Source organism: Bradyrhizobium sp. USDA 4473 (assembly GCF_054063335.1).
The window spans coordinates 6,747,426-6,978,111 of record NZ_JBSSGE010000001.1 but is presented as its reverse complement, the minus strand read 5'-3'; the positions used below and the strand labels follow the sequence as shown (position 1 = coordinate 6,978,111).

188 protein-coding genes, 6 pseudogenes and 1 riboswitch (2 of these 195 only partly in view) are annotated in these 230,686 nt (G+C 65.0%); of the genes and pseudogenes, 131 read left to right on the top strand and 63 right to left on the bottom strand.

What is annotated here, in order from left to right:
- The 5 genes from ACVW17_RS32905 to ACVW17_RS32885 form a co-directional block, all read left to right on the top strand.
- A protein-coding gene (locus tag ACVW17_RS32905) for a peptidase domain-containing ABC transporter (RefSeq protein WP_456755747.1) crosses the window boundary here: on the top strand, positions 1-723 show its final stretch. Its footprint begins 1,512 nt before the window's first position; 723 of the gene's 2,235 nt are visible here — the last part of the coding sequence; its start codon lies beyond the left edge, outside the window; its stop codon occupies positions 721-723.
- Entirely contained in the window at positions 713-2,059 is a 1,347-nt protein-coding gene (locus ACVW17_RS32900) for an HlyD family type I secretion periplasmic adaptor subunit (RefSeq protein ID WP_456755746.1), read from the top strand. Before ACVW17_RS32905 ends, ACVW17_RS32900 begins: the two co-directional genes overlap by 11 nt.
- Positions 2,060-2,061: 2 nt before the next feature.
- The gene (locus ACVW17_RS32895; RefSeq protein ID WP_456755745.1) at positions 2,062-4,116 is read left to right on the top strand and encodes an SEL1-like repeat protein; all 2,055 of its coding nucleotides are present in this window, start codon (positions 2,062-2,064) and stop codon (positions 4,114-4,116) included.
- A gap of 111 nt (positions 4,117-4,227) precedes the next feature.
- A complete protein-coding gene (locus ACVW17_RS32890) occupies positions 4,228-7,758 on the top strand; it encodes a rhamnan synthesis F family protein (RefSeq protein ID WP_456755744.1) in 3,531 nt (1,176 codons plus the stop codon).
- A 37-nt stretch (positions 7,759-7,795) separates the two neighbouring features.
- Positions 7,796-8,557: a class I SAM-dependent methyltransferase gene (locus tag ACVW17_RS32885; protein ID WP_456755743.1), complete on the top strand. Its 762-nt coding sequence runs from the start codon at positions 7,796-7,798 to the stop codon at positions 8,555-8,557.
- 32 nt (positions 8,558-8,589) lie between these two features.
- Here ACVW17_RS32885 and ACVW17_RS32880 read toward each other — a convergent pair whose 3' ends face one another.
- The gene (locus tag ACVW17_RS32880) at positions 8,590-9,261 is read right to left on the bottom strand and encodes a hypothetical protein (protein WP_456755742.1); all 672 of its coding nucleotides are present in this window, start codon (positions 9,259-9,261) and stop codon (positions 8,590-8,592) included.
- Positions 9,262-9,390: 129 nt separating this feature from the next.
- On the opposite strand from ACVW17_RS32880, the gene ACVW17_RS32875 reads away from it, so the two are divergent.
- On the top strand, positions 9,391-10,743 hold the full coding sequence (locus tag ACVW17_RS32875; protein WP_456798323.1) for a BNR-4 repeat-containing protein: 1,353 nt from the start codon (positions 9,391-9,393) through the stop codon (positions 10,741-10,743).
- A gap of 10 nt (positions 10,744-10,753) precedes the next feature.
- Here the strand turns inward: ACVW17_RS32875 and ACVW17_RS32870 are convergent.
- The 3 genes and pseudogenes from ACVW17_RS32870 to rfbA form a co-directional block, all read right to left on the bottom strand.
- Positions 10,754-10,891: pseudogene (locus ACVW17_RS32870) on the bottom strand (UDP-glucose 6-dehydrogenase); the annotation flags it as partial.
- A 14-nt stretch (positions 10,892-10,905) separates the two neighbouring features.
- Positions 10,906-11,973, bottom strand: a complete 1,068-nt coding sequence (gene rfbB, locus ACVW17_RS32865; RefSeq protein WP_456755740.1) for a dTDP-glucose 4,6-dehydratase — start codon at positions 11,971-11,973, stop codon at positions 10,906-10,908.
- Positions 11,963-12,874 carry a glucose-1-phosphate thymidylyltransferase RfbA gene (gene rfbA / locus ACVW17_RS32860; protein ID WP_456798322.1) on the bottom strand — a complete coding sequence of 304 codons (912 nt, stop codon included), beginning with the start codon at positions 12,872-12,874 and terminating at the stop codon, positions 11,963-11,965. Before rfbA ends, rfbB begins: the two co-directional genes overlap by 11 nt.
- A gap of 111 nt (positions 12,875-12,985) precedes the next feature.
- Here rfbA and rfbC point away from each other — a divergent pair, with 111 nt between their 5' ends.
- The gene (gene rfbC / locus ACVW17_RS32855; RefSeq protein ID WP_456798321.1) at positions 12,986-13,540 is read left to right on the top strand and encodes a dTDP-4-dehydrorhamnose 3,5-epimerase; all 555 of its coding nucleotides are present in this window, start codon (positions 12,986-12,988) and stop codon (positions 13,538-13,540) included.
- A gap of 2 nt (positions 13,541-13,542) precedes the next feature.
- Positions 13,543-14,454, top strand: a complete 912-nt coding sequence (rfbD, locus tag ACVW17_RS32850) for a dTDP-4-dehydrorhamnose reductase (protein WP_456756581.1) — start codon at positions 13,543-13,545, stop codon at positions 14,452-14,454.
- A gap of 115 nt (positions 14,455-14,569) precedes the next feature.
- Here the strand turns inward: rfbD and ACVW17_RS32845 are convergent, their stop codons facing one another.
- Positions 14,570-15,877 (bottom strand): UDP-glucose dehydrogenase family protein, encoded by a 1,308-nt coding sequence (locus tag ACVW17_RS32845; RefSeq protein ID WP_456755737.1) that lies wholly within the window; start codon positions 15,875-15,877, stop codon positions 14,570-14,572.
- A gap of 228 nt (positions 15,878-16,105) precedes the next feature.
- Here ACVW17_RS32845 and ACVW17_RS32840 point away from each other — a divergent pair, with 228 nt between their 5' ends.
- Positions 16,106-18,454 (top strand): glycosyltransferase family 2 protein, encoded by a 2,349-nt coding sequence (locus tag ACVW17_RS32840; protein ID WP_456798320.1) that lies wholly within the window; start codon positions 16,106-16,108, stop codon positions 18,452-18,454.
- Here ACVW17_RS32840 and ACVW17_RS32835 read toward each other — a convergent pair.
- Entirely contained in the window at positions 18,395-20,950 is a 2,556-nt protein-coding gene (locus ACVW17_RS32835) for a glycosyltransferase (protein ID WP_456798319.1), read from the bottom strand. The genes ACVW17_RS32840 and ACVW17_RS32835 overlap by 60 nt on opposite strands.
- 23 nt (positions 20,951-20,973) lie before the next feature.
- Positions 20,974-21,924, bottom strand: coding sequence for a hypothetical protein (locus ACVW17_RS32830; RefSeq protein ID WP_456798318.1), 951 nt, complete (start codon positions 21,922-21,924; stop codon positions 20,974-20,976).
- Between the two features lie 198 nt (positions 21,925-22,122).
- On the opposite strand from ACVW17_RS32830, the gene ACVW17_RS32825 reads away from it, so the two are divergent.
- From ACVW17_RS32825 to galE, 5 genes are all read left to right on the top strand, one after another.
- Positions 22,123-23,328, top strand: coding sequence for a glycosyltransferase family 4 protein (locus ACVW17_RS32825; protein WP_456755733.1), 1,206 nt, complete (start codon positions 22,123-22,125; stop codon positions 23,326-23,328).
- A 57-nt stretch (positions 23,329-23,385) separates the two neighbouring features.
- The gene (locus ACVW17_RS32820) at positions 23,386-24,048 is read left to right on the top strand and encodes a ParA family protein (protein WP_212019004.1); all 663 of its coding nucleotides are present in this window, start codon (positions 23,386-23,388) and stop codon (positions 24,046-24,048) included.
- Positions 24,049-24,379: 331 nt separating this feature from the next.
- Positions 24,380-25,009 (top strand): transglutaminase-like cysteine peptidase, encoded by a 630-nt coding sequence (locus ACVW17_RS32815; RefSeq protein ID WP_456755732.1) that lies wholly within the window; start codon positions 24,380-24,382, stop codon positions 25,007-25,009.
- A gap of 163 nt (positions 25,010-25,172) precedes the next feature.
- Positions 25,173-25,430, top strand: a complete 258-nt coding sequence (locus ACVW17_RS32810) for a hypothetical protein (protein ID WP_456755731.1) — start codon at positions 25,173-25,175, stop codon at positions 25,428-25,430.
- A gap of 139 nt (positions 25,431-25,569) precedes the next feature.
- The gene (gene galE / locus ACVW17_RS32805) at positions 25,570-26,565 is read left to right on the top strand and encodes a UDP-glucose 4-epimerase GalE (RefSeq protein ID WP_456755730.1); all 996 of its coding nucleotides are present in this window, start codon (positions 25,570-25,572) and stop codon (positions 26,563-26,565) included.
- 19 nt (positions 26,566-26,584) lie between these two features.
- On the opposite strand, the gene ACVW17_RS32800 is transcribed toward galE, so the two are convergent.
- On the bottom strand, positions 26,585-27,571 hold the full coding sequence (locus ACVW17_RS32800) for a UbiA family prenyltransferase (RefSeq protein WP_456755729.1): 987 nt from the start codon (positions 27,569-27,571) through the stop codon (positions 26,585-26,587).
- Between the two features lie 24 nt (positions 27,572-27,595).
- Positions 27,596-29,146 carry a hypothetical protein gene (locus tag ACVW17_RS32795; RefSeq protein WP_456755728.1) on the bottom strand — a complete coding sequence of 517 codons (1,551 nt, stop codon included), beginning with the start codon at positions 29,144-29,146 and terminating at the stop codon, positions 27,596-27,598.
- A 125-nt stretch (positions 29,147-29,271) separates the two neighbouring features.
- On the opposite strand from ACVW17_RS32795, the gene ACVW17_RS32790 reads away from it, so the two are divergent.
- Positions 29,272-30,420, top strand: coding sequence for a hypothetical protein (locus tag ACVW17_RS32790; RefSeq protein WP_456755727.1), 1,149 nt, complete (start codon positions 29,272-29,274; stop codon positions 30,418-30,420).
- A complete protein-coding gene (locus ACVW17_RS32785) occupies positions 30,417-30,650 on the top strand; it encodes a hypothetical protein (RefSeq protein WP_456755726.1) in 234 nt (77 codons plus the stop codon). Before ACVW17_RS32790 ends, ACVW17_RS32785 begins: the two co-directional genes overlap by 4 nt.
- A 5-nt stretch (positions 30,651-30,655) precedes the next feature.
- Here ACVW17_RS32785 and ACVW17_RS32780 read toward each other — a convergent pair whose 3' ends face one another.
- Positions 30,656-31,015 carry a VanZ family protein gene (locus tag ACVW17_RS32780; RefSeq protein WP_456755725.1) on the bottom strand — a complete coding sequence of 120 codons (360 nt, stop codon included), beginning with the start codon at positions 31,013-31,015 and terminating at the stop codon, positions 30,656-30,658.
- A gap of 406 nt (positions 31,016-31,421) precedes the next feature.
- Between ACVW17_RS32780 and ACVW17_RS32775 the strand changes: the two genes are divergently transcribed.
- The 11 genes and pseudogenes from ACVW17_RS32775 (at position 31,422) to ACVW17_RS32725 (ending at position 46,995) form a co-directional block, all read left to right on the top strand.
- Positions 31,422-32,084 carry a response regulator transcription factor gene (locus tag ACVW17_RS32775; RefSeq protein WP_163154879.1) on the top strand — a complete coding sequence of 221 codons (663 nt, stop codon included), beginning with the start codon at positions 31,422-31,424 and terminating at the stop codon, positions 32,082-32,084.
- A 221-nt stretch (positions 32,085-32,305) separates the two neighbouring features.
- On the top strand, positions 32,306-33,682 hold the full coding sequence (locus ACVW17_RS32770) for an ATP-binding protein (protein ID WP_456755724.1): 1,377 nt from the start codon (positions 32,306-32,308) through the stop codon (positions 33,680-33,682).
- Positions 33,683-33,957: 275 nt separating this feature from the next.
- Complete coding sequence (locus tag ACVW17_RS32765) at positions 33,958-35,352, top strand: hypothetical protein (protein ID WP_456755723.1); 1,395 nt, start codon at positions 33,958-33,960, stop codon at positions 35,350-35,352.
- Between the two features lie 314 nt (positions 35,353-35,666).
- Positions 35,667-36,797 (top strand): c-type cytochrome biogenesis protein CcmI, encoded by a 1,131-nt coding sequence (gene ccmI, locus ACVW17_RS32760; protein ID WP_456755722.1) that lies wholly within the window; start codon positions 35,667-35,669, stop codon positions 36,795-36,797.
- Between the two features lie 59 nt (positions 36,798-36,856).
- Positions 36,857-37,354: a cytochrome c maturation protein CcmE gene (gene ccmE / locus ACVW17_RS32755; protein WP_456755721.1), complete on the top strand. Its 498-nt coding sequence runs from the start codon at positions 36,857-36,859 to the stop codon at positions 37,352-37,354.
- A pseudogene (locus tag ACVW17_RS32750) lies at positions 37,351-39,337 on the top strand (heme lyase CcmF/NrfE family subunit). Before ccmE ends, ACVW17_RS32750 begins: the two are co-directional and overlap by 4 nt.
- Positions 39,337-39,843, top strand: coding sequence for a cytochrome c-type biogenesis protein (locus tag ACVW17_RS32745; RefSeq protein WP_456756580.1), 507 nt, complete (start codon positions 39,337-39,339; stop codon positions 39,841-39,843). The pseudogene ACVW17_RS32750 and the gene ACVW17_RS32745 overlap by 1 nt, the downstream one beginning before the upstream one ends.
- A 170-nt stretch (positions 39,844-40,013) precedes the next feature.
- The gene (locus ACVW17_RS32740) at positions 40,014-41,600 is read left to right on the top strand and encodes a Do family serine endopeptidase (RefSeq protein WP_456755719.1); all 1,587 of its coding nucleotides are present in this window, start codon (positions 40,014-40,016) and stop codon (positions 41,598-41,600) included.
- A gap of 322 nt (positions 41,601-41,922) precedes the next feature.
- Positions 41,923-42,603: a winged helix-turn-helix domain-containing protein gene (locus tag ACVW17_RS32735; RefSeq protein WP_106319421.1), complete on the top strand. Its 681-nt coding sequence runs from the start codon at positions 41,923-41,925 to the stop codon at positions 42,601-42,603.
- Positions 42,587-44,041, top strand: a complete 1,455-nt coding sequence (locus ACVW17_RS32730) for an ATP-binding protein (RefSeq protein ID WP_456755718.1) — start codon at positions 42,587-42,589, stop codon at positions 44,039-44,041. The genes ACVW17_RS32735 and ACVW17_RS32730 overlap by 17 nt, the downstream gene beginning before the upstream one ends.
- A complete protein-coding gene (locus ACVW17_RS32725; RefSeq protein ID WP_456755717.1) occupies positions 44,038-46,995 on the top strand; it encodes a bifunctional [glutamine synthetase] adenylyltransferase/[glutamine synthetase]-adenylyl-L-tyrosine phosphorylase in 2,958 nt (985 codons plus the stop codon). The genes ACVW17_RS32730 and ACVW17_RS32725 overlap by 4 nt, the downstream gene beginning before the upstream one ends.
- Before the next feature lie 246 nt (positions 46,996-47,241).
- Here the strand turns inward: ACVW17_RS32725 and ACVW17_RS32720 are convergent, their stop codons facing one another.
- From ACVW17_RS32720 to ACVW17_RS32700, 5 genes are read right to left on the bottom strand one after another with little or no spacing between them, the layout of a single operon-like run.
- On the bottom strand, positions 47,242-47,463 hold the full coding sequence (locus tag ACVW17_RS32720) for a formate dehydrogenase subunit delta (RefSeq protein ID WP_050405110.1): 222 nt from the start codon (positions 47,461-47,463) through the stop codon (positions 47,242-47,244).
- On the bottom strand, positions 47,447-48,283 hold the full coding sequence (gene fdhD / locus ACVW17_RS32715; protein WP_456755716.1) for a formate dehydrogenase accessory sulfurtransferase FdhD: 837 nt from the start codon (positions 48,281-48,283) through the stop codon (positions 47,447-47,449). Before fdhD ends, ACVW17_RS32720 begins: the two co-directional genes overlap by 17 nt.
- Before the next feature lie 2 nt (positions 48,284-48,285).
- The gene (gene fdhF, locus ACVW17_RS32710; RefSeq protein WP_456798317.1) at positions 48,286-51,162 is read right to left on the bottom strand and encodes a formate dehydrogenase subunit alpha; all 2,877 of its coding nucleotides are present in this window, start codon (positions 51,160-51,162) and stop codon (positions 48,286-48,288) included.
- Between the two features lie 12 nt (positions 51,163-51,174).
- The gene (locus ACVW17_RS32705) at positions 51,175-52,731 is read right to left on the bottom strand and encodes an NADH-ubiquinone oxidoreductase-F iron-sulfur binding region domain-containing protein (RefSeq protein WP_456755714.1); all 1,557 of its coding nucleotides are present in this window, start codon (positions 52,729-52,731) and stop codon (positions 51,175-51,177) included.
- Positions 52,728-53,204 (bottom strand): formate dehydrogenase subunit gamma, encoded by a 477-nt coding sequence (locus tag ACVW17_RS32700; protein ID WP_028331545.1) that lies wholly within the window; start codon positions 53,202-53,204, stop codon positions 52,728-52,730. Before ACVW17_RS32700 ends, ACVW17_RS32705 begins: the two co-directional genes overlap by 4 nt.
- Positions 53,205-53,460: 256 nt before the next feature.
- Between ACVW17_RS32700 and ACVW17_RS32695 the strand changes: the two genes are divergently transcribed.
- The 3 genes from ACVW17_RS32695 to mdoH all read left to right on the top strand — a co-directional run bounded on the left by ACVW17_RS32695 (position 53,461) and on the right by mdoH (position 58,133).
- A complete protein-coding gene (locus ACVW17_RS32695) occupies positions 53,461-54,357 on the top strand; it encodes a LysR family transcriptional regulator (RefSeq protein ID WP_456755713.1) in 897 nt (298 codons plus the stop codon).
- A 204-nt stretch (positions 54,358-54,561) separates the two neighbouring features.
- The gene (locus ACVW17_RS32690; RefSeq protein WP_456756579.1) at positions 54,562-56,028 is read left to right on the top strand and encodes a glucan biosynthesis protein G; all 1,467 of its coding nucleotides are present in this window, start codon (positions 54,562-54,564) and stop codon (positions 56,026-56,028) included.
- Positions 56,016-58,133: a glucans biosynthesis glucosyltransferase MdoH gene (gene mdoH / locus ACVW17_RS32685; RefSeq protein ID WP_456798316.1), complete on the top strand. Its 2,118-nt coding sequence runs from the start codon at positions 56,016-56,018 to the stop codon at positions 58,131-58,133. The genes ACVW17_RS32690 and mdoH overlap by 13 nt, the downstream gene beginning before the upstream one ends.
- A 10-nt stretch (positions 58,134-58,143) precedes the next feature.
- Here mdoH and ACVW17_RS32680 read toward each other — a convergent pair whose 3' ends face one another.
- Entirely contained in the window at positions 58,144-60,465 is a 2,322-nt protein-coding gene (locus ACVW17_RS32680) for an ATP-binding protein (RefSeq protein WP_456798315.1), read from the bottom strand.
- A 192-nt stretch (positions 60,466-60,657) separates the two neighbouring features.
- Positions 60,658-62,046, bottom strand: coding sequence for a cation diffusion facilitator family transporter (locus ACVW17_RS32675; RefSeq protein WP_456755710.1), 1,389 nt, complete (start codon positions 62,044-62,046; stop codon positions 60,658-60,660).
- A gap of 813 nt (positions 62,047-62,859) precedes the next feature.
- Here ACVW17_RS32675 and ACVW17_RS32670 point away from each other — a divergent pair.
- Both ACVW17_RS32670 and ACVW17_RS32665 read left to right on the top strand, forming a co-directional pair.
- Complete coding sequence (locus tag ACVW17_RS32670; protein ID WP_456798314.1) at positions 62,860-63,750, top strand: hypothetical protein; 891 nt, start codon at positions 62,860-62,862, stop codon at positions 63,748-63,750.
- Between the two features lie 380 nt (positions 63,751-64,130).
- Entirely contained in the window at positions 64,131-64,625 is a 495-nt protein-coding gene (locus ACVW17_RS32665) for an RlpA-like double-psi beta-barrel domain-containing protein (protein ID WP_456755708.1), read from the top strand.
- Here ACVW17_RS32665 and ACVW17_RS32660 read toward each other — a convergent pair.
- The 8 genes from ACVW17_RS32660 to ACVW17_RS32625 all read right to left on the bottom strand — a co-directional run bounded on the left by ACVW17_RS32660 (position 64,622) and on the right by ACVW17_RS32625 (position 72,839).
- Complete coding sequence (locus ACVW17_RS32660) at positions 64,622-64,864, bottom strand: hypothetical protein (RefSeq protein WP_456755707.1); 243 nt, start codon at positions 64,862-64,864, stop codon at positions 64,622-64,624. The genes ACVW17_RS32665 and ACVW17_RS32660 overlap by 4 nt on opposite strands.
- 283 nt (positions 64,865-65,147) lie before the next feature.
- Positions 65,148-66,116 carry a zinc-binding dehydrogenase gene (locus ACVW17_RS32655; RefSeq protein WP_456798313.1) on the bottom strand — a complete coding sequence of 323 codons (969 nt, stop codon included), beginning with the start codon at positions 66,114-66,116 and terminating at the stop codon, positions 65,148-65,150.
- A gap of 189 nt (positions 66,117-66,305) precedes the next feature.
- Positions 66,306-67,301 carry an NAD(P)H-dependent flavin oxidoreductase gene (locus tag ACVW17_RS32650; RefSeq protein WP_456798312.1) on the bottom strand — a complete coding sequence of 332 codons (996 nt, stop codon included), beginning with the start codon at positions 67,299-67,301 and terminating at the stop codon, positions 66,306-66,308.
- Positions 67,302-67,552: 251 nt separating this feature from the next.
- Complete coding sequence (locus ACVW17_RS32645) at positions 67,553-68,020, bottom strand: CBS domain-containing protein (RefSeq protein ID WP_456755704.1); 468 nt, start codon at positions 68,018-68,020, stop codon at positions 67,553-67,555.
- 250 nt (positions 68,021-68,270) lie between these two features.
- A complete protein-coding gene (gene oxlT, locus ACVW17_RS32640; RefSeq protein WP_456755703.1) occupies positions 68,271-69,587 on the bottom strand; it encodes an oxalate/formate MFS antiporter in 1,317 nt (438 codons plus the stop codon).
- A 241-nt stretch (positions 69,588-69,828) separates the two neighbouring features.
- Positions 69,829-71,121, bottom strand: coding sequence for an oxalate/formate MFS antiporter (gene oxlT / locus ACVW17_RS32635; protein WP_456755701.1), 1,293 nt, complete (start codon positions 71,119-71,121; stop codon positions 69,829-69,831).
- 274 nt (positions 71,122-71,395) lie between these two features.
- Entirely contained in the window at positions 71,396-71,548 is a 153-nt protein-coding gene (locus ACVW17_RS32630) for a hypothetical protein (protein ID WP_456755700.1), read from the bottom strand.
- A 307-nt stretch (positions 71,549-71,855) separates the two neighbouring features.
- Complete coding sequence (locus tag ACVW17_RS32625; protein ID WP_456798311.1) at positions 71,856-72,839, bottom strand: cysteine synthase A; 984 nt, start codon at positions 72,837-72,839, stop codon at positions 71,856-71,858.
- Positions 72,840-73,023: 184 nt separating this feature from the next.
- Here ACVW17_RS32625 and ACVW17_RS32620 point away from each other — a divergent pair, with 184 nt between their 5' ends.
- Complete coding sequence (locus ACVW17_RS32620) at positions 73,024-73,311, top strand: hypothetical protein (RefSeq protein WP_456798310.1); 288 nt, start codon at positions 73,024-73,026, stop codon at positions 73,309-73,311.
- 74 nt (positions 73,312-73,385) lie between these two features.
- Here ACVW17_RS32620 and frc read toward each other — a convergent pair whose 3' ends face one another.
- From frc to ACVW17_RS32605, 3 genes are all read right to left on the bottom strand, one after another.
- The gene (gene frc, locus ACVW17_RS32615) at positions 73,386-74,663 is read right to left on the bottom strand and encodes a formyl-CoA transferase (protein WP_456755697.1); all 1,278 of its coding nucleotides are present in this window, start codon (positions 74,661-74,663) and stop codon (positions 73,386-73,388) included.
- A 60-nt stretch (positions 74,664-74,723) separates the two neighbouring features.
- Positions 74,724-76,457, bottom strand: coding sequence for an oxalyl-CoA decarboxylase (gene oxc, locus ACVW17_RS32610; protein ID WP_456755696.1), 1,734 nt, complete (start codon positions 76,455-76,457; stop codon positions 74,724-74,726).
- A gap of 71 nt (positions 76,458-76,528) precedes the next feature.
- Complete coding sequence (locus tag ACVW17_RS32605; RefSeq protein ID WP_456756578.1) at positions 76,529-77,224, bottom strand: GntR family transcriptional regulator; 696 nt, start codon at positions 77,222-77,224, stop codon at positions 76,529-76,531.
- A 216-nt stretch (positions 77,225-77,440) separates the two neighbouring features.
- Here ACVW17_RS32605 and ACVW17_RS32600 point away from each other — a divergent pair, with 216 nt between their 5' ends.
- From ACVW17_RS32600 to ACVW17_RS32575, 6 genes are all read left to right on the top strand, one after another.
- The gene (locus tag ACVW17_RS32600) at positions 77,441-79,570 is read left to right on the top strand and encodes an acetate--CoA ligase family protein (protein ID WP_456798309.1); all 2,130 of its coding nucleotides are present in this window, start codon (positions 77,441-77,443) and stop codon (positions 79,568-79,570) included.
- Between the two features lie 172 nt (positions 79,571-79,742).
- Positions 79,743-80,540, top strand: coding sequence for a sterol desaturase family protein (locus ACVW17_RS32595; RefSeq protein WP_456798308.1), 798 nt, complete (start codon positions 79,743-79,745; stop codon positions 80,538-80,540).
- Positions 80,527-80,904 (top strand): hypothetical protein, encoded by a 378-nt coding sequence (locus tag ACVW17_RS32590; protein ID WP_456798307.1) that lies wholly within the window; start codon positions 80,527-80,529, stop codon positions 80,902-80,904. Before ACVW17_RS32595 ends, ACVW17_RS32590 begins: the two co-directional genes overlap by 14 nt.
- A gap of 12 nt (positions 80,905-80,916) precedes the next feature.
- Entirely contained in the window at positions 80,917-81,114 is a 198-nt protein-coding gene (locus ACVW17_RS32585) for a hypothetical protein (RefSeq protein ID WP_456731904.1), read from the top strand.
- Between the two features lie 28 nt (positions 81,115-81,142).
- Entirely contained in the window at positions 81,143-81,451 is a 309-nt protein-coding gene (locus tag ACVW17_RS32580; RefSeq protein ID WP_456755692.1) for a DUF6166 domain-containing protein, read from the top strand.
- Between the two features lie 31 nt (positions 81,452-81,482).
- Positions 81,483-82,592 (top strand): Zn-dependent alcohol dehydrogenase, encoded by a 1,110-nt coding sequence (locus ACVW17_RS32575; RefSeq protein WP_456755691.1) that lies wholly within the window; start codon positions 81,483-81,485, stop codon positions 82,590-82,592.
- Between the two features lie 6 nt (positions 82,593-82,598).
- On the opposite strand, the gene ACVW17_RS32570 is transcribed toward ACVW17_RS32575, so the two are convergent.
- Positions 82,599-83,357: a GntR family transcriptional regulator gene (locus ACVW17_RS32570; protein ID WP_456798306.1), complete on the bottom strand. Its 759-nt coding sequence runs from the start codon at positions 83,355-83,357 to the stop codon at positions 82,599-82,601.
- A 103-nt stretch (positions 83,358-83,460) separates the two neighbouring features.
- Positions 83,461-84,873, bottom strand: a complete 1,413-nt coding sequence (locus ACVW17_RS32565; protein WP_456755689.1) for an MFS transporter — start codon at positions 84,871-84,873, stop codon at positions 83,461-83,463.
- A 285-nt stretch (positions 84,874-85,158) separates the two neighbouring features.
- Here ACVW17_RS32565 and ACVW17_RS32560 point away from each other — a divergent pair, with 285 nt between their 5' ends.
- The 4 genes and pseudogenes from ACVW17_RS32560 to ACVW17_RS32545 all read left to right on the top strand — a co-directional run bounded on the left by ACVW17_RS32560 (position 85,159) and on the right by ACVW17_RS32545 (position 88,344).
- A complete protein-coding gene (locus tag ACVW17_RS32560; RefSeq protein ID WP_456755688.1) occupies positions 85,159-85,566 on the top strand; it encodes a hypothetical protein in 408 nt (135 codons plus the stop codon).
- A gap of 156 nt (positions 85,567-85,722) precedes the next feature.
- Positions 85,723-86,502 carry an NYN domain-containing protein gene (locus ACVW17_RS32555; RefSeq protein WP_456755687.1) on the top strand — a complete coding sequence of 260 codons (780 nt, stop codon included), beginning with the start codon at positions 85,723-85,725 and terminating at the stop codon, positions 86,500-86,502.
- A gap of 211 nt (positions 86,503-86,713) precedes the next feature.
- Positions 86,714-87,104: pseudogene (locus ACVW17_RS32550) on the top strand (DUF1236 domain-containing protein).
- Between the two features lie 178 nt (positions 87,105-87,282).
- Positions 87,283-88,344, top strand: coding sequence for a ketopantoate reductase family protein (locus tag ACVW17_RS32545; protein WP_456798305.1), 1,062 nt, complete (start codon positions 87,283-87,285; stop codon positions 88,342-88,344).
- 132 nt (positions 88,345-88,476) lie between these two features.
- Here the strand turns inward: ACVW17_RS32545 and ACVW17_RS32540 are convergent, their stop codons facing one another.
- Positions 88,477-89,079, bottom strand: coding sequence for a thiamine pyrophosphate-dependent enzyme (locus tag ACVW17_RS32540; RefSeq protein ID WP_456755684.1), 603 nt, complete (start codon positions 89,077-89,079; stop codon positions 88,477-88,479).
- A gap of 8 nt (positions 89,080-89,087) precedes the next feature.
- Positions 89,088-89,663: a thiamine pyrophosphate-binding protein gene (locus ACVW17_RS32535; protein WP_456755683.1), complete on the bottom strand. Its 576-nt coding sequence runs from the start codon at positions 89,661-89,663 to the stop codon at positions 89,088-89,090.
- A 275-nt stretch (positions 89,664-89,938) separates the two neighbouring features.
- Between ACVW17_RS32535 and ACVW17_RS32530 the strand changes: the two genes are divergently transcribed.
- The 4 genes from ACVW17_RS32530 (at position 89,939) to ACVW17_RS32515 (ending at position 93,754) form a co-directional block, all read left to right on the top strand.
- On the top strand, positions 89,939-90,904 hold the full coding sequence (locus ACVW17_RS32530) for a Bug family tripartite tricarboxylate transporter substrate binding protein (protein ID WP_456798304.1): 966 nt from the start codon (positions 89,939-89,941) through the stop codon (positions 90,902-90,904).
- A gap of 4 nt (positions 90,905-90,908) precedes the next feature.
- The gene (locus ACVW17_RS32525) at positions 90,909-91,805 is read left to right on the top strand and encodes an amidohydrolase family protein (RefSeq protein WP_456755681.1); all 897 of its coding nucleotides are present in this window, start codon (positions 90,909-90,911) and stop codon (positions 91,803-91,805) included.
- 15 nt (positions 91,806-91,820) lie between these two features.
- Positions 91,821-92,870, top strand: coding sequence for a hydroxyacid dehydrogenase (locus tag ACVW17_RS32520; RefSeq protein WP_456755680.1), 1,050 nt, complete (start codon positions 91,821-91,823; stop codon positions 92,868-92,870).
- A 668-nt stretch (positions 92,871-93,538) separates the two neighbouring features.
- Positions 93,539-93,754 carry a hypothetical protein gene (locus ACVW17_RS32515; protein ID WP_021082086.1) on the top strand — a complete coding sequence of 72 codons (216 nt, stop codon included), beginning with the start codon at positions 93,539-93,541 and terminating at the stop codon, positions 93,752-93,754.
- Between the two features lie 22 nt (positions 93,755-93,776).
- Here the strand turns inward: ACVW17_RS32515 and ilvD are convergent, their stop codons facing one another.
- Positions 93,777-95,621, bottom strand: a complete 1,845-nt coding sequence (gene ilvD, locus ACVW17_RS32510) for a dihydroxy-acid dehydratase (protein WP_456798303.1) — start codon at positions 95,619-95,621, stop codon at positions 93,777-93,779.
- 484 nt (positions 95,622-96,105) lie between these two features.
- Between ilvD and ACVW17_RS32505 the strand changes: the two are divergent.
- Positions 96,106-96,438: pseudogene (locus tag ACVW17_RS32505) on the top strand (TIR domain-containing protein); the annotation flags it as partial.
- A gap of 173 nt (positions 96,439-96,611) precedes the next feature.
- Here ACVW17_RS32505 and ACVW17_RS32500 read toward each other — a convergent pair.
- On the bottom strand, positions 96,612-97,607 hold the full coding sequence (locus ACVW17_RS32500; RefSeq protein WP_456755678.1) for a LysR family transcriptional regulator: 996 nt from the start codon (positions 97,605-97,607) through the stop codon (positions 96,612-96,614).
- Between the two features lie 184 nt (positions 97,608-97,791).
- Between ACVW17_RS32500 and ACVW17_RS32495 the strand changes: the two genes are divergently transcribed.
- The 10 genes from ACVW17_RS32495 to ACVW17_RS32450 all read left to right on the top strand — a co-directional run bounded on the left by ACVW17_RS32495 (position 97,792) and on the right by ACVW17_RS32450 (position 110,953).
- Positions 97,792-98,724 carry an ABC transporter permease gene (locus ACVW17_RS32495; RefSeq protein ID WP_456755677.1) on the top strand — a complete coding sequence of 311 codons (933 nt, stop codon included), beginning with the start codon at positions 97,792-97,794 and terminating at the stop codon, positions 98,722-98,724.
- A gap of 81 nt (positions 98,725-98,805) precedes the next feature.
- The gene (locus tag ACVW17_RS32490) at positions 98,806-99,828 is read left to right on the top strand and encodes a sugar ABC transporter substrate-binding protein (protein ID WP_456755676.1); all 1,023 of its coding nucleotides are present in this window, start codon (positions 98,806-98,808) and stop codon (positions 99,826-99,828) included.
- Between the two features lie 124 nt (positions 99,829-99,952).
- Complete coding sequence (locus ACVW17_RS32485; RefSeq protein WP_456755675.1) at positions 99,953-102,085, top strand: ABC transporter permease; 2,133 nt, start codon at positions 99,953-99,955, stop codon at positions 102,083-102,085.
- A complete protein-coding gene (locus ACVW17_RS32480) occupies positions 102,085-103,206 on the top strand; it encodes an SMP-30/gluconolactonase/LRE family protein (protein WP_456755674.1) in 1,122 nt (373 codons plus the stop codon). The genes ACVW17_RS32485 and ACVW17_RS32480 overlap by 1 nt, the downstream gene beginning before the upstream one ends.
- Positions 103,203-104,741, top strand: a complete 1,539-nt coding sequence (locus ACVW17_RS32475; RefSeq protein WP_456755673.1) for a sugar ABC transporter ATP-binding protein — start codon at positions 103,203-103,205, stop codon at positions 104,739-104,741. Before ACVW17_RS32480 ends, ACVW17_RS32475 begins: the two co-directional genes overlap by 4 nt.
- Before the next feature lie 344 nt (positions 104,742-105,085).
- Entirely contained in the window at positions 105,086-107,401 is a 2,316-nt protein-coding gene (locus tag ACVW17_RS32470) for a bifunctional salicylyl-CoA 5-hydroxylase/oxidoreductase (RefSeq protein WP_456755672.1), read from the top strand.
- Complete coding sequence (locus ACVW17_RS32465) at positions 107,398-108,177, top strand: SDR family NAD(P)-dependent oxidoreductase (protein ID WP_456755671.1); 780 nt, start codon at positions 107,398-107,400, stop codon at positions 108,175-108,177. The genes ACVW17_RS32470 and ACVW17_RS32465 overlap by 4 nt, the downstream gene beginning before the upstream one ends.
- Positions 108,178-108,188: 11 nt before the next feature.
- A complete protein-coding gene (locus ACVW17_RS32460) occupies positions 108,189-109,028 on the top strand; it encodes an enoyl-CoA hydratase family protein (RefSeq protein WP_456755670.1) in 840 nt (279 codons plus the stop codon).
- Between the two features lies 1 nt (position 109,029).
- The gene (locus ACVW17_RS32455; protein WP_456755669.1) at positions 109,030-109,425 is read left to right on the top strand and encodes a RidA family protein; all 396 of its coding nucleotides are present in this window, start codon (positions 109,030-109,032) and stop codon (positions 109,423-109,425) included.
- Between the two features lie 286 nt (positions 109,426-109,711).
- Entirely contained in the window at positions 109,712-110,953 is a 1,242-nt protein-coding gene (locus ACVW17_RS32450; RefSeq protein ID WP_456755668.1) for a flavin-dependent oxidoreductase, read from the top strand.
- A 528-nt stretch (positions 110,954-111,481) separates the two neighbouring features.
- Here the strand turns inward: ACVW17_RS32450 and ACVW17_RS32445 are convergent.
- On the bottom strand, positions 111,482-111,934 hold the full coding sequence (locus ACVW17_RS32445) for a cupin domain-containing protein (RefSeq protein ID WP_456755667.1): 453 nt from the start codon (positions 111,932-111,934) through the stop codon (positions 111,482-111,484).
- Positions 111,935-111,955: 21 nt separating this feature from the next.
- Positions 111,956-113,123: pseudogene (locus ACVW17_RS32440) on the bottom strand (ABC transporter substrate-binding protein).
- Between the two features lie 278 nt (positions 113,124-113,401).
- Between ACVW17_RS32440 and ACVW17_RS32435 the strand changes: the two are divergent.
- The 3 genes from ACVW17_RS32435 to ACVW17_RS32425 all read left to right on the top strand — a co-directional run bounded on the left by ACVW17_RS32435 (position 113,402) and on the right by ACVW17_RS32425 (position 116,501).
- Positions 113,402-113,896 carry a MarR family winged helix-turn-helix transcriptional regulator gene (locus ACVW17_RS32435; RefSeq protein ID WP_029080721.1) on the top strand — a complete coding sequence of 165 codons (495 nt, stop codon included), beginning with the start codon at positions 113,402-113,404 and terminating at the stop codon, positions 113,894-113,896.
- Between the two features lie 3 nt (positions 113,897-113,899).
- Positions 113,900-114,715, top strand: coding sequence for an alpha/beta hydrolase (locus ACVW17_RS32430; protein ID WP_456755665.1), 816 nt, complete (start codon positions 113,900-113,902; stop codon positions 114,713-114,715).
- A gap of 142 nt (positions 114,716-114,857) precedes the next feature.
- Positions 114,858-116,501, top strand: a complete 1,644-nt coding sequence (locus ACVW17_RS32425) for a benzoate-CoA ligase family protein (RefSeq protein WP_456755664.1) — start codon at positions 114,858-114,860, stop codon at positions 116,499-116,501.
- Between the two features lie 43 nt (positions 116,502-116,544).
- Here ACVW17_RS32425 and ACVW17_RS32420 read toward each other — a convergent pair whose 3' ends face one another.
- On the bottom strand, positions 116,545-118,158 hold the full coding sequence (locus tag ACVW17_RS32420) for a DHA2 family efflux MFS transporter permease subunit (protein WP_456755663.1): 1,614 nt from the start codon (positions 118,156-118,158) through the stop codon (positions 116,545-116,547).
- Positions 118,159-118,181: 23 nt separating this feature from the next.
- Positions 118,182-119,366, bottom strand: coding sequence for an HlyD family secretion protein (locus ACVW17_RS32415; RefSeq protein ID WP_456755662.1), 1,185 nt, complete (start codon positions 119,364-119,366; stop codon positions 118,182-118,184).
- Between the two features lie 155 nt (positions 119,367-119,521).
- Here ACVW17_RS32415 and ACVW17_RS32410 point away from each other — a divergent pair, with 155 nt between their 5' ends.
- Positions 119,522-120,226 carry a TetR/AcrR family transcriptional regulator gene (locus tag ACVW17_RS32410; RefSeq protein ID WP_456755661.1) on the top strand — a complete coding sequence of 235 codons (705 nt, stop codon included), beginning with the start codon at positions 119,522-119,524 and terminating at the stop codon, positions 120,224-120,226.
- 16 nt (positions 120,227-120,242) lie between these two features.
- On the opposite strand, the gene ACVW17_RS32405 is transcribed toward ACVW17_RS32410, so the two are convergent.
- Together ACVW17_RS32405 and ACVW17_RS32400 are read right to left on the bottom strand one after the other, a co-directional pair.
- Positions 120,243-121,940: an ATP-binding protein gene (locus ACVW17_RS32405; protein ID WP_456755660.1), complete on the bottom strand. Its 1,698-nt coding sequence runs from the start codon at positions 121,938-121,940 to the stop codon at positions 120,243-120,245.
- Positions 121,941-122,088: 148 nt separating this feature from the next.
- Positions 122,089-123,015: a LysR family transcriptional regulator gene (locus ACVW17_RS32400; RefSeq protein WP_456755659.1), complete on the bottom strand. Its 927-nt coding sequence runs from the start codon at positions 123,013-123,015 to the stop codon at positions 122,089-122,091.
- Between the two features lie 158 nt (positions 123,016-123,173).
- Between ACVW17_RS32400 and ACVW17_RS32395 the strand changes: the two genes are divergently transcribed.
- The 12 genes from ACVW17_RS32395 to ACVW17_RS32340 all read left to right on the top strand — a co-directional run bounded on the left by ACVW17_RS32395 (position 123,174) and on the right by ACVW17_RS32340 (position 137,171).
- Positions 123,174-124,205 carry a class 1 fructose-bisphosphatase gene (locus tag ACVW17_RS32395; protein WP_456756577.1) on the top strand — a complete coding sequence of 344 codons (1,032 nt, stop codon included), beginning with the start codon at positions 123,174-123,176 and terminating at the stop codon, positions 124,203-124,205.
- Positions 124,206-124,216: 11 nt separating this feature from the next.
- Positions 124,217-125,092, top strand: coding sequence for a phosphoribulokinase (locus ACVW17_RS32390; RefSeq protein WP_456755658.1), 876 nt, complete (start codon positions 124,217-124,219; stop codon positions 125,090-125,092).
- A complete protein-coding gene (gene tkt, locus ACVW17_RS32385; protein WP_456755657.1) occupies positions 125,089-127,113 on the top strand; it encodes a transketolase in 2,025 nt (674 codons plus the stop codon). The genes ACVW17_RS32390 and tkt overlap by 4 nt, the downstream gene beginning before the upstream one ends.
- Before the next feature lie 15 nt (positions 127,114-127,128).
- Positions 127,129-128,211: a class II fructose-bisphosphate aldolase gene (fba, locus tag ACVW17_RS32380; RefSeq protein WP_456755656.1), complete on the top strand. Its 1,083-nt coding sequence runs from the start codon at positions 127,129-127,131 to the stop codon at positions 128,209-128,211.
- A 35-nt stretch (positions 128,212-128,246) separates the two neighbouring features.
- Positions 128,247-129,704: a form I ribulose bisphosphate carboxylase large subunit gene (locus ACVW17_RS32375; RefSeq protein ID WP_456756576.1), complete on the top strand. Its 1,458-nt coding sequence runs from the start codon at positions 128,247-128,249 to the stop codon at positions 129,702-129,704.
- A 12-nt stretch (positions 129,705-129,716) separates the two neighbouring features.
- Positions 129,717-130,142 (top strand): ribulose bisphosphate carboxylase small subunit, encoded by a 426-nt coding sequence (locus tag ACVW17_RS32370; protein ID WP_456755655.1) that lies wholly within the window; start codon positions 129,717-129,719, stop codon positions 130,140-130,142.
- A gap of 111 nt (positions 130,143-130,253) precedes the next feature.
- Positions 130,254-131,186, top strand: a complete 933-nt coding sequence (gene cbbX / locus ACVW17_RS32365) for a CbbX protein (RefSeq protein ID WP_456755654.1) — start codon at positions 130,254-130,256, stop codon at positions 131,184-131,186.
- The gene (locus tag ACVW17_RS32360) at positions 131,183-131,899 is read left to right on the top strand and encodes an HAD family hydrolase (protein WP_456755653.1); all 717 of its coding nucleotides are present in this window, start codon (positions 131,183-131,185) and stop codon (positions 131,897-131,899) included. Before cbbX ends, ACVW17_RS32360 begins: the two co-directional genes overlap by 4 nt.
- A gap of 489 nt (positions 131,900-132,388) precedes the next feature.
- Positions 132,389-133,456, top strand: coding sequence for a multiple monosaccharide ABC transporter substrate-binding protein (gene chvE / locus ACVW17_RS32355; RefSeq protein ID WP_456755652.1), 1,068 nt, complete (start codon positions 132,389-132,391; stop codon positions 133,454-133,456).
- A gap of 62 nt (positions 133,457-133,518) precedes the next feature.
- The gene (mmsA, locus tag ACVW17_RS32350) at positions 133,519-135,093 is read left to right on the top strand and encodes a multiple monosaccharide ABC transporter ATP-binding protein (RefSeq protein WP_456755651.1); all 1,575 of its coding nucleotides are present in this window, start codon (positions 133,519-133,521) and stop codon (positions 135,091-135,093) included.
- Entirely contained in the window at positions 135,090-136,280 is a 1,191-nt protein-coding gene (gene mmsB / locus ACVW17_RS32345; RefSeq protein ID WP_456755650.1) for a multiple monosaccharide ABC transporter permease, read from the top strand. The genes mmsA and mmsB overlap by 4 nt, the downstream gene beginning before the upstream one ends.
- Before the next feature lie 57 nt (positions 136,281-136,337).
- On the top strand, positions 136,338-137,171 hold the full coding sequence (locus ACVW17_RS32340) for an inositol monophosphatase family protein (protein ID WP_456755649.1): 834 nt from the start codon (positions 136,338-136,340) through the stop codon (positions 137,169-137,171).
- 239 nt (positions 137,172-137,410) lie between these two features.
- Here ACVW17_RS32340 and ACVW17_RS32335 read toward each other — a convergent pair whose 3' ends face one another.
- The 6 genes from ACVW17_RS32335 to cobU form a co-directional block, all read right to left on the bottom strand.
- Positions 137,411-138,760 (bottom strand): glycosyltransferase family 87 protein, encoded by a 1,350-nt coding sequence (locus ACVW17_RS32335; RefSeq protein WP_456755648.1) that lies wholly within the window; start codon positions 138,758-138,760, stop codon positions 137,411-137,413.
- Between the two features lie 201 nt (positions 138,761-138,961).
- Positions 138,962-139,699: a CbtA family protein gene (locus ACVW17_RS32330; RefSeq protein WP_456755647.1), complete on the bottom strand. Its 738-nt coding sequence runs from the start codon at positions 139,697-139,699 to the stop codon at positions 138,962-138,964.
- Positions 139,700-139,708: 9 nt separating this feature from the next.
- On the bottom strand, positions 139,709-139,900 hold the full coding sequence (locus tag ACVW17_RS32325; protein WP_021082128.1) for a CbtB domain-containing protein: 192 nt from the start codon (positions 139,898-139,900) through the stop codon (positions 139,709-139,711).
- The gene (locus ACVW17_RS32320) at positions 139,897-140,241 is read right to left on the bottom strand and encodes a hypothetical protein (protein WP_456798302.1); all 345 of its coding nucleotides are present in this window, start codon (positions 140,239-140,241) and stop codon (positions 139,897-139,899) included. Before ACVW17_RS32320 ends, ACVW17_RS32325 begins: the two co-directional genes overlap by 4 nt.
- A complete protein-coding gene (gene bluB, locus ACVW17_RS32315) occupies positions 140,219-140,851 on the bottom strand; it encodes a 5,6-dimethylbenzimidazole synthase (RefSeq protein WP_456798301.1) in 633 nt (210 codons plus the stop codon). The genes ACVW17_RS32320 and bluB overlap by 23 nt, the downstream gene beginning before the upstream one ends.
- Before the next feature lie 46 nt (positions 140,852-140,897).
- On the bottom strand, positions 140,898-141,401 hold the full coding sequence (cobU, locus tag ACVW17_RS32310) for a bifunctional adenosylcobinamide kinase/adenosylcobinamide-phosphate guanylyltransferase (protein WP_456755643.1): 504 nt from the start codon (positions 141,399-141,401) through the stop codon (positions 140,898-140,900).
- A gap of 143 nt (positions 141,402-141,544) precedes the next feature.
- On the opposite strand from cobU, the gene cbiB reads away from it, so the two are divergent.
- Positions 141,545-142,468 (top strand): adenosylcobinamide-phosphate synthase CbiB, encoded by a 924-nt coding sequence (gene cbiB / locus ACVW17_RS32305; protein ID WP_456798300.1) that lies wholly within the window; start codon positions 141,545-141,547, stop codon positions 142,466-142,468.
- A gap of 9 nt (positions 142,469-142,477) precedes the next feature.
- Positions 142,478-143,443 (top strand): threonine-phosphate decarboxylase CobD, encoded by a 966-nt coding sequence (cobD, locus tag ACVW17_RS32300; protein WP_456798299.1) that lies wholly within the window; start codon positions 142,478-142,480, stop codon positions 143,441-143,443.
- Here the strand turns inward: cobD and ACVW17_RS32295 are convergent.
- Together ACVW17_RS32295 and cobO are read right to left on the bottom strand one after the other, a co-directional pair.
- Positions 143,440-144,888: a cobyric acid synthase gene (locus ACVW17_RS32295; RefSeq protein ID WP_456798298.1), complete on the bottom strand. Its 1,449-nt coding sequence runs from the start codon at positions 144,886-144,888 to the stop codon at positions 143,440-143,442. The genes cobD and ACVW17_RS32295 overlap by 4 nt on opposite strands.
- 11 nt (positions 144,889-144,899) lie before the next feature.
- On the bottom strand, positions 144,900-145,553 hold the full coding sequence (cobO, locus tag ACVW17_RS32290; protein WP_456798297.1) for a cob(I)yrinic acid a,c-diamide adenosyltransferase: 654 nt from the start codon (positions 145,551-145,553) through the stop codon (positions 144,900-144,902).
- A 36-nt stretch (positions 145,554-145,589) separates the two neighbouring features.
- A riboswitch (cobalamin riboswitch) is annotated at positions 145,590-145,800 on the top strand.
- A 92-nt stretch (positions 145,801-145,892) separates the two neighbouring features.
- Here cobO and ACVW17_RS32285 point away from each other — a divergent pair.
- The 7 genes from ACVW17_RS32285 to cobJ are packed head-to-tail and all read left to right on the top strand — an operon-like array spanning position 145,893 to position 153,800.
- Positions 145,893-146,267, top strand: coding sequence for a DUF1636 family protein (locus ACVW17_RS32285; RefSeq protein ID WP_456798296.1), 375 nt, complete (start codon positions 145,893-145,895; stop codon positions 146,265-146,267).
- The gene (gene cobW / locus ACVW17_RS32280) at positions 146,264-147,298 is read left to right on the top strand and encodes a cobalamin biosynthesis protein CobW (RefSeq protein ID WP_456798295.1); all 1,035 of its coding nucleotides are present in this window, start codon (positions 146,264-146,266) and stop codon (positions 147,296-147,298) included. Before ACVW17_RS32285 ends, cobW begins: the two co-directional genes overlap by 4 nt.
- Positions 147,298-150,546, top strand: a complete 3,249-nt coding sequence (cobN, locus tag ACVW17_RS32275; protein WP_456798294.1) for a cobaltochelatase subunit CobN — start codon at positions 147,298-147,300, stop codon at positions 150,544-150,546. The genes cobW and cobN overlap by 1 nt, the downstream gene beginning before the upstream one ends.
- The gene (gene cobG / locus ACVW17_RS32270; protein WP_456798293.1) at positions 150,543-151,706 is read left to right on the top strand and encodes a precorrin-3B synthase; all 1,164 of its coding nucleotides are present in this window, start codon (positions 150,543-150,545) and stop codon (positions 151,704-151,706) included. The genes cobN and cobG overlap by 4 nt, the downstream gene beginning before the upstream one ends.
- On the top strand, positions 151,706-152,335 hold the full coding sequence (locus ACVW17_RS32265; RefSeq protein WP_456755634.1) for a precorrin-8X methylmutase: 630 nt from the start codon (positions 151,706-151,708) through the stop codon (positions 152,333-152,335). The genes cobG and ACVW17_RS32265 overlap by 1 nt, the downstream gene beginning before the upstream one ends.
- A gap of 2 nt (positions 152,336-152,337) precedes the next feature.
- Positions 152,338-153,069 carry a precorrin-2 C(20)-methyltransferase gene (locus tag ACVW17_RS32260; RefSeq protein ID WP_456755633.1) on the top strand — a complete coding sequence of 244 codons (732 nt, stop codon included), beginning with the start codon at positions 152,338-152,340 and terminating at the stop codon, positions 153,067-153,069.
- Positions 153,066-153,800, top strand: coding sequence for a precorrin-3B C(17)-methyltransferase (gene cobJ, locus ACVW17_RS32255; RefSeq protein WP_456798292.1), 735 nt, complete (start codon positions 153,066-153,068; stop codon positions 153,798-153,800). The genes ACVW17_RS32260 and cobJ overlap by 4 nt, the downstream gene beginning before the upstream one ends.
- Here cobJ and ACVW17_RS32250 read toward each other — a convergent pair.
- Positions 153,776-154,525 (bottom strand): cobalt-precorrin-6A reductase, encoded by a 750-nt coding sequence (locus ACVW17_RS32250; protein WP_456755631.1) that lies wholly within the window; start codon positions 154,523-154,525, stop codon positions 153,776-153,778. The two genes, cobJ and ACVW17_RS32250, sit on opposite strands and share 25 nt — an antisense overlap.
- Between ACVW17_RS32250 and cbiE the strand changes: the two genes are divergently transcribed.
- Genes cbiE through cobF form a run of 6 tightly spaced genes read left to right on the top strand, consistent with a single transcriptional unit; the run spans position 154,524 to position 159,641 of the window.
- Positions 154,524-155,705, top strand: coding sequence for a precorrin-6y C5,15-methyltransferase (decarboxylating) subunit CbiE (gene cbiE / locus ACVW17_RS32245; protein WP_456798291.1), 1,182 nt, complete (start codon positions 154,524-154,526; stop codon positions 155,703-155,705). The genes ACVW17_RS32250 and cbiE overlap by 2 nt on opposite strands.
- Positions 155,702-156,070: a cobalamin biosynthesis protein gene (locus ACVW17_RS32240; RefSeq protein ID WP_456756575.1), complete on the top strand. Its 369-nt coding sequence runs from the start codon at positions 155,702-155,704 to the stop codon at positions 156,068-156,070. The genes cbiE and ACVW17_RS32240 overlap by 4 nt, the downstream gene beginning before the upstream one ends.
- On the top strand, positions 156,067-156,852 hold the full coding sequence (gene cobM / locus ACVW17_RS32235; RefSeq protein WP_456755629.1) for a precorrin-4 C(11)-methyltransferase: 786 nt from the start codon (positions 156,067-156,069) through the stop codon (positions 156,850-156,852). Before ACVW17_RS32240 ends, cobM begins: the two co-directional genes overlap by 4 nt.
- Positions 156,849-158,159, top strand: coding sequence for a cobyrinate a,c-diamide synthase (locus ACVW17_RS32230; RefSeq protein ID WP_456798290.1), 1,311 nt, complete (start codon positions 156,849-156,851; stop codon positions 158,157-158,159). The genes cobM and ACVW17_RS32230 overlap by 4 nt, the downstream gene beginning before the upstream one ends.
- The gene (gene cobA, locus ACVW17_RS32225; protein ID WP_456755627.1) at positions 158,156-158,884 is read left to right on the top strand and encodes a uroporphyrinogen-III C-methyltransferase; all 729 of its coding nucleotides are present in this window, start codon (positions 158,156-158,158) and stop codon (positions 158,882-158,884) included. Before ACVW17_RS32230 ends, cobA begins: the two co-directional genes overlap by 4 nt.
- A 7-nt stretch (positions 158,885-158,891) precedes the next feature.
- Positions 158,892-159,641: a precorrin-6A synthase (deacetylating) gene (gene cobF / locus ACVW17_RS32220; RefSeq protein WP_456798289.1), complete on the top strand. Its 750-nt coding sequence runs from the start codon at positions 158,892-158,894 to the stop codon at positions 159,639-159,641.
- A gap of 37 nt (positions 159,642-159,678) precedes the next feature.
- On the opposite strand, the gene ACVW17_RS32215 is transcribed toward cobF, so the two are convergent.
- The 3 genes from ACVW17_RS32215 to ACVW17_RS32205 all read right to left on the bottom strand — a co-directional run bounded on the left by ACVW17_RS32215 (position 159,679) and on the right by ACVW17_RS32205 (position 161,287).
- Positions 159,679-159,870 carry a hypothetical protein gene (locus tag ACVW17_RS32215; RefSeq protein ID WP_456755625.1) on the bottom strand — a complete coding sequence of 64 codons (192 nt, stop codon included), beginning with the start codon at positions 159,868-159,870 and terminating at the stop codon, positions 159,679-159,681.
- A 338-nt stretch (positions 159,871-160,208) separates the two neighbouring features.
- The gene (locus ACVW17_RS32210; protein ID WP_456755624.1) at positions 160,209-160,715 is read right to left on the bottom strand and encodes a YkgB family protein; all 507 of its coding nucleotides are present in this window, start codon (positions 160,713-160,715) and stop codon (positions 160,209-160,211) included.
- Between the two features lie 35 nt (positions 160,716-160,750).
- A complete protein-coding gene (locus tag ACVW17_RS32205) occupies positions 160,751-161,287 on the bottom strand; it encodes a carboxymuconolactone decarboxylase family protein (RefSeq protein ID WP_456755623.1) in 537 nt (178 codons plus the stop codon).
- Positions 161,288-161,417: 130 nt separating this feature from the next.
- Between ACVW17_RS32205 and ACVW17_RS32200 the strand changes: the two genes are divergently transcribed.
- On the top strand, positions 161,418-162,380 hold the full coding sequence (locus tag ACVW17_RS32200) for an AraC family transcriptional regulator (protein WP_456755622.1): 963 nt from the start codon (positions 161,418-161,420) through the stop codon (positions 162,378-162,380).
- A 10-nt stretch (positions 162,381-162,390) separates the two neighbouring features.
- Here the strand turns inward: ACVW17_RS32200 and ACVW17_RS32195 are convergent, their stop codons facing one another.
- Both ACVW17_RS32195 and ACVW17_RS32190 read right to left on the bottom strand, forming a co-directional pair.
- Entirely contained in the window at positions 162,391-163,317 is a 927-nt protein-coding gene (locus ACVW17_RS32195; protein WP_456755621.1) for a response regulator, read from the bottom strand.
- On the bottom strand, positions 163,307-166,675 hold the full coding sequence (locus ACVW17_RS32190) for a hybrid sensor histidine kinase/response regulator (RefSeq protein WP_456755620.1): 3,369 nt from the start codon (positions 166,673-166,675) through the stop codon (positions 163,307-163,309). The genes ACVW17_RS32195 and ACVW17_RS32190 overlap by 11 nt, the downstream gene beginning before the upstream one ends.
- Before the next feature lie 170 nt (positions 166,676-166,845).
- Here ACVW17_RS32190 and urtA point away from each other — a divergent pair, with 170 nt between their 5' ends.
- The 7 genes from urtA to ACVW17_RS32155 all read left to right on the top strand — a co-directional run bounded on the left by urtA (position 166,846) and on the right by ACVW17_RS32155 (position 173,758).
- On the top strand, positions 166,846-168,108 hold the full coding sequence (gene urtA, locus ACVW17_RS32185; RefSeq protein WP_028331438.1) for an urea ABC transporter substrate-binding protein: 1,263 nt from the start codon (positions 166,846-166,848) through the stop codon (positions 168,106-168,108).
- A gap of 203 nt (positions 168,109-168,311) precedes the next feature.
- Positions 168,312-169,238, top strand: coding sequence for an urea ABC transporter permease subunit UrtB (gene urtB, locus ACVW17_RS32180; protein WP_456755619.1), 927 nt, complete (start codon positions 168,312-168,314; stop codon positions 169,236-169,238).
- A gap of 17 nt (positions 169,239-169,255) precedes the next feature.
- Complete coding sequence (urtC, locus tag ACVW17_RS32175; RefSeq protein ID WP_456755618.1) at positions 169,256-170,389, top strand: urea ABC transporter permease subunit UrtC; 1,134 nt, start codon at positions 169,256-169,258, stop codon at positions 170,387-170,389.
- A 12-nt stretch (positions 170,390-170,401) separates the two neighbouring features.
- Complete coding sequence (urtD, locus tag ACVW17_RS32170) at positions 170,402-171,157, top strand: urea ABC transporter ATP-binding protein UrtD (protein WP_456755617.1); 756 nt, start codon at positions 170,402-170,404, stop codon at positions 171,155-171,157.
- A gap of 200 nt (positions 171,158-171,357) precedes the next feature.
- On the top strand, positions 171,358-172,047 hold the full coding sequence (gene urtE / locus ACVW17_RS32165) for an urea ABC transporter ATP-binding subunit UrtE (RefSeq protein WP_212023054.1): 690 nt from the start codon (positions 171,358-171,360) through the stop codon (positions 172,045-172,047).
- Between the two features lie 31 nt (positions 172,048-172,078).
- Positions 172,079-173,308: a formamidase gene (fmdA, locus tag ACVW17_RS32160; RefSeq protein WP_456755616.1), complete on the top strand. Its 1,230-nt coding sequence runs from the start codon at positions 172,079-172,081 to the stop codon at positions 173,306-173,308.
- Positions 173,309-173,407: 99 nt separating this feature from the next.
- Positions 173,408-173,758 carry an FmdB family zinc ribbon protein gene (locus ACVW17_RS32155; RefSeq protein WP_456755615.1) on the top strand — a complete coding sequence of 117 codons (351 nt, stop codon included), beginning with the start codon at positions 173,408-173,410 and terminating at the stop codon, positions 173,756-173,758.
- Between the two features lie 14 nt (positions 173,759-173,772).
- Here the strand turns inward: ACVW17_RS32155 and ACVW17_RS32150 are convergent, their stop codons facing one another.
- The 5 genes from ACVW17_RS32150 to ACVW17_RS32130 form a co-directional block, all read right to left on the bottom strand.
- Positions 173,773-174,558, bottom strand: a complete 786-nt coding sequence (locus ACVW17_RS32150; RefSeq protein ID WP_456755614.1) for an ABC transporter ATP-binding protein — start codon at positions 174,556-174,558, stop codon at positions 173,773-173,775.
- On the bottom strand, positions 174,555-175,328 hold the full coding sequence (locus ACVW17_RS32145; protein WP_456755613.1) for an ABC transporter permease: 774 nt from the start codon (positions 175,326-175,328) through the stop codon (positions 174,555-174,557). Before ACVW17_RS32145 ends, ACVW17_RS32150 begins: the two co-directional genes overlap by 4 nt.
- A complete protein-coding gene (locus ACVW17_RS32140; protein WP_456755612.1) occupies positions 175,328-176,272 on the bottom strand; it encodes an ABC transporter substrate-binding protein in 945 nt (314 codons plus the stop codon). The genes ACVW17_RS32145 and ACVW17_RS32140 overlap by 1 nt, the downstream gene beginning before the upstream one ends.
- Before the next feature lie 124 nt (positions 176,273-176,396).
- The gene (gene hutC / locus ACVW17_RS32135) at positions 176,397-177,140 is read right to left on the bottom strand and encodes a histidine utilization repressor (RefSeq protein WP_456755611.1); all 744 of its coding nucleotides are present in this window, start codon (positions 177,138-177,140) and stop codon (positions 176,397-176,399) included.
- On the bottom strand, positions 177,137-178,495 hold the full coding sequence (locus ACVW17_RS32130) for a formimidoylglutamate deiminase (RefSeq protein ID WP_456755610.1): 1,359 nt from the start codon (positions 178,493-178,495) through the stop codon (positions 177,137-177,139). The genes hutC and ACVW17_RS32130 overlap by 4 nt, the downstream gene beginning before the upstream one ends.
- Positions 178,496-178,580: 85 nt before the next feature.
- Between ACVW17_RS32130 and hutI the strand changes: the two genes are divergently transcribed.
- The 20 genes and pseudogenes from hutI to ACVW17_RS32030 all read left to right on the top strand — a co-directional run bounded on the left by hutI (position 178,581) and on the right by ACVW17_RS32030 (position 211,560).
- Positions 178,581-179,795, top strand: coding sequence for an imidazolonepropionase (hutI, locus tag ACVW17_RS32125; RefSeq protein WP_456755609.1), 1,215 nt, complete (start codon positions 178,581-178,583; stop codon positions 179,793-179,795).
- Positions 179,792-181,351: a histidine ammonia-lyase gene (gene hutH, locus ACVW17_RS32120; RefSeq protein WP_456755608.1), complete on the top strand. Its 1,560-nt coding sequence runs from the start codon at positions 179,792-179,794 to the stop codon at positions 181,349-181,351. The genes hutI and hutH overlap by 4 nt, the downstream gene beginning before the upstream one ends.
- Positions 181,352-181,383: 32 nt before the next feature.
- On the top strand, positions 181,384-183,051 hold the full coding sequence (hutU, locus tag ACVW17_RS32115; RefSeq protein WP_456755607.1) for a urocanate hydratase: 1,668 nt from the start codon (positions 181,384-181,386) through the stop codon (positions 183,049-183,051).
- Positions 183,052-183,332: 281 nt separating this feature from the next.
- Positions 183,333-184,553 (top strand): transporter substrate-binding domain-containing protein, encoded by a 1,221-nt coding sequence (locus tag ACVW17_RS32110; protein ID WP_456755606.1) that lies wholly within the window; start codon positions 183,333-183,335, stop codon positions 184,551-184,553.
- Positions 184,550-185,191 (top strand): ANTAR domain-containing response regulator, encoded by a 642-nt coding sequence (locus ACVW17_RS32105; protein WP_244064222.1) that lies wholly within the window; start codon positions 184,550-184,552, stop codon positions 185,189-185,191. The genes ACVW17_RS32110 and ACVW17_RS32105 overlap by 4 nt, the downstream gene beginning before the upstream one ends.
- 129 nt (positions 185,192-185,320) lie before the next feature.
- Positions 185,321-186,571 (top strand): transporter substrate-binding domain-containing protein, encoded by a 1,251-nt coding sequence (locus ACVW17_RS32100; protein ID WP_456755605.1) that lies wholly within the window; start codon positions 185,321-185,323, stop codon positions 186,569-186,571.
- Positions 186,572-186,695: 124 nt separating this feature from the next.
- A complete protein-coding gene (urtB, locus tag ACVW17_RS32095) occupies positions 186,696-187,565 on the top strand; it encodes an urea ABC transporter permease subunit UrtB (RefSeq protein WP_212023066.1) in 870 nt (289 codons plus the stop codon).
- 18 nt (positions 187,566-187,583) lie between these two features.
- Positions 187,584-188,735: an urea ABC transporter permease subunit UrtC gene (gene urtC / locus ACVW17_RS32090; RefSeq protein WP_456755604.1), complete on the top strand. Its 1,152-nt coding sequence runs from the start codon at positions 187,584-187,586 to the stop codon at positions 188,733-188,735.
- Positions 188,732-189,484, top strand: a complete 753-nt coding sequence (urtD, locus tag ACVW17_RS32085; RefSeq protein ID WP_456798288.1) for an urea ABC transporter ATP-binding protein UrtD — start codon at positions 188,732-188,734, stop codon at positions 189,482-189,484. The genes urtC (ACVW17_RS32090) and urtD (ACVW17_RS32085) overlap by 4 nt, the downstream gene beginning before the upstream one ends.
- The gene (gene urtE / locus ACVW17_RS32080) at positions 189,477-190,169 is read left to right on the top strand and encodes an urea ABC transporter ATP-binding subunit UrtE (RefSeq protein ID WP_456755602.1); all 693 of its coding nucleotides are present in this window, start codon (positions 189,477-189,479) and stop codon (positions 190,167-190,169) included. The genes urtD (ACVW17_RS32085) and urtE (ACVW17_RS32080) overlap by 8 nt, the downstream gene beginning before the upstream one ends.
- Positions 190,170-190,202: 33 nt before the next feature.
- Entirely contained in the window at positions 190,203-191,240 is a 1,038-nt protein-coding gene (locus ACVW17_RS32075) for an aliphatic amidase (RefSeq protein ID WP_024579758.1), read from the top strand.
- 196 nt (positions 191,241-191,436) lie between these two features.
- Positions 191,437-192,771, top strand: a complete 1,335-nt coding sequence (locus ACVW17_RS32070; RefSeq protein WP_456755601.1) for a purine-cytosine permease family protein — start codon at positions 191,437-191,439, stop codon at positions 192,769-192,771.
- A 33-nt stretch (positions 192,772-192,804) separates the two neighbouring features.
- Positions 192,805-193,824: an alpha/beta fold hydrolase gene (locus tag ACVW17_RS32065; protein WP_456755600.1), complete on the top strand. Its 1,020-nt coding sequence runs from the start codon at positions 192,805-192,807 to the stop codon at positions 193,822-193,824.
- A gap of 49 nt (positions 193,825-193,873) precedes the next feature.
- The gene (locus tag ACVW17_RS32060; RefSeq protein WP_456755599.1) at positions 193,874-194,686 is read left to right on the top strand and encodes an AAA family ATPase; all 813 of its coding nucleotides are present in this window, start codon (positions 193,874-193,876) and stop codon (positions 194,684-194,686) included.
- A 14-nt stretch (positions 194,687-194,700) separates the two neighbouring features.
- Positions 194,701-196,989: a VWA domain-containing protein gene (locus ACVW17_RS32055; protein WP_456755598.1), complete on the top strand. Its 2,289-nt coding sequence runs from the start codon at positions 194,701-194,703 to the stop codon at positions 196,987-196,989.
- Between the two features lie 174 nt (positions 196,990-197,163).
- Positions 197,164-197,856, top strand: coding sequence for a TonB C-terminal domain-containing protein (locus ACVW17_RS32050; RefSeq protein ID WP_456755597.1), 693 nt, complete (start codon positions 197,164-197,166; stop codon positions 197,854-197,856).
- Between the two features lie 10 nt (positions 197,857-197,866).
- Positions 197,867-198,370, top strand: a complete 504-nt coding sequence (locus ACVW17_RS32045; RefSeq protein ID WP_456755596.1) for an RNA polymerase sigma factor — start codon at positions 197,867-197,869, stop codon at positions 198,368-198,370.
- A 94-nt stretch (positions 198,371-198,464) separates the two neighbouring features.
- Positions 198,465-199,460, top strand: coding sequence for a FecR family protein (locus ACVW17_RS32040; RefSeq protein ID WP_456755595.1), 996 nt, complete (start codon positions 198,465-198,467; stop codon positions 199,458-199,460).
- A gap of 144 nt (positions 199,461-199,604) precedes the next feature.
- Positions 199,605-200,477, top strand: a pseudogene (locus ACVW17_RS32035) (two-partner secretion domain-containing protein); the annotation flags it as partial.
- Positions 200,478-200,601: 124 nt separating this feature from the next.
- Positions 200,602-211,560, top strand: a complete 10,959-nt coding sequence (locus tag ACVW17_RS32030) for a filamentous haemagglutinin family protein (protein WP_456798287.1) — start codon at positions 200,602-200,604, stop codon at positions 211,558-211,560.
- Positions 211,561-211,606: 46 nt separating this feature from the next.
- Here ACVW17_RS32030 and ACVW17_RS32025 read toward each other — a convergent pair whose 3' ends face one another.
- Positions 211,607-212,194, bottom strand: coding sequence for an ANTAR domain-containing response regulator (locus ACVW17_RS32025; protein WP_456755593.1), 588 nt, complete (start codon positions 212,192-212,194; stop codon positions 211,607-211,609).
- On the bottom strand, positions 212,191-213,354 hold the full coding sequence (locus ACVW17_RS32020; RefSeq protein WP_456755592.1) for a transporter substrate-binding domain-containing protein: 1,164 nt from the start codon (positions 213,352-213,354) through the stop codon (positions 212,191-212,193). The genes ACVW17_RS32025 and ACVW17_RS32020 overlap by 4 nt, the downstream gene beginning before the upstream one ends.
- 420 nt (positions 213,355-213,774) lie before the next feature.
- On the opposite strand from ACVW17_RS32020, the gene ACVW17_RS32015 reads away from it, so the two are divergent.
- The 9 genes from ACVW17_RS32015 (at position 213,775) to ACVW17_RS31975 (ending at position 223,176) form a co-directional block, all read left to right on the top strand.
- Positions 213,775-215,175 carry an amidase gene (locus ACVW17_RS32015; RefSeq protein ID WP_456755591.1) on the top strand — a complete coding sequence of 467 codons (1,401 nt, stop codon included), beginning with the start codon at positions 213,775-213,777 and terminating at the stop codon, positions 215,173-215,175.
- A 17-nt stretch (positions 215,176-215,192) separates the two neighbouring features.
- Positions 215,193-216,188 (top strand): acetamidase/formamidase family protein, encoded by a 996-nt coding sequence (locus tag ACVW17_RS32010; protein ID WP_456755590.1) that lies wholly within the window; start codon positions 215,193-215,195, stop codon positions 216,186-216,188.
- A gap of 29 nt (positions 216,189-216,217) precedes the next feature.
- On the top strand, positions 216,218-217,462 hold the full coding sequence (locus ACVW17_RS32005; RefSeq protein WP_456798286.1) for an urea ABC transporter substrate-binding protein: 1,245 nt from the start codon (positions 216,218-216,220) through the stop codon (positions 217,460-217,462).
- Positions 217,463-217,556: 94 nt separating this feature from the next.
- Positions 217,557-218,423, top strand: a complete 867-nt coding sequence (locus tag ACVW17_RS32000) for an ABC transporter permease subunit (RefSeq protein WP_456755588.1) — start codon at positions 217,557-217,559, stop codon at positions 218,421-218,423.
- 13 nt (positions 218,424-218,436) lie between these two features.
- On the top strand, positions 218,437-219,510 hold the full coding sequence (locus ACVW17_RS31995) for a branched-chain amino acid ABC transporter permease (protein ID WP_456755587.1): 1,074 nt from the start codon (positions 218,437-218,439) through the stop codon (positions 219,508-219,510).
- A gap of 3 nt (positions 219,511-219,513) precedes the next feature.
- Entirely contained in the window at positions 219,514-220,233 is a 720-nt protein-coding gene (locus tag ACVW17_RS31990) for an ATP-binding cassette domain-containing protein (protein ID WP_456755586.1), read from the top strand.
- Positions 220,223-220,933, top strand: coding sequence for an ABC transporter ATP-binding protein (locus ACVW17_RS31985; protein WP_456755585.1), 711 nt, complete (start codon positions 220,223-220,225; stop codon positions 220,931-220,933). The genes ACVW17_RS31990 and ACVW17_RS31985 overlap by 11 nt, the downstream gene beginning before the upstream one ends.
- A 60-nt stretch (positions 220,934-220,993) precedes the next feature.
- The gene (locus ACVW17_RS31980; RefSeq protein ID WP_456755584.1) at positions 220,994-221,755 is read left to right on the top strand and encodes an SDR family NAD(P)-dependent oxidoreductase; all 762 of its coding nucleotides are present in this window, start codon (positions 220,994-220,996) and stop codon (positions 221,753-221,755) included.
- Positions 221,756-221,772: 17 nt separating this feature from the next.
- Positions 221,773-223,176, top strand: coding sequence for an amidase (locus tag ACVW17_RS31975; protein ID WP_456755583.1), 1,404 nt, complete (start codon positions 221,773-221,775; stop codon positions 223,174-223,176).
- Between the two features lie 15 nt (positions 223,177-223,191).
- Here ACVW17_RS31975 and ACVW17_RS31970 read toward each other — a convergent pair whose 3' ends face one another.
- Complete coding sequence (locus ACVW17_RS31970; protein WP_456755582.1) at positions 223,192-224,394, bottom strand: serine hydrolase domain-containing protein; 1,203 nt, start codon at positions 224,392-224,394, stop codon at positions 223,192-223,194.
- Positions 224,351-224,572, bottom strand: a complete 222-nt coding sequence (locus tag ACVW17_RS31965; RefSeq protein WP_456755581.1) for a hypothetical protein — start codon at positions 224,570-224,572, stop codon at positions 224,351-224,353. The genes ACVW17_RS31970 and ACVW17_RS31965 overlap by 44 nt, the downstream gene beginning before the upstream one ends.
- A gap of 45 nt (positions 224,573-224,617) precedes the next feature.
- On the opposite strand from ACVW17_RS31965, the gene ACVW17_RS31960 reads away from it, so the two are divergent.
- From ACVW17_RS31960 to ACVW17_RS31940, 5 genes are all read left to right on the top strand, one after another.
- On the top strand, positions 224,618-225,292 hold the full coding sequence (locus ACVW17_RS31960; protein ID WP_212023088.1) for a helix-turn-helix transcriptional regulator: 675 nt from the start codon (positions 224,618-224,620) through the stop codon (positions 225,290-225,292).
- Between the two features lie 332 nt (positions 225,293-225,624).
- Entirely contained in the window at positions 225,625-227,202 is a 1,578-nt protein-coding gene (locus ACVW17_RS31955; protein WP_456755580.1) for a gamma-glutamyltransferase family protein, read from the top strand.
- A gap of 321 nt (positions 227,203-227,523) precedes the next feature.
- Positions 227,524-229,191 carry an amidohydrolase gene (locus ACVW17_RS31950; RefSeq protein WP_456798285.1) on the top strand — a complete coding sequence of 556 codons (1,668 nt, stop codon included), beginning with the start codon at positions 227,524-227,526 and terminating at the stop codon, positions 229,189-229,191.
- Positions 229,191-230,279 (top strand): CobW family GTP-binding protein, encoded by a 1,089-nt coding sequence (locus ACVW17_RS31945; RefSeq protein WP_456798284.1) that lies wholly within the window; start codon positions 229,191-229,193, stop codon positions 230,277-230,279. Before ACVW17_RS31950 ends, ACVW17_RS31945 begins: the two co-directional genes overlap by 1 nt.
- A 46-nt stretch (positions 230,280-230,325) precedes the next feature.
- Positions 230,326-230,686, top strand: partial view of an ABC transporter substrate-binding protein gene (locus ACVW17_RS31940; protein WP_456798283.1) — the 5' portion only. The gene runs 953 nt beyond the window's last position; 361 of the gene's 1,314 nt are visible here — the first part of the coding sequence; it begins with the start codon at positions 230,326-230,328; its stop codon lies off the right edge, out of view.

Here is a 230,686-nt window from a genome sequence, read left to right as displayed (position 1 = left end):
AACAACGTCTCCTTCGAGATTCCGCGCGGTACGACGCTCGGCGTGATGGGCAAGAGTGGCTCGGGGAAGACCACGATCACGCGGTTGTTGCAGCGCTTGCACTCGGACTACGGCGGGTTGATCAAGGTCGACGGTGTCGATGTTCGCGAATACGATGTCGACCATCTCCGGCGCAATATCGGCGTCGTGTTGCAGGAGAACTTCCTGTTCAGCGGCACGATCCGCGAGAATATCGCGGCGGCAAAGCCCGATGCGACCTTCGACGACGTTGTCAGGGCGGCGCGCCTTGCCGGCGCCGAGGAATTCATCGACAAGCTGCCGCGCGGCTATGAGACCTATATCTACGAGGGATCCACCAATCTCTCCGGCGGCCAGCGTCAGCGCCTTGCGATCGCAAGAGCACTGATCGTCAATCCGCCGATCCTGATCCTGGACGAAGCGACCAGCGCGCTCGATGCCGAGAGCGAGACGATTGTGAACGCGAACATTTCGCGGATTGCACAAGGGCGCACGTTGATCATCATCTCGCACCGCCTGTCGTCGCTGACCAAGGCCGATGCGATCCTCGTGCTCAATCGCGGCGTAGTTAACGATATCGGCCGCCACGACGAGCTTCTGGAACGAAACGACATCTATAGCTCGCTCTGGTACCAGCAGAATACGCACCTGGTTCCGGCGGGCCGCAACGAAAAGAACTTCAGGAGCCCGACCCTTGTCTCGTAATCAAGCGTCGCTCGCGACCGTTCGCCAGTTCCAGTCCGAAACCGACGCCATCCGCGAAGCCGCCGAGCCGTTGCTGGCGCGCGCGACGCTGTTCCTCCTGGCGGGGCTCCTGCTATCCGTTGTGGCGATCATGTGCTTCACGCGCGTCGATCGGGTGATCTCGAGCTCGAGCGGCAGGATCGTTCCCGTCGATCAGATCAACGTGCTGCAGGCCCTGGACGCGTCGATCATCAAGACGATCGATGTCCGGGACGGTCAGCAGGTTGAGACGGGACAATTGCTCGCGACCTTGGACTCGACCTTCACCGCCGCCGATGTGGCGCAGTACAAGTCGCAGATTGCGAGCCTGGACGCACAGGTCGCCCGTGACGAGGCTGAATTGTCCGGCAAGCCGTTGTCCTTCGCCCAGTCCACGGATCCGGAAGTTACGAGGTATAACGCCTTGCAAAAGGCGCTCTACGATCAGCGTGTTGCCCAGTACAACGCGCAGGTGACCAGCTACGATTCCAAGATCAGTCAGACCGAAGCGACGATCCAGAAGGCGAAGAAGGACGACGAGCGATATGCTCAGCGTGCCGAGATCGCCGGCAAGATCGAGGACATGCGCTCGACGCTTGCCGAAAGCGGCAGCGGGTCCAAGCTGAACCTGTATCTGTCGCAGGACACGCGCCTGGAGTTGCTGCGCCAGATCGACAACACGCACAACAGCCTGCTGGAGGCGCAACACCAGCTGGATTCGCTGAAAGCGGATCGCAGAGCCTTCATCGAGCAATGGAACGCGCAGCTGAGCCAGGATCTGGTCACGACGCGCAACAGCCTGGATACCGCCCGCGCATCCTATGACAAGGCCATCAAGCATCAGGACCTGGTGCGCTGGACCGCTGCCGAGCCGTCGGTCGTTCTGACCCTCGGCAAGCTCTCGGTCGGATCGGTGCTGAAGCCGGGCGATCCCTTCATTACGCTGATGCCGCTCAAGACGCGGCTCGAGGCCGAGATTCAGATCCTGTCGCGCGATGTCGGCTTCGTGCGGCCGAACGACCCCTGCACCATGAAGATCGATGCCTTTAACGCGGCGGAGCACGGCACGGCGGAAGGCAAGGTTCGCTGGATCAGCGAAGGCGCCTTCACGACCGATGATGACGGCAAGCCCGTCGACGCCTACTACAAGGCGCGGTGCTCGGTCGACGCGACCAACTTCAAGGACGTTCCGGCGAACTTCCGCCTTATCCCCGGCATGACGCTGCAGGGCGATGTCAATGTCGGCACCCGCTCGGTGGCGATGTATCTGCTCGGCGGCATGCTGCGCAGTGCAAAGGAGGCAATGCGCGAGCCATGACGGTGTCGGCGCGATCCCTGCTCGACTTGCTCCGGCCCGGTTCGTCCCGTTCAGACTCAAAGCAGTTTGAACGGGGGCTGGCGGCGTATGAGGCCCGGCAATATCTCGAGGCGCTGCGCCTTTGGCGGCTCGCGTCGCGAGCCGGCAATCCGGAAGCGGATTACCGGATCGGGCTGCTCTACGCGAGGAATGAGGGTGTTATCGGCAATCTTCCGGACGCCGTCGCGTGGTATGAACGCGCCGCGCTGAACGGACATACCGAAGCGCAATTTCAGCTTGGCCTGATCTACCTCAATGGGGTCAAGGCCACGGTCGGGCCGAACAGGCCCGAGATGTGGCGGCAGTCCACTGCGGCGCGTTTGGGTGACAAGGCGACCAACCTGCACGATCTGGTCTTCCCGAACGGAATCGGCGTGCCCAAGGATATCGATGCCGCTTTCCTCTGGATGTCGGTGGCGGCGGAAGCCGGCAAGGCGGAGGCCCAGGCGATCCTCGGCGACATGTACGCCAACGGATGGGGCTGCACGAAGGATCACGCAACCGCGTTGCGCTGGTACGAGGCCGCGGCCGAGCAGAAGGCGGCGTCCGGCGAATTCGCGCTCGGCGATGTGTACTATCAGGGCCGCGGCGTTCCCGTTGATTTCGCGCAGGCGGCGATCTGGTATCACAAGGCCGCGGAGCAGGGACATGTCCGCGCGCAGGTTGCGCTCGCGTTCATGTGCCTCAAGGGCACCGGGCTTCCGGAGAATGCCGACGAAGCTGCACGACTGTTCCAGAGCGCTGCTGCCCATGACGATACGATCGCGCTCTACAACATCGCGCTGTTGCGGCTCGCCGGCAAAGGCGTTGCCAAGGATATCGACAAGGCCGAGACCGCGTTGCGCAAGGCGGCGCGGAAAGACTATCTGCCGGCGATCCAGGCATTGGCCGAGTTCTACGCGCTTGGCACCTCAGCCGAACCGGATCTGCGCGAGGCGGCGTATTGGTACGAGAAGGCGGCCGACCGCGGCGACGCGCAGGCGCAATTCTTGACCGGGCGCTTCTATGCCACCGGCACCGGCGTCCCGCCCAGCATCCGCCAGGCGGCGAAATGGTTCGAACGCGCGGCCGAGAGCGGCCACGCCACGGCGGCCCACAACATTGCGGTGTTCTATCTCAACGGCAACGGCGTGACGCGCGATGTCGCGACCGCGATCAAGTGGTTCGAGCGTGCGTCCGAAGGCGGCATCAGCGCCGCGGGTGTGCAACTCGGCCGGCTCTACGCGGCGGGCAACGGCGTGCCGCGCGACCAGGTGCGCGCAGCGGAATGGCTGAGCAAGGCCGCCAATGCCGGTGATGCCGATGCCAAGACGGCCTATGCCGTGTTTCTGATCCAGCAAGAGCCATCCGAAGCGCGTCTTGCGCAAGCACGCACGCTCTTGACCGACGCTGCCGAAGTCGGTCATCCCGCGGCGGCATTCCAACTCGGCGGGCTGCATATGGGAAGGTCCGGCGGCGCCGTCGATCTTGCGGCCGCGGCGCAATGGTTCAAGCGTGCGGCAAGCGCCGGCCATGTCGAGGCCCAGCACACGCTGGCGCTGCTGTATTCCGATCCCAAGAGCGACCTCAAGGATCCGCAGGCTGCGGCGAACTGGATCGTCAAGGCCGCCGAGGGCGGCAACGCCGCGGCGCAGTTCAAGCTTGCCGTTATGTATTGCACCGGGCAGGGCGTCGAGCAGGACCTTGCCCGGGGCGTGACGTGGTACGAGGCCGCAGCGCGCCAGGGCCACGCGACGGCGCAATACAACCTAGCCGTGATGCTGGGGAAAGGGCAGGGCTGCAAGCAGGATCAGCGGAAGGCATTCGAATGGTTCGAGCAGGCCGCCGAACAGGGAATGACGGCGGCACAGGTTGCGGTTGGGGACACACTCCATTCCGGAAACGGCGTGACGCAGAACGTCGAGGCAGCGATGGTTTGGTACGAGAAGGCCGCGGCGCGAGGCGATGAGGTGGCGCGGCAGAGACTGACTGCGATCGGCCACCGATCGCAGCGCGACGGAGGCTCAGATCCTTCATGAAGTCGTTCGGCATTCGCAGGGAATTTCTGCACGGCTTGTGAGGTTCGATTCTTGCATCGCATTTGTCATGCGAAGCAATCTTCGAGTTAGTCAGTAATCGGAATGATCAGAATGTCTAAATACACCTCGTTTGCAGAGATCGAAAACCTGTTCGAAGCGACGCCGTATTTCGATCCAGCGTGGTACGTTAGGTTCAATTCTATCACCTTGGCTCCAGATCAAACTCCGCAGCAGCATTTTCGGGATGTCGGCTGGGCTGCCCATCTTCAGCCAAGCTTCTATTTCTCTCCCAAATGGTACCTGTCAAAATACCCCGATATCAAAAAAGCCGGGATGAACCCCTTTTCTCACTTCTTGCTGAGGGGCATCAACGAGAACAGAGAAACCGCAGAATTCGTGAAGAGCGGCAAGCTGAACTTTCCGCCGGCGAAGTTGGCGTCGTTCGTAAGGGAGTCAGGCCTTTTCTCGCCTGAATGGTATGTTTCGAAAAATATGGACGTTGCGAGTGCAGGAATCGACCCTCTCGCTCACTTCAACGGCAAGGGGTATCGAGAGAATCGAACTCCAAATCCGATTTTCGATTTGAAATTTTACAAGCTGGCCAACTCCGACCTGGAGGCCTTCGGCTGGAACCCTCTCTTGCACTACGTGTTTGTGGGTTCGCTGAAGGACCAGTCTCCCAACCCCTTGTTCTCCCATGCTTGGTATTCAAGCAAGTATGGTCCGTTCAAGGAAGGCCAAACGCCTCTGGCTGACTTTCTCTTGCACCTGCACGATCGGGATCCCAATCCATTCCTGCATTCGGACTGGTACTTAAAAACGTACGCAGATGCGGCGGGCTATCCAGGCGGGCCGCTCAAGCATTACTTCGACATAGGGTATCTCGAAGGTCGCGATCCCTCGCCCGACTTCGATACCAAGGGCTACATTGATGCAAATATGGACGTAAAGGCTTCCAAAGCGAATCCTCTAGTCCATTTCGCTCTATTCGGACAAAAGGAGGGACGGGCTCCGAAACCGGAGCTGCGTGGCCGGCAAACCAAGCTGTTTCGGGTTGGCGTGCCTGAGTACGGTCCAATCGAGCAGGTGTTCTCGCACGATGCAAAAGTTGTCGGATCTCCCAAGATCGCAGTCCACCTGCACTTGTTCTATCCCGAACTATCCGAAGAATTAGCCGGCTATCTCGCCAACATTCCGATCGATTTCGATCTCTACATATCTACCCCCAAATCGGTGAGCGATCTGCTCGAGATTGAAGCGCGCTTCCGAAGGCGGCTGCCGAATGTCGACCTGATCGACGTTTGGAATTGCGAAAATCGCGGCCGGGATATGGCGCCGCTGTTCGTGGACATAGTCGATGAGATAGCCAAGTACGACCTGTTTTGCCATCTGCACTCAAAACGCTCGACGCACAATTTCGCGCATAGCGACTGGCGGCGCTTTCTTTGTCACCACATCCTGGGGTCGGAAGAAACCGTTCGGTCGATCCTGAATCAGTTCGAGACCCGGCCGGGTCTAGGGTTACTGCAGCCGCCATACCACGGAGCGCTCCGCAGCCAGCCAAACTGGGGTAAAAACCGCGGCGTCGTCGACGAAGCGCTCGAGCGTATCGGGGTAGAGTACGAAGGAGATGTGTGCCCGGACTATCCAGCCGGCTCATTTTTCTGGGCGCGGCCGGCTGCGATTGCGCCGATCCTAAACGCAAAGCTCACGCTCGATGAGTTTGCTCCTGAGGAGGGACAGGTAGACGGAACATTCGCTCATGCACTTGAAAGGCTTCTGGGTATCGTTCCGTTGACTCTCGGCTATCAGGTGAGCTGCTTCTCGATCGACGTCGCTCACAATCTCACGAGCTACTATCATCCCAAGAGGCTCTACAAGCCTCTCGAGCGAGATCGGACCGACGATATTCTCAGATACCGGGCCAGCCGGAAAAATAGAGGGCTCGCGCGGACCGCCGTTTGCACGGCTGTTTTCGGAGATTTCGACACTTTGCTTCTTCCCGAGGTTCTGGAGGAAGATTGTGACTACTACTGCTTCAGCGACCGACAAATAGACGGGTACGGTGTATTTGACATTGTACAGGCGGACTATCGCGACCCTGATCCGCGGCGGAGCGCGCGTTATGTCAAGACTCATTTGATTAATTATGTCGGCGAGTACGAGAACGTCATTTGGCTCGACGCAAATGTTCTTATTCGGAAATCTGTCCAACCCTATTTGAAGATGCTGGGAGGCGACATTTCGTTAGCGGCAATCGCTCATCCGTTCCGGGAAACCTGCTTTGAGGAAGCTTCGGTATGCAAAGAGATGAAGCTGGACGAAGCCGAACTGATAAACGAGCAGATCCGACGGTATGTCACCATTCCCGAATTGGCTTCGAGCCAGCTGATCGAAACGAATTTCTTTTGTTTCCTCGCGCAGCGAAAAGAAGTCCGGGAGATGTTCAGGGTTTGGTGGAACGAATTGAACCGCTACAGCCGCCGAGATCAGATCAGCATCAATTATGCGATCTATAAGAGCGGGGTTCGCTGGAAGCCCGTATTCGCCGATCGCATTTCGCTGAGGGATGCTCCCGATTTCTGCCTGTTCGAACACGGCATGAACAAGTGGCCCGGTCGTCCTCTGTCGGATCAGCCGTGGTATCGGCCAGCAAGCGTATCGTTCGCAGAAGGGACGGCATCGGATCGGAGGGGCGCAAAGCGAAAGAAATCCGCAAAGCGCCCGAGCGCCAGTTCGCGTGAGCCTACGGTGGACGTTGTCGTGTGCGTCCACAACGCGTTAGATGACGTCTTGCAGTGCCTCCGGTCGCTAGTTGACCAGGAGGATCGGAACTTCAGGTTGATCTTGGTCGACGACGTATCCGACAAGCCCACCAAATCCGCCATCGAACGCTTTGAGTACTCCTGGCTGGAGCATCAGATCGTGCCGCTCACCGTGCGTGGGGGTTACACTAAGGCGGTCAATGCAGGGCTCCGCCAGTCGAAGGCGGATGCGGTCTTTCTACTTAACAGCGACACGATTGTGCCACCTGCGGGCATTAAGAAACTGCGAGCCGCTCTCTTCAGCTCCGATGCGCGCGGAATAGTGGGTCCTCTCTCGAATGCTGCAAGCTTTCAGTCGGTTCCCAGCACCAAGGGAACAGTCGGGCAAACGGCCATCAATCCTTTACCCGTAGACATGACTGTGGAAGATTTGGATCAATATCTAGAAGCCAACTGGAATGGAATATATCCGCTGACGCCTTTGGTTCACGGGTTCTGTCTGTGTGTTCGGCGAACCGTGCTGGATGCGATCGGCGAATTCGATGAGAGTGCGTTTCCGTTCGGATATGGCGAGGAGAATGACTTTTGTTTTCGCGCCGCCGACGCCGGCTTCGAACTGGCCGTGGCCACGAATACCTACGTATTTCATGCAAAGTCCAAGAGTTACTCGGATGCGGAACGAACCAAGTATATGGAGGCGGGCGCCGAGGCGCTCTTTAAGAAGCATTCGAGAGGGCGCGTGAAATCTGCCGTGAAATTTATGGAGGACAATCAGGTTTTGAACGAGGTCCGTCTTCTGGCTGCCAAGCTGTTCGACAGCAGGGGCCGGCAGATTATTCAGTCTAGAGACAGTCGAACTAAGGGTACCGTGGCTTGACGCCGGGATGTCGTCTAATTGCAGTGGAGCTGAGCGTATGAATAACCCCGTGACGGAACTGGACGGCAAGGAACTTCCTCTTCCACCGAAGGACTTGCTGTTTATGAATGAAACTTGGGAGAGCTTTCCCAAGAATGGGGCGGGTCTGCTTGCCTTGGGCAATCGAGTTTTGCAGCTTCGTGGCCGGCCGATTGTCGATATCGGGTGCGGCTTCGGCCGGATAGCTTACGCATTGGCGGCAAAAGGATATCGCGGCAACTACTGCGGCGTAGACGTGTTGTCGCCTCAGATTAGCTGGTTGCAATCCAATTTCTCTCCGGTTCTGCCGAGCTACCAATTTCATCACTTTGATGTGCTGAACGATCGCTACAATGCGTCGGGAAAGCTGAGGACAGAAGACTTCAGAATAGATAGGCGATACGCGTCGCCCGACGCGATCTTTGTCCTCAGTGTCTTCACTCATATGTATGAGGCGGACATTATTGCTTATCTCAAGGAAATCGTAGCGATCATGGACGAGAAGAGCGTGATATACGCGACGTTCTTCCTTTCGAACGGCGAAAGTCGACACCTGGAATCGATCGATAAGTCGTCGTATCCAATGAAGCACGTGCTGAACGATCACTGTTCATATTTCAACACTGAGGATCCATTGCACGCTATTTCATTCGACGAAGTCTGGTTGAAAGCGACGCTGGCCGAATTGGGTCTCTACACCGCGGCCGTGTTTTACGGCACGTGGGCAGGGAGAAAGGGCGCGTTGAGCTTTCAAGACTCGATCTTCCTCATGAAGGCGTAAAGGCCCGGACGACCCGGCGACCAGGGGAAGGATCAGCTGCGGCCTGCAATCTTTGTACGCAATCTTTTCGGAGGTGGATTGTTACCCAACCGAAAAATCAGCAGGCTATCGAGGACCTCGATTGAGGTCAGACGGTGCCGCATCTCGGATACGTTCGCCTTGTTTTGATTGATCCAGTCGGCGTTGTCGAACAGCTCGGATGTTCCGGCAGCGATAAACCATTCATGCAGGGTATCCAGTTTATCGACGAGAAAGTTCGACAACGCGGCCTTGCTTGGAGGCGGTTGCCAGTATGCTGCGTGGGTATCCTCGATGATGTAGGCGTGTCTTGTCGATCGTATCAGCGACTCGAATGAAGCGATTTGGTCGGAGACCAGGTGACTTCCGTCATCGATGACGATGTCGAAGCCGCCAAATTGTGCCGATAGATCGGAGAGGAAAGCCTGATCGCCCTGGTCGCCGATCACGACATGGATGTTGCCGCCTTCATGTTTCTTGCATTCCGGATTCTTATCGACTCCTACGATGACGCTATCCGGCGAAAAGTACTCACTCCAGAGGCGAAGAGATCCGCCGTGGTACACGCCGATCTCGAGCAACTTCACCGTTCGAGGAAGCTGGAGAAAGAGTTCGGAGTACTTGGCGATATAGTGTTCCCACTTGTCGAGGTCGGGCCGCGGGCGCTTGGAAAACAGCTCAGCCAACGTTGGTTGCCGATTGGCGATGTATCTTGAAAGCAGTCGACTTATTTTCATCAAGATCGAAGACTCCAACTGTTGATCGTTTGAGACTGCGCGGGCCGGCTATGTGTCGAGAGCAAGTAGGAGGGAACCTTGAAACGATCTGTTCGTCATCTCCGGGACGTCCTCGTCTTCATCGCACTCGCCTGCAATCTGGCCGGGGCGTCTGGCGCCGATGCTCCGGCCCCGGTGATCGTGCCAGTAGACAATGTCTGGACAGGTACCAACTCGCAATTTGCTAGCCTGACGGTCGGAGAGCAAGCGTTCATCGCCTACTACAACGCACAACGTGTGTTCAGTGTTGCACAGATCGACCTGGCGTCAGGATCGGTGCGCCGTAAGGAGCTTCAAGCCAGCACCCCGGGTTGGGACAGTCACGATGAGACGAAGCTGGCACTTGACGAGCAGGGGCACTTGCATGTGGTTTTCGTGAACCATGCCCATCCACTGGAGTATTTCCGCTCAACGTCCGCGCGTTCGATTGCTGACATATCTGCAGCGACCATGACCGGAAGGAACGAGGAGCACATAACTTATCCATCGTTCGAAAAGGCTGGAAAGAATCTGCTGTTGGTATTTCGCGACGGCGTAAGCGGCAACGGAGCGTGGTACGCCAACATTTGGAACGGCACGAGCTGGAAGCGGCTTTCCGAAACGCCTCTATTCTCGGATAGGGCTAAGGGTGGATCGGTAAGCGCCTATCCCACGGCATTCGTCAGAGGGCCGGACGGAGAGGTCAATGTCGCAATCGTGTGGCGGAAAACCCCTGATGTCGCGTCGAACTTCAGGATTACCTTCGCCAAGAGTCGTGATTTTGTTTCGTGGACCAAAGCGAATGGTGATCCGATCCTCGGTTCAGTCAATCCAAGGAATAGCGATCTCGTTGATGATCCGGGCGAGGGCCGAGGCTTAGTGAACAATGCCGAACTGAACGTGACCACGGACGGCACTCCGCTCATTGCCTACACAAAGTTCGATGAAGCCGGAAGAAACGGCGTGTATCTGGCTTATGAGAAGGAAGGCTGGAAAACTCTGAAACTGGCCGCGTCCAGTGCGCCGATCGAAATTGCCGGGAGAGGATCGCTTCTCCGCCTTCCAAGATTCTCTCAACCGGTCATCGCAAATGGAGTCGGCAGGGTTCACGTGACCTTTCCTGGTGAAGCCGCCGTGGACAAGACATTTGACGCCAGAAGTCTTGGGCTTGCCGATACAAAATCGAACGAGGCCCCCAAGTTCCAGTTTCCCGCGATTTCTACCGAAGGACTCTCCGAAGCAGTGACGCTTTCGTCGCTTGCGAAGCAATATGCTCCAAGCAAGTACAACGTTGTTTTTCGATGGGTCTCCCAAGGGCCACACTCGGACATTCCTCGGTCCTGCACCCGGCTTGAGCCAGAGGCTTGCAAGCCGAGGCCAGCACAGCTGCAGGCCTATATTTTCAAGCGATAAGAGGAAGCTCGACAGCGAAGCCTGCCGCGGGATTGGTCTCCCGTATGATGTGCTCGACGTCATCGCAGGTACCGACCGGCACGGTCGGTTCGCTGACGATGACGGCAAAGCCATTCAGATATGCGACGATCTCGCGGGCGGTTGCAAAGCCTATTCGCCGGACTACTGGTTCAGCCCGACGCGCTCAACCTTGTAGCCCCGCTCCAGGATCGCGCGCCACCAGGGTTGCTCGTCGACGTACCAACGCACGGTCTTGGCGATGCCGGTCTCGAAATTCTCCTCGGCGCGCCAGCCGAGCTCGGTTTCGAGCTTGGTGGCGTCGATGGCGTAGCGGCGGTCGTGGCCGGGACGATCGGCAACGAAGTTGATCAGCTGCCGTCGCGGGCCTGCAGCCGACGGCGCAACCTCGTCGAGCAGGTCGCAGATGCTTTCCACGACGTGCAGATTGGTGCGCTCGTTGCGGCCGCCGACATTGTAGGTCTCGCCGATCCTGCCACGCTCCAGCACGAGCGTCAGCGCCTTGGCGTGGTCCTCGACGAACAGCCAGTCGCGAATGTTCTGGCCGTCGCCATAGACCGGCAGCGGCTCGCCGGCGAGCCCCTTGATGATCATGTGCGGGATCAGCTTTTCCGGAAAGTGATAGGGGCCGTAATTGTTCGAGCAGTTGGTCACCAGGGTCGGCAGCTCGTAGGTCTCGCGCCAGGCGCGCACCAGATGATCCGACGATGCCTTGCTGGCCGAATAGGGCGAGTTCGGCGCATAGGCCGTGGTCTCGGTGAACAGCCCCTCATCGCCGAGCGTGCCGAACACCTCGTCGGTCGAGATGTGCAGGAAGCGGAACTGGTCGCGCTTCTCGGGCGAGAGCGTGCGCCAGTGGCGCAGCGTCTCCTGCAGGATCGTGAAGGTGCCGACGATGTTGGTCTGGATGAATTCGCCGGGGCCGTCGATCGAGCGGTCGACATGGCTTTCGGCGGCGAGATTCATCACCGCATCGGGCTGATATTTCTCGAACAGCCGTCGCAGGCTCTGCGCCTCGCAGATACAGGCCTTCTCGAAGCTGTAGTTCAGGCTTTCGGCCGAGCCGGGCAGCGAGTCCAGATTGGCCGCATAGGTCAGCTTGTCGATGTTGACGACCCGGGCATGGGTGTCGCGCAGTAGATGGCGGACCACGGCGGAGCCGATGAAGCCGGCGCCGCCGGTGACGAAGATCGTCGATCCCTTAAACCGCATGTTTGAAGACCTCGGCGGTGCGGGGTTGGCCCTGGAACGAGCGGTAGACCGACAGCAGATACTCGCCGTAGCTGCTCTTGGCGGTCTTCTGCGCCACCTTCGCGAAGGCCTCCAGCGAGATGTAGCCCTGGCGCAGCGCGATCTCCTCGGGGCAGGCGATGCGCAGGCCCTGGCGCTGCTCCAGGATCTGGACGAAATGGCTGGCCTCGACCAGCGAGGAGTGGGTGCCGGTGTCGAGCCAGGCAAAGCCGCGGCCGAGCACCTCGACATAGAGGTCGCCGCGCTCGAGATAGGCCTTGTTGACGTCGGTGATCTCGATCTCGCCGCGCGGCGACGGCTTGATGCCGGCTGCGATGTCGACCACGTCATTGTCGTAGAAGTAGAGGCCGGTGACGGCGACGTTGGATTTCGGCCGCTTCGGCTTCTCCTCGATCGACAGCGCCAGGCCGGTGTCGTCCAGCTCCACCACGCCATATTGCTCCGGCGCGTTGACGACGTAGCCGAACACGGTGGCGCCCTTCTTGCGGATCGAGGCGGCCGACAGCATGCTGGGCAGGCCGTGGCCGTAGAAAATGTTATCGCCTAACACAAGGGCGACGGAGTCGTCGCCGATGAAGTCGCGGCCGACGATGAAGGCGTCGGCGAGACCGCGCGGGGTCTCCTGCGTGGCGTAGGAGAACCTGATGCCGATCTCGTGGCCGTCGCCGAGCAGCCGCTGGAACAGCGGCTTGTCCTGCGGCGTCGAAATGATCAGAATGTCGCGAATTCCGCCCAGCATCAGCGTCGACAGCGGATAGTAGATCATCGGCTTGTCGAACACAGGCAGCAGCTGTTTGGAGACGACAGTGGTCACGGGGTAGAGGCGCGAGCCGGTTCCACCGGCGAGGATAATGCCCTTCATGGTCCCTCACAGTTTGACTATCAAAACATAACAGATAGCGTGCGCCGCACAAGTTTGTTATGAGTATCAAATTAACATTTCGGGCCTGCTCAAAACTGGAACCTGCGTTACATGAACGTCATCAAGACCGAGCTCCCAGAAGTCCTGATCGTCGAGCCGAAGCTGTTCGGCGACCAGCGCGGCTTCTTCCTCGAGACCTATCAGGCGCCCCGTTATGTCGAACACGGCATCACGCGACCCTTCGTGCAGGACAACATGTCCCGCTCGGCCTATGGCGTGCTGCGCGGGCTGCATCTGCAAAACCCGCTCACCCAGGGCAAGCTCGTGACCGTGCTGCGCGGCAAGGTGCTCGACGTCGCGGTCGACGTGCGTGTCGGCAGCCCGAATTTCGGCAAGCATGTCGCGGTCGAGCTGAGCGAGGAGAACCGCCGGCAGCTATGGGTGCCGCGCGGCTTCGCGCACGGCTTCGTGGTGCTCTCGGAAACCGCCGACTTCTTCTACAAATGCGACGATTTCTACAGCCCCAAGGACGAGCTCTCGATCCGCTGGAACGATCCGGCGATCGGGATCAAATGGGGCGTCGACAAGCCGCAGCTGTCGGCCAAGGATGCGGACGCGCCGCTGCTCGCCGATGCCAGCAACCTTCCGACCTACGGACAAATCTGATGATGCGGATCTTGTTGACGGGAACACGCGGGCAGGTTGGCAGTGCGCTGAAGCCGCTGCTGGAAAGTCACGGCACGATCCTCGCGCCGCCGACCGCGGAATTCGATCTGTCGAAACCGGATAATCTGACGGGCCAGCTCGAAAACCTGAAGCCCGATCTCATCATCAATCCGGCGGCCTATACGGCGGTCGATCGCGCCGAGGACGAGCGCGAGCAGGCGTTCCTGGTCAACGCCAGGGGGCCCGAGACGCTCGCCAGATGGGCCGCGGCGAACCATGTGCCGCTGGTGCATTTCTCCACCGACTACGTCTTCAACGGTTCGGGTGACAGGCCGTGGCGCGAGGATAGCCCGACCGAACCATTGTCCGTCTATGGTGCCAGCAAGCTCGCCGGCGACGTCGCGGTGCAGGCGGCGGGCGGTGCGCATCTGATCGTGCGCACCTCGTGGGTCTATGCCGCAAAAGGCACCAACTTCCTGCGCACGATCGCCCGGCTCGCCGGCGAGCGCAAGGAGTTGCGGATCGTGGCCGATCAGATCGGGGCGCCGACCTCGGCACAGGCGATCGCCAGCGCGGTGGCCGGCATCGTTCTGCCGAACCTCACCACGCTGCACGACCAGCTCGCGCGCAGGGGCGGCGTCGTCAACCTGGTTTGTGCCGGCGAAACCAGCTGGCACGGCTTTGCCAGCGCCATTGTCAGTGGGTTGAGGTCGCGTGGTGTCACGTTGGCCGTCGAGACCATCGCGCCGATTGCAACGGCGGATTTTCCGACCAAGGCGGTGCGTCCGGGCAATTCACGGCTGGATCTGACCCGGCTGAAGGCGCAGTTCGGCGTGGCGATGCCGACCTGGCAGGAAGCGCTCGCGCACGAGCTTGATGCCTATGTCCAGCTCGGCGCGCCCGCGCCCGCTTGATGCGTCTTCGAGGTTCGCGAACAAGCGCATCAAAAACCAAGGCCCCGGCTCAGATTTGATCTGAACCGGGGCTCGTTGAACCGAGCGGCGGCGATCGCCGCCGAGGTGCTACCGCTCAGCGCGGCCGGCCGATGCTGTCGTAGGTGAATCCGTGCGCGGCCATCTCGTCCGGACGGTAGATATTGCGCAGATCGACCACGACCGGACGCTTCATCTCCTGCTTGATCTGCTTCAGATCGAGTGCGCGGAACTGGCGCCATTCGGTGACGATGACAAGCGCATCGGCCTGGCGCGCGCACTCATAGGCATCCTTGCAGTACTCGATCTCGGGCAATTCCTTGCGCGCCTGCTCCATGCCGATCGGATCGTAGGCCCGAACCTTGGCGCCGAAATCGATCAGGCCGTTGATCAGCGGGATCGAGGGCGCCTCGCGCATGTCGTCGGTATCGGGCTTGAAGGTCAGGCCGAGCACGCCGATCGTCTTGCCGCGCAGCTCGCCGCCGAGCACGTTGGCGACCTTGCGCGCCATCGCCCGCTTGCGGTTGTCGTTCGCGGTCAGCGTGGCTTCGACGATTTTCAGCTGGACGTCGTGGTCGAGCGCCGTCTTGAACAGCGCGCGGGTGTCCTTCGGGAAGCACGAGCCGCCATAGCCCGCGCCGGCATGCAGGAACTTGGTGCCGATCCGGTTGTCGAGCCCGATGCCGCGCGCGACCTCCTGCACGTTCGCACCGACCCTCTCGGAGAGATCGGCGATCTCGTTGATGAAAGTGATCTTGGTGGCAAGGAACGCATTTGCGGCGTATTTGATCAATTCAGCGGTGCGCCGCGCGGTATAGAGGATCGGCGCCTGGTTCAAATAGAGCGGGCGATAGACTTCGCCCATCACCCGCTTGGCCCGATCGTCCTCGGTGCCGACGACGATCCGGTCGGGATGGCGAAAATCCTGGATTGCCGCGCCTTCGCGGAGGAACTCGGGATTCGACGCAACGGCGAAATCGGCGTCGGGATTGGTCTCGCGGATCAGGCGCTCGACCTCGTCGCCGGTGCCGACAGGCACGGTCGACTTCGTCACCACCACGGTGAACTTCTTGAGCGCCGCGCCGATCTCCTTGGCGGCAGCATAGACGTAGCTCAGGTCGGCATGGCCGTCGCCGCGCCGCGATGGCGTTCCGACCGCGATGAACACGGCGTCGGCATCGGCGACGGCGCCGGTGAGCTCCGTCGTGAAGGTCAGCCGTCCGGCGGCGGCGTTGGTTTCGACGAGCTTGTCGAGGTCGGTTTCGTAGATCGGGATCTTGCCGCGCTTCAGGGCTTCGATCTTGCCGGCGTCCTTATCGACGCACACGACCTGATGGCCGAAATCGGCAAAACACGCTCCGGACACGAGACCTACATATCCCGTCCCAACCATTGCAATCTTCATCAATCCGCTCGTCGATCAGTGTGGAGAGGAGGAGTTAGCACTAGCACAATTGGCGCCGACAACGCCAAGTTTTATAACGTATAGTTTGTGTTGGAGCTCGGCGGCTTTTTGTGCAAACGGTGATCGCCTCAGTGCAGGTGAGTGCTCGCTAGTCACCTTTGGGCGCGCCATGGACACATTCTCAACTTGAAATCGACCGACAATCGAGCCGCCGTTTGAGGGGTGGACATGAGCACGAAGACGATTGGCAAGCACAGGCCCTCGGGAGCTGATTACGCGTCGTTGCAAACGCAGTTCACCAGATACGATCGAACGACGTTTTCCGGGTTTGTCTATGACCGCGCCGATCTCGGCCGACGCTACACCGTCGAACTGCTGGTCGACGGCGAGCCATACATGTCATCATTGTGTGACGAGTTTGTAACAGAGCTTGCCGAGGCCGGTATAGGCGACGGGCGCTTTGGTTTTACATTCAATGTGCAGGATCAGGTCGGCGCGAACGCTGGGATCGTCGAGGCCAGATTGGCCAACATCGGTAGTCCTGTCGGCGCTCCGATTCGCTGCGATGTCGCGGCACCGCAAGCCCAGTGGCATCGGATCGCCGACATCGAATGGGTCGGAGGCTTGCGCTTCGAGGGCTGGCTGTCCCGCGACATCGACGAAGATATCGAGATCCTGATCGCGCAGCGGCCGGTGATGACGGTGAAGCCGACCGGCTGGACCAACGTTGCGCGGGGAAGCGAGTTCGGCGTCGGCCGCCGGATCGATTTTCATCTGCCCGAGCATTTTGCCGACGGTCGCATGCGCGGCCTGTCGGCGCGGACGGTTTCCGGACGCAGCCTGATCTCGGAGCCGATTCCCTTTGTCGCTTTCGAACGCGGATTGGAGCAGACGCTTGCGGATCTCGGGCGCTGGGACAGCGAGCGGCTGCGCGGAGAACTGTTCGACCGCGTGCTGCCGGCCTCGATGCCGCTTCACGCCTATCGCAGCTGGAAGGAGCGCTTCGCACCGGCGGCGCAATCGGAGCAATCCGACGTTCCGTCCGAGGCCGCGGTCGTCCTGATCGGCGAGAACAGGGTGGATGAAAGCATTGAGAGCCTCGAAGCCCAGGGGCATTCGGCCTGGTCGGCGGTGTGCCTGCCGGCGCAGGCCTTCAGTCGGTTCGATCGGAAAGCGGCCCGCGACTTCGTCGATGGTGATGCCGCCAACAGCGAGTTCTTGGTCTTTTGCCTGAGCGGGACGATCCTCGCGGAGAATGCCTTGCAGCGCTTCGCCGCTGTGTTCGCGGCCGAGCCCGGCTGCGATCTCGCCTATGGCGACGTCGAGGTCGCTGCGGGCGCCGGTGCGGTCTGGCCGCTGGCGTTTTCGGCGTTCGATCTCGAACGCGCGCTCGAGCAGGGCTATGGCGCGTACTGTTTTGCGGTGCGCCGCCAACATGCCATCGAAGCGCTGCGAGCGGCGACGTCGCTCTACGACATCTTTCTGTCCTGCGCGGAGCCTGGCCGAACCTATCATCTTCCTGGATCGATTGCGGCACTGCCGCCGATCGATGCGTCGGCCGCAACCGGCGAACTGGCCGCCGCAAGCAAGGCCTGCTTGGCCAGGGCCGGCATCGAGGCGAGTGTCGAGCCGCGCAAGGCGGGGCTGCTTCCTGCCGTTCAGGTCAAGCGCACCGTCGATTGGAGCGAGCGCACCACCATCGTCATCCCGACCAGAAATCGCGCCGAACTGCTCAAGCGATGCATCGAGACGGTCACGCCGGCCGCGAATGAGACCAACGCCCGCATCCTTGTCGTCGATAACAGCTCGACGGAGCCTGAAACGCTCGACTATCTGGAGAGCCTATCCGAGGAGGACATCGACGTTATCTCCGTCGAGGGCCCGTTCAACTTCGCAGCCATCAGCAACGCCGCGATCGACTGTGTCGACGCAGAGAACATCTGCTTGCTCAACAACGATATCGAGGCGCTCGACGACGGCTGGCTGGCGGAGCTGCTGTGGCGGCTCGCCGCTCCCGATGTCGGGGCCGTCGGTGCAAAGCTGCTCTGGCCGAGCAGCGTCGTGCAGCATGGCGGGGTGGTACTGGGGACCAATTTCGCGGCCACGCACGCCTTCAATGACCGGATGGATGGTGATCCCGGCTACGGCGATCTGCTCCAGGTGGCGCACGAATGCTCGGCGGTGACGGCCGCGTGCCTCTTGATGCGCAAACGCGATTTCGTGGCCGTCGGCGGCATGGACGAGACCCGTTTCCCGATCAGCTTCAACGACGTCGATCTGTGCCTGAAGCTGCGCCAGCTCGGCAAGCGGATCGTGTTCACGCCGGATGCGAAACTCGTTCATCTGGAATCGGCAAGCCGGGGCCGCGATTCCGCACCGGATCGCAAGGCACGCTTCAAGCGCGAGCTGTCGATGCTGCGCGCGAAGTGGGGCGAGGTGCTGCTCGACGATCCCTACTACAGTCCGTTGCTTGGGCTCGACTCGACGCCGTTCTCCTCGCTGGCATGGCCGCCGCGATCATGGAAGCCGCGCGCCAACCTGCCGCCTGTGCCGGCCGCGCCTCCGGTCGGGATGTAGCCGGGCATCCCCGCTCACCCAGCCGAGCACGGAGGCAATTGTTTGATCGGCATCAAGGCCCGGCGGCAGCTTCAGGTCGGTTTCCCGGCCACGTCCCGCTGCTGTCGGTCTCCATTCCGTCGCGGCGGCCGGCAGCCCGGTTGCCCTGAGCGCATCCAGCAGCGGATGCCCAAAGGCGGGCTCGCCGATGTCGAGCACCAGTTTCGTGATGCCGTGACCCTCGACGAGCGTCGCGATGTCGTCGACGGCGACGTCGCCGGTGACCAGGACATCGCTCCGCTGCATCAGCTTGAGATCGTCGAGCGTGGTCCCGAGCACGATGATCTCGAGGTCTTCACCGGCATCGGCGATTTGATCGCTCAACGCCCTGATGAAGCGAAACTCCGCCGCGCTGGCGCGCAGGACAAGCAGACCGAGACGCACAGGGCCGCTCACGGCGTGATGCCGCGTCGGCGGCGCAGGCGGGTCGTCCAGCCGGGTCGCTTGCAAGCCGAGCACCGTATCCGAAAAGGCGGCCCCGTCCTCTCCGATCGCGGTCACGCGTTGAGCGCCGGCGATCAGGCTGCTCCAGTCCGGGTGAACGCCCGATCCGAGTGCTGTGCGCAGTGCGAGGGCGGTGTCGGTGATCAGGACGTCGTAGGGGAAGCGTTGCGTGAGCTGGGCCAGGCATGCGGCGGGGATGCGGTTCGGCTCCGCAATCTCGATCGCGCGGATTTTGAGGTCGGTGAGCAGCGTCAGCAAGGCCTCACGGCCTTCAGGCGTTGCAACGTCGAGTGCGATCGACTGCGGTGCTACGCCATCCGGATCGAAAATGGTCGCCAGCTGGCGCGATCCCTCGGTTCGGGTCTGCACGACCAGCGCGCGCTGGTCGTCCGCCGCGAGTTGCCCGCATCGCCTGATGGCGATCTCGCGGCCAATCGCGGAACCGCAGAGGATGACGCACGGGCCGGCAGCGTGCGGTTCGCTCGCGAGCAGCTTGAGCTCCAGTGCCGCGCGGCAATCGCGGAGCGGATCGGCGAGCAGGAACGCGGCGCACTCCGTCGCATAGCGCCGGTAGCGCTGCTCGAGAACCCGCAGATTGCGCAGCACCAGCGAACGCTTCTCGCCGAGAAACGAGCGCGAGCCCTCGTGCCCGACAAATACCGACGGGATACACACGTTGCGGAGGCCGGCTTCTGCCGCGCGCAGGCAGAAGTCGACGTCTTCGAGATAGCCGCGATAGAAGTCGTCGGAGAGCTCACGCACGGCGTCGAGGCATTCGCGGGTGATGTAGAGGCAGAACCCGATGCCGTTGGGGATGTCGATCGCCTTCCCGGAATTTGCCGCGCCGGCGAGGTCGTCGAGCAGCGCTATCTCGTCCGGCGAGGGCAGGGGATTTGACCGGTTCGGGACCGGGAAGCTGGTGAATTCGCCGTTGTTCGACAGCGGCGTCGCCGTGCCCACGCGCGGTGTCGATTGCACCGCGCTGCGCAGCCGTTGCAGCGCGTATTTCGGCACGATGGTGTCCGAGTTCAGCAGCACGACGTCGCCGGCATCGGTTTCGCCGAGTGCCCGGTTGACCGCGCCGACGAAGCCGAGATTCTGCTCATTGATCAGCAGATGGATACGCGACCCGGCAGCCAGCTCGGCGAGCAGGCGCTTGATGTCGCGTTCGGGCGAGGCATCGTCCACCACGACGATGGTCGCGCCCGGCGTGCAGGCGGCGGCAGTCAATGCGCTCTCGATGCAGGCGCGCGTCGCGGCCAAATCCCGGTACACCGGGATGATGATGGTGAGTGGAGGCGTTTCACCGTCTCGCGCGCGCTCGGCCCGTGGCGGCGCGTTGCGGCGGTCCGGCGCGCGATTGGCCGGGAGTTGAACGCTTGCAATGATCCGGCCGGCTTGCGCGATCTCGAGCCGTTGCGAGGTCGCCGATGGCGGGCGGATCAGGCGAAAGCTCGCGGCGTGCCGCCCATCGCGTGCGAATCTGTGGCGGGGATCGGAGGGAAGCTGCACGGCACTGGATTGGTCCGCCTGCGCCAGTGAAAGCTGTGGGTCGTCAGACCCTCGCCACGTCACCCATCCCTTCACCTCTTCATCCAGGAAGTCGATACGGGCGCAGCTGTCCTGACCGTCCTGTTCGAGCAGCACGAGGGCGCTCCTCACCGAATCCGGATCGTCGTCGCGCCGTGCGATGCTGCGTGCGGCCTCGATCCGCTGCGGGCCGTCACCCCACGCCATCATGCGCCGTGCGGCAACCAGATCGTCCGGTTCGAGTTCGATCGCCCTGGCAACGCTGGCGACGGCATCATCCCTCAGATCAAGGCGGGACAGCGCCTCTGCGCGCAGCAGGTGGGCGCGGGCACCCGGATGCGGCATGATCCGGCAGCGGCGGTCGGCGAGCGCGAATGCCAGCCGGAAGTTGCGCGCCTCCAGCGCCGCGACCGCGGCCCGCTCGAGATCGACGTGATGGAGCGTTCTGGACGTAAAGGCGATCTTGCGCGCGTCGGCGGTCAAATGTCGCCCTTACCTGCCGGATGTCAGCCCGCGGTCTTCACGGCGCCCTGCCGGCTCCGGAACACGCGCACGCGGCCCTCGAGACGCGGTCCGTCCTGGCGCGGCGCCGGGTCGATCGGTTCGACGCGCCTCGGCTGCTGCGGCGCAAGCGGCGCGGCCTGCACGCGACGTTCTTCAAGGTTGAGCTTGAAGCCCACCAGGGGTTCCCGTCCCGACGGGCCCGACACCACAATCCGGTTCCCGGTCGCGCGCAGGGCTGGAGCGCCCAGGAAGATGGTCTCGGCCGAGATGATATAGCGATCCACGCTGGGCCCTGCGGCCTCCAGCGAGAACCCGGTGATGGCCAGTGCGCGGCCGCGGGTTCCAGCGAAGGTTCCGAGCGGAACGAACTGGTTGTCGCCGCGCTGCGGCCGGGCGAATTTGACCGCATATTGCAGGCTAAGATCACGCGGCTTGTTCGGCCATTCGAGCGAGATGCCCTCGATCCGGGCGGGAGCGGACGGTCCGGCGATCCAGGTGTTCGGGCCGACGGTCACATCACCGAGGCCGGCGACATGGGCGAGCAGCCGGAGGTCGCCCTGCCCACCGGCGCCAGCCTGAGGCGCGAATTCGGGCTCGAACTCGGGCTCAAAGGCGTCAAACGGCTGGCTGGCCGGCTGCGCAGCCTGCTGCTGGCCCTGGGTCAGCGGCTCGATCTTGATGTTGGCGGCGGTCGACCCGCCGATGCGCCCCGCAGTGACCTCGACGATCAGGCGGCTCGGGCGGGCGACCGACACGACCAGCGCGCTTTCGGGCGCAAACAGGGTTCCATTGACGGCGTCGGGCCCGGAAATGATACTACAATTGTTAAGGCTGGCGCGGTCCGCGTATACGCGCACCACTGGAGGCGACATCTTATCATCTGCGCCGTTATACCGAACCAGGAAGAGGCCCCGTGCCAGATCAATGGTTTTCTGCTGAATCTGTTCGTTCATCGTCGCCTGCGAGCCTAACGGGATGGATTGATATGTTGCCCGCGCAGTGTGCACTAAAAATCTGTGTGATAGAAGAGGGCTTAATGTTAATCCGGTAAGATAGTTTCACCCGTGCATATCGATGCCACACCCCCGGTCATGATGCAGAGCCTGACGCCAATCGAAGATCGCCCGGCCGGGGGGCGCGTCCGCCCGCCGATGAACGTCCTCTTCGTCCACAATAACTTTCCAGCCCAGTACCGCCACATCGCGCGCGCGCTTGCGGAGCAGCCCGGCAACAAGGTCGTCGCGGTCGGCTCGTCGACCGCGAGCACGACGCCGGATATCCGGCTGATCAAATACTCGACGACCAAGTCGGACTCCGCGATCGTGCATCCCTTTGCCCGCCGCTTCGATGTCGAATCGCGGCGCGCCGAGGAGGTTCTGTATGCGCTGTCCTCGCTGTCGGGGCAGGGCTTCGTGCCCGACCTGATCTTCGCGCATCCCGGCTGGGGCGAGACGCTGCCGTTGCGCACGATGTTTCCGCGCGCGCGGATCATCCTGTATTGCGAGTTCTTCTACGGCGCGGAGGGCAGGGACGTCGGCTTCGATCCCGAGTTTCCGATGACCGGCCTCGATGGCAATGTCGCGCTTCACCTGAAGAATGCGACCACGCTGCTGGCGCTCACGGAATGCGATTCCGGCGTGTCGCCGACGCCATGGCAAAGGTCGACCTTTCCCCGCGAGTTCCAGGGCAAGATCGAGGTCATCCACGAGGGCGTCGACACCGACGAGGTGAAGCCCAATCCGGTCGCGCGGTTTCAGCTGCCGAACGGCGCGACACTCTCGGCCGAGGATGAAGTGATCACCTACGTCTCGCGCAATCTCGAGCCGGTGCGCGGCTTCCACATCTTCATGCGGTCGCTGCCCAAGATCCTGGCGGCGCGGCCGAATGCGCAGGTGGTGATCGTCGGCGGCAGCGGAACGTCCTACGGGGCGAATCCGCCCAAGGGCTCGAGCTGGAAGTCGATGTTCCTCGACGAGATCAGGTCGGAGATCGACCTTCGCCGCGTGCATTTCCTCGGCCGGATTCCCCGGGACCAATATCTTGCACTGCTCCAGATCTCCTCGGTGCACGTCTATCTGACCTACCCCTTCGTGCTGTCATGGTCGCTGCTGGAAGCGATGAGCGCGGGGTGTGCGGTGGTGGCGTCCGACACCGCTCCGCTGCGCGACATCATCTCCGACGGCAACGGCCTGCTGGCGCCGTTTTTTGATATTGATGCCCTGTCGGATCAGGTAATCTCGGTGCTGAAACGGCCCAAGGCCTTCAAAAAGATGCGAATGAAGGCGAGAAGCTTCGTGAGGGACAATTACGACGCGAAACGGGTCTGTCTGCCCAGGATGCTGACGCTCGTTGGATGAAGGTGTCCTCCCGCGCACCCATCGGATCGCGCGGGGGATCACGCCCAGGAGTTTGCGATGCCGCTTGTCATTTCGGTTGCCCAGCGCAAGGGCGGGGTCGGCAAGACGACTCTCGCGGTCTTGCTGGCCGCGGAACTGGACCGGCGCACCGGCGTGGTGGGATTGGTCGACGCCGACTCCCAGGCATCCGCCTGTCATTGGGCCGAGCCCGGCAATCTGTCGTTCCCGGTCTATCAGCTTGATCCGGAAACCCGCCCCGTCGCCGAATGGGCCAAGCTGATGCGGCAGATTCCGCATCAGATCATCGTGGTGGACTCTGCCCCCAACGATCGGGTGCTCGGCGCCGTTCTCGCGGTCGCCAACATCGTGCTGATGCCCTGCACGCCGTCCGGCCTCGACATCGAAGCCACCGCGCGGACGCTCGACATCGTGCGGGAGGTCCGCGCCGCGCGGCGTACCGCGCTCCGCGCCATGATCGTGCCGAACCGCGTCGACCAGCGCACCCTCGAAGGCCAGCAATTGATCGAGGAGCTCGATACGCTCGACGAGGAGATCGGGCCGATGATCGGGAGCCGCTCGGCCTATGTTCGTGCGGTTGCGCTCGGCCAATCGGTGGCTGATTTCGCCGGCGGGACGCCCGCCGATCTCGAGATCAAGATGCTCGCCGATCTCGTGATGAACTGGTGCGGGATCGCGCCCAGGCAACGCGTGACCAGTTAACAGATCGCGCCGGCGCCTTCACGTCGGGCTAACCATTTCCGCAACGGAATCAGAAATCCCGCGCCGCAACCGGCCCTTGTCTGATCGCGCTGTCCGTGGGAACCGCAGGGAAAAGCCTGGAAAAGACGGCTCATCTGCCATCCATCGTGCATCACGACGCCGATGTGCGCGTTATCGTTGGCAATCGATAAGCCTGCCGGCGCCGCCGACGCCGCGTGGTTAACGGATGGCGCGCGCTCGCCCGCGCATTTGAAGCAAATGCCGCCGTGCGCTTGAGCCGAAGCGCAAGACATTTCCCGTACATGCTTCCCGGCACGGTGGGGAGTGAAGAATGTGCAGCGTCAAGAAAGTGATGGCCCTGGTTTTGGCCATCGTCGCGCTCGGGACCAGCGCACGGGATACGCAGGCCGGAATGATCGGCTTTCCGCTGCCGCTGCGCGGCGTGATCGAGCAGATCCGCTTCAGCGAGCCGACGCTGGCGCCGATGGCCTACACCATGTTCTGCATGCGCTATGCCGACGAATGCAAACAGAAGCCGCGCAGCCGCATGGTATTCCGCGGTGGTGCAACGCGCCTGACCAAGCAGCGCATCGCCGACCTGATCGAGATCAATGCGCAGGTCAACCGCCAGATCGCTCCGCAGCGCAATGAGCGCGGCCTCGCCGGCGAGGAATGGCTGATCAATCCGGCGCGCGGCGACTGCAACGATTATGCCGTCAGCAAGCGCCATGAGCTCCTGGCGCGCGGCTGGCCGATGCGCAATCTGCTGCTGAGCGAAGTGGTGACCTCCTGGGGCGAGCATCATCTGGTGCTGGTGGTCCGCGCCAAGGGCGGCGACATCGTGCTCGACAACCTGAATGCGCAGATCCGCAGCTGGTCGCAGGCGCGCTATCGCTGGGTCAGGATGCAGACCCCTGCGAACCCCGACCACTGGGCCGCGGTCGCACAGGCCGGCGTCTGAATTCCCGAGTTCACTCCATCGATCGAAACTGGCGCGGCGAGACATTTCGCCGTGCCGTTTTTGTTTGAGGTATGGATGACGATCGCAAGATCGCTGCGCTCACATTCCGGAACGATTGCCGGCTTGACCGGTTGATCCTGATCGCATCCATCGAAGCATCGCCATGAAACTGGCCGGCCTGTTCACGATCGCGACGCTGGCGGCTGCCGCCGCAGGCCCCGCGCTTGCGCAGGGCACCGGACCGACCACGCAGGGCGGATCCCGCTATTCGATCGACGGACCGGGCGGCGGCGTTCCGACCTCGCGGCCGCAGGCGACCCGGCCGGTCCCGTCGGCAACACCGATTTACCCTTACGGGAGAGCGTCGCGGCAGGCGCCGCCGGTCGGCCATCAGACCGGTGTGCCGCTGCGGTCGCGTTAACCGTCACTGCTGCGCACAAGCGGGACGGTCTTAACGCTATTCGCATTGCCGTTTTGCCGCGCCTGGCGGAATGTCGTACCCATGCAGGCGCTGCGTCTGTTGAGAGGCAGGATGGGTCCGCGCAGGGACGGCATTTTCGATGACGAGCAAGGGTTCGATACTGATCACAGGCGGCGCGGGATATATCGGCTCCCACTGCGCCAAGGCGGTTGCAGCGGCCGGATATGTTCCGGTCGTCTACGACAATCTGTCGACCGGTCATCGCAACTTCGTGCAATGGGGACCGCTGGTCGTCGGCGACGTCGCCGATCACGACAAGATCACCGCCACCGTCCGCGCGCACGATGCGTGCGCCGTGATGCACTTCGCGGCGTTCAGCGCGGTCGGCGAGTCCGTGGCGGATCCGCAGAAATACTTCACCAACAACGTCGCCGGCACGCTCGGCCTGCTGCGCGGCATGCGGCAGGCGGGTTGCGACCGGCTGGTGTTCTCCTCGACCGGCGCCGTCTACGGCAATGCCGGGCGCGATCCGATTCCGGAGAGCGCCGCGGGTCCGACCGTCAATCCCTACGGCCGCTCCAAATACATGATCGAGCAGATCCTGGCCGATTACCGCGCCGCCTATCAATTCAACTCGGTCTGCCTGCGCTACTTCAACGCCTGCGGCGCCGATGCGTCCGGCACCATCGGCGAGCTGCGTGATCCCGAGACACATCTGATTCCGCGCGCGCTGATGGCGCTGTTGGGGCACGTGCCTGATTTCGCGATCTTCGGCGAGGATTATGACACGCCCGACGGCACCGCGGTGCGCGACTACATCCATGTCGACGATCTCGCCAGCGCCCATATCGCCGCGCTCGAGCTGCTGCTGAAGGGCGACGCCGGCGGCGTGTTCAACCTCGGCACCGGCACCGGCTATTCGGTGCGCGAGGTGCTCGACGCGATCCGCGCCGAGACCGGGGAAGCGGTGCCGAGCGTGGTTCGCGAACGCCGGGCCGGCGATCCGCCGATCCTGGTCGCCGATCCCTCGAAGTCGGAAAGCGGCCTCGGCTTCAAGGCCAGTCGCTCGGATCTCGGCACCATCATCCGCTCGGCCTGGGCGTGGCACCAGAAGGCGCATCCGCGCCGGCGCTGACCACCGAGGCCGCAGTGCCTCAATCCAGCGTGATGTAATGCTGCTCCGCCAGCCGGGCGAGGAACGGCATGTCGACAAAGCTCGTCACCAGGAACACCACGACCAGCGCCAGCACGGTCAGCATCAGGCCGCGCTCGCCATAAAGCTTCTCGGGCTTTTGTGCCGACGATCCCGGTGCGGTCGACATCGAGAAATAGGCGGTGAACAGCATCACCACCAGCGGCATCGCAAGGATGTATTCGATGCGGTACTTCACCAGGAACACCGACAGGAAGAACACCGAGAACAGCGAATAGCTGAGACAGGAGGCGGTCAGCGACACCTCGGTATAGTCGGCAAAGCTCGCGCGGTAGCGCGCCAAGAGCTCCCGGCCGTGCGAGGCGGCGATCTCGCGATATTCGGACAGCCGCTTGGCCGCCATCAGGAATGCGCCGCCGAACCAGTAGCACAGGATCACCGAGCCCGGCGGCAGCGAGGTCGGGTCGATCATCGCCCAGCCGATCAACAGCCGCAGCGGATTGTTGACGGATTCCGAGATCACGTCGAAATAGGCCTTGTCCTTGCTGCGCAGCGGCGGGACGTTGTAGACGATGCCTTGAAGCGCGAAGATGCTGGTCGCGAACAGCATCAGGCGGCTGCTCGCCGCCGCGCAGGCGAGGCCAAGTACGACCAGCAGCAGCCATTCGATGCCGATGATCTTGCCGTCCATCGCGCTCTGCACCGCGGAGCGCTGCGACTTGGTCGGGTGATGCCGGTCGAAGTCGCGATCGAACCATTCGTTGATCACGTAATTCGCCGACGCGATGCAGATCGCAGCCAAGAGGCCAAGGATGATCGAGGCGGCAAGATGCTCGCCTCGCGTGCCGCGCAACAGCCAGGCCAGGATAATCCCGGGAATGATGAAGATATGCTTGGTGCTGTGATCGAGCCTGAGGATCGCAAGATACTGCTGAATGCCCGCGGCAGGCGGCTTGCTGGCTTCGACCTTGCTGTCCATCAGCGCCATGGCGCGGTTCCTTGTCCTGATCGCTTATCTGAGGAGGTAGACGTCGAAACTCTCGTCGCTCTTCGCCGGGCCGAAGCGGCGGATCATCGTGGTCGCTGCGCGGAAGTCGCTGAGGTCGGTGGCTGAGGCGCGGAACGTCCGCCACTCCTTGCCCTCGTCATAGGTCTGGTCGGGCGTGATCGCATCGAGCCGGTAGGCGAGCAGGATGATGACGGGCGCAGCACGCGTCTCGCGGAGCTCGCGCGCGAGTCGCAGCGTCTCGCCGAGATCGCCGTCCATTTTGCCCTTGCGCGAAAAGATCACGACGCTGCCGAACCTGTGGTCGCGTGCGAGATAGAGCGGATTCCCGACGTAATAGGGCAGCGCCTCGACCAGATATTCCGGCTCGCTGAGGATGATCGCGTTGGCGAGATCGGGGCGAGCGGCGATCAGGCGACCGAGATCGGCGCTGCGGCTTGCGACAACGCCGGTCGCCGCGTTGCGCAGATCGTTGATGCCGGCGGCGGTCTGGACAGCGAGCACCAGCAGTAGCGAGACGCGTCCGATCGCCGGCAGCAGTCCGGCGGAAGTCGCGGTGATCTTGCTCCAGCCGATCCAGTACAGCGCGATCAGGAAGCACAGGAAGACCGCGGCGTGGCGATAGGCGCCGTTGGCGGCGACGGCGAAGAACAGCGATGTCAGCAGCAGCGCGGCGATGGCGGCGAGAAACGCCGGTCGGCGCGGCAATAGCCCGAGGGTCGCGCCGAACAGCAGCGCCGATCCGACGACCGAAGGCAGCAAATTGGCAAACAGCGCGCCCAGCGACGTCGCGCCGGGGTTCACCAGCGAAAGAATTGCGGCCGTCAGCGGCGAAGCGTGCGACCAGTCGCGGGCCGCCGCATCATTGTAGGTCGGCAGCATCGTCACCGCGCAGATCGCGACGCCGATCGTCGCGATGGCCGCATTGACCGCGAAATTGGTCAGGAGCGGTGACCAGCGCCAGCCGTGAACTTCGAGCAGGTCGAGCAACCAGAACAGCAGGAAAGCGCCGGCCATGATCGCGCCGACGACATTGGTGTTGGCGAGCAGCAACAGCAGCACGCCGAGCACGAGGCCGCGGTCGCGGTGAGCCGGATAGCAGGCCGCGATCGCGAACAGGAACAAGGCCGAGATGCCGTAGTTCCTCGCCATCACCACATATTCGAACAGCAGCGCATGGCCGGTGATCAGCAGCAGGACCAGCGGCCGCGGCAACGGCGACCGGAAGATCAGCAGCGCGACGGTGACGAGCCCGACCGCGAAGGCCACACCGGGCAGCACCTCGACCCGGCCGACCGCGGCATGCGCGCCGCGCAGCAGCAGATACCAGAGGGCAGGGTGGCCTTCGCCATGCAGCCCTCGCAGCATCGCGATCACATCATCGCCATCAAGGGCGATGGTGAGCGCGCGCACCTCGTCGCGCCACATCACGTGACGGGAGATTTGGAAGCCGGTCAGCGCGATCCAGCCCGCCAGCAGCAGCAGGTCCGGCCAGGACCGGCGATCCCGCTTCGGCGCGAACAGCCAGTCGTCCAGGATTTGCAACAAGCGGGTCAATGAATCCTGCTGTATCCGGGAACGGTCACGCCGGACCGCGGCGTCATCTGCGGTTTCGTCATTTGTGTTAACAGTAAAAGCCACCTACAATATTGTAACATTATGGGCAATCCAGGCTAACATTTATGACGTCGACGCCGGCCCAGAGGTCGCTCAGCGACATCAGCCCTGCGCATCCCGAAGTGGAGTTCGCGCTGGTGCTGGCGCGGACCATCGATTCCGTGAACGCCGACCCGCAGCAGCTGCGCAGCGCGGTCTACGAGCTCGCGCGGCAAAAGCTGCAACAGCTCGCGCATCAGGATCCCAAGGAAAAAGCGCGCCTGATGCAGGCGCTGGAAGTCGCGATCGAGGGCGTCGAGGCGCACACCAGGGACAATCTGGTCGAGCGGTTCTCGGTGCCGCCGGCGCGGGCGCTGCCGGCATTCCTGGAAGCGGCAGGCGCCGCACGGCGGATCGAGGGTCCGCAGCGGATCGATGCCGAGGAGGCCTTTGTCGCGACGCTCGATCGGGTCGAGCTGCGGCGCCGGCCGCGCTGGTCGTCGTCGGCGCCGCTGCGCTACGTCGCGATGCTCGGCTTCTTTGCGTTGATCGCGGCCGTCGTGCTGTTGCAGCAGCGCGGCGTGTCATTGGCGGCAGCGCTGGCGATGATCGCGGGAACGCTTGCGCCGGTGCCGGCCGAACCGCAACGGCCCGCGGTCGTCGCGGCCGTGCCGGCGCCGGCCGCGCCCGTCGTGCCGCCCGCACCGAAACGGCCGTTGCCGACGGCTTACGGCGTCTACGCCGAGAGCGGCGGCAAGCTCTATGAGCTGCAATTGATCCAGGGCCGCGCACCGGATCCGCGCGTGGCGATTTCGGCTGCGATCACCAGGCCGAGCGAGACTGCATTGCCGGACGGCCATCTCCGCTTCATCGTGTTCCGGCGCGAGGGCGCCGGCGGCGCGTCCGATCCGATCGACGTGCGCCTGATCGCGCGCGTGACCCAGCAGACCACATTCGACACGGCCGGCAAGCCGGTGGTCTCGCCCGGTGACGACACCTGGGTGATCCGCAACATCTCGATCCCGTTCCGCGCCGCGCCGCTCAGCGAGGATCCGCAGATGTTCGAGGTCCAGCCGCGCGACGACACGCCGCTGTCGCCGGGACGCTACGCGCTGATCCTGAAGGCGCAGGCCTACGATTTCACAGTCGAGGGCGCGGTGACCGACAAGCGGCACTGCCTGCAGCGGCTGGCGGCCGCCAATGGCGTGTTCTACTCGGAATGCGAGAAGCCGTGAGCGGCACGCCCATTCGGCTCGGCATTGTGCTGGCGTTGTTGCTGTCGTCGCGGGCCGCCATCGCAGCCCCCGATGCCGAGACGGCGAAGCGGTGCCTGCGCGCGGCCTATATGGTCTATCCGTACAAGCGGCCGGGGGCGGCGCCGATGAATGGCGACCGGTTGAATTTCTTCCAGCAATGCATGGCGCAGCAGGGCACCAGGTCCGCGGAAGCGCCGAAGCGCGATTGAGCGGTTCAACCCGCGGATTGTTCCGCGCGCGACCGCAGCCGGCCGAACTGGCTGCGCAGCACCAGTAGGATGAGGTGACCCGCGCCGACGCCGGCGAAACCTCCCGCCACCTTGACGATCGCGTCGAGCAGCCGGCCGTGACGGTCCGGCGTCAGCAATTGCATCGCCTCGAGCGTGAACGAGCTGAACACGACAAACAGCACGATCAGCCCGGTCCGCCGCGGGTAACCCAGCAGGAAGGCCATCGCCATCACCGCATATGCGGCGAAGCGCTCGGTCTGGGGATGGAAGAACGACGGACGGTCCTGGATGGGGGACAACGTGACGAATGCGATGAAGGCCAGCGCAAGCCAGCCGGCAACCACGCCAAATGTCCTAATCTTCGAAACAAGCAATCAAGTATTCCCGGTCCCTGTGCCCCCGACGTGCCGCTGGATTAGCGTATCGCTGATACCAGCGAAAATGAATTGCCCGCCGAAGGTTAACCTGCCGCCCACTGTGACATTGCTCACGCTGCCGATGCGTCAGGACCATGATGATAGACCAGCGGTCGCATATCCAAAATTATAGTATCATAATACCAGTAATTGAAACCAAGCCTCATTCCGTCCGCACCTTGCGGCGGGAACCGGCCGCGCTTGCGCGGGTTCCCGGGATGGTGCACCTGACGAAAAAATTAGCTTTGGCCGGTGGCTCCATTCATAAGCCGTTCACGGCGCGAAGCCTCATTTGATGCCCGGACTATCGCAATGTTCACTCTCGGAGGCCAAAGTGCGTCTGCTTGTCGTTGAGGATGACCCGGATCTGAACCGCCAGCTCACCACCGCGCTGACGGACGCCGGCTATGTGGTCGATCGCGCGTTCGACGGCGAGGAGGGGCATTTCCTTGGCGACAGCGAGCCCTACGACGCGGTGGTGCTGGATATCGGCCTGCCCAAGATGGACGGTATCTCGGTGCTGGAGGCCTGGCGGCGCAACAAGCGGGTGATGCCGGTCCTGATCCTCACCGCGCGCGACCGCTGGAGCGACAAGGTGCAGGGCTTCGATGCGGGCGCCGACGACTATGTCGCCAAGCCGTTCCACCTCGAGGAGGTGCTGGCGCGGATCCGCGCGCTGCTGCGCCGCGCCACAGGGCATGCCCAGGTCGAGCTGGTCTGCGGGCCGGTGGCGCTCAACACCCGTACCAAGCGGGTCACCGTCAACGGCAACCCGATCAAGCTGACCTCGCACGAGTACAACCTGCTTGATTATCTGATGCACCACACCGGGCGGGTGGTGTCGCGCACCGAGCTGGTCGAGCATCTCTACGACCAGGACTTCGACCGCGACTCCAACACCATCGAGGTGTTCGTCGGCCGCATCCGCAAGAAGCTGGAAGTCGATATCATCCAGACGGTTCGCGGCCTCGGCTACATGCTGTCGCCGCCGACCTAAGGCATTTTCTGAAGCCGCCGGCGCGCGCGAGGAAAGCGCGACCAAACAACGGGATAAGGGCATAACCTGTTCAATCGGATCATGCTCTTGAGATGCTTGATCGCCATGCGGGCATTGGCATGATCCGGGCCAGGAGAAACTGGATTCGCGAAACTGGATTCGCCGATGTCTGAATCCCCGATGTCTGTTGCCGCCGGCCCGCTGCTCGAGCGCGTGCCCTGATGGGCGGCAGCTCGCTTGCGACACGCCTGTTCGTCTCGGCGACCGCCTGGGTGGTGGTGATCCTGGCGATCACCGGCGTCATCCTGTCGTCGGTCTATCGCGACGCGACCGAGCGCGCCTTCGACCGCCGGCTCAATCTCTATCTGCGCACCCTGATCGCCGAGGTGGCGACGCCGGACGAGCCGGCCGACCGCCAGTTCCAGTCACTCGGCGAGCCACTGTTCGACCTGCCGCTGTCGGGCTGGTACTGGCAGATCACCCGCACCGACACCGAAAAGGGCGAGACCCGGGCCTCGCGCTCGCTGTGGGACAAGAAGCTGCCCAAGCTCGAGGATCACGGTGCCGAACTGACCGCCGCCGGCGTCCGCCTCGGCTATGTCGACGGGCCCGAGGGCCAGAGCCTGCGGATGGTGGAGCGGCCGGTCGATCTCGGCGCCGACGGCAAGTTCCTGGTCAGCGTCGCCGGCGATGCCACCGAGATCTTCGATGAGACCCGCAGCTTCGATTATTACCTGTTCGGCACCTTCGCAGCCCTCGGCATCGTGCTGCTGCTGACCACCATCTTCCAGGTCCGTTACGGCCTGGCGCCGCTGAAGCGCATTTCGGACTCCATTGCCGATATCCGCTCCGGCCGCGCCGAGCGGCTGGAGGGCCGCTTCCCTGTCGAGATCGCGCCGCTGGCGCGCGAGACCAATGCGCTGATCGATGCCAACCGGGAGATCGTCGAGCGCTCGCGCACCCATGTCGGTAATCTCGCGCATGCGATCAAGACGCCGCTGTCGGTGATCGTGAACGAGGCAGGCGCGCATGCCGCCGATCCGTTCGCCAGCAAGGTGCTGGAGCAGGCCGATCTGATGCGCGACCAGGTCGCCCATCATCTCGAGCGGGCGCGGATCGCCGCCCGCGCCACCATCGTCAGCACCATCACCGACGTCGCGCCCGCGATCGAGGCGCTGCGCCGGACCATGGAGAAGATCCATCGCGATCGCGATCTCACCATCGAGGCCAAGGCCGATCCGGCGGCGCGGTTCCGCGGCGAGCGGCAGGACCTCGAGGAGATGGTCGGCAATCTCGTCGACAATGCCTGCAAATGGGCCGCCTCGCAGGTGCTGATCGAGATCGCCGTGGTCCCGCCGGAGACGTCGGGCGCAGGACCCAGGCTGCGCATCGTGGTCGACGACGACGGCCGCGGCCTGTCGGAGGCCGAGCGCGCCCAGGTGGCGCGGCGCGGCCAGCGGCTCGACGAATCGAAGCCCGGCTCGGGGCTCGGCCTGTCGATCGTGACCGATCTCGCCGGGCTTTATGGTGGCAAGCTCACCCTGAACGACGCTCCGATCGGCGGTCTGCGGGCGGAGCTGGTGCTGCCGGCGGTGTAGGCGAGCAATTCCATGAAACCAGCTCATGGGAACGCTCGTTGGGTATCGTCATTCCGGGGCGATGCGAAGCATCGAACCCGGAATCTCGAGATTCCCCGATGCGCAATTGCGCATCTGAGGTTCGCTGCGCGCCCCGGAATGACGATGTTCGCCGCCGCCGCATCGTTCCTTGCGCCCTCATTCTTCCTAAACGCGTTCTTAACGCGCCAACCACTATCATCGCGGGCGGACGGGCTGCGGCGTTTGCCGGGCACCAAGCTTTCACGACCGGGCGCATGAGCCAAAAATCGACCGAGCGGCTGAGGGATTATCTCGCGCAGCTTCCGCCGCAATCGCAGGCGCTGCTGATGCGCGAGCTGGAGCGCGCGGTCGAACGCGGCGACGATGTCGCCGTCGCCAATCTGGTGCTGGAGCAGCTGCGCAAGATCGTGCGCGGGGCCGAGGAGGACGAGCGGATCGAGCCGCGCAGCGACGATCCGGCGCGGCTGTTGTTCCGGCCGCTCGAGCCGTTCCTCGCCGAGACCAATTTCCCGACCCGGCCCGGCCAGCTGCGGCGCGCCTCACTGCTGCCGATCTGGCAGTGGCTGGCCCGCGAGGGCGCGCCGGAGGCGGCCCGCGCATTCGAGGCGGCGCTGGCGGCGGCCACCGAGAGCGGCCCGATGGAAGTCGCCGCGCGAAAATTCCAGCTGGCGGCTGCGGAGGCCATCCTCAAGGTCGCAGGGCCGAGCCAGGACGACCGCCAGCGCGCGCTGGCGCGGGTCGGCCCGCCGAGCGTGGTCGAGGACCTGCTGCCGATCGGCCTGGTGCTGCAGGCCCGCGAGGCGCTGGAAACCCTGGGCAGCCGGCTGCCAAGCCAGATCCGCGTGTTCGCGGATTCCCAGATCGCCTCCGCCACCGAGGCGCTGAAGCTGCCGTCGCTGCAGACGCCGCAGCTCTTGCCGTTCGCGCTGTCGCTGATCGCGCAGCGGCTCGCCGCGCCGTGGCAGATCGTCCGCCTCGCGATCAAGATGGCAGCCTCCGACGACGAGCTGCGGGTTGCGGCCACGCCCTACGGCGTCGCCGTCACCATCGCGCTGCATGATCTGTCGTTCGTCGCGGCCTGCCTGCGCACCGACATCAAGCGCGGGCATTTCGACTATGTCGGCGAGCAGCTCAAGACCCTGCATGACGGGGTCCGCGGCCTGCGCACCGAGCTCGACCTGCGCAACGACTCCACCTGGGGCCGTCAGCTGACGTCGGTCCGCGCCGACACCTCGAACGCGCTGCAATCGGAGATCGACAGCGTGCCGGGCCGGGTCCGCCGCATCCTGCGCCAGCGCGCCGACAAGGACATCACGGCCGGCGCCAAGATCGACCCGTCCGAGGTCGAGGACGCCGCCGCCCTGATCGATTTCGTCGCGGTGTGCCGCACCTATGCCAGCGAGCTCGCCATCAACGAGGTGACGCTGCGGACCTTCTCGGACCTGCAGCATTATGTCGAGCAATCGACCGAGGGGCTGGTGCAGTCACTGCGCGGCGGCGACGCCCGAGTCCGCGCCTTCCGCCAGCAGCAGGTCAAGGCCGCGATCCGCTTCTGCGAGGTGCTGTTCGGCCACGACTACGCCTCGCTAATGAACCGGGCGGCGGAGAATGCCGTGACAGGGGAGCGAAAGTCGTCGCGCGCGGGGTAGCGGGAGCGCTGGGACAGAGCGATCGCGCGATTTCGGAATAATGGAAGTGTGGCGCTGAGTTGCCCGGCGTGTCAAGTCGTCATTCGAGGGCCGGCGGCCGCCGCACCTTTGCATGGGGTTGTTTCGCGGTTTTTGATCGTGCGCGCCTTTACCGGGAAACACCATTGCCCGGCCGCCGCAACGACGCTGGAAAACCGCCTGATTTCGACCTTCCGCCGATCCAGCAATTGTCAATTGCCGGGCTCGCCGCCGGTGGTGTAAAGCGATTCTAAGGTGGCTTGCCGGAAGCCGCCGTTCCATCCGGGAACCGCTTGATGACGCTGTGGTTTGTGTTCGCGCTGATGACGGTCGCGGCGATCTTTGCCGTGCTGTGGCCGCTCAGCCGGCGCGGGCGCGCGGACTCGGGCGGCAGCGAGGTCGTGGTCTACCGCGACCAGCTCGCCGAAATCGACCGCGACATGGCCTCAGGGATCATCGGCGCCGCCGAGGCGGACGCCGCGCGGATCGAGATCAGCCGCCGGCTGCTCGCCGCCGCCGACCAGAGCGGACGCGACACCCCGGTAACGGGCAGTCTCACGCTGCGCCGCGCTGCGGCGGTGGTGGCGCTGGTCGGGCTGCCGGTGATTGCCTCGAGCTTCTATCTCGCGCTCGGCTCGCCGCGGCTCGGCGACTTTCCGCTTGCCGAGCGCAGCAAGGTCGCCGATGCCAACCAGCCGCTCGCCAATCTGGTCGCGCAGGTCGAGGCGCATCTGGAGAAGAACCCGACCGACGGCCGCGGCTGGACCGTGCTGGCGCCGGTGCTGTCGCGGCTCGGCCGCTACGATGACGCGGTGCGCGCCTATCGTAACGCCATCAGCTATGCCGGCGACAGCGCCGATCGCCGCGCCGATCTCGGCGAGGCCTTGATGGGAAGCGCCGGCGGCGTCGTCACCGCGGAGGCCAAGGCGGAGTTCGAGCGCGCGGTCGCGCTCAATGGCGATGATGCCAAGGCGAACTATTTCCTCGGCCTCGCCGCCGAGCAGGACGGTCGCACGGCCGACGCCGCCGCGCTCTGGCAGAAGATGCTGGCGAAGGCGCCGTCCGATGCGCCGTGGCGGCCGCTGGTGCAGGCCGCGCTGGTGCGGGTCGGCGGCAGCGTGCCAGACGTCCCGCCGGGCGTCAGCGCGCCGAGACTGCCGGACGGTGCGATGGCTGCGGCGAAAGACATGAGCGAGGCCGATCGCGGCACCATGATCAAGGGCATGGTCGATCGGCTGGCGACGCGGCTGAAGACCAATGGCGACGACGTCGAGGGCTGGCTGCGGCTGGTGCGCGCCTATCTCGTGATGGGGGAGCGCGACAAGGCGATGAGCGCGCTTGCCGACGCTCGTCAGGCTGTCGCCAAGGATGCGGTCCGGTTGCGTCAGCTCAATGAAGGGCTGAAGAATCTCGGGTTGGATGGATAAATCATGACGCCGAAACGAGCGCAGCGGTTTTCGGAGAACGTCATGAGCAAGGATAGACCATGACCAGGAAGCAACGGCGTTTGACATTGATCGGCTGCGCGCTCGCCGTGCTCGCGATCGCCGCGGGTCTGGTGCTGAACGCGCTGCGCGATTCCATCGTGTTCTTCTCGACGCCGTCGATGGTCGCCGAAAAGCATCTCGGCCCGGGCAAGCGTTTCCGCCTCGGCGGCCTGGTGGAACAGGGCTCGCTGAAGCGCGGCGACAATCTTGCCGTGACCTTCACCGTCGGCGACGGCGGCGCGACGCTGCCGGTCGCCTACAAGGGCATCCTGCCGGATCTGTTCCGCGAAGGGCAGGGCGTCATTGCCGAAGGCGCGCTCGATGCGGACGGCGTGTTCCGCGCCGACACCGTGCTCGCCAAGCATGACGAGACCTACATGCCGAAGGATGTCGCCGATGCCCTGAAGAAGCAGGGTCATTGGAAGGACGATTACGGCAAGAAGCCGAACAATATGCCGAGCGCCTCCGCGGCGCCGACCCAGGGAGCCATGCGGTGATCGCCGAAAGCGGACATTACGCGCTGGTGCTCGCGCTCGCCCTTGCGCTGATCCAGTCGATCGTGCCGATCGTCGGCGCGCGCTGGCGCGATGCGGCGCTGATGAACGTCGCGCGCTCGACCGCGCTCGCGCAATTGCTGTTCGTCGCGGCGTCGTTTGCAGCGCTGGTGACGCTGCACGTCACCTCGGATTTCTCGGTCGCCAATGTCTACGAGAATTCGCATTCGCTGAAGCCGCTGCTCTACAAGATCACCGGCGTGTGGGGAAACCATGAAGGCTCGATGCTGCTGTGGGTGTCGATCCTGGCGCTGTTCGGCGGCCTCGTCGCGGCGTTCGGCAACAATTTGCCGCTGTCGCTGCGCGCGCATGTGCTGGCGGTGCAGGCCTGGATCGCCAGCGCCTTCTATCTGTTCATCCTGATCACCTCGAATCCGTTTCTGCGCATCGCCAATCCGCCGCTCGAGGGCCGCGACCTCAATCCGGTGCTGCAGGACATCGGCCTCGCGGTGCATCCGCCGATGCTCTATCTCGGCTATGTCGGCTTCTCGATCTCGTTCTCGTTCGCGGTGGCGGCGCTGCTGGAAGGGCGGATAGACGCCGCCTGGGCGCGCTGGGTGCGGCCGTGGACGCTGATGGCGTGGATCTTCCTGACGCTCGGCATCGCGATGGGCTCCTACTGGGCCTATTACGAACTCGGCTGGGGCGGCTGGTGGTTCTGGGATCCGGTCGAGAACGCCTCGCTGATGCCGTGGCTGGCCGGCACCGCGCTGTTGCATTCGGCGCTGGTGATGGAGAAGCGCAACGCGCTGAAGGTCTGGACCGTGCTGCTCTCGATCCTGACCTTCTCGCTGTCGCTGCTCGGCACGTTCCTGGTGCGCTCCGGCGTGCTGACGTCGGTTCACGCCTTCGCCACCGATCCGACCCGCGGCGTGTTCATCCTGCTGATCCTGTTCGTGTTCATCGGCGGCAGCCTGTCGCTCTATGCCTGGCGCGCGCCGGCGCTGAAGCAGGGCGGCCTGTTCGCACCGATCTCGCGCGAAGGCGCGCTGGTGCTCAACAATCTCCTGCTCACCACCGCCTGCGCGACGGTGTTCATCGGCACGCTGTATCCGCTGGCGCTCGAGGTCCTGACCGGCGAGAAGATCTCGGTCGGCGCGCCGTTCTTCAATTTCACCTTTGCGCCTTTGTTCGTGCCGCTGCTGCTCGCGGTGCCGTTCCGGGCCGCTGCTGGCCTGGAAACGCGGCGATCTGCTCGGCGCGGCGCAGCGGCTGATGGTGGCCGGTATCGTCGCGCTGGTTGCGATCGCGCTGGTGTTGGCCTGGACCTATGGCGGCGCGACGCTGGCGCCGCTTGCGATCGGGCTTGCGGCCTTCGTCATCATGGGCGCGCTGTGCGATCTCGCCGAACGCGTCGCGCTGTTTAGGATTCCGCTGTCGCTCTCGCTGCGCCGTGCGCGCGGCCTGCCGCGCGCCACCTGGGGCACGGCCTTCGCGCATGCCGGTCTCGGCATCGCGCTGATCGGGATCGTCTGCGAGACCACCTGGAACAGCGAATATATCGGCTCGATGAAGCCAGACGACACGGCCCGCGTCGCCGGCTACGAGCTGCGGCTCGACGGCCTGAACCCGCGGCAGGGGCCGAACTTCCGCGAGATGGTCGCGCAATTCACCGTGACCCGTGACGGCGAAAAGATCAGCGTGATGACGCCGTCGAAGCGCAATTTCACGACCCGCGGCGCCTCGACGACCGAGGCCGCGCTGCTGACCCGCGGCGCCAGCCAGCTCTATATCTCATTGGGAGATGCCTCGGCCGACGGCACGATCGCGGTGCGCATCTATCACAAGCCGCTGGTGCTCATGATCTGGTGGGGGCCGGTGCTGATGGCGTTCGGCGGGTTGCTGTCGCTGTCCGACCGCCGCCTGCGGGTCGGTGCGCCGAAGCCGGCCAAGGCGGCCGCGCGCGCCTTGCAGGCGGCCGAATGATGCGGAAGCGCAGCCTCGCAGCCGCCATGCTCGCGGCGACCTTGCTGCTCGGTGCGATGCCGGCGCGTGCCGTGCTGCCGGACGAGATCATGACCGACCCGGCCAAGGAGACGCGGGCGCGCGAGCTCTCGAAAGAGCTGCGCTGCATGGTCTGTCAGAACCAGTCGATCGACGATTCGGAGGCACCGCTGGCGCGCGACCTCCGCCTCTTGGTCCGTGAGCGCATCTCGGCCGGCGACAGCGACGCCCAGGTGATCGACTTCCTGGTGGCCCGCTACGGCGAATTCGTGCTGCTCAAGCCGCGCCTCAACGAGCATACGCTGGTGCTGTGGCTGACCCCGCCGCTGGCGCTTCTGCTGGGCGGTTTTGCGCTCTGGCGGCTCGGTCGGCGCAGGGCAAATCCGCGCCCCGGTGGGGCCGATTCCGCCCCCGGATTGACGCCCGACGAAGAGGCGCGCCTGGAACGGCTGCTGGCGGCTGAATCCGCGCCGGACAAGCCGGTTTAGTTCCGGCTTTAAGCTGTTATTTTGCCTGCGTTATTCTGCCGCAGCATCGGCGCGCTCAATTACCAAAGTTTAATTCCGCAGCCAGCGCGCTGTAAGGCTGATGACCCCATGTTCAGATGCATCAGGTGCTCGCCCCGCACCAATGATTCTGGCCCTGGAGATTTCAGCCAATGACCGAACGTCCCGACCTCTCGACCCTTCCGTCCTACAAGGCGCCGAAGCGCGCGCTGTTTTCCGCCCGCAAACTCGCGCTGATGGCCTCGGTCGTGGCTGGCCTCGGTGCCGCCACCTACGGCTTCAGCCCCTCGCATAATCCCGCCGACCTGTTCACGACCCCCGCGCATGCGCAGGTCAATAACGAGGTCAAGAAGGTCCAGCAGCCGGTCGGGTTCGCCGACATCGTCGAGCGCGTCAAGCCGTCGGTGATCTCGGTCAAGGTCAACATCCGCGAGAAGGTCGCCAAGGACGACGGCGGCAACAATGACGATTCGCCGTTCCAGCCGGGTTCGCCGATGGAGCGCTTCTTCCGCCGCTTCGGCGGTCCGGATGGCTTGCCCCCGGGTCTGCGCGGTGGGCCGCGTGGCGGTGGCGTGGTGACCGGTCAGGGCTCCGGCTTCTTCATCTCGGCTGACGGCTATGCCGTGACCAACAATCACGTCGTCGACGGCGCCGACAAGGTCGAAGTCACGACCGATGACGGCAAGACCTATTCCGCCAAGGTGATCGGCACCGATCCGAAGACCGACCTCGCGCTGATCAAGGTCGAGGGTGGCCCGAACTTCCAGTTCGCCAAGCTCTCCGACAGCAAGCCGCGCATCGGCGACTGGGTGCTGGCGGTCGGCAATCCGTTTGGCCTCGGCGGCACCGTGACCGCGGGCATCGTCTCCGCCTCCGGCCGCGACATCGGCAACGGCCCGTATGACGATTTCATCCAGATCGATGCGCCCGTGAACAAGGGCAATTCGGGCGGCCCGGCGTTCGACGTCTCGGGCGAGGTGATGGGCGTCAACACCGCGATCTACTCGCCGTCCGGCGGCAGCGTCGGCATCGCGTTCTCGATTCCCGCGGCGACCGTGAAGAGCGTCGTCGCCCAGCTGAAGGACAAGGGCTCGGTCAGCCGCGGCTGGATCGGCGTCCAGATCCAGCCGGTGACCTCCGACATCGCCGACAGCCTCGGCATGAAGAAGGCCGAAGGCGCGCTGGTCGCCGAACCGCAGGCCAACGGCCCCGCGGCCAAGGCCGGCATCGAGTCCGGTGACGTCATCACCGCCGTCAATGGCGAGCCGGTGAAGGATGCGCGCGAACTCGCCCGCACCATCGGCGGCATCGCGCCCGGCAATGCCGTGAAGCTGAACGTGCTGCACAAGGGTCAGGACAAGGTCGTCAACATCACGCTCGGCCAGTTGCCGAACAATCTGGAAGCCAAGGCTGACACCGATAACAGCGACAGGGGCAACTCGTCGCGCGGCACCGATGTGCCGAAGCTCGGCCTCACCGTGGCTCCCGCCAACAGCGTGGCCGGCGCCGGCAAGGAAGGCGTGGTCGTGACCGAAGTCGATCCCAAGAGTGCTGCCGCCGAGCGGGGCTTCAAGGAAGGCGACGTGATCCTCGAGGTCGCCGGCAAGTCCGTCGGCACTGCCGGCGAGGTCCGTGATGCGATCACCGCGGCCCGCAGCGACAACAAGAACAGCGTTCTCATGCGCGTGAAGAGCGGCGGTTCGTCGCGCTTTGTGGCAGTGCCGCTGGCCAAGGGATAACTACATATGAGTTGGAAAGCGTCGCCGGCATTCGTCGCCCCCGCCGACGGCGCTTTCCGGGGGGTGAGCCCCTTGCTCGCTCCCTATGTTGCCTTTCGATGGAATATGCCCCCCTCCGTCGGAAGGTCTCAGGGCGGTGAAGTCCCCCAGCTTCACCGCCCACTTTTTCCCAACCCGCACGTTCCGGAAAACTGGGGACCGGTTTTCCGGTCAGATCATGCGGCAGCTCAATTTACAGATTATGCGCGGTCGTCTTGCATGTGCAGGCCGGCCGCGCCATGCTGACAGAGGGCCCATTCCCGTGACCGCAACCGCTCCGCAAATGCGCATCCTGATCATCGAAGACGACCGCGAGTCAGCCGACTATCTGGTCAAGGCGTTCCGCGAAGTCGGTTACATCGCCGATCTCGCCTCCGACGGCGAGGAAGGGCTGTCGATGGCCGAAACCGGCGATTACGACGTGCTGGTGGTGGATCGCATGCTGCCGAAGCGGGATGGGCTATCGCTGATCGGCATCCTGCGCGACAAGGGCAACCGGACGCCGGTGCTGATCCTCTCGGCGCTCGGCCAGGTCGACGACCGCATCAAGGGCCTGCGCGCCGGCGGTGACGACTATCTGCCGAAACCCTATTCGTTCGCCGAGCTGCTCGCGCGCGTCGAGGTGCTGTCGCGGCGCAATGTCGGACCGGCCGAGGAGACCACCTACAAGGTCGGCGATCTCGAGCTCGACCGGCTGTCGCATCGCGTCGCCCGCGGCAAGGACGAGCTGACCTTGCAGCCGCGCGAGTTCCGCCTGCTCGAATATCTGATGAAGCATGCAGGCCAGGTGGTGACGCGCACGATGCTGCTGGAGAACGTCTGGGACTATCATTTCGATCCGCAGACCAACGTGATCGACGTGCACATCTCGCGGCTGCGCTCCAAGATCGACAAGGGCTTTGAGCGGCCGCTGCTGCATACCATCCGCGGCGCGGGGTATATGATCCGTGACGGCATTCGGTAAACTGATCCGGACCACGGCGTTTCGGCTGACGCTGGTCTATCTGTTCCTGTTCGCGCTGTTTGCCGCCTCGCTGCTGGCTTACTTCGCCTGGAACACGCGGCGGCTGATCACCGAGCAGATCACGACGACGGTCAATGTCGAGATCAGCGAGATCACCGACATCTACAACCGCCGCGGCCTGCGCGGCCTGCTCGGCACCATGGGCAACCGTGCGCTGCGGCCGGGCGCCAACCTCTATCTGGTGACGGCGCCGAACGGGCAGATGCTGGCCGGCAATGTCGGCGCGCTGGCGCCGGGCGTGATGAGCATGCAGGGCTGGACCGAGACCGCCTATCGCCGGCTCGACGACCAGGACCAGACCGATCACCGCGCGCTGGTGCGCGTCACCCAGATGGAGAACGGCTTCCGCCTGCTGGTCGGGCGCGACCTCGAGGAGCGGCGGCGGCTGTTCGGCATCGTCGCCAAGGCCGCGCAATGGTCGATCCTGGTCGTCATCGTGCTCGGCCTCGGCGGCGGCATCTTCGTCGCGCGCCGCGTGCTGCATCGGATCGACGCCATGACCGGCACCACCAAGCGGATCATGGCGGGCGATCTCTCGGGCCGGCTGCCGGTCGGCCGCAGCGGCGACGAGCTCGACCGCCTCGCGGAAAATCTCAATGCCATGCTGGAGCGCATCGAGGCGCTGATGACGGGGTTGAAGGAGGTTTCCGACAACATCGCCCATGACCTCAAGACGCCGCTGACGCGGCTGCGCAACCGCGCCGAGGAGGCGCTGGCGCGGTCGGGCACCGAGACCGACTATCGTGCGGCGCTGGAGCGCACCATCGAGGAGTCCGACGGCCTGATCCGCACCTTCAATGCGCTGTTGATGATCGCACGCGCCGAGTCCGGCCAGGCGCGCGGCAATATGGATGATTTCGACGGCGCCGACGTCGCCAACGGCATCCACGAGCTGTACGAGCCGCTCGCCGAGGACGACGGCATGACGCTGCAGGTCAGGACTGCGCCGGCGCCGATCCACGGCAACCGCGAATTGATCAGCCAGGCGCTCGCCAACCTGGTCGAGAATGCGATCAAATATGGCAAGCCGGATCCGGGCGTGGAGCCGATGAAGGCCGATGCGCGCGAGATCCTGATCGAGGCGCGGCGCGAGGGTGACCAGGTGCTGCTCAGCGTCATCGACCATGGCCCCGGTATCCCCGAGGGCGACCGCAAGCACGCAGTCGAGCGCTTCGTCCGGCTCGAGGCGAGCCGCACCTTACCCGGTTCCGGTCTTGGCCTCAGCCTGGCCTCGGCGGTGGCCACGCTCCATGGCGGCGAGCTCAGGCTCGGCGATTCCCATCCCGGGCTGGTGGCGACCCTGGTGCTGCCCGCGCGGGCCGGCGGCAGTGACAGGCTTGCGGCTCAAACGCAGGATGTGCCACAGAAGGCGGCATGAATGCCGCCGCGCCGGGGAACGCGGATCGACATTGTCTGGCCGCGCGGTTCGCGGACGGACCGCATGTCGCCGCGCCCCAATCCGCCGATCAACGCCTGACCGACTGGTTCGCCGAGCTCGAGCCGGCGCAGTCGAGCGCACTCGATGCATTGCTGGAATATCCGTTCGCACGGGACATCCTGCGCGGCATCGCCGAGTTCTCGCCCTATCTGTTCGAGCTCGCCCGCGCCGATGCCGCGCGGCTGATCCGAATCCTGTCATGCGACCCGGAACAGCATCTCGCGGGCCTGATCGAGACCACCTCGCGCGAGGTGCTCGCCGCCGGCAGCGAGGCCGAGGTGATGGCTCTACTTCGCCGCACGAAGGCGGAGGCCGCGCTGATGATCGCGCTGTGCGACATCGGCGGCGTCTGGCCGGTGATGCGGGTGACGGCGGCGCTGACCGACATCGCGGTGAATTCGGTGCAATCGGCGCTGCGCTATCTGTTCCGGCAGGAGGTCGCGCTCGGCCGGATGACCGCTGTCGATCCCAAGCATCCGGAGATCGGCTCGGGCCTGATCGTGCTCGCGATGGGTAAGATGGGCGCAGGCGAGCTGAACTACTCCAGCGACATCGACCTGATCGTGTTCTTCGACCGCAGCGCCACCTCGCTCGCCGAGGACATCGAGCCGCAGCCGTTCTTCGTGCGCGTCACCCAGGCGATGGCGCGGATGCTGCAGCAGCGCTCGGGCGACGGCTATGTGTTCCGGGTCGATCTCCGGCTGCGCCCGGATCCGGCCTCCACCCAGGTCGCGATCTCGACCGACGCAGCCTTGCACTATTACGAGCGCGAGGGACGCACCTGGGAGCGCGCCGCGATGATCAAGGCGCGGCCCTGCGCTGGCGATCCCAGGGCCGGCGAGGCGCTGATCGGCGAGCTGGCGCCGTTCGTCTGGCGCAAGCATCTGGACTTTGCCGCGCTGGCCGATGTCCACGACATGAAGCGGCAGATGCAGACCTATCGCGGCCAGAGCGAGATCTCGGTCGAGGGCCACAACGTCAAGGTCGGCCGCGGCGGCATCCGCGAGATCGAATTCTTCGCCCAGACCCAGCAGCTGATCGCCGGCGGCCGCCATCCGGAGCTGCGGGTGCGGCCGACGCTGGAGGCGCTCGACGTGCTCGCCAACAGCAACTGGATCACCTTCGAGGCGCGCGACGAGCTGACGAGGGCCTACGAATTCCTGCGCCGGGTCGAGCATCGGCTGCAGATGATTGCCGACGAGCAGACCCACGCGCTGCCCGAAGCGCCTGACGACGTCGAGCGGTTCGCGCATTTCTTCGGCTACGCGAATCGCGAGGCGTTCGCCAGGGATCTGCTCGGCCAGCTCAAGATCGTGCAGAACCATTACGGCAAGCTGTTCGAGGGCGACGATCCGACCGGCACCGCGAAGCTGCCGGATGTCGACTACGGTGCAGGGCCGGACGACGGCCGGCTGATCGAGCATCTCGCCCAGCTCGGCTTCAAGAAGCCGGTCGCGGTCGCGGGCACCGTGCAGCAATGGATCGCGGGCGATTATCGCGCGCTGCGCGTGGAGGCGACGCGGGCGGCGTTCCTCGAATTCATTCCCGGCTTGATCGACGGCCTTGCGCATGCCGAGGAGCCTGATGATGCGGTGGTGGCGTTCGACCGTTTCCTCGGCGCGCTGCAACGGGGCGGGCGGCTGATCTCGCTGCTCAGCCAGAACCGCGATTTCGTCGCGCTGGTGGCGCTGATCCTCGGTGCTGCGCCGCGGCTCGGTGACATGCTGGCGCGGCAGCCGCAGATCATGGATGGCCTGGTCGACCCACGCTTCTTCGGCGCGATGCCGGACAAGAAGGAATTGTCGGAGCGGCTTGCCGCCACGCTGCAGGATGCGTCGTCCTATGAGGACTTCCTGGATCGCCTGAGATTGTTCGGCCAGGAGAGCCTGTTCCTGATCGGCACGCGGATCCTGTCCGGCACGGTGTCGGCGCAGCACGCCAGCACGGCCTTTGCCGATGTGGCGGAGGGCATCGTGCACACCGTGCACGGCCTCGTCACCGACCAGTTCGCCGCGCAATATGGCCGCATCAAGGGGCAGGAGACCGCGATCATCGCGATGGGCCGGCTCGGCAGCCGCGAGATGACGGCGTCGTCCGATCTCGACCTGATCACGCTCTACGATTTCGACAGCGAGGCGCCGGATTCCGACGGCGAGCGTTCGCTGCACGGCGCGCAGTATTTTGCCCGCTTCACCCAGCGCCTGATCAGCGCCTTCACGACCCGCACCAATTATGGCGTGCTTTATGAGGTTGACATGCGGCTGCGTCCCTCGGGACGCGCCGGCCCGGTCGCCTCGCGGATCGACGCGTTCGCCGACTACCAGGAGCGCGAGGCGTGGACCTGGGAGCACATGGCGCTGACGCGCGCCCGCGTGATCTCGTCGTCGCCGCAGTTCCGCGAGCGGATCGAGGCGATCATCCGCAGCGTGCTGACCCGGCCGCGCGACGCCGCGTCGACCGCGGCTGACGTCGCCGACATGCGGCGGGCGATCGCGCTGGAGAAGGGCGAAAACGACGTCTGGGACCTCAAGCTCGCCGCCGGCGGGCTCGTCGACATCGATTTCATCGCGCAATATCTCCAGCTCGCGCACGCATCGGCGAAGCCGGAGATCCTCAGCGTCTCGACGCTGCAGGTGCTCGAAAATGCCGCCAAGCTCGGCCTGCTCGGCCAGTCCGAGGCTGAGATCCTGCGCTCGGCGGCGCGGCTCTATCATGATTTGACGCAGATCCTGCGGCTCTGCGTCACCGGCAAGTTCAATCCGGAGACCGCGGGCGAAGACCTGCTGCGCGTGATGGCGCGCGCCGGCGACACGCCGGATTTCTCCGCTCTGGAAGCCCGCCTGCGCGAGACCCAGAGCGAGGTGCGCTGCGTGTTCAATGCGATCGTAGGGTAGAGGGGTTAGCTCACCTGCGCAGGGTGGGCAAAGCGTAGCGTGCCCACCATTCCAGCACGGCACTTGAAGGTGGGCACGGCGCAGCGCGCCTCTGCCCACCCTACGATATCACGTCCGTCATCCTGAGGAGCGCGTAGTGCGTCTCGAAGGATGCACGGCCACCAGCCGGGCCGTCGACCCTTCGAGACGCCGCTCCGCGGCTCCTCAGGGTGACGGTGAGAGAGCTGAGCAAGCTTCCAATTTCAGCTACGCCTGCTGCTTCAGCTTCTGCAGCGCGTCGAGCACGTCGGGATCGAGGCCGGCGCCGCCGGCGTCGAGATGGGCGAAGATCTGCTTGCGCATCCGCGGGTCCCAGAACTTCCAGATGTGCTCGGAGATGCCCTGCACGGCGCGGTCGTGGCCCTGGCTGTGGAAGAACTTCCCGATCTGGTTCGCCATATAGACCAGCTTGTCAGGCGACGACGACATAAGCGGACTCCTTGCCGGGCACCGCGCCTGTGACGCGTTCCGGATGCGTGAAGATTTCAAATCCATCGGCGCGGGCGATCGCGGCGAGCGTGATGCCGGCGGCATCCGCCATCCGCACCGCAAGCGCTGTGGGCGCGGACACGGCGGCGATCAACGGCGCGCCGATCGCGGCGGTCTTCTGCACCATTTCGACCGAGACGCGGCTGGTCAGCAGCACCATGCCGTCGCTGGCGTCGATCCTGTCGCGGGCCAGCGCGCCGGCAAGCTTGTCGAGCGCATTGTGGCGGCCGACATCCTCGCGCACCACGACGATGCCGCGCGCGGCGGTCCAGAACGCGGCGGCATGCACGGCGCGGGTCTGGTGATTGATCTCCTGCAGCGGCGCGACTGCCGCGACCGCGGTCATGATCTCGCGCGGCGAAAAGATGCGGCCCGCGGGCACCACCGCGGCCGGCCGGACCGCCTCGGCGATGGAATCGATGCCGCAGAGGCCACAGCCGGTCGGGCCGGCGATGTTCCTGCGGCGTTGCGCGATCTGCTCGGCCTTGTCGGGCTTGAGCCACATCCTGAGCTCGATGCCGTCATCGAGCTCGACGATGTCGAGCGTCTCGATCTCGTCGGCCGATTGCACGATGCCTTCGCTCAGGCTGAATCCGACGGCGAAATCGCCGAGGTCCTCGGGCGAGCCCATCATCACGGCGTAGGTGCCGCCATTATAGGTCAGCGCCAGCGGCGTCTCTTCCGGGATCAGGCGCGCGCCGTCGCTGAAGACGCCGTCGCGCCAGACCTTCCGGATCGCCTTGTGGACCGGTTCGCGCATCGCTACTCCGCGGCTTCCACCACCGGCGCGATGCGGCGGGAGTGGCGTGCCTGCTGGTCATAGGCCTTCTGCCAGTCCGACGGGCCGTTCGACGGCGAGATCTGCACGGCCGTCACCTTGTACTCCGGACAGTTGGTCGCCCAGTCCGAGAAGTCGGTGGTGATGACGTTGGCCTGGGTGTCGGGGTGATGGAACGTGGTGTAGACCACGCCCGGCGCGACGCGGTCCGTGATCTCGGCGCGCAGCGTGGTCTCGCCGGCGCGGCTCGCCAGCCGCACCCAGTCGCCGTCGCGCACGCCGCGCTGCTCGGCGTCGTGCGGGTGGATCTCCAGCCGGTCCTCGGCGTGCCAGACCACGTTCTCGGTGCGCCTTGTCTGCGCGCCGACATTGTACTGGCTGAGGATGCGGCCGGTGGTGAGCAGCAGCGGGAAGCGCGGACCGGTGCGCTCGTCGGTCGCGACATATTCGGTGACGATGAACTTGCCCTTGCCGCGCACGAAGCCGCCGATATGCATCACCGGCGTGCCTTCCGGCGCCTTCTCGTTGCAGGGCCACTGCACCGAGCCGAGTTCGTCGAGCTTGGCGTAGGAGACGCCGGTAAAGGTCGGCGTCAGCGCCGCGATCTCGTCCATGATCTCCGACGGATGGCTGTAGTGCATCTCGAAGCCCATCGCCTTGGCGAGCAGGATCGTCACTTCCCAGTCGGCGTAGCCGTTGCGCGGCGTCATCACCTTGCGGACGCGCTGGATGCGGCGCTCGGCATTGGTGAAGGTACCGTCCTTTTCCAGGAAGGTCGAGCCGGGCAGGAACACATGGGCGTAGTTCGCGGTCTCGTTCAGGAACAGGTCGTGGACGATGACGCATTCCATCGCCGACAGCGCCGCCACCACATGCTTGGTGTTCGGATCGGATTGCAGGATGTCCTCGCCCTGCACGTAGAGGCCCATGAAGGTGCCTTCGATCGCGGCATCGAACATGTTGGGGATGCGCAGGCCCGGCTCCTTGTTGAGCTTGACGTTCCACATCGCCTCGAACTGCTCGCGCACGGCGTCGCCCGAGATATGGCGGTAGCCGGGCAGTTCGTGCGGGAACGAGCCCATGTCGCAGGAGCCCTGCACGTTGTTCTGACCGCGTAGCGGGTTCACGCCGACGCCGGGCCGGCCGATATTGCCGGTCGCCATCGCGAGGTTGGCGATCGCGATCACGGTAGTGGAGCCCTGGCTGTGCTCGGTGACGCCGAGCCCGTAATAGATCGCGCCGTTGCCGCCGGTGGCATAGATCCGCGCCGCTTCGCGCAGATCCTTCGGATCGACGCCGGTCATGATCGCGGTCGATTCGGGGCTGTATTTGTCCTGGGCGACGAAGGCCGCCCATTCCTCGAACTCGCTCCAGTCGCAGCGCTCGCGCACGAAGCTTTCGTTGACGAGCCCTTCGGTGACGATGACGTGGGCGAGCGCCGTGACCACGGCGACGTTGGTGCCGGGCATCAGCGGCAGATGCAGCGCCTTGACATGCGGCGATTCCACCATCTCGGTGCGGCGCGGATCGAGCACGATCAGCCTGGCGCCCTGGCGCAGCCGCTTCTTCAGCCGCGAGGCGAATACAGGGTGAGCCGAGGCCGGATTGGCGCCGATGATCATGACAACGTCAGTGTCTTCCACCGAATCGAAATCCTGCGTGCCGGCCGAAGTTCCAAAGGTCTGCGACAGGCCGTAGCCGGTCGGCGAATGGCAGACCCGGGCGCAGGTGTCGACATTGTTGTTGCCGAAGCCGCCGCGGATCAGCTTCTGCACCAGATAGGTTTCTTCATTGGTGCAGCGTGACGAGGTGATGCCGCCGACCGCGTCGCGGCCGTATTTCTGCTGGATGCCCTTGAACTTCGCGGCGGCGAAGTTGAACGCCTCGTCCCATGACACTTCCTGCCAGGGGTCCTCGATCCGCTCGCGGATCATCGGCTTCAGGATGCGCTCCTTGTGAGTGGTGTAGCCCCAGGCGAAGCGGCCCTTGACGCAGGAATGGCCGCGATTGGCCTTGCCGTCCTTCCACGGCACCATGCGCACCACTTCCTCGCCGCGCATCTCGGCCTTGAAGGCGCAGCCGACGCCGCAATAGGCGCAGGTGGTGATGACCGAGTGCTCGGGCTGGCCGATCTCGATCACGGATTTCTCGGTCAGCGTCGCGGTCGGGCAGGCCTGCACGCAGGCGCCGCAGGAGACGCATTCGGAGCCGAGGAAGCTCTCGCTCATGCCGGGCGAGACGCGGCTGTCGAAGCCGCGGCCGGAGATCGTCAGCGCGAAGGTGCCTTGCACCTCCTCGCAGGCACGGACGCAGCGCGAGCAGACGATGCACTTCGAGGGATCGTAGGTGAAGTACGGATTGGATTCGTCCTTCGGCATCCAATTGTCGTTTTCGCAGCCATGCGATTTGGCGAACACGTGGTTCTCGCCCTCATAGCCGTAGCGCACGTCGCGCAGGCCGACGGCGCCCGCCATGTCCTGCAATTCGCAGTCGCCATTGGCGGCACAGGTCAGGCAGTCCAGCGGATGGTCGGAGATGTAGAGCTCCATCACGCCCTTGCGCAGCTGCTTCAGCCGCTCGCTCTGGGTGTGCACGACGAGGCCGGGCATCACCGGCGTGGTGCAGGAGGCCGGCGTGCCGGCGCGGCCCTCGATCTCGACCAGGCAGAGCCGGCAGGAGCCGATGGCGTCGACCATGTCGGTCGCGCAGAGTTTTGGAATCTGGGTGCCGGCTTCCATCGCCGCGCGCATGATCGAGGTGCCCTCGGGCACGGTGATCTGGTTGCCGTCGATGGTCAACGTGACCATCGTCTCGGATTTGGACTTGGGCGTGCCGAAATCGATTTCCTGGATCAGCGACATCGTGATCTCCTGTTATTCCGCGGCCTGCAGCCGGGCCGGTGCGGGACCGAAATCTTCCCGGAAGTGTTTCAGCGCGCTCATCACCGGGTAGGGCGTGAAGCCGCCGAGTGCACACAGCGAGCCGAATTTCATGGTGTTGCAGAGGTCTTCGATTACGGCGAGATTCTCGGCGACGCGCTCGCCGTTGATGATCTTGTTGATGGTCTCGACGCCGCGGGTCGAGCCGATCCGGCACGGCGTGCACTTGCCGCAGGATTCGACTGCGCAGAACTCCATCGCAAAGCGGGCCTGCTTGACCATGTCGACGGTGTCGTCGAACACCACGATGCCGCCATGGCCGATCAGGCCGTCGCGCGCGGCAAACGCCTCATAGTCGAACGGCGTGTCGAACAGCGCGCGGGGGAAGTAGGCGCCTAACGGGCCGCCGACCTGCACTGCGCGCACCTCCCGTCCGGTGAAGGTGCCGCCGCCGATCTCATCGACGAGCTCGCCGAGCGTGACGCCGAATGCGGTCTCGAACAGGCCGCCATATCTGATATTGCCGGCGAGCTGGATCGGCATCGTGCCGCGCGAGCGGCCCATGCCGAAATCGGCATAGGCCTTGGCGCCGTTGTCGAGGATGAAGGGGATTGCCGCGAACGACAGCACGTTGTTGATCACGCTCGGACGGCCGAACAGGCCCTTATGCGCCGGCAGCGGCGGCTTTGCGCGGACGATGCCGCGGCGGCCCTCCAGGCTTTCCAAGAGCGAGGTCTCTTCGCCGCAGACATAGGCGCCGGCGCCGACCCGGACTTCGAGATCGAACTCATGCTTGGTGCCGCCGATCCGCTTGCCGAGCAGGCCGGCGCGGCGGGCGGCCGCGATCGCGGCGTTCATCGCCTCGACCGCATGGGGATATTCCGAGCGGATGTAGATGTAGCCTTTGGTGGCGCCGACCGTGATGCCCGCGATCGTCATGCCCTCGATCACGACGAAGGGGTCGCCTTCCATGATCATGCGGTCGGCGAAGGTGCCGCTGTCGCCCTCGTCGGCGTTGCAGACGATGTATTTGCGGTCGGCATTGGCCTGCGCCACGGTCTTCCACTTGATGCCGGTCGGGAAGCCGGCGCCGCCGCGGCCGCGCAGGCCCGAGGTCGTGATATCGGCAAGGATCTGGTCGGAGGTCAGCGTCAGGGCCCGCTCGAGGCCCTTGTAGCCGCCATGGGCGCGGTAATCGTCGACCGAGCGCGGATCGACCACGCCGCAGCGCACGAACGTCAGCCGGGTCTGCCGCTTCAGCCAGGCAATCTCGTCCGTGACACCAAGCCGCAGGGCGTGCTGGCCGTTACCAGCCATCGCATCGAGCAGCGCAGGCACGTCCGCCGGCGTCACCGGACCGAAGGCGATACGGCCTTGCCCGGTCGAAAGCTCGACCATCGGCTCCAGCCAGCACAGCCCGCGCGAGCCGTTCCTGACGATCTCGATCGCTGCGCCACGGGCTGCTGCGGCCTGCTCGAAGGCGAGCGCGACATCGTCGGCGCCGACGGCGACGGCCGCGGCATCGCGGGGGACGTAGATCCGCATCGTCATCGCTGCGCCTCCGCGACCAGCGCGTCGATCCGCGCTTCGTCGAGCCGGCCGACCACGCGGCCGTCCAGCATCGCCGACGGCGCGGTGGCGCACAGCCCGAGGCAATAGATCGGCTCCAGCGTCACGCGGTCATCCGCCGTGGTATTGCCCAGAGCAACGCCAAGCTTGGCCTCCGCGCGCGCCGCAAGCGCATCGCCACCGGCGGCCTGGCAGGCCTCGGCGCGGCACAGCTTGAGCACGTGGCGTCCGGCCGGTTGCTTGCGGAAGTCATGGTAGAACGTGAACACGCCGTGCACCTCGGCGCGAGACAGGTTGAGCGCCTCGGCAACCATCGGGATCGCCGGCTCCGGCACGTAGCCGAATGCCTCCTGCAACGCGTGCAGGATCACCAGCGTGGCGCCTTCAAGCCCGGCATGCTCGGCGATGATCTCGGCGCCGCGCGCCTTGTCCCAAGGTTCGTATCCCACCGTCATCAGCGCTTCTCACGATCTGTTTTTTGCTTTGCGCATCTGAGTTGGAATCGTTCGAAACATCAATAAAGCTGTCTCATGCGGCGATTGCGAAACGCGATTAATAGAGTTGTCGAATGGGTCGATCCGGGATCGCAATAATGTTCTGGAATCACGCACTTCCGGGGCGCTTTGGATTTCGGGATCGCACCCCGATCGTGCTACCTATGGCCGCGTCGGGCTGCCGCCCGGGGCACCGTTTTCCGAAGGGATTTGAACCTTGATCGACAAGCTGGAACTTCTGCTGGCGCTGGCCAAGGAACGGCATTTCGGCCGGGCTGCGGAGGCCTGCGGCGTCACCCAGCCCACCATGTCGACCAGCCTCAAGCAGCTCGAGGAGATCCTCGGCGTCATGCTGGTGCAGCGCGGATCCCGTTTCCAGGGTTTTACGCCCGAGGGCGAACGGACGCTGGACTGGGCGCGGCGCATCGTCGGCGACGCGCGCGCGATGAAGCAGGAGATCAACAGCCTGAAGGACAAGCTGTCGGGCGAGATTCGGATCGCCGCGATTCCGACCGCGCTCGGCATGGTGGCCGCGCTCACCACGCCGTTCCGGGCGCGCCATCCCGATGTCCGCTTCCGCATCCAGTCGTGCACGTCGGCCGACGTGCTCGGCCTGTTGGAGAACCTCGAGGTCGATGCCGGGCTGACCTACATCGAGAACGAGCCGATCGGCAAGGTCCGCACCATCCCGCTCTACAACGAGAGCTACCGGCTGTTGACGGCGCCGGATGCGATGTTCGGCGACCGCAAGCAGGTGACGTGGAAGGAGGTCGGCACCGTGCCGCTCTGCCTGCTGACGCCCGACATGCAGAACCGTCGCATCATCGATCGCGCGCTGACCTCGGTCGGCGCGGAGGCGACGCCAACACTGACATCGAATTCGCTGCTCGTGCTCTACACCCACGTGAAGACCGGACGCTGGGCCAGCGTGATGCCGGCCAAGCTCGCCGAAACGCTCGGCCTTGCGGATGCCGTGCGCAGCATTCCGATCGTCGATCCGGTGGTGGACTATAGCGTCGGCCTGGTGATCCCGCAGCGCGATCCGATGACGCCGCTGATCGCAGCGCTCGTGCAGGTCGCGCGCGAGGTCGCGCCGACGCTGGAGAGCACGTAAGCGCGCAGACATCGGCCGAGGCTCTGTCACGACGGTTCCGCTTCAGAGCGCAGGGCTAGGCGCCGAACGCAATCGTTTGCTTCACGTAGCAACGGTGGAACTCACGGACGGTTGAACGGTTTCATTGCGGCGTCCCGATCAGCGAGAGGAGCCGCTTTGAATCGTCGCCAGTTACTCCACGGATCGGCCGTGTTGCCGACACTCTTGCTGTTGTCGCAGCGTGAGGCCGCAGCCGCAGGGAACACGCCGGACGCGCCGTTCAACCCGTCGACGGTGAGGGAGCTGGCGCGCAGCCTCGCAGCCAAATCGTTCGTGGCACCGGACGAGAAGTTGCCGAACGGCCTGACCGACCTGAACTACGACCAGTACCGCTCGATCCGCTTCGTGCCGGAGCGCGCGTTGTGGCGCGGCGCGAAGCTGCCGTTCGAAGCGCAGTTCTTCCATCGCGGCTTCTTCTACAAGAACAAGGTCCAGATCTTCGAGGTCGCGGACGGCAAGGTCAGCGAGATCGGCTACAGCAAGGACATGTTCTCGTTCGGTGATACGGTACCCCCCTTCACCGAGGCGGATCTCGGCTTCGCGGGATTTCGCATCCATGCGCCGATCAACAAGCCGGATTATTACGACGAGGTCTGCGTCTTCCTCGGCGCGAGCTACTTTCGCGCCGTCGCCAAGGATGAGACCTATGGCCTGTCGGCGCGCGGCCTCTCGATCGATACCGGCGAGGCCAAGGGCGAGGAGTTTCCGTTCTTCAAGGCGTTCTGGCTCGAGCGTCCGGTGCCCAACGCGACCTCGCTCGTGATTCATGCCTTGCTCGACAGCAAGAGCTGCGCGGCGAGCTATCGCTTCACGATCAGGCCCGGCAAGACCACGGTGTTCGATGTCGAGGCATCGCTCTATCCGCGCGCCGATCTCGAGCACATAGGTCTTGCGCCGATGACGAGCATGTTCTTCTTCGGGCCGAACGACCGCAACGAGGTCGACGACTTCAGGCCGTCGGTGCACGATTCCGACGGGCTTGCGATCTACAACGGCAAGGGCGAGAGCCTGTGGCGTCCGCTGAGCAATCCGCGCGACCTTCAGATCAGCACGTTCCAGGATATCAATCCGCATGGCTTCGGGCTGATGCAGCGGGAGAAGAATTTCTTCGCCTATCAGGATATCGAATCGAGCTTCGAGAAGCGTCCGAGCCTGTGGGTCGAGCCGATCGGCGACTGGGGCGAGGGCGCGGTGATCCTGTTCGAGATCCCGACCAGGGAGGAGATCCACGACAACATCGCCGCGTTCTGGCGGCCGAAGGCGCCGCTCAAAGCCAAGAGCGAGACCAATCTCACCTACCGGCTGCACTGGGGACCTGATGCGCCGAAGCCGCATTCGCTGGCGCGCTTCACGCGCACTGGCATCGGCGCACATGGCGAGAACAGCAAGCTGTTCGTGCTCGACCTGTTCGGCGACAATCTGAAGGGGATCGATCCTGCGAGCATCAAGGGTGTCGTGTCGGCCGAGAAGGCCGAGATCACGAACATCGTCACGCAGCCGAACCCGAATACCGGCGGATGGCGGCTCAGCTTCCAGTGCGCGGTCAAGAAGGAGCCGATCGAGCTGCGCGCGCATCTCGCGCAGGACGACAAGCCGCTCTCGGAGATCTGGGTCTATCGATGGGCGCCATAGTCACGTCGCCTCGTCGGGACGTCGCCGCGGCGGCCGACGGCTTCCTGCCACACGAGAGCCCGCTTGCGATGGCGACCGCCGATCTCGGTCAGCCGCCGCATGCGGTGAGCAAGCCGGTGTCGGTCGGTGCAAGCATGTTGATGCGCCGCGCCTTCGTGCTGATGCTGACCGTCGCGCTGAGCGGCGCCGGCGCCTACGAGATGTACATGGTGGTCCAGGTCGGCGGCGTGACGATCATGGAGTGGATGGTGCTGGTGCTGTTCGTGGCACTGCTGGCCTGGATCGCGTTCTCGTTTGCCTCGGGGCTGGCCGGCTTCTTCGTGCTGCTTCGGCGCAAGGGCAACGCGTTGCCGATCTCTGCGGATGGCCCGTTGCCGCAGCTCACGAGCCGGACCGCGGTGCTGCTCCCGACCTACAACGAGAATCCGCATCAACTGATGGCGCGCCTGCGCGCCATCTACGAGTCCGTCGAGGCGACCGGGCAGGGCGAACGCTTCGACTGGTTCGTGCTGAGCGACACCCGCGATCCCGACATCTGGATCGCCGAGGAGCAGGCGTTCCTCGCGCTGAGCGAGGCCTGCGGCGGACGGCTCTACTATCGGCATCGCGCCGACAACACGGCGCGGAAGTCCGGCAATGTCGGTGAGTGGATCACGCGGTTCGGCGGCGGCTATCAGTTCATGATCGTGCTCGACGCCGACAGCCTGATGTCGGGCGACACCATGGTGCGGATGGTTCATGCCATGGAGACCAATCCGCAGGCGGCGCTGCTGCAGACGCTGCCCGTCATCGTCAACGCGCGCAGCCTGTTCAGCCGCCTGCAGCAATTTGCCGGCCGGCTCTACGGGCCGATGGTCGCCGCCGGTGTCGCGTGGTGGCACGGCTCCGAGGGCAATTACTGGGGACACAATGCCATCATCCGGATTCAGGCTTTTGCGGAGCAGGCCGGCTTGCCCGAGCTCTCCGGGCGCAAGCCGTTCGGCGGGCACATCCTGAGCCATGATTTCGTCGAGGCGGCGCTGATGCGGCGCGCGGGCTGGGGCATCTACATGGCGCCGGTGCTCGGCGGCAGTTTTGAGGAGGTGCCGCCGTCGCTGCTGGATTTTGCCGCGCGCGACCGCCGCTGGTGCCAGGGCAATCTGCAGCATCTCGCCGTGCTGAGGACGCGCCGCCTGCACTGGATCTCGCGGCTGCATTTCATGACCGGGATCGGCTCCTATGTCACCGCGCCGATGTGGCTGTCGTTCCTGCTGCTCGGAATCCTGATCTCGTTGCAGGCGCGCTTCATTCGCCCCGAATATTTTCCGAAGGGTTTTTCGCTGTTCCCGAACTGGCCGGCGCAGGACCCCGTGCTCGCCGCCTGGGTGTTCGGCCTCACCATGGCGCTGCTGATCGTGCCGAAGCTGCTCGGCTACGTCCTGCTGCTGACGCGGTCGGACCTGCGCCGGCAATTCGGCGGTGGCTTCCGCGCGCTTCTAGGCGTCATCGCCGAGGTGTTGATTTCCGCCATGATCGCGCCGGTCATGATGGTGTTCCAGTCGGTTGCCGTCATCGAGATCCTGCTCGGCCGCGACGCAGGCTGGCAGACCCAGCGGCGTGACGACGGCGAGGTCGAGCGCCGCGAGTTGTACCGCAAGTACGGCGTGCCCACCGCCTGCGGCGTCGCGATGGCGGCGAGCGCCTATGCGGTATCGTTGCCGCTGCTGCTGTGGATGTCGCCGGTGATCGTTGGCCTGTTGTGCGCGATCCCGATCGGCGCATGGACGGCCAAGCCTGCGATGCGCGGGCTGTTCGTGACGCCGGAGGAGAGCGGTCCGCCGAGCGTGCTGCTCCGCGCCAACGAACTGGCGTCGCGGCCTGCCCACGCATCTGCGCCCGCGCTGGCGACCTTGCGGGAGGATGCCGGCCTGCTGCATCGGCATCTGTCGTCGCTGCCGCCGGCGCGGCGCAGCGGCCCGGGCGACATCGATCTTCATCGCGCGGTGGCGCGTGCGCGGATCGAGGCAAGCGACAGCTTCGACGAGGCCGTCACGCATCTCACGCCGCGCGAGACGCTGGCCGTGCTCGGCGATTCCGCGCTGCTGAAGGACGTGCTGGCGAAGTAGCGTGGGGGCTTCAGGCCGCTTCCGGCAGCCTGGTCTGCAGCGAGCGCGGATCGCGGGGCAGGGTGACGCGGACCACGGTGCCGACGCCGAGCTTGGAGCGCAGCTTCATCGAGCCGCCGTGCAGGTTGGTGAGCGAGCGCGCGATCGCAAGCCCGAGACCCGAGCCCTGGTAGCTCTTGGTGAGCTGGCTCTCGACCTGCTCGAACGGCTTGCCGAGCCGTCGCAGCGAGTCCGGTGCGATGCCGATGCCGCTGTCGGCGATCAGGAGCACGATCGAGTCGTCCAGCATCTGGCCGCGCACCAGCACGCGGCCGTGGTCGGGCGTGAACTTCACCGCGTTGGAGAGCAGGTTGACGATGATCTGCTTGACCGCGCGGCGGTCGGCGACGACCGAGATCGTGCTTTCGATGTCCGACTCCAGCGACAGGCCCTTGTGCTCGGCGCGGCCGGAGACCACCCGCAGCGACTCGGCGAGGATGCCGGAGAGGTCGAGCGGCTCCATGTCGAACTTCATGCGGCCGGCCTCGATCTTCGACATGTCGAGGATGTCGTTGATGACCTCGAGCAGGTATTTCCCCGACGTCAGGATGTCGTGGCAGTACTCCTCGTACTTGTCCGAGCCGAGCGTGCCGAACAGGCCGGAGCCCATGATCTCGGAGAAGCCGATGATGGCGTTGAGCGGCGTGCGCAGCTCATGGCTCATATTGGCGAGGAATTTCGACTTCGCGGCGTTGGCGTCCTCGGCACGGGTCTTTTCCTGCGAGTATTTCTCGGCGAGGTCGGCGAGCTCAACGGCCTGCCGTTCGAGCTCGGATTGCGAGCGCTGCAGGTCGATCACGGTGGCGCGCAGCCGCAGATCGTTGTCGACCAGCTTCTGCTCGTGCGCCTTGATGCGGGTGATGTCGGTGCCGACCGAGACGTAGCCGCCGTCCTTGGTGCGGCGCTCGCTGATGTGCAGCCAGCTGCCGTCGTCGAGCTGGGCCTCGAAGGTGCGGGCGCCCGGCGCCGGCACGCCGCTTTCGTGCAGGCGGGTGCGCACCTCGGGCATGCTGCCGACCTCGATCACGGTCTCGTAGGAGGTGCCGGGGCTGACGGCCGAGTCCGGCAGCTTGTGCAGCCGCTGGAAGTGCGAGTTGCAGAGCACCAGGCGGTCATCGGCATCCCACAGCACGAAGGCCTCCGGAATGGTCTCGATGGCGTCGCGCAGGCGGAGGTCCGCTTCCACCGACTTCTCGGCGAGGCTCTTCTGCTCGGTGATGTCGACCGCGATGCCGATCAGGTGCAGGCCGTCGTCGGCGGCGGCATGGCTGAGCTCGCAGCGCACGCGCAGCCAGATCCAGTGGCCGCCGACATGGCGCATGCGGAAGCTCTGGTCGATGTGATCGATCTTGCCGGAGATCAGCTGGTCGGCGAAGTCGAACAGGTTGATGTCGTCGGAGTTCACCAGCGCGTTGACCTCGCCGAAGGTGAGCAGGTCGTTGCGGGTGTCGAGGCCGAGCAGGGTGAACATCGACTGCGACCAGAAGATCCTGCCGCGCGACAGGTCCCAGTCCCACAAGCCGCAGCGGCCGCGGTTCAGCGCGGTGTCGATCCGGCCGCGCACGGCGTCGTTGATCAGGTCACCCTCGCGGGCGCGGGTCGATTGCCAGTGGAACGCGAAGCCGAGGATCAGCACCACGAAGCTCGTGGTCGCCGACAGCGTCACCGAGAGGGCGGCGTCCGATCCCCAGATCGGCTCGTTCATCTCCTGGATGACGACGACCTGGCCGGGCAGCGACTTGACCAGCGCCGAGATCGCCAGCGCGCTGCTGCCGTTCGGCAGCGTCATGTCGCTGACGGTGCCCTGCTGGCCCGGCGCGATCAGGAGCTGCGCGGTGGAGACGATGTCGAGGATGCGGTCGTTCTCGCCGGCGCCATCGATCGGCACCCGTGCCAGCACGCGGTGATCGGCGCTGGTGATGATGACGTGGCGGCCATAGGCGATGCCCCAGGACGGGATCAGGTCCGGCAGCAGCTCCTGCATCCGTTCGATATTGGCGAGCCGCTCGCGACGCACCGAGGTGAGGCGATCGAGACGCTCGGCGAGGATGTCCGAGAGCGCAGCAAGGTCGCGCTTCATCGCGCCGCGCTTCTGCCGGTTCTGGTCGATCACCTGGACGAAGGCGCCGAGGCAGATCGTGATGAGGAAGGCGATGATGAGAGTAGGCACAGCGCGGCGCAGTGCAGGTTCGGCCGTCAAGAGCCTGTGATAAGCCGGTTTCGCGATCGACTGCGCCAATCCCTTGATCGAATCGGATTGGACGCACGCGTTCGCTGCATGCGCGCGCGCCATGCCTTAGACCCCCGCTCTAAGCTGATTTTTACCCGGTTCGGATGCTCCCCACGATGCATCCGAATCATGATCATTTGAATCCAGATTTCCGGGACTGTCGAGAGTCAACGATTCGTTAATGCGAAATAATTCTTGTCAAAAACAGAATCGGGATGCGCAAAGTGAGTCCGAAAGGAGAACGGCTCCGTAGAATTACGCGCGCTCGGGTTCTGCGTGACTGATCACACGCTTCACGGTGGGGAACGCGCGGCGCATCTTGCGTTCGATTTCGTCGACGCCTTCGTGCACCTTGATCACACTCATCGTGGGCGCGGCGCGGCAATGGAAGTTGACGATCTCGCCGGCATCGGTGTTGCGCACCCGCACATTATGGATGTCGTGGATCGCGCCGCCATCGGCAAATCCGGTCAGCGCCGCCTTGATGGTTTCGATACGCTCGGGTGCGGCGTCGGTTCCCCACGGCAGTTCCGGCTCGAGCGGCTCGATATGGGTGTCGACCTCGACGTCCTCGCCAAAATCCTCGCGGATCGCACGCTCGAGCTCGTGAGCGATGTCGTGCGCGGCATCGAGCGCCATGCCGCTGTCGACCTCGAGATCGATGCTGACGATCAGCTTGCCGCCGATGTCGTGAACGGTAACATGATGGATGGCGAGGCCGGAGTTGCGCGCGATCACCATGATGCGCTCGCGCACGCTCTCATTGTCGCGCGCCACAGGCACCGCGGTGAAGGTGAGGTCGGCATCGCCGAAGGTCTTGCTGACAGCCTCCTGCGCCCGGCACTTGATGTCCTCGACGCGGTCGATCGGGTAGGTGCGCGGCACGGTGGCGATGGCGTCGATGAAGTGCGTCGCGCCGACCATGCGGACCCTCAGGCGCTCGACGTCGACCACGCCCGGCACGGCCTTGATGGCGGCGGTGGCCTTTTCCAGCGCGCCTTCCGGCGCGCGGTCGAGCAGGGTCTCGACCGTCTCCCGCGCCATGCGCAGGCCGAGCAGGGCGATCATCACGGCGACCGCGATCGCCGCCGCGGCGTCGCCCCACCAGAACCCGAGGCCGGCCAGCACGAGGCCGACGATGACGGCCAGCGAGCCCATCACGTCGGAGGCGAAATGCAGCGCGTCGGCGGCCAGCGCCTGGCTCTTGGTGTCGCGCGCGGCGCGATGCAGCGCGCGGGCGCGCCACAGATTGACGCCGATATCGAGCAGCAGGACGACGAACGGAATGGCCGAGATCGACGGCGGCGGCGCGCCTTCGCGGAGATGGCTGTAGGCCTGGACCAGGATGCCGCCGGCCAGCACATAGAGCAGGGCGATGATGAAGAGTGCCGAGACGCTCTCGAACTTGCCGTGGCCGTAATGATGCTCGGCATCGGCCGGCTGGTCCGACACCCGCACCACCGCCCAGGTGATGATGGTCGCGACCAGGTCGATCGACGAGTGCAGCGCCTCCGAGATCAGCGCCAGCGATCCGATCGCGATGCCGACGACGAATTTTGCCAACGCCATGGTGCCACTGGCGAGGATCGAGATCGCCGCGACGGAGGTCTTGGTGGAGGCTGCGCTGGTGTCGGAAGAGCTCATGGGCGGCGGTTTAGCAGGCCATCTGTGAACATCAAGTGTCGTCAGTCACGCGTCATGCGCAATCGCAACTCACTTGCAAGAGCGAATATCGAGAGAGAGTTGTTGCGAACTGTTCCGAATCCAGGGCATGCGTTGCTCAACTTCACCAACCTCATCAAGTTCATCCAGGCATCGAGCGTCGTTCTCGCGGCGCGTTTCGCCCGAGCTTTGCAAATTCGTTCGCCCTCGGAAGAGGGCGCAGGGAATGCCGGGTGCGCGCTGCACCCGCGGTCCCGTGTGCAAAAGTGGAAACAAAAACGCACACGAGCATACAGGTTCAGCGGGAGACACTCCGGCATTCCCTGCGCGATGGGTTTACGGCTTACTTCGTGCTCTCCCCGGCGAGACCGGGCTTGCTTGTCACCGTCTCCGCAAGAGCGCCTAAGCGCCTTGCGGGGAGACACCTGCCACTGGGGCGTCAGGACCACACGACTTCACCGTCCGCCTCATGCATGCTCGTCAGTCACACACGCGGCGGCCACCGCATCTCATCGCAACACCCGTGACGATCGCGAAGCGCCCCTCGATCGGATGAGACGGGGAGTTCATACATCAAGCTTCGATTCGGATAAAGCGAAATATTTTTGCAGCGAGGGGTTGACGGATTTTGCTGAGTTGCCCGTCGTGTCGAATGGGCAACAGTCATCGTCACCGCAACTGGACGATCCTGCTTATCGCGAGACGGCAGGCGCGCTATCATGACCATGGCTTTGACAAGATTGAACCGGAGGCTGGTCGCTGATCGACCCTGACGGATGCCGAGAGGACACAGTCTTGGATGACATTGGACGGAAGAGGGACACGCCAATGAACTCCACGCCCACGCCGAATGCAGGTGAGCCTGGTGAGGGCCCGATCGCGAGCGCCGATGAGCGACTTGCGGAAGCCCACAAGCAGATCGCCCGCGCTGATGAAGAGCTCACGCGTTTGAGCGAGCAGCTCGCAAGGATGGAGCGCGACGCTGCATCCCCGCCGCCGGCTGAAGCTGAGCCGCCCTCGGTTGGACCTGCGCCTGCTCCTGCCCCCGCTCCTGCATCGGCCGGGCCCGGCCCGCAACCATCTTCGGGAAGGCCGGCTTTCCGGGCCCTTGCCGCCTTGTCGATGGCGGGGTGTGTCGTTGTCGCTGTCCTGGCTTCGCAGTCGTCGTATGGTGCGCGGGCCAAGCTGGCTGTCGCCCGCTGGGTGCCGCAGCTCGCGTCAGCTCCGTCACTGCCGCCGGACGATCCGCCGCTTCCCGCGCAGCCCGCTCCATCTGCGGTTCGAGTTGCCGCGGCGGACGCCCCGCCACCGCAACCGACGCCTGCGCCTTCGACCGCAACGCCGAAAGCAACGCAGGACAGCGCGCCGCCAGCTCCTCCCGCGCTTCCCGATCAAGCTGAGCTGCTGCAAACCATTGCGCGCGATCTCGCGAACATGCAGCGGAACATCGAACAGCTCAAGGCGGACCAGCAGCAAACGGCCCGCGAGAGCTCAAAAGCCATCGAGGAACTCAAGGCAAGCCAGGAAGAATTGAAACGGGCGCTCGCGAAGGTTTCCGAGCCGAAGACGTCGGCGCCTCCGACGCCGCCGGCTCCAACTGCGCGCAAGCCGCAGCGGACATATGAGCCGCCTTACGCGAGAGCGCCGCCGCGAATGCCGAGGGAATGGCTCTACGACGATTGGTAATCGTCGATGCGATGATGATCGATTCTGATCCGGCAGCAGCGCCTCGATTGAGAATTCGGCGCGGTGTCACTTTCGGTTATCCCCATCAGCGCAGTGGTCGCATGCCCCGTCAAAAGCAGGGTGCGGAATGTGACGTCGACACACCGTTGACGCGCCGTCGAAGAAGTTCGGTTCAGTCATGTTGCTGACGCATTCTCTGGCTTAGTCGGGCGCAATAACCAAAAACACTGTGTGGGACCGCTGCGGTTCCCACATTGGTTCCGTCGCCAGAATTGGCGCGAGTCCGCAAAAGTACCGGTCCGAGTGAACGCCTCCACGTTCGTTCGACCTTGTCTTGCGGAGTCGGGAACCAAACGATCGAAAAAATCAGTCAAGGAGTTATGATGCTGTTCGGCTCGAGCGCCGCAGTCTGCGGCGCCGTGGTTGCGCTCGCCATTTTTGGCCCCGCTACTGGAAGTGAAATCGGTACCGTTCATTCAAGCGACGTCGTCAATGCTGCCTGTGGAGATGCGATCGTTGGCGCAGCGTCCATGTACAATCCGTTCAAGCCCGGCAAGGAAGAGGGCGGTCCGAGCACAGCCTCCGGCGAGCGCTACGATCGCACGGTCTGGGCGGCGGCCATCAAGACAAGCCTGCGCCGGAAGTTCGGTGGCGTCCAATTCGGCGCCAGGCCGAAATATGCCCTGGTCGAGGCTGTCGGCAAGAAGGTCATCGTCAAGATCAACGATGTGGGGCCGCTCAGGCCCGGCCGCATCATCGACCTCAATGAGCGGACGATGCGCTATTTCGATCCGAGTCTGGAGATCGGAGTCATTCGCGACGTAAAAGTCAGCCCGCTTGCGGGGGACTATTGGAGCCCCGGACCGGTCGGCTAGCTGTGCCAGTATTTGGCGAGGCGGACGGTTGCTTTGCTCCCTGCAACTCCGCCCAGACCAAAGCACGCGAAGGCGCCGAGGAGCACGACAGCGGTCCAGTCACTGTGAATGCCTCCCTGTACATGACCGAGACAGGAGATCCCGATCGACAGGGCAGCGAAGCCAAATAGGGCTGCTCCAAGCGCGAAGCCCACCGCGCCCGCGAGCAGGACAACCAATGAGGTGCGCTTCACTTCCACCACCCGAACTCCCACAGCGCGCGTAGGCCGGGTTAGTACTACTGCGTCACACGCTCTTTCAGCCGATCCTGAGAGGCCGTGAACGAATCCAGCCGTCATTGCGAGCGAAGCGAAGCAATCCATCGGCCCGCAAACGCGGTTGGATGGATTGCTTCGTCGCTATCGCTCCTCGCAATGACGGCGGAGGCAGAATTATGACGCAGTAAGATTAGCCGGAGGCGTAACCCGCCGTTGCGTCGAAGGTGGGATGGCGGATTGCGCTGCGCTGATCCGCCCTACGCGCCTACAGCGTCACCACGATCTTGCCGAGGTGCTTGTTGGCTTCCATGTGCTCGAAGGCCTTGCCGATATCGGCGAATTTGTAGACCTGGTCGATCGGCAGCTGCAGCTTGCGCGCTTCGACCGCCGGCCAGATGTCCTTGCGCACCTCGTCGAAGATCGCGCGGATCTCTTCGATCGTGCGGGTGCGGAAGGTGACGCCGATATACTGGATGCGGCGCGCCGCGTGCAGGTCGAAGTTGAAGTCGCCATGGGTGCCGCCGAGCCGGCCGACATTGACGATGCGGCCCTTGACCTTGGTCGCCTTCAGATTCTGGTTGGCGACCGGCCCCGAGACCTGATCGACGATCAGGTCGACGCCTTCGCCCGCGGTTGCCTGCAACACCTGATCGACCCAGCCGGGATCCTTCGAGTCCACCGCGAGATCGGCGCCGAATTCCGTCAAGCGGCCGCGCCGCATCGGATCGGTCGACGATCCCACCACGAGCTTGGCGCCCTTCAGTTTCGCGATCTGCATCGCCATCAGGCCGACCCCGGAACTCGCGCCCTGGATCAGCACGGTCTGGCCCGGCTGCAACGCGCCATTGGTGATGACGGCGTTATGCATGGTGGCGAGTGCGACGGGAAGCGTGGCGGCTTCGTCGAAGTTCATGTTCGACGGCGCCCGGAAAAGCCGGCCGTGATCGGCCAGCGTGTATTCGGCGAACGCTGCGCCGCCGGAGCCCATGATCTTGTCGCCGACCTTGACGCCCCTGGCATCGGGGCCGAGCTCGGCGACCTCGCCGGCCCATTCCATGCCGAGCACGGTGCCGACGCCGCCGGCCGCGCCGTGGGCGTGGCCCTTGGTCATGCCGAGATCGGCGCGGTTCAGCCCGCAGGCGTGCACCTTGACCAGTACCTGCGTGCCTTTCGGCACGGGCTTGGCGACATCGGTGATTTCTGCGCCATTGGCGCCGTAGACATAGGCTTTCATAGGCTTGTTCTCGGGCTTGTTCTCGTTGTGTCGTCTGATGCGAGCAGAACTGATCGATTCACCCCGTCATCCTGAGGAGCGCGAAGCGCGTCTCGAAGGATGCACGGCCCCGTCGGTGGGCCGTCGCCCTTCGAGACTCGCTTCGCGAGCACCTCAGGGTGACGGACAACGGCCTTTGCTCCCGCCCGCTTACTCCGCAGCCTGGCGCTTGGCCCCGGACATCATCGCCTCGAGCCGTTCGCGGATGATCGCTTCCGCCTCGTGGACGATGCGCGAGACGAGCTCGGCGCAGGTCGGGATGTCGTGGATCAGGCCCTGCACCTGGCCGGCCGACCAGATGCCTTCGTCGGCATCGCCGGTCGCGTAGACCATCTTGCCGCGGGCGCCGGCGACCAGTTCGCGGACGTCCTCGAACTTGGCGCCTTCCTTCTCCATCTGCACCACCTTGGTCGAGATCGCGTTCTTGGCGACGCGCGAGGTGTTGCGCATGGTGCGGAAGATCAGCTCGGTCTCGCGCTCGTCATTGGCGACGATGCGTTCCTTGACGAGCTGATGGATCGGGCTCTCCCGGGTGCACATGAAGCGCGTGCCCATGTTGATGCCCTCGGCGCCGAGCGCCAGCGCGGCGACGAGGCCGCGGGCATCGCCGAAGCCGCCGGAGGCGATCATCGGGATCTTCACCTTGTCGGCCGCGGCGGGGATCAGGATCAGGCCGGGCGTGTCGTCCTCGCCGGGATGGCCGGCGCATTCGAAGCCGTCGATCGAGATCGCGTCGGCCCCCATCCGCTCGGCGGACAGCGCGTGGCGCACGCTGGTGCATTTGTGCAGCACCTTGATGCCGTGCTTCTTGAACTCGTCGACATGTTCCTGCGGCTTGTTGCCGGCGGTCTCGACGATCTTGATGCCGCTCTCGATGATGGCCTGGCGATATTCGGCGTAGGGCGGCGGCTTGATCGCGGGCAGGATGGTGAGGTTGACGCCGAACGGCTTGTCGGTCAGCTCGCGGCAGCGCGCGATCTCCTTGCGCAGATCGTCCGGCGTCGGCTGCGTCAGCGCGGTGATCATGCCGAGCGCGCCGGCATTGGCGACGGCGGCGACCAGCTCCGCGCGCCCGACCCATTGCATGCCGCCCTGCACGATCGGGTGGTCGACGCCGAACATTTCGGTGAAGCGTGTCTTGATCATTCTGCCCTCGTTTCCATCAGAATTTTCCGCGACGCGGACGGCCGCGCACGGTGCTGTTTTTGGATGTCGAGGGAAGGATGCAGTCCTGTCCGGCAAATGTCTACCGGCCAGCTGTGGCGCGCCCATGCGGAAATGAAGGGGCGCGCGGTGGTCCGCGCGAGGGCGGGGCAGAAGGCTTCGATGATCCGATCCGCTCAGGCGCCGGTGATCGACCACGCAGCGCCTGGCTGAGAGCGACGAGATCGAGACGGCTATTGGGTCGGCTGGGCCTGCTCGGATGTTTGATAGGCCGTCACGGTGCGCGCCATCGCAGCCGTCGCTTCCTCGTCGAACGCGGCCGAGATGTCGCGCATGCTGACGACGCCGATCAGGCTGTAATTGTCGATCACGGGCACGTGGCGGATGTGGTGCTTGGTCATGAGATGACGGATGTGCTCGAGCGTGTCGCTCGAATTGCACGACACCAGCTGCTGCACCGAGACGAACTGCGACACCTTCATGTTGGCGCCGGCCGCACCGTGCGCGGCGATCGCACGCACCACGTCGCGCTCGGTGAACATGCCGGCGCAGGTGTTGCCTTCGGTGCGGACGACATCCTTGACCACGAGCGCGCTGATATTGCTGGCACGCATCAGCTGCGCGGCGATCGCGACCGTCTCGTTCATGCGGACCGTAGCGACGCGAGGGGTCTTCTTGCGCAGGATATCTCCGACTTGCATGGCAACCTCCTTGGGATCATCGGTGACCTAGTCTGGTATACATAATACCAATTGTCAACGGGCGGATTGCAGCAATCTACCACCGGGAAACAGCTTAAATAGGCAGGTTTGCTGACATGTTGAGCCGGCGAGCGATCACCGCCGTCCCGGCCATCTGGTATCTGGTATCCCTGACGATGCCAAACGAAAGAGGCGCACCGGGGTGCGCCTCGATCCGTCCGGCAGGCGATCGCGAGATCAGGCGGTCTTGTCAGGCGGTTTTGGCGCCCGGCGCGGTCTCGGTCGCGGCGGCCGCTTCGTTGCCGTGGATGAAGGCGCGGCGCATCGGCTTGATCACGAACAGCGCCATCAACGCCGCGGTGGCGTTGAGCGCGACCGCGATCACGAACACCGCCTGCCAGCCATAGCTGGCGGCAACGATACTGGCGGCCGGCACCAGCAGCGCGGCGGTGCCCTTCGCGGTGTAGAGCATACCGTTGTTGGTGGTCGCGAACTTCGCGCCGAAGGTGTCGCCGGAGGTCGCCGGGAACAGCGAGTAGATCTCGCCGAACACGCCGAAATAGACCGCGGTCGCCAGCACGAACACCAGCGGATTGTGGCCCCAGGTCGACAGCGTCAGCAGCATCAGCGCGCCGGTGCCGAACGCGATGAACATGGTGTGCTCGCGGCCGATATTGTCGGAGACCCAGCCGAAGAACGGCCGTCCGAACCCGTCGAAGATGCGGTCGAGCGAGATCGCAAAGGTCAGCGCGGCCATCTGGAAGCCGGCGAGCGAGACCGGCGTCGTGGCGATCTTGTAGTCGTGCGCGATCGGCGCGATCTGCGCCGCCGCCATCAGGCCACCGGAGGCGACCATCACGAACACCAGGTACATCACCCAGAAGATCGGGCTGCGCAGCACCTGCGGCGGCGTGAAGTCGATCTTGGTCTGCGGCAGATTGAGCTGCTTCTTCTTCGGCGGGATCATGACCGAGGGCTTCTGGATGAAGAAGGCGAGGATGAAGACGATCAGGCCTTGGCCGATGCCGAAATCGAAGAACGCGGTCCGATAGCCGCTCGCGGCGATCATGTTGGCGATCGGCACGACGGTGATCGCCGCACCCGCGCCGAAGCCGGCCGCGGTCGCGCCGGCGGCGAGGCCGCGGCGATCGGGAAACCACTTCAGCGCATTGCCGACGCAGGTGCCATACACCGCGCCCGCGCCGATGCCGCCGACCACGGCCGCAGCGTAGAGCAGGGTCAGCGAGTCCGCATAGGAGTTCAGCACCCAGGCCAGCGCGATCATGATGCCGCCGAACATGATGACGATCCGCGGACCGTATTTGTCGACGAACCAGGCCTCGACCGGCACCAGCCAGGTCTCGGTCACGACGAAGATCGTGAAGGCGAACTGGATCGCCGCGCGGCCCCAATGGTGTGCGCCGTCGATCGGATCGACGAACAGCGTCCAGCCATATTGCAGGTTCGCGATCATCGCCATGCAGACGATGCCCATGACGAGTTGCAGCCAGCGGAAGCCGCTGGACGAAGGTTGAGCTTGTGTTGCGGCCGTATTGCTGGAAACCATCAAGTCCTCCCGAGCGCGCCCGGTCTTCGTGAGACCCAGTGTCGCAATTCTTGTGGCGTATCGTCGCAAGCGCTCGGGCGAGGTTGGTATACTATATTCCAGAAAGCAAGCTGATCTTCTGCTGCGACGCAGCAAAACTGGCATATTTTCGGCTGATCCGGCTTCTCGGCGGGGTGCCGCAAAACGAAAAATGCCCGGCGATCCGCCGGGCATTTCGTGAGCGGAAGAGCGGGTACGTTGCTTACGCCGTCGCCGATTTCGCGACCACGATTTTCCGCCATGGCTTGAGCACCGCGATCGCGAGCAGCGAAGCCAGGATGTTGGCGCCGGCCGCAACGATGAACACGCTGTCCCAATGGCCCGACGACTGCTGCATGTAGTTGGCGATCGGCACCAGCAGCGCGGCGGTGCCTTTCGCGGTGTAGAGCAGGCCGGCATTGGTGGTGGCGAATTTGGCGCCGAACGTGTCGGTGCAGGTCGAGGGGAACAGCGAGTAGATCTCGCCCCAGGCAAAGAACACGAAGCCCGAGAGCAGCACGAACCAGATCGGATCGTGACCCCAGAGATAGAGCATCCAGATGCCGAAACCTTCCATGCCGAAGGCGATGAACATCGTGTTCTCGCGGCCGATCATGTCGGAGATCCAGCCGAAGAACGGACGCGTCAGGCCGTTGAGCACGCGGTCGATGGTCGCGGCGAAGGTCACCGCCGTCATGGTCACGCCGATCAGCGTCACCGGGATGCTGTCGACCTTCCAGTCGACCGCGATCGGCTTCAGATTCGCCGTCACCATCAAGCCGCCGGCGCCGACGATCACGAACATGAAGTACATCAGCCAGAAGATCGGCTGGCGCAGCACTTCGGTCGGCTGGTAGTTGCGCCTGGTCTGGATCAGATTGGCGTTCTGCACCACCTGCGGCACCTGGCCGGCTTTCGGCGCAAGCAGGAAGAAGGCGAGCAGCACGATGATGATGCCTTGGCCGAGACCGAAATACAGGAAGGTGGTCTGGAAGCCGGAGTCCTTGATCATCGCCTGGATCGGCGCCACCGTGAGCGCGGAGCCGGCGCCGAAGCCGGCTGCGGTGATGCCTGCGGCGAGGCCGCGCTTGTCGGGAAACCATTTCAGCGCGTTGCCGACGCAGGTGCCGTAGACGCCGCCGGCGCCGATGCCGGCGATGATCATGCCGAGATAGTAGCCGTTCAGCGAGGTCGCCTGCGCGTTGATCGCCCACCCGATCGCGCACAGGATGCCGCCGATCAGCACGACGAGGCGCGGACCGTATTTGTCGACGAACCAGCCCTCGACCGGCACCAGCCAGGTCTCGAACAGCACGAAGAGGGTAAAGGCCCACTGGATCGAGGCACGATCCCATCCAAACTTCTTCTGGATGTCGGGGACGAAGAACGTCCACCCGTATTGGTAGTTTGCGATCATCACCATCGCAGCGACGCCGATGGCGAGTTGCGTCCAGCGATAGGTGTCGCTGACACGCGCGGCCGCGGGGGCCGCAGTTGCCTGAACCATGTCCGACATTGATCCTCCCAGTGCGCGCTTATCGTCATTCTGCTTTTGGCGCGGCGCGGCCATCTTGGTATTCGATATGCCAAGGTTCAAGCTGTCGCAGGTGCGGCGTGCGCATATGCCGCAGAAGACCGCATGCCACAGAAGATTCGGGGCCGCGCGAACACTAGTTCAGCGCGCAAAAAAAATGGCCCCGAAAATCGGGGCCATTGGTCGAAGGTTCAATGTCAGGTCGCATCTTGCGCCGAAACACCGGCCGGCGAAGCGCGCGTGGAATCCCGGTGCCTTAGAGGCCGAAGCGCGGCAGGTCGCCGTTGCGGTTGGAGATCTCCGCGCTCTTCATCAGAAGGCGGTCGATCGAAGCCAGCAGGCGGCCGAGCAGGGTGTCGGCGGGCGCGAGCGCGATGGCGGTGGTCTTGATGGCAGTGGTCTTGGACATTGTCGTCCCCTTTGGCTGGAGGCCAGCAACGGGCCGGCTCATCATCTGCCGCCAAACTATGTATACCAGATGCCAGATACAACGAACTTGTTTGCATAGCAGCATGCGCGGCTGTGCAATGCAGCAAAATGGGCCGATTGGTATCCCAAATCGGCCCTTCTGGCCGCCATCCGGCCGGCCATCATAAAAAGTGCCGACCTATGAGAGCTCGGTGACGCTGAGGACTTGCCGGAGGGGAGGAAGATGGCGAGACCAGCGGCGAGGGCAGTTGATCGGAAGCACGATTCCGTGACGCCGGCCGGCCGCCTCAACTCATCCAGCGCGGCAGCGGCAGATTTTTCTTGCGCAGGAAATCCGCATTGAAGAGCTTGGATTGGTAGCGTTGGCCGCCGTCGGCGAGGATGGTGACGATGGTCTTGCCGGGGCCGAGCTCGCGCGCGAGCCGCATGGCGCCTGTGATGTTGATCGCGCTGGAGCCGCCCAGCACCAATCCCTCGTGCTCGATCAGGTCGAACAGGATGGGCAGCGCTTCCTGGTCCGTGATGCGGTAGGCCATGTCGATCGGCGTGCCTTCGAGATTCCTGGTGATGCGGACCTGACCGATGCCCTCGGTGATCGAGTCGCCCTCGGTCGTCAGTTCGCCCCTGGTGAACCAGTTGTAGAGGGCGGCGCCCATGGGATCGCTGAGCGCGATCTTCACGTCGGCGTTACGCTCCTTGAGCGCGCGCGCCACGCCGCCCAAGGTGCCGCCGCTGCCGACCGCACAGGTGAAGCCGTCGATCTTGCCGTCGGTCTGCCGCCAGATCTCGGGACCGGTGGTGCGATAATGGCCGTCGCTGTTGGCGACATTGTCGAACTGGTTGGCCCAGAAGGCGCCGAGCTCCGCGGCGAGACGGCCGGAATAGCGCGCGTAGTGACGAGGATCGGAATAGGGCACCGCGGGGATCAGGCGCAGATCGGCGCCGTAGAGCCGCAGCAGGTCCTGCTTCTCCTGGCTCTGCGTGTCGGGCATCACGATCACCGAACGATAGCCGCGCGCATTGGCGACGAGCGCGATGCCGATGCCGACATTGCCGGCGGTGCCTTCGCCAATGACGCCGCCCGGCTTCAGCTCGCCGCGCCGCTCGGCGTCGTCGATGATCGCCAGCGCCGCACGATCCTTGATCGAGCCGCCCGGATTGAGGAATTCGGCCTTGCCGTAGATGTCGCAGCCGGTGGCTTGCGATGGCCCGCGCAGCCTGATCAGGGGCGTATTGCCGATCGCCTCCAGGACACCCGAGCGAACATTCATGCTGCCGCACCCTTTGTTTTGTTGCGGTATCTTACGCCGGGCCGGTCAGCGCGTTGGTGCTGTTCTCGGCTTGATTTGGGAAGTATCTCTATCGTCCGCGCGGCGATGCCGACGATTTCGTTCTTTTGAAGGAGGCGGCGTCATGCGGGCTTTCACTTCAACGTCCAAGGAGGAGGTGCCCGTCATGCGAACGCTGATCGTTCTCGCCTTCGCAGCCTTCGTCGCCGTTCCGACATTGGTCGCGGCGCAACCCATGACTGCGCAGCAGTATCACAAAGAGAAAGGCCTCTGCGCCTGCCCCGAAGACAAGGACATGGCCGGAAACATATGCGGAAGGCGAAGTGCCTTCTGTGAGAGCGACAGCATCGACATTCAGAATTGCTATCTGAAGGACGCTGAGCGCCGAAAGCAAACGGAGTGCTCGTTCGTTTACGATCCGATCCGGCCGTCGCCGCTCGCGCCGAAGAGATAATCGAACAGGACGCTACCAATGAAAAATGGCCGCGGTTGCCCGCGGCCATTTATGGTGTTGATTGAACGCAGGCCTTACTCGGCAGCCTGCTTGCGCGGTGGGTCGAGCGCGCCGGAGTCATGGATCTCGGCGACCTGGTGATCGCTGAAGCCGAGCACCTCGCGCAGGATCTCGTCGGTATGCTCGCCGAGCAGCGGCGAGCGCTGAACGTCGCTCGGCGAATCCGACAGCTTGATCGGGTTGCCGACCGAGATGTACTTGCCGCGGGTCGGATGATCGACCTCGACCACGGTGCCGGTGGCGCGCAGCGACTGGTCTTCCGCGATCTCCTTCATCGAGAGGATCGGACCGCAGGGGATGTCGTCCTTGTTGAGGATTTCCATCGCCTCGAATTTTGTCTTCGTCATCGTCCACTGTTCGATGCGGGCAAAAATCTCGTTGAGCCGCGGCAGGCGGGCCGGCGGCTTGGCGTAGTTCGGGTCGGTCTTCCAGGAGGGCTCGCCGATCACGTCGCAGATCTTCTCCCAGACCGGGGCTTGGGTGATGAAGTAGATGTAGGCGTTTGGGTCGGTCTCCCAGCCCTTGCACTTCAGGATGCGGCCGGGCTGGCCGCCGCCGGAATCGTTGCCGGCGCGCGGCACGGCATCGCCGAACGGAATGCCTTCGCCGAACTGGCTGTATTCCTTGAGCGGGCCGTGGGCGAGGCGCTGCTGGTCGCGCAGCTTGACGCGGGCGAGGTTGAGCACGCCGTCCTGCATCGCCGCGGTGACGCGCTGGCCCTTGCCGGAATGGGTGCGGTGATAGAGCGCGGTGACGATGCCGAGCGCGAGGTGCAAGCCGGTGCCGCTGTCGCCGATCTGCGCGCCGGTGACCAGCGGCAGGCCGTCGCGGAAGCCGGTGGTCGAGGCGGCGCCGCCGGTGCACTGCGCGACGTTCTCGTAGACCTTGCAGTCCTCATACGGGCCGGGGCCGAAGCCCTTGATCGAGGCGACGATCATCTTCGGGTTGATGGCCTGGATCTTCTCCCAGGGAAAGCCCATGCGATCGAGCACGCCGGGACCGAAATTCTCGACCAGCACGTCGCACTGCTTGATCAGCGCGGTCAGCACTTCCTTGCCCTTCGGGTTCTTGGTGTCGAGCGTGATCGAGCGCTTGTTGTGGTTCAGCATGGTGAAGTACAGGCTGTCCACGTTCGGGATGTCCTGCAGCTGGCCGCGCGTGATGTCGCCGACGCCGGGACGCTCGACCTTGATCACGTCGGCGCCGAACCAGGCCAGCAATTGCGTGCAGGTCGGACCCGACTGGACGTGGGTGAAATCGAGAATGCGAACGCCCTTCAGCGCCTTGGTCATATCTATTGCTCCGTACTCTGGTCTGCCCCTGCACCCGCAGGGAGTGATGGGTTGAGGGGTTTACTTCTTCTTGCTCAGGACGCTCTGCGGATTGAGGTTGCCAATGCGGCCGCTCTCCGAGCCCGCCGCCGGATCGATCACCGCGTTGATCAGCGTCGGCTTGCCGGAATCCAGCGCCGCATTGACCGCGCGTTTCAATTCGTCCGGCGAGGTGGCGTTGACGCCGACGCCGCCGAAGGCTTCCATCATCTTGTCGTAGCGCGAGCCCTTGACGAACACGGTGGTCGCCGGATCGTCGCTTGTGCCGTTGACGTCGGTGCCGCGATAGATGCCGTCATTGTTGAAGATCACGACGCAGATCGGCAGCTTGTAGCGGCAGATGGTCTCGACCTCCATACCCGAGAAGCCAAACGCGCTGTCGCCTTCGACCGCCAGCACCGGCAGGCCGGTCTCGACCGCGGCCGCGATCGAATAGCCCATGCCGATGCCCATCACGCCCCAGGTGCCGACATCGAGCCGCTTGCGCGGCTTGTGCATGTCGACGACGCCGCGGGCGAGGTCGAGCGTGTTGGCGCCTTCGTTGACGAAGATGGTGTCTGGACGCTCCGCGATGATGGCGCGCAGCGCGCCGAGCGCGCCGTGATAATCCATCGGCGAGGCGTTGCTCATCAGCTTCGGCGCCATCTTGGCGACGTTGTCGTCGCGCTTCTTGGCGATGGTCGCGAGCCAATCGCTCGGCGCGGCAGCCCAGTTCGCGCCCATCGCATCGAGGAACGCGGAGACGCAGGAGCCGATATCGCCGACCACGGGCGCCACGATCTCGACGTTGGAATCCATTTCCTTCGGCTCGATGTCGACCTGGATGAACTTCTTCGGGGCCTCACCCCAGGTCTTGCCCTTGCCATGCGAGAGCAGCCAGTTGAGCCGGGCGCCGATCAGCATCACGACGTCGGCTTCCTTCAGTACGGTCGAGCGCGCCGCACCGGCGCATTGCGGATGCAGGTCGGGCAGCAGGCCCTTGGCCATGCTCATCGGCAGGAACGGTACGCCGCTCTTCTCGACGAAACTCTTGATCGCCTCGTCGGCCTGGGCATAGGCCGCGCCCTTGCCGAGGATGATGAGCGGGCGCTTGGCGCTCTTCAGCACGTCGAGCGCGCGCTTGACCGACGACGGGGAGGGGATCTGCTCGGGCGCCGCGTCGATCACCTTGACCAGCGACTTCTTCCCGGCGTCGGCATTCATCACCTGCGAGAACAGCTTTGCCGGCAGGTCGAGATAGACGCCGCCCGGACGGCCCGATACCGCGGCGCGAATGGCGCGCGCAAGCCCGATGCCGATGTCCTGGGCGTGCAGCACGCGGAACGCCGCCTTGCACAGCGGCTTGGCGATCGCGAGCTGGTCCATCTCCTCATAGTCGCCCTGTTGCAAATCGACGATCTCGCGCTCGGAGGAGCCCGAGACCAGGATCATCGGGAAGCAGTTGGTGGTGGCATGCGCCAGCGCCGTGAGGCCGTTGAGGAAGCCGGGCGCGGACACCGTGAGGCAGACGCCGGGCTTCTTGGTGAGGAAGCCGGCGATCGAGGCCGCATAGCCGGCGTTCTGCTCGTGGCGGAACGAGAGCACGCGAATGCCCGCCGCCTGGGCCATGCGGCCCAGGTCCGTGATCGGGATACCCGGCACACCATAGATGGTGTCGATGCCGTTGAGCTTGAGCGCATCGATGACGAGGTGGAAACCATCCGTCAGCTCTTGCTCGGTGCCCGGTGCCTCGGATTTCGTAGCGGTATTCAGCATCGGCATCGTCTCCCTGATCGTTCTTGTTCGGACGATCTGTTTGTCGTCAGAAGCGTGTGGACTCGAAGTATCTAAGTGAACAGTTCCTGACCGTGCGCCTCGACATAGGCGGCAAGGCCGAGCGTGTGATCGCGCGACCGCTTCTCGGCGAGTTCGGTGTCGCGCGCCTCCAGCGCCTCAATGATCCCGAGATGCTCGGGCAGCGAGGTCGCGGTGCGGTCCTTGCGGCCGATCGTGAGCTGGCGATAGCCGCGCACATGCAGCAGGAGGTCGTTGGTGAGGTCGACCAATACGGGTGATTCCGACAGCGCGATCAGCGCCTGGTGGAAGGCGATGTTGGCCCTGGAATATTCCTCGACGTGATCCTGCGGCAGGCGGTCGTCGCTGAAGTCCTTGAAGAAGTCGCGCAGCGCCGAGATGTCCTTCTTGCGCGCGGTGGTGGTGATCAGGCGCGCCGCCATGCTCTCCAGCGCCGCCCAGGCGCGGATCATGTCGACGATCTCCGACTTGGTGCGACGGACCACGATGATGCCGCGCCGCGGCACGGTCTTCACGAAGCCGTCCTGCTCGAGCATCGCGATCGCTTCGCGGATCGGCGTGCGGCTGACGCCGAGGCGTTCGGACAATGCGCGCTCGTCGAGCATCACCGGCTCGGGCGTCGCGTAGATGTCCATCTTCAGGATCGCTTCCTTCAAGGCTTCATAGGCCTTGTTCTTGAAGCTTGTCTCCGGCGCGATGCGGACGATGGCGATATCTGTGTCAGCCATGTTGGGCGACGCCTTGGTCTGTTTCGGGTCAGGCACGACTCGTCTCCTCCTCTTGGAGACGTCTTCTTAGCAGAAGAAATTACCTTAGATTTTTGGCATGCCAAATACCAGAATGTCAAGACGTGCATATTTTTCGGCATTTTTGGGGGGCGACCGACCTTGACAATTGCGTTTTTGGCATACCAAATGCCAGGAAATTGTCCCAGGAGGAAGCCGATGTCAAATTCGAAGGATGCGGTCCGCAAAATTCTCGATGCGGTCAAGGCCGACAAGCGCACGAGCCTCACCGCGCCCGAAGGCAAGGTGGTCTGTGACGCCTACGGCATTCCGGTGCCGAAGGAGGGCGTCGCCAAGTCGGCCTCCGAGGCCGCGCGGATCGCCTCCGACATGGGCTTCCCGGTCGTGATGAAGATCGTCTCGCCGGACATCCTCCACAAGACCGAGGCCGGCGGCGTGATTGTCGGCGTCAAGAGCGCCGTTGACGCCGAGAAGAGCTACGAGACCATCCTGGCCAACGCCAAGACATATAAGGCCGATGCCAAGATCGAGGGCATCCAGGTCCAGCAGATGCTGGGGGGCGGCACCGAGGTGATCGTCGGCTCGATCACCGATGGCTCGTTCGGCAAGCTGGTAGCCTTCGGCCTCGGCGGCGTGCTGGTCGAAATCCTCAAGGACATCACCTTCCGCCTCGCGCCCGCGACCAAGGACGACGCGCTGTCGATGCTCGACGGCATCCAGGCCCATGAGATGCTGAAGGGTGTGCGCGGCGGCGAGCCGGTCAACCGCGAGGCGCTCGCCGACGTCATCGTCAAGGTGTCGCAGCTGGTCAGCGATTTCCCCGAGATCGTCGAGCTCGACCTCAATCCGGTGTTCGCCACCAGCAAGAACGCGATCGCCGCCGACGTCCGCATCGTCGTCGACTTCGACTACAAGCCACGCCCGGCGCCGCGTCCGACCGAAGAAATCGTCGCCGCGATGAACCGCATCATGCAGCCGAAGGGCGTGGCCGTGATCGGCGCCTCCGCCGAGGACGGCAAGATCGGCAACTCCGTGATGAAGAACCTCATCAACGGCGGCTATAAGGGCGAGATCTACCCGATCCACCCCAAGGCCGAAGAGATCCTCGGTTACAAGGCCTACAAGAGCGTCAAGGACGTGCCCGGCGTGATCGACACCGCGGTGTTCGCGATCCCGGCGAAATTCGTCGCGGGCGCGTTGGCCGAATGCGGCGAGAAGAAAATCCCCGGCGCCGTGCTGATTCCCTCGGGCTTCGCCGAGGCCGGCGCGCCGGAATTGCAGGCCGAGATCGTCGAGGTCGGCAAGAAGTACAATATCCGCCTGATGGGGCCGAACATCTACGGCTTCTACTACACGCCGGCCAATCTCTGCGCCACGTTCTGCACCGCCTATGACGTCAAGGGCCACGCCGCGCTGTCGTCGCAGTCGGGCGGCATCGGCATGGCGATCATCGGCTTCTCGCGCTCGGCCAAGATGGGCGTGTCGGCGATCGTGGGCCTCGGCAACAAGTCCGATATCGACGAGGACGATCTGCTCGCCTTCTTCGAGCAGGATCCCAACACCAATCTGATCGCGCAGCACTGCGAGGACCTGAAGGACGGCCGCGCCTTCGCCGAAGCCGCCAAGCGCGTCTCCAGGAAGAAGCCGGTGGTCGTGCTCAAGGCGGGCCGCACCTCTGCGGGTGCGAAGGCGGCGTCGTCGCACACCGGCGCGCTGGCCGGCAACGACAAGATCTACGAGGACGTGTTCAAGCAGTCCGGCGTGATCCGCGCCCGCTCGCTCCGGCAGCTCTTGGAATTCGCCCGCGGCGTGCCGGTGCTGCCGACGCCGAAGGGCGAGAACGTGCTGATCATCACCGGCGCCGGCGGCTCCGGCGTGCTGCTGTCGGACTCCGTGGTCGACAACGGCCTGTCGCTGATGTCGATGCCGCCGGACCTCGATGCGGCGTTCAGAAAATTCATCCCGCCGTTCGGCGCGGCCGGAAATCCTGTGGATATCACCGGCGGCGAGCCGCCGATCACCTATGTCAACACCGTGAAGCTCGGCCTGTCGGATGAGCGCATCCACGCGCTGATCCTCGGTTACTGGCACACCATCGTGACGCCGCCGATGGTGTTCGCGCGCAACATGGTCGAGGTGAAGAAGGAGATGGAGGCCAAGGGCTTCGTCAAGCCGATCGTCGCCTCGCTCGCCGGCGACGTCGAGGTCGAGGAGGCCGCCGAATATCTCTACCAGAACGGCATCCCGGCCTACGCCTATTCGACCGAACTGCCGGTCGAGGTGCTCGGCGCCAAGTACAAATGGGCCCGCGGCGCCGGCCTGCTCTGATCGTCTGATCTGTCGAGACCAAAGGCCGCCCCGGACATCGTCCGGGGCGGCCTTTTCATTGGTTCCGCGCGCCAGGCGCTTGTTCCCGATCGCATCCGGACCACCGACGAAGCTTGCCTTTCGCATCTGATGTGCTACTGATATGTCAGATGAGGCGCATGGAGGACCGGCGATGGAGTTGGCTGCAACAGGGATGACCGACCGCCAGCGCAAATATCGCGCGACCTACCGCGAGCGCGTGGTGGGCTGGTACAATGGCTGGCTGCATGTCGTGCTGATCTACACGATCGGATTCACGGCGCTGTACGTCTATCTGGCCAATGTGCACGCCGTGAAATGGTGGGAATACCTCACCATTCCCGTGGTCTTCCTGATCGCCAACTTCTTCGAATGGGCGGTGCATCGCTTCGTCATGCACCGGCCCTCGAACGTGCCGCTCCTGCGCGCGATCTACAGCCGCCACACGCTGATGCACCATCAATTCTTCACCGAGGAGGAGATGCGCTTCGCCGATCATCACGACTGGCGCGTCACCTTCTTTCCGCCCTATGCGCTGGTCGTGTTCACCCTGATGTCGATCCCGCCGGCGATCGTCGCGGGTCTGGTGATCTCGGCGAATGTCGGCTGGCTGCTGATCACCACGACCACGACGATGTACCTGATCTACGAATTCATGCATTTCTGCTGCCACGTCGAGGAAAACGCCTTCGTGCGCAACATGCCGTTCGTCAACACCATCCGCCGGCACCATACCGCCCATCACAACCAATCGATCATGATGGAGCGGAACATGAACCTGACCTTCCCGGTGATGGACTATGTGTTCGGTACCTCCGATCTCAATCGCGGCCTGCTCGGCCACATCTTCAACGGCTACAGCACACGCTATGTGAAGACCGACATGCGGCGAACGGCGCGGACCCCGCGGGTCGTGGTGAAGGAGCAATCGGTGCCGCATGCCGCAGCTTGAACCCAATCTCACAGGGCTTGCCTGGTTCGGCGTGCTGTGGAGCGTGTGCTGCATCGGCTTCCTGCAACTGGCCGGGATGTATCCGCTGCGCGGCCGCGCCGTTCTGCCGGTGACGATGACCGCCGTGTTGTGGGTGCTGTTGCTCGCGGGCACGCTGGCATTCGCATTGGCCGAATTGCGCTGGACCACCGTCGTTGTCGTGGGCGGTCTGCTGCTGCTGTTCGTGCCCGGACTGTTTCAGGCGCTGCCGGACTGGTGGCGCGACGGGCGCGCGGGATTGCGGCTGTCCTGTTGCGCCATGTTTGCAGCACTCGTGCTGCTGGTCGGCGTGGCGGCGACGTCTTTTCACATCTGGATGGCCTGAAGGGAGATCGCGATGCCCAGCCACATCAAGCTCATGCTGTCGCTGGCGTGCCTCGCCACGGCGGCCTGCGGGTATGTCTTCATGGTCTATCTTGGACAGCAGGGACCGAGCTACGCGGTCGCTTTCCTCGGCGTGTTCGCCACGGTCGCGATGTGGATCTTCCCCGAGGTCGTGAAGAAGGACCTCAAGGTCCGTTCGCCAGGATCTTGATGTGATGTTGCGGCACGGGAAGGATGCAATGGCGAGCTACACCGGGGACCGCACTATCGACGGCATCTCCGTCCTGGTCGACGGCGAGCCGCTGTCACCGCATTACGACCAACTCCGGCTCACCGAGCACGGCTTTGAATGGAGCTATGAGGGGCCCGAGCCGGCACAGCTGGCCTTCGCGCTGCTCTATGAGCATCTGCGCGACGCCGCTGCCGCGAAAGCGCTGCACGCGGCGTTCATGCGGCGCGTGGTCGCCAATTTCGGCAATGAATGGGAGCTGTCCTCGGCCGATCTCGACGAGGCAGTCGCCGCGCTGCGGTTCGGACAGCCGGCCTGATCTCGTTTCTCCGACAAAGGGCCCCCTCGAGATGACCCTGAGCTGTCGCGCGGCGGTACTGCATCAAAGCGGAACGCCGCTCTCGATCGAGCGCGTTTCGCTGGCACCGCCCACGTCGACCGACGTCGTGGTGAAGGTGCGGGCCGCGGGGCTCTGCCACACCGATCTGGAGGTGATCGACGGATCGCTGCGCTATCCCTTGCCGATGATCCTCGGGCATGAGGCGGCCGGCGTGGTTGAGGAGGTCGGCAGTGCGGTGCGCGACATCAGCGTCGGCGATCACGTCATCCTGTCCTGGAATCCGCATTGCGGGCACTGTTTTCAGTGCGATCGCGCGCAACCGATCCTGTGCGAGACCTATCTCGCCAGGGGCGCGGAAGGCGTGCATTTCGACGGCGCGTCGAAGGCACAACTCGAGGGCGGCAGCAGCCTGGCGCATTTGATGTTCCTCGGCGCGTTCTCGGAATATGTCGTGTTGCCGGCGCAGCAGGCGATCGTGGTGCCCAAGGCCATCCCGTTCGACCGCGCCTGCCTGATCGGCTGCGGCGTCATGACCGGCGTCGGCGCCGCGCTGAACGTCGCCGAGATCGGCCACGGCGATACCGTGATGGTCACCGGCTGCGGCGCGGTCGGGCTCGCAGCGGTGCAGGGCGCACGGCTTGCGGGCGCTGGTGCGATCATCGCGGTTGACCTCGACGATGCAAAACTTGCACTGGCGCGACAGCTCGGCGCAACGCAAATCGTCAACGCGGCGCGCGAGGACCCGGTCCGGCTCGCAAGAGAGGCGACGGGCGGGCGGGGCGCCGACGTCATCCTCGAGGCGGCGGGCCACCCCAAGGCGTTTCGGCAGACTGCGGAGGCGGTGCGGCCCGGCGGCGAGGTGATCTGGCTCGGCAAGATCGACGTCTCGCACGACGTGAATTTCCGTTGGGGCGCGTTGATGGGCGAGAAGCGATTTCGCCGCTCGAGCTATGGCGGCGCGCGGCCGCGGCGCGACTTTCCCTGGCTGGCGCAGGCCTATCTCGATGGCCGGCTCAAGCTCGACGAGCTGATCACCGGCCGTTGCACCCTCGACGGCATCAACGATGGTTTCGAGGCGTTGCGGCGCGGGCGATCGATCCGCACGGTCGTCGAGTTCTGAAAGCTCTTACAGCGTCGAACGCGCGAAACTCTCGATGTAGTTGATCAGACTGTCGGAGGCCGCGCCGGCGGCGTCGATGCGGCGGTCGGCGATGGCCTCGGCGACGTCGGCGTGCAGGCGCGCCGCGAGCGGCAGATCGGCCGCTTCCTTATAGTGCTGATACCAGAACCGGCGCGACAGGCCATGCATCAGGCCCATGGCGCGGGCGGCGAACTCGTTGCGCGACGCCGCGGAGACCAGCGTGTTGAACTGGTGGTCCAGCCGCATGAACAGCAGGTCGTCGGATTTCTCCGCCGCGCGCCGCATGCCGGCGGCGATCTCGGAGAATTGCGCGCGCTGCTCGCCGGTGGCCCGCTCGGCGGCGCCGCGCGCCATCAGCCGCTCCAGCTCGCGCCGCACCTCGAGCAGGCGGAGCTGGGCCCGCAGGTCGATCTCGGACACCAGCACGCCGCGACGGGCCAGGATGTTGACGAGGCCGTCGCGCGACAGCCGCTGCAATGCCTCGCGGATCGGGGTGCGGCCGATGGCGAGCCGCTTGGCGAGCACGAGCTCGGAGAGCGCGGTGCCGGGGGGCAATTGCAGCGTCACGATCAGTTCTTCCAGCTCGGCATAGGCGCGATCGGTGAGGGTGACGTCGCTCTGCGGGAGAGCGGTCTGCGCGGACGCGCGCGGCTTGTCGCCGGCGGCGGATGATTGCCGTGCCGGCCGACGGCTCCCTGTCGCGCGCGCGCGCGCCGTGCTGGATCGCTTGTTCGAATCTGCCATCGGATCACTGCTGTACAGCAGATATCTCACACGCCCGATGGGCACTGACAAGGCCGGCCTATCAGTCTAAGCGAATCGGGGGCCGCGAAGGGTCATGCATTGATCAGTGCGAAATGCTCTCCAGCGTCCGGCCGCGGGTTTCCTCGCCGAGCAACAGCACCGCAAGCGCGGCCACCACGAACGCGCCGGCGCCGAGCGCGAACACGCCGCCCTGTCCGGCCGCCGGCAGGATCACGCCGATCACATAGGGGCCGATCAGCGAACCGATTCGGCCGACCGCGGAGGCAAAGCCGGTTCCGGTCGCCCGGACATGGGTCGGGTACAGTTCAGGCGTGTAGGCGTAGAGCGCCGACCACATGCCGAACAGGAAGAACTGCATGCAGAGGCCGGCAATGATGAGCTGGGTCTGGTCCGCCGCCGAGCCGTAGAAGTGGCAGGCGATCGCGCCGCAGAGCAGGTTCATCACCAGCGTCGCCCTTCGGCCCCAGGATTCGACGAGCCACGCCGACATCAGGAAGCCGGGGATGCCCGCGAGCGAGATCAGGATGGTGTAGAAAACCGATTTGGTGATCGGAAATCCTTTGGCCTGCAACAGTGCGCCGAGCCAGGTGGTCAGGCCGTAGAAGCCGAGCAGCGCGAAGAACCACAGCGTCCACAACATCGTGGTTCGCTTGGCGTAGACGCCTGAAAACAGCGTCCTCAGGCCGGTCACTTCCGAGGCGGGAGCGGCGGGCTGCCGCACCACCGGCGGCAGATCGTGACTGCCGAGGCGATCGCGCACCCTGGTTTCGATGTCGCGCACGGTCGCTTCGGCCCGCTCCGAATAGCCATGCGACGCGAGCCAGCGCGGCGATTCCGGCACATAGCGTCGCACCACCAGCACGAAGACGGCCGGGATTGCCTGCAGGATGAAGACCCAGCGCCAGTCGGCGGCCTGCAGCACGAAGTAGGTCAACAGCCCCGACGCGATGAAGCCGAGCGGCCAAAATCCTTCGAGGAACGCGATGTAGCGGCCGCGGTTCCTGGCCGGCATGATTTCCGAGACCATCGACTGCGCGACCGGAAACTCCATGCCCATTCCGAAGCCGAGCAGCAGGCGGGATGCGCCGAGCGCGGTCGCCGTCGTGGAGAGACCGCAGAACAGGCTGCCCAGGCCCCAGAAGATCATGCTGACCTGGAAGACGCGGGCGCGGCCGAACCGGTCGGCCAGCAGGCCGGCGGACGCAGCGCCCATGAACATGCCGAGGAAGCTCATGCTCGACAGCAGGCCGGCCTCCGCCGTCGACAGGCCGAAGGTCTGGCGGATCGAGCCGAGCACGAAAGTCAGCGCGGCGAGATCCATGCTGTCGAAGAACCACGCGGTCGCGATGATCCCGAAGATCCAGCGCTGATAGGAGGTCAGCGGCAGGCGTTCGAGCCGTGCCGCGATATCGGCCACCTGCTGCGCCTGCGCGGTTCGTGCAACGGCGGCTGGAGCCCGGCTTCCGGCCGATGCCGTGACGTCGGAAATGGTCATTGCTGTCCTCCCCAGGTGGACATTGGCGGGCTGTTGGACGGGCTCTTGCGGCTCTTTAATAAAATGTCACACGGATAGCAGTAATATGTCAATTGCTGATCACGAGCAGATTGGCAGCACGGGCCCCTTGTGATCCGATCGGCTATGGATGCCGCTTCGGCCAGTTTCCGAACCGCCATCAAGACCGGGTTAACGGCATCCGAGAAATCGGGGGCTAACGGATAATCCGGCTTTAACGGGGGGCCGATTACACGTCGCTTGGTTGCACGGAGGCGTTTTCCCCATATGTCAGTTCAGGTCGATTCGGATTTTGCGAGCGAGGATCGCGCGCGTGCGCAGATCGGTGCGGCGGTGAGCTTTTTGCTCCGCGACGCGAGCGGCGTCGCACGCGAGCATGCCGTCGAGGCCATCGTCGAGATGGTGCGCCAGCTTGCAAGCCTGCCGCCGACGCTGGACACGCCATCGATTCAGCCATTGATGAGCGGCATCGCCTATCGCGACTTCGTCATCGATGCCTACCGCCGCGATGTCGATCGCTGGCGCGCGACCATCCGCCGCTCGAACGGCAAGAAGATCCGGATCGCCTCGCCGCCTTCGGTGCGCGACGAGGCGACGACGACGGCGGATGCGATCACCGCCGAGAAGGCTATCGAGTTCGCCAGGCGGGCGATCGACATGGGCGAGGTGCTCTGACCCGTACGGCACCAAGCTTGCCGCGGCGGCGAAACGCTGTCTGACAGCCGGTGACTCTATGCTTGGGACGCGCGATGTGCTCCGATACGACGGCTGCGCCGGTTCCGGAGCCGTCGACCGGAATCTCGATCCATCGTGTCCCAGCCGAGAAACGCCATGCCGTCCGAACTCCGCTCGCCCCGTCTCGCCGTCCTGATCGACGCCGACAATGCATCCGCAAAGATCGCCGACGGGCTGTTCGAGGAGATCGCCAAGATCGGCGAAGCCAGCGTGCGCCGCATCTACGGCGACTTCTCCAATCCGCGGTCCAGGGCTTGGGCCGACATCCTGTCGAAGCACGCCATCATCCCGCAGCAGCAATTCGCCTACACCACCGGCAAGAATGCATCCGACATCACCCTGGTGATCGACGCCATGGACCTGCTGCACAGCGGCCGGTTCGACGGCTTCTGCCTGGTGTCGTCGGACAGCGATTTCACCCGGCTTGCCGCCCGCATCCGCGAGCACGGCATCGACGTGTTCGGGTTCGGCGAGCAGAAGACGCCGGAGAGTTTCCGGCAGGCCTGCCGCCGGTTCGTCTATACCGAGAATCTGCGCGGTGGCGCGACGAGCCATAAGGATGCGGCGGTGCGTCCGCAGCCGCTGCAGCCGCCGGACGCCGCCACGCCGATCCTCAAGAACGTCATCAGCCAGATGGCCAGCGAAGACGGCTGGGTGACGCTCGGCGAGGTTGGCCGGCAGCTCGCCAATCTCGCATCGGATTTCGATCAAAGGACCTACGGCTTCCGCACGCTCGGCGAGCTGGTGCGCAGGACCAACGCGTTCGAGATCGAGTCGAAAGGCGGGACGATGCGGATTCGCATCAAGCCGGCGGCTGCGCCGCCGCCACGACGGCGCGCGCCACGACGGCGAGCCGATCCGAAACCGCCGCAGTGAAAGGCGCGCGGCTGCACTGAACCGGTCTTTGAATCTGAACCAATGATGAATGCCGCTACGGACAAGATCCGGAGCGGCATCTTTCACTAGCGTGGGAACCGAAACGAGTTGCGGCGGAACTGAAATTTGCGCTCAAGTTGCGCGCTGGAACTGGAACGTCTCGTTCCCTGCGATGTTGAAGGGGCGTCTTGCAACTCGGAGGAGGACAACCATGAACAAGCGTTTTGCCGTTTCCCTTGTCGCTGCCGCCTCGCTGCTCGCGTCCGGCTCGGCCTTCGCGCAGTCGACGACTGCAGCGGGCGCCGCCAACGGTGCGCGGACCGGTGGCGAGATCGCGGGCCCGGTCGGCGAGATCGTCGGCGGCACGGTCGGCGCCGCAGTCGGTGCCGGCCTTGAAATCCCAAATGCCGTGATCACCGCGATCCCGCGCGACGAGCCGTCGGTCGTGGTGCGTGAGCGCGTCGTGGTCGGCGAGCCGCTGCCCGACACCGTCGTGCTGCGCCCGGTGCCGCGCTACAGCGAATATCGCTATGCCGTGGTCAATGATCGCCGCGTGATCGTGGAGCCGGCGCACCCGCCGGATCGTGAAGATCATCGACTGATCGGGCGTGTTCTTACTTGTCGAGATCCTCGCGGGCAGATCGCCCGCGAGGATTTTCGCATGGCACAGGCCCGCTTTTTTCATGAAGCAGCCAGTTGGCCTGGCGGCTCGATCGCCTAGACTGGCGCGCAATCGGCGAACGCAGCCAGCGTCCGCCCCAATCAAGAGCAGGGTGGAACATGGATCGGAAGATCGCGATCGTCGGCGCCGGTGCGGTCGGCGGCTACGCCGGTGCGCATATGGTGCAGGCGGGGGAGGACGTCACCTTCATCGATCCCTGGCCCGAGCACGTCGCGCACATGCGCAAGCACGGGCTGCGCGTTACCCACGCAATGGATGTCGCCGAGTTCTCGGTGCCGGTGCGTGCGCTTGATATCACCGACGCGCAGCGGCTCGCAAAGGAGAAGCCGGTCGATATCGCGTTCGTCTGCATGAAGTCCTACGACACGGCCTGGGCCACCATGCTGATCCGGCAATATCTGGCGCCTGACGGCTACGTCGTGTCGCTGCAGAACTGCATGAACGAGGAGACCATCGCCGGCATCGTCGGCTGGGGCAAGACGCTCGGCTGCATCGCGAGCAGCATCACCGTCAATTTGCCGGAGCCCGGCCACATCCACCGCGGCGCCGGCAAGGGCGGGGCGGCGCACACTGTATTCCGCGCCGGCGAGGTGCATGGCCGCATCACCGCCCGGGCAGAGGAGGTGTGCCGGCTGGTCGGCTATTCCGACAGCGCCAAGGTCACCTCGAATCTCTGGGGTGAGCGCTGGTCCAAGCTCGTTGCCAATGTGATGGGCAACGGGCTGTCGGCCTGCACCGGCCTAGCGGGCGGCGAGGTGCTGCAAAGCGAGCCGCTGCGCCGATTCTCGACCCGGCTCGGCAGCGAGGCGATCCGCGTTGGCCAGGCGCAGGGCTATCAGCTGGAAGAGATCCTGCATCTGCCGCCCTCGACGATCGCCCGCGCCGGCGAGGGCGACGAGGCCGCAACCCGCGCCTGCGACGAGCAGCGCTTCAAGGATGCCAAGCGCACCTCGTCGGCGCAGCGCCCCTCGATGGGCCAGGACATGCAGAAGGGCCGCCGCACCGAGATCGAATTCCTCAACGGTCTCGTGGTGCGCGAAGGCGAGAAGCTCGGCATCGCCTGCAATGCCAATGCCGCGCTGACCGACATCGTCAAGCGCGTCGAGCGCGGCGAACTCGCGCCGGATCCGCGGCACATCACCGAGCTGCGGATGAATTGAGCGGGAAGCTCTCGTTGCCTCTCGTCATTGCGAGGAGCGAAGCGACGAAGCAATCCACTTCCCGCACGGCCGGAGAGGTGGATTGCTTCGCTCCGCTCGCAATGACGACTGGAGATATTGCGATAGACCGCCCTACAGCAGTTGCCGCACCCCCATCCCGTTCATGAACCGCTCGCGGATCTGCACGGGATCGCGTCTTGTCGTGCCGGTGCCGGGCTTGTCGTCGATGCGGACGCCGATCAGGGTTGGGCCTGCGGTCTGCTTCGACTGTTCGATCAGCCGCTCGAAATCGTCCTCGTCGGCGGCCCAGGAGCTGTTGGCAAGGCCGCTGGCGAGCGCGACTGCGACGATGTCGGTATGGCCGGCGGCCGGGGTCGGCTGGCTGCCGGTGATCTGGTAGATGCCGTTGTCCATCACCACCACGGTGAGATTCTCCGGCGCCAGCGTCGCGATGGTCGAGAGACAGCCGAGCTGCATCAACAGCGAGCCGTCGCCTTCCAGCGCGAACACGCGCCGCTTCGGCTGCGCCAGTGCGACGCCGAGCGCGATCGGGAAGGCGAGCCCCATGCTGCCCAGCATGTAGAAATTCTGCGGGCGGTGGCCCGCGGCCCACAGATCGAAGTTGGTGTTGCCGATGCCGCCGATCACGGCCTCGTCCGTCAGCCCGGCGACGAGGCGCTGGGTGAGATCGAAGCGGTTCATCACCTTGGTGTTGCGTGCGGGAGTGTTGGTCATGGCTGATCTCACTTGTCGAAGGTCTTGCCGCCGGTCAAAAGCGGCGAGAGGATCAGCGCCACCGGCGCCTGGGTGGTGACGGCCTGCTTGATCGAGCGGTCGGCGATGAATTCGAGCTCGTCGAGCCTTGTAATGGTGTGATGCTCCACGGCAAGCGAATCCAGCACCGGGCGCATGGTGCGGCAGACCAGCGCCTGGCCGTAATTGAACTCGCCGAGCGTGCCGCGCTCGGAGACGAACATGATCAGCGGGATCTGGTAGGGCACCGCGAGCGAGGCCAGCACATTGGCGAGTGTGGCAAATCCCGAGGTCTGCATCAGCACCGCGCCGCGCATCCCCGCCATCCAGGCGCCCGAGACGATGCCGACGGCCTCTTCCTCGCGCGCGGTCGGAAATGTCGTGAAATAGGGATCGGCGTGCAGGTCCTTGATCAGCGTGGTCAGCACCCGGTCGGGCACATAGGGCACCAGCTTGATCTCGTTCCGCTTCAGCGTCTGCAGCACGATGCCGTGCCAGGTGGTCGCCGCATCCTGGGACTTATCCTTGGCTTTATCCTTGGACGAGGCTTGTTCCGCGGCCGCCATCCTGCTCTCCCTGCTCGCGCGACCTGCTGGAGCCGTTTCCGTTCTGATTGGATCAGAACGGAGCTCCAGTTTTCTTACTTGACGCGTTTTCTTGACGCGAACCGGTGTCCACTTCGCTCGAAAACGCTCCCGTAGCCGCTTGCGGCACAAAACTTGACGCCGTGCATGTGATTGTCAACATGCCCCGGCCGCATCGCGATCTGCGGAATTCGGCGGTCCTGACGCCTGCCGCAACATGCGATACAGGCAGCAACGATAAACGACGGGAGGCGTGCATGGCCCGGTGGGTCTGGCGGATGGCCATCGCGGTCGCGGCGATGATCGCGGCCGGGCTCGCGTCCGCGCAGCCGTACCCGGCCAAGGCCGTTCACATTCTCGTTCCGTATCCGCCCGGCGGCGGCGTCGACGTGCTGACGCGGACGCTGGCTGAAGAGGTGTCGAAGAGCTGGACGCAGTCGATCGTGGTCGAGAACCGGCCCGGCGCCGGTGGGGTGATTGCCTCGCAAGCGATCGCGAGCTCGGCGCCCGACGGCTACAACCTGATCATGGTGGCGAGCGGCCACGCCACCAATCCGTTCCTTTATCCGAGGCTGCCTTACGATACGTTCAAGGATTTTTCGCCGATCTCGCTGCTCGCGTCGTCGCCGAACGTGCTGCTGGTGCGCGCGGATTCGCCGTTCAAGTCGGTCGGTGACGTCGTCGCCGCGGCGAAGGCGAAGCCGGGCAGCCTGTCGTTCGCGCATGCCGGCAACGGCACGTCGACCCATCTGGCCGGCGAGCTGCTCAACAATCTCGCAAAAATCGAGATCAGTGCGATCCCCTACAAGGGCGGTGCGCCGGCGATCAATGATCTGCTTGGCGGGCAGATTCCGATGTCGTTCAACAACGGGCCGGAATCGGTCGGGCAGTTGCAGGCCGGCACGGTTCGCGCGCTGGCGGTGACGACGGCGTCGCGCGCGCCGTTTCTGCCTGACGTGCCGAGCATGGCGGAGACCGAGCCGGGCTACGACACCGAGGTGTGGTGGGGGCTGCTTGGTCCCGGCAACATGCCGGCCGGCCTCGTCGCGAAGCTCTCGCATGATTTCGTCGCGGCGGTGAATACCGATGCCGTGAAGGAGCGTCTCGGCAAGCTCGGCGCGATTTCGATCGGGAGCACGCCGGAGCAATTCGCCGCCAAGATCAAGGCCGACTACGACAAATGGGGGCCGATCATCAAGGCCGCCGGCATGAAGGCGGAGTAAGCCAATGGCTGCATCAGAGATTCCAGCCTGCCTGCCGCCGCGTCCGGTGACGCCGCCGCGGGAGAAGCTGCCGCCGAAGGCCTGCGATACGCATGCGCATGTGTTCGGCCCCGCCGACCGCTTTCCCTATGCCGGCGATCGGAGCTACACGCCGCCGGACGCACCGCTTGCGAGCTATCTCGGCATGCTCGATGCACTCGGGTTCAGCCGCGGCGTGCTGGTGCAGGGCAGTGCACACGGCCACGACAATTCGGCAATGCTGGATGCGTTGCAGCGTGAGCCCGCTCGCCTGCGCGGCGTCGCGGTGGCCGATGCCGACGTCGCGGCGGGCACGCTGCGGCAATGGCATGTGCTCGGCGTGCGCGGCCTGCGCTTCAACCATTTCTTTCGCGGCGGGCAGCTGCATTATCGCGGCGGCATTCCGCTTGGCGTCGCCGAGACGCATGCGGCCGTGATGGGCGAGCTCGGCTGGCATCTGCAGCTCTGGATCGATGTGAAGGATCTGCCGGACACGATCCCGACGCTGAAGGCGCTCGGCTTGCCGGTCGTGGTCGATCACATGGGCCGCACCGATGCGGCCGCAGGGATCAACACCGCCGGTTTCCAGAGCCTGCTGCGCGCGGTGGATGAGGGCTGGTGCTGGGCCAAGCTGTCGGGCGCGCATCGCCTGAGCCGGCGGTCGCCGGATTATCCGGATGCGCGGCCGTTCCACGAAGCGTTGGTCGCGGCCAATCCTGAACGACTGGTGTGGGGCGGCGACTGGCCGCATCCTCGCGTGGAGGGCGAGATGCCCGACGCCGGCCATCTGCTGACGCTGTTCCAGGAGTGGACGCCGGATGCCGCCACCCGGCACCGCATCCTCGTCGACAATCCGGCACGACTCTATGGCTTCCCAAACTGAAGGCTGCTCGAAGACATGACCGTCAACAACAAGCGCGTGTTCTACGTCAAATACCTCGCCCACGAGATCTATGTCGACATCCTGAAGAAGCGGCCGGATGTCCGGCTCGATCGCCTGGAGAACGAGACGCCGGAGGCGACGTTCGCGCCGGTGCTCGCCGACGCGCATGCCTATCAGATCGGCGCCGCCCGCGACGAGCTGGCGCCGCATTTCCATGCCCATGCCGAGCTGTTGAAGCGCGCGCCGAACCTCTTGATCGTGTCCTCGAACGGCGCCGGCTTCGATCCCGTCGATGTCGATGCCTGCACCGCCGCGGGCGTGCTGGTGGTCAACCAGTCCGGCGGCAACGCCAATTCGGTCGCCGAGCACGCGCTCGGCATGATGCTGACGCTGTCGAAGCGCATCATCCAGTCCGACCGTCGGCTGCGGCGCGAGGCCAACGTCAATCGCAACGACCTGATCGGCAACGAGCTGAACCACAAGACCGTCGGCATCGTCGGTCTCGGCAATGTCGGCCGCCGCATCGCGGAGCTGTGCAAGGGCCTCCTGCACATGAAGGTGATCGCCTACGATCCGTATCTGACGGCGGAGGAGATGGCCAAGCGGGGCGGGGAAAAGGTCGAGCTCGACGATCTCCTGCGCCGCGCCGATTTCGTCTCGATCTCCTGTCCGCTCGACAGCAAGAGTCGAGGCATGATCGGTGCGCGCGAATTCGCGCTGATGCAGCCGCACGCCTATTTCGTCACTACCGCGCGCGGCTTCATCCATGACGAGAAGGCGCTGGAAGAGACGCTGCGCGACAAGCGCATCGCCGGTGCCGGCCTCGATGTCTGGGCCAAGGAGCCGCCGCCGCCGGATCATCCGCTCTTGCAATTCGACAACGTGCTGGCGAGCCCGCACACCGCCGGCGTCACCCGCGAGGCGCGCATCAACATGGGCCGGATCGCCGCCGAGCAGATCCTCGACGCCCTCGACGGCAAGCGCCCGCCGCGCATCATCAATCCCGAGGTCTGGCCGGTGTATGCGCGACGATTCGAGAAGGCGTTCGGGTTCATGCCGGGGTAGGGCGCGGTGGTAGCTCTCGCCTTCGTGGAGTGAGCACACTGGCCAGGCTCCTCTCCCCTTGCGGGGGAGGGTGGGGAGAGGAGTGGCCCCGGGCGAGAGCATCGACGAAGACCGATCGTCGCAATTTCGATCGCGCGTGTTGGGGGTCCAAAGTGAGAGAGTGTGCCGTGCGGTACCCCTCTCCCTAATCCTGCCCCCGCAAGGGGGGAACCCTTCCACCGGTGTGTCCCTTAACAGCGAAACGAGAAGCGTGGCGGCGTGACGCGGCGGCCCCGAGAAGCCGGAGAAAATCTCCTTCGCCAGCGCCGCGATTCGGGCAACAAACCCACTGCCGAACCGTCATCCCGCAACACGCCCGTTGTTATTTTCCCTGAGATATCGACGGCTTAGCCTGATATCGCCATGTTCCCGGTGTGCCCGACCATTGCGGGCACGGAAGGAAGATGATCATGCGACAGGTCCAGTCATTGCTCCGCAACGCGCCCGCGAGAATCGGCCGCCGTCTTGCGCAGATCGTCGCGATCGCCGCCGCCAGCCTGTCGCAGGCCGGCGCCTAGTTTTCCACCGCGCAAAGCGCCGCACCCGCGCGCGTCGAATTAACTCAACCCCATTTCGCGTTAGTGCTAAAGCGGTACTCCCGGCTCTTCCGGTCCAGCAGGGAGGGTTTCATGTCACGCTTCGTCGTTCATTTCATGAAGGACGTGCTCGGCGGCAATGGCCGCCAGCGCGAGGTCTGCCAGGGCGCGCTTGAGATCGACGCGTTGAGCGAAGGCCAGGCCACCGAGATGGCCAAGGTCAAATTCTGTCAGGAACAATCGCTGTGCGACTGGTCACTGCATGCCGACCGCATCCGGATCGAAGCGGCCGACTTGCAAATGACTTAGCGCTGACGCGCTTCGCGCGGTCCTACTCCGGCAGGATGCGCACCGCACCCTTCGCCGCGCTGCTCGCGAACGCCGCATAGGCCTTGAGTGCAGTCGAGACGGCGCGCTTGCGCGGCGCCGCCGGCTTCCATGCCGCATTGCCCTTGGCTTCCATCGCGGCGCGACGGCGCTTCAGCTCGGCATCATCGACCCTGAGGTTGACCTTGCGGTTCGGGATGTCGAACTCGATGATGTCGCCTTCCTCGACCAGGCCGATCAATCCGCCCTCGGCGGCTTCCGGCGAGACGTGGCCGATCGACAGGCCCGACGAGCCGCCGGAGAAGCGGCCGTCGGTGATCAGCGCGCAGGCCTTTCCGAGGCCCTTCGACTTCAGATAGCTGGTCGGGTAGAGCATCTCCTGCATGCCCGGGCCGCCGCGCGGACCTTCATAGCGGATCAGCACGACATCGCCGGCCTTGACCTTGTTGGTGAGGATGGCGTCGACCGACGCGTCCTGGCTCTCGAAGATGCGGGCCGGACCTGAGAATGTCAGAATGCTCTGGTCGACGCCGGCGGTCTTTACGATGCAGCCGTCTTCCGCAAGATTGCCGAACAGCACCGCGAGGCCGCCGTCCTTGGAGTAGGCATGGGCGGCATCGCGGATGACGCCCGTTTCGCGATCGACGTCGACCTCGTCGAAGCGGCGGTCCTGGCTGAAGGCTTCCTGGGTCGGCACGCCACCCGGCGCTGCGCGATAGAAGTTGCGCACCTTGTCGCTCGTGGTCCGCACCACGTCCCAGCGGTTCAGCGCGTCGTTGAGCGTTGTGGCATGCACGGTCGGGCCGTCGGTGGTGAGCAGCTTGGCGCGATCGAGCTCGCCGAGGATCGCCATGATGCCGCCGGCGTGATGCACATCCTCCATGTGGACGTCCTGCACCGAGGGCGCGACCTTGCAGAGCACCGGCACTTTTCGTGACAGCCGGTCGATGTCGGCCATCGTGAACGGCACCTCGCCCTCGCGCGCAGCGGCGAGCAGATGCAGCACGGTGTTGGTGGAGCCGCCCATCGCGATGTCGAGCGTCATCGCGTTCTCGAACGACTTGAAGTTCGCGATGTTGCGCGGCAGCACCTTGGCGTCGTCCTGCTCGTAATAGCGGCGGGCGAGATCGACGATCAGATGGCCGGCCTCGACGAACAGGCTCTTGCGGTCGGCATGCGTCGCCAGCACCGAGCCGTTGCCCGGCAGGGCGAGGCCGAGCGCCTCGGTCAGGCAGTTCATCGAATTCGCGGTGAACATGCCGGAGCAGGAGCCGCAGGTCGGGCAGGCCGAGCGCTCGATCACCTCGACCTCTTCATCCGACACGTTGGAATCGGCGGCCGCGACCATCGCGTCGATCAGGTCGACCGCGCGCTTCTTGCCCTTGAGCAGGATCTTGCCCGACTCCATCGGACCGCCGGAGACGAACACGGTCGGGATGTTGAGCCGCAGCGTCGCCATCAGCATGCCGGGGGTGATCTTGTCGCAGTTGGAGATGCAGACCATCGCGTCGGCGCAATGCGCGTTGACCATGTATTCGACGCTGTCGGCGATCAGCTCGCGCGAGGGCAGGCTGTAGAGCATGCCGTCATGGCCCATCGCGATGCCGTCATCGACTGCAATGGTGTTGAACTCTTTTGCCACCCCGCCGGCCTTCTCGATTTCTCGCGCCACCAATTGCCCGAGGTTCTGCAAATGGACGTGGCCGGGCACGAACTGGGTGAAGGAATTGACCACCGCGATGATCGGCTTGCCGAAATCCTCGTTCTTCATGCCGGTGGCGCGCCAGAGGCCGCGAGCACCCGCCATGTTGCGGCCGTGGGTGGTGGTGCGGGAGCGATAGGCGGGCATCATAAATCCTTGGGCTATGGGCATTTTTTAAGGAGAGACGGGGGTTCTTATGCCTGCCCCCAGCAGCCGATTCAAGCGCGGAACCGCATGGCTGAACCCCGCAATCTGATATCGATCCTCGCCGCGACGGTGACGCCACGGCCGACGCTGATCGCGTTCTTTCCGGTCCCGTCACACCAGATAACCACAAGGCTACACCGTCTGGGCGCAAGACGCTTGCGCGGCTTGTGAGACCGAGCAGGGAGGTCCGACCGGTTCGATCCTCCTGACATAGTCCCGAACGCAGGGCGCGGTATCGCGCGCGGCCGTTGTGCCGAAAGGCCAGGTGCTCAGTTCTTTTTCGCACTTTAGAGTTGTGTTACGTGGCTAATAAAGCCAAAGTGGGTGCTGCGCAGCTATTGGTTTGCGCCCGCGCACATCATCAAAATTTTAGGACCGCTTAGTAGCGGCGAATTGGCCTGATTGCTGATTCTGGAGAAATATTATGAAGATTTTTATCAGTCATAAGATGCCGGCCGATACTCCAGCGGTCAAGGAATTCGGAGACAGGTTGGCACTCTACGCAGGAAGCGCGATCGAGATCTCTCATGCGGGGAAATTCGATAAGGGTGCAGATTTTCGAAATCTAATCGAACAGGAGATTTTGTCGTCTGACATCTTCATCCTCTACTACACGAGCGATAGCTACGATTGGTCGTTCTGCATATTCGAGGCCGGATTGTTTAAGGCGCATATGGTGGAGAATCCGGATCGAAAGCTCGTCGTGCTACGGGGCCACGAAAGCAAAATTCCGGAGTCTCTCGCTGATCTAATTAGTGTAACGGCCACGACGTCTGACTTGATTTCGTTAATCCGCGACATCTATTTGAACGATCCTTGGAGGATCAAACCAGACCTCCACCAGCCCCGGCTCCAAAATGAGGTCGGTCGAGCGAAGCGGCGCCTGCCCGCGCGAAAGGGTGTGGCCAATAGCCACTTCCAGCCCGGCCGCTATTCCGCAGCGAGACTGGTCGCCATCGGGATCGCGATCTTCGGGCGCGTCTTGGCCGCGCGCCGGTTCTTCTTGCTGAAGCGGCTGCCGGCCAGCAGCGCTGCGGCAGCGCGCAGCTGCTCGCGCAGCCACTGATTGGTGGTGTCGTCTTCGGCCGTGGCGTGCCAGTAGAGATAGTTGACGTGCGGGCTGATCGGGAACGGGCAGGGGAAGCACTGCAACTGCCCGGGATCTTCCAGCACCGAAGCGGCGCTTTCGGACGCCGTCAGCAGCATGTTGCTGCGGCTCACGACGTGGCAGGCGGTCGCGAAATTCTGGCAAGTCAGGCGCACGGTGCGGGTCAGGCCGAGGCGCTGCAGCTGAAAATCCTCGAACGAGACGCCGCTGCGCCGCGACGTCACGCAGACATGCTCCATGCGCAAGTAAGCCTTCTTGGCGAGCCGCGCGCCGAGCTCGGGATGGCCACGTCGCGCGAACACCGCAATATGCTCGGTCAGGATCTGCTCGCGCCGCACCTCCGCCGACAGCGGCAGCAGCGTATCGATCGCGACATCCAGCGTGCCGGCGGCGAGCTCGCGCTCCAGATTGTTGCGCTCGCAGCGCACCGTGGCGATCTCGACCAGCGGCGCCACGGCGCTGATCCGGTTGATCAGCGCGCCCAGCATCGGCGCCTCCAGATTGTTGCGCAGGCCGATCACGAACCGCTTCGATGTCCGCGCCGGATCGAACCGGTCGGTGTGGGTCAGCGTGGTCTCGAGGCCGTTGAGCGCCTGGCGCACCGTGGTGATGATCTGGCGTGCCAGCGGGGTCGGCGTCATCACATGGTTGCGGCGCACGAACAGCGGATCGTTGAACATCGCGCGCAGCCGGCTCAGCGCATGGCTCACCGCGGGCTGCGTCAGGTTGAGGCGGAAGCAGGCGCGGCTGACGCCACCCTCGGAATAGATCGCGTCGAACACCACGAACAGGTTCAGGTCGACGTCACGTACATGCATGGAAATAATCTATCCGTATCCGTCGAATGCATTTGACGAATATGAGTTGCCACTCTTAAAGTCTCAAGCAAAATAATACCTGGAGGAAACGATGAGCGTGCAATCGCCATCGCGCGGCGTTGCTGTCCCTGCGGCATCATCTCGCCCGGCTGCAATGTTTGCGAAACCGAGCCAGGAGCAGATCGTGCTCCTGATCACCATCGCGCTTCTTGTCGTATTCGGCCTGACGCTGAACGGCTTTGCCACCGTCTCCAATCTCCTGAATCTGCTGCGAAGTATTTCGATACTCGGCGTGCTCGGGCTCGGCATGGGGCTGATCGTGATCAGCCGCGGCATCGACCTTTCCGAGGTCGCGATCATGGCGGGTTCCTGGGCCATCGCGCTGATCTACATGCAGAACGGCATGCCTGTTTTCACGGCAGTGCTGCTGGCGCTGGCGATCGCGGTGCTGATCGGCGTCGTCAACGGCGTGATGGTCGCCTTCGTCGAGGCGCCGGCGCTGTTCGTGACCTTGGCCGCCGGCTTCGTGATCTATGGGCTCGCGTTCTGGATCGCGCCGGCCTGGGTGGTCTACGCGCCGAAGGATGCACCGGGCCTGATGTATCTCGGCGCCGGACGGCTGTTCGGCATCCCGGTTCCGATCCTGGTGTTCACGGTCGCGGCGATCGCGATGCATTTGTTCCTGTCGCGCACCTCGATCGGCCGCTTCATCTATGCGCAGGGCGACAATCCCGAGGCCGCGCGGCTGACCGGCATTCCGCTGCGGCCGCTGATCGTGCTGGAGCACGTGCTGGTTGCGCTGCTCGCCTGGATTGCAGGCCTGGTCTGGGTCGGCACGACAGGCAGCATGCAGATGGCGATCACGCAGGGGACCATGATCTTCGACGTCGTGCTGGTCGTCGTGATCGGCGGTATCAGCCTGATCGGCGGCCGCGGCAGCGTGTTCAGCGTGGTGGTCGGCTGCATCCTGATCGGCACGCTGCTCAACGCCTTCACCATCATGGATGTCAACAGCGAGGTGCAGAACATCATCAAGGGCGTGGTGCTGCTCGCCGCCATCGTGCTCGACAATTGGCTGCATCCCCGCGACGAGGAGACCGCGCGACAGGGCGACTGAGACAACTCGACTGAGCGCGCCCCTCGCGCCAATCAAAAACAAATCCCAATCAATCAAAAAGCATTTCTTGTGGAGGAGACGATGAAGACGACCAAGTTCTGGACGATCCTGCTCGCCGGTGTGGCGGTTGCCGCGATGCCATTCGCGGCATCGGCGCAGGAGGAGGGCACCAAGGCCGGGCGCGAATTGCGCGCCGCCTACGACAAGTCGCTGCAGGGCAAGACCATCGCCTATCTGCCGATCGCGCTCGGCGTGCCGCTGTCGGACGAATGGGGCCGCGTGGTGCAGGAAGAGGCCGAGTGGCGCGGCATGAAATACGTCGTGCGCGATCCCAACAACAATCCGTCGGCCATGCAGCAGGCGCTGACCGCGCTTGTCGACCAGAAGCCCGATGTGCTGATCGTGCAGAACCCGAGCGTGACCTTGCTGATGAAGGATCTCAAGCGCGCCGAGAGCCAGGGCACGCATGTGATCCAGGTCAACATGGCCTCGAACTACAAGTCGGGCGCCTTCGTCGGCGTCGACTGGCGCGAGATCGGCAGGATGCTCGCCAACGAGACCGTCAAGGCCTGCGGCACCGGTTCCGGCAAGTCGGGCAAGGTGCAGATCGTACAGGGCGAACTGACCGCGGCCGCAAGCGTCGATCAGGTCGGCGCCATCATGGATGTCCTGAACAAGGATCCCAACATCAAGGTGGTGTCGAACCAGGCGGCAAACTGGGACGCCAACACCGCGCTCAACATCACCGCGACCGTGATCCAGCAGCATCCCGATCTCTGCGCCTCGATCGGCTTCTGGGGCATCATGGAGTCGGGCGCCGCGCAGGCGATCCGCAATGCCGGCAAGATCGACGACGTCAAGGTGTTCGCTTCCGGCGAGGGCTCGCAGCTTGATTGCGACCAGGTCAACTCCGGGAATTTCAGCAAATTCCTCAGCTACAAGGCGACCGAGCAGGGTCACGACCTGATGTTCGCGGCCGAGACCCTGCTGATGTCCAGCGACAAGCCGGGTACGAAAAACCTGTCCTATTACACGCGGCCGATCTGGCTCGACAAGTCGAACGCCTCCGGCGCCAACTGTTTCGCGCTACCCAAGAAAAACTAACAAGGCGCGGGGCAGCCGGCGCGGGGGGCATTCCCGCGCCGGCTGATCAAAGCACGATCCGGAAAGCCGGGAGCCGGTTTTCCGCAAGATCATGCTCAATCAAGAAGAGTGGTTGACGATGTCGATGGCTGTCGATTCCCTTGCCGCATCGGTGCGGCGGTTCTCACCCCGGCTGCTGCTGTCGGAGCTGTTGCTGAAACAGTGGTTCGAGCCGGTCGTGCCCTTCACCGTGATGATCGGGCTGTGGGCCTATTTCGCGCTCACCATTCCCGACTACGCCTCGGTGCAGAACTCGGTATCGCTGCTGCGGCTGTTCGCCGAATTCGGTTTCGTCGCGCTGGCGATGGGCTTCTGCCTTGTCACCGGCGGCATCGACCTGTCGGTCGGCGCGATCTTCGCGCTGTGCAATTTCGCCGCGCTGTATTTCCTGCTGGTGCGCGAATGGCCGGTCGGCCTTGCGGTGCCGGCGACGCTCCTGGTCGGCGCGCTGCTCGGCAGCATCAACGGCTTCCTGATCGGCTTCCTGAAGACGCGGCCGTTCCTGACCACGCTGGTGACGCTGATCATCCTGCGCGCCTCGGTCAACCTGCTCAACACCTCTTATGCCCAGGTGTTCGCGACCAACTCGATCGACAGCGACGCCTGGGACTTCGTCGGGGGCGGCAGCGTGCTCGGCATCCCCGTCAACGCGGCGACGCTGTTCGTGGTGCTCCTGATCTGCCACATCTTCCTGTCGCGCTCGCGCTATGGCTGGCATCTCACCGCGATCGGCGCCAGCCGCAAGGCGGCGCGCCATGCCGGCATCCGCGTCAGGTTGATGCTGTTCATGACCTATGTGCTGTCGGGCACGCTGTGCGCGGCGAGCGGCATCTTCTACGCGGCACGGCAGGCCTCGACGGATTCCACCACCGGCGTCGGCTGGGAATTCCAGGCGCTGACCGCGGTGGTGCTCGGCGGCGTGTCGCTGGCCGGCGGCAAGGGCACGGTGTGGCGGGCGATGATCGGCGCACTGATCATCTTCCTCCTCATCAACGGCCTGGTGCGGATGGGCATCCCGGGCTACGTCACCTCGGCGGTGACCGGCATGATCCTGCTCGCCGCCGTCGGCATCGACGTCAAATGGTCGAAGAACCGCGGCAAGGCGATCCAGAAGATCTATGTCAATCCGGCCTTCGTTCCGCTGGCCTCGGCGCCCGCGGTGCAGCCCGGCGCGGCGTCGCCCTACGCGCAGAACGACCGGCTGATCAACGCGCAGGCGATCGGCGTCGACCAGGTCGAAGGGCCCGAGGATGTCATCCTCGATCGCCAGGGCCGGCTCTACGGCTCGACCCGCGACGGCAATGTGATCCGCTTCTCCGGGCCGAACTTCGAGACCCGCGAGGTGTTCGCCCATATCGGCGGCCGGCCGCTCGGCATGCAGTTCGACCGCGACGAGAACCTGATCGTCGCCGTGGCCGGCATGGGCGTCTACGGCGTCGCGCCCGACGGCCGCATCTTCAAGGTCACCGACGAGACCAACCGCACCTGGTACAAGCTGAACGACGACTCTCGCCTGCGCATGGCTGACGATCTCGACATCGCGCCCGACGGCAAGATCTATTTCAGCGACTGCACCACACGCTACGAGATGACCACCAACACCCTCGACATCCTCGAGGGCCGGCCGAACGGCCGCGTGGTCTGTTACGACCCCGCGACCAAGACCACGCGGACGGTGATCAACCACTTCTATTTCCCGAACGGGATCTGCGTCTCCCATGACGGCAAGTCGATCCTGATCGCGTCGACCTCGCTCTGCAAGGTGTTCCGGCACTGGATCGACGGCCCGAACAAGGGCAAGACCGAGGTGCTGATCGATGAGCTGCCGGGCAACCCGGACAACATCAACCGCGCCTCCGACGGCACCTACTGGCTGGCGCTGGTCGGTATCCGCACGCCGACCTTCGATCTGTCGTGCCGCAAGCCCGGATTCCGGCTGCGCATGGTCAAGCAGGTGCCGACCGACGAGTGGCTGGCACCGGCGCTCAACCATGGCTGCGTACTCAAGTTCAACGAGCAGGGCGAGGCGCTGGAATCCTGGTGGGACCCGACCGGCATCTCGCATTCGACCCTGACCTCGATGCGCGAGCACAAGGGCTACCTCTATCTCGGCGGGCTCGAGAACAACCGGATCGGCCGCATCAAGCTCGACGGCGTCGACGACAGTTGGACCGGCTACGACGCGTATTGGGGCGCAAAGAGCAGGGTGACGACATAATGGGATTCTTCGATCATCTGCTGCGCGACATCCGCAGCGTCATCGATCGCGACGGCGGCCAGAACGCGATCCCGCCGCTCGACGGTGCGCTTAGCCCGAACGACCGGCTCGATTCCGCTGTGCCGATCGGCGAGCCGCTGTCCGGCGTCGACGACGTCATCGCCGCCGGCGACGATGCGGTCTATGTGTCCGCCGGCCGGCGGGTGCTGAAGCTCAGCGGCGCGGATTTCTCGACACGCACGCTCGTTGCCGAGTTCGAGGACGATGCCGGCGGGCTCGCATTGCATCCGGACGGCCGCCTGCTGGTGTGCGTCGCGGGCAGGGGCCTTGCCGCGATCGATCCGGCCAAGCCCGCGCCGCGCTGGCTGGAGTCGGCCGGCGGCAGCGCGCTCACAGGATTGCTGTCCGTCACAGCCGCACCCGATGGCCGCATCTATGCCGTCGAAGGCAGCGCCGGCCGCCGTCCGGGCGAGTGGCGGCACGATCTGATGGAGAAACGCGCCGCTGGCCGCCTGATCAGCTGCGGCGCCGGTCTCGACAATCCGCAGGTGCTGCTGCGCGATCTGCCGTACCCCTATGGCGTGATGGTGTCCGCGGACGGCAACAGCCTGTGGCTCACCGAGAGCTGGGCGCATCGCCTCAGCCGGTTCGCGCTCGGCGGCAACGGCCTTGGTCCGCGCGAGATCGTCGCGACCAACATGCCGGGCTATCCGGCGCGGCTGCATCCGGACGGCCATGGCGGCTTGCTGCTCGGCATGTTCGCCCGCCGCACCCATCTGATCGAGTTCGTGCTCAAGGAAGACGATTTCCGCGAGGAGATGATGGCGACGATGCCGCCCGACTACTGGGTGGCGCCGGCACTGGCCGGCGGCAGCGATTGCCTGGAGCCGATGCAGATCGGCAGCGTCAAGGCGCTCGGCATCCAGAAGCCGTGGGCGCCGCCGCGCTCCTACGGCCTGCTGGTGCATCTCGACGCCGAAGGCGATGCGGTCGACAGCCTGCATAGCCGCGCCGGCGGCCGCTTTCACGGCATCAGCGCCGCCTGCGCCACGCCCGCCGGCATCGTGATCGCCGCGCGCGGCGCGGGGCGCCTGCTGCGCTACACGGGAGACCTGCGATGAATGACGGTGTGATGCAGGCAACGCCCGCGCCTCAATCGGCAACCCGCGAGCCGGTGCTGCGGATCTCGAACGGCTCCAAGATCTATGGCGGCGTCCACGCCATCGAGGGCGTCAACTTTGATCTCTATCCCGGCGAGGTGCATGCGCTGGTCGGCGAGAACGGCGCCGGCAAGTCGACGCTGTGCAAGGCGATCGCCGGCGCGATCAACCTGACCTCCGGCGACTATCTGCTCGACGGCAAGCCCGCCAATTTCGAGCAGCCGCGCGACGCGCTCAATGCCGGCATCTGCATGGTCTATCAGGAGACCAGCCTGGTGCCGACCATGACCGCGGCGCAGAACATCGAGCTCGGCAACGAGAAGCTCTTGACGCGTTTCCGGACGCTGAACATCCAGGCCCAGCAGCTGTTGCAGTCGCTCAATTTCCATGTCGATCCGGCGACGCCCGTGGCGCTGCTCGGCACCGCCAAGAAGCAGATGGTGGAGATCGCCCGCGCAATCTACAACAAGGCCCGCATCATCATCTTCGACGAGCCGACCGCGTCGCTGACGCCGGAGGAGATCGTCCACTTTTTCCACCTGGTGCGCGACCTGCGTGCCCGCGGCGTCTCGATCATCTATATCTCGCATGCGCTGGAAGAGTCGCTGCAGATCGCAGACCGCATTACCGTGCTGCGCGACGGCAAGCTGGTGATTACGGCGCCCGCCAGGCAGCTGACGCGTGATGCGCTGGTGCAGCACATGGTCGGCCGCGAGGTGGCGCAGGCGGTCTATGGCGGCAAGGCCAAGACCCATCAGCGCCGCGAGAAGGTCTTGACGGTCGAGAACGTCACCATGGGCATGGCGGTCAAGAACATGTCGTTCTCGATCTATGCCGGCGAGGTGGTCGGCATCGCCGGCCTGATCGGCTCCGGCCGCACCGAGATCGCCAAGATCGTGTACGGCGCGCTGAAGCGCAATCTGGTCAATGGCGGCACCATCCGGCTGCGCGGCAAACCGATCCGCTACCGCGTGCCGCGGCAGGCGATCAACGACGGCATCGCCTACATCACCGAGGACCGCAAGGCCAACGGCTTCTTCGAGACCATGGTGGTCGACGACAACGTCTATATCGGCAGCCTGGCCACGCGAAAGGGCTGGAGCTTCCTGCTGTCGCGCGCCAGGCGCAGCAAGCTCGCCAACTACTGGGTCGACCGGCTGAAGATCAGCGCGTTGCAGCGCAAGGCCCGGATCATCGAGCTGTCAGGCGGCAACCAGCAGAAGGTGGTGCTGGCCAAGACGCTGGTGCAGGAACCCTCGATCATCTTCTTCGACGAGCCGACGCGAGGCGTCGATGTCGGCACCATCCCGCACATCCACAGTGAAATCCGCCGCCTCGCCGACGAGGGCAAGGCGGTGGTGGTGATCTCGTCCTACCTGCCGGAGATCCTCGCCGTCTCCGACCGCATCCTGGTCGCCCGCACCGGCCGCATCGTCGCCGAGTTCGACGCTGCGGATGCGACCCAGGACAAGATCCTGTACGCCGCGGTGCATTGAAGGCCGCGACGCTCGGCCTTTCCCCATCGTCATTCCCAGGTGCGCAATTGCGCACCTGAGGGGCGTGCGAAGCACGAGCCCGGAAACCATTCGGCCGCGCATGATGCGGCCTGATGGATTCCGGGCTCAGCCCTTCGGGCTGCCCCGGAATGACGAGTGGATGGTGCCAGTCGCCCCATATTCGGCGTCGTCCCTGCCTAGTGCGCAATTGCGCACTAGGCAGGGACGACAGCTGGGGGCGCGGCCCATCCCGCCCTTGACAATTATTTTAAGTATAAAATAATATGCCGTATCGGCCGAAGGGAGGATGCCTGCCCGGCCGCCGAAGCCAACGGGAGAACGCCATGCGGATCGTGTGCATTGGAGGCGGGCCGGCCGGGCTTTATTTCGGCATCCTGATGAAGATGCTGGACCCCACCCACGTGATTTCCGTGGTCGAGCGCAACCGGCCCTACGACACGTTCGGCTTCGGCGTGGTGTTCTCGGATGCGACCATGGACAACATGCGCAAATGGGATCCGGTCACATCAGACACGATCGAGCAGGCCTTCAACCATTGGGACGACATCGAGGTCCTGATCAAGGGCCGCCGCATGCGCACCACCGGACACGGCTTCGTGGGCATCGGCCGCAAGCGGCTGCTCAACATCCTGCAAGCGCGGGCCGAGGAGCTCGGGGTCGAACTGATCTTCGAGCGCGAGGTGAATTCCGATCTCGAATTCCCTGATGCGGACCTGATCGTGGCGTGCGACGGCGTCAACTCGAAGATCCGCGCCAAGTACGTCGAGGGGTTCCAGCCCGATATGCTGATGCGGCCGAACCGCTACATTTGGCTCGGCACCAACCGGCCCTTCGACGCCTTCACCTTCGACTTCCGCAAGACCGAGCACGGCTGGTTCCAGGCGCATATCTACAAGTTCGAGGAGGGCGCGGCGACCTTCATCGTCGAGACCACCGAGGAGGCGTATCTCGCCCACGGCCTCGACAGGATGGAGCAGGGCGATTCCATCGCGTTCTGCGAGAACGTGTTCAGTGAAGTCCTCGAGGGGCATCATCTGGTCTCCAACGCGCGGCATCTGCGCGGCTCGGCCTGGCTGTCATTCCCGCGGCTGATCTGCGGCAAGTGGACCACGTTCAACGGCAATAGCCATGTCGTGCTGATGGGCGATGCCGCCCACACCGCGCATTTCGCGATCGGCTCGGGCACCAAGCTGGCGCTGGAGGATGCGATCGAGCTCACCAACCAGTTCAAGATCCACGGCGCGACCAAGGACAGTATTCCCGGCGTGCTGAAGGCTTACGAGGAGCTGCGCCGGGTCGACGTGGCGCGGATCCAGAATGCCGCACGCAACGCCATGGAGTGGTTCGAGGTGGTCGGCTCGCGCTATGCCGACACGCTGGAGCCCGAGCAGTTCATGTATTCGCTGCTGACCCGCTCGCAGCGCATCAGCCACGAGAACCTAAGGCTGCGCGACAAGACCTGGCTCGAAGGCTACGAGCGCTGGTTCGCGGAGCGCAATGGCGTGCCCGCCACCAACGACCGCGTCACGCCGCCGATGCTGACGCCGTTCCACATCCGCGGCCTGTCGCTGCACAACCGGATCATCGTCTCGCCGATGGCGATGTATTCGGCCGAGGAGGGCGTTCCGAACGATTTCCATCTGGTGCATTTCGGCTCCCGCGCGCTCGGCGGCGCCGGCCTGTTGTTCACCGAAATGACCTGCGTCTCGCCGGAGGCCCGGATCACACCCGGCTGCTGCGGCCTGTGGAACGAGGAGCAGGCGGCCGCCTACAAGCGCATCGTCGACTTCGTGCATCGTAATTCAAATGCGAAGATCGGCATCCAGCTCGGCCACGCCGGCCGCAAGGGCTCGACCCGCGTCGCCTGGGAGGGCATGGACGAGCCCTTGCCCGACCACAACTGGCCGCTGGTGTCGGCCTCGTCAGTGCCATATCTGCCCGACGGCCAGATCCCGGAGCCAATGAGCCGCGCCGAGATGGACGAGGTGCGCGAGCAGTTCGTCGCGGCGGCGATGCGCGCCGCGAGTGCGGGTTTCGACATTCTGGAGCTGCACTGCGCCCACGGCTATCTGCTGTCGAGTTTCCTGTCGCCGCTGACCAACCGCCGCAGCGACGACTATGGCGGATCGATCGAGAACCGGGCGCGTTATCCGCTGGAAGTGTTCCGCGCCGTCCGTGCGGTGTGGCCTGAGGACAAGCCGATGTCGGTGCGCCTGTCCTGTCACGACTGGGCCGAGGGCGGCAACACGCCCGAGGATGCGCTGGCTTTCGCAAAGCTGTTCAAGGCAGCCGGCGCCGACCTGATCGATTGCTCCTCGGGGCAGGTCTGGGCCGACGACCATCCGGTCTATGGCCGGCTCTATCAGACGCCGTTCGCCGACAAGATCCGCAACGAGGTCGGCATCGCCACCATCGCGGTCGGCGCGATCTCGGAGGCGGACCACGCCAACTCGATCATCGCCGCCGGCCGCGCCGATCTCTGCGCCATCGCCCGGCCGCATCTCGCCGATCCGGCCTGGACGCTGCATGAGGCCGCCAAGATCGGCGTCAAGCAAGTCGCCTGGCCGAAACAATATCTGTCGGGCAAGGCGCAATACGAGGCCAATCTCGAACGCGCCGCAGCGGGAGGCAAGGCATGACACGGTTCTGGCCCAACGCCCATGCGCTGGTCACCGGTGCCGGTTCCGGCATCGGCGCCGCGACGGCGATCGCGCTGGCAAAAGCCGGCGTGCGCGTCAGCATCGCCGGACGCCGGATCGATGCACTGAAGGCGACGGCCGCATCGCTCGGCCAGCAGGCCGGTGCCGCCGTTTCGCTCGACGTGACGGATGAATCTGCTGTGGCCAAAGGTGTCGCGCAGATCGAGGCCCAGGCCGGCCCGATCGATATCCTCGTCAACAATGCCGGCAAGGCCGGCAGCGCGCCGTTCGACAAGACCAGCGCGGCGCTGTGGGCCGACATGCTGGCGAGCAATCTCTCCAGCGTGTTCCTGGTGACGCAGGCCGTGCTGCCCGGAATGGCGCAGCGCGGCCGCGGCCGGGTGATCAACGTGGCCTCGACCGCGGGTCTCACCGGCTATGCCTATGTCTCGGCCTATGTCGCCGCCAAGCACGGCGTCATCGGGCTGACGCGCTCGCTGGCGCTGGAATATGCCCGGCGCGGCGTCACCGTGAATGCGGTCTGCCCAGGTTACACCGACACGCCGCTGGTGGCGGACGCCGCCGCCAATATCGTCGCCAAGACCGGGCGCAGTGAACAGGAAGCCCGCGCCGCGCTCGCCAAAGTCAATCCGATGCAGCGGCTGGTGACGCCGGAAGAGGTCGCCGACAGCATCCTCTGGCTTGCCTCCGAGGGCGCATCGTCAATCAACGGACAAGCCGTCGCGGTTGCCGGCGGCGAAGTCTTTACCGGGTGAAGGAAGCCATCATGTCCGAGATGAAAGCAAAGCTCCGTCCGTTCAGGGATTATCCCGCAAAGCACTTCCGCTGGTCGACGGACGCGAGCGGTCGCGTTGCGACCATCACGCTGAACCGGCCGGACAAGAAGAACCCGCTGACCTTCGAGTCCTACGAGGAGCTGCGCGACCTCTTCACCAACCTCAAATATGCCTCCGATGTCCGCGCCATCGTGCTGACCGGCGCCGAGGGCAATTTCTGCTCCGGCGGCGACGTGTTCGAGATCATCGAGCCGTTGACACGGATGGCGATGCCGGACCTGCTCGCCTTCACCCGGATGACCGGCGAGGTGGTGCGCGCGATGCGCAAATGTCCGCAGATCATCGTCGCCGCGATCGACGGCATCTGCGCCGGCGCGGGCGCAATGCTGGCGCTGGCATCCGACCTGCGGCTGGCGACGCCCCAGGCCAAGACCGCCTTCCTGTTCACCCGCGTCGGCCTTGCCGGCGCAGACATGGGCGCCTGCGGATTGTTGCCGCGGGTGATCGGGCAGGGCCATGCCGCCGATCTGCTCTATACGGGCCGCGCGATGAGCGCCGACGAAGGTTTTGCGTGGGGCTTCCACAACCGCCTGGTGCCGCCGGCGGAGCTTGCCGCCGCCGCGCAGGAATTGGCGCGCTCGCTTGCGGACGGGCCGTGGTTCGCGCATGGCGTGACGAAAACGATGTTCAACCAGGAATGGGCGATGGGCGTCGACGAGATGATCGAGTCCGAAGCGCAGGCGCAGGCGATCTGCATGGTGACCGGCGATTTCCGCCGCGCCTTCGAGGCCTTCGCCGCCAAGCGGAAACCCGCCTTCGAGGGCAATTGAGATGATCGAGATCCTGCAACCGGAAGGGTGGTCGAAGCCGATCGGCTACGCCAACGGCATGGCCGCGCGCGGCAAACAGATCTTTATCGCCGGCCAGATCGGCTGGAACGGACAATGCGTGTTCGAGACCGACGATCTCGTGGCGCAGATCGGCCAGACCCTGCGCAACATCGTCGCGGTTGCCGCCGCCGGCGGCGCCGGGCCGGAGCACATCGTGTCGATGACCTGGTTTCTGCTCGACCGCAAGGAATATTCCGCGCGGCTGAAGGAGATCGGCACGGTCTATCGCGACGTGATCGGCCGGCGCTTTCCGGCGATGACCGCGATCCAGGTTGCCGGCCTGATCGAGGACCGCGCCAAGGTGGAAATCCAGGCAATTGCGGTGGTGCCGGATTGATGAGAGCGCCGCGATTGCCAAACCCGTCATCCTGAGGAGCGCGGAACGCGCGTCTCGAAGGATGCACGGCCCGGCTGGTGGCCGTCGACCCTTCGAGACGCCGCGCAAGCGCGGCTCCTCAGGGTGACGGGGAAAGAAAGGAATCCGCTGAGCCGATGTTAATCCTAAGGCGAACCGACACGGCTCAACCGAGGGGCAAGGCCACAAACCCGCTTGCGGCCGGGCAACGGGCCATGCGACCCTAGGCCAAGCGTAAAACGTCCTGTTGTGAGTGGAGTAAGGGACGATGAAGGCGATTATCGTCGGAGGCGGAATCGGAGGCCTCACCACTGCGTTGATGCTGCGCTCGCGCGGCATTGCTTGCGAGCTGTACGAGCAGTCGGAGACGATCCGCGAACTCGGCGTCGGCATCAACACGCTGCCGCATGCGATCCGCGAGCTGGCAGGACTCGGTCTGCTCGACAAGCTCGACGAGGTCGCGATCCGCACCTTTGAGCTGTTCTATCTGACGCGGCATGGCCAGCAGGTCTGGCACGAGAAGCGCGGCCTCGATGCCGGCCACGAGGTGCCGCAATTTTCGATCCATCGTGGCCGCCTGCAAGGCGTGATCCATCAAGCGGTGATCGAGCGGCTCGGCACCGACGCGATCCGCACCGGCTGTCGGCTCGGCTCCTTCACGCAGGACGAGGGCGGCGTCTCGGCGTATTTCTTCGATCGCAGCGGGGCGCATGTGCACACGGCGCGCGGCGATATCCTGATCGGCGCCGACGGCATCCATTCCAAGGTGCGGCAAACGCTGTTTCCGGACGAGGGCGGGCCGTGCTGGAACGGGCTGATGCTGTGGCGCGGCGCCACCGACTGGCCGGCGTTCCTGACCGGACGTTCGATGATCATCGCCGGCGGGCTGAACGCCAAGGCCGTGATCTATCCGATCGCACCGGGTTCGAGCCCGGCGAGCCGTCTCACCAACTGGGCGGTGCTGGTGCGGATCGGTGACGGCACCTCGCCGCCGCCGCGCCGCGAAGGCTGGTCCAATCTCGGCCGGCGCGACGAGATGATGCCCTATGTCACCGGTTTCACGATTCCGCAGGTCGACTTCGCCGGCCTGATCAACGCAACGCCGGAGTTCTGGGAGTATCCGTGCTGCGACCGCGATCCCTTGCCCTATTGGTCGAGCGGCCGGGTCACGCTGCTTGGCGATGCCGCGCATCCGATGTATCCGGTGGGCTCGAACGGCGCCTCGCAGGCCATTCTCGATGCGCGCTGCCTTGCCGACATGCTGGCGCGATCGGAGCATCCGCGCCAGGCGCTGGCGGCCTATGAGCGGCAGCGGCTGCCGATGACCGCCGACATCGTCGCCTCCAATCGACGCGGCGGGCCGGAGGGCGTGATCGACGCCGTCGAGCAGCTCGCGCCGCAGGGCTTCACCGATGTCGACACCATCCTCAATTACGAAGCGCGCGAGGCGATCGTGCGCGGCTACGCCGCTAAGGCCGGCTTCGCCGCGCGCGTGGTGGCGCGGCAGTAGGGACGCCGGAACGAGCAGCCTCGGAGCAGCGACTGCTACTCTTCGTAGTGAGGAGGCAATGTCCAACCCGTCACCCTGATGAGCGCGAAGCGCATCTCGAAGGGTCGACGGCCACCGGCGGGGCCGTGCATCCTTCGAGACGCCGCTTCGCGGCTCCTCAGGATGACGGAGAGGAGCTGGCTTTGCCGCGCGCGTGGTGGCTCGGCAGTAGGGACGCCGGAACGAGAGCAGCCTCGGAGCAGGAGCTGCCACCCCTCGTGGTGAGCGGCAACGTCCGATCCATCACCCTGAGAGGATGTGAAGCTTTCACCGCCGTCATTGCGAGGAGCGGTAGCGACGAAGCAATCCATGCTTCCGCGTGTGCCGCGCGATGGATTGCTTCGCTGCGCTCGCAATGACGAAGATTGACCCGTCACCCTGAGGAGCGCGAAGCGCGTCTCGAAGGGTCGACGGCCACCGGCGGGCCGTGCATCCTTCGAGACGCCGCTTCGCGCTCCTCAGGATGACGGAGTGAGGCCGGCGCCTTCGTTACGCCGGAGGCGGCGGCAGGAAGTGGATGTTGTGCTCGGCGGCGAGCCGCACCACGTCGTCCGGGTTCTGCTCCTTCATGTTGTGGATCGCCCAGAACAGGTCGTAGAGCCTCCGCGTCGGCGACACCCAGAACAGCGTCTTGGCCGGCTGCGCCGACTTGTTGAAGATGCCGTGCGGCTTGCCCATCGGCAGCCGCACCAGATCGCCAGGCGTGGCGGATTCATCGGCGCCGTCGAGCATGAAGTCGAGCTTGCCCTCGAGGATGTAGAGATACTCGTCCTGGTCGGGATGGATATGCGGCGGCACGAAGGTGCCCGGCGGGAAAGTGGCGTGCCAGGAGAAGGAATGCTCGGTGCGGCTCTTCGGCACGTAGGTCTGGCCGAGGATGCTCCAGGAAATACCCTGCATGCCCTCATTGGCGCGGGTGATGCCGGCGATCTCGTCTTTCATGGCTGTCGTTTCTCCTGTGATTTACTTGGCGGCGCAGTCCTTGGCGTAACGGTCGCCGTAGTTCGAAAACACCTTTTCGACGATCTCGGTCTGGAATTTGCCGTCCGGCCGCTTGGCGACCTTGGTGAGGTAGAAAATCCTGGATCGGATAGCCGTTGTTGTTGAACTTGAAGTTACCGCGCAGCGAGGTGAAGTCGGCCTTCTGCAGTGCGGCGGCGACCGCGTCCTTGTTGGAGAGGTCGCCCTTCACGGCCTTGACCGCGCTGTCGATCAACAGCGCCGCGTCATAGGCCTGCATGGCATAGGTGCCGGGTACGCCGTTATAGGCCGCCTCATAGGCCGCGACGAATTTCTTGCTCTGCGGATTATCGAGGTTGGGCGCCCAGTTGGCGCCGCCGAACATGCCGACCGCGGCGTCCTGCTGCGCGGGCAGGGTAGATTCGTCGACGGTGAAGGCGGACAGCACCGGCACGGTGGCGCCGGCCTGCTTGTACTGCTTGACGAGGTTCACGCCCATGCCGCCCGGCATGAAGGTGAACAGCGCGTCCGGCTTCTGGGCGGCGATCTTGGACAGCTCCGGCTGGAAATCCAGCGTATTCAGCGGCGTGTAGGATTCCTCCGTGATTTCGCCCTTGTAGTCGAGCTTGAAGCCGGCGACCGAGTCGCGGCCGGCCTGATAATTCGGCACCAGCAGGTAGACGCGCTTGTAGCCGCGGTCCTGCGCCACCTTGCCGAGGATCTCGTGCACCTGGTCGTTCTGATAAGACGTCACATAGAAGAACGGATTGCACTCCTTGCCGGCGTAGCTGGAGGGGCCGGCATTCGGGCTGATCAGGAAGGTCTTGCTGTCGGTGACCGGGCGATGGATCGCGAGCAGGATGTTGGAGAAGATCGGGCCGACCACGAAATCGACCTTGTCGCGCTCGAGCAGGCCGCGCACCTTGACCACGGCAGCGTCGGGCTTCAGCTCGTCATCGGCGTTGACGATCTCGACCTCGCGGCCGGCCATCTTGCCGCCGAGATCTTTCACGGCGAGGGCAAAGCCGTCACGAACCTGCTGGCCGAGAGCCGCGGCAGGGCCGGAGGTCGTGACCAGCACGCCGATCTTGATCTTCTCCTGTGCGGATGCCGGGGTCGCCGCAATACCGAGCAGCGCCGCCAATCCCACGAGCTTCGTCAGATGTTTCATGTTTCTCCCCCAAACCGCCGGCCCGATGCCTCGGCCCGCTTTATTTGGCCTCAGCTTAGTCTGACGCGCGCGACCGCCGCAAGCGATGTGACATTGCGTCAGGTTACCAGTAGCGCAACATGCAAGCGCCGCGCCAATTGCTTGAAGTTTAAAGAAATTGCGGGATCGCGCCGGGAGTTCAGGCAAGATTCGCAATTGTCCTTGCGGCGCGTCGCGAATTGCTTGAAGCTCAAAACAACCGGTCCGGCCGGAACCCGCCGCGGAGGCACGATCGCCGCATGATCCTCGATTCCGAAACCAAAGCCGTCGAACTGCCAGACGATCACGGCACCGAGCTCAGGCTGTGGCTGCGGCTCTTGACCTGCACCACGCTGATTGAAGGCGAGGTGCGCAGCCAGTTGCGCGAGAAGTTCGACGTCACGCTGCCGCGCTTCGACCTGATGGCGCAGCTCGACAAGGTGTCCGACGGCATGACGCTGTCGGACCTCTCGAAGCGGATGATGGTCTCCAACGGCAACGTCACCGGGCTGGTCGAGCGTCTGGTTGAGTCAGGCCATCTCGACCGCCGCACCTCGGAGACCGATCGCCGCGTGCAATTCATCCGGCTCACAAAGCTTGGACGGGCCGAATTCCGCAAGATGGCGGCCGAGCACGAGAAATGGATCGCCGATATTTTCGGCGACTTGTCGCCGAAGGACATCCGCGAATTGATGCGGCTGCTCGCCAAGGCCAAGGGCTCGGCCCAGCGCTCCGCCAAGGCAAGGACTGCTTAAGCCGTGAGCGGGATCGATTACGAGGTCGAATACAACAACCGGGCCCGGGTGCCGGAAAACCCGGCGCTGATGGCCGGCTGGGCGAGGGACTCCGCGGCCTATCGCGAGCAGCATCCGCCGCGGCGGCTGAGCTATGGCCCGGGCAGCCGCAACGTCATCGATCTGTTCGAGGACAATGGCGACGGGCCGCTCGTGGTCTTCATCCATGGCGGCTACTGGCAGGCGCTCGACGGCTCGTCGTCGAGCCACTGCGCGCGCGGCCTCAACGGCCACGGCATCGGCGTCGCGGTGCCGAGCTACGATCTTTGCCCCAATGTCTCGGTCGCCGACATCATCGGCGAGATGCGCGCGGCGTGCCGTGAACTTGCAAAACTCCGCCGGCCGCTGGTCGTGTCGGGGCACTCCGCCGGCGGACATCTTGCCGCATGCATGCTGGCGACCGATTGGCCGGCCTATGATGCGACGCTGCCGAACGATCTGGTCAGGGCTGCTTACGCGATCTCCGGCCTGTTCGAGCTCGAGCCGCTGGTCGGCACCTCCATCAATAAGGCGCTCGGCCTTGACCGCGACGCAGCAAGGGCGGTGAGCCCGCTGCTCTGGAAAGCTCCTCCCGGCGCGACGCTCGATGCCGTGGTCGGCGGCGCCGAGAGCGCAGAATATCACCGCCAGAGCCGGACCATCGTCGATGCCTGGGGCGGAGCAGGCGTGACGACGCGGTTCGGCATTGTGCCCGACGCCAATCATTTCACCGCGATCGCGCCGCTCGCCGACCCGGAGTCGGAGATGGTGGCGCGACTGAAGCAGCTTACACAAATCTGAGATTCCAGGGGATCGCAGCTATTCTCCACCCTTGCGCCGAATTATTTTAAGTATAAAATGATTGGCGCTTGGAACGCTGCCGGGCGTCCTCGATACGATGTTGGTCTTTGGCCTTTCTGGATGGAAAGCGAGGGGCAATCGAATGTCAGGTGAATTTCCCGGGCTCGGCCCATCCGGGCATGTCGACGATTTCGCGCGGCGCAACCTGCCGCCATCGGAGCAATGGCCGCAGCTGCTGCTCGACCGGCCGGAGTTCAACTATCCCGACTATCTCAACGCCGCTGTGGAGCTGACCGACCGCATCGTCGAGCAGGGGATGGGCGATCGCATCGCGCTGATCGGCAATGGCCGTCAGCGCACCTACAAGGAACTGACCGACTGGTCGAACCGCCTCGCGCATGCGCTGGTGGAGAATTACGGGGTCAAGCCCGGCAATCGCGTGCTGATCCGCTCCGGCAACAATCCGGCGCTGGTTGCGGCCTGGCTCGCGGCGACCAAGGCCGGCGCCGTCGTCGTCAACACCATGCCGATGCTGCGCGCGGGCGAACTCGCCAAGATCGTCGACAAGGCCGAGATTGCGCTGGCGCTGACCGACAGCCGGATCGCGGACGAGTTGGTGGCCTGCGCCAAGACCAGCAAATTCCTCAAGCAGGTGGTCAATTTCGACGGCACGCAGAACCACGACGCCGAGCTCGACCGGATCGCGCTGAACAAGCCGGTCAAGTTCGATGCGGTGAAGACCGGCCGCGACGACGTCGCGCTGCTCGGCTTCACGTCGGGCACCACGGGCGAACCCAAGGCGACCATGCATTTCCACCGCGATCTCCTGATCGTCGCGGACGGCTATGCGCGGGAAGTGCTGAAGGTGACGCCGGACGATGTGTTCGTCGGCTCGCCACCGCTGGCCTTCACCTTCGGCCTCGGCGGGCTTGCGATCTTTCCGCTGCGCTTCGGCGCCACGGCAACGCTGCTGGAGAACGCGGCACCGAGCGAGATGATCCGGATCATCGAGACCTACAAGGCGACCATCTGCTTCACCGCGCCGACCGCCTATCGGGCGATGATGGCCGCGATGGACAAGGGAGCCGATCTGTCGTCGCTGCGGCTCGCGGTCTCGGCCGGCGAGACGCTGCCGGCACCGGTGTTCGAGAGCTGGACCAGGAAGACCGGCAAGCCGATCCTCGACGGCATCGGCAGCACCGAGCTGCTGCATATCTTCATCACCAACCGCGTGGGCAGCGCTGTCGGCGGCACCACCGGCACACCTGTTGCCGGCTACCAGGCGAAGATCGTCGACGAGGACATGAACGAGCTGCCGCCGGGGCAGGTCGGCAAGCTCGCGGTTCGCGGCCCGACCGGCTGCCGCTATCTCGCGGACTCCCGGCAGACCAAATATGTCCGCGACGGCTGGAATATCACCGGCGATGCCTTTGTCAGCGACGAGAACGGCCGGCTGTCCTTCGTGGCGCGCGCCGACGACATGATCATCTCGGCGGGCTACAACATTGCCGGTCCCGAGGTCGAGGCGGCGCTGCTCGGACATCCCGATGTCGCCGAATGCGCCGTGGTCGGCGCGCCCGACGAGGAGCGCGGGCAGATCGTCTCGGCGTTCATCGTGCTGAAGCAGGGCGCGCGCAACGACGATGCCGAGGTCAAGCTGTTGCAGGATCACGTCAAGGCGACGATCGCGCCTTACAAATATCCCCGCGCGATCGCTTTCGTCGAGACGCTGCCGAAGACCCAGACCGGAAAGATCCAGCGCTTCAGGCTGCGCGAGGCAAGCTGAAGGCGACGGCCGCTGGCCGTCGCCCCGACGAAAGCAAAATGGGTCAATGTGCGCCGGCGCCGCCGGCCACATTCTTCGGCTTTCCGGTCAACAGGATCGCGATCGCGGCGAACACCAGCACGATGCCGATCACGGCGAAGGTGTCGCTGAAGCCCAGCACGAGCGCCTGCCGCTTGACGATATTGCCGAGCGCCACGATCGCCTGGTTGTGCGCGGTCGCCGGATCGGAGATGCCGTGGCTCAGGAAGTAGTTGGTGACCTCGGCGATCCGGGTGCGCACTTCCTCGCGGCCGAGGTCGACCGACTGGCCGATGATGTTGGAGTGGAACTGCTCGCGCTTGGTGACGATGGTCGAGAGCAGGGCGGTGCCGATCGCGCCGCCGAGGTTGCGCATCATGTTCGAGATGCCGGAGGCCGCGGGCGCATCCTGCGGTGCGACGCTGCCCAGGCTCACGGCCGACAGCGGCGCCAGCATGATCGCCTGGCCGACCGCGCGGACGATGTTCGGGACGAAGAACTGATCGCCGGAATAATCCAGCGACATCTGGATGTTCATGAACGACGAGACCGCAAACAGGATCATGCCGGTGAAGGCGATGTAGCGGGCATCGAAGCGCTGCATCAGCTTCGGCACCAGCGGGATCAGGATCAGCTGCGGCAAGCCGGTCCAGGCCAGCACCTGGCCGATCTGCTCGGCATTGTAGCGCTGCACCTGGCCGAGATAGGCCGGCAGCAGATAGACGGAGCCGAACAGCGCGAAGCCGACGAACACCGCCGAGATGGTGCCGAAGCCGAAGCTGCGCTGGGTCAACAGGCGCAGCCGGATCAGCGGCTTCTCCACGACGAGCTCGATCCAGACGAACAGAGTGAGGCTGACGGCTGCGATGACCGCGAGCTTGACGATGAAGGGCGAGCCGAACCAGTCGTCCTTGTTGCCTTCCTCGAGCACGGCCTGCAATGACGAGAGGCCGATCGCCATGGTGATAATGCCGAGCCAGTCGCCCTCGCGCAGCAACTGCAGCTGCATCGGCTGCCGTTCCAACGTGAAATAAAGGGTGATGACCATGACCGCGGTCGGGACCACGTTGACGAAGAAGATGGTCTGCCAGCCGTAATTCTCGGTGAGATAGCCGCCGATGGTCGGACCGATCGCCGGCGCAAAGGTCACGGCAAGCGCGAACATCGCAAGCCCGACCGGCTGTTGCACCTTCGGCAGCTTGGTGAAGACCAGCGTGAACGCCATCGGGATCAGTACGCCGCCGAAGAAGCCCTGCAGGCCGCGCATCGCGATCATCGACGGCAGGTCATGGGTGAAGGCACAGGCGACGGAGAACGCTGCGAACAGGGTGGCGAAGCCGATGATGATCTTGCGGAACGAGAACACCCGGCTGAGATAGTCGGTCAGCGGGATCACCACGATCTCGCCGATCAGATAGGACGTCGAGATCCAGGAGCCGTTGTCGACGCCGGTTCCGATACCACCCTCGATGTTGAGCAGCGAAGCGTTGGTGATCTGGATGTTGAGGATCGCCATGAAGGCGCCGATCATCGCGGCGACGATGGAGATCCAGACGGCCATGCTGGCCCGGTTGGGATCAGCTGTGACGGCCGCTGCGCGCGGCGCAGCGGCCGGGGAGGAGAGCGCGAGGTCGGACATGACATCACCTGTTTTGGTATCGTTTACTTGAACGAGGCGACTGCGAGCTTGGGAGAGGCGCTGGAGCGCGGCGCCTCGACCGGTTGCGATGCGGTCGCGATGCTCGGGATGACAGACATGCCGGGCCGCAACTCGACCGGCGTCGCGTCGAGCGCGATCTTCACCGGGATGCGCTGCACCACCTTGGTGAAATTGCCGGTGGCATTATCAGGCGGCAGCAGCGCGAATTCCTGGCCGCTGGCGGGCGCCAGGCTGTCGACATGGCCGCGCACCACCTGTCCCGGGAACATGTCGACCGCAATCTCGACCGGCTGGCCCTTGCGGACATTGGTGAGCTGCGTCTCCTTGTAATTCGCGATCACATAGGCGCCGGTGGCCGGCACCAGCGACATCAGCTGCGTGCCGGCCTGCACGAACTGGCCCGTGCGCAAGGTGCGGTTGCCGACCACGCCGTCGATCGGGGCCGTGATGGTGGTGTAGCCGAGGTTCAACTCGGCCTGATGCTGGAGCGCGGTGGCGCGCGCCTGCGCCGCGATGGCCTGGGCAATGTCGGCCTTGAGCAGCTCGACCTGACGCAGCGCGGAGGCGAGATTTGCGGTATCGCGGGCGACGGCGGCCTGTGCGCTGGCGTAGCGTGACTGCGCCTGCTGCGCGTTCTGCACGCTGCCGAAGCCGGTGCCGGCGAGATCGGTGTAGCGCTTGTTCTCCTGCTCGGCAAAAGTCTGGTTCGCGGTGTCGACCGCCAGCGTCGCGCGGGCCGCTTCGATCACGGATTGCTGCACGTCGAGCTGCGCGCGCTTGCTGGTGATCGCAGCGCCCGCGGCGGCGACGTCGGCCTTGGCCTGATCCAGCGCGACCTTGAAATCGCGTTCGTCGATCCGCGCCAGGATCTGGCCGGCGCGCACATGCTCGTTGTCGCCGACCAGCACCGCGCTGAGATAGCCGGAAACCTTCGGCGCGATCGTCGTGTTGTCCGCCTTCACATAGGCGTCGTCGGTCGAGATCTGGAAGCGGCCGACCGTCCAGTAGTCCCAGCCGTACCAGGCGCCGCCCGCGAGGACGGCAAGCGCTGCGCCGGCAAGCAGCAGGCGGCGGAGCGTGCCCTTGGCGGCAGGAGGTTTTGCGGCTTCGGGGGTGGCGATCAACTGCTTGGCGGTCTCGGCCGGAACCTGGCTCTCGGCCTTGAATGATGTCTCATGCTGGCTCATGGCGGCGCTCCTGATCCGTTCTATCCCTTTGGAAACCTTGCCAATCTCGGCATTCGGTCACGGGGGTAATTAGGAAACTTGATGTTTTCCAAAATAGAGCCCATATTGGGACTGTCAATAGAATGACAGTCATCATCTAAAAGCATGGCTCGCGGATGAACCGGAATGACAAGAACCAGACAGAGCAGGCCGCACCGGAGCGGCGCGGCCGCGGGCGGCCGCAGCTTCGCTCCGACGACGAGACGCGCGCGCTGATCTATGAGGCCGCGCGCCGCGAGTTCTCCGAGCGCGGGTTTGCCGCGGCCAATATCGCCGACGTCGCCTGCCGCGCCGGCGTCTCCACCAAGACGCTCTACCGGTTGATCCCGACCAAGCTGGCGCTGTTCGAAGGCATGGTGACGGACCGGATGGACCGCTTCATATCCAGCGTCAATCTCGGCGCCTGCGATGGCCGCGATATCGCCGCGGCCCTGGAGCGGGCGCTGCTGGCCTGCGCCGAACTCATCCTCGATGCCGAGGTCATCGCGCTTCAGCGCATCATCCTCGCCGACAGCGACAAATTCCCCGACATCGCCGAGACGTTCTACGAGAAGGCCATGCAGCGGTCGATCGCCGCGCTGGCGAGCTGGCTCGGCGTGCAGCAGCGGCGAGGGCGGATCGTGCTCGATGATGTCGAGGCGGCCGCAGGCATGCTGCTCGGCATGCTCGTGTTCAAGCCGCAGCGCGACGTGATGTTCGGGCACAAGCCCGCGCCGCTGCACAGCGAGATGGAGGCGCGCGCCAAAGCCTGCGCGGCTCTCTTCCTGTCCGGATGTGCCGCGCCGGCCGACCGGAGCAAACAACCGCGCGGAGACGCGTGATGTCGGAGCGGACCGCTTACTTGGCCGCGACCGCCGAGGCGGGAGGCTGGGTCAGCACCTGGCGGATCATCCGCGCCAGATCGGCTTTGCGATAAGGCTTCGGCAACAGCGTCACGTCGGGGTCGAGACGGCCGTGATGGATGATCGCGTCCTCGGTATAGCCCGAAGTGAACAGCACGCGCACCGAGGGGAGCCTGGCTATCACGGCATCGGCGACCTGCCGGCCGTTCATGCCGCCGGACATAATGACGTCGGTGAACAGCACGTCGCAGACGAAGCCCTTGTCGACGGCCGCCAGAGCTTCCGGGCCGTTGGCGGTGACCATGGTGCGGTAGCCGAGCTGCTCGAGCTGGGCGCTAACATAGTTGCGGACCAGCGGATCGTCCTCGACGACCAGGATGGATTCATGGCCGCCGCGGGTGTCGACCGCAGGCGGCGGCTCGACGTCGACCATGTCGCCCATGCTGCGCGGCAGATAGAGCTTGATCGAGGTGCCGTGGCCCTCCTCGGAATAGATCTTGAGATGGCCGTCGGACTGCTTGATGAAGCCGTAGACCATGCTGAGCCCGAGCCCGGTGCCCTTGCCGGTGTCCTTGGTGGTGAAGAACGGCTCGAACACCTTGTCGCGGATCGCTGCCGGGATTCCGCCGCCGGTGTCGCTGACCGCGACCATCACATATTCACCCGCCCGCACATCGGGATTGGCGGCGGCATAGACCTCGTCGAGGATGACGTTGCTGGTCTCCAGCATCAGCTTGCCGCCGTCGGGCATCGCATCGCGGGCATTTACGGCGAGATTGAGCAGCGCGGTCGCCATGTGGTTGGGGTCGATGAAGGCCGGCCAGGCGTCGGGCTCGAGCGCGGTATCGATCTCGATCTGCTCGCCGAGCGAGGGGCGCAGCAGCCGCGCGGTGTCCTGCACCAGCGTGTTGAGATCGGCTTCGCGCGGTTGCAGCGGCTGCTGCCGCGAGAACGCCAGCAGATGCTTGGTCACCTCGGCGCCGCGAAAGGCCGCATCGCTGATCATCTTGGTGACCGACGACAGCGCGGCATCGTGCTCGACGGCCTCGGCGAGGATGTCGATCAGGCCGGTGATGACGGTCAGGATGTTGTTGAAGTCGTGCGCGATGCCGCCGGTGAGGTGGCCGACAGCTTCCATCTTCTGCACTTGGCGCAGCTTCTGCTCGGCTTCGAGCTGCTCGCGGGCGGCCTCGACCTCGCGCGCGCGCATGAAGATCTCGGCTTCCATCTGCTCGGTGCGCTCGCGCAGCCGGTCGGTCAGTTCGGCCTGCTCGGCGCCGCGCTGCTTCAGCTGAATGAAGCTGGTGACGTCCTCGACCCGATGGATGATGTAGGTGAACTGTCCGGTCGGCCCGAACACCGGCGTATTGCGCGGGCTCCAGAAGCGCTCCTCGAATCCGCCGCCCTCCGATTCGGGCTTGCGGATGTCGTATTTCTGCACCGTCATGGTGTCGGGACGGCGAAACTGGACCACGCGCTCGAGTGAGGCGCGCAGGTTCCGCACGCCGTCGGCGGCCGGATCGTCCGGATTGTCGGGAAATACTTCGAACAACCCGCGTCCAAGGATCGCAGCGCGCTCGGTCCTGGTGGCGCGCAGATAGGCGTCGCTTACTGCCACGATGCGGAAGTCGGGCTGCGTCAGCACCAGATAGAGGCCGGGCGCCGCCTCGAATAACGCCTTGAAGTCAGGCATCGGCGGGGACTGGTTTTGCAGTTCATCCTCCCTCGCAGGGATACGGTCCGCCACTGACCGCGCTCAAGATGTGACACGCGTCTGCTGGAACTTCAATGGTTAACATACGGCGCCAATTCGATTTTTTCGATCGGTCGATGGTGCGGCGCTAGCGTGAATTGGGCAGATAACGCCAGCCCTCCTTGCCGAGGAATTCCAGCATGGCCTGTGCCGGCGGCAGCAGGATCTTGTCGGTGCGCCGGATCGCGTGCCATTGCCGGACGATCGGCAGGCCCTTCACCTTGAGCACCACCAGCCGGCCGTCCTCCAGCTCATGGAACACGGTGTGCTGCGAGATGAAGGCGATGCCGAGCCCGGCCATCACGGCCTGCTTGATGGTCTCGTTGCTGTCCATCGCCATGCCGAGCTTCGGCTCCAGTCCGACCCGCTCGAAATATTGCTGCATCAGCATCCGCGTGCCTGACCCTTGCTCGCGGGTGATGAAGGTCTCGTTGGCGAGCTCGGACGGGGCGATGTGCCGGCGCCGCGCCAGCCGATGGTCGGGCGCTGCGATGATGAAGTGCGGATGCCGGCCGAGCGGCTTCATCTCGACCTCGACATCGGCCGGCGGCCGGCCCATCACCGCGATGTCGAGATCGTAGCCGCGCAGCGCGTCGCGGATCTCCTCGCGGTTGCCGATCCGCAGCGTGACCTCGATCTTGGGAAAGCGGCGCGAGAACGCCGCGATCGCGAACGGCACGAAGTATTTCGCGGTCGAGACCGCGCCCATCGCAACGCGGCCGCCGCTGCGGCCTGCGATCATGTCGAGCGATTGCTCGCAATCCTTCAGCGCCGCCTCGATCCGCTCCACCAGTGTGAGCACATGCGCGCCGGCATCGGTCAGCGCCATGCCGTCGCCGGTGCGCTGGATCAGCGGCAATCCCGCGAGCGCCTGCAAATTGCGGAGCTGCAGGGTCACCGCCGGCTGGGTCAGGTTCAGCCGGTTCGCCGCCGAGGTGATCGAGCCGGCCTCGTGCAGGGTCGATAGCGCGCGCAGCTGGCGGATGGTCAGGTCCCGCGAGAAGTTGCCGGCCATATCTCACAAGCTCCATAAGAAATACTTTGCCCGGACCAAAGATAATAAAATTTCCCTAATTGGGCAATTCGCGCGTTGATACGGCGAGGGCGACTCTCTGAGGTCGCCTCTCGAAGCCTCGGGACAGAGGGCGCGATCATAGGGAGAGGCCGGTGGAGATTCGTCCTGCATTGCATGCCCATCTGGAGTGGCCGACGCGGCATAACCCGCTGCGCGCCGCGACCGTGGCGGTGATCGAAGCGCTTGCGGCGGCCGCAATCGAGCTGTCGCGCACCATTGCCGCCGGGCCGCTCGCCGGCATCGGCGGCGACAGCGGCGGCGTCAATCCCGACGGCGATCGCCAGAAGACCATCGACATCGTCGCGGACGGCCTGATGCGCGACGCGCTGCGCACGGCGCCGGTCGCCGCGGTGCTGTCGGAGGAGGCCGAACTGCCGGAGACGCTCGATCCCGATGCGCCGCTTTGCGTCGCGATCGATCCGCTCGATGGATCGGCCAATCTCGAAAACAACATCTCGATCGGCACGATCTTCTCGATCCGGCCGAAGGGCAACGACGTTCTCTCGACCTTCTTCGAGCCCGGCACGGCGCAATGCGCCGCCGGCTGCTTCATCTACGGTCCGCAGACCGTGCTGGTGCTGGCACTCGACCAGTGTGTCGACTGCTTCACGCTGGATCCGCGCAGCGGCGAGTTCGTCCTGACGGCACGTGACCTGCGGGTGCCGCAGGACGCCTCGGAATTCGCCATCAATGCCTCGAACCGGCGGCACTGGAGCGGCCCGGTGCGCAACTACATCGACGACTGCCTCGCCGGGGTGAATGGCGAACTTGGGCAGGACTACAACATGCGCTGGATCGGCTCGCTGGTGGCGGAAGCCTACCGCATCCTGATGCGCGGCGGCGTGTTCCTCTATCCGGCGGATGCGCGCCAGGGCTATCGCGAAGGCCGGCTGCGCCTGCTCTACGAGGCGCATCCCATCGCACTGATCATGGAATGGGCCGGCGGCGCCGCGTCGAATGGCCGCTCCCGCATCCTCGAATTGTCGGCACGCACGCCGCATCAACGTGTGCCGCTTATCATGGGATCGACGCGCGCCGTGCGCGACGTCGATGCGATCCACCTGACCGTCGAGCCGTTGTTCGAGAGCAGCGATGCCCCGCTGTTCGCGCGGCGCGGCCTGTTCCGCTGAAGGGGGAACGTATGTCTCGCAGGCATCCCATCATCTCGATCACCGGCTCCTCCGGCGCCGGCACCACCTCGGTGAAGAAGACGTTCGAGAACATCTTCCGCCGCGAGAACGTGATCGCGGCCTATATCGAGGGCGACGCCTTCCACCGCTACGACCGCACCGAGATGCGCAGCCTGATGGCGGAGCGGGCCGAGCACGGCAACAAGCACTTCAGCCATTTCAGCCCCGAGACCAATCTGTTCGAGGAGCTGGAGAAGCTGTTCAGCGACTATGCCGAGACCGGCACCGGAACGACACGGCACTACGTGCACGACGAGGAGGAAGCGCGGCTCTACGGCGCCAAGCCCGGCACCTTCACCGCCTGGGAGGCGCTGCCGGAGAATTCCGACCTGCTGTTCTACGAGGGCCTGCATGGCGCCGTGGTCACCGACAAGGTCAATGTCGCGCAGCACGCCGACCTCAAGATCGGCGTCGTGCCGGTGATCAACCTCGAATGGATCCAGAAGCTGCATCGCGATCGCAGCCATCGCGGCTACTCCACCGAGGCGGTGACCGACACCATCCTGCGCCGCATGCCGGACTACGTGAATTACATCTGCCCGCAATTCACCGAGACCGACATCAACTTCCAGCGCGTGCCGACGGTCGATACGTCGAACCCGTTCATCGCGCGCTGGATCCCGACCCCTGACGAATCGATGGTCGTGATCCGCCTGAAGAACCCGCGCGGCATCGATTTTCCCTATCTGCTCTCGATGATCCCGAACAGCTTCATGTCGCGCGCCAATTCGATCGTGGTGCACGGCGCCAAGCTCGATCTCGCGATGCAGCTGATCCTGACCCCGCTGATCCTGCAACTGATCGAACGAAAGAGGCGAACGATATGACGACCGCACTTGCGTCCGTTGCGAGCCGCCCCGACGTCAGCCATGACGAGATGGCCAATGCCATCCGCTTCCTCGCCATCGACGCGGTGGAGCAGGCGAAATCCGGCCATCCCGGCATGCCGATGGGCATGGCCGATGTCGCGACCGTGCTGTTCACCGACTTCCTGAAGTTCGACCCGGCCGATCCGGCCTGGCCCGACCGCGACCGCTTCGTGCTGTCGGCCGGCCACGGCTCGATGTTGCTCTATGCGCTGCTCTATCTCACCGGCTACGAGAGCATGACGCTCGATCAGCTCAAGGCGTTCCGGCAGTGGGGATCGCAGACCCCGGGACATCCGGAATACGGGCATACGCCCGGCGTCGAGACCACGACCGGGCCGCTCGGGCAGGGCATTGCGACTGCGGTCGGCATGGCGCTCGCCGAGCGATTGATGAACGCCCGCTTCGGCGACGATCTCGTCGACCACTACACCTATGTGATCGCCGGCGATGGCTGCCTGATGGAAGGCCTCAGCCACGAGGCGATCTCGCTCGCCGGCCATCTGCGGCTGAACCGGCTGATCGTGCTGTTCGACGACAACCGCATCTCGATCGACGGCGCCACCTCGCTGTCCTGCTCGGACGACCAGGCGGCGCGGTTTGCGGCGAGCGGCTGGAACGTCGGCCGCATCGACGGCCACGATCCGCAGGCGATCTCCGCGGCGATCCGGCAGGCCCGGTCGAGCGATCGTCCGTCGCTGATCGCCTGCCGCACCGTGATCGGGTTCGGTGCGCCGAACCGGCAGGGCAGCGAGAAGGTGCATGGTGCGCCGCTCGGCACCGACGAGGTGGCGAAGACCCGCAGCGCGCTGCGCTGGCCGTATCCGGCCTTCGAGGTCCCCGATGCGGTGCTGGCCGAGTGGCGCGAGCTCGGCGGCCGTGGCCGCGACGCGCGACGCGCCTGGATCGAGCGTTCGCGTGCCGCCGGCAAGACCGACAAGGGCGAACGGTCGCCGTTCCACGACGCGCTGAACCGGAAACTGCCCTGCGCCTATACCAAGGCCATGGTGGCGCTCGTCGAACGCTTTGCGACCGAGCAACCGAAGCTCGCCACGCGACAGGCCTCGCAGCAGGTGATCGACGTGATCGCGGAGGCGCTGCCCAATCTGCTGGGTGGCTCGGCCGATCTGACGCACTCCAATCTCACGCAGGCGAAGTCGCAGGTCTCGGTGCGACCGGACACGCTCGACGGCAGCTACATCCACTATGGCATCCGCGAGCACGGCATGGCGGCGGCGATGAACGGCATTGCGCTGCATGGCGGCTTCATTCCCTATGGCGGCACCTTCCTGAGCTTCGCCGATTATAGCCGGCCGGCGATCCGCCTTGCGGCGCTGATGGGGATCCGTGTTATCCATGTCATGACTCATGACTCGATCGGGCTCGGCGAGGACGGGCCGACGCATCAGCCGGTCGAGCATCTGGCGGCGCTGCGCGCGATCCCGAACGTGCTGGTGTTCCGTCCGGCCGACGCGGTCGAGACCGCGGAAGCCTGGGATTGTGCGCTGAAGGCAGAGAGTTCGCCGTCGATCCTCTGCCTGTCGCGGCAGGCGCTGCCGACGGTTCGCACCGATATCAAGGACAACCAGGTCGCGCTCGGCGCCTATGTCCTGGTCGAGCCGGCCTTCGCGCGTGACGTCACCCTGATTGCAACGGGTTCGGAGGTGGCGATCGCGCTCGAAGCCGCAAGGCTGCTGGCGGAAGACGGGGTACAGGCCGCGGTCGTCTCGGCCCCGTGCTTCGACCTGTTCCGCCAGCAGCCGAGCGACTATCGCGCCCAGGTACTGGGCAGCGCACCGCGCGTCGGCGTGGAAGCTGCGGTCGAAGGCGACTGGGCGCGCTGGCTCGGTGACAACGGGGCGTTCGTCGGCATGACCGGCTTCGGCGCCTCCGCGCCGGCCGACGTGCTGTACCGCGAATTCGGCATCACGCCGGCGGCGGTCAAAGCCGCAGCAAAACAGCTCATGCAACGAGCGAATTGAAAGGAGGACGCCACGATGGCGCGGATCACATTGAGGCAATTGCTGGACCATGCCGCCGAACGCGGCTACGGCGTGCCGGCCTTCAACATCAACAACATGGAGCAAGGCCTCGCCATCATGGAAGCGGCGGCCGGCTGCGATGCGCCGGTCATCATCCAGGCCTCGCGCGGCGCGCGGTCCTATGCCAACGACATCATGCTGGCGAAGATGATCGACGCGCTGGAGGAGATGTATCCGCAGATTCCGCTCTGCCTGCATCTCGATCACGGCAATGAAGAGGCGACCTGTGCCACCGCGATCCGCTACGGCTTCACCTCGGTGATGATGGACGGCTCGCTCAAGGCCGACGCCAAGACCGCGGCCGACTATGACTACAATGTCGACATCACCCGCCGGGTGGTCGACATGGCGCACTGGGTCGGTGCCTCGGTCGAGGGTGAGCTCGGCGTGCTCGGCTCGCTCGAGCATGGCGGCGGCGAGCAGGAGGACGGTCACGGTGTCGAAGGCAAGCTGAGCCAGGATCAGCTGCTCACCGATCCCGACCAGGCGGTCGATTTCGTCCGCGCCACCAAGGTCGACGCGCTGGCGATCGCGATGGGCACCTCGCACGGCGCCTACAAGTTCACGCGCAAACCCGACGGCGAGATCCTGGCGATGCGCGTGGTCGAGGAGATCCACACGCGGCTGCCGAACACGCATCTGGTGATGCACGGCTCGTCCTCGGTGCCGCAGCCGCTGCAGGACCTGTTCAACCAGTTCGGCGGCGAGATGCCGCAGACCTGGGGCGTCCCGGTCGAGGAGATCGTCCGCGGCATCAAGCATGGCGTGCGCAAGGTCAATATCGACACCGATTGCCGCCTCGCGATGGCCGCAGCCTTCCGCAAGGTCGCTGTGCAATCGAAGAGCGAGTTCGATCCGCGCAAATTCCTCAAGCCCGCGATGGATGCGCTGCGCGAACTCTGCCGCGACCGCTTCGAGCAGTTCGGCACCGCCGGCAATGCCGCCCGGATCAAGGTGGTGGCGCTGCCTGAAATGGCCCGTCGCTATCGCGCCGGCGGGCTCGATCCGCAGATTGGAAAGATCACCCAGGCCGCCTGAGCAACAGCGGCGAACGACAGGAGATTTTGATGAATATGCAGCAGTCGATCACGGTGCGCGGTAAGGATCGCTACAAGTCCGGCGTGATGGAATACAAGCGGATGGGCTATTGGGAGCCGAACTACGAGCCCAAGGACACCGACGTGATCGCGCTGTTCCGCGTGACGCCGCAGGACGGCGTCGATCCGACCGAAGCCTGCGCGGCGGTGGCGGGTGAATCCTCGACCGCGACCTGGACCGTGGTGTGGACCGACCGGCTGACAGCTGCGGAAAAATACCGAGCGAAGTGCTATCGCGTCGATCCGGTGCCGAACTCGCCGGGCAGCTACTTCGCCTACATCGCCTATGATCTCGATCTGTTCGAGCCGGGCTCGATCTCAAACCTGACGGCGTCGATCATCGGCAACGTGTTCGGCTTCAAGCCGCTGAAGGCGCTGCGGCTCGAGGACATGCGGCTGCCGACCGCCTATGTGAAGACGTTCCAGGGTCCGGCGACGGGCATCGTGGTGGAGCGCGAGCGGCTCGACAAGTTCGGCCGCCCCTTGCTCGGCGCCACCGTGAAGCCGAAGCTCGGCCTGTCCGGCCGCAACTATGGCCGCGTCGTCTATGAGGCGCTGAAAGGCGGGCTCGACTTCACCAAGGACGACGAGAACATCAACTCGCAGCCCTTCATGCACTGGCGCGAGCGCTTCCTGTACTGCATGGAGGCGGTCAACCGCGCGCAGGCCGCGACCGGGGAGATCAAGGGCACCTATCTCAACGTCACCGCGGCGACCATGGAGGACATGTACGAGCGCGCCGAGTTCGCCCATGAGCTCGGCTCCAACATCGTCATGATCGACCTCGTGATCGGCTACACCGCGATCCAGTCGATGGCGAAGTGGGCGCGCAGGAACAACATGATCCTGCATCTGCACCGTGCCGGCCACTCGACCTACACCAGGCAGCGCAGCCACGGTGTCTCGTTCCGCGTGATCGCGAAATGGATGCGGCTCGCCGGTGTGGACCACATCCATGCCGGCACCGTGGTCGGCAAGCTCGAAGGTGACCCGAACACCACGCGCGGCTACTACGATATCTGCCGCGAGGACTTCAACCCGATGCAGCTCGAGCATGGCGTGTTCTTCGACCAGAACTGGGCGAGCCTCAATAAGCTGATGCCGGTGGCCTCCGGCGGCATTCATGCCGGCCAGATGCACCAGCTGCTCGACCTGCTCGGCGAGGACGTCGTGCTGCAATTCGGCGGCGGCACCATCGGCCATCCCCGCGGCATCCAGGCCGGCGCCACTGCGAACCGCGTCGCGCTGGAAGCCATGATCCTCGCCCGCAACGAGGGCCGCGACTACGTCCATGAGGGACCGGAGATCCTGGCCAAGGCGGCGCAGACCTGCACGCCGTTGCGCGAGGCACTCGAGGTCTGGAAGGACGTCACCTTCAATTACGAATCGACGGACGCCCCCGATTTCGTTCCCACGCCGAGCATGGCGGTCTGACAGGAGTTTCTCATGCGCGTGACCCAAGGCTGCTTTTCTTTCCTGCCCGATCTCACCGACGAGCAGATCGCTGCGCAGGTGCAATACTGCCTCGACAAGGGCTGGGCGGTGAACATCGAGTTCACCGACGACCCGCATCCCCGCAACACCTATTGGGACATGTGGGGCCTGCCGATGTTCGACCTGCGCGATGCGGCCGGCATCATGAAGGAGCTCGCCGACTGCCGGCGGGTCTATGGTAACAGCTACATCCGGATATCCGGCTTCGATTCCAGCCATGGCTGGGAGTCGGTTCGGCTGTCCTTCATCGTCAACCGGCCGCGGGAGGAGCCGGGCTTCCGGCTCGACCGCTCGGAGGCTGCCGGACGCAACCTTCGTTACGCGACACATGCCTATGCGGCTGATCGCCCCGAGGGCGAACGCTACGCCGATCATTGACCGCGTCCGGTTGGCAAGCCAGGCGGGTTGCTCCCTCGACCGTCTGGTCCGGATGCACTTCTCCGTCGTCGCCGCAGCGACGACGGAGCTTTTTTCGAAAGCGAGAGGATGATGACGCAAGCGCAAGAACATATCGAACAAGCGATCCGCGAGACGCCGCCGGAGACCATCGACCTCCGGCATGAATTCGCCGACCTCGGCATCGGCGACGTGCTCGACCAGCTCGATTCCGAATTGATCGGCCTGAAGCCGGTGAAGACCCGCATCCGCGAGATCGCCTCGCTGCTTTTGGTCGAACGCATCCGGCAGAAGATGGCGCTGGCGACGACATTCCCGACGCTGCACATGTCGTTCACCGGCAATCCCGGCACCGGCAAGACCACGGTTGCGCTCAGGATGGCCGGCATCCTGCACAAGCTCGGCTTCGTGCGCCGCGGTCACGTCATCAGCGTCACGCGCGACGATCTTGTCGGGCAATATATCGGTCACACCGCGCCGAAGACGAAAGAAATCTTGAAGAAAGCGATGGGCGGCGTGCTGTTCATCGACGAGGCCTATTACCTGTACCGTCCCGAGAACGAGCGCGATTACGGCCAGGAGGCGATCGAGATCCTGTTGCAGATCATGGAGGCCCAGCGCGAGGATCTGGTGGTGATCCTGGCCGGCTATGGCGAGCGCATGGAGAAGTTCTTCCAGAGCAATCCGGGCTTCCGCTCCCGCATCGCGCATCACATCGACTTCCCGGACTATTCGGACGGCGAGCTGCTGTGGATTGCCGAGCTGATGCTGCAGCAACAGAATTATCGTTTCTCCCCCGAGGCACGCGAGGCCTTCACCCGCTACATCGGCATCCGCAAGGAACAGCCGCTGTTCTCCAACGCGCGCTCGATCCGCAACGCGCTCGACCGCATCCGGCTGCGCCAGGCCAACCGGATCGTGGCGAAGCTCGACCGCACGCTGACGGCCGACGACGTGATGTCGATCGAGGCCGGCGACGTGCTGGCCAGCCGCGTGTTCGCGAAAGGGGCGGGCGAGGGGCGATGAACCAGGCGCTCGCACTGATCCGGACATCCGGGATGCGCGACATCATTGCGAACGCCCGCGCCTTGATCTTCGATGTCGACGGCACGCTGGCCGAAACCGAGGAGGTGCACCGCCGCGCCTTCAATGAGGCGTTTGCCCAAGCCGGGCTCGACTGGTTCTGGGATCAGGTCACTTACGGGCGGTTGCTCCGGGTGGCCGGCGGCAAGGAGCGGATTCGCGCGTTCGACCAGCGCAATGCGGTTCCGTCGCTGACATTCGCCGACATCGCCGACCTGCACAGGATCAAGACCGCGCGCTACGCCGCGTTGATTGCCGCGGGCGGCTGCCCGTTGCGGCCGGGGGTGCGCGCCTGGCTCGCCGGTGCGCGCCGCCGCGGCCAGCGGCTGGCGATCGCCACGACCACCTCACATGGCAATATCGATGCGCTGCTCTCGGTCGCGCTCGGGCTGGACTGGGCCGGCCTGTTCGAGACGATCGTTGCCGGCGACGACGTGCCGCGAAAGAAGCCGGCCCCCGACGTCTATGTCGAGGTGTTGGCGCGGCTCGCGCTTGGTCCGTCGGATTGCATTGCCGTCGAGGATTCCGGCAACGGCCTCGCTGCTGCGGCGCAGGCGGGCATCCCCACGATCATCACCCGCAGCACCTATTTCAGCGGCGACGATTTTGCCGAGGCGTTGCTGGTCGTCGACGATCTCTCGGAGATCGACGCCTAAGCCACTGTCGCCGGCTGGCAGTTCCGATTAATTTATTCATGTAGTGAAATAAATGATGCTTGCATCCCTAGCATAGTGGGGGCACACTCCGACCGAAGGTTGCCATAGGCAGACGCACCACCTCATGATCCTCGATTCGCCGATCAATTTATTCGGACAGTTAAATAAATGACCAGTCGGTGCTGGCAGGCATATGGCAAGGGCAACGTCCACCAAAGGTTGCTGGAAACAAGTACCGCACCACCAGGGCTCTCCGGCGATGCTGGCGCTCGCCGACGATGCCGGGAGACGCGGCTTATGATCCTCCGCTTCATTCCTGCGCCTCGTCCGTCCCACGACATGACTCGCGGGTGAAAAATTTCGGTCGGTGACGGTCCCTGCGCGATCCGAGATCGCGGTAGACCTGCGGCCAGCCTACCAATGATAGCCGTCGATTGACGCTGTCCACGGCAACGGTAAACCAACTCAAAAAAACCAAGGGAGTGAAGCATGTTCAAGTTGAAGACCACCTTGTTCGCGCTGGCGTTGGCAGGTCTCTCCGTGGCCGCATCGGACGCGTACGCCCAGAGCAAGGCCACCATCGGCATTGCGATGCCGACCAAATCCTCGGCGCGCTGGATCGACGACGGCAACAACATGGTCAGGGTGCTGAAGGAGCGCGGCTACGGCACCGATCTGCAATATGCCGAGGACGACATCCCGAACCAGCTTTCCCAGGTCGAGAACATGGTGACCAAGGGGGCCAAGGTGCTGGTCATTGCCGCGATCGACGGCACCACGCTGTCCGACGCGCTGAAGCAGGCCAAGGCTCAGGGCATCACGGTGATCGCCTATGACCGGTTGATCCGCGACACGCCCAATGTCGACTACTACGCGACCTTCGACAATTTCCAGGTCGGCGTGCTTCAGGCCAGCTCGATCGTGAATGCGCTCGGGCTGAAGGACGGCAAGGGTCCGTTCAATATCGAGCTGTTCGGCGGCTCGCCCGACGACAACAATGCCTATTTCTTCTACGATGGCGCGATGTCGGTGCTGAAGCCATACATCGACAGCGGCAAGCTCGTGGTCGGCAGCGGCCAGATGGGCATGAACAAGGTCGCCACCTTGCGCTGGGACGGCGCGACCGCGCAGGCGCGGATGGACAATCTGCTCAGCGCCTTTTACGGCAAGAAGCGCGTCGATGCGGTGCTCTCGCCCTATGACGGCCTGTCGATCGGCATCATATCCTCGCTGAAGAGCGTCGGCTACGGCAGCAAGGACCAACCGATGCCGGTCATCAGCGGTCAGGATGCGGAAGTGCCCTCGATCAAGGCGATGCTGCGCGGCGAGCAGTATTCGACCATCTTCAAGGATACCCGCGACCTCGCCAAGGTCACCGCCGACATGGTCGATGCCGTGCTGAGCAAGAAGGAGGTCAGCGTCAACGACACCAAGACCTACAACAACGGGGTCAAGGTGGTTCCGTCCTATCTGCTCAAGCCGGTCGTGGTGGACAAGACCAATTGGGAGAAAGTCCTGATTGACAGCGGCTACTATAAGCGCTCGCAATTCGACTAGAGCGGCCGGCGGAGCGGCGGCGAACCGCACCAAGGCCGATCGACGCTGCAGGACATGATCCGATGACGGCAATGCTTGAGATGCGCGGCGTCAGCAAGAGCTTTGCGGGCGTGCAGGCGCTGCGCGACGTCAGCTTCACCGTGGAAGCCGGCGAGATCCATGCCCTGGTCGGAGAGAACGGCGCCGGCAAGTCGACCTTGATGAAGGTGCTGAGCGGGGTCTATCCGGCCGGCAGCTACGACGGATCGATCGTGTTCGACGGCGAGGAACGGCGGTTCCGCGACATCAATGACAGCGAGGCGCTCGGGATCATCATCATCCATCAGGAGCTGGCGCTGATCCCGCTGATGTCGATCGCCGAGAACATCTTCCTGTCGCATCCGCCCTCGCGCTTCGGCGTCATCGACCGCCACGCGGTGCATCGGCGCACCGCCGAGTTGCTGGCGCAGGTCGGCTTGCGGGAGTCGCCGGATACGCTGATCACCGACCTCGGCGTCGGCAAGCAGCAACTGGTGGAGATCGCCAAGGCGCTGTCCAAGCGGGTGCGCCTTTTGATCCTCGACGAGCCGACCGCAAGTCTCAACGAAGCCGACAGCGCGGCCTTGCTCGATCGGCTCCTGACCTTCCGCGAGCAGGGCATCGCCTCGATCCTGATCTCGCACAAGCTGAACGAGGTTGCGCGGGTCGCCGACCGCATCACGGTGCTGCGCGACGGCCGCACCGTCGACAGCATCGACTGCCGCACCGAGCGGATCGAGGAGGACCGCATCATCCGCAGCATGGTCAACCGCGATCTCGCGCACCGCTTTCCGGATCGAAGCGCCGAGATCGGCGAGCCCGTGATGCGTGTGGAGAACTGGTCGGTGTATCATCCGCTGCATCCCGAGCGGCAGGTGATCAAGAATGTCGATTTCAAGCTGCGCCGTGGCGAGGTGGTCGGGATCGCCGGCCTGATGGGCGCCGGCCGCACCGAGTTCGCCATGAGCCTGTTCGGCCGCGCCTGGGGTACCAACGTCACCGGCAAGGTTCGCCTCGAGGGGCGTGAGGCCGATTTGTCCAGCGTGCCGGCCGCGATCGCTTCCGGACTTGCCTATGTGACCGAGGACCGCAAGCAGCTCGGGCTGATCCTTGCCGCCGACGTCCGCAAGAACGTCACGGTGGCGAGCCTCGGCAAGGTATCGGAGCGCGGCGTGATCGACGATGTGGTGGAGTTGAAGGCGGCGAGCGACTACCGCACCCGGATGCGGATACGCTGCTCCGACGTGTATCAGGCGACCGGCGATCTCTCCGGCGGCAACCAGCAGAAGGTGGTGCTGTCGAAATGGCTGATGACCGATCCCAAAGTGTTGCTGCTCGACGAGCCGACGCGCGGGATCGACGTCGGGGCGAAATACGAGATCTATTCGATCATCAACGAGCTTGCCGAGGCGGGCAGGGGCGTCGTGGTGATCTCGTCGGAGATGCCCGAGCTGCTCGGCATCTGCGACCGGATCTGCGTGATGAATGACGGCGCCTTCGTCGGCGAGTTCGCCAGGGGCGAGGCGACCCAGGAGAAGATCATGCGCGCCATCATGCGCAATGTCAGGATGTCCGGCGTCGATAACGACGTGGCGCGGTCCGGAGGAGCGGCACAATGACCGACAAGACGGTGTCACTTCCCGAGACCCCGAAGCATTCCGGCTTCATCAAGAACAATCTGCGCAGCTACGGCATGCTGCTGTCGCTGCTTGCGATCATGCTGTTCTTCGAGATCGTGACCGACGGCACGCTGCTGCAGCCGCTCAACCTCACCAATCTCGTGCTGCAGAACAGCTACATCGTCATCATGGCGCTCGGCATGCTGCTGGTGATCGTCACCGGGCATATCGACCTTTCAGTCGGCTCGGTCGCGGGCTTCGTCGGAGCGGTCGCGGCGGTGCTGATGGTGCATTACCATGTCGGCTACCCGATCGCGTTCGTCGCCTGCCTGCTGCTGGGCGCTGCGATCGGCGCGGCGCAGGGCTACTGGGTCGCGTATTTCAAGATTCCGTCCTTCATCGTGACGCTGGCAGGGATGCTGGTGTTCAAGGGCCTGGCGCTCGCGGTGCTGCAGGGCCAGTCGGTCGGACCGTTCCCGCCGACCTTCCAGAAGCTGTCGTCGGGGTTCATTCCCGAGCTGTTTCCCAGCGCCGGAACCTTGTACCCGACGTCGTTGCTGATCGGCGTCGCGCTGGCGTTCGTGCTGGTGCTGGCCAGCGCCAAGAGCCGGGCGCGCGAGCAGGCGCACGGCATCGAGGTCGAGCCCTATGCCTTCTTCATCGTCAAGAGCATCGCGCTGGCGGGTGCGGTGCTCTACTTCGCCTATCTGATCGCCTCGCATCGCGGCCTGCCCAACGTGCTGGTGATCATGACCGCGTTGATCGCGCTCTATGGTTTCGTGACCCGGCGCACCGTGGTCGGCAGGCAGATCTATGCGGTGGGCGGCAATGCCAAGGCGGCGAAGCTGTCCGGGGTCAAGACCGAGCGGCTGACCTTTCTCACCTTCGTCAACATGGGCGTGCTCGCCGCGCTCGCCGGCCTGGTGTTCGCAGCCCGGCTCAACACCGCGACGCCGAAAGCCGGCCTCGGCTTCGAGCTCGACGTGATTGCCGCCTGCTTCATCGGCGGCGCCTCGGCCTATGGGGGCGTCGGCCGGGTCGGCGGCGCGGTGGTCGGTGCCATGATCATGGGCGTGATGAACAACGGCATGTCGATCCTCGGCATCGGCATCGATTATCAGCAGGTGATCAAGGGCCTCGTGCTGCTCGGCGCCGTCTGCATCGATGTCTACAACCAGCGCCGCTGACTGCGACGTGGTCACATTTCTGCGGTAGAATGCCTGGGCAACGCAGGAGAATGCCGCGTGAAACTATCCCATGCCGATGTGCTGACCATCGGAAGCATCCTCACTGAGGTCGGCCGCAGCGAGATCATGCCGCGCTTTCGCCGCGTGCGGGAGATCGAGGTCCGCACCAAGACATCGGCGTTCGACGTCGTCACCGAGGCCGACGAGCTCGCCGAGCAGGCGATCTCGGCGGCGCTGCTGCGGGCGTTCCCGAATGCCGCCGTGATCGGCGAGGAGGGCACCGCGCGCGATCCGGCCGCACTCGATCAGGTCGGAACCGCGGAGCTCGCCTTCATCGTCGATCCGATCGATGGCACGCGGAATTTCACCTCGAGCCTGCCGCTGTTCGGCAGCATGGTGGCCGCCACCATGCGCGGCGAGATCGTGTTCGGTGCGATCCATGATCCAGTCAGCAACGACACCGCATTCGCGCTGCGTGGTGAGGGGGCGTGGCTCGAGCTGCCGGACGGCAAGCGGCATGATCTGAAGGTGGCCGCGGCGGTGCCGATCGATCAGATGGACGCGGTGGTCGGCGTCAACTTTCTGCCCGAGCCGCTGCGCGCGCTCGTCGCCGGCAATCTGTCCAAGCTCGGCGCCAGTGCCTGGCTCCGATGTGCCGCGCATGAGTATCGCATGGCTGCCTCGGGCCATTGCCATCTCTTGTTCTACAACAAGCTGATGCCGTGGGATCACGCCGCGGGCTGGCTGTTGCATCGCGAGGCCGGCGGCTACAGCGCGCATTTCGACGGATCGCCCTACAAGCCGGTCAATCTGACCGGCGGCTTGCTCTGCGCGCCGGATGAGGAGAGCTGGCATGCGGTCCGGCAGTCGATACTGACGCGCGGCGAGTAGAGGCGGAAGCTGCTTATTGATACCGTATGCTGGGAGATGCGTGACTCCTTCCACGGGTCGTCCCTGCGAAAGCAGGGACCCATACTCCGCGGCGGATGTTGTGAGAGGGACTCGTCGTTCCAGTCGCATGCAACGATGACCATCGGTGGTTATGGGTCCCTGCTTTCGCAGGGACGACGGCGGAATGTGTTGGGTAGTAAGCCGAAAAGCTTTGCTGCGGGGCTTGCGCCTCGAGCTACTCAGCAATTTGTGATATCGGCCGGCGCGTCACAAGAAGCGGGCAGATGCGCAATCCGTCGAGCGACAAGCGCAATGAGCGCGACGCAGGCGATCGGCGCTAGTTGCACGCCGTTGGCGCTCGCGGGCACCATGGCGAACGGCGTCACATAAAGCGCGGCGAGTACGATGCGCTCATAGGGCAGCCAGCCCTGCGCAAGCGCTTGCGAGATCAGCCATGCACCGGGGATCGCCAGCATCACCACCTCGTAGCTGCCCAGCGACGGCACGCACAGCGGCGTTACCGCCACCATCAGCGCGATCTCGGCCGCGCCGCTGCGGCGTTTCCGCAGCATCGCGATCAGAACGATCATCGCGATCGCGGCCGCGACCACCTGAACGACCCAGGCAACGTTGCTCGAGCCGCCGGCCAGCCTGATTGCTGCATAGGGGCTTGCGAATTTCTCGAAGCCGGGCTGGCCGCCGAGGCTCCAGGCGCCGGCTTCCGGCAGAACGTCAAAAAATTTGTACCACGGCTCGATCCCGAAGCTCGCGGTCGCCGCCAGCACGAGAACCAGCGTCGTTGCGGCCGCAGCACCGAGCGCGCGCCAGCGCCGCGTCAGGATCAGCACCAGCGGGGCAAGCAGGGCGACCTGCGGCTTGTAGGCAAAGCATCCGAGCAGGACGCCGGCGATCACCGGAGAGCGGTCCAGCGTCACTGCCGATCCGCCGAGTAGGGCGGCTGAGAACAGCGAGTTCTGTCCGAACAATGCGCACACCCATACGCCGGGAAAGGCGAGTGCGGGAACGATTGATCCGCCCTTGAGGATGGCTCTCACCGCCGCTGCATAGGCGGCGCCGGTCGCGACCACCCAGATGATTGCGGCCGTTGCAAACGGCACCAGCGCAAAGGGAAGCCAGAGCAGCAGCGAGGTTGGCGGATAGAAGAACGGAGCGTAGGTCTTGTGACCGAGCACGGCCGCGACGGCGGCGCGGCCAGCGTCACCATAGGCATCGCTGGCGTGGCCTTCACGCGCGAGCTTGGCCGCGGTCCAGAATGCCGCGAAGTCGGGGCCGACATCCATCGTCGGTGCAGCCCACGGGATGATCGCGATGCAGCCTGTGAACAGCAGGAGGAAGACGCGGGTGAAGGCGGTGACGCGATCGGCCGTCAGCCAGTCGGCGTCACGGAACGCGGCGAACAGCGCGCCGATCCGCGACGAGGATTGACTTGTCGAGGCACGGGATGCCTGGCCCAACGCGCCGTGCTCCGTCGCCGCGCCGCGAGCTGCGTCAGCCTGCGTTGCGAGATCAGCCGTCGCATGATCGGCAAAGGCCAGCCTGTGCCCCTCAAGGTTCGACTTTTGCGACATCGGCCGCTTCATTCCGATTGCGTCGTGCACGCATCAGATGTGGACCAAATCGTCTAAGGTTGCGTAAACCCGGCCGCTGCAATTGGGTGGGGCAGAGCGGGAACCCGGCGAGGGACGTTGCCCTTGTCCGGGCCGGGCATGGTAAAGAAATCCGCAACGCGCGGCCGGACAGACGGCGTCCGTCATCATCAAGCGATGAGGTCAGGCCTCCGCCGGCCGGTCGAAATAGGCGAATGCGGCGCTGGTCAGGCTGCCGAGCAGCGACCAGAACACCAGGCTGGTCAGCGTGACCGCGACCACGAACTGATGCGACAATGACGAGGGCACGTTGGTCTCGACATGCTCGAGCTCCGGCGCGCCGATCAGATGCGGCAGCATGATCAGGACCACGCCGGCGATCGCGGCAGGCGCCGAGCGCCGAAACACGATCAGCCCGAGGCCGGCCGAGGTCGCCAGCACCGCGATCGTCCACCAGATCTGGCGCGAGAGCAGCGGCGCGGCGGGGACGCCGGGTAATTCCGGCGGCAGCCCGAGGCCCGGGGCGATGGTGAACACGGCGAAGCCTGCAAGGCCCCACATCAGGCCCTCATGCCAGGAGATCGCCTCGCCGGTGGCGCCGCTGCGCACCGAAAAGAAGCCGCAGAGCAGCAGCGCAAAGCCGATCGCGGTCAGGATGTTCGCGCCTGCCGTATAGAGATTGCGCTCCAGGCCGTCCTTCGGCTCCCAGGCCTCCGCAGCATGCGCAGCGTCTGCATGATCGTGCACCAGGACGGCGTGCGGTGACGCGGCGGCTTCGTGCTTGTGCGCGGGCGCCTTCTCATAGACCTCGGCTCGGAGGATCAGGGGAACGGTGCCGAATTGCTGGACCGCCGTGACGATCAGGCCGACGATGAATCCGGCAATGACTGACGAGAAGACGATCGAGCGGAACGTGCTCATGCCGACGAGTCAGTGGCAGGGGAAGGCGTTGGAGTGGCGCACGTCGTGCGCGGCGTTGTGGATCACGTCGATATGCGAGAAGCCGACCACGCCGACGATGAACAGGCCGAGCGTCATCGCCATCAGGGACTGGGCAAGCCGGCCGACCTGTCTTGTGGCCACCGGCAGATGCTGGGCTTGCGCGGTCTGGGACTGGCTCATGATCGCTCTCCACGTTCGATTTGGTCGGCTTCTAGCAGCTTTCGGGCGATGTCGCGACTGGTAAGATGCAGATTTGTTCCAACAGGGATACGCTTGCGCAGAATTTTTGCGGCTGCCGCGGCCCTGAACGCATTTTCATAGCGCGCGAAATAGCCGAGGCAGGCGGGCGGCGTCGGGTCGGCGCCGAGCAGCGTCCGGAAGGCGCCGCGATGCACCGCGCAGATCGCGTTATGCTCCGGGAGGGGAAAAATTACGGAGGCGATGTCAATGCGCCAGTGAACGCCGCCCGTCGCGGCGCCGCCGCCGGTCGCGGATTCGTCAGCGCCGGATGGTGAATTCATCCGGACCTCGCCGCGATTCCCACTTGGCCTGCTCGAGCTCCGGACGGTCGCACTCGGCCTGGGGGTATCCGATGCAGAGATAGCCGATGAATTTCCAGGCGGCCGGAATCTCCAGGATCGCGTGAATGCGGGACGGATTGAGGATCGAGACCCAACCGAGCCCGATGCCTTCGGCGCGCGCGGCAAGCCACATCGAGCAGATCGCGGCCACCACGGAGTAGTCGGAGGTCTCCGGCATCGTCGCGCGCCCGAGGCCGGAGCCGATCTGATCGCTCTTCTCGGCGAACACGGCGAGGTGCCCGGGCGCCTCTTCGAGGCCCGATAATTTCAGGGCGGCATATTTCGTGGCGCGCTCGCCGGAATAGGACCGCAGCGCATCGGCGTTGCAGGCCTTGAAGTCGTCGATCACGGCGCGGCGCCGCGCCGTATCCTCGACAATGACGAACCGCCAGGGCTGGCTCAACCCGACCGACGGCGACAGGCAGGCGATCTCGATCAGCCGCTCGATCGTGCCATCCGGCAGCGGATCGGTGCGGAAGCGCCGCACGTCGCGCCGCCACACGAACAGCTCGTGCAGCTGGCGGCGAAACGTGTCGTCGAATGAGATCATTGTGGCGCCTTGGGCTGGTTCGATCTCGGAGTCCGTTCAAGCTTCATTACTTGAGCTTCATGGGCAGGCCCGCAACGACGAACTCGACCTCGTCGGCCGCAGCGGCGATGGTTTGATTCATCAAGCCGGCGGCATCGCGAAACATCCGCGCCAGTGCATTGTCGGGCACGATGCCGAGACCGACCTCGTTGGTGACGAAAATGACCGGGCTGTGCTGCCGCGGCAGCACTTCTGCCAGCCGCGCGACCTCGCGCGACCAATCGCGCTCTGCATGCAGCAAATTGGACAGCCACAGCGTCAGGCAATCGACCAGCCTTGCGCCGCCGCCATCGGTCGCGGCCAGTGCCTCCACGAGGTCGAGCGGCACCTCGCGCTCGATCCAGTCGTTGCCGCGCCGCGCGCGATGTTTTGATATCCGCTCCGCCATTTCGGCATCGAGCGCCTCGGCGGTGGCGATATAGACCGGCTGTCCCGGAAAGCTCTGCGCACGCAGCTCGGCGCGCCGGCTTTTCCCGGAGCGTGCTCCACCCGTGATCAGAATGACGGCCATATGATCTCCTGTTACGTCCGCTCTAACCACCAATCGCGGGGAAACACAAAGCCGAAATCTGCCTCGGAGGGCTTGCACTCGGCCGATGCCTTGCGCATCAGGGGATCGCGGCAAGGAGAAGGCGCGTGTTTTTTGCGGGAGCGATGGCGGTGGCGATGGCTGTGGATGCCTTGATCGGCTGGCCGTCCGCGTTGTTTGCCCGTATCGGGCATCCCGTGACCTGGCTCGGCCGGCTGATCAATCTTCTCGACCGCAGCTGGAACCGGGACGCTGACGCGCCTGCGCTTCGGCGCGGGGCGGGCATTGCGGCTGCCATCCTGGTGATCGCAGCGGCGACGGCAATCGGTTGGTCGGTTCAGTCCGCGCTCGCATCTGGCTGGGTGCGCGTTGTTCTTGTGGGTGTTCTGGCGTGGCCGCTGGTGGCGTTGCGCTCGCTGCATGACCACGTCGCTGCGGTGGCCAGTCCGCTCGCCTCCGGCGACGTTGCGGCCGCACGTCTGGCGGTCGCGCAGATCGTCGGCCGCGATCCGGCAACGCTCGACGACGCTGGCATCGCGCGCGCGACCATCGAGAGCCTCGCCGAGAATGCCTCCGACGGCATCGTGGCGCCGGTGTTTTGGGGCGCGCTGTTCGGCCTGCCGGGAATTTTGGGCTACAAGGCGATCAACACGCTGGACTCCATGATCGGGCATCGCAGCGAGCGGCACGAGGCCTTCGGCTGGGCCGCCGCCCGGATCGACGATCTCGCCAATCTCATACCGGCACGGTTGAGCGGCCTCTTGTTCGTGCTGCTCGCCCCGAACCGTTCGTGGGCATGGACATGCATGCTGCGCGATGCGCGCCGCCATCGCTCGCCGAATGCCGGTTGGCCGGAAGCGGCGATGGCCGGCGCGCTCGGCGTGCGGCTCAGCGGCCCCCGGATCTATCACGGTCACGTCGCGGATGAGCCGTGGCTGAATGAGGGGGCGCGTGATCCGCTTGCCGTCGACATCTTCGCGGGGCTGCAGCTTTATCGTCATGCCATGATGCTGCTGGCCGGGGTGTTCGTCGCCCTGGCGTTGCTGTAAGAGCGGCACATGCGAGAGCACGGCGGAAATCTGGACGTCGCCCGGCAACGCTTCGGCGGCGCTGCGGAAGAATGGATCGACCTGTCGACCGGGATCAATCGGGTGCCTTATCCCTTGGTCGATGTGGAGCCGCGGCAATGGAGTGCGTTGCCGTCGCGATCCGAGATTGAATCGCTGCACGCCGCCGCGCGTCATGCCTATGGGACAGAGGCGCCGATCGTGGCGATGGGCGGTGCGCAGGCCGCCATTCAGTTGTTGCCCCATCTGGCGCCGCGCGGACGCGCGCGCATCCTGGCGCCGACCTATAATGAATATGCCGCGGTGTTGTCGGCGGCAGGTTGGGATGTCGCCGAGGTGTCCGATCTCGCCGCGCTCGCGGGCGCCGATCTTGCCGTCGTCGTCAATCCGAACAATCCCGATGGACGGCAGCATGACCGGCGCGAACTGCTCGCGCTGCTGCCGCGCGTCGGCCGGCTCGTGATCGACGAGAGTTTTGCGGATGCCGTGCCCGACCTGTCGCTTGCACCGGAAGCGGGACGAGCAGGCCTCCTGATCCTGCGCTCATTCGGCAAGTTCTACGGGCTCGCCGGCCTGCGGCTCGGCTTCGCCGTTGGCGGCGAGGCTGTCATCACCGCGCTTGCCGCGATGGTGGGCCCATGGCCGGTTTCGGGCGCCGCAATTGCGATCGGACGGCGCGCCTTGCTCGATCAGGACTGGGCCAAGGCCACCGCTGCACGTCTGGCGGATGACTGCGTCAGGCTCGATACAGAAACGCAAGTGCAGGGCTGGAAGCTGGTCGGCGGCACGTCGCTGTTTCGCCTCTACGACGTCGGCGATGCGCTGGCTGCGCAGGCGAAGTTGGCCCGTGCGCAAATCTGGTCGCGCGTCTTCCAGCAGAAGCCGGGCTGGCTGCGCTTGGGCCTGCCGGGCAGCGAGACTGAATGGTCACGTCTTTCCGCTGCGCTGTCGGTTTAGCGCGCCAGCGCCAGCAGGCCTTCGACATCGAGATGGGTCTCGATGTGTTCGGCCAGCGCGTCGAGCGCGCTCTCGACCCTGGCGCCATAGGGCTGATCAGCGGCGGGGATGTCGAGCCGTGCGAGGAAGGCCGTGCGGAAATCGTCCGAGGTGAACAGGCCGTGTAGATAGCTGCCGTGAACGCGTCCGTCGGCGGACACCGCGCCTTCAGCCACGCCGTCGAGCGATGCAAAAGGCCGCGCGCGATCCGTGCCGTCGGTGCGCCCGATATGGATTTCGTAGGCGCTGATCGGCTGGCCGGTCGCGGCGTGTACCGCACTGACGCGGGTCAACGTCTTCTGCTCGGTCATGGTGGTCGTGACATCGAGCAGCCCGAGGCCGCGCGTTTCGCCGGCAGGACCCTCGATCCCCTCGGGGTCGGCGACGATCTGTCCAAGCATCTGGTACCCGCCGCACAGACCCAGCACATGGCCGCCACGGCGATGATGCGCGAGCAGATCGATATCCCAGCCCTGCGCACGCAGGAAGGCGAGGTCGCCGCGGGTCGATTTCGAGCCGGGCAGGATGACGAGCCGCGCATCGCCCGGAATGGCTTGACCTGGACGCACCATCACGAGATCGACGTCGGGTTCGAGCTTGAGCGGATCGAGATCGTCGAAATTGGCGATCCGCGACAGCGCCAGAAAGGCGATCTTGCATCGGCCGGGCCTGCGCGCCTCGCCGAGCCCGAGCGCGTCTTCGGCAGGCAACTCGCCGGCGCGAGCGAACCACGGCAGCACGCCAAAGCCGCGCCAGGCGGTGCGGGCTTCGATCAGGCGGTAGCCGTCATCGAACAGCGAGAGATCACCTCGGAATTTGTTGATGACAAAACCCTGGATCATCGCGGCATCGTCGGGATCGATCACCGTCCTGATGCCGACGAGCTGCGCGATCACGCCGCCGCGGTCGATGTCGCCGACCAGCACCACCGGGACATCGGCTCGGCGCGCAAAGCCCATATTGGCGATGTCGGACTTGCGCAGGTTAACCTCGGCCGGGCTTCCGGCGCCTTCGACCATCACCAGGTCGGCGCGCGCCTTCAGCCGCTCAAAGCTCTCCAGCACTGCGCCCATCAGCGACGGCTTCATGACGGCATAGTCGCGCGCGCGGGCGGTCGCGATGCGCTTGCCGTGCACGATGATCTGGGCACCGACATCGGTTTCCGGCTTCAGCAGCACCGGGTTCATATCGGTGTGCGGCTCGACGCCAGCGGCGAGCGCCTGCAAGGCCTGCGCGCGTCCGATCTCGCCGCCGTCGATGGTCACGGCCGCGTTGTTCGACATGTTCTGCGGCTTGAACGGCAGCACGCGGAAGCCGCGTCGCGTGGCAGCGCGCGCGAGGCCGGCGACGATGAGCGACTTGCCCACGTCCGAGCCCGCTCCCTGGATCATCAACGCGCGCGCCATGGTGCTGTCCGTCAGAACTCGACGCCCGGCTGCGCCTTGATGCCGGAGCGGAACGGATGCTTCACCAGCGTCATCTCGGTGACGAGATCGGCGATCTCGATCAATTCGTCCTTGGCGTTGCGTCCGGTGAGCACGACATGTGTCATCGGCGGCTTCGACGTCGTGAGGAATTGGACGACATCGGCGATTGCGAGATAGTCGTAGCGCAACGCGATGTTGATCTCGTCGAGCACCACCATACGCAGGCTCGGGTCGGCGATCAGCTGCTTGGCCTTTTCCCAGCCCGCTTGGGCGGCTGCAATGTCTCGGGCGCGATCCTGCGTTTCCCAGGTAAAACCTTCGCCCATCGCGTGGAATTGACAGAGGTCGCCGAAATGCCCGGTGAGCAGGCGGCGTTCGCCGGTATCCCAGGCGCCCTTGATGAATTGCACCACGGCGCAGGGAAAGCCGTGCGCGACGCAGCGCACGATCATGCCGAAGGCCGAGGACGATTTTCCCTTGCCGGCGCCGGTATGAACGATGATCAGGCCCTTTTCGCCGCTCTTGGTCGCCATGATCTTGTCGCGGGCGACCTTCTTTTTCGCCATCTTGGTCGCGTGGCGCGCGTCCAGCGACGCATCGCTGCTGACGATCTCGTCTTCGGCCCCGTTTCCTTCAGACGTCATGGCGTTCCTTCGGCTTGACAAGTTCGAGCCGCGGACGAATGGTGGGCCCGCGTTGGTTCCTGTCCTATGACAGGCGAAGAGGGAATGCGATAGGGCTCAAGTCGGGCCTGAAAAGCAGCCGCCCCCGCGACCGTGACCGGAGAGATGCCCAAAGCCACTGATTCCCCAAGGGGATCGGGAAGGCGGGGATCGAAGGGAGAAATCCTGCTCCGCAAGCCGGGAGACCTGCCAGCGCAGCAGTTGTGAGACCGGCGGACGGGGTGTTCCGCGACGGGGAACGAACCTGTTCGCATCGGTTCGTGTGCCTCATCGCTTCCCGTTGTCAATCCAGGAAGGGCGATGAGCGTTACACTTCATGTCTGTATCACCTGCCGCGCCGGCCAGACGCTGGGCGAAGGTGAGGCCGCGCCCGGTGCGCGCCTGCATGCCGCCCTCGTCGAGGCTGGCGTGCCCGATGACGTCAATCTGGTTCCCGTGGAATGCCTGTCGGCGTGCAGCCAGGGCTGCTCGGTCGCGCTCAGCGCGCCGGGGCGATGGTCCTATGTCTACGGCCGCTTATCCGAAGCCAATGCCAGGGATGTGATCGCCGGCGCGTCCGCCTATGCGGCGGCGCCCGACGGCATCGTGCCGTGGCGCAGCCGTCCCGAAATCTTCCGCAAGCAATCGCTCGCCCGCATTCCACCTCTTCCCGTCGTGCCGGAGGCCGCCGAATGACTACCCTCGCCAAGGTTCCGGTCACCGTCGTGACCGGCTTTCTCGGATCCGGCAAGACGACGCTGATCCAGCACCTGATCCGCAACGCCAACGGCAAGAAGCTCGCGGTGCTGGTCAACGAATTCGGCAGCGAAGGTGTCGATGGCGACATCCTGAAATCCTGCGCCGATGCCAATTGCCCGAGCGAGAACATCGTCGAGCTCGCCAATGGCTGCATCTGCTGCACCGTCGCCGACGATTTCATCCCGGCGATGGAGCAGTTGTTGGCGCGACCCGTGAAGCCCGATCACATCGTGATCGAGACATCGGGCCTCGCTTTGCCGAAGCCGTTGCTCAAGGCGTTCGACTGGCCGGAGATCCGTTCGCGGATCACGGTCGACGGCGTGATCGCGCTGGCCGATGCCGAGGCCGTCGCCGCCGGCCGCTTTGCGCCTGACGTGGCCGCGGTCGACGCGCAACGCGCGGCCGATGAGAATCTCGATCACGAGACGGCACTGTCGGAGGTGTTCGAGGACCAGATCGCCTGTGCCGATGTCGTGCTGCTGACCAAGGCCGATCTCGCCGGGGCGGAGGGGATCAAGGCGGCGAAAGAAGTGATCGCGGCCGAGATGCCGCGCGAGGTGCCGATGCTGCCGATCGTCGACGGTGCCATCGATGCCCGCGTGATCCTGGGCCTTGAGGCGGCGGCGGAGGATGACCTCGCGTCACGGCCCTCGCATCACGACGGCGAGGAGGAGCACGAGCACGACGATTTCAATTCGGTGGTGATCGATCTTCCGGAGGTTACGGATATCGATGCGTTGGTGGCCTCGATCAAGGGGTTGGCGCGCGAGCAGAACGTGCTGCGCGCCAAAGGCTATATCGCGGTCGAAGGCAAGCCGATGCGGTTGCTGGTGCAATCGGTCGGCGAGCGGGTGCGGCATCAGTTCGACATGCCTTGGGGCATGCGCCCGCGGCAGTCGAAGCTGGTCGTGATCGGCGAACACGGCGATATCGATGAATCCGCGATCAGGGCGCGGCTTGGTGTCTGATGCATGTCGTCTTCCGCGAGAGCCGCGGCCTTGAAGAGACCGCAACGCCAAGGGACCTCGGCCAGGATCCGGCCGATCTCGTGGTGTTGTCGTTTTCCGACAGCGATCTCGCTGCGTTCGCGGCCGGTTGGCGTCGCGGCCGCGCCGCGCTGCCGCCGCTGCGGCTCGCCAATCTCGCGGAGCTGCGCCATCCGCTGTCGGTCGACACCTATATCGAGCGGACGCTGTCGCACGCGCGCGGCATCCTGATCCGGCTGATCGGCGGCGAGCCCTATTGGTCATACGGGCTGGCCGCGGTGCACCGTCTGGCAAAGGAACGCGGCATCGCTTTGGTGGTGCTGCCGGCGGACGGACGCGACGATCTGCGGCTTGATGAATTTTCGACCTTGCCGGTCTCGACACTGCGTCGCCTGAAAGTGCTGTGCGACAAGGGCGGCCCCGTTGCCGCACAGGCCGTGATCGCGCAACTGGCGCTGGCGTCCGGGCTCTATGCCGGACCTGTTGTCGGCGAGATCGATCTTCCCGAGATCGGCGTCTACGATTCCGGGCGCGGTGCGGTCGCGGCGCTGCCGGCGTCGGATGGCCGGCCGCTCGTGCTGGTGACCTTCTATCGTTCGTATCTGGCGGCCGGCGACACGGCGCCGGTCGATGCACTGATCGATGCATTGCGGGCGAAGGGATTCGATGCCCACGGCGTCTTCGTCACGTCGCTGAAGGCGGCTGGTGTCGCCGATTGGCTGCGCGCGCAGTTCGCGCGATCCACGCCGGCCGCCATTGTCAACGCAACCGCGTTCTCCGCGGCTGGCGATGACGGCACGAGCCCGTTCGACGCCGTAGCGTGTCCGGTGTTCCAGGTCGCCCTATCCACGGCGCGGCGCGAGGATTGGACGGAGTCGCTGCGTGGCCTTTCGCCCGGCGATTTGGCGATGCATGTCGTGCTGCCGGAGGTCGACGGCCGCCTGTTTGCCGGCGTCGTCAGCTTCAAATCACCGGGCGAGCGCGATGCCGATCTGCAGTTCGCGCATCTGGCACATCGGCCGGATGCCGAGCGCGTCGCAGCTGTTGTCGCGCGCGTCGCAGCCTGGCATCGACTTGCGAGCAAGCCGGCGCAAGACAAGACGCTCGCGCTCGTGCTCTCGAACTACCCGGGCCGTCCGCATCAGATCGCGCATGCCGTGGGCCTCGATGCGCTTGCTTCGGTCGAGACATTGCTGGCCGATCTCGCGGCCGCGGGATTTGATCTTGCGCCGGTGGAGTCGCTGGGCGAGGTGCTGCTCCGCTCGAAACTAACATGGGGCGTCGCCGACTATCGCGCGGCGATCTCCAGCCTCCCGCAGCAGTTACAGGACGATCTCGCGCGCGCATGGGGCGCGGCGGAGGATGATCCGGATTGCCGAGACGGCGCCTTTCATTTCGCCGCGATCGAATGTGGCAAGTCGGTCATTGTGGTTCAGCCGGAGCGCGGTGAGGTTGGCCAGCGCGACGCCGATTATCACGATCTCTCGCGCACGCCGCGCCATGCCTATGTCGCGTTTTATCTGTGGCTACGGCAGCAGGGCATCGATGCCGTGGTCCATATGGGCGCGCATGGTACGCTGGAATGGCTACCCGGCAAATCGGTTGCGCTGTCGCCCGTGTGCTGGCCGGAGGCGCTGATCGGCGATCTGCCCGTCGTCTATCCCTTCATCGTCAACGATCCCGGCGAGGCGGCGCAGGCCAAGCGCCGGATCGGTGCGGTGACGATCGGTCATCTGCCGCCGCCGCTGGCGCAGGCCGCGGTCCCGGAAGGCTTGCGCAGACTCGAGCGCCTGCTCGATGAATATTCGACCGCTGACGGCCTCGATCCGGCGCGGCGGCAGCGCCTGATTGCTGCGATCCGCGAGGAAGCGCGGATCGCCGGTCTGGAGGAGGATCTCGGTTTCGCAACCTCGATTTCCGCAGCCGAAGCGATTCCGCAGATTGATCGTTTCGTCTGCGATCTCAAGGAAAGCCAATTTGGCGACGGCCTGCATGTGTTCGGGCAGGGCGCTTGCGCCGACGCGGAGAAGGCCGCGTTGCGCGCGGCGCTTGCGGGGGGGCGTGTCGCGCCGGGACCGGCGGGATCGCCCTATCGCGGGCGCAGCGACGTGCTGCCGACCGGGCGCAATCTGTTTGCGGTCGATCCGCGCGCGGTGCCGACGCCGTCGGCGCATGCGCAGGGCGTGAGGCTTGCCGAGGAGCTGCTGCGTCGTCATTTGCAGGATCACGGCGACTGGCCGAAAGGACTGGTCGTCGATCTCTGGGGATCGTCGACGATGCGCACCGCCGGTGAGGATTTCGCGATGGCCCTGCATCTCGCCGGCATCGCGCCGCGCTGGGATCACGGGTCGGGCCGGGTATCGGGCTACGACATCATTGCGCCGGCGGAGCTCGGCCGTCCTCGCATCGACGTCACGCTGCGCGTGTCGGGCTTGTTCCGCGACGTCTTTTCCGGGCTGGCCCAATTGTTCGAAGCGGCGAGCGAGGCGTTGTCCGAGCGCAACGATGAGGGCGACGAGAATCCTTACCGGCAGCGCATCTCGCGCGTGTTCGGCCCACGCCCCGGACACTATGGGGCCGGCATTGCGTCGATCCTTGATGTCTTTACGCCGGAGGCGCGCGAGGCGGCCGGCGAAGCCTGGTTGTCGGCATCGTCGTGGGCGCTCGCGGCCGACGGCGAGATGCGGCCTGATCGTGCCGGCATCGAAGCCAGGCTCGCTGCTGCCGACAGTTTTGTTCATACCCAGGATTTGCCGGAGACCGATTTGCTGCTGGCCGCCGACTACGCCGCGCATGAGGCCGGCATCGCCGCCGCGGCCCGGCGGCTCGGCGCAACGGCCCCGTCGCTCTATCACCTCGATGCAACACGGCCGGATCAGCCGCATGCCCGCTCACTGACCGAGGAGATCTCGCGGGTGGTGCGCTCGCGCGCCGCCAATCCGGCCTGGATCGCCGGCATGATGCGCCATGGCTTCCGTGGTGCTGCCGAGATATCAGCGACGCTTGAGCACATGGCGGCGTTCGCGCATCTTGCCGGCGCGGTGCCACCGCATCTGTTCGATCTTTATTACGATGCGACGCTCGGCAATGACGAGGTTCGCACGTTCATGGCGCGGGAGAATCCGGCGGCGCTGGCAGCGATCGAGACCTGCTTCACCCGCTTGCGTGACGCCTCGCTGTGGCAGACGCGGCGGAACTCGATCGCGGCGGCGTTGCAGGAGGCCTCATGAGCGCGATCGCGGTCAAGGGCTGGTGCCCCGGCGCGCTGCGGCCGATGCAGTCGGGAGATGGCCTCGTGCTGCGCATTCGCCCGCGCGGGGGAAGGCTGGAGGCCGCACAGGCTGCGGGTGTTGCAGAGCTGGCGGGGCAATACGGCAACGGCCTGATCGACCTGACTAGCCGTGCCAATCTGCAGATCCGCGGCGTTAGCGATGCAGGCTATCCGCCCTTGATCGATGGGCTCGCCGGGCTCGACTTGCTGGACGCGGACTCGGGCACCGAGGCGCAGCGCAACGTGCTGGTGACGCCGTTCTGGACGACCGATGACGATACGCCCTTGCTTGCTGCCGAGCTTGAGCGCGCACTTGCCAGTGCTTCGCTCGATCTTCCCACCAAGTTCGGCTTCGCGATCGATGATGGCCGCGAGCGCGTGCTTGCCCGCGCGTCGGCGGATATCAGGATCGAGCGCGATCGCAACGGGGGACTGCTGGTGCGCGCCGATGGCGCGCAATTCGGGCTTTCAGTGACGCGGAGCGAGGCCGTGCAGGTGGCACTGGCGCTGGCCGAATGGTTCGTCGCCTCCGGCGGCGCTCAGGGCGAGAAACGACGGATGGCGGCTCATCTGGCCAGTGGCGTCAGGTTGCCCGGCTCCCTTCGTGGCGATGCCGAGCCCGTGGCCGGGTCGCCAGAGCCTGCGCCGGGCCTCTATCCGACTGGTGCGATGGTCGGCATTGCCTTCGGGCAAATGCCGCACCAGACGCTCGGCGATCTCGCCGCCTGCGGGCAGGCCCTTCGCATGACGCCGTGGCGGATGCTGCTGGCGGAGGGGATGCGCGAGATACCCCATCGGATCGACCTCGTCACTGAGGCCGATGATCCGGCGCTGCGCGTGATCGCGTGCAGCGGCGCGCCGCGCTGCGCCGAGGCGCATGCCGATACGCGGACGCTGGCGTCGGTGCTCGCGCGGCATATCCCGGCAGAATTCCGGCTCCACGTCTCCGGTTGCGCCAAAGGCTGTGCCCGTTCAGGTTCTGCCGACGTCACCCTCGTCGCGTCGCGCGACGGCTTCGATCTCGTTCGATGCGGCACGACGCGGGATGCGCCGGTCCTGCGCGGGCTGACCAGCGCCGCCATCATCGCCAATCCCTCCGTGCTGATGGGAGGCGATTGATGCCGCACATTTATGAGACCGACGGCGCGGCGATCTATCGGCAGTCCTTTGCCACGATCCGGTCCGAAGCCGACCTTGCGCGCTTCACGCCCGACGAGGAGCCGGTGGTCGTGCGCATGATTCATGCCGCAGGCATGGTGGGCCTGGAGACGTATGTCCGCTTCACGCCCGGAATGGCCGCGCGCGCCCGCGCCGCCTTGCAGGCGGGCGCGCCGATCCTCTGCGACGCGCGCATGGTGTCGGAGGGGATCACGCGCGCACGGCTGCCGGCCGGCAACGCCGTGATCTGCACGCTCGGTGATCCCAGAATTGCCGCGCTCGCGCAGTCGATGCGCAACACGCGCTCCGCTGCTGCGCTCGAACTGTGGCGGCCGCTTCTCGGCGGCGCCATCGTCGCGATCGGCAACGCGCCGACTGCGCTGTTTCATCTGCTCAACATGCTGGAGGACGCCGATTGCCCACGGCCGGCGGCGATCATCGGCTGTCCGGTCGGCTTTGTCGGCGCGGCCGAGTCCAAGGCGGCATTGATGGCTGGGCCGCCCGTGCCGGCGCTGACCGTCGAGGGACGGCTCGGCGGGTCGGCGATCACGGTTGCCGCGGTCAATGCGCTGGCGAGCCGGAGCGAATGACGATGGGACGCATCATCTGCTGCGGGCTCGGCCCCGGCGATCCGGACCTGATGAGCGTGCGCGCCGACCGCACGGTGCGTGCCGCGAAGCATGTCGCCTACTTCCGCAAGAAGGGACAGGTGGGGCAGGCGCGGCGCATCGTCGAAGGCATGCTCGCCGCTAGCGTCAACGAATATCCGATGGAGTATCCCGTCACCACGGAGATCGCGTTCGACAGTCCGGATTATGCGCGGCTGCTCGCCGATTTCTATGACGCATGGGCCGAACGGCTGGCGCGGCTCGCGCGTGAGAGCGATGTCATCGTGCTTTGCGAGGGCGATCCCTATTTCTACGGCTCGTTCATGCACCTGCATGCGCGCCTGCAGGGGCGCGTCGAAATCGAGGTGATCGCCGGCATTCCCGGCATGGTCGGCTGCTGGAATGCGGTCGGCCGACCGATCGCGCTCGCCGACGATGTGACCACGGTCCTGATGGGCACGCTGCCGGAGGCCGAGCTTGCGCAGCGGATGCGGAGCTCCGACGCGCTGGTCGTGATGAAGACCGGCCGCAATCTTCCGAAGATCCGCCGCGCGCTCGCCTCCGCGGGCCGTCTCGACGATGCGTGGCTGGTCGAGCGCGGCACCATGCCGGATCAGCGCGTCGCGCGGCTCGCTGAGATCGGCGAGGCCGACGCTCCGTACTTTGCGATCGTGCTGGTGCACGGGCAGGGGCAGCGCAGGGAGGCGGCGCCATGACCGGCACGCTGACCATCGCTGGATTGGGGCCGGGCGACGAGGCGCTGATCACGCCGGAAGTCACGGCTGCGCTCGCGGCGGCGACCGACATCGTCGGCTATGCGCCGTACGTGACGCGCGTGCCGCCGCGCGCCGGGCTCACGCTGCATCCTTCGGACAATCGCGTCGAGTTGCAGCGCGCCGGCGAGGCGCTGCGGCTGGCGTCCGAGGGGCGCCACGTCGTCGTGGTGTCCTCCGGCGATCCCGGTGTGTTCGCGATGGCATCGGCCGTGTTTGAAGCGCTGGAGGATGCGCCGCAGTGGCACGACGCCGCGATTCGCGTTCTCCCCGGCGTGACCGCGATGCTGGCGGCGGCGGCGAGCGCCGGCGCGCCGCTCGGCCATGATTTCTGCGCAATCAATCTCTCCGACAATCTCAAGCCATGGCCGCTGATCGAGAAGCGGTTGCGGCTCGCCGCTGAAGCCGACTTCGCGATCGCGATGTACAATCCGCGTTCGGCCAGCCGCCCTGATGGCTTTGCGCGGACGCTCGAGATTTTGAAAGAGGCGGGGTGCGGCGAGCGCATCGTGATTTTCGCTCGCGCCGTCAGCACGCCCGAGCAACGGATCGAGACGGTCGAGCTGCGCGACGCCGGGCCCGAGATGGCCGATATGCGGGCGCTCGTGATTGTCGGCAATTCGGCGACGCGGCGGGTCGGCCGCTGGGTCTATGCGCCGAGGCAGGTCCGATGACCAAGCCACTCCATCACGTCACCGACACGCTCAACCCGCGGCCGGTCCGGCAGATGCGGCCGCGTGATCATGATGACGGGAAGGTCAAGCGCGCGGGCGGCGTCGATCTTGGCGCGTGCGCCGGTTCCGCCGGAGTTGCGGGCAACGATCCACGCGATGCGACGCTCGCGCATCATCTCGAGTTCGTTCTCGAGCGTGAATGGTCCACGCGAGACGATGATCTCTGCATCGGGCAATGGCAGCGTTTCCCCCGGCGGATCGACAAATCGCAGCGTATAGGCATGCTGCGGTTTCGCGCTGAATGGCGCGATGTGCTGACGGCCGATCGCGAGGAACACGTTGGTGTGGCTCTCGGGCAACGCCGCGACCGCGGCTGCGATGTCGGCGACCTCGATCCAGCGATCGCCGGAAGTTCTCACCCATGGCGCGCGTTCGAGCGCGAGCAACGGTGTTCCGGTTTGCGCGCAGGCGGCGATCGCATTGCGGGTCATTTCGGCCGCGAACGGATGCGTCGCGTCGATCACATGCGTGATGGCTTCGCGATCCAGATAATCGGCAAGACCGTTGACGCCGCCGAAGCCGCCGATCCGCGTCGGCAGCGGCTGTTCGGCAGGAGCCGCGGTACGGCCGCCGTAGGAATAGATCGCCTCGATGCCGGCGCGGGCAATCGCTGCGGCAAGCAAATTGGCATCGGCCGTTCCGCCCAGGATCAGGGCGCGCATCATGAGTAATCCCTGGTTGACCATCATCGGTATCGGCGAAGATGGCCTTGCCGGGCTCTCCGATGCAAGCCGAAAGGCGCTTGGTGAAGCGGAGGTGGTGTTCGGCGGCGAACGGCATCTCGCGCTGGCCGGCATTACCGATCGCGGGCTTACCTGGCCGGTGCCGTTCGATGCGGACATCGTGCTGGAATGCCGCGGCCGTCCGACGGCCGTGCTCGCCTCGGGCGATCCGTTCTGGCATGGCGCGGGCGGAAGCCTCGTCGAGAAGCTGCAACCCGGCGAATGGATCGCACACTCCGCGCCGTCCACATTCTCGCTCGCGGCCGCGCGCTTGGGCTGGCGGCTTGAGAATGTCGTCTGCCTCGGCCTTCATGCCGCACCGTTCGAGCGGTTGTTGCCGCATCTGGCGCGCGACGCACGGATCATCTGCCTGCTGCGGGACGGCAAGGCGGCCTCCGATCTGGCGGGCTGGCTCACCGAACGTGGCTGGGGACCGTCGGCGATGTCGATACTTTCCGCGCTAGGCGGACCGCGCGAATCTATCACGCGGCATCGCGCGGACCGTTTTTCAGGCGATACGGGCGACGACCTGGTCGCGGTTGCGCTGGAGGCGAAGGGAGGCCAGGGGATCGCACGCAGCTCGGGTCTTCCCGATGCGCTCTTTGTTCATGACGGGCAGTTGACCAAGCGGCCGGTGCGTGCGCTCGCGTTGTCGGCGCTTGCGCCGCGGCCTGGAGAGCGGCTGTGGGACGTCGGCGCCGGCTCGGGCTCGATCTCGATCGAGTGGACGCTGTGCGGCGGAACGGCGATCGCGGTCGAAGCCCGCGGCGAACGCGCCGCCAATATCCGCAGCAATGCGGCGAGTTTCGGCCTGGCGCATCGGATCACCGTGATCGAAGGCGAGGCGCCGGGCATTCTGTCAGACCTTGCGGCGCCGGATGCCGTGTTCATCGGCGGCGGCCTCAATGCTGCGATGTTCGATGCGATCTGGCTGCGCATCGCGCCGGGAACGCGGCTGGTGGCGCATGCGGTGACGCTGGAGACCGAGGCGCTGCTGTCCGATCTGCACCAGCGCCATGGCGGCGAGCTGATGCGCCTCGAGATCGCCCAGGCCGAGCCGTTGGGGCGATATCGTTCCTGGAAGGCGGCGCGGCCGATCGTGCAATGGAGCGCTATCCGATGAAGGTCGCGGGCCTGGGATTCACCAGCAGTGCCAGCGTCGCGTCGCTGCGCGACGCACTCGATGCCGCCGGCGGTGCCGAAGGCCTCGCGGCAGTCGCGACGGTGAGTGACAAGGCGGGTGCAGTGGTATTGAAGGCGTTTGCACGCGAGCTGGGTTTGCCGATCTGCGGCATTCCCGCCGAGCTATTGGCTGACGTGAAGACCACGACGCAATCCGAGTTGATCAGAGCCAGGTTCGGAACGGGCTCGGTGGCCGAAGCCGTAGCGCTCGCGGCCGCCGGGCGTGATGCGCGCCTGATCGCGGTCCGGGCGACGTCGCAGGATCGGATGGCCACTGCCGCGATCGCGGAAGGAGACGATGAATGACGGTGCATTTCATCGGCGCCGGGCCTGGCGCTGCCGATCTGTTGACCTTGCGCGGCCGCGACCTGATCGCCTCGTGCCCGGTCTGTCTCTATGCTGGATCGCTGGTGCCCGCGGGTGTTCTGGCGCATTGCCCGAAGGATGCGCGGATCGTCAACACCGCGCCGCTGTCGCTTGACGAGATCATCGCCGAGATCGCGGCGGCGCATGCCGAGGGCAAGGATGTCGCGCGGCTGCATTCGGGCGACCTCTCGATCTGGTCGGCAATGGGCGAGCAGCTGCGCCGGTTGCGCGCGCTGAACATTCCCTATTCGGTGACACCGGGCGTGCCGGCGTTCTCGGCGGCCGCGGCGGCCTTGGAGTCGGAGCTCACGCTGCCCGGCCTGGCGCAATCGGTGGTGCTGACGCGCACGCCGGGTCGGGCGAGCGCGATGCCGGACGGCGAGACGCTCGCAGCGTTTGCCGCGACCGGCGCGGTGCTCGCGATTCACCTGTCGATCCATCTGCTCGACAAGGTCATCGCCGAGCTGACGCCGCATTATGGCGCGGATTGCCCGGTGGCGATCGTCTGGCGCGCGAGCTGGCCGGATCAGCGCATCGTGCGGGCCACGCTGGCGACGCTCGAGGCCGCGGTTGGTCCTGAGCTCGAACGCACCGCGCTGATCCTGGTCGGCAGGACGCTGGGCGCCGGCGATTTCGCCGAAAGCCGTCTCTATGCGGCCGATTATGACCGCCGCTACCGTCCGGTGGGAGAGACGCCGCGCTTTCCGGAAACATCGCGGTGACCGCGGGGCTCGTGATCTCGGCACCGGCATCGGGAGTCGGCAAGACGACGTTGACGCTGGCGTTGGCGCGTGCCTGTCGCAATCGTGGCCTGACGGTGCAATGCCTCAAGAGCGGGCCGGATTACATCGATCCGGCCTTTCATGCGGTGGCGACCGGACGTGCGTCGGTCAACATCGATAGCTGGGCGATGGCCTCAGATGCGATCGCGCATCTGGCGAGCCGCGGTGCCGACGCCGACCTCGTGCTGGCCGAGGGCTCGATGGGATTGTTCGACGGCGTCGCGACGCGTGGCCTGTCCGGCACCGGCGCCACAGCCGACATTGCCGAGATGATGGGATGGCCGGTGCTGCTGGCGATCGATCCTTCTGGCCAGGCGCAGACGGCGGCAGCGGTCGCGGCGGGATTGCGCGATTTTCGCGCCGGCGTCCGGCTGGCCGGCGTCGTCCTTAATCGTGTCGCCAGTCCCCGGCACGAAGCCCTGGTACGCAGCGCCATGGACCATGCGGGCATTCCGGTGCTGGGTGCACTGCCGCGCCATGCCGAGATCGCCCTGCCAAAGCGGCATCTCGGCCTGGTGCAGGCCGAGGAGCAGGCCGAGATCGACGGCTTGATCGATGAAGCCGCACGCTTTATCGCCGAGCACGTCGATCTTGATGCCGTGCTGAAATCAGCCCAGCCCTGGTCGCCGCAATCGGCCACGCGCAGCCTGGATTTCACGCCGCCCGGCCAGCGCATCGCGCTCGCGCGGGACGCCGCCTTCTCGTTCATCTATCCGCACATGCTGGAAGCCTGGCGCGCGGCCGGTGCAGAGATCGTGACGTTCTCGCCGCTCGCCGACGAAGGGCCCGACGCGAATGCTGACGTCTGCTGCCTGCCTGGCGGCTATCCTGAACTGCATGCCGGCCAGCTCGCCGCCAGCAGGCGTTTCCTCGGTGGCTTGCGCTCCTTCGCCGAGACCAGGGCGGTACATGGCGAGTGCGGCGGCTACATGGTACTGGGCACAGCGTTGACCGACGCCGACGGCGCACGCCACCAGATGGCGGGGCTGCTCGGCCTCGAGACCAGCTATGCCAAGCGGCGCATGCATCTGGGTTACCGGCTTGCCGAGCTCGTTTCGCCGATGCCCGGCCAAAGCCCCGGTGCGCGCCTGCGCGGCCACGAGTTTCATTACTCGACGATCATCGCGCAGCCGGACACGCCGCTCGCGGTGGTGCGCGATGCGGCCGGCGCGATCGTTGCGGAGACCGGATCGCGGCGCGGCAATGCAACCGGGACATTCTTCCATCTGATTGCGGAGGACCGATGAGCGGCTTGGTCTCCTTCGTCTCGGCCGGTCCCGGCGATCCCGAACTCCTGACGTTGAAAGGCGCCGCGCGGCTGCGCGCGGCCGACGTGGTGCTCTACGACGACCTCGCATCGGGCGCGATCCTCGATCTCGCGCGCCCCGGCGCCAATCTCGTCGCGGTCGGCAAGCGCGCCGGGCGGCTGTCGACACGGCAGCATCATGTCAGCCGTCTGCTGGTCGATTATGCGGCGACCGGTGTGCGGGTGGTGCGGCTGAAGTCCGGCGACGCCGGCATTTTCGGACGGCTCGAGGAGGAGATCGGCGCGCTGCGCGCGGCCGGCATCGGCTACGAGATCATTCCCGGCGTGACCTCGGCCTCGGTTGCCGCAGCCCAGGCCGGCATTCCGCTGACGCGACGGCTGACCTCGCGCCGGGTGCAGTTCGTCACCGGCGCCGACGTCACCGGCGGGTTGCCGGCGGATCTGAATTGGGCGGCGCTGGCCGATCCGGAAGCGACCACGGTCGTCTATATGGGGCGGCGCACCTTCCCGGCGCTGGCCGCGCAGTTGATTGCGCACGGACTTTCCCCCGACACGCCCGCGCTGCTGGCGGAGTCGCTTGGCCATGCCGACGAGCGGCTTCATCGCAGCACGATCGCAGAGCTGGCCGAACAGCTCACGCATGCCGATATTGCCACGGCGGCTGCGATCATCCTGTTCGGCGCGCTGGCGCCGGAAGACAAGTGACGCGGCGATGTTGACGCTGTCCCTGATTGGTATCGGTTGCGGCGATCCGCAGCAGCTCACGCTCGCTGCGATCGCTGCGATCAACGCCGCCGACCTGATCCTGATCCCACGCAAGGGGACCGCGAAGTCGGACCTCGCCGAATTGCGCCGGACGATCTGCGCGCAAGCCTTGAGCAACGACCGCACGCGCATGGCCGAATTCGACCTGCCCGTGCGTGACGCCGCCGAGGAGGACTACCGCAAGGGCGTCGACGATTGGCACGATGCGGTCGCTGCGACTTGGTCGCAGGAAATCGTGCGCCAACTCGGCGGCGAGGGGCGGGTTGCGCTGCTGATCTGGGGCGATCCTTCGCTGTACGATTCGAGCCTGCGGATCGCGCAACGGCTCGATCCGCAGCCCACGATCGAAACGATCCCAGGCATCACCTCGATCCAGGCGCTGTGCGCGGCGCATGCGCTGCCGCTCAACGAGATCGGCGAGCCATTCCTGGTCACGACCGGCCGGCGGTTGCGCGAGGGCGGTTGGCCCGCCGGCGTCGATACCATCGTGGTAATGCTCGACGGCGGCGCCGCCTTCCAGACGCTGGATGCTGCGGGCTTGACGATCTGGTGGGGCGCCTATCTCGGCATGTCCGATCAGATCATCATGGCGGGGGAGCTCGCAGAGACAGGACCTCGCATCGTCGCCGCGCGGCGGGAGGCGCGTGCGCAGCACGGCTGGATCATGGACTGTTATGTCTTGAAGCGGAGATCGTGATCGGGGATTGCGCCGGCATGCGATGCGCCGTCGCCAATCAGGTCTTCAACCCGCGAATGGAAGGCTGGATGGTGAGGCGATAGGCAACGAGCCTGTCGCCCTCGAACTGCTCGAGCGTTGTCTCGCAGACCGGGCAGCGATACTCGCCCTTGCTTGCTGATCCGGATGCCAGCTCAAGGCGTCGGAATCCAGCCCCGCAGCGCGGACACGTGACGTCGTCCTTCTTCATCAACCCACCCCAGAACAACACCGGCGTATTTTGTAACCCAGACCGCGCGGCGGAACTATGGTCATGGCGGAGGGCTGCGGACCGTTCGTGCATGGGAACAAACGATGCACCGGCACCGGGCGGGAGGCCACGCCGCCGATCGCGCCGAACGGAGGCCATTCCGCAAATCCGGCAATGGGTTATGCTTGGCCTTAAGCGGCCTTGGGCCGCCGTGCCTGCGCAGCAACAGCGGCCACCATGTTGCCGTGTTCGAGGGATGCTGCGCCTCAATCCGCCGGCGTGCGCGATCGCCGGTGTGCGCGAGGGCCCACCGGCGCTCAATCGCGATCAGCCGAGATCTATTGCCTGGTCAGACGAACCACGTCCTGCCTCAGCAAGTAAAGCGAGACGGCGAGCAGGACGACGTCCTTCATCAGGAAGGGCACGTTGCCGGTCATCGCGGGGAAACCTCCGGCGGCAACGTCCCAGCCATCGGGCATAAACGGGATGATGGTGACGGTTGCGATGAAGGTGCCGGTCGAGCCAAGCGCGCCGAGCACGCCGAGCCGCTTGTCCCAGAAGCCTGCGAGCAGCAGGGATCCGAACGTCCACTCCGAGGCGCCGAGGAAGTAGCTGGCGCCGGAATGGCCGAAGGCCGGATACAGCCACCAGATCAGCGGCCCGTTGCTGATGAACGGCACCAGCCGTTCGAATTCGTAGGGGAACCACTTCTGGTACCCGAAGAACAGGAACATGATCACCATCGCGGCGCGGACGACGTGATAGTCGAGATCCTCGGCGAGCAGGCCGGACCTGTACAGTGCGCGAACAATCCGGTTGTCAGCTGTGCTGGAAAGCGTTGTCATAGTCGTGATCCCTTGTGTGACATCGCCCGGTCGCTTCACGCGACGGCGGGGAAGTCGATGTCGGTGTCGTTGATGCGGTTAAAGACGTTGGTGAAGATGATGGTCGCGAACGCCAGGCTGATCTCGACCAGTTGCGCGTCGCTGTAGCCGGCAGCCTTGATCGCGGCGAAGTCCTCGTCACTCACGGTGCCGCTCGACTGCGCGAGCTTGCGAACGAAGCCGATCAGCGTGTCCTGCCTGGCATCGCCGGTAAGTGCGCCGTCGCGGATCTGCTTCAATGCGTCGGCCTTGACGCCGGCAAGCTTGGCGAGATGGGAATGCGCGGCGACACAGTAATCGCAGCCACCGGCGGTGCTGACCACGAGCTTGATGATTTCCCGATCGCGCTTGGACAGGCTGCCGCCGGCCAGCACCGCATCCGCGGCGAGGATCGACTTGAGCGCGGCAGGGCCGTGGGCGGCGACGGCCGCATAGGCGTTCGGGACGCTGCCGGCCGCCTTCTTGATCTGGGCGTAGATCTGGCCGGACGGGCCGGTATCGGTTTCGAGGTTAGGGACTGAGAGGCGAGACATGATGCAACTCCATGTTTGCGATTGTGAGCAAGTACGGAGTGACAATAGGAGCGTGAAATGAGACATTGAATGTCCATATTGCTCGAATATATGCTCAATCGTCTCATAAATTGCCTCGGGGGAACTGGTGGTGGATTGGCTCAGTCGGCTGTTCGAAATGATGCCGGTGCGCGGGCGGCTCGATATTCGCTGCAGTTACAGCGTCCCCTGGCGTATCGAGCAGGGCCCGGGTGTGACCAACGAGATCCCCTATCACGCGGTGCTTGCCGGCTCGGCGATTCTGGACGATCCCGCGGGCGGACAGCCATTGCTGCTGAAGGCCGGAGACATCCTGCTGCTTCCCGGCAACCCGCGACACGTGATGCACGACGGAAGCGGGGCGGCGCCGCTGCAGGCGCGTAACCGGGCGGCGCGGAATTTCACGATCAGCGAAAACCTCGGCTCGGACGAGCGGCTTGACCTGCTGTGCGGGCACTTCGCGATTGCACCTCCGCACGACCGTCTGTTGCGCAGTTATCTTCCGCCGCGTCTTGTGGTGCATGCCGGCGCAGGTACGGAAAAGGGGACGGCTGCCCAGCTCGCCGGACTTGTGTCCCTGATGCGCAGCGAAACGGCCGACGATCATCTCGGCGGCCACGCCATGCTCAACGCGCTGTCGACGGCAATGTTCACGCTGGTGTTGCGGCTTGCGAGCGAGATCGATGCAACATCACAGGGACTTCTCGCTCTGGTCGGCGATCCCAGGCTTGCGCCGGCGGTGGCCGCAATGTTCAGCGCGCCTGCGCACGCATGGCCGCTGCCGGAGCTGGCGCGCCTGTGCAACATGTCGCGCGCCACGCTGGCGCGGCAGTTCCAGGAGAAGCTCGGGCGATCGGCGAGCGATCTGCTGACCGACATCAGGATGACGCTCGCAGCAAATGAGTTGAAGGGATCATCGCTTTCGACCGGCGCCGTTGCGGAGATGGTCGGATACCAATCGGAGGCCGCCTTTCAGCGCGCCTTCAAGAGCCATATGGGCGTGACGCCGGCGCAGTGGCGAAAGATGAAACCGCCGGAACAAGAAACTGCTGCGCCCGCCGATCCGAAAGGCTAGAGGCGCTAGATCAAGACTTCCGATGCCTGGCGTTGACCGCGATTGCCGCGGCGGCGGTGCGGTTCTCGACCCCGAGCTTGGCGTAGATCTGCTCGAGGTGCTTGTCGACGGTGCGCGGGCTTAAGCCCAGGATCTGCGCAATGTCGCGGTTGGTCTTGCCCTTGGAAAGCCAGGACAGCACCTCGCCCTCGCGGGTGGTGAGGCCGAGCTCGCTCGAGAATTCGGCCGGCATGTCGCCGCTGGTGTCCTTGGCGAGCCGCAGCAGGAACTCGTTGGGACCGAGCTTGCCCATATATTGCAGCCGTAGCTGCTCATTGCCGGGGAACGACGCCACCGTCGCGGTCTTCTTTCCCGCCGTACCCTTCTGCGCCTGCTCGAGCCATTGCGGCATCGGCTCCGGCAGCACGAAATTGTCCGCGGCGTCGGCGAGTGTGTCCGACAGCAGCCGCTGCGCCTGCGGCGTCGCCCAGAGCAGCGCGCCTGAACTGTTGACCGCGAGCAGGTAGCGGCCGGAGACGTCGAGCGCGGCGCGGGCGCTCTGCGTCATCCGCGCATTGGCGAGATGGACCCGGATCCGCGCCAGCATCTCCTCGACCACGATCGGCTTGGTCACATAGTCGACGCCGCCGGCCTCCAGCCCGCGCACGATGTGCTCGGTTTCGGCCAACCCCGTCATGAAGATGATCGGCACGCCGTCGAGCCCGGCGTCGCGCTTCAGCCGCCGGCAAGTCTCGAAACCGTCCATGCCCGGCATCACGGCATCGAGCAGCACGATGTCGGGGGTGATCTGGTCGACGATGCGCATCGCAGAGGCGCCGTCGAGCGCGACCATCACGGTCATGCCGGCGCCGTCGAGCGCGTCGGTCAGCAGGCGCAACGTCTCCGGAGAGTCGTCGACGACGAGCGCGACGTCGCGCTTTCTTGGTTCAATGGTCATAGCTGTGCAATGTCTTCAACGTCGCCATGTATTGATCGAGATCGAAGCGGTCGATCAGCGTGCGCATCTGGCCGACGAAGTCGGCATGTTCGGGATGTTCATTGCCGATCTCGTCGAGCTTGAGCTGGATCGCCCTGATATAGCCGAGCTGGCCGAGGCCGATCAGCTCCTCGACATAGCTCACCGGCGGGCGCGAACCGCTGTCGGGCTTCCATTGCGCAGGCGAGGCCGGCTCGGCCTCGTACTGCCATTCGATCTTGAGCAACTGCCGGATGGCCTCGAGCAGCCGCGGGATGTCGATCGGCTTCATCAGATAACCGTCGTGGAATGGCTGCGCCAGCGGCGCGCCATGGGCCTCCAGCGCGCTCGCCGAGATCATCAGGATACGCGCCTGGTGATGGCCCTCGGAGCGCAGGGTTTCGGCGATCGTCCAGCCGTCCATGCCGGCCATCGAGATATCGAGCAGGAACATGTCGGGACGGCAGTGCTGCGCCAACGCAAGGCAGCCCGGTCCATCCGGTGCGCTGAGCAGGATGAAGCCGAGCGGCGCCAGGATTTCGCGCAGCAGGTCGCGATGGGTCGGATCGTCGTCGGTGATCAGGATCGTCTTGCGCGGACCGTGATAGCCGTACACGGGAGCATCGACCGGCGCATCGCGGCGCGGATTGGTGACCTCGGACAGCAAGAGCTTGACGCGGAATGTGCTGCCGGTGCCGACCGTGCTCAACACCTTGATGTCGCCGCCCATCACGCCCGCGAGCAGGCGGCTGATGGTCAGGCCAAGCCCGGTGCCGGTCTGCGGCTGGGTGACGCCGAGCGCGCCGCGCTCGAACGGCGCGAAGATCCGCTCGAGGTCGTCGGGCTGGATGCCCGGCCCGGTATCGATCACCTCGAACTCGGCGACCGGGCTGCGGTAGTGCACCACGAACTGCACCTGGCCGGACTGGGTGAACTTGATCGCATTCGAGAGCAGGTTGATCAGGATCTGCCGCAGCCGCTTCTCGTCGGCATAGACCACGACCGGCAGCACGGCGGGTCGCCTGAACACGAAGTTGATGCCTTTTGCTGCCGCCTGCAGGCGAAACATGCCGACCAGCTGCTCGAGGAAATCGTTCAGCCGCACCTCGTCGCGCGACAGATAGAGACGGCCGGCCTCGATCTTGGAGATATCGAGAATGCCGTCGATCAGTCCCGACAGATGATCGGCGCTGCGGCGGACCACGCGTACCTGCTCGCGCGGCCGAATGTGGAGACTGTCGTCCTGCTCCAGTAGCTGCGCGTAGCCGGAGATCGCATTCAGCGGCGAGCGGAGCTCGTGGCTGAGGCCCACCACGTAGCGGCTCTTGGCAAGATTGGCTGACTCGGCGACTTCCTTGGCGCGCTGCAGCTCGGCATCGGTGCGCTTGTGGGCGTCGATTTCCTGGATCAGCAGCGTGGTCTGCCGCTTGGTCTCTTCCTCGGCGGCGCGCCGGCTCTGTTGCGCCAGCACGAACAGCCAGGCGACGACGCCGATGATCAGGGTCAGCGCGAAGAACACCTTCCACAGCACGTCGGCCAACAATTCGTTGGCGTGCACGGCTGCCGTGGTCTGCAAATAGATCAGGCCGAGCACCAGCGCCACAAGGCCGGCCGAGACGGCGAACACGCCGAGGTAATGGCCTAGCTGCGAATTGAGGCGGGCATAGATCGGCTGCGGCATCACCCTGCCGAGCGCGTCCGAGACCTGCGCGCCGATCCGGCCATGCGGCTTGCAGAGGTCGTGGCAGCGCGCGTCGAGCGAGCAGCACAGGGAGCAGATCGGCCCGGCATAGGCCGGGCAGGAGGCCATGTCCTCGGGTTCGAACGCATGCTCGCAGATGCAGCACTGGATCGATTCAATGTTCTGCCAGCTCCGTTTCGGCTTGCGCGCGATGTAGTACTTGCCGTCGGTCGCCCAGGCAATCAGGGGCGCGGTGATGAACGCGACCGCGAGCGCCACAAAGGCGGACAGCGCCTTCGCGGTCGGGCCGAACAGGCCGTAGAACGCGCTGATCGAGACCACGGTCGCGATCGTCATCGCACCGACGCCGACCGGATTGATGTCGCAGAGATGCGCGCGCTTGAACTCGATGTGCTGCGGCCGCAGGCCGAGTGGCTTGTTGATGACGAGATCGGCCACCAGCGCGCCGACCCAGGCGATCGCGACGTTGGAGTAGAGCGCCAGCGTCTGCTCCAGCGCCTTGTAGACGCCGATCTCCATCAACAGCAGCGCGACGACGACGTTGAACACCAGCCAGACGACGCGGCCGGGATGCGAGTGGGTGAGCCGGGAGAAGAAGTTCGACCAGGCGATCGAGCCGGCATAGGCGTTGGTGACGTTGATCTTGACCTGCGACAGGATCACGAACGTGCCGGTCAGCGCCATCGCGAGATCCGGCTGCGACAGCACGTAACGGAAGGCCTCGAGATACATGTTGGCGGGCTCGGCCGCATGCTCGGCCGATACGCCGTGGCTGAGCGCGAAGAAGGCGAGGAACGAGCCGGCCAGCAGCTTGAGCGCGCCGAGCACGATCCAGCCTGGACCGGCGCCGAGCAGTGCGATCCACCAGGCCTTGCGCGAGGTGCGGCGGTCGCGCGGCAGGAAGCGCAGGAAGTCGACCTGCTCGCCGATCTGCGCCACCAGCGCGAACACCACCGAGGCTGCGGTGCCGAACAGCAGCAGATCGAGACTCCCTGCGGGATCGCCGTGATCGCCGGCGAATGTGCGCCACTCGGTGAAGGAATGCGGATTGGCCCAGGCGATCGCCGCGAACGGCATGATGTGGAGGATGATCCACAGCGGCTGCGTCCAGAGCTGGAAGCGGCTGATCAGCGTGATGCCGTAGATGACCAGCGGAATGATCACGACCGCGCTGATCAGATAGCCGATCGGCCGCGGGATGCCGAAGCACATGTCGAGCGCGCTGGCCAGGATCACCGCCTCGATCGCGAAGAAGATGAAGGTGAAGGAGGCGTAGATCAGCGAGGTGATGGTCGAGCCGATATAGCCGAAGCCGGCGCCGCGGGTCAGCAGGTCGATATCGATGCCGCATTTGGCGGCGTGATACGCGATCGGCAGCCCGCACAGGAAGATGATGACGCTGACGACCAGGATCGCGGCGGAGGCGTTCATCGCGCCGTAGTTCAGCGTGATGGTGCCGCCGATCGCCTCCAGCGCCAGGAAGGAGATCGCGCCGAGGGCGGTGTTGGCGACGCGGGCGGCGGACCAGCGCCGCGCGCTCTTGGCGGTGAAGCGCAGCGCGTAGTCTTCCAGCGTCTGGTTGGCGACCCATTGATTGTATTGGCGCCTGACGCGGTCTATCCGCTGCCGCCCTGCCACTTCGCTCTTACTCCTGGTCCACGATGCGCTGATCGCGGGCAAATCCCGTACCAAAAACCTACGTCGCTATTTTGCGGTGCAGTATACGCGATCTCACGTATCAGTGCGCTGCACAAAAGTAAGCAATCCTCGCCTCATCAATAAGCGTTCTCGAACCAGATGGGGTGCTCATGTCAGACGAAACAAAACCAGGCCTGAAGTCTCCGCTCCGGCGCAAGCTCTTGATGGGAATGGCGGCCTTGCCGGCCGTTTCGATGCTGGGCCGTCCGGCATTTGCCGACGTTCCCGCAACCTCCGCGGTCAACACCACGGGTCTTGCAGTCACCGATAGCGAAGTCACGGTCGGCATCCTGCATTCGGTGACCGGCACCATGGCGATCTCCGAGACCGGCTCGGTCGAGGCCGAAAAGCTCGCGATCGAGCAGATCAACGCCGCCGGCGGCGTGCTCGGCCGCAAGATCAAGTTCATCCAGGAAGACGGCGCCAGCGATTGGCCGACCTTCGCCGAAAAGGCCAAGAAGCTGCTGGTCAACGACAAATGCGCCGCCGTGATGGGCTGCTGGACCTCGGCCTCGCGCAAGGCGGTGCTGCCGGTGTTCGAGCAATACAACGGCATGCTGTACTACCCGACCTTCTACGAAGGCCTCGAGCAGTCCAAGAACGTGATCTACACCGGCCAGGAGGCGACGCAGCAGATCATCGCCGGCCTCGACTGGGTCAACAAGACCAAGGGCGCCAAGAGCTTCTACCTGCTCGGCTCGGACTACATCTGGCCGCGCACCTCGAACAAGATCGCGCGCAAGCACATCGAGAACCATCTGCAGGGCTGCAAGGTGGTCGGCGAGGAATACTTCCCGCTCGGCTCGACCCAGTTCAACTCGGTCATCAACAAGATCAAGCTGACCAAGCCCGACGTGATCTACGCGATCATCGTCGGCGGCTCCAACGTCGCGTTCTACAAGCAGCTCAAGGCGGCCGGTATCGACCTGTCGAAGCAGACGCTGCTCACCATCTCGGTGACCGAGGACGAGATCGACGGCATCGGCGGCGAGAACATCGCGGGCGCCTATGCCTGCATGAAGTACTTCCAGTCGCTCGACAATCCGAACAACAAGGCCTTCGTGCCCGCGTTCAAGAAGATGTGGGGCGAGAAGACCGTGATCGGAGACGTCACCCAGGCTGCCTATCTCGGCCCGTGGCTGTGGAAGTTGACCGTGGAGAAGGCGCAGAGCTTCGACATCGACAAGATTGCGGCAGCGTCCCCCGGCGTCGAGTTCAAGGGCGCGCCGGAAGGTTACGTCCGGATCCACGAGAACCATCACCTCTGGTCGAAGACCCGCGTCGGACGCGCCAAGGCCGACGGCCAGTACGAGCTGATCTACGAGACCGCCGATCTGGTCGAGCCGGATCCGTTCCCCAAGGGCTACCAGTGAGCCGGTAGCCCGCATGAGCCAACGGGTCGCGCGAACGCGCGCCCGATGACAGGCTCCGCGATATGCGGGACCGTCCCGGGTATCGCTGCCGCTCACCCGGGCTACGAAGCTCCACAACGCATCGCGGCGTGGACGTTGTCGTCCACGCCGCGGAACGAGCGTCGCTTGACCGGCGGCGCCAGCCCCTTGGACTGGAGAACCAGATGTTCGGCGACTATTCGATCAGCGACCTCGGTGCCATCCTCGCGATGCAGGGATTTGCCGGGCTCATCCTGTTCTCCGTCTACGTGCTGATGGCGCTGGGGCTTGCCATCATCTTCGGCCAGATGGGCGTCATCAACATGGCCCATGGCGAGTTCATGATCCTCGGCGCCTACGTCACCTGGATGACGTCGAACGCCGTGCAGCATGTCGCGCCCTGGCTGTTCCCGGGATACTTCTTCATCGCCATGATCCTGGCATTCATCGCCTCCGGCGCGCTCGGCATGCTGGTCGAGTGGGCGCTGATACGTCATCTCTACAAGCGGCCGCTCGATACGCTGCTCGCGACCTGGGGCCTCAGCCTGATCCTGCAGCAGGCCTATCGCTCGATCTTCGGCGCGCGTGAGGTCGGCGTCGAACTGCCGGACTGGATGATGGGCTCCTGGCAGGCGACCGACTCGATCCAGATCCCGATCAACGGCATGTTCGTGATGGCGCTGACCATCCTGATCACGATCGTCGTGTTCTACATCCTGTTCTGGTCGAGCTGGGGCAAGCAGGTGCGCGCCGTAGTGCAGAATCGCGTGATGGCGGGCGCCGTCGGCATCAACACCGAGAAGGTCGATCGCTACACCTTCGGTCTCGGTTGCGGCATCGCGGGTATCGCCGGCTCGGCCTTCACCATGATCGGCTCGACCGGGCCGACCGCCGGCCAGCTCTACATCGTCGACACCTTCCTGGTCGTGGTGTTCGGCGGCGCCGCCTCGTTGTTCGGCACCATCGCCTCCGCCTTCTCGATCTCGCAGACCCAGTCGACGCTGGAGTTCTTCCTGTCGGGATCGATGGCCAAGGTGATCACGCTGCTGACCATCGTCGCGATCCTGATGGTGCGTCCGCAGGGGCTGTTCGCGCTCAAGGTCCGCAAATAAGAACAAGCAGGCTGGTCATGATCAACTCGCGCTTTTTCAATCGCTCCGAACTGCTCGGCTTCCTTGCGCTCGCGGTGCTGCTGTTTCTCGTCCTGCCGCTGTCGCTCGATATCTTCCGCCTCAATCTGGTCGCCAAATATCTGACCTACGCCTTCGTCGGCATCGGGCTCGTGCTGTGCTGGGGCTATGGCGGCATCCTGAGCCTGGGGCAGGGCGTGTTCTTCGGCCTCGGCGGTTACTGCATGGCGATGTACCTCAAGCTCGAGGCATCGTCGGTCGCGAACACCAAGATCCAGTCGACGCCGGGCATTCCCGACTTCATGGACTGGAACCAGCTGACGTCGCTCCCCTTCTTCTGGAAGCCGTTCCATAGCTTCCCGGTCACGCTGCTGGCGATACTGCTGGTTCCCGCCTTCTTCGCGCTGATCATCGGCGCTGCGATGTTCAAGCGCCGGGTCGGCGGCGTGTACTTTGCGATCATCACGCAGGCAATCGCCGCGATCCTCACCATCCTGATTGTGGGGCAGCAGGGCTACACCGGCGGCATCAACGGCATCACCGACCTGCGCACGCTGCACGGCTGGGATATCCGCACCGATCACGCCAAGTTCATTCTGTATTTCGTTGAGGTTGTGCTGCTGTTCGGATGCATCGTCGCCGCGCAGTTCATTCGCCTGACAAAGCTCGGGCGCATCCTCGTGGCGATGCGGGAGCAGGAGGATCGCGTGCGCTTCTCCGGTTACAGCGTCGCCAACTTCAAGATCTTCGCGTTCTGCGCCGCCGCGGTGTTCGCCGCGATCGGCGGCGCGATGTTCACGCTCGAAGTCGGCTTCATGTCGCCGTCCTTCGTCGGCATCGTGCCGTCGATCGAGATGGTGATCTACACCGCGGTCGGCGGCCGGATGTCGATCTTCGGCGCGGTCTGGGGCGCGCTCTTGGTCAACTTCGCCAAGACCAGCCTTTCGGAATCCTTCCCGCAGCTCTGGCTGTTCGGCCTCGGCGCGCTGTTCATCGCGGTCGTGCTCGCCTTCCCGAACGGGCTGTCCGGCATCTGGGCGGACCACGTCCAGCCCCGCATCGATCGTTTGTTGTCATCGCGCAAATCGAAATCGGCGGCCGGCATGATCGCCGACGGCGCACCGGCCGAGTGAGGAGGGACCATCATGCTCGTCGGCCATCAGCCCAAGGAATTCCTGCTCGCGGTCTCCGGTCTCACCGTGTCCTTTGACGGCTTCAAGGCCGTCAACGATCTCTCCTTCTATGTCGAGGAGAACGAGATCCGCGTCATCATCGGCCCGAACGGCGCCGGCAAGACCACGGTGCTCGACCTGATCTGCGGCAAGACGCGGGCGACGTCAGGCTCGATCCAGTTCCGCGGCCAGGAGCTGACAAAGCTGCGCGAGAACGAGATCGTGCAGGCCGGCGTCGGGCGCAAGTTCCAGACGCCGTCGGTGTTCGAGGATCTCACCGTGTTCGAGAACCTCGAGATCTCCTTCCCGCGCGGCCGCACCGTGTTCGGCTCGCTGACCTTCCAGCGCGACGATACCGTCAAGCAGCGGGTCGAGGAGGTCGCCGAGATGATCTTCCTGAAGGACCGCCTCAACACCTATGCCGACCAGCTCAGCCACGGCCAGAAGCAGTGGCTCGAGATCGGCATGCTGCTGATCCAGGATCCGGACCTGCTGATGCTCGACGAGCCGGTCGCTGGCATGAGCGTGTCCGAGCGCGCCAAGACTGCCGAGCTGCTCAATCGCATCATCAAGGACCGCTCCGTGCTGGTGATCGAGCACGACATGAAGTTCGTCGAGGACATCGCCCACAAGGTCACCGTGCTGCACCAGGGACAGATCCTGTCCGAGGGGACGATGGACCACGTCAAGAACGATCCCAAGGTCATTGAAGTTTATTTGGGCCACTGACTGATGATCACGGTCGATCGACCTGCAAACCCGGTTCACCTCTCCCCCTGTGGGAGAGGTCGGATCGCATCGCTGGATGCGATCCGGGTGAGGGGTCTTGCTTCCTCGTGGGAGCTGTTACCCCTCACCCGGCGCTACGCGCCGACCTCTCCCCGATGGGGAGAGGTGAAGAAGACCATCCAGTCCTAGGAGCGGCGTCGATGCTGGCAATCAATGATCTTCACGTCGCCTACGGCCAGAGCGAGGTGCTGCACGGCCTCAACGTCAAGGTCGCGTCGAACGAGATCGTCGCGATCATGGGCCGCAACGGCATGGGCAAGACCACGCTGATGAAGTCGCTGATGGGCATCCTGCCGGCCAAGAGCGGCTCGGTGTCGATGGACGGCACCGAGCTCGGCGCGATGAAGAGCTACGAGCGGGTCGCGAAGGGCCTGGCCTACGTGCCGCAAGGCCGCATGATCTTCTCCACCATGACGGTGAAGGAGAACATCGAGACCGGGCTCGTGGTGTCGGGCGGCTCCGAAGTGCCCGGCGACATCTACGAGTTGTTCCCGGTTCTGCTCGAGATGAAGGGCCGCCGCGGCGGTAATCTCTCGGGCGGACAGCAGCAGCAGCTCGCGATCGCCCGTGCGCTTGCGACCAAGCCGAAGGTGCTGTTGCTGGACGAGCCGACCGAAGGCATCCAGCCGTCGATCATCAAGGACATGGCGCGCACGTTGAAGCGGATCCGCGATGAGCGTGGGCTGTCGATCGTCGTCTCCGAGCAGGTGCTGAGCTTCGCGCTCGACATCGCCGATCGCGTGCTCGTCATCGAGAACGGCGAGATCGTCCGCGACGATCCGCGCGACAGCGTCGATGCCGCGCAGATTTCGAAATATCTGTCTGTGTAACCACCACCAGTAAGCGAAGGGGAGCAATGCGATGCCAGATACACTGATCAAGGTCGATCTCAGCAAGTCGGCCTATGAAAACGACAAGATCCACAACCGCTGGCATCCCGAGGTTCCGATCGTCGAGTGGGTCAGCCCCGGCGACGACTTCATCATCGAGACCGTCGACTGGACCGGCGGCTTCATCAAAAACAATGATTCTGCCGACGACGTGCGCGACATCGACCTGTCGATCGTGCACTTCCTGTCCGGCCCGATCGGCGTCAAGGGCGCCGAGCCCGGCGATCTCCTGGTCGTCGACCTGCTCGACGTCGGTCCGTTGAAGGAGAGCCTGTGGGGCTTCAACGGCTTCTTCTCCAAGCAGAATGGCGGCGGTTTCCTTACTGATCATTTCCCGCTGGCGCAGAAGTCGATCTGGGACATCAAGGGCCTCTACACCTCCTCGCGTCACGTCCCCGGCGTGAACTTCGCCGGCCTGATCCATCCCGGCCTGATCGGCTGTCTGCCCGATGCCAAGATGCTGGCGGCCTGGAATGCGCGCGAAGCCGAGCTGATCGCGACCAACCCGACCCGGGTGCCGGGCCTCGCCAACCCGCCGTTCGCGCCCACCGCGCATGCCGGCCAGGCCAAGGGCGACGTCAAGGCCAAGATCGGGCTCGAAGGCGCCCGCACCGTGCCGCCGCGCGAGCATGGCGGCAATTGCGACATCAAGGATCTGTCGCGCGGCTCGAAGATCTATTTCCCGGTCTATGTGCCGGGCGGCGGGCTCTCGATGGGCGATCTGCATTTCAGCCAGGGCGACGGCGAGATCACCTTCTGCGGCGCCATCGAGATGGCCGGCTGGCTGCACATCAAGGTCGACGTCATCAAGGACGGCGTGTCGAAGTACGGCATCAAGAACCCGGTGTTCAAGCCGTCGCCGATCACGCCGAACTACAAGGACTACTTGATCTTCGAGGGCATCTCGGTCGACGAGGCCGGCAAGCAGCACTATCTCGACGTCCATATCGCCTATCGCCAGGCCTGTTTGAACGCGATCGAATACCTGAAGAAGTTCGGCTACTCCGGCGCCCAGGCCTACTCGATCCTTGGTACCGCGCCGTGCCAGGGCCACATCTCCGGCGTGGTCGACGTGCCCAACGCCTGCGCCACGCTGTGGCTGCCGACCGAGATCTTCGACTTCGACGTGATGCCGTCGTCGGCGGGGCCGATCAAGCACATCACGGGCGACGTGCAGATGCCGATCTCGCCCGACAAGTGATGCTCTAGGTGATCCCTGCGCGAAGGGTGCGGGACGGCTGCGACTTGGCCGCCCCGCATCCATCGCCGGATGTCACACGACTGCGCAAGGATTAAGAAGATGCCGATCTACGAATATCTATGCAATGATTGCGGCCCGTTCACGGACATGCGGCCGATGGCGGAATGCGACCTGCCGCAGGACTGCCCAAGCTGCGAGACGACGTCGCCGCGCGTGATCCTCACCGCGCCGGCGTTCTTCTGCATGCCTTCGCACAAGCGCAAGGCCCACGCCACCAACGAGCAGAGCCGGCACGCGCCGAAGACGCTCGATCAGTACAAGGCCGCGCACGGCCCGGGCTGCGGCTGCTGCTCCTCGTCGGGAAAGAAGAAGCCGGCGCGGCTGATGACCAAGACCAAAAGCGGGGCAAAGGGTTTTCCGACTGCGCGTCCCTGGATGATCAGCCACTAAAATCTGGCTGACCGTCAGGCCTGTTCGGCGACCTTGAGGGCTTCGGTACGGATCTCCTCGACCAGCCGCTCCTTGAGGGCGACGAATTCGGGCGTGGTCTTGATCTTGTAGGAGCGGGGATGGGGGAGATCGACCGCGATCTCCGCCTTGATGCGGCCGGGGCGGGCACTCATCACGATGACGCGGCTGCCGAGGAAGATCGCCTCCTCGATATCGTGGGTGACGAACAGCACCGTCTTCTGGTCGCGCTCCCAGATCCCGAGCAGCATCTCCTGCATCAAGGCCCGGGTCTGGTTGTCGAGCGCGCCGAACGGCTCGTCGAGCAGCAGGATCTTTGGATCGTTGGCGAGCGCCCGGGCGATCGCGGTGCGCTGCTGCATGCCGCCGGACAATTGCTTTGGCCAGTGATTCTCGAAGCCCGACAGCCCGACCCGGCGAATGAACGCGTCGGCGATGTCACGGCGCTCGCCTTGCGATATGCCGCGCTCGCGCAGACCGAAGGCGATGTTTTCCCGCACCGTCAGCCAGGGAAACAGCGTATAGGACTGAAACACCATGCCGCGATCGGCGCCGGGGCCGGTGACTGCGCGGCCGTCGAGCGCGACCCGCCCGCTGGTCGGCCGGTCGAGGCCGGCGATGATCCGCAGCAGGGTGGATTTTCCGCAGCCGGAGGGGCCGAGGATGGTGACGAAGTCGTTGTCGCCGACGTCGAGCGTGGTCGGCTCGAGCGCGCGCGTCGGCGCGTTGCCGGCGCGGGCGGCAAAGGTTCGCGAGACCTGATCGATCCGAAGCAGGGTCATGCGAGCTTCCACGGGAATAGCCAGGCGTTGAACGCCTTGAACAGGAAATCGGAGATCAGGCCGATCAGCCCGATCACGATGATGCCGAAGATAATCTGCCCGGTGTTGAGCAACGCCTGGCTGTCGGTGATCATGTGGCCGATGCCGGACGACGAGCCGATCAGCTCGGCGACGATGACGTAGGTCCAGGCCCAGCCGAGCACCAGCCTGAGGATCTCGGCGATCTCCGGTGCGGCGGAGGGCAGCAGCACGCGGCGGATGATGCCGCTGTCGCGGGCGCCGAGCGTATAGGCGGCTTCGACCAGGTCGCGTCGCGTGGCGCCGACGGTGACGGCTACCATCAGGATGATCTGGAACACGGCGCCGATGAAGATCACCAGCAGCTTCTGCAACTCACCGATGCCGGCCCACAGGATCAGCAGCGGGATGAAGGCAGACGCCGGCAGATAGCGCGCAAAGGACACGAAGGGTTCGAGGAACGCCTCGACCGGCTTGTAGGCCCCCATCAGCACGCCGATCGGCACCGCGATCAAAGCGGCAAGCGCAAACCCGCCGATGACGCGCCAGATCGTCATCCCAATGTCGAACAGGAAGCCTTGTTTGGCGAGCAGCTCGTAGCCTTCCTGCACCATGGTCAGCGGGTTGGCGAGAAATGTCTTCGACACATGGCCGCCGAACGTCGCCCAGGACCAGAGAACGACGAACAGCACGAAGAATGCGAGGCCATAGGCCACGCGCTGCTTCGATGTGGTGGGCTCGAGAGGACGCATTACTTGATGAAGCTGGCGTCGTAGATGTCTTCGATCTTCGGCGCGGCCTTGATGATGCCGACCTCGAGCAAGAGTTCCGCCGCGTCCTTATTGAAGGTGAGAAAGTCGCCGGCGAAGAATTTCTGGTTGGCGGCCTTGTCCTGCCAGCGCAGGTATTTTGCCGAGTTGCCGAACTGCTCGCCGGACTGCTTCACGTCGGCGCCCATGATCTCGTAGGCCTTGGCCTGATCCTTGGCGATCATGTCGAGTGCCTCGAAATAGCTGTCGGCCAGCGCTTGGGCCGCCTTCGGATTGTCGGTGAGGAATTTCGGCGTGCAGCCGAACGTGTCCATCACGATCGGATAGTCGAGCGTGGTGGCGATGATCTTGCCCTTGTCGGGTGCGGCGCGCACCGTCGACAGATAGGGCTCGTAGGTCATCGCGGCGTCGTTCTGGCCGGAGACGAAGGCCTGCGCGGCGGCGGCGGGCTCCAGATTGACCACGGTGACGTCCTTCACCGTGAGGCCGTTCTTCTTCAGCATCCAGGCCAGCGCGAAATAGGGCGAGGTGCCCGGCGCCGATGCCGCAACCGTCTTGCCCTTCAAGTCCTTGATCGCGGCGACGTCGTTACGCACGGCCATGCCGTCGGCCCCGTAGCTCTTGTCGAGCTGGAAGATCTGCTTGGTCGCGACGCCATTGGCGTTCCAGGAGATCCAGGTCTCGACCGTCGTCGCCGCGCACTGGATGTCGCCCGAGGCGATCGCCAGATGGCGGTCCTTCTGCGGGATCTTCTTCAAGGTGACGTCGAGGCCGTTCTTCTTGAAGATGCCGGCCTCCCTGGCGAGCGTCAGCGGTGCGAAGCCGGTCCATCCGGAGATGCCGACGCCGACCTTGACGTCATCCGCGAACGCGGCGGTGGACGCGAGCAGCGCTGCGATGGCGGGCAATAGCTTGAAGGAACGCATGATAGTCGACCCCTTGAGATGGATTGAACCCGGTTGATGTCTTCACTCAGTCGCGGCGGATTGCCGCATGAGGCATGTCGGTGGCTGACGATGCATTGCATGAAATATGCCGCGCAAGACGGCCTCAGCCTCCCTTGAAGCGAGCCACCAGCCGGTGCGTCTCGCCTGGATAATGCAGCCGTACCGCGGTCACCGTGCGCGCGCTGCGCCAGGTGTAGCGGTCGATCACGAGGCAGGGCGCGCCGACCGCGATGTCGAGCGCCTTGGCCGTGTGGTCGTCGGCAACGACCGCGCTGATTGTATGCTCGGCCTCGGTCCACGGCACGTGATGCAGCAGCCACGATCCCGGCGGTTCGCGCGCGAAGTCTGCGGTTGCGGCCTCCGGAACCGTGGAGAGATCGATCAGCCTGTCCTCGACGGCGAACGGCACGTCGTCGGCACTGTGCCGGCAGGCGATCGCGATCACCTTGCCGGCCGCGCTCACGCCGAGCCGGGTGCGATCAGCTGCGGTCGCGGTGCGTCGCCGGCAATCAATCAGCTGATAGCCGTAGCTGCGGCCGAGCGCGGTGATCTCGGCCCTGATGTCGGCGATCTTGAGCACCGCCGACATGTGCTGCGGTCGGCGCACGAAGGTGCCCGCCCGCCGCCGCCGCTCGATCAGGTCGGCTTGCGCCAATTCCGACAGCGCCTTGTTCACGGTCATGCGCGAGCAGCGATAGCGCGCCATCAACTGGTGCTCGAAGGGAATGCGGTGGCCCGGCGGCCATTCGCCGGTCAGGATCCGCGTCTCGATGTCGAGCCGGATCCGCTTGTAAAGCGTCGGCTTGCCGGCCACACGGGGCTTGGCCCGATCGGAAGCGAGGCTCATGCGACGAGCCTCCGGATGCTTGCGTTGAATCGCTCGCGCGCCTTGTCCCGCAGCCGATGCCGTCCGTCCACGACCACCTTGTCGCCGCCGGCCCACACGCAATCGATCGCATCGCTCCCGGCCGCAAACAGCCAGCCGTCGAGAAACGCATCGCCCGACCGCCCCGCCAGAGACGGGTGCGTGGTGTCGAGGCTGACGATGTCGGCGCGCGCGCCGAGCGCGAGCCCGGCGTTGGTCTGCGCCAGAGCCTGCGCACCTCCTCCGAGCGCGTGATCGAACAACGCGCGGCCGGTGGATGCGCCGGGGCGCCCCGACAGCACGTTGCGCTCGCGGTGCTTCAGCCGCTGGCCGTATTCGAGCTGGCGCAGTTCGTCGGCGACGCCGACCAGGATGTTGGAATCGGTCCCGACGCCGAACCGGCCGCCCGCGGCAAGGAATTCGCGGGCGGAAAAGATGCCGTCGCCGAGGCTTGCTTCAGTGGTCGGGCAAAGGCCGGCGACCGCCCCGCTGCGGGCGAGCGCGGCGACTTCACTTTCCGTCATGTGGGTGGCGTGGATCAGGCACCAGCGCTGATCGAGGGGCGCATGGTCGAGCAGCCATTCGACCGGCCGCTGCCCGGACCAGGCAAGGCAATCTTCGACCTCGCGCAGCTGTTCGGCAGCGTGGATGTGGATTGGCGTTCCCTCGGCAAGCGGAATGATCGCTGCGAGCTCATCCGGCGCCACGGCGCGCAGGCTGTGCGGGGCGATGCCGATAGTGGCGCCCGGCAGTTTCCGGATCGCCTCGCGCGAGGCTGCCATCAGCGCCGCGAACTGATCGACCGAGCAGATGAAGCGGCGCTGCCCGGCATGCGGCGCGGCGCCGCCGAACGTGCTGTGCGCATAGAAGCTCGGCAGCAGCGTGAGCCCGATGCCGGAGGCCGCAGTCGCCTCCGCGATGCGCACGGCCATCTCGGCCGGATTGGCGTAAGGCGAGCCGTCGCGATCATGGTGCAGATAGTGGAACTCGCCGACGCGGGTAAAGCCCCGTTCGAGCATCTCGACATAGAGCAGGGTGGCAACGGCGGCGACGTCGTCCGGCGTCATCGTCAGCGCAAAGCGATACATCGTCTCGCGCCAGGTCCAGAACGTGTCGGTGGTGTCGCCGTGCAGTTCGGCCAGGCCGGCCATGCCGCGCTGAAAGGCGTGGCTGTGCAGGCTCACCAACCCCGGAATGGCCAATTGGTGGCGTTCGTCGCCGGCAGTGGGCGCAACGCCTGCCGTCAATGAGGCGATCGTGCCGTCGGCGACGACAAGCTGCACATCATTGGCCCAGCCCGAAGGCAGCAGCGCACATGCGAAATGCAGTCGTGTCATTTTTCCACGCCGGCTGGACAGAACGTCGACACGATTATATGTCTAGACATATAAGTCAAGCATCCCAGCCCGAGGGGACGATCGCATGGCAGAGCGCTTCGACCGCATCTGGCACAATGCCCGGCTCGCCACGATGCGCAGCGACCGCGTCGATCTCGGCGAGATCGAGCAGGGCCTGATCGCGACGCGCGACGGCCGCATTGTCTATGCCGGCGCGCAGTCCGACTTTCCTGTGGATGGCGATGCCATAGAACGGATCGATTGCGGCGGCCGCTGGATCACGCCCGGGCTCGTTGATTGTCACACCCATCTGGTCTATGGCGGCAACCGCGCGCATGAGTTCGAGCTTCGCCTGAAGGGCGCAAGCTATGAGGAGATCGCGCGCGCGGGCGGCGGCATCGTCTCGACCGTGGCCGCAACGCGCAGCGCGACCGAGGCCGAGCTTGTCGCCGGCGCGCTGCCGCGGCTCGACGCGCTGATCGGCGAGGGGGCAACCACGGTCGAGATCAAGTCCGGCTATGGCCTCAACGCCGAGACCGAGATGCGGCAGCTTGCGGCGGCGCGCAGCCTCGGCCGCGTACGGCCGGTTGCGATCCGCACGTCGTTTCTCGGCGCACATGCGCTGCCGCCAGAAGCCGATGGCGACAAGGACCGCTATATCGATCTGGTTTGCAACGAGATGCTGCCGCCCGTGGCCAAGGCGGGCCTTGCCGATGCCGTCGATGGTTTCATGGAGGGCATCGCATTTTCCGGAGAGCAGACGGCGCGGGTGTTCGAGGCGGCGCGTGCGCTCGGATTGCCCTTGAAGCTGCATGCGGATCAACTGTCGAATCTCGGCGGCGCGGCGCTCGCCGCAAAATTCTCCGCGCTGTCGGCCGATCATCTGGAGCACACCGATGAGGCCGGTGCCGTTGCGATGGCAAAGTCGGGAACATCAGCGGTGCTGCTGCCCGGTGCATTCTATTTCATTCGCGAGACGCAGAAGCCGCCGGTCGAGCTGTTCCGGAGGCACGGTGTGCACATGGCGCTGGCGACCGATTGCAATCCCGGCAGCTCGCCGCTGACCTCGCTACTGCTTGCAATGAACATGGGCGCGACGCTGTTCCGGATGACGGTCGCTGAATGTCTGACAGGCGTGACGCGGGAAGGGGCACGGGCACTCGGCATGCTCGCCGAGATCGGTACGTTAGATGCCGGAAAATGGTGCGATCTGGCGATCTGGGACATCGAGCGGCCCGCTGAGCTGGTCTATCGCATTGGCTTCAACCCGCTGCACGGCCGGGTGTGGAGGGGACAATGAGCGCTGCTGCCGCACCGATCGTCGTAACACCCGGTACGGTTGGCCTCGACGTGCTCGCGCGTGTGCTCGCCGGCGCGTCGATCGCGCTCGATCCCTCGTTTTGGCCGCGCGTCGAGGCGGCCGCGGCGATCGTGGCGAAGGCCGCGCAGATCGACATTCCCGTCTACGGCATCAATACCGGCTTCGGGAAGCTGGCGTCGACGCGCATCGCGCCCGACCAGACTGCGCTGCTGCAGCGCAATCTGATCCTGTCGCATTGCTGCGGCGTAGGTCCGGCCACGCCCGGACCGATCGTACGCCTGATGATGGCGTTGAAACTGATCTCGCTCGGCCGCGGCGCATCCGGCGTGCGGCGCGAGGTCATCGAGCAGTTGCAGGGCATGCTGGCACGCGGTGTCTATCCGCTGGTGCCGCAGCAGGGCTCGGTCGGTGCCTCCGGCGATCTGGCGCCGCTCGCCCATATGACCGCGGTCATGATCGGGGAGGGGCAGGCATTCCTCGATGACAAGGTCGTGCCGGGCGGCGAGGCGCTGGCCGCTGCCGGCCTTGCGCCGCTGACGCTCGGTCCCAAAGAGGGGCTCGCACTGATCAACGGCACGCAATTTTCGACCGCCTACGCGATCGCCGGCCTGTTGCGTGCACATCGTCTTGTGTGCGTCGCGCTGGTGACGGGTGCGCTGTCGGTCGATGCGGCAATGGCGTCCACGGTGCCGTTTCGCCCCGAAATTCAATCCTTGCGCGGTCATGACGGGCAGATCGCCGCGGCGGCGACCCTGACCGCGCTGCTCGACGGCAGCGACATCAGGCAGTCGCACCTCGAAGGCGACGAGCGCGTGCAGGATCCGTATTGCCTGCGCTGCCAGCCGCAGGTCGCGGGCGCCGTGCTCGATTTGCTCGCGCAAGCCGCGCGCGGGCTGATCGTTGAAGCCAATGCCGTCACCGACAATCCGCTGGTCCTGGTCGAGACCAGCGAGATCGTCTCGGGCGGCAATTTCCACGCCGAGCCGGTGGCGTTCGCGGCCGACCAGATCGCGCTGGCGCTCTCGGAGATCGGCGCGACCAGCGAGCGCCGGATCGCAACCCTCGTCGATCCCGCCTTGAATTTCGGCCTGCCGCCGTTCCTGACGCCGCAGCCCGGCATCAATTCCGGCTTCATGATCGCCGAGGTGACGGCAGCCGCGCTCTATGCCGAGAACAAGCAGCGCGCGATGCCGTGCTCGATCGATTCCACGCCGACCAGCGCCAATCAGGAGGATCACGTCTCGATGGCCGCGCATGCCGCGCGCCGGTTGTCCGACATGGCCGACAATCTCGCGGCGATCCTCGGGATCGAGCTGCTGGTCGCGGCGCAGGGCATCACGCTGCGCGCGCCGCACGCGACCAGCGCGCCGCTCGCTGCCGTCATTGCCGCGTTGCGTGCGCAGGTGCCGGCGCTCGCCGCCGACCGCTACATGGCCGACGATCTCGCGCGGGCCGCATCGCTGATCGAATCCGGTGCGTTGCCTGCCGCTGCGACCGCGGTCCTCGCATCCGATCCATTTCCAAGACTCACTTAGAAAGACTTGCTTATCCGACAGGGACATCCGTCATGAACCGCCGACTGGATAATGAACGCATCATCCGTGCTCCCCGCGGCACCGACATCAGCGCCAAGAGCTGGCTGACCGAAGCGCCGTTGCGCATGCTGATGAACAATCTGGATCCCGACGTCGCCGAGCGCCCGAGCGAGCTCGTGGTCTATGGCGGCATCGGCCGTGCGGCGCGCGACTGGGAGAGTTTTGACCGGATCGTCGCGTCCTTGCGCAAGCTCGAAGGTGACCAGACGCTGCTGGTGCAGTCCGGCAAGCCGGTTGGCATTTTCCGCACCCATGCCGATGCGCCGCGCGTGCTGATCGCGAATTCGAACCTGGTGCCGCATTGGGCAACGCTCGATCATTTCAATGAGCTCGACCGCCAGGGCCTGATGATGTTCGGCCAGATGACGGCAGGGTCGTGGATCTATATCGGCAGCCAGGGGATAGTGCAGGGGACCTACGAGACGTTCGTCGAGGTCGGTCGCCGGCATTACGGCGGCAGCCTCGCCGGCAAGTGGATTTTGACTGCGGGACTCGGCGGAATGGGCGGCGCGCAGCCGCTGGCCGCGACCATGGCCGGCGCCTCGATGCTCGCCGTCGAATGCCAGCCGAGCCGCATCGAGATGCGGCTGCGCACGGGATACCTCGATCGCCAGGCGGCGACCCTCGATGAAGCGCTGGCGATCATTGCCGACGCGGCCAAGAGCCACAAGCCGGTGTCGGTCGGCCTGCTCGGCAATGCGGCCGAGATCTTTCCCGAGCTGGTACGCCGCGGCGTGCGGCCTGACATCGTCACCGACCAGACCAGCGCGCATGATCCGATCAACGGCTATCTGCCGAAGGGATGGACGCTCGGCGAGTGGGAGGCGCGGCGCGTCGCCGATCCGAAGGCGGTCGAGACAGCGGCCAAGACCTCGATGGTCGATCACGTCCAGGCGATGCTGGATTTCCACGCCCAGGGAATCCCGACGCTCGACTACGGCAACAACATCCGCCAGATGGCCAAGGACATGGGCCTGAAGCAGGCGTTCGATTTTCCGGGTTTCGTGCCGGCCTATATCCGTCCGCTGTTCTGCCGCGGCATCGGTCCGTTCCGCTGGGCGGCGCTGTCGGGCGATCCCGAGGACATCTTCAAGACCGATGCCAAGGTCAAGGAGCTGATGCCGAACGATAGCCATCTGCACAATTGGCTCGACATGGCAAAGGCGCGCATCAAGTTTCAGGGCCTGCCGGCGCGGATCTGCTGGGTCGGGCTCGGCGACCGTCATCGCCTCGGTCTTGCCTTCAACGAGATGGTGGCGCGGGGTGAACTCAAGGCGCCGATCGTGATCGGCCGCGATCATCTCGATAGCGGCTCGGTGGCGAGCCCGAACCGCGAGACCGAAGCAATGCGCGACGGCTCGGATGCGGTGTCCGATTGGCCGCTGCTCAATGCACTGTTGAATTGTGCGAGCGGCGCCACCTGGGTGTCGCTGCACCATGGCGGCGGCGTCGGCATCGGCTATTCGCAGCATGCCGGCATGGTGATCGTCGCGGACGGCACTCCGGACGCGGCGCGCCGGCTCGAGCGCGTGCTGTGGAACGATCCCGCGACAGGGGTCATGCGGCATGCCGACGCCGGTTATGAGACGGCGATCGGCTGCGCCCGTGCCAACGGGCTCGATCTGCCGAGCCTGCGCTGATGCGAGCCCGTACGAATGAGGCATCGCAAATTAGCGATCAATATGTTTGCGGCTCTCAACCTTCCGGTTGATGTACGTGAGGCGATCGGCCGGACATGTCTTGCGACGGGAAACCGCCGGTGCAGCTACCGGAGATAGGCAGTCCGCAGGGCGCCGCACCGGTGCTCCGCCGGCGACGACACATTTATCGTCTGCCTGCTTTCGCGTCAGCGGCGCTGACAGGATGAGCGGCGAGGGTCCTTGTCTCGCGGCAGACGACATGCAATCTTTCGCTCCCGGCAATGCTGTTCGAGAGCAACAAGAATAATAATCCCTCTCGTCCCTCCAATTCTGTCGAGGGCCTGATCATGTCGAACCTTACCCAAACGACCTCCGCTCCGTGGCGGATAGGAGTGCTGTTCTCGCGAACCGGCTTCATGTCGGTGATCGAGGAGACCCAGTATCAGGGCACACAACTCGCAATCGAGGAAGTGAACGAAGCGGGCGGAATCTGCGGCCGCGAGCTGGTTCCCGTCGCCTACGATCCCGGTTCGGATTCGGCGGCCTATGGCCACTACGCCAAGCGGCTGATGGTCGAGGACCAGGTCAGTACCATCTTCGGCTGCTACACCTCGTCGAGCCGCAAGGCGGTGCTGCCGGTGGTCGAGCGGCTGAACGGCCTGCTTTGGTACCCGACTCTCTATGAAGGGTTCGAGGCGTCGCCCAACGTCATCTACACCGGCTCCTCACCGAACCAGAACAGCCTCGCACTATGCCGCTATCTGATGGATACGTTCGGGACGCGATTCTATTTCGTGGGGTCGGACTACATCTTTCCGCGCGAATCCAACCGGGTGATGCGGGAGCTGCTGAAGTCCAACGGCGGCTCGGTCGTTGGCGAGCGCTATGTCAATGTCTTTGCGCGCTGGCAGGACTTTGTGCCGATCATCCAGGACATCAAGCGCGTCAGGCCGGATGTGATCTTCTCGACCGTTGTCGGCGAAGGCACGGTGTTTCTCTATCAGGCCTATGCGAATGTCGGGCTGGATCCGAAGCAGACCCCGATCGCGAGCCTGACGACGACGGAAGCCGAAATCGCCGCCATGGGTTTCGATGTCGGCGAGGGACACGTCACGGCGGCATCATATTTCCAGGGCGTCGAGGGCAGCGCCAACAACGCGTTCGTGCAGCGCTTCAAGAAGCGGTTCGGTTCCGATATCTCGACCAACATGTGCGCCGAGGCCTCCTATTTCCAGCTGCATCTGTTCGCCAAGGCGCTCGAGCAGGTCAACTCGCTCGACACCGAAGTGCTGCGATCGATGGTGTTCGGCACCAGCTTTGATGCGCCGCAAGGTGCAGTGACAGTCAACCCGATGTCGGGGCATACTGATCTGTGGACCCGGATCGGGCGCGCCAATCGCCAGGGGCAGTTCGATGTCGTCAGCCAGTCGAAGGAGCCGGTGCACGCCGATCCGTTCCTGATCGGATATGGTCGTGCAACGCAAACAGGAAGCGTCCAATGAACGAAATGTCGCGTAAGCCGCAGCTGAGCCGAGACGTCGGCGGACGCAAGACCATGGTTCAGGAGCTCGCCGATCTGTCGGCCGTGGTGGTGGCGCCGGTCGACGACCAGGTCGGCATGTTGCTGCGCGAATTGCAGCGCTTCCGGATGCGGGTGCGTCAGGTCTGGCCGATGCCGGAGAGCGTGCCGGCCGATGCCGACGTGGTGTATTGCGAATATTCGCCGGATCTGGCGCGGCGTCTGCCGTGGATCCCCGGCGATGCGCGCTCCGCACTGGTCGTGATCCTGCCGGCGACGGAGACCGTGCATGCCGACGCGCTGTGCCATGCGACGCCCAACGCCGTGCTGCCGCGGCCGTTCACGCAGAATGCGGTATTGTCCAGCCTCGTGCTGGCGCGCAGCCAATTCAGTTACGAGCGGCGGTTGCGCAGCAAGATCGAGAAGCTCGACGACAATCTGCGCTCGATGCGCACCGTGGAGCGCGCCAAGGCGATTTTGATGGCGACGCGGCAGATGCCGGAAACCGAAGCTTACGGCTTCATCAGGCGGCAGGCGATGGATCGTCGCGTGTCGGCAAGTGCAGTCGCCGCGGCGATTGTTGACTCGTTCGAACTGCTTGGCTACGATCATCAACAGTAAGCCCCAATAGCGGGGCCGGCGGCGACAGCGCCGCCTTCGACACAACCGGCAACAAAGCCCTCCCAATGCTCGCGTCAGCGCGCATCGGGAGGGCTTTTTGTTTTTTCAGTCCTGAAAAGGGAGCTAAGGATGAGCATTTCACGGCGGACTTTGCTGAGGAATACCGCAGCGCTTGGCGCGTTTGCCGGCGCCGGACTGCCGCATCTCTGGATCAAGAACGCCGACCTTGCTTACGCCGCGGGCGGCGAGATCAAGGTCGGCGTGCTGTTCTCGTTGACCGGGACGACCGCGATCATCGAGGAATCGCTCAACAAGGCGACGCTGCTCGCGATCGAGGAGATCAATGCCGCCGGCGGCATCAAGGGCAGCAAGATCGTGCCGATCGTCGAGGACCCCGCGTCCGACCCGGCGACGTTCTCGGAGAAGGCGCGCAAGCTCGTCGTCGGCGACAAATGCGTCAGCGTGTTCGGCTCCTATACCTCGGCGAGCCGCAAGGCGGTGCTGCCGGTGTTCGAGCGGCAGAACAATCTCTATTGGTATCCGACGCTCTATGAGGGCCGCGAGTGCTCCAAGAACGTGATCTACACCGGCGCGGTGCCGAACCAGCAGCAGGACGAATTCGTGCCCTGGCTGGTCAAGAAATTCGGCAAGAAGTTCTATCTGATCGGCTCCAACTACATCTATCCGAAGGAGGAGAACAACTACTGCAAGAAGCTGCTCGAGAAACTCGGCGGCGAGGTCGTGGCAGAGGAATATGTGCCGCTCGGCCATTCCGAATTCTCGTCCGTCATCAACAAGATCCGCTCGACGCAGCCGAACGTGATCTTCTCCACCGTGGTCGGCGATTCCGTGGTCGCGCTGCATCGTCAGTACAAGGCGGCCGGGCTCGATCCCGAGAAGATGCCGATGGCGAGCCTGACGACGTCGGAGAACGAAGTCGCGGCGATGGGCGGCGAGGCGGCCGCCGGTCACTTCACCTCGGCGCCGTACTTCATGGTGCACAAGTCCCCTGAGAACGAGAAGTTCGTCGAGGCCTACAAGAAGCGTTGGGGCGCCGACAAGGTGACGCATTTCGTCTCGGAGGCCTGCTACTTCCAGACCTATCTGTTCAAGCAGGCGGTCGAGAAGCTCGCCACCAGCGACCTCACGCCGCCGAACATCCGCGATGCGGTCAAGGGCGAGGCGATGATCGCGCCGCAGGGCAAGGTCCAGATCGAGCCGGAGAACCTGCACACCTGGCTGTGGCCGAAGATCGCCCAGGCGAAGTCGAACGGCCAGTTCGAGATTCTCGTCGAGGCCAAGGAGTGGCTGAAGCCGGTGCCGTATGCGGCCTATCCCGGGCAGTCCTGCACCGAGAAGGGCCTGGTCGAGAAGAGCTGACGACGGGGGCGACAATGGCCGTCGGCGTGCGGCGCCGGCGGCCGGCGTCCCGCAACGCATGCCCCTCGCACGCATCGTGCGAGGGCAGGGCGCACAACACGAACATCGAAAAGCGGATCCCGACGTGGACCAATTCATCGAACAAATCGTCACCGGCCTCAGCATCGGATCGATCCTGCTGCTGGTCGCGCTGGGCCTGTCGATCATCTACGGCTCGATGGGCATCATCAATCTCGCCCATGGCGAGTTCGTGATGCTCGGCGCTTACGCCGCCTGGGTGTTCCACACCTATCTCGGGCTCGGCCTGCTGGCGAGCCTGGTGCCGATCTTCCTTGTGGTGGCCGCGTTCGGCTGGGTCATCGAACGCTTCGTCCTGAGCCTGCTCAATAACCGGCCGCTGGATACGATCCTCGCGACCTGGGGCGTCGGCATCATGCTGCAGCAGGCGGTGCGGCTGATGGTCGGCAGCGAGTTGCGCTATGTGCAGCTGCCGCCGGCGCTGTCCGACAGCATGGATGTGTTCGGCATCCCGGTGTCGTCGTATCGCGTGTTCCTGTTCGTGGTGTCGATCGCGCTGTTCGGGGCGACCTGGTTGCTGATGAACCGCACCACGGTTGGGATGAAGCTGCGCGCCATCATCCAGGACCGTTCGGTCGCAGCGTCCTTCGGCATCAACGCCAAGCGGGTCTATGCACTGACCTTCGCCTATGGCGCGGGCCTTGCGGGACTCGCTGGCGCGCTGGTGTCGCCGCTCAAGAGCGTGTCTCCCGACATGGGCACCGGTTACGTGGTCGATGCCTTCATGGTGGTGGTGCTCGGCGGCGTGCAGAGCCTTGCCGGGACGGTGGCGAGCGCCTTCATCCTCGGCGAACTCTCCGGCGGCATCGCCTTCCTGCAGAACGACACGGTGGCCAAGGCGATCGTACTGCTCGCCATCGTCGTCCTCATCCGTTTTCGCCCCGAAGGGCTTTTCACCGCACGCGTGCGGGCCTGAAAGACAGATCGCTGATCGATGCCGTCGCATGTTCCTCACTCCAGCGGATTGCAGCGCCTGATCGCGCAGCTTGCACCTCTGCTGATCGTCTGCGCCGTGGTGTTCGCGCTGCCGGTGCTGCTCAACAACGACTTCCTACTCAACAAGGTCGCGCGCTATCTGGTGCTTGGCATCCTCACGGTGTCGCTCGGGCTCTCCTGGGGCTTCGGCGGCATCCTCAATCTCGGCCAGGCGATGAGCTTCGGGCTCGGCTCCTACGCCATGGCGATGACGCTGAAGCTCAAGACCGTGCCGGTGCATACCGGCGCCAGCGGGCTGCCGGACTTCATGGTCTGGAACAATGTCGCGCATCTGCCGTGGTTCTGGGAGCCGTTCCGCTCGCTGTCCTTTGCGATCGCGGCCGGCCTGATCGTGCCGGCACTGGTTGCGGCGGCGCTCGGCTGGTTCATGTTCCGCGGACGCGTCACCGGCGTCTATGTCTCGATCATCACGCTCGCCACCATGGTGGTGATCAATCTCGTGATCATCGACCAACAGAGCTACACCGGCGGCTTCAACGGCATCACCGATCTCGCCCAGCTCGAGCTGTTCGGCGTCGCGTTCGATGCCTATGGCCGCGCCACCTATTATCTCGTCGCCGGCTGCGTCCTGCTCAGCCTGCTGGTGGCGTTCGCCTTCACCAAGTCCAAGGCCGGCCTGATCGTGCAGGCGATCCGCGACCATGAGAGCCGGGTGCGCTACTTCGGCTACGACGTCGCGCTCTACCAGATCTTCGTGTTCGCGTTGTCGGCGGCGATCGCGGGGCTCGCCGGCATGCTCTACACGGTGGTGATGGAGTTTGCCTCGCCGACCTTCCTCGGTGTGCAACTTTCGCTTTCGGTCGTGGTGTGGTGCGCGGTCGGCGGCCGGCAGAGCCTGGTTGGCGCGTTCCTCGGTGCGGTGCTGGTGGCGGGCATGCAGGGCGCGCTGTCGGAATCCGCGGCGTTCCTGGAAACCTGGACGCTGGTGATGGGCGCGCTGTTCGTGCTCGTGGTGCTGTTCCTGCCGAAAGGGCTCGCCGGCCTTGCGCAAGCTGCCTTGCGCTGGATCGTGCGGCGGCGTCAGGCCGCCGGCCGCGGCGTCGCGCAAGGTGCCGGACAAGGCGTCGGCCAGACGGAGGGCAGCACATGAGCTCGCATCTCGATCTCCGCGACGTCTCGGTCAGCTTCAACGGCTTCAAGGCGCTCAATTCGCTCAACATGAGTGTGCGCAAAGGCGAGCTGCGCTGCCTGATCGGGCCGAATGGCGCCGGCAAGACCACCGCGCTCGACATTATCTGCGGCAAGGTCAAGCCGAGCGCCGGCACCGTCAACTTCGACGGCACGGCGCTGCAGGACCTCGAAGAATACGAGATCGCCCGCGCCGGCGTTGGCCGCAAGTTCCAGGTGCCGAGCGTGTTCCGCGAGCTGTCGGTCTCAGAGAATCTCGAGGTGGCGCGGGCCCGTCGCACCTCGGTGCTCGGCAATCTGCGCTGGAACATCGGCAACTCAGCTCGCGAGGATGTCGAACGCCTTGCCGAACTGGTCGGGCTCACCGAGCAGCTCGACCGGCCGGCCGCCTACCTGTCGCACGGCCAGACCCAGTGGCTGGAGATCGGCATGCTGGTCGCCCAGGACGCCGAGCTGATCCTGATGGACGAGCCGACCGCGGGCATGACGGCGCAGGAAACCCGTAAGACCGCCGAACTGTTCGCCCGGCTGAAGGGCAGGCACACGCTGATCGTGGTCGAGCACGACATGGGCTTCGTCAAGGCGATCGGCGACATCATCTCGGTGATGCATATGGGCCAGATGCTGGCCGAAGGCACCGCGGCGGAAGTCGAGGCGCATCCCGAAGTCCGCCGCGCCTATTTGGGATCGGGAGGCATCAGCCATGCTTGAGCTGACCGACGTCGACGCGTTCTACGGCAACAGCCGTGCTTTGCAGGGCATCAACCTGACGGTCGGCAGCGGCGAATTCCTCTCGGTGCTCGGCCGCAACGGGGTCGGCAAGACCACCTTGATGCGCAGCATCCTCGGCCTGATGGACCGTTGCACCGGACGGCTGGCGCTCGACGGTGCCGACATCTCGCCGCTGCGGACCTATCAGCGCGCCAAGGCCGGCATCGCCTATGTGCCGCAAGGCCGCGGCATCCTGCCGAAATTCACCGTGCGGGAGAATTTGACGCTCGGGACCTTCGCCGCGAAATCGGCCAACGGCATCGACGAGTGGGTGCTCGAGCTGTTTCCGGTGCTCAAAGACTTCCTCAACCGCTACGGCGGCAATCTCTCCGGCGGCCAGCAGCAGCAGCTCGCGATCGCGCGCGCGCTTTTGGCCCAGCCCAAGGTCATCCTGCTGGACGAGCCGACCGAGGGCATCCAGCCGAACATCGTCGAGCAGATCGAGGACGTGGTCATGCGCCTCAACCGCGAGCGCGGGATCACGGTCGTGCTGGTCGAACAGAATGTCGCGTTCGCGCGGCGCGCGTCTCACCGCTTCGCGCTGCTCGAAAAGGGGCGCGTCGTCGCCAAGGGCGCGATCGGTGAGCTCACCGATGATCTGATCCAGCTGCACATGGCCGTGTAGCGGGAATTATCGTTCACGAAAGGGAGTCGAGACATGTTGCATGGAGACATATCGAGCAGCAAGGACACGGTCGGCGTCGCCGTGGTCAATTACAAGATGCCGCGCCTGCACACCAAGGCCGAGGTCCTGGAAAACGCGCGCAACATCGCCAAGATGGTCGAGGGCATGAAGCTCGGCCTGCCGGGCATGGATCTCGTGATCTTCCCGGAATACTCGACCCACGGCATCATGTACGACTCCAAGGAGATGTACGAGACCGCGTCGTCAGTGCCGGGCGAGGAAACCCGCATCTTCGCCGACGCCTGCCGCAAGGCCAAGGTCTGGGGCGTGTTCTCGCTGACCGGCGAGCGCCATGAGGAGCATCCCAACAAGGCGCCGTACAACACCCTGATTCTGATGAACGACAAGGGCGAGATCGTGCAGAAGTATCGCAAGATCATGCCCTGGGTGCCGATCGAGGGCTGGTATCCCGGCGATTGTACTTACGTCTCGGAAGGTCCGAAAGGGCTGAAGATCAGCCTGATCATCTGCGATGACGGCAATTATCCGGAGATCTGGCGCGACTGCGCGATGCGCGGCGCCGAGCTGATCGTGCGCTGCCAGGGCTACATGTATCCGGCCAAGGAACAGCAGATCCAGATCTCGAAGTCGATGGCCTGGGCCAACAACTGCTACGTCGCGGTCGCCAACGCTTCCGGCTTCGACGGCGTCTATTCCTACTTCGGCCATTCCGCACTGATCGGCTTCGACGGAAGGACGCTCGGCGAGTGCGGCACCGAGGAGAACGGGATCCAGTACGCCCAGCTGTCGGTGTCGCTGATCCGCGATGCCCGCCGCAACATGCAGTCGCAGAACCATCTCTTCAAGCTGATGCACCGCGGCTACACCGGCCTGATCAACTCGGGCGAGGGCGACCGTGGCCACGCGGTGTGCCCGTACACCTTCTACAAGAACTGGATCACGGACCCCGAGGGGACGCGGGAGATGGTCGAGGCCATGACGCGCCCGAGCGTCGGAACCGACGAATGTCCGATCGAGGGCATTCCGAACCAGAAGGTCGCGCATCGCTAAAGCATGATCCGGAAAAATGCGAAGCGGTTTTCCGAAAGATCATGCTCAAACAAGGAGCCAAAGCGCGATGACAATTCAACCAAATCTCATCGCGCTTTAGGCGACATCGACGATCGGCGGCGGCGCGAGCAATCGCGCCGGCGCATGTTCGAGGCAATGGCGGGCATCTTCACATCCGGCAAACAGGGGCGACATCATGAGCGGTCAATCGAATAGCGGACTGGTTCACCAGACCGAGGAGCAAATCGACGATCTTCTCGGCCATGAATTCGAGCACGAGCCGGTGCCGATCAGCGCCCGGCGCAGCGCCTTCTCGGTCACGATGGTGTGGCTGGGCTTTCCCATGATCATCACCGGCGCGATGACCGGATCGCTGCTGGTGCTCGGCATGGGGTTCAAGAATGCGCTGGTGGCGATGATCATCGGCAATCTGATCATGTTCGCCTATGTCGGCGCGCTCGGCCTGATCGGCACGCGGCGCGGCATGAACTTCGCGCTGATCGCGAGCATCGTGTTCGGAAAAAAGGGCTATGTGCTGGCCTCGGGCCTGCTGTCGACCCTGCTGCTCGGCTGGTATGCGGTGCAGACCGGCATCACCGGCGCGCTGATCTCCTCGACCTACGGCCTTAACTATGTGGCGATGACCATCGTCGCAGGCGTGCTCTATATCGGCATCACCTTCGTCGGCGTGAAGGGGCTACATTATATCGGGCTGGCGTCGGTGCCGCTGTTCGTCGTGCTCGGCCTCTGGGTCGCGGCCGATGCGGCCTCGACCACGACTGCAGCGGCGATTTTCGGCTATGCCGGCAACAACGGCGTTGCCAGCATGTCGATGGGCGTCGGCCTCACGGTGGTGCTGGCGCTGTTCATCGATGCCGGAACCGTGACCGCGGACTTCAACCGCTGGGCGCCGAGCCCGCGGGCGTCGCTGTTCGCGACCTTCAGCGCGTTCCCGTTCGCCAATCTGGTGGCGATGCTGGTCGGCGGCGTGATGACGGCGGCGCTTGCGGTGCCGAACGCCAATCCATTCGGCGTCGACAACATGTTCGGCTTCATGAACGGCAAGCAGCTCACCTGGCTCAGCATTCTCGCCTTCATCTTCCTCTACACCAATCTCGGCTCGGTGTGCTCGCACTGCCTGTACAATGCGGCCACCGGCTGGTCGCGGATCCTCGGCACCAACATGCGGCTGATGGCCGTGATCCTCGGTGCGATCGGCATCGTGGTTGCCGCCGGCAACGTCTGGGCGTTCTTCATCCAGTGGTTGTCGCTGCTCGGCATCCTTGTGCCGCCGATCGGCGCGATCATCCTGGTCGATCAATATCTGTTGCGTGCCGATGCGCGCGCCGACGTTGACTGGCGGGCGAAGCCGTTCATCGCCTGGGGCATCGGCTCGCTATGCGCCTTTGCGGTTGAGAATCTGATGCCGGGGCTGTCGACTGCGATATCGGCCGCGCTGGTCGCCGGCATCGTGTACGGGGCGATCGCGCGGGTGGAAGCGTCGGCCGAAAAAGTAGCGCGTCCCGCGTAAGCGCGAGCTCAATCAAGCAAGAAGGGTACAGCAATGAGCGTCGACTATCAGATCTATGATCTCGGCAATCTGGCCTTGCAGCGCGGTGCGACCATCCGCGACTGCAAGCTCGCCTATAAGACCTATGGCCAGCTCAACGCGGCCAAGGACAATGTAATCGTCTATCCGACCTGGTATTCCGGCCAGCACTACGACAACGAATGGCTGATCGGAGCGGGTATGGCGCTCGATCCGGCAAAATACTTCATCATCATTCCGAACATGCTCGGCAATGGCCTGTCGTCGTCGCCGAGCAACACGCCCGAGCCGTATAACGGACCGCGCTTCCCGCAGGTGACCGCCTATGACAATGTGCGGGCCCAGCACCGGCTGGTGACCGAGCAATTCGGCATCAAGCACATCCGCCTGGTGACCGGCTGGTCGATGGGCGCGTTGCAGACGTTCCATTGGGGTGCGCTCTATCCGGATATGATGGATCTCCTGGCCCCGTTCTGCGGCTCGGCCAAATGCTCGCGCCACAATTACGTGTTCCTCGAAGGCGTGAAGGCCGCACTCACGGCGGATGCTGCCTGGAAGGAGGGCTGGTACACCGACAAGCCGGCCCGCGGCCTGCGCGCCGCCGCGCGCGTCTATGCCGGCTGGGGCTTTTCGCAAGCGTTCTATCGCGAGCAGCTCGACATCAAGACCATGGGCTATTCGTCGCTGGAGGATTTTCTGGTGGCGTTCTGGGAGGGCTTCTTCCTGCCGAAGGATCCCAACAATCTGCTGACCATGCTGTGGACATGGCAGAACGGCGACATCAGCGCCAACGAGATCTACAAGGGTGGTTTCAAGGCCGCGCTCGGTGCGATCAAGGCCAAGACCTATGTCATGCCGGGCCGGACCGATCTCTACTTCCCGCCCGAAGACAGCGAGAACGAGGTCGCGCACATGCCGAATGCCGAGTTCGTGCCGGTGCCGTCGATCTGGGGCCACTTCGCGGGAGGACCGGGGACCAATCCGGTCGACGTCGCCTTCATCGACGCCAAGCTCAAGGAACTGCTCGCATCGTGATCTCGAACGATTGCGAACGGCTGCCTGCGCGATCATGGGAGGCGTGAGCTTGTCCAATCCCGCACTGCTGCTTGACCAGTACCGCATCCGGGAGGAGCCGTATTACCGGCCGCTCAGGGATGAGGTCGAATTGTTCGGCGCAGCCTATGCGAGCCGCATGCCGGTGATGCTGAAGGGCCCCACCGGCTGCGGCAAGACCCGCTTCATCGAATACATGGCCTGGCGGCTCGGCCGGCCGCTCATCACCGTCGCCTGTCACGAGGACATGACGGCGGCTGATCTGGTCGGCCGCTGGCTGCTCGATGCACAGGGTACGGTGTGGAGCGACGGGCCGCTGACGACGGCCGTGCGTCTCGGCGCGATCTGCTATCTCGACGAGATCGTCGAGGCGCGCCAGGACACCACGGTCGTGATCCATCCTTTGACCGACGATCGTCGTGTGCTGCCGCTGGAAAAGCGCGGCGAGCTGATCCACGCCCATTCCGACTTCCAGCTCGTGATCTCCTACAATCCGGGTTACCAGAGCGCGATCAAGGACCTCAAGGAATCCACCAAGCAGCGCTTTGCGGCGCTGGATTTCGGCTATCCCGACCGGCCGGCCGAAACCGAGGTGGTCGCGCGCGAGGCCGGCATCGAGCCTGATCTCGCCGATCTCCTGGTGAAGATCGCCCAACACAGCCGAAACCTGAAGGGCCAGGGCCTCGACGAGGGCGCCTCGACCCGGATGCTGGTCAATGCCGGCCGCCTGATCGGATGCGGCATTAGCCTCGAAAAGGCCTGCGAGACCACGATCGTGGTTCCGCTGACCGATGACACCGACACCAGGAACACGTTGCGTGACGTGATCTCGGCCTGCGCGTGAATGGACATTCGGAGGTGGCGGTCGCGCAAATCAGTTCGCTCGATAGCTTCCGATCCGGTCGCCGGCTCGCAGCGCTGCTGCGCGGCCACGATGATCTCGGCGCGGCCGTCCAGGCGGCGCGAGCCGCTTTGCACCGGACAGATCAGCTTGATCATCTCGCGGCCTGGGACGAGACCGTGCACGAGCTGTTCGCGGCCAATCTCGGCCAGACCGTTGTCCTGACTTTCTTGCGCCTGTCGGAGCAATGGCCGGCGCTGCGATCGACCGATGATCTGATCGCGATCGGACGTGCGACCCGGGACGTCGGCCGCAACGCCGGAAGCCGCGCCGCCCATGCGTTGCTGACCGAGATCTCCAAGGTGCTGCCGCAACTCGCGAGTGCCGGAGAGCTCAGCACCGCCCTTGCCGCGCTGGGCCAGCTCGCGGATATGGGACCGGAATCGGTGACCCTTGCAATTTCCCGCCTGGGTCCGCTGCTCGCGCATGCCGACGGCGAGGATTTTGCCGCCTGGGTCTTTGCCGGCCTGCGCGCAAGCGGCGGCCGCGCCTCGCGGCGGCGCGCTTATTTCGCGCTCGACGATCCGCTGTCGGCGCGGCTGTTCGCCGTCGGCCGCACCGGCGATGATTTTGCCCGGCTGGAGAAACGCCTCGCGGCAACCATGCTGGCGCTGTGGAACAGGAAGCTGCGCTTCCGCAAGCTTGCCGTCGCGCCGACGCCGGTGCCGCGGCGGACTTCGCTGGCCGCCGGCCTGATCGGCCTTCCGGAGACCTTTCCCGGCTTCGAAGGCGAGGCGGCGGACTTGATCTATCTCGCGGCGGTCGCGCATGCCGCCGCGCATCTGGCGCATTCCACCGTCCGCTTTCCTGTGGGGCGGCTGAAGGCGTTGCAGATCGCGCTGGTCTCGCTGGTCGAGGATGCCAGGGTCGAGACGCTGGCGCTGCGCGAGATGCCCGGCCTGCGCCGGCTGTGGCTGCCGTTCCACACCGCGACGCCGTCGGGGCAGGCAACTGCGGCCGGATTGATGACGCGGCTAGCGCGGGCGCTGATCGATCCCGGCTATCAGGATCCGGATGCGTGGGTCACCAAGGGGCGTCGGCTGTTTGCCGACGCCGCCGGCCGTTGGACGGACCCCGCCATCAGCCGCGAGATCGGCGGGCTGCTCGGCAACGACATCGGGCAGATGCGGCTGCAATTCAATGCCAAGAGCTATGTCGTCGAACCCACTTATCGCGATGACAATCTGGCGCTGTGGGATTTCGGCGACCAGCCGGACAGTCCGACCGAGACGATCGAACTTGCCATCGATTCGGTGCGGATCGAACGGCGCGACGATCCGAGCGGCCGATCGAGTGACGATAACGCCAAGCCGGACGAGACGCTGCGCGCGAAGGCCCGCGCGGTGACCCTGCTGGACGGATTTCCGGCCGCGACCTACCCGGAATGGGACTACGCGGCGCGTACCGAGCGGGCGGACTGGACCACCATTCTGGAAGCCGATGCCGCCACGTCCGCGCAGCCGTTCGATCCTTCGACGGACACCGAGGCGCTGCGCTGGATCACCGAACTGACCCGCGACGCGTCGATCGGCCGCCGGGTCCGTCAAAAGGGTCAGCGCGACGGCGATGCGCTCGACATCGACGCAGCGATTGCGCTGACGATCGAGCGGCGTGCCGGCAGCATCAGCGAGCCCAGGGTCTACCAGCGCGATGCGCCGGGGCCGCGCGATCTCGCGATCCTGCTGCTGCTGGACCTGTCGCAATCGACCGCGGACCGCGACCGCCGCGGCCGGACGGTGCTCGATGTCGAGCGCAAGGCGGCCGCGATCATGGCTTCGGCGGTCGACGCCGCCAATGACGCGATCGCGGTGCACGGCTTCAGCTCCGACGGCCGCGAGCGCGTCCGCTATCTGCGCATCAAGGGCTTTGAGGAACCGATGGACGCCGTCGTCCGTTCGCGTCTCGCCGGACTTGGCAGCAGCCATTCCACCCGGCTTGGGGCGGCGTTGCGCCATGCCGGCGGCTACCTCGCCGGACGGCGGGCGTTCCGCAAGGTGCTGCTCGTCCTCACCGACGGCGAACCGTCCGACATCGATGTGCCCGATCCGCAATATCTCGTCGAGGACGCGCGCCGTGCCGCCCAGCAGCTGCGGCGACGCGGCACCGATATTTTCGCCTTCGGGATCGGGGAGCACAAGTTTCCCCAGCTCGATCGGATTTTCGGCGAGCGCCATGCGCTCCGCGTGCCGCGGATCGAAGTGCTGCCGCAACGGGTGATGCAGCTCTATGCGGAACTGAAGAAATAGAGACTGCCGTCGAGCTGCGGATCGCCTCCGCGGGCCTACGCACCGTTGTCATACTTCGCCGCTAACGTTGCAGATTGGACACAGCGGCCCGCCTGGGAAACATTCGACGCGGATACGATGAGCATTGGATCTCTTGCGAGGGGCTTGGCGGGGCGCCCCTCAGACGCTCGTCGAATGTGCGTTTTGGTCTGCCTTTGCGTGCTGGGCGCAAGTACCGATGTCGCGTTGGGACAACAAGGTCCGATCGCTCCTGCGCCGCGCATCACGTTCGATATCCCGTCGCAACCCCTGACCTCCGCATTGGAGAGCTACGGCGCCACATCGAGGCGCGAGGTGCTCTACGATGCGAGGCTTGCAACCGGTCGGCTCTCGGGCGAGGTGAGGGGAGTTTTCGCGCCGTCCGAGGCGCTGCAGATCCTGCTTGATGGAACGGGCCTTGTCGGCCGTCTGACGTCGGAGAATGCAGTGGTGATCGTGCCCTCGTCTCCGGTTGGCGGGCAGCCAGCGACACCCGATGGCGCTGCGCCCAAGGGCGATCCGATCATGCGAGCCCGCTATTATGCCGTGGTGCAGGAGCGCGTTCGCGACGCTTTCTGCCGGGACACCATGTTGCGGCCGGGCCGGTACCGGATCGCCGTGCAGTTCTGGCTCGCCCCAACCGGAGCCGTCCAGCAGACCAGGCTTCTCAGCAGGAGCGGCGATGCGCGCGTCGACAGCGCGATCCAGGCGACGCTGCGTGGATTGAAAATGCGGGAGGTGCCTCCGCCAGGCATCGCGCAACCCCTGACGATGGTCGTTGTGCCGCACCCGTCGCAACAGGCGCAGGACTGCGCCGGCATCGACGCCATCCGTAGCGAGGCGAATTGAGCGTGCCGCAATGAGCGACGCAAACCGGACCATGCTGCGCAGCTTCTTGGCTGCCAGCTATGATGATCTCAAGCTGCGGCTGAGCCGTCGCCTGGGATCGACGGAGCTTGCCAGCGACGCGTTGCAGGACATCTATGTACGTCTCGGGCGGGCCGAGGTGGCGGAGGCGGTGCAAAGCCCGGCCGCGTATCTGTTCCGCATGGCCTTTAACGTCGCAATCGATCGGCAGCGCGCCGAGAAGCGGCGTCTGGCGCGCAGCGAGGTTCAGGATCTGCTTCATATTGTCGACGACGCGCCAGGGCCGGGTCAGATTGCGGAAGCCCGCTTCGAGATCGAGGCGCTGGAGAAGGCGATCGCGGAACTGACGCCGCGCCGCCGGGTCATCCTGCTGGCGGCGCGGCTTCAGGACATGCCGCAGCGGGAAATCGCCAAGCGGCTCGGGGTCTCGTTGCGCCTGGTCGAGAAGGAGCTCCGCCTCGCTCTGGAACATTGTGCCATGCGGCTCGGAAAATAATTGTGCGGTTTTTGGCTATGACGAACGTCAAATGGGCAAGCGCACGGTCTGATTGCGGCGACGGCCGACGGCTTGCGCTGCGAGGCAGGTCTGCATGACGCGGGAAGGCGGCAAATCGACGATGGGGCTCGGCGCAACGGAGCGGGAGGCCCACGCCTGGGTGCGGCGCCTGACGTCCGGAGAGGCGACGGTCGCCGATGCCGACGCATTCCAGCTGTGGCGTCAGCAGAGCGCAGCCCATGCGACGGCCTTTGCCAATGCCAGCAAGCTTTGGGAGACCGTTGGCAGCGCCGGCGATAACCTCCGCTACGATCCTGTATCGCTCGGCGCCTTGCTCGACGGCGAGGCAAAGCGCGTGATGACCCGCAGGCTCGTGCTCCGGGGCGGACTTGCGACCGCCGCGGTGGCTGCCGGAGTGGTCGCGCTGCATCCGCCGCTCGCGCTCTGGCCGTCCTGGTCCGAGCTTGCGGCGGACTACCGGACGGGGACGGGCGAGCAGCGCAAGCTCGCCCTGAGCGACAGCGTCTCGATCAACCTCGACACGCGAACCAGCATCGCACTGCGGCCGGACCACCGCGACACCAGCCGGATCGAGTTGATCTCGGGACAAGCATCGATCGCGACGCCGCCGCAGCTGTTGCGGCCTGTGACCGTGATCGCGTCCAGCGGTCAAACGGTTACAACGCAAGCCTCGTTCGACGTGCGTTACCTCGGCGCCGAGGTGCGCGTCACCTGCCTGGGCGGCGAGGTCCGGGTCGAGCACCAGGGCAATGCCCGCATCGTTCGCGAAAGGCAGCAGGTCGCTTATGACGCCAGGCGCATGAGCGATATCGTCGCGATCGATCCGGCCGTCGAGGCGGCCTGGCAGGAGGGCTTGCTGATCTTCCGCTACACGCCGCTGCCGAAGGTGGTGGAAGAGGTGAATCGGTACCGGTCGGGCCGGATCTTCGTCGTCAATGCCGAGCTGAACACGCACCTGATCAATGGCCGTTTCCATATCGACCGGATCGACGAGGTTCTCGTGCAGCTCGAGCAAGCGTTTGGCGTGAAAGCGAAAACACTTCCCGGCGGCATCGTGCTGCTGAGCTGAGGAGGCGGCGGGCGGGGTTTGCGAAAAAAGTTCGAGTCCGGCGTGCGGGCCGAGCCATCAGGGATCGTCACAGCCGCGAGGGTCTCGGTGCCGGCGCCGGGACGAAACGTCGGCTCTACGTCGCCCGCGCAAGAAAGCGATCCCATGGTTCCCCGTTCCTCCAGGTCCCACGCTCGCATGACGGTTCGCGCTGCGTTGTTCGGCAGCGCCAGCGTCGTGGCGCTCCTTGCCAGCGCCCCGGTGGCCGCGCGCCCGTTTGGATCGGCCTGGACGGCGTCGCCATCGGCTGCCGCGATGGCGGCGTCGCAATCGGCCGCGCAGGATGCGGCCGCCGCCGGCAAGCAAGGCCAGGATGCGATGGCGCGGGCGACGCGCGCCATCCAGGCGATGCAGGGCTTGCAGAATGCAGCGCGCAGCGCGGCGCAGACTTCGCAACGGTCGGTGACGTTGCCGCAGGTCGCCGTGCCCAACGGCCTGGCGCCCGGCGGTTTGCAGGCCGCGCCGGGATGGCAGGGGGCGAATGCGCCGACGCAGGCGGTCGATGCCGCGGGCCAGACCCAGGTCGGCATCCAGCAGAGCAGGCCGCAGGCGATCCTCAACTGGAATTCGTTCAATGTCGGCGCGCGCACCACGCTGAGCTTCGATCAGCAGGGCAATGCGAACTGGGTGGCGCTCAACCGCGTGGTCGGCTCTCCGGCGCCGAGCCAGATCCTCGGCAATGTCAAGGCCGACGGCTCGGTCTATGTGATCAACCAGAACGGAATCATTTTCGGCGGCGCGAGCCAGGTGAATGTCGGTTCGCTGATCGCCTCGACCGCTGGGATCACCGATACCCAGTTCCTCACCAACGGCATCTACTCGCAACAGGCGAGCGGCCAATACGTGCCGAGCTTCACCGGCGCCCGTGGCACCGTGACGGTCGAGGCCGGTGCCCTGATCGCGACCAACGCGCCTTCGTCGGTGACGCAGGGCGGCGGCTTCGTCCTATTGATGGGAAGTGAGGTCAGCAATGCCGGCTCGATCAGCGCGCCGCGGGGCCAGGTACAGCTCGCCGCCGGCAACGACTTTCTGCTGCGCCCGGGTTACAGCACCGACGCCAACCAGGCCCTCGACCACGCGCGGCAACGAGATTGCGCCGATCGTGCGCGACGCCGCAGCAGCCGTCGGCAATTCCGGCCTGATCTTCGCGCAGCAGGGCGACATCACGCTCGCGGGCCGCAGCATCACCCAGGACGGGGTGCTTGTCGCCACGAGCTCGGTCAACACCCGCGGCACGATCCATCTGCTCAACGCAGCCTCAGACGCCGCCGGCAGCGTCACGCTCGCCAGCGGCAGCCTGACCGCGATCCTGCCCGAGCTCGACAGCAGCGACACCGCGCTCGACAGCCAGCGCAGCCAGCTGGTCGCCAATTCCGGCGCTTTCAGCCACGCTCCGGTCACCAATGCCCAGTTCGACAATCTGTCCCTGCTGGCCGACCGGCTGGATCAGGGACGTATCGAGATCGTCAGCGGCGGCACCGTGACCTTCAAGGACAGCTCGATCACGCAGGCGCAGGGCGGCCAGGTGGCGGTCAGCGCCGGCCGCCGCGTCTTCGCCGAGAGTGGATCGGTGATCGACGTCTCAGGCGTGCGCGGCGTGCTGCTGCCGATGTCGGCCAACAACCTCCTGATCAACGTGCAGGGCAATGAGCTGCGCGACTCGCCCGTCAATCGCGATGGGGACACGCTGAAAAATGCCGATGTCTGGATCGACGCGCGCGACCTGGTGCTGGTGCCGGCGGGCGCCGGCGGTTATGCGACGGACCGATACTATACGCCGGGCGGCCTGCTCGAGGTCTCGGGATATCTCGCCAACACCGCCCATCGGATCGGCGAATGGGCCGCGGTCGGCGGCACCGTCACGCTGTCGGCGCAGGAAGTGGTCGCGCAGCAGCGGGCGGTGTTCGATGTCTCCGGCGGCTCGGTCAGCTATCAGGGCGGCTATATCCGCACCAGCAATTTCCTTGGCGCTGACGGCCGGCTCTACAGTGCCGACCAGGCCCGCGCCGACATGCAGTTCTACGGCCTTGGCTCAGGTTTCATTCGCGAGCACAAGCTCGGCGGCAAGGTTGCGCCGAATCTGACCGAAATCTGGACCAGCCCGTTCGGCAAGGGCCGCGTCACCACCCGCTGGGAAGACGGCTACACCATCGGCCGCGACGCCGGCGCTCTCATCCTGTCGACGCCGACGGCGATGTTCGAGGCAGACATCGTCGCCGATGTCATCACCGGGGTGCGCCAGACGACGGCGCGGCCAGCCGGGACCACCGACGGCTACAAGCTGTCACAGGACGTTGCACCGCTGCAGGGCAAGCTCGCGCTCGGCGGCTATTCGGGACTTGGCCTCACCGATGCATCGACAGCGCGGGTCGTGTTCGGCCGAACGCCCGAGATCACCGGCGCGCTGGACGCCACGTCGGCCTTGCCCGACGATCGCATCGGGACCGCATTCTTCAATTCGGACGCACTCAATGCCGCCAGGCTCGGCGGCCTCAACGTTGCGAGCAGCAAGGACATCCTGGTCGCGGCGCCGCTCGAGCTGGCCCCCGGCGCACAGGTGATCCTCACGGCGCCACACGTCGAAGTCGGCGCCAACGTCACGGCGCGTGGCGGCAGCGTGACGCTGACCAACCTGATGCATGCGGTGCTCGGTCAGAATCAGAACGAGCAATGGCGGGCGCTGAACGACGCCAACGGCAAGGCGCAGATCACGGTTGGCCAGAACGTCGCCGTTGATCTCGGCGGGCTGTGGAGCAATGAGCTGACCGGTACGGATGGATCCGGCCGGGCGCATCTCGACGGCGGCAACTTCACGGTTTCGACCACCGGCAGTATCACGCTGGCGAGCGGGTCGCTGATCGATGTGTCGTCGGGCGGCGCCATCCTGGCGAACGGCAAGACGCAGGGTGGCAAGGGCGGCAATGTCAGCCTCGTGGCCAATGACTATTCGCATCTCGCCGGGACGCAGTTCTTCACCAACCCGCTCATCCTCGATGGCGCCATTCGCGCCTATGGTTTTGCCGGCGGCGGTACGCTGACGCTGAACGCGGGCCAGGAGATCGCGATCGGCGAGGCCGTCGCCGACGCGCTGGTGCTCGATCCCGCGATCTTCCAATCCGGCTTCAAGACCTACAACATCAGCAGCAACACCGGCATCCGGATCGGCGAAGGCACGCGCGTGGATGCCGAGGTGCCGGTCTATCGCTTCAGCCAGGGCAGCTACACCGCGCCGAGCGGGAGCCTGGTCGCGGATGCCGCGGAACTGTGGACGCCGCCCAGATTTACGCTCAGTCCGTTCGCGCACAGCGCGACGCAGCGCGTCGGCGCCGATGTGACATTCTGGAGCCTGCATGACTTCACGCTGGCGAAGGGCGCGTCGATCAACGTCGATCCCGGACGTTCGGTCTCGATCTACGCCAATCGCCAGACGGTCATCGACGGTGCGATCACGGCGCCGGCCGGCAACATCCTGATCACCAGCCTGCAGGACGCGCCCGGCGATACCAGGTACAATTCCGGTTACGGCGAGTTCGGGCTGACGCGTTCATTCTGGATCGGCGACGATGCGGTGCTGGACGTCTCGGCGCGCGACGCGGTCGGGCGCGACGAGAACGGGATCTCCTATGCGGCGGTGCCGGACGGCGGCACGATCCGGATCGGCGGCACCGGCGCGCTGGATCCAAAATATCCCGTCGTCAGCGATGCCTTCGTGATCGTTCGCCCCGGTGCGCTGATCGACGCGTCGGGCACCTCTGCGGTGGTCGATGTGCTCAGCGGCAACGGCTATGTCCCGACGCCTGCCGCGAGCGACGGCGGAGCGATCTCGCTCTATTCCAGCTTCGGGATGGCGCTCGACGGCACCTTGCGCGCGGCGGCCGGCGGCAGCGGCGCATCCGGCGGCGCGCTGAACTTGACGATGTCGTGGCGCGGCTACATCGTCGGGCAGCCGAATGCCAATTCGCCCTATGCCAGCAGCGACCTGCCTCCGGAATTCCAGCGGTCGCGCGATATCACGCTCATGCAAAACGCACCCGGCAGCGGCCTTGCCGCCGGTCTGTCGCCGGGGCGGGCCGATCCGGCCCTGCAGTTCGGGCGGACTGTGCTTGGCGTCAACCAGGTCGAGAAGGGGGGCTTCGGCTCGCTCGCGCTCTATACGCGCGATCTTCTGATCTTTGACGGCAATGTGAATCTCAGCCTGTCGCGCAGTCTTCGGCTGTCGAGCGGCGTCATCGCATCGGCGCCCGACACGCCGAACAGCACGATCCATTTGTCGGCGCCCTATGTCCGTCTCGATGGCGTCTACAACGCCGAAGATGCGCAGACGGCGGTGGGATATTCCCCCGGGATCAACAATGTCGGCGTCCGGAATCCGGCGACGGGCGGAAGCTTCACCGTCGCCGGCGACCTGATCGATGTGTACGGGCCGGTCCAGTTCGGGGCCACCGGCCAACAGGGCAGTGGGGACGCGGACATCGGACGTCCTGTCAGCATTCCATTCGATGCCCGCGGCTTTCATCAGGTCGCGCTGCAGAGCAATGGCGATATCAGGTTCGGCACCGGCGGGCTCGATGTTGAAAACCTCGCGTTGACTGCCGACCAGATCTATCCGTTGAGCGGTGCCCTCGCGCTGATCAAGGTTGGGCTCCGTCCAAGCTCGCCGTCCGCTGCCTATGATCCCGATGCGCATCTCATCATTCGCCGCAATGACGGCGAGACGCCGCCGGTTCCGGCTTCGGCCTTTGGTGATCTGGATTTGATTGCCGCCAACATTGACCAGGGCGGCGTGGTTCGCGCACCGCTTGGTCGGATCTGGTTCAATGCGACGCAGCTCGACAACGGGCCGCTTATCCCGCCCCCATCCGACGCGCGTATCACGTTCCGCAGCGGCAGCATCACGTCCGCGAGCGCGGCCGGCTTGACCATGCCGTTTGGCGGCACCTCGGATGGCATCGCCTATCAAGGCGCAGACGGCACCTTGTACAATCTGGCGAGTGCTTCCTACGAAGATCATGTCAACGGTATCAGGATTGCGAGCGGGATTTCGCTCACTGCCGGCTCGGTCGTGGGCGAGCCCGGGTCGGTGCTCGACCTGTCCGGTGGTGGCTCGCTCACGGGGGCAGGCTTCATCTCCGGTCGCGGCGGCTCGGTCGATGTGCTGAAGACGGCGCTCGTCAATGCCAATCCGGCCAACAGCTACAGCGCGGCCGGCAACAAGGTCTATGCCATCCTGCCCGGTTACGCAGCCGACTATGCGCCGGCGATCGCGACCAACGGCGCCGGAGATCCGGCGATCGGCCAGCAGATCACGCTTCCTTCAGGCGTACCAGGACTGCCCGCCGGCACCTACACGCTGCTGCCGTCGAGCTATGCGCTGCTGCCGGGCGGCTATCGCGTCGAGCTCGGCGCGACCGGAACGACTGTGGTGCCGCCCGTGGCGGCCGGCAACGGCTCCGTCGTCACGCCGGGCTATCTCGGGGTTGCCAACAGCGCGATCCGGGACACGCTGCCGACACGGGTGATCCTCACCTCGGGCCAGACCACGCGGCATTATTCGCAGTACAACGAAACCAGCTATGCCGATTTCGCGCGCGCGCAAACGGCCCTATTCGGCGGGTTCCGGCCGCGCTTGCCGGAGGACGGCAAGGTCCTCGAGATCATCCTGCTCTCGCAGCCGGACAACGCGAAGTCGTTGTCGTTCGCCGGCACGGCCTTATTCGGTGGTGCGAAGGACGGCGTCGACGGCACGCTGTCGATCAGGCCGTTGCAATCCGTCGTGCTTGACATCACGCCGCCTGGAGCCGTGCCCATCGCCGGGCACACGTCCATATCGAGCGACGACATCAACGCCTTCAATGCACCGACGCTGTTGCTGGGCGGCACGAGCGTGTACGCCGTGGAAACGAATTCCGGGGCCGGTGCCAAGATTTATTTCGACGGAAACTCGACGGTCAATCTGCTCGACGGCGCGGCGATCCGGGCCGGGCAGGTGTTTCTTGTCGGTACGTCGGTCAATATGGCAGGCGGGGCGAGCATCGATACGCGCGGCCTGAAAACCAACGCGATCGATTCCACGCTCGGCTATGTCTATGGCAATTTGGACCCGACGTCGACGAGCACGACCAGCAGTACGGCCGTGCTCGGGGTCGCCAATGGCTGGTTCCAGTTTCTCGATGCGGTCGGGTCCGGACAAATCAGCATCGCGAGCGGTGCTTCGCTGCTGACCGACGGCAGCATCGTGCTGGCCGCGCCGGGCGGGCTCACCATGGGCGACGTCAATTTCGGCGCGCGCTATCTCAACGTCACGCAGGAGCAGGTCAATGTCGGCACCGAGGCGGCGCTCGCGGCAGCGCAGGCCGCAGGCCAGCTTCCGCCAGGATGGAATCTGACCCAAAACGTGCTCGACAGGCTTTTGCGGCCCTCGACAAGCGCGGGCAGTCCGGCACTTGAGCAGCTCATCATCACGGCGAGCGGTTCCTTCAATCTGATCGGCAGCGTCAGCCTGGACACCACGCGGCAGGGCGCCTCGGCCGACCCGCTCAAATTCGTTCTGAATACGCCGGCCATCTACGGGCTCGGCTCCGCCAGCGACACCGCGAGCATCACGGCCGATACGCTGGTCTGGAACGGCATCCGCAGCGGCGACGGCAGCCCATCGAACCCCTATGGCAGCCAGGTGCCTGCCGGTGTTCTGCCCGGCGGGCCCGGCACAGGATCCGGCCATCTCGCCATCACGGCCAGCGAGATCCTGTTCGGCTACGATGCTGCGCTGAGCAAGCCGACCGATGGCGCAACGCTGAACCGTCTCGCGCTTGGTTTCTCGGATGTGAGCCTGACAGCGACGAAGCGCATCACCGCGAACAGCGACGGCACGCTGAAGGTGGGTCTCGGCCAGGACAGCAATGGTGCCTTGCAGGGCGGCGCGCTCACCATCGCAACCCCGCTGATCACGGCGAGCAAAGGCGCGAAGCTCGATGTCAGCGCAGGCGCAGCCTTGCGCCTGGTCGCGCCGGCGGGGGCCGCTCCCGCCGATACGCGTGGCGTGACGGATCTCGGCGGCACGCTCGCCTTCGCCGGTGATAGCGTCTTTGTCGACACTGCGTTCGCCTTGCCGTCCGGCAAGCTGACGCTGAACGCGACGCACGATGTTGTGCTCGGCGCAAACGCGACCGTCGACCTGTCGGGCCGCGGCATCGCCTTCTTCGACGTCACCAAGTTCAGCTGGGGCGGCGATCTCATCCTGAGCTCCGCCGGCGGCAATATCATCCAGAATGCGGGTTCGGTGATCGATGTCTCGGCCGCCAACAATGCGGCGGGCTCGATCGCGGCGAAGGCGATCGACGCCGCGCACGGGCAGGTCTCGTTCGACGGCACGCTCAGGGGATCGTCGACCGGCGATTACGACAGCGGGCAGTTCACGGTCGCAGCGCAGAATTTCGGCGATTTCGCCGCGTTGAACGCCAAGCTCAACGATGCAGGTTTCTTCAACGCTCGCAGCTTTGATCTTCGGCAGGGCAGCCTTGTGATCGGCGATGGTGTGAAGGCGCGCTACCTGACGGTCTCGGTCGATCAAGGCAGTCTCACGGTTGATGGCAGGATCGACGCCAGCGGCGCCAAGCCCGGCACCGTCCGCCTGTCGGCGCGCGACGATCTCACGCTGACGGCGAATGCGGTGCTCGATGTCCACGGCAACGTGCTGCAGACCGACAGCTACGGCGCGCCGATCGAAGCCAACAACACCGCACATGTCGAGCTCACCACCACGCACGGCACGATGACGCTGGCTGCCGGCGCGACCATCGACATGAGCTCACCGGACGGCGTCTCGCGCGGCAAGATCGAGCTCAACGCGCCACGGCGCGGCGGCGCTGGCGGCGACGGCGCGGGCGCCAACGACATCGCGATCAACGCGCGCGGCCCGTTCAATATTCGCGGTGCCAGCAGTATCGCGTTGAACGGCTTCCGCACCTATGACCTGCCGGGCGGCAGCATCATCGATCAGGCCTATCTCGACGGTCTGCATCAGGACAGCACGGCATTCATCAATGCAGCGCTCCAGAATGGCGACCTGCGGAACCGCCTGGCCGGGCTCTCGGCCTATGGCTCGGCCTTCCATCTTCGGCCGGGCGTCGCGATTACGTCGGACGGGGATCTGTCGACGAAGGGCGATCTCGACTTCTCCGGTTATCGCTATGGGCGGAATGCCGATCCGGCCGTGCGTGGCTCCGGCGAGCCAGGCGTGCTCGTGGTGCGCGCCGCCGGCGATCTCAAGATCAATGGCAGCATCAATGACGGCTTCGCACCGCCGCCGGCGTCACCAGATGCCGTGACCGTGATTGCCTCCGGCACGTTACCTGACGGCTATACTGTCACGACGGGTGGTGTGGTCCTCGGCAGCGGTTCGACCATTCCGAACGATGGCACGATCAACTTGGAGCTGCAGCTCGAGGGCGGAGAGGTCATACAGAGCCCGGACGCCGCAAATCCGCTTCCCGTAGCGATCAAGTTGGCGGAGGACTTCACGGTGAGGGGACCGCCCAATCCGGCAAGGATAGTGAATGGCGGGCGCATCATCACGCCGGACAAGATTTACAACCCGGGTGATACGATCCTCACCGGAACAGTATTTCCGGCCGGCACCGTGTTCGAGAAGAATCTTTACTTCACCGGGCGGGTTTTCATCAATTCAGCGATCAGTCTGGTGCTTGAGCCCGTGAAGCTGCCGGCGGGCACCAGCCTTGTGCTGTTCGGCGGTTACACATTCCCGGCCGACACGCCGCTTCCCGTGGGCACGGTGCTTCCGGCGGGCATGACGAACATCAATCTGGTTGGACCGGGAGATCGTCAGATCTGGCCGATCGCCCCGATGCTCGCGGCGGGCACGCAATCCTGGTCGATGCGCCTGGTCGGCGGCGCCGATCTCGCGAGCGCCGACAGCCGCATGCTGCAGACAGCCGATGCGCTGGCCGGTTCGGGCAACGTGGTGTTGAACGATCCGTATAACGTCACCATCAACAAGCCGACCACACTGGGTGTCAGCGTCGTGCGCACCGGCACCGGCGATCTCGAAATTCTCGCCGGCGGCAATTACGATCAGCAGTCGCCGTTCGGCGTCTACACGGCCGGCACCGCGATCAGGGAGACCGGGACGGCAGCGAATGCCGACTATAACGTCGACCGCGGCACGGTGACGGATGGCACTGTGCTGGGATCGGCAAATGCCAGCTATGAATCAGCGCTCGGCTCGCAGCGAATGTATTACCCCGAGCATGGCGGCGATTTCCTGCTGGTGGCGCAAGGCGACGTCAGCGGGACGCTGACGAAGGGCACGACCGAGATTGGGTCGTGGCTATGGCGCCAGGGTGGCTCGGAGATCGGTCAGAGGACCGCCTGGGGCATCAATTTCGGCAGCTATACGCTCGATCAAATCCGTGACCCCAGCATCTTGTCTTTGGGACTCTCAGCCTTCTCCGGTCTTGGTACGCTCGGCGGCGGCAATGTCACATTGCAAGCCGGCGGCACGATCGGCGGCGCCGGCCGCGGTGTCGTCATCGCTGTCGGTGGCAGCGGCCGTGTGATGGCCGATGGCAGCCTGGTGCAGACCGGCGGCGGCACGCTGTCGGTGAAGGCTGGCGACGTCGGCATCGGCGGCAATCAATTCGTCAATCTGCGCGGTGCGATGGATGTCGTGACGGGAGATTTCGGCAGCATGATCGCGAACAACCTCCGCAACGACAGCGGGGCAGATCCGCGGCCGTCCAATCCGTTGACGTCCTATTCGATGATCACGGCCGCCGGCGGCGATTTCGCACCGGGCGACAGCGTGATCGACATCCGTGCACGTGGCGATCTGGCTGTCGGAGCCATCCTCGATCCGGGCCGGGTCGGTGTCACCGGCGTGACGGCCGCCGATAACGGCAGCACCAGCGGCCAGGGCGCCAGCTGGTTCACGCTGTGGACGGGGCAGACCGCCGTCAACATGTTCGCCGCGGGCGGTTCGCTCGCGCCGGGCAGTGCGCCATTCGGCTTCCAGTTCCTGCCCTCGACCGTGCGGGCGATCGCCGCGAACGGCAACATCTACAATTCGATGGATGGAATGCTGCTGCCGTCAGAGAATGGCGGCGCGTTCGAGATGCTGGCGGAAGGATCGATCTTCAGCACAACGAACGCCATCGGGGCGTCGATGGCGCCGGTATCGGCGCTCGCGACACCATTCCAGCCGGCTTGGGCGATCTCGATCACCCAACCCTGGGGACAGGTCATCACGGCCTCGAATTATTGGGGCAACTTCGCGCAAGTGAACGATGTCATCAGTGGATTTGGTGTCTACTCTTACCCGACGGGCGGATACCCCTTTGCCTTTGGTGCCAACACGGTGAAGGGCAACCCCGCGCAGAACCAGGGCGAGCCCGCGCGGATCTATGCGGTGAACGGCGACATCACCGGGATCACCTATGGCCAGACCGTTACGGTGCGGAGGACCACTGACGGCGTCGACTCCAGCGAAGTTTATTATCAGGCGGCAGGACCGCTGCGGATGCTGGCGGGCGGTGACATCGTCAATACCAAGGGCCTGATCCTGCACAACGACCCCAACGATGTGTCCGTCATCGCGGCCGGCGGCAGCGTCATCTATGCGGGCTGGCCGGGGCTCGAATCCGGAGTAGGCGGAGGCTGGACGATTGCCGGCCCGGGCACGCTCGAAATCACCGCGGCCAGGAACATCTATCAGGGATCGACGGCGACCGTCGAAAGCATCGGGGCGTTGGCTGCCCGTGACAAGCGGCCCGGCGCAGACGTGGTCATGCAGGCTGGCGTCGGTGAAGGGGAGATTGGCGTCGGACAAGTCGACTGGACCGGCTTTGCCAGGCTCTACCTCGATCCGGACAATCTCGCAGGCGCCGGGCCGCTCGCCGACCAGCACGGCAAGGTGGCGAAGACCTATGGTGATGAGCTTGATGCCTGGCTGACGGAGCGCTTCGGCTACGGCGGAGCCAAGGCCGATGCGCTCGGCTACTTCCTCACGCTGCCGGGCGAACAGCAGCGCGTCTTCCTGCGGCAGGTCTACTATGCCGAACTGACTGCCGGCGGGCGCGAATACACCGATACGAACGGCCCGCGCGCCGGCTCTTATCTGCGCGGGCGCGAGGCGATCGCTGCGCTATTCCCGAATCCGTCCGCCTATCGCGGCGACATCAGGATGTTCACCGCTGCAACCGGCACGCCGGGCGCGCCGAACTACGCGATTCAAAGCGGCTTCGTTCACACCGATTTCGGTGGCGACATCCAGTTCCTCACGCCGGGCGGCGGCGTCACGATCGGGACCGAGGGGCTGCTGCCGGGCAGTGATGCGGGCCTCATCACGCAAGGCGCGGGCAACATCCAGATTTATTCCCAGAACAGCGTGCTGATGGGCCTGTCGCGCATCATGACCACGTTCGGCGGCAATATCGTGATCTGGTCGGCGGAGGGCGACATCAACGCCGGTCGCGGCGCCAAGACCACGGTAATCTATACGCCGCCGAAGCGCGCTTACGACAGCTACGGCAATATCACGATATCCCCGGTGGTGCCGTCGAGCGGCGCCGGTATTGCAACTCTGCAACCGATTCCGGAGGTGCCGCGCGGCACGGTCGATCTGATCGCGCCGCTCGGCACTGTCGATGCCGGCGAAGCGGGTATCCGCGCCTCGAGCTTCGTCAACATCGCAGCGCTGCATATCGTCAACGCCGCCAACATCCAAGCGCAGGGCGGCGTGATCGGCGTGCCGCAGGTCCAGGCGCCCAACATGGGCGCCCTGAGCGAGGCCTCGAACACGGCCGGCGCCTCTGCCAAGCAGGCCGCCGCGCCGCCGCCGAGCGCCAACGAGCAGCCTTCGGTCATCATCGTCGAAGTGCTCGGCTATGGCGGCGGCGACGGCGGCGACGAGGAAAAGCGGCGCGGCAGCGACAAGCGAAGCCAGTACGACCCGAACAGCGCCTTTCAGGTGATCGGCGACGGCCAATTGAGCAAGGAGCAGCTGAAGAAGCTGACGCCGGATGAACGCCGGCAGGTCGTGAACTGACTTCGGCCCGTGGCGGCCGCCGCGATTTGGCATCGGCGATGCTGGTCTAGCCCGTTGCGCGGGGCAGGGAGCCCTTTGCGGTGATCTCCGCCGAGAGCTCTTCGATCGTCTTGCGCTGCTCCATGGCGGCCCGGCGGATCAACGCAAAGGCGGCCGGTTCGGCCAGCGCGTGGGTGTGCATCACCTGGAGCACCGCGGCGAGCACGATGCGGCGAGATCGAAGGCGCTGTTCGAGCTTGAGCACCTGCTGCTTCAGCTCGTCGCCGCGTTGGCGTCGTTCGAACGCCAGCACGAGCGCGGCATAGATGCCGGCCGAGCGCAGCGGCTTGACCAGGAACGAGGCCGGATCGAGCTCGAGCACCAGCTTCAGGCGGCTCGGCGTTTCGGTGCCGAGCAGGGCGATGACCGGGCTTCGCCCGAGCGAGGTACGCTGCACCGGGGAGGCAAGCGGCAGGTACTCGTCGTCGATCAGCGTCACGTCCGGACGGCAGTCGATACGGGCATCGCCATCCCATGTGACGATGTCGATCCCGAGACGCTCGAACTGACGCCTGACGATGGAGGCATCGCGCTCGTCCTTGATGGCGACGAGGGCCTTGCGTCCGCGCAGCGAAAATGAAGACGGCTTGGTCATTTCACAACCCGTAAATGCGGCGCATTTGGCGACGTTGCATCCCGTGCAGGGCTGGCGGCGACGTCGAGCTGCGTCAGATAGGGATCCGGCTTAACCGGAGCGTCGGCTTCCCAGAAGATGTCAAACTGTCCCTCGGTGTTGGAGACGGCGAGCCGCGGCGTCAGGACGCAGTGGTTGTTGCTGCCGTCGATCCAGACCGGGCCTTGCGGCGAATTGTAGCGGTGGCCGGCCGCGGCGCGCCGCACCTCGCCGATATCGGATGTGCCGGCGCGCTGCAACGCACGGGCCAGCAGATAGACCGCGACATAGGCGGATTGCCCGTCCACCGAAGGGCTGCTGTGCTCGCCGTAGCGCGCCTTCCAGCGCGCGACGAAGGCCCGGTTCTCGGGCAGGCGAATGCTCTCGAAATAGGCCGATGACGTGATGCATCCGGCCGATGCGGGCCCCACGATCTTGAGCTCCGGCTCGCACAGGCTGCAGCTGACCATCGGAATCTGGAGACCCGCGGCCGTGGTCGCGGCATGAAGGGCCCGAATGAAATCGTAGCTCGAACTGCCGACCAGTGTGTTGAACACCACCGGCGGCCGGCGGCGCACGATTTCGTCGACGATATGGCCGACGGCACTCTCGCCAAGTTCGAGCAACCGCTCGGCGAGAATGCGGCCTCCGGCTGCGGTCGCCAGCTCGCGGGTGACGCGATTGGTCTCCCAGGACCAGACATAGTTGGAGCCGACGCAGAAGATCTCGCGCGACAGATTGTCCAGCACGTAACGCACCAGCGGCAGCACATTGTGGTTGGGCGAAGCGCCGACATAAATCACATTGTCCGAGCATTCGAACCCTTCATAGCGGGCCGGATGCCAGAGCAGACGGTCGGTGCGCTCGACGATCGGCAGCACCTGCTTGCGCGACGCCGAGGTGTAGCAGCCGACAATGTGCTCGACGCCGACATTGCGGATGAGGTCGTCGCAGGCGGCGTGATATTCGGAAACCACACCGCGGGGATCGCGCACATGCGCCGCTATCGAGAAGTCGAAGCCGTCCTGGCTGTTGATCTCGTCGACCGCCATCATCGAGCTCTTCAGGAGCTCGCGCCCCATCGCCTGATAGGGCCCGTGCTGCGAGCAGATGATGCCAACGGGAATGGACGGCTTTGTCATCGACGACTTTCATTGCGACGCGCGAAGGAAATCATCTTCGCAGAGGTCGGTGCAAGAGGTCATGCTGATTTGCTGCGCATGCACCTCGCGAAATTTGTGCAGCCAGCCTCGTTGACAACGCGCTGCACATCTCCTTAGAATTTTCTCCTACAGGGCTACCTGTCGAACCCAGCGCGCGTCGATTTGGCCGATGACGTCCCGGTCGCCGCGCAGAGTGCTCCGTTCGATCCGGGCCCCACGCGATAGTTCATAGCCGCGGCATTTGAGCCATTCGTCACCTTCGTTTTGGAGGGGCGGGTGGCTTTTTGCATTTGCCGCCAAACACATTGGCGACACGACCGTGTCGTCAAGCCGGAGGCGCATGCGCGGTGATGGGCAGTGCCTGCGCTTGCGTCGTGCCAAGTGCGGGGATGAGAAACGATGCCGACGACGGAACTTCACTATCTCGGACTGATCGAGATCGGGCAGCAAATCCAGGCCAGGAAACTCTCGCCGGTCGAGGTGACCAAAGCGATGCTCGGACGCATCGAGCAGCTCGACGGCAAGCTCAAGAGCTACGCTCATGTGATGGCCGAGGCCGCGCTTTCCGAGGCTGCGGCCGCCGAGAAGGAAATCGCATCCGGCAAGATCAAGGGGCCGCTGCACGGCGTGCCGATCGCCGTCAAGGATCTGTGCTGGGTCAAGGGCGTGCCGGCCGCGCACGGCATGACGATCCATCGCGACTTCCGTCCGAGCGAAGATGCCACGGTGGTCGCGCGGCTCAAGGACGCCGGCGCGATCATCCTCGGCAAGCTGCAGCAGACCGAGGGCGCCTATGCCGATCATCATCCGAAGATCGATCCGCCGAAGAATCCATGGAATGCCGATCTGTGGTCCGGCGCGTCCTCGAGCGGTTCCGGCGTCGCTACCGCCGCGGGGCTCTGCTTCGGTTCGCTTGGAACCGACACGGGTGGATCGATCCGCTTCCCCTCGGCTGCCAACGGCATCACCGGGCTGAAGCCGACCTGGGGCCGCGTCAGCCGCTACGGCGCCTACGAGCTCGCGGCGACGCTCGATCACATCGGCCCGATGGCCCGCAGCGCGGCCGATTGCGGCGCGATCCTTGCCGTGATCGCGGGCCAGGATCCGAAGGACACCACGTCGGTGCCATTGCCGGTGCCCGATTATCTTGCCGGCCTGACCGGAGATTTGCGCGGCGTGGCAATCGGCGTCGATCGGCGCTGGACCAGCGAGGGCACCGATGAGCCGGCCGGCAAGGTGCTCAGCGAGGGGCTGCGTGTCGCGGCCGATCTCGGCGCGACGATCAAGGACATCACCTTCCCCGATCCGAAAGCGGTCATCGAGGACTGGTTCCCGCTGTGCGGCATCGAGGTGGCGGTTGCGCATGAGGAGACTTATCCCGCCCGCAAGGACGAATACGGTCCGGCGCTCGCAGGCCTGCTCGATCTCGGCCGGGCGCAGTCCGCCATGGACTATCAGAAGATCGTGCTGCGGCGCGAAGCGTTCCGCGGCGCGGTGCGACTGCTGTTCGACACGGTCGATCTGATCGCGGTGCCGGCCCAGGCCTTCGCTGCGCCGACGTTGGCCAAGATGGCGGCGCTCGGCGAGGACCCGTCGCTGATCACTGGGCTGCTGCGCTTCACCTGTCCGTTCGACATGACCGGCAGCCCGACCGTGACGCTTCCCGGCGGCTTCGCGCCGAACGGTGGTCCGGTGGCCTTCCAGTTTGTCGGGCGTCACTTCGACGAAGCAGGCCTCGTTCGCGCCGGCGATGCCTTCCAACGCGTCACCGACTGGCACAAGCGCCATCCCGCGATCTGAGTTGAGGAGCCGTTCGCATGACCGAAGACTGGTTGAAGAATTCCATCATGGCCAAGCGCGCCGTCGCCAAGGGCGCGACCGGCACGACCCATAGTTTGACGATCGAGCAACAGGGCGGGTTCCATTACGTCTATGGGCCCTATGCCAAGCCGACGCTGTCGATCGATCCCGGCGGGGTCGTCGTGGTCGAGACCGAAGACGCGTTCGGCGGTGTACTCACCAGCGAGAGTGACAGTCCGACCGCCAAGCTGAATTTCCCTTATTTGAACCCGCAATGCGGACCGATCGCGGTCAAGGGCGCCAAAAAGGGCGATTGCCTCGCCGTCTATATCCGCGACGTCGAGACCCGCGGCGCGCAGCCGGCCGGGACCACCTGCATCATTCCGGAATTCGGCGGCCTGGTCGGCACCGCGTCGACGGCACTGCTCAATCCGCCGCTACCGGAACGCGTCAAGAAGCTGCATGTCGACCGCAGCGGCGTGCGCTGGAACGACAAGATCACGCTGCCCTACGAGCCGTTCATCGGCACCATCGGCGTGTCGCCCGAGATCGAGGCGATCTCCTCGCTGCAGCCGGATTATCACGGCGGCAACATGGACCTGCCTGATGTCGCGCCCGGCGCGATCATCTATTTTCCGGTGCACAGGGAGGGCGGGCTGCTCTATGTCGGCGACTGCCACGCCACGCAGGGGGACGGCGAGCTGTCGGGCGTCGCGCTGGAGCAGCGCGCGACCGTGACGCTGCAGATCGACCTGATCAAGAACTGGAGCTTCGCCTGGCCGCGGCTCGAGACGGCTGACTTCATCATGACCATCGGCAGCGCCCGCCCGCTCGAAGACGCGGCGCGCATCGCCTATCGCGAGCTGGTGCGCTGGATGAGCGCCGACTACGGCTTCGATGAGATCGACGCCTACATGCTGCTCAGCCAGGCCGGCCGCATGCGGCTCGGCAACATGGTCGACCCCAAATACACGATGGGGGCGTCGATTCTGAAGAATTACCTCAAGGCGTGAAACTTCAACATCCTTCAACGACAGAGGACATGGCGATGTATTCGGGGCGTGTAGTGGGAATGGCTTTGCTCGGTGCAATGCTCGGGACCGCGGCAATTGGCGCCGCTCGGGCGGCGGAACCGCCGCTGAAGATCGGCTTGCTGGAGGACGTCTCCGGCGACCTGGCGTTCATGGGCATGCCCAAGCTGCACGGCTCGCAGCTTGCGGTCGAGGAGATCAACAAGAGCGGCGGCATCCTCGGTCGGCAGATCGAATTGATTCATCTTGATCCCCAAGGTGACAATGCCCGCTATCAGGAGTTCGGCCGCCGGCTGCTCAATCGCGACAAGGTCGACGTGCTGATCGGCGGCATCACGTCGGCCTCGCGCGAGGCGCTGCGTCCGATCGTTGATCGCACCACCACGCCGTACTTCTATACGAACCAGTATGAAGGCGGCGTCTGCGATGCCAGCATGATCAGCATGGGCGCGGTGCCGGAGCAGCAATTCTCGACGCTGATCCCCTGGATGGTCGAGAAGTTCGGCAAGAAGGTCTATGTGATCGCCGCGGACTACAATTTCGGCCAGATCTCCGCGGAATGGAACCGGAAGATCATGAAGGATCTCGGCGGCGAGGTCGTCGGCGAGGAATTCATCCCGCTCGGCGTGTCGCAGTTCGCGCAGACCATCCAGAACATCCAGAAGGCGAAGCCGGATTGGCTGCTGACTATCAATGTCGGCGCCGCGCAGGACTCGTTCTTCGAGCAGGCCGCCGCGGCCAATCTCAACCTGCCGATGGGGTCCTCGATCAAGGTCATGCTCGGCTTCGAGCACAAGCGGTTCAAGCCGCCGGCGCTCAACAACATGCATGCCACCGCGAACTGGTTCGAGGAGATCGATACGCCCGAAGCCAACGACTTCAAGAAGCGCTGGCACGCCAAGTTCCCCGACGAGCTCTATATCAACGACATGGGCTATAACGCCTACAACGCGCTCTACATGTACAAGACGCTGGTCGAGAAGGCGAAGTCGACCAAGCTCGAGGACATGCGCAAGGTGATCGCGACCGGCGACGCCTGTATTGATGCGCCCGAGGGCAAGGTCTGCATCGATCCGAAGAGCCAGCACACCTCGCACCGCATGCGCCTGATCTCGGTCGGGCCCAAGCACGAGGTGACGGTGGAGAAGGACTACGGCACGATCCAGCCGTACTGGCTCGGCGAGATCGGCTGCGACCTCACCAAGAAGAACGACAAGGATCAGTACACGCCGAGTCATCTTCCCAGCAAATCGTAATGCATATGGGCACGAATCTTGCTCGTGCATTGCATCTCGAACTTGAAGCGAACCGGCGCCGCACTGATGCGGCGCCGTGGTCACGGAGACTGGAATGTCGGCTGAGCTCTTCTCGGTATTCTATCAGTTCGCCGACGTCTTCGCGTTCCTGATCCTGTCGGCGGCGGGCCTCGCCATCGTGTTCGGCATGATGGGCGTCATCAACATGGCGCATGGCGAGTTCATCATGTGCGGCGCCTATGTCACCGTCGGCCTCGTGAACCTCGGCGTGCCGCTGCCGATCGCCCAGATCCTGGCGGCACTGACTGCGGGGATCATCGGCATGATCGTCGAGTTCCTGATCGTGCGGCGCTTCTACAAGCGTCCGCTCGATTCGTTGCTCGCGACCTGGGGCCTCAGCCTGATCGTGACGCAGTCGATGCTGCTGATCGTCGGCTCCGCGGTGCGCGGCATCGGCACGCCGGAAGGCAGCTTTGCGATCGGCGGCTATACGTTCTCGACCTACCGCCTGGTGCTGTTCGGCGCTGCGGTGGCGGTGCTGGCCGGGCTCTATATCATCTTCATGAAGACGCGGTTCGGCGTGATCGCGCGCGCGACGATGCAGAATGCGGCGATGGCGAAGGCGCTCGGCGCGCGCACCGGGCGGATCTATTCCATCAGCTTCGGCATCGGCACCGCGCTTGCCGGCCTCTGCGGCGCGCTCTATGCGCCGACCATGACGCTGATCCCGACCATGGGCGCGACCTTCGTGGTCGAGAGCTTTGTCACCGTGGTGATCGGCGGCGCCAATGTGCTGCTCGGCACCGCGCCGGCCGCGGTGTTCCTGGCGATGATCCGGATGGCGCTGAACGCGAGCTACGGACAGATCATCGGCCAGATCGGCATGCTGTTTGCCGTCATCCTGATCATACGTGTGCTGCCTGAAGGCCTATCCAGCGTGCTGGTGCGTCGTGGGCGCTAGACGGGAATTTCCGATGTTGAAGCTGCTCGAGGGCCCGCAGACGCTCGGACGGGGCAAGATCTTCTGGTCGTGCTTCCTGGCCGTGCTGGCGGGCGCGCTGATCTATCCGCTGTTCGCCGACTCCTATGATGTCGGCAATTTCGCCTATTTCCTGATCTGGATCTTCATGGCGCTCGGGCTCTGCCTGATGTGGGGCTATGGCGGCATGCTGTCGTTCGGCCAGACCTTCTTCTTCGGCATCGCCGGCTACGGCTATGGCGTGCTCGCCATCAACATGGGCGGCGGGACGGCGACGATTGCCGCGCTGGTCCTCTCGGTGGTCATCGCGATGATCGCAGCCGGAATCCTCGGCTACTTCATGATCTGGGGCGGCATCAGCGGGATCTTCTTCGGCATCGTGACGCTGTCGGCCACGCTCGTGCTTGCCTTCTTCCTTGGCCAGACCGCCGGACCGGAATGGCATATCGGCCCGGCGCGGCTGAACGGCTTCAACGGCATGAAGGGGATGGACCCGCTCACCGTCGGCAGCTTCGATATCGAGGGATCGGCGCTCTATTACCTTATGATCGCGCTGATCGTGATCGTCTACAGCGCGCTGCGCATGCTGGTGAATTCGAGCGTCGGCAACGTGATCGTGGCGACGCGCGAGAATCCGCAGCGCGCCGAGATGCTCGGCTACGACGTCCGCAAATATCAGCTCCTGACCTTCGTGATCGGTAGCGGCCTCGCCGGGCTCAGCGGCGCGCTGTACACGTCCTGGGGCCAGTTCATCACGCCGTCCAGCATCGGCCTGCCGGCGGCGGCGATGCCGATCGTGTGGGTCGCGTTCTCCGGGCGCAACGATCTGACCGCGACCTTGGTCGGCTCCTTCCTGCTGCTGTTCGGCTTCCAGACCATCACGGTCTACAGCCAGCAGGCGGCGCTGGTGCTGATGGGCGTGCTGCTGCTCGCCACCGTGATGCTGGCGCCGCAGGGTTTCGTGCTCGGCATCGGCAAGCTCGTGGTCGATTGGTGGAGCAAGCGCCGGCGTCGCGACGAGGGCCCCGCATTAGCCGATACCGGCCGCCTGCAATCGGATGAGACCTGAGCCATGGCACTCGTCGAGGTGAAAGGCGTATCGAAGCGTTTCGGCGGATTGACCGCCGTCTCCGAGGTCGACCTGACGGTCAATGCCGGTGAGGTCCATTGTCTGATCGGACCAAACGGGGCCGGGAAGAGCACGCTGTTCAAGCTGATCGTCGGCCTTTATCCGCCGAGCACGGGCAGCATCTTCTTCGACTCCACCGATATCACTGCCGAGCGGCCGTTTGCGCGGGTGCAGCGCGGCATGAGCATCAAGATGCAGGCCCCGAGCGTGTTCAAGGAACTGCCGGTGCGGCAGAACCTCCAGATCGCGTTGCAGGAACGTCTGTCGGGCGCGGAATGTGCTGCCGAGGAAGAGCGGCTGTTGGCGCTGCTCAATCTGGCCGAGGACTCCGGCAAGCTCGCCGGTGCGCTGTCGCACGGCCAGCAGCAATGGCTGGAGATCGGGATGGCGCTGGCCCTGCAACCGCAACTGCTGTTGCTGGACGAACCCACCGCCGGCATGTCGCCCGAAGAGACCTACAAGACCGGCGAGTTGATCAAGTCGTTCAATGCCGAGGGCATGACGGTGCTGGTGGTCGAGCACGACATGGCGTTCGTGCGGCAGGTCGCGCAACGCGTCACCGTTTTGCATCTCGGCAAGATCTTCGCGCGCGGCAGCCTCGACGCCATTCTGGAAGACGAGAAGGTCGCGGAAATCTACCTCGGTAAGACCCATGCCCACTGATCGCATTCTGGACGTGTCGGGACTTTGGGCCGGCTACGGCGCAACGCCGATCCTGCAAGGCGTCAGCATGCAGGTTTCGCGCGGCGAGATCGTCGGCGTGATCGGCCGCAACGGCGTCGGCAAATCGACCCTGATGCGCTGCCTGATCGGGCTGTTGCAAACCTGGCGCGGCACCATCAGCTTCATGGATCAGGATGTCACCCAACTCGAGGCCGATGCGCGGGCGCGCGCCGGCTTCGGCTACATCCCGCAGGGCCGCGACGTGTTTCCGCAGATGAGCGTCGAGGAGAATTTGCAGGTCGGCGAGCTGATCGGCGGCCCCGACGGAAAAAAATTGCCGGAGCTGGTCTACACGTATTTTCCGCGGCTGAAGGAACGGCGGCGCCAGATCGCGGGCACCATGTCGGGCGGCGAGCAACAGCAGCTCGCGATCGGCCGGGCGCTGATCGGCAATCCGGCGCTGATGATCCTCGACGAGCCGTCCGAGGGCATCCAGCCGTCGATCGTGCAGCACATTTGCGAGGCGCTGAAATCGTTCCGCACCGAGCTCGGCACCACGATCGTGTTCGTCGAGCAGAACCTCGACACCATCCTGGAGATCGCCCAGCGCTGCTACATCATGGAAAAAGGCAAGATCACGCGATCGCTGGCCGGCGAGGAAGTCAACGCCGACAATGTGCGCGCGCAGCTGCTGCTTTGAGCGGCCGGCCGCGCGGCGAGGACTTGCATTCGACAATCGATAATAACGGAGGGAATGGACATGGATCTGGGACTCAAGGGAGCAAAGGTTCTCGTTACCGGCAGCACCAAGGGCATCGGCAGAGCGATCGCCGACACGTTCGCGGCCGAGGGCGCCAATGTCGGCATCTGCGCGCGCAACCAGGCGGATGTCGAGGCAGCCGTCACCGCGCTCAAGGCCAAGGGTGTCGCTGCGTTCGGCGGTGCAGTCGACGTCTCCAACGGACCGGCGCTGAAGGCCTGGGTCGCCGATATGGCTGCAAAACTCGGCGGCATCGATGTCGTGGTCGCCAATGTCAGCGCGCTCTCGATCGGGCAGGACGAGGAGAGCTGGGAGAAGGAATTCTCCACCGACATGATGGGGACGGTGCGGCTCGTCAACGCCGCGATGCCCTATCTGGAGAAGAGCGCGGCGGCGGCGATCGTCACGATCTCCAGCGTGTCGGGACGCGAAGTCGATTTCGCCAGCGGTCCCTATGGCACCTTCAAGGCCGCGATCATCCACTACACCCAGGGCCTTGCCTATCAGCTCGCGGCCAAAGGCATCCGGGCCAATTCGGTGTCGCCGGGCAACACTTATTTCGAGGGCGGCGTCTGGAACATGATCAAGGACGGCAATCCCGAACTGTACAAGACCGCGCTGGCACTCAACCCGACCGGCCGCATGGGCACGCCGCAGGAGATGGCCAATGCCGCCGTGTTCCTCGCCAGCAAGGCGGCGAGCTTCATCACCGGGACGAACCTCGTCGTGGATGGCGCCTTGACGCGCGGCGTGCAGTTCTAGCTGGGGGCGACAGCGACATGTCAGCAGATCCATTGCACTACAAGTCGATCACCGAGATTTCCGGGCTGATCCAGCGCGGCGAGGCCAAGTCCTCGGAGATCACCGAGGCGATGCTGAGCCGGATCGCCAAATTGGACGGCCAGTTTCACGGCTACGCGCACGTCCTTGCCGAGCGGGCGATGGGGCAGGCGAAGCAGTGCGATGCGGAGATCGCCAGGGGCATCTGGCGCGGTCCGCTGCACGGCGTTCCGATCGGGCTGAAGGATCTCTGCTACACGACGTTCGCACCGACCGCAGGCGGCACCACGATCCACGCAAAATTCGTGCCGTCCTTCAACGCCACGATCGTGGATCGGCTCGAAGTCGCCGGGGCGGTGACGCTCGGCAAGCTCAAGATGACGGAAGGCGCCTATACCAGCCACCATCCGTCCGTTCAGGCACCGCTCAATCCGTGGAACGTGAACTATTGGGTGGGCTCGTCGTCGAGCGGGTCCGGTGTCGCGACATCGGCGGGTCTTTGCTACGGCTCGATCGGCAGCGACACGGGCGGCTCGATCCGGTTTCCGTCGGCGACCTGCGGCCTGACCGGCATCAAGCCGACCTGGGGCCGCGTCAGCCGGCACGGCGTCTTCCCGCTGGCGGACTCGCTCGATCACGTCGGGCCGATGTGCCGCAGCGCTGCGGATGCGGGAGCGATGCTCGGCGTCATTGCGGGCGCCGACTCCAACGATCCGACCGCGTTGCGGGCGCCGGTGCCGAACTATCTGGCCGGTATCGCCGACGGCATCAGGGGGCTGAGGATCGGCGTCGATCGCAGATATACCCAGGAGGGCATCGATCGGCAGGTTGTCGCCGCGCTCGTGCAAGCCGAGCGCACGCTCTCGGATCTCGGCGCCGAGATCCGAGAGATGCATTTTCCGCCCTATCAGAAGCTGGTCAGCCAGTGGATTGCGATGTGCTCGGTGGAGACGGCGGAAGCCCATCTCGACACCTACCCGGCGCGCAAGTCGGAATACGGGCCTGATCTCGCCCAGCTGATCGAGCAGGGCAGGGCGACCAGCGGCGTCGACATCGCCGCGATCCATCACGAGCGGCTGAAGTTCGCGGGCCAGCTCGCTGCGATGTTCGAGGACATCGATCTCCTCTTGATCCCGACCATGCCGGTACCGATCCCGACGCTCAGCAAGATGAGCGAATACGGCGCCGATCCGACCGTGCTCCTGAGCATCCTGCGCTTCACGGCGGTGTTCGACTTCTCGGGCAGCCCGACCATCACGTTGCCGATGGGCATGGCGTCCGACCGGATGCCGCTCAGCATGCAACTGGTCGGACCGCATCTCGCCGAGGACGTGCTGGTCCGCGCCGGGGCCGCATTCCAGTCGGTGACCGACTGGCACACGCGGCGGCCGCCGATCGAATAGCGCGCCGTCAGTCGGTTACGCCTTGCCGGAAAGTCTGGCCGCGATCGCGCGATAGCCGCGCATCCACATGTGATCGAGATCGAGGTCCATCGGCAGCGGCTGCGAGGAGACGCGCGCGATCACGGTCTCGTTGGCCGGATCGATGTGGATCCACTGGCCATGGATGCCGACCGCGGCAAACGGCGTTTCGCGCCGGTCGAGCGTGTACCATTTGTTGCGGTAATTGCCGTTCGGGAACACCTTGGTCAGGTCGCCGCGCGACCAGGCCTCGGCATTGCCGTTCTGCCTGATGTCATCGACCCACCAGCTGGGCACCACCTGTCGCCCGTTGCTGATGCCGTGATTGCGCATCATCTCGCCGAATCGGGCGAGGTCGCGCAGTGTCGCGCAGATGCCGCCGGCGACGCGCGCTGCGCCGCGTGAATCCACGCTGATGTAGGCGTCGTGCTCGGCGCCCATCGGCTGCCACAGATAGTGCGACAGGATCTTTGCATAGGACATGCCGCAGGCACGCTCATAGACCCAGCCGAGCACGTCGGTGTTGGTCGAGACGTAGTGGAAGGTCTGGCCATGCGGCGCGCCGTTTGGCCGCAGTGTGCGCAGATAGTCGCGCAGATTGCTCGGCGGGATGGTGGGATCCGGCAGCTCCCAGCCGGTCGAGCGCCGGTAATTCATGACGTCGCCGTCGCGCGCCATGTAATCCTCGTCGAAGCGGATGCCGACGCTCATGTCGAGCAGATGCCGCACCGTGCAGCTGCCGCCATAGACCGAGCCTTCCATCTCCGGGATGTAGCGCGTCACCGGCGCGTCGGGATCCAGCCTGCCGTGATCGGCCAGGATGCCGCCCAGCGTGCCGGCGACCGACTTGCTGACCGAGAAGATCAGGTGTGGCGCATCCGGCGCCAGGCCGTGGGCATACCATTCGAACGCGACCTGTCCGCGATGCGACACCACGATGCCGTCGGTGTGGCTGGTCCGCAGCGCCTCGCCGACGCCGATCTCCTCGCCGCGTGGGTCGGCGAAGCTGACGTCGTCGAGATAGCGCGGCGCAAACGACAGCGGCGCTGCCGCCGCGGCGCGCGTGATGTTCGCGGTCGGCAGCAGTTCGCGGACATTGCGGAATGCCCACTCGTTGAACGGATGTTGACGCCAGTTGGCGAGCGTGACTTGTTCGTCAGCCGCCGACGGGAAGGCGGCCATGATGCGACGCGAATTCATTCTTGATCCAGCGATGCCATTGGGAGACATGCGAAAGTTCCGCATGCGCCACGCCGCTCGCAATCAACCGGATGGTGGAGGGGGCCGTCGGGTTACCATGGCGTAACCGTTTCAGGATGCGCGCTTGGCCCGCAATTTGCTTGACTATGCCCTGCGGCTGCCCCAGCGTGACGGGCATGCGACGCGCAGACGTTCGCCATCGGGAAACATCGGGAGGTAGGTCATGATCGCGCTTCTGGGCCGACCGGATCCGGCAACTACGCAAGCCATTCAGTTCGCACGCGGAATTCTCGAGGGGTCGGCGACGGCGTTCTACGAGGTCGACGGCAACCTGACCCTCAACCGCTTCGTGCTCTCCAGCAACGTGCCGCCGAGTTTCCACGACCAGTATCTGGCCGGCATGAACCGACTCGATCCGTTGCATCCGCGCTCCGCCAGCAACCGGCCGATCGCGCGGCTGAGCGTGGCGCTCAACCAATGCGCGACCCAGGAGGCCGCGACCTACCGCGCCTTCGCCGGGCAATGCGGCGTCGCCGACATGATCGAGTTCTTCTTCCGCCGCAATGACCGGATCGTCGCCGGCATGAGCGTGCTGTGGGCGCCGGGTTGCACCATCCCCGACGGCAGCATGAACATCGCGGAGAAGATCCATGATTATCTCGAATTCAACCTGACCAGCCGGCTATCGTCGAATGCCGACGAGCCGGCGCGCTACGGCCTGACCTCGCGCGAGATGGAAGTCGTCGAGCTCTTGTGCTGCGGCCGCACCAACCGCGAGATCGGCGAGTGCCTGAACATCGGGCTGGCGACGGTGAAGACCCATCTGATCCACATCTTCGAGAAGCTCGGCGTCGAGACCCGCTCCGCCGTCGTGGCGATGATGTCGCGGCCGCATTGAGGGTGTGAGCTCACGGCTCTATCCACGCGTCGTCCCGGCCTAGTGCGCAATTGCGCACGGGGGCCGGGACCCATACTCCGCGGCCCGTGTTGTGAACGGGACTCGTCGTTCCAACTGCGCACAACAATCAGCATTTGTGGTTATGGGCCCCCTGAGTTCACAGGGACAACATCGAACGTGCCCGTCGATTAATTTTGCCGCAGGCCGTTCCCGATCCACCGTACGGTGGATTGCTGCCACCGCCTGCGCCAGCCGAGAGTCCCGCAAGGACCGGTGTCGTATTCGACAATGTTGGCGAGCGGCTGCCGCTCGCAGACATTGAAGGATTCGACATGCGTGATTTCATGGCCATCGGCCGCTCGGTGGCGGTTGCCGAGCGTGGCATGGCGGCAACCTCGCACCCGCAGGCGACGCTGGCCGCGGTCGAGATGCTGAAGGCTGGTGGCAATGCCGTCGATGCCGCGGTGGCGGCGGTCGCGGTGCAGGGCGTGGTCGAGCCGCAGATGACCGGCATCGGCGGCGACTGTTTTGCGCTCTATTCTCCTCACGCGGGCGAGCCGATTGCGCTGAACGGCTCGGGCCGCACGCCCGCCGGCACCGACGTCGAGAAATTTGCCGCAAGCGGCGCCCGCGACATTCCGCCGACCGCGCCCGAGGCGGTGACCGTGCCTGGCGCGATCGATGCCTGGTGCCGGCTGGTCGCCGATCACGGCAGCAAGTCGCTGGAAGAAATCTTCCGGCCGGCGATCGCGGCCGCCGAGCAGGGCTTTTGCGTGACGCCGCGCGTCGCCGAGGACTGGCGCCGCTTCCGGGCGCGGATCGAGATCGATGCCAACGCCGCGGCGCAGTTCCTTCCCGGCGGCAAGGCGCCCGAGGTCGGCGACATCCGCACCCAGCCTGCGCTCGGCCGCAGCCTGCGCCGGATCGCCCAGCACGGTCGCGAGGCATTCTACGCGGGCGAGGCCACCGACGAGATGGTTAGCATTCTGCGTGCCCTCGGCGGTGCCCACAGCAGCGAAGACTTCGCGGCGCAGAGGTCGGACTATGTGCGCCCGATCTCGGCGCGCTACCATGACCACGATGTGGTTGAATGTCCGCCGAACGGGCAGGGCTTGGCCGCGCTGATGATCCTGCGCACACTCGCCGGCTTCGACGTCGGCGCGCTGGCGCAAGCCGATCGCATCCATCTGCTCGCCGAAGCCACCAAGGCCGCCTACCGCGCACGCGACGCCTTTTTCTGCGATCCCGCGACCGGCACGGTCGATTCGCCGGCGTTCCTTGCCGAAGACTATATCGGGATGATCCGCAGCAAGATCGACATGAACCGGGCTTCCGCGCCCGCGGTCTGGGACGATATCGAACATCGCGACACGGTCTATGTCACGGTGGTCGATCGCGATCGCAACGCGGTCTCGCTGATCAACTCGCTGTTCTATCCGTTCGGCAGCGGTATCTACGCGCCGAAATCCGGCATCCTGCTGCATAACCGCGGCTGGAGCTTTCGCGCCAGGCCCGGACATCCGAATTCGCTCGGGCCGCGCAAGCGGCCGATGCACACGATCATCCCGGGCCTGCTGCGCAAGGACGGCAAGACCGTGATGTCATTCGGCGTGATGGGCGGCCATTACCAGGCCGCGGGCCACGCCAATCTGATCTCGAACATCTTCGACATGAAGATGGACGTCCAGGCCGCGGCCGAGGCGCCGCGCTCCTTCGCGTTCGACGGCGCACTGTCGCTGGAGACGACGATTTCGACGGATGTCCGCGACGAGCTGCGCGCCCGTGGCCACGATGCCCGCTTCTCCGAGGAACCGATCGGCGGCTGCCAGGCGATCCGCATCGACCATGCCCGCGGCGTCCTGTTCGGCGCTTCGGACCACCGCAAGGACGGTCTGGCGCTGGGATTCTGAGGTGCGTCACACAATTTCGGAATAATAGAACAATACCTCTGATTTGCCGGACATGTCAAGTCGCCATGTCGAGTGCCGGCACGCCGCCGGCTCCTTTGCATGGGGTTGTTTTCCAGGTTTTGGCAGTGCGCCCCCGCGGAGGCAGGCAATTCGCAATAGCCCTGCGCTTGCGGGGAGGTGGCGGAGCATCCACCGGACGGTGGATTGTTCCAAATGCCGACATGCCGAACCTTTGGCGTCACGCCGGTGTCGTGTGCGGTTCGGCCGCCGTGCACCGCACCGTGCGCGCCCCAGGCTTTCCCAATCGAGAAGTTGATCCGCATGACCAGGACATTCGCCGACACGGTCTTCCGCAACGGCCGGATCTACACGTCGAACCGGGCGCAGCCCTGGGCGAGCTGCGCGGCCGTCAAGGCCGGCCGGTTCATCGCCGTGGGCGAGCAGCGCGACGTCGCATCGCTGATCGGCGAGGGGACCGCGACGGTCGATCTCGGCGGCCGGATGGCGATGCCGGGGATCGTCGACATCCACAATCACATCATGATGGGCGGGCAGGCCGATCTCTACGAGCTGCGTTTCTCCAACGCCGACAGCATTCCAGGGATCGCCGAGACCCTGCACAAGGCGGCGTCGGCCGCCAAGCCCGGCGCCTGGATCGTCGGCGGGCAGTTCGGCAACAATCTGCTGAACGAGATGAACACCGCGGAGTCCTGCGCGCTGCTCGATGCGGCGTGTCTCGGACATCCCGTGGTGCTGCGCGACGACACCTATCACAACCGCTGGGCCAGCTCGGCGGCGCTGCGGCTGGCCGGTGTGCAGGCCGACAGCCCCGATCCGACCGACGGCGAGATCGGCCGCGACCTCAAGACCGGGACCTTGACCGGGATCATGATCGAGGCCGCCTCGGGCCTGGTCGAGCGCGCGCTCGCGGCCTCCGGTCACTACACCGCCGAGATGGACCGCGCGGCGGTGGGCCGCTCGATCTCGGTGCTGAATGCCTATGGCGTCACCGCCTTCATCGACGCCGCCAGCATGCAGCCGATCTTGGCGGCGCTGAAGGGGCTCGACGATCGTGGCGAGCTCACGGCCTGGGCGGTCTGCGCGATGCCGGTGGTCGAGCCCGGCTTCATGTTCGGCAAGTCCGGCGAGGAGCTGTTTGCGCTGCGCGAGGATTACCGCGGCGCGCATGTGAAGCCCGACTATGTGAAGGTGTTCCTCGACGGCGTGCCGGGCGCCAAGACCGCGGCCTTCCACGAGCCGTATGTCGCCGATCCCGTGCGCGGCTGCTGCTTCCGCGGCGCCACCATGTTGACCGTGCCGGACCTGATCCGCTGGCTCGGCCGCTGCGAGAAGCTCGGCCTTGCCGCCAAGATCCATTGCGCCGGCGATGCCGCGGTCACCCAGGCGCTCGACGCCGTCGATGTGGTGCGCAGCTTCAACGGCCCGACCCATCTGATCCACCAGATCGCGCATGCGAGCTATATCGCGCCCGACGACATCAAGCGTTTCGCCGAGCTCGGGGTCGCTGCCGATCTGTCGCCGATCATCTGGTACCCGACCGTCTTCCTCGAGGCGCACAAGGCCGCGATGGGCGAGGAGCGCGCGCAGCGCTTCTGGCCGAACCGGGATTTGAAGGAGGCCGGGGCGCTGATGGCCGGCGGCTCGGACTGGCCTGTCATCCCGATCCCCGATCCCTGGCAGGGCATCGAGGGCATGGTAACGAGGCAGAATCCCACCGGCGATTTTCCCGGCAAGTCGCTATGGGCCGAGCAGGCGCTCGACCTCAAAACCGTGATCGACATCTACACCATCGACGCCGCGCGTGCGGCCGGGCTCGGCCAGACGATCGGCTCGATCGAGGTCGGCAAATCGGCCGATTTGATCGTGCTCGACCAGATGATCTTCGACATTCCGCCGGATCAACTCGCCGATACGCGGGTCGAGATGACCTTCTTCGAGGGCCGCAAGGTCTACGAGCGGAGCGCGTGATGGCAGCGGTGCATCAGATCCCGGTCATGGTGCTGACCGGCTTCCTTGGCAGCGGCAAGACCACGGTGCTGAACCATCTGCTGCGCCAGAAGGAGCTCAATGGCGTCGTCGCCATCATCAATGAGTTCGGCGAGGTGGCGCTGGATCATCTCCTGGTCGAGAGCAGCGAGGATCGCCTGGCGCTGCTCGACAATGGCTGCATCTGCTGCTCGGTGCGCGAGGATCTGATCGAGACGCTGGCCGACCTCGCGTCGCGCCGGGCTGATGGCACGATCCCGCCGTTCCACCGCGTGCTGGTTGAGACCACCGGGCTCGCCGACCCCGTGCCCGTGCTGCACACGCTGATGACGGCACCCGATGTGGTCGGCCGCTACCGGATCGACGGCGTGGTCGCGACCGTCGATGCCGTCAACGGCGCGCATACGCTCAAGGCGCATGGCGAAGCCGTCCGGCAGATCGCGGTGGCCGACCGGCTGCTGGTAACCAAGACCGATCTTGCCGCCGACGATGCGCTGGCGCGGCTCGACGCGCAGCTTGCGGCGATCAATCCGGTCGCAACGCGTGCGCATGTGCGGAACGGGATCATCGATCCAGCGAAGATTCTCGATGCCGGACTGTTCGATCCGTCGTCCCGCTCGGCCGACGTCGTCAACTGGTTCAATCTGGCGGCGCAGGCGGCGAACGCACCGCACGATCGCGCCGATCACCATTGCCATGGCGAGGATTGCGGGCATCACAGCCACCACACGCACGATGCAGGCGTGTCGTCCTTCAGCCTTGTGATCGACGAGCCGATCCAGCGCGAGGCGTTCATGCACTGGCTCGACTATGTCGCAGCCCTCAAGGGTGAAGACCTGCTGCGTTTCAAGGCAATCGTGCATGTCGCCGAGCAGCCCGATGCGCCAATGGTGGTGCATGGCGTGCAGCACGTGTTTCATCCGCCGATCACGCTTGCCGGCTGGCCGTCGGCGGACCGGCGCTCGCGGCTGGTCTTCATCGTGCGCGGCATCCCGCGCCAGATCATCGAGAACACCTTGTGCAAATTTGCCGCGGTGAGCCGCAACGCGATTCAACGCTCGGCGGCGTAGGTCCGTGATCGGATAGTTTCATTATTGGTTGTGGAGGGAGAGGGACATGACTGAGACGAAGAACGGCAAGGGAGCTGGTTCGTTCAACCGGCGCACGCTGCTGAAGGCCGCCGGTATCACCGGCCTCGCATCGGCGACCAACGTGCCGCTGGTTAACATCGCGAGGGCTGCCGGCAATACGATCAAGATCGGCTGGGTCGGCTGCCTCTCCGGCGTCCGCGCACCTTTCGCCGAGCCCGACACCTGGATCCATGAACGCGTCAAGGCGCGGCTGAAGGACGGCCTGAAGATCGGCGGCAAGACCTGGCAGGTCGAGTTTGTTTTCAAGGACAATCAGTCCGATCCCAACCGCTCGTCGGTGGTTGCGAGCGAACTGGTGCTGCGGGAGAAATGCGACCTGATCCTTA

Excerpts from the sequence above, each read along its gene's own strand:
- ACVW17_RS32210 (WP_456755624.1), bottom strand. The coding sequence starts at position 160,715 with ATGACAACGCTTTCCAGCACAGCTGACAACCGGATTGTTCGCGCACTG.
- ACVW17_RS32545 (WP_456798305.1), top strand. The coding sequence starts at position 87,283 with ATGGATCGGAAGATCGCGATCGTCGGCGCCGGTGCGGTCGGCGGCTAC.
- ACVW17_RS32820 (WP_212019004.1), top strand. The coding sequence starts at position 23,386 with ATGCCGCTTGTCATTTCGGTTGCCCAGCGCAAGGGCGGGGTCGGCAAG.
- ACVW17_RS31945 (WP_456798284.1), top strand. The coding sequence starts at position 229,191 with ATGGCAGCGGTGCATCAGATCCCGGTCATGGTGCTGACCGGCTTCCTT.
- ACVW17_RS31975 (WP_456755583.1), top strand. The coding sequence starts at position 221,773 with ATGTCAGCAGATCCATTGCACTACAAGTCGATCACCGAGATTTCCGGG.
- ACVW17_RS32630 (WP_456755700.1), bottom strand. The coding sequence starts at position 71,548 with ATGTCCAAGACCACTGCCATCAAGACCACCGCCATCGCGCTCGCGCCC.
- ACVW17_RS32400 (WP_456755659.1), bottom strand. The coding sequence starts at position 123,015 with ATGGCCGGCAACTTCTCGCGGGACCTGACCATCCGCCAGCTGCGCGCG.
- ACVW17_RS32520 (WP_456755680.1), top strand. The coding sequence starts at position 91,821 with ATGACCGTCAACAACAAGCGCGTGTTCTACGTCAAATACCTCGCCCAC.
- ACVW17_RS32065 (WP_456755600.1), top strand. The coding sequence starts at position 192,805 with ATGAGCGTCGACTATCAGATCTATGATCTCGGCAATCTGGCCTTGCAG.
- ACVW17_RS32015 (WP_456755591.1), top strand. The coding sequence starts at position 213,775 with ATGCCGACGACGGAACTTCACTATCTCGGACTGATCGAGATCGGGCAG.
- ACVW17_RS32410 (WP_456755661.1), top strand. The coding sequence starts at position 119,522 with ATGAACCGGAATGACAAGAACCAGACAGAGCAGGCCGCACCGGAGCGG.
- ACVW17_RS32595 (WP_456798308.1), top strand. The coding sequence starts at position 79,743 with ATGGAGTTGGCTGCAACAGGGATGACCGACCGCCAGCGCAAATATCGC.
- cobM (WP_456755629.1), top strand. The coding sequence starts at position 156,067 with ATGACGGTGCATTTCATCGGCGCCGGGCCTGGCGCTGCCGATCTGTTG.
- ACVW17_RS32485 (WP_456755675.1), top strand. The coding sequence starts at position 99,953 with ATGGCTGTCGATTCCCTTGCCGCATCGGTGCGGCGGTTCTCACCCCGG.
- ACVW17_RS32155 (WP_456755615.1), top strand. The coding sequence starts at position 173,408 with ATGCCGATCTACGAATATCTATGCAATGATTGCGGCCCGTTCACGGAC.
- ACVW17_RS32840 (WP_456798320.1), top strand. The coding sequence starts at position 16,106 with ATGAGCACGAAGACGATTGGCAAGCACAGGCCCTCGGGAGCTGATTAC.
- ACVW17_RS32455 (WP_456755669.1), top strand. The coding sequence starts at position 109,030 with ATGATCGAGATCCTGCAACCGGAAGGGTGGTCGAAGCCGATCGGCTAC.
- ACVW17_RS32705 (WP_456755714.1), bottom strand. The coding sequence starts at position 52,731 with ATGACGATGCGGATCTACGTCCCCCGCGATGCCGCGGCCGTCGCCGTC.
- cobN (WP_456798294.1), top strand. The coding sequence starts at position 147,298 with ATGCATGTCGTCTTCCGCGAGAGCCGCGGCCTTGAAGAGACCGCAACG.
- ACVW17_RS32825 (WP_456755733.1), top strand. The coding sequence starts at position 22,123 with ATGAACGTCCTCTTCGTCCACAATAACTTTCCAGCCCAGTACCGCCAC.
- chvE (WP_456755652.1), top strand. The coding sequence starts at position 132,389 with ATGTTCAAGTTGAAGACCACCTTGTTCGCGCTGGCGTTGGCAGGTCTC.
- hutH (WP_456755608.1), top strand. The coding sequence starts at position 179,792 with ATGAGCGCTGCTGCCGCACCGATCGTCGTAACACCCGGTACGGTTGGC.
- ACVW17_RS32620 (WP_456798310.1), top strand. The coding sequence starts at position 73,024 with ATGCGAACGCTGATCGTTCTCGCCTTCGCAGCCTTCGTCGCCGTTCCG.
- ACVW17_RS32010 (WP_456755590.1), top strand. The coding sequence starts at position 215,193 with ATGACCGAAGACTGGTTGAAGAATTCCATCATGGCCAAGCGCGCCGTC.
- ACVW17_RS32515 (WP_021082086.1), top strand. The coding sequence starts at position 93,539 with ATGTCACGCTTCGTCGTTCATTTCATGAAGGACGTGCTCGGCGGCAAT.
- ACVW17_RS32575 (WP_456755691.1), top strand. The coding sequence starts at position 81,483 with ATGACCCTGAGCTGTCGCGCGGCGGTACTGCATCAAAGCGGAACGCCG.
- ACVW17_RS32645 (WP_456755704.1), bottom strand. The coding sequence starts at position 68,020 with ATGCAAGTCGGAGATATCCTGCGCAAGAAGACCCCTCGCGTCGCTACG.
- cbiB (WP_456798300.1), top strand. The coding sequence starts at position 141,545 with ATGGCGGTGGCGATGGCTGTGGATGCCTTGATCGGCTGGCCGTCCGCG.
- ACVW17_RS31960 (WP_212023088.1), top strand. The coding sequence starts at position 224,618 with ATGATCGCGCTTCTGGGCCGACCGGATCCGGCAACTACGCAAGCCATT.
- ACVW17_RS32295 (WP_456798298.1), bottom strand. The coding sequence starts at position 144,888 with ATGGCGCGCGCGTTGATGATCCAGGGAGCGGGCTCGGACGTGGGCAAG.
- ACVW17_RS32425 (WP_456755664.1), top strand. The coding sequence starts at position 114,858 with ATGTCAGGTGAATTTCCCGGGCTCGGCCCATCCGGGCATGTCGACGAT.
- ACVW17_RS32830 (WP_456798318.1), bottom strand. The coding sequence starts at position 21,924 with ATGAACGAACAGATTCAGCAGAAAACCATTGATCTGGCACGGGGCCTC.
- ACVW17_RS32285 (WP_456798296.1), top strand. The coding sequence starts at position 145,893 with ATGAGCGTTACACTTCATGTCTGTATCACCTGCCGCGCCGGCCAGACG.
- ACVW17_RS32330 (WP_456755647.1), bottom strand. The coding sequence starts at position 139,699 with ATGAGCACGTTCCGCTCGATCGTCTTCTCGTCAGTCATTGCCGGATTC.
- mmsB (WP_456755650.1), top strand. The coding sequence starts at position 135,090 with ATGACCGACAAGACGGTGTCACTTCCCGAGACCCCGAAGCATTCCGGC.
- urtA (WP_028331438.1), top strand. The coding sequence starts at position 166,846 with ATGTCAGACGAAACAAAACCAGGCCTGAAGTCTCCGCTCCGGCGCAAG.
- ACVW17_RS31985 (WP_456755585.1), top strand. The coding sequence starts at position 220,223 with ATGCCCACTGATCGCATTCTGGACGTGTCGGGACTTTGGGCCGGCTAC.
- cobW (WP_456798295.1), top strand. The coding sequence starts at position 146,264 with ATGACTACCCTCGCCAAGGTTCCGGTCACCGTCGTGACCGGCTTTCTC.
- ACVW17_RS32530 (WP_456798304.1), top strand. The coding sequence starts at position 89,939 with ATGGCCCGGTGGGTCTGGCGGATGGCCATCGCGGTCGCGGCGATGATC.
- ACVW17_RS32600 (WP_456798309.1), top strand. The coding sequence starts at position 77,441 with ATGTCAAATTCGAAGGATGCGGTCCGCAAAATTCTCGATGCGGTCAAG.
- cobD (WP_456798299.1), top strand. The coding sequence starts at position 142,478 with ATGCGAGAGCACGGCGGAAATCTGGACGTCGCCCGGCAACGCTTCGGC.
- ACVW17_RS32735 (WP_106319421.1), top strand. The coding sequence starts at position 41,923 with ATGCGCATCCTGATCATCGAAGACGACCGCGAGTCAGCCGACTATCTG.
- ACVW17_RS32390 (WP_456755658.1), top strand. The coding sequence starts at position 124,217 with ATGTCTCGCAGGCATCCCATCATCTCGATCACCGGCTCCTCCGGCGCC.
- ACVW17_RS32625 (WP_456798311.1), bottom strand. The coding sequence starts at position 72,839 with ATGAATGTTCGCTCGGGTGTCCTGGAGGCGATCGGCAATACGCCCCTG.
- fdhF (WP_456798317.1), bottom strand. The coding sequence starts at position 51,162 with ATGTCGCTGATCCAGGAAATCGATTTCGGCACGCCCAAGTCCAAATCC.
- ACVW17_RS32240 (WP_456756575.1), top strand. The coding sequence starts at position 155,702 with ATGAAGGTCGCGGGCCTGGGATTCACCAGCAGTGCCAGCGTCGCGTCG.
- urtB (WP_456755619.1), top strand. The coding sequence starts at position 168,312 with ATGTTCGGCGACTATTCGATCAGCGACCTCGGTGCCATCCTCGCGATG.
- urtD (WP_456755617.1), top strand. The coding sequence starts at position 170,402 with ATGCTCGTCGGCCATCAGCCCAAGGAATTCCTGCTCGCGGTCTCCGGT.
- ACVW17_RS32110 (WP_456755606.1), top strand. The coding sequence starts at position 183,333 with ATGCTGTTCGAGAGCAACAAGAATAATAATCCCTCTCGTCCCTCCAAT.
- ACVW17_RS32195 (WP_456755621.1), bottom strand. The coding sequence starts at position 163,317 with ATGACCATTGAACCAAGAAAGCGCGACGTCGCGCTCGTCGTCGACGAC.
- ACVW17_RS32890 (WP_456755744.1), top strand. The coding sequence starts at position 4,228 with ATGTCTAAATACACCTCGTTTGCAGAGATCGAAAACCTGTTCGAAGCG.
- ACVW17_RS32050 (WP_456755597.1), top strand. The coding sequence starts at position 197,164 with ATGTGCGTTTTGGTCTGCCTTTGCGTGCTGGGCGCAAGTACCGATGTC.
- ACVW17_RS32105 (WP_244064222.1), top strand. The coding sequence starts at position 184,550 with ATGAACGAAATGTCGCGTAAGCCGCAGCTGAGCCGAGACGTCGGCGGA.
- ACVW17_RS32040 (WP_456755595.1), top strand. The coding sequence starts at position 198,465 with ATGACGCGGGAAGGCGGCAAATCGACGATGGGGCTCGGCGCAACGGAG.
- ACVW17_RS32725 (WP_456755717.1), top strand. The coding sequence starts at position 44,038 with ATGAATGCCGCCGCGCCGGGGAACGCGGATCGACATTGTCTGGCCGCG.
- ccmI (WP_456755722.1), top strand. The coding sequence starts at position 35,667 with ATGACGCTGTGGTTTGTGTTCGCGCTGATGACGGTCGCGGCGATCTTT.
- ACVW17_RS32845 (WP_456755737.1), bottom strand. The coding sequence starts at position 15,877 with ATGAAGATTGCAATGGTTGGGACGGGATATGTAGGTCTCGTGTCCGGA.
- cobA (WP_456755627.1), top strand. The coding sequence starts at position 158,156 with ATGAGCGGCTTGGTCTCCTTCGTCTCGGCCGGTCCCGGCGATCCCGAA.
- ACVW17_RS32000 (WP_456755588.1), top strand. The coding sequence starts at position 217,557 with ATGTCGGCTGAGCTCTTCTCGGTATTCTATCAGTTCGCCGACGTCTTC.
- ACVW17_RS32460 (WP_456755670.1), top strand. The coding sequence starts at position 108,189 with ATGTCCGAGATGAAAGCAAAGCTCCGTCCGTTCAGGGATTATCCCGCA.
- ACVW17_RS32360 (WP_456755653.1), top strand. The coding sequence starts at position 131,183 with ATGAACCAGGCGCTCGCACTGATCCGGACATCCGGGATGCGCGACATC.
- ACVW17_RS32265 (WP_456755634.1), top strand. The coding sequence starts at position 151,706 with ATGCCGCACATTTATGAGACCGACGGCGCGGCGATCTATCGGCAGTCC.
- oxc (WP_456755696.1), bottom strand. The coding sequence starts at position 76,457 with ATGCTGAATACCGCTACGAAATCCGAGGCACCGGGCACCGAGCAAGAG.
- ACVW17_RS32800 (WP_456755729.1), bottom strand. The coding sequence starts at position 27,571 with ATGGCGCTGATGGACAGCAAGGTCGAAGCCAGCAAGCCGCCTGCCGCG.
- ACVW17_RS32590 (WP_456798307.1), top strand. The coding sequence starts at position 80,527 with ATGCCGCAGCTTGAACCCAATCTCACAGGGCTTGCCTGGTTCGGCGTG.
- ACVW17_RS32675 (WP_456755710.1), bottom strand. The coding sequence starts at position 62,046 with ATGAGCTCTTCCGACACCAGCGCAGCCTCCACCAAGACCTCCGTCGCG.
- galE (WP_456755730.1), top strand. The coding sequence starts at position 25,570 with ATGACGAGCAAGGGTTCGATACTGATCACAGGCGGCGCGGGATATATC.
- tkt (WP_456755657.1), top strand. The coding sequence starts at position 125,089 with ATGACGACCGCACTTGCGTCCGTTGCGAGCCGCCCCGACGTCAGCCAT.
- ACVW17_RS32665 (WP_456755708.1), top strand. The coding sequence starts at position 64,131 with ATGATGCTGTTCGGCTCGAGCGCCGCAGTCTGCGGCGCCGTGGTTGCG.
- urtE (WP_456755602.1), top strand. The coding sequence starts at position 189,477 with ATGCTTGAGCTGACCGACGTCGACGCGTTCTACGGCAACAGCCGTGCT.
- ACVW17_RS32130 (WP_456755610.1), bottom strand. The coding sequence starts at position 178,495 with ATGACACGACTGCATTTCGCATGTGCGCTGCTGCCTTCGGGCTGGGCC.
- rfbB (WP_456755740.1), bottom strand. The coding sequence starts at position 11,973 with ATGCGGTTTAAGGGATCGACGATCTTCGTCACCGGCGGCGCCGGCTTC.
- mdoH (WP_456798316.1), top strand. The coding sequence starts at position 56,016 with ATGGGCGCCATAGTCACGTCGCCTCGTCGGGACGTCGCCGCGGCGGCC.
- ACVW17_RS32020 (WP_456755592.1), bottom strand. The coding sequence starts at position 213,354 with ATGACAAAGCCGTCCATTCCCGTTGGCATCATCTGCTCGCAGCACGGG.
- ACVW17_RS32250 (WP_456755631.1), bottom strand. The coding sequence starts at position 154,525 with ATGATGCGCGCCCTGATCCTGGGCGGAACGGCCGATGCCAATTTGCTT.
- hutI (WP_456755609.1), top strand. The coding sequence starts at position 178,581 with ATGGCAGAGCGCTTCGACCGCATCTGGCACAATGCCCGGCTCGCCACG.
- ACVW17_RS32405 (WP_456755660.1), bottom strand. The coding sequence starts at position 121,940 with ATGCCTGACTTCAAGGCGTTATTCGAGGCGGCGCCCGGCCTCTATCTG.
- ACVW17_RS32525 (WP_456755681.1), top strand. The coding sequence starts at position 90,909 with ATGGCTGCATCAGAGATTCCAGCCTGCCTGCCGCCGCGTCCGGTGACG.
- ccmE (WP_456755721.1), top strand. The coding sequence starts at position 36,857 with ATGACCAGGAAGCAACGGCGTTTGACATTGATCGGCTGCGCGCTCGCC.
- cobF (WP_456798289.1), top strand. The coding sequence starts at position 158,892 with ATGTTGACGCTGTCCCTGATTGGTATCGGTTGCGGCGATCCGCAGCAG.
- ACVW17_RS32815 (WP_456755732.1), top strand. The coding sequence starts at position 24,380 with ATGTGCAGCGTCAAGAAAGTGATGGCCCTGGTTTTGGCCATCGTCGCG.
- ACVW17_RS32025 (WP_456755593.1), bottom strand. The coding sequence starts at position 212,194 with ATGACCAAGCCGTCTTCATTTTCGCTGCGCGGACGCAAGGCCCTCGTC.
- urtD (WP_456798288.1), top strand. The coding sequence starts at position 188,732 with ATGAGCTCGCATCTCGATCTCCGCGACGTCTCGGTCAGCTTCAACGGC.
- ACVW17_RS32565 (WP_456755689.1), bottom strand. The coding sequence starts at position 84,873 with ATGACCATTTCCGACGTCACGGCATCGGCCGGAAGCCGGGCTCCAGCC.
- ACVW17_RS32700 (WP_028331545.1), bottom strand. The coding sequence starts at position 53,204 with ATGACGGTGGGATACGAACCTTGGGACAAGGCGCGCGGCGCCGAGATC.
- ACVW17_RS32740 (WP_456755719.1), top strand. The coding sequence starts at position 40,014 with ATGACCGAACGTCCCGACCTCTCGACCCTTCCGTCCTACAAGGCGCCG.
- urtE (WP_212023054.1), top strand. The coding sequence starts at position 171,358 with ATGCTGGCAATCAATGATCTTCACGTCGCCTACGGCCAGAGCGAGGTG.
- ACVW17_RS32435 (WP_029080721.1), top strand. The coding sequence starts at position 113,402 with ATGATCCTCGATTCCGAAACCAAAGCCGTCGAACTGCCAGACGATCAC.
- ACVW17_RS32420 (WP_456755663.1), bottom strand. The coding sequence starts at position 118,158 with ATGTCCGACCTCGCGCTCTCCTCCCCGGCCGCTGCGCCGCGCGCAGCG.
- ACVW17_RS32145 (WP_456755613.1), bottom strand. The coding sequence starts at position 175,328 with ATGCGTCCTCTCGAGCCCACCACATCGAAGCAGCGCGTGGCCTATGGC.
- ACVW17_RS32475 (WP_456755673.1), top strand. The coding sequence starts at position 103,203 with ATGAATGACGGTGTGATGCAGGCAACGCCCGCGCCTCAATCGGCAACC.
- ACVW17_RS32215 (WP_456755625.1), bottom strand. The coding sequence starts at position 159,870 with ATGAAGAAGGACGACGTCACGTGTCCGCGCTGCGGGGCTGGATTCCGA.
- ACVW17_RS32415 (WP_456755662.1), bottom strand. The coding sequence starts at position 119,366 with ATGAGCCAGCATGAGACATCATTCAAGGCCGAGAGCCAGGTTCCGGCC.
- ACVW17_RS32745 (WP_456756580.1), top strand. The coding sequence starts at position 39,337 with ATGCGGAAGCGCAGCCTCGCAGCCGCCATGCTCGCGGCGACCTTGCTG.
- oxlT (WP_456755701.1), bottom strand. The coding sequence starts at position 71,121 with ATGTCGGACATGGTTCAGGCAACTGCGGCCCCCGCGGCCGCGCGTGTC.
- cbbX (WP_456755654.1), top strand. The coding sequence starts at position 130,254 with ATGACGCAAGCGCAAGAACATATCGAACAAGCGATCCGCGAGACGCCG.
- cobG (WP_456798293.1), top strand. The coding sequence starts at position 150,543 with ATGAGCGCGATCGCGGTCAAGGGCTGGTGCCCCGGCGCGCTGCGGCCG.
- frc (WP_456755697.1), bottom strand. The coding sequence starts at position 74,663 with ATGACCAAGGCGCTGAAGGGCGTTCGCATTCTCGATTTCACCCACGTC.
- ACVW17_RS32205 (WP_456755623.1), bottom strand. The coding sequence starts at position 161,287 with ATGTCTCGCCTCTCAGTCCCTAACCTCGAAACCGATACCGGCCCGTCC.
- cbiE (WP_456798291.1), top strand. The coding sequence starts at position 154,524 with ATGAGTAATCCCTGGTTGACCATCATCGGTATCGGCGAAGATGGCCTT.
- ACVW17_RS32070 (WP_456755601.1), top strand. The coding sequence starts at position 191,437 with ATGAGCGGTCAATCGAATAGCGGACTGGTTCACCAGACCGAGGAGCAA.
- ACVW17_RS32555 (WP_456755687.1), top strand. The coding sequence starts at position 85,723 with ATGCCGTCCGAACTCCGCTCGCCCCGTCTCGCCGTCCTGATCGACGCC.
- hutU (WP_456755607.1), top strand. The coding sequence starts at position 181,384 with ATGAACCGCCGACTGGATAATGAACGCATCATCCGTGCTCCCCGCGGC.
- cobJ (WP_456798292.1), top strand. The coding sequence starts at position 153,066 with ATGACCGGCACGCTGACCATCGCTGGATTGGGGCCGGGCGACGAGGCG.
- ACVW17_RS32470 (WP_456755672.1), top strand. The coding sequence starts at position 105,086 with ATGCGGATCGTGTGCATTGGAGGCGGGCCGGCCGGGCTTTATTTCGGC.
- ACVW17_RS32140 (WP_456755612.1), bottom strand. The coding sequence starts at position 176,272 with ATGCGTTCCTTCAAGCTATTGCCCGCCATCGCAGCGCTGCTCGCGTCC.
- hutC (WP_456755611.1), bottom strand. The coding sequence starts at position 177,140 with ATGAGCCTCGCTTCCGATCGGGCCAAGCCCCGTGTGGCCGGCAAGCCG.
- mmsA (WP_456755651.1), top strand. The coding sequence starts at position 133,519 with ATGACGGCAATGCTTGAGATGCGCGGCGTCAGCAAGAGCTTTGCGGGC.
- ACVW17_RS32560 (WP_456755688.1), top strand. The coding sequence starts at position 85,159 with ATGTCAGTTCAGGTCGATTCGGATTTTGCGAGCGAGGATCGCGCGCGT.
- ACVW17_RS32370 (WP_456755655.1), top strand. The coding sequence starts at position 129,717 with ATGCGCGTGACCCAAGGCTGCTTTTCTTTCCTGCCCGATCTCACCGAC.
- ACVW17_RS32770 (WP_456755724.1), top strand. The coding sequence starts at position 32,306 with ATGGGCGGCAGCTCGCTTGCGACACGCCTGTTCGTCTCGGCGACCGCC.
- ACVW17_RS32075 (WP_024579758.1), top strand. The coding sequence starts at position 190,203 with ATGTTGCATGGAGACATATCGAGCAGCAAGGACACGGTCGGCGTCGCC.
- ACVW17_RS31950 (WP_456798285.1), top strand. The coding sequence starts at position 227,524 with ATGACCAGGACATTCGCCGACACGGTCTTCCGCAACGGCCGGATCTAC.
- ACVW17_RS32885 (WP_456755743.1), top strand. The coding sequence starts at position 7,796 with ATGAATAACCCCGTGACGGAACTGGACGGCAAGGAACTTCCTCTTCCA.
- rfbD (WP_456756581.1), top strand. The coding sequence starts at position 13,543 with ATGCGGATCTTGTTGACGGGAACACGCGGGCAGGTTGGCAGTGCGCTG.
- ACVW17_RS32655 (WP_456798313.1), bottom strand. The coding sequence starts at position 66,116 with ATGAAAGCCTATGTCTACGGCGCCAATGGCGCAGAAATCACCGATGTC.
- bluB (WP_456798301.1), bottom strand. The coding sequence starts at position 140,851 with ATGATCTCATTCGACGACACGTTTCGCCGCCAGCTGCACGAGCTGTTC.
- ACVW17_RS31995 (WP_456755587.1), top strand. The coding sequence starts at position 218,437 with ATGTTGAAGCTGCTCGAGGGCCCGCAGACGCTCGGACGGGGCAAGATC.
- ACVW17_RS32480 (WP_456755674.1), top strand. The coding sequence starts at position 102,085 with ATGGGATTCTTCGATCATCTGCTGCGCGACATCCGCAGCGTCATCGAT.
- ACVW17_RS32325 (WP_021082128.1), bottom strand. The coding sequence starts at position 139,900 with ATGAGCCAGTCCCAGACCGCGCAAGCCCAGCATCTGCCGGTGGCCACA.
- urtC (WP_456755604.1), top strand. The coding sequence starts at position 187,584 with ATGCCGTCGCATGTTCCTCACTCCAGCGGATTGCAGCGCCTGATCGCG.
- ACVW17_RS32045 (WP_456755596.1), top strand. The coding sequence starts at position 197,867 with ATGAGCGACGCAAACCGGACCATGCTGCGCAGCTTCTTGGCTGCCAGC.
- ACVW17_RS32375 (WP_456756576.1), top strand. The coding sequence starts at position 128,247 with ATGCAGCAGTCGATCACGGTGCGCGGTAAGGATCGCTACAAGTCCGGC.
- ACVW17_RS32320 (WP_456798302.1), bottom strand. The coding sequence starts at position 140,241 with ATGAATTCACCATCCGGCGCTGACGAATCCGCGACCGGCGGCGGCGCC.
- ACVW17_RS31965 (WP_456755581.1), bottom strand. The coding sequence starts at position 224,572 with ATGCCCGTCACGCTGGGGCAGCCGCAGGGCATAGTCAAGCAAATTGCG.
- fba (WP_456755656.1), top strand. The coding sequence starts at position 127,129 with ATGGCGCGGATCACATTGAGGCAATTGCTGGACCATGCCGCCGAACGC.
- rfbC (WP_456798321.1), top strand. The coding sequence starts at position 12,986 with ATGAACGTCATCAAGACCGAGCTCCCAGAAGTCCTGATCGTCGAGCCG.
- ACVW17_RS31980 (WP_456755584.1), top strand. The coding sequence starts at position 220,994 with ATGGATCTGGGACTCAAGGGAGCAAAGGTTCTCGTTACCGGCAGCACC.
- cobU (WP_456755643.1), bottom strand. The coding sequence starts at position 141,401 with ATGGCCGTCATTCTGATCACGGGTGGAGCACGCTCCGGGAAAAGCCGG.
- ACVW17_RS32490 (WP_456755676.1), top strand. The coding sequence starts at position 98,806 with ATGAAGACGACCAAGTTCTGGACGATCCTGCTCGCCGGTGTGGCGGTT.
- ACVW17_RS32680 (WP_456798315.1), bottom strand. The coding sequence starts at position 60,465 with ATGGCGCGCGCGCATGCAGCGAACGCGTGCGTCCAATCCGATTCGATC.
- ACVW17_RS32810 (WP_456755731.1), top strand. The coding sequence starts at position 25,173 with ATGAAACTGGCCGGCCTGTTCACGATCGCGACGCTGGCGGCTGCCGCC.
- ACVW17_RS32450 (WP_456755668.1), top strand. The coding sequence starts at position 109,712 with ATGAAGGCGATTATCGTCGGAGGCGGAATCGGAGGCCTCACCACTGCG.
- fmdA (WP_456755616.1), top strand. The coding sequence starts at position 172,079 with ATGCCAGATACACTGATCAAGGTCGATCTCAGCAAGTCGGCCTATGAA.
- ACVW17_RS31990 (WP_456755586.1), top strand. The coding sequence starts at position 219,514 with ATGGCACTCGTCGAGGTGAAAGGCGTATCGAAGCGTTTCGGCGGATTG.
- rfbA (WP_456798322.1), bottom strand. The coding sequence starts at position 12,874 with ATGAAGGGCATTATCCTCGCCGGTGGAACCGGCTCGCGCCTCTACCCC.
- ACVW17_RS32580 (WP_456755692.1), top strand. The coding sequence starts at position 81,143 with ATGGCGAGCTACACCGGGGACCGCACTATCGACGGCATCTCCGTCCTG.
- ACVW17_RS32540 (WP_456755684.1), bottom strand. The coding sequence starts at position 89,079 with ATGACCAACACTCCCGCACGCAACACCAAGGTGATGAACCGCTTCGAT.
- ACVW17_RS32790 (WP_456755727.1), top strand. The coding sequence starts at position 29,272 with ATGACGTCGACGCCGGCCCAGAGGTCGCTCAGCGACATCAGCCCTGCG.
- ACVW17_RS32260 (WP_456755633.1), top strand. The coding sequence starts at position 152,338 with ATGGGACGCATCATCTGCTGCGGGCTCGGCCCCGGCGATCCGGACCTG.
- urtC (WP_456755618.1), top strand. The coding sequence starts at position 169,256 with ATGATCAACTCGCGCTTTTTCAATCGCTCCGAACTGCTCGGCTTCCTT.
- ACVW17_RS32535 (WP_456755683.1), bottom strand. The coding sequence starts at position 89,663 with ATGGCGGCCGCGGAACAAGCCTCGTCCAAGGATAAAGCCAAGGATAAG.
- ACVW17_RS32150 (WP_456755614.1), bottom strand. The coding sequence starts at position 174,558 with ATGACCCTGCTTCGGATCGATCAGGTCTCGCGAACCTTTGCCGCCCGC.
- fdhD (WP_456755716.1), bottom strand. The coding sequence starts at position 48,283 with ATGCGCGAACCGGTCCACAAGGCGATCCGGAAGGTCTGGCGCGACGGC.
- ilvD (WP_456798303.1), bottom strand. The coding sequence starts at position 95,621 with ATGCCCGCCTATCGCTCCCGCACCACCACCCACGGCCGCAACATGGCG.
- ACVW17_RS32765 (WP_456755723.1), top strand. The coding sequence starts at position 33,958 with ATGAGCCAAAAATCGACCGAGCGGCTGAGGGATTATCTCGCGCAGCTT.
- ACVW17_RS32100 (WP_456755605.1), top strand. The coding sequence starts at position 185,321 with ATGAGCATTTCACGGCGGACTTTGCTGAGGAATACCGCAGCGCTTGGC.
- ACVW17_RS32720 (WP_050405110.1), bottom strand. The coding sequence starts at position 47,463 with ATGTCGTCGTCGCCTGACAAGCTGGTCTATATGGCGAACCAGATCGGG.
- ACVW17_RS32445 (WP_456755667.1), bottom strand. The coding sequence starts at position 111,934 with ATGAAAGACGAGATCGCCGGCATCACCCGCGCCAATGAGGGCATGCAG.
- ACVW17_RS32335 (WP_456755648.1), bottom strand. The coding sequence starts at position 138,760 with ATGTCGCAAAAGTCGAACCTTGAGGGGCACAGGCTGGCCTTTGCCGAT.
- ACVW17_RS31970 (WP_456755582.1), bottom strand. The coding sequence starts at position 224,394 with ATGAATTCGCGTCGCATCATGGCCGCCTTCCCGTCGGCGGCTGACGAA.
- ACVW17_RS32650 (WP_456798312.1), bottom strand. The coding sequence starts at position 67,301 with ATGATCAAGACACGCTTCACCGAAATGTTCGGCGTCGACCACCCGATC.
- ACVW17_RS31955 (WP_456755580.1), top strand. The coding sequence starts at position 225,625 with ATGCGTGATTTCATGGCCATCGGCCGCTCGGTGGCGGTTGCCGAGCGT.
- ACVW17_RS32500 (WP_456755678.1), bottom strand. The coding sequence starts at position 97,607 with ATGCATGTACGTGACGTCGACCTGAACCTGTTCGTGGTGTTCGACGCG.
- ACVW17_RS32570 (WP_456798306.1), bottom strand. The coding sequence starts at position 83,357 with ATGGCAGATTCGAACAAGCGATCCAGCACGGCGCGCGCGCGCGCGACA.
- oxlT (WP_456755703.1), bottom strand. The coding sequence starts at position 69,587 with ATGGTTTCCAGCAATACGGCCGCAACACAAGCTCAACCTTCGTCCAGC.
- ACVW17_RS32585 (WP_456731904.1), top strand. The coding sequence starts at position 80,917 with ATGCCCAGCCACATCAAGCTCATGCTGTCGCTGGCGTGCCTCGCCACG.
- ACVW17_RS32465 (WP_456755671.1), top strand. The coding sequence starts at position 107,398 with ATGACACGGTTCTGGCCCAACGCCCATGCGCTGGTCACCGGTGCCGGT.
- ACVW17_RS32605 (WP_456756578.1), bottom strand. The coding sequence starts at position 77,224 with ATGGCTGACACAGATATCGCCATCGTCCGCATCGCGCCGGAGACAAGC.
- cobO (WP_456798297.1), bottom strand. The coding sequence starts at position 145,553 with ATGACGTCTGAAGGAAACGGGGCCGAAGACGAGATCGTCAGCAGCGAT.
- ACVW17_RS32005 (WP_456798286.1), top strand. The coding sequence starts at position 216,218 with ATGGCGATGTATTCGGGGCGTGTAGTGGGAATGGCTTTGCTCGGTGCA.